Source organism: Acinetobacter sp. TG2027 (assembly GCF_000302435.1).
Classification (GTDB): Bacteria; Pseudomonadota; Gammaproteobacteria; order Pseudomonadales; family Moraxellaceae; genus Acinetobacter; species Acinetobacter pittii.
Map to the genome: position 1 here is coordinate 1 of NZ_AMJN01000053.1, position 230,686 is coordinate 230,686.

Below are 230,686 nucleotides of genomic sequence, written 5' to 3' on the forward strand. Positions count from 1 at the left end.
GGTGGTCGCTCAGGCGGACGAGGTCGTGGTCGCAGCCGTGATGACGACGATGATTATGATGGCCGTGGTCAAAACTCTCGTAATCAAAAACGTGATGCCTACGGACGTTTTACGTCTTAAGCAGAATGTTTTAAAAACAAAGGAGGCTTTTGCCTCCTTTGTTTTTAGCTTGCTTACTGTATTTACTGAGGGAGAGGTTGTAGGCCTTTTACAATATCAAGGTATTCAGAACCGTTTAACCAAAAAGATTTTTTCAAAAAAAGTGTCGTCATAATACTTTCGGCTGCTTCGCTATCTGGATTTTCACAAAATAATCCGTAGCTTTCACCTAAAACCGCATCATTTTCAATTAGGCGGATATAGTAAGCATGTTGCTCATTTGCATAACCTAAAACCGCATCACGTTGATTTTTCATTTCGCATGTCTCCATACCAAAAACTGAATTTAACCAGAATGTTAAGTGTTCAGAATCTCATTTGATAAAAATCAAAAAACAGTCAGCGATAACGACTATTTCGAAATAGGTTTTGATTTTCTTCAAATTGCCATTTTGGTTAAAACATCCCTGTTAAAAGCAAAATGGATTAAAATCTGATCATGAGATTTATTGTTATGCAAAAAAAATATTTCGTCAACTTGAAAATGTAACTTTTTCAAGTTACATTGTTTGTGTAGGATTTGAACAGTGGAATGGAGGCAATATGCCAAAGAAAAAAGAGTTCGAGCATGGCGGTGCACGAGAAAATGCCGGACGTAAAGCACAGTTCAATGAACCCACCAAAGTCATTCGTGTTCCCGAGTCTCAAGTTAACTTTATCAAAAATTGGTTACTGAATAATGTCAAAACCAATAACTTGACCGACTTTAACTCAAAACTTAATGTCCAACAGGTCCACTCGAATAACGATAAAATTTACCACATTCCTTTGGCAACTGAACGTGTTGCGGCAGGTTTTCCTTCACCTGCGCAAGATGATATTGAGCAAGCACTCGATTTAAATGAATATTTAATTAGAAATGAAAATGCCACGTTTATTGTTAAAGCCAATTCGTTGTCTATGTTAGATGCTGGAATTGATATTAATGATCCGCTTATTGTGGACCGTAGCATTCCCGCTAAATCAGGTGATATTGTGATTGCACTCATCGACAATGATTTCACTGTGAAGCGCTTAATGATCGATAGTCAATTTCATCCACCTAAAGTTTGGCTGAAAGCAGAGAACCCTGATTATCAGAATATTTATATTGAAGAGGGGCAAGAACTGGTTATTTGGGGAGTGGTGACTTATAACCTCAAACGAATGAGATAATTTTTTCTTATATTTATTATTTAAGTTACTGACTTGAAATGGAGGCCAGTAACTTTTGTTGAATGACTTTTAAATTTGCCCAATCAATAAGCACGTTGCGATAACAACCATCAAACCACCTGAAAAACGACCAACTAACTGTGCTGCTTGTGGTCTGGTTTTTAAAATAGCCTCTGAACCATAACCTACCATTAAGTAAATTATCGCGCAGCTAATCATGTGTACAAAACCAAAGGCAAGAATTTGTGTTGTCACTGACCATGAAGCAGTAGTATCAATAAATTGAGGAAGCAGGGCTAAAAAGAGCAAAAAAACTTTCGGGTTTAATCCACTCACGTAAACGCCTTTGGTTGCCCAGCTCAACCATGACTGAGCTTTTTCAGAACCAGATTTGTTCGGAGTAGGAGGGGTAAGTAATAAATTTATACCCATCCATAACAAATAAGCAGAACCCGCAACAGTAAGAATCATCAGAGCAGTTGGATTATTTGCTACAAGCAGACCAACACCAGCTGCTACTAATAAAATCGTAATAAAGTGCCCAAATAGCATGCCTGCAACAGCGGGTACGACGACTTTGCCTTTAATCCCTGCCGAAATGGCATAGGCCCAGTCTGCCCCTGGCGTAATAATAAAAAGAATGGAGACACTCCAAAATGCAATAAAAATGTTAAAAGCCATATGCTTATCTCGGCAAACTATTTTCCATAGGTTTCACTCGTGGTTTAGAAAAAATCCCTATTTATGCGAGCTTGTTGAAAATAATATGCTCATGTATTTAGAATGTGCTTTTAAATATTTGCTCATATCACACTTATTTGGGGTAAATTTTTCTAAATGGATCGCACAGATAAAAAGATTCTTGCTGAATTGCAATTAAATGGCCGATTATCTATCACCGAGTTGGCAGAAAAAGTCGGTTTGAGCATTTCACCTTGTCATAGACGAGTGAAGGCTTTAGAAGAGTCAGGAGCTATCAAAGGTTATCGGGCAGAACTCGACCCAAACTTAGTGGGATTTGAATTTTCAGCGATTGTTTTTATTACGCTTAAAGAAGGTGATAAACAGGCAGTCGAGAAGTTTGAAAATGCCGTAATTGATATTCCACAAATTATTCAAGCGCAGCGTTTGTTTGGTGAGCCAGACTATTTACTACATGTGGTCGCTAAAGATTTGCCTGCTTTTCAGCGTTTGTATGATGAAAAATTATCTGCTATTCCAAGTGTGCAACGGCTCATCTCAACCATTGTGATGAAAGATGTAGTGCCTGAACGTTTATTCCCGATTGGCTAAAAATCATCAGGCGTAAAAAAAAAGAAGCTTTAAAGCTTCTTTTTTAGTTTTAAGAATATTTAAGCATCGAGTGTTTTACACAAAGAACAGATCGTACCGTTATGTTTGTGAGAGAACATAATATCTGGGCGCTCGTACCCTTGTTCACATACGCGGCAGTGATAGACGGTAGCAACAGGAGTCCCTTCAGCATCGTAACGTGGTTCTTTAATACCGTCGTCGTGTGACTTAATGTAGTATTTTCCTTTGGTTAATAAGCCCATGATTGGTGTTAATACAAAGGCAAGTACAAGGGCGATAAGCGGTGAGTAAGGCGCCAAGAAACTACCGAGTAAGCCGAAGAATGCTGCAATTGATAAGCCTGCTGATACAAGGAACGCAACCATACCGACAGGGTTTACGTTGTATAGCATGTCACGGCGATATTCCGGCTCTTTCGGTGAAAGTTTTAATACATATTTATTAATTGAAATATCTGTTGCAACAACCACAACCCAAGCAATTGCAAAGTTTGAATAGAACCCTAAGATTTTACCCAGTACCGCGAACATGTTGCCTTCCATCAAAGCAAGCGCAATTGCCAAGTTCACCATCACAAACACAATACGGCCAGGATAATGTTTGCTAATACGAGTGTAGGCACTTGTCCATGCAAGGGAACCAGAGTAAGCATTGGTCACATTAATTTTAATTTGAGAAATAACCACCAAAATCACTGCAAGTGTTAAAGCTGCCCAGCCTGGAAGCATGTCATGAAACGCTGCATTAAACTGTTGAACAGGTTCAGTGCTGTTTACGCCTGGTATTTTAGTAAGTAAATAGAACCCTAAAAATGCCCCAATAATTTGTTTGATTGCCCCTAAAATTACCCAGCCCGGACCCGCTGAAATAACCGCTGCCCACCATGCTTTGCTATTTTCTTTTGTTTTAGCAGGCATGAAGCGTAGATAGTCAATTTGCTCACCAATTTGCATGATTAGGGATAAACATATACCAGCCCCCAGCATGATTGCAGCCATGTCTACAGTTGCAAAACCTTCGTTACCTGTGAAAGTTGCAAACTGGCTGACTAAGGTAGGTTCTTGATAAATCAGATAGGCCACAGGACCAATCATCAGAACGAGCCAAAGCGGGGTAGTCCAGACTTGTAATTTACTTAAGGCTTTCATACCGTAAATCACTAGCGGTATGACCATAACTGTTGAGATGAGATAACCTGCCCAAAGCGGAATGCCTAAACCGAGCAATAACCCTTGCGCCATGATTGAACCTTCAAGGGCAAAGAAAATAAAGGTAAAACTGGCGAAAATGATACTGGTCAGGACTGAGCCGATATAACCGAAACCTGCGCCACGGGTAATCAAGTCAAGATCGATGTTATAGCGCGCTGCGTAGTAGGCTAAAGGAATGCCGGTTAAGAAGATAATAATCGCTGCAAATAAAATGGAGAAAACAGCATTGGTTGTTCCGTAAGACATACCAATACTGGCGCCAATAGAAAAGTCAGCAAGATAGGCAATACCACCAAGAGCAGTAATAGCGACAACTTTGGGACTCCAGCGCCGAAAGCTGTGTGGAGCATAACGTAAAGTATAATCTTCTAAGGTTTCATTCACTGCTTTTTGTGAATCTGTACCTTGCACAGTGTCCAGATTTGGATGTTCAGATACACTCATAACATCAATCTCCCAATCATTTTCGGTCAATCAACACAAATATTGATCATTGTTTTTTGATGGTTTTGAGTGTGTGATTTTTGGGAAAAATTGAAAATACGTTATTTTGCGTATATGTGCGTATTCGAAAAAATCGCCATGATAAATGACTTTTGGCATAAGGATTGCTGGGTTTAATGCAGCCACATGCCAAACATGAGTGTTATGCCAGATTCTTCACGCCTCCAACAAGCGCCACAACGTGTGATCAAAACACGCCGTGAATATAATATTTGGGTGGCAGATGAAAGTATCGAAGATTATGCGCTCCGCTATGCACCTACCTCAGTAAGAAAATGGTCACCTTGGACTGTTACCAATACCGCAATCTCGACCGTTAGCTTTTTAGCGATGGAAGCCATTGGGGCGACCATGCTTTGGCAATATGGCTTTAGCAATGCAGTCTGGGCAGCAATTGTCGTATGTACCATCATATTTTTGACCAGTTGGCCGATTAGTTACTACGCTGCAAAATATAATGTAGACGTCGATTTGCTTACTCGTGGTGCAGGTTTTGGCTACATTGGCTCGACCATTACATCTCTAATTTATGCTAGCTTTACCTTTATTTTACTTGCGTTTGAAGCCGCCATTATGGCGATGGCACTTGAGCTTGCTTTAGGTATCCCACAAGTTATTGGTTACTTAATTTCTGCCTTAGTGATTTTGCCTTTAGTGGTTAAAGGCATTGGTTTTATTAATAAAGTTCAGGCAGTCACTCAGCCAATCTGGCTCTTATTGCTGTTATTACCGTGGTTTTTTGTACTTTGGAAACAGCCACAAATTTTAAGTAGTAGCCTGCATTTTGTTGGGGCGGTTTCAAACTCGACTGATTTTAATCTGTATTACTTTGGTGCGGCGTGCACTCTTATTTTTTCATTTGTGATCCAAATTGGTGAGCAAGCCGACTATTTACGCTTTTTACCCCAACAAGAAAAAAACAGAACCGCATGGCGTTTTGCCGTTTTTTTAGGTGGCCCATCCTGGATTATTTTTGGTTTTCTAAAAGTTCTAATGGGCATGCTGCTGATGGTGCTGGCTTTTCAGCTGTTTATTCCTGTCTCTGAACTAGACAATCCGACTTATCTGTATTGGGTTGCCTATCAACAATTTATTCCAAATCCTCAGCTTGCTTTAATTCTCACATTAGCACTGGTTTGCTTGGCGCAAATTAAAATTAATATGACCAATGCATACGCTGGTTCACTGGCATGGTCCAACTTTTTTGCCCGCTTGACTCATAGTCATCCGGGGCGAATTGTCTGGCTACTTTTTAACGTTTTTATTGCCATTGTTTTGATGGAAATGGGCATTAGCCATGCGGTTGAACGCATTTTGGGACTATATAGCAATATCGCTTTGGCATGGATTGGCGCCGTTGTTGCCGATTTAATTATCTGTAAGCCTTTAGGTTTAAGCCCGAAAGGAATTGAATTTCGCCGTGCTTACTTATATGACATTAATCCCGTAGGCGTGGGCGCCTTACTGATTGCTTCAGTGTTATCGATGCTCAGTTATTTGGGCTTTTTTGGACTCATGGCAAAAGGATTGGCGAGTTTTATTGCTCTAGGGAGTGCAATATTATGCGTTCCTGTCATTGCTTACTTAACCAAAGGCAAATATTACATTGCACGCCAGCCTGAAAAAATTCAGGCAACTTCAGTTGCAAATTGTGTTGTGTGTGAACGAGACTATGAACTTGCAGATATGGCGGGTTGCCCAGCCTATAACGGTACGATTTGCTCTCTATGCTGTTCACTTGAAGCACGCTGTCACGATTTATGTAAACCCGATGCACGTTGGTCAGTACAGCTCAAAAAAGCCATCTGGCACTATTTACCAGAACGTTGGGCTAGCCGTTTAAATAGCAGGGTCAGTTTGTATTTATTACTGACTCTGGGGCTGTCTATTGTTCTGGCAGTGAGTTTAAGTCTGGTTTATATCCAAGAAAAAACCTATTTAGAAACAATCAATGCAGCAGCCGTTCCTCAGTTATTTACGCTGTTTATCAAAATCTACACTATTCTATTTTTATTGATGAGTGTTGCTGCATGGTGGCTCGTCTTAAACGATGAAAGCCGTCGTAATGCCGAAATCGAAACGCATCAGCAAACTGCATTATTGATTGATGAAATTGCTGCCCATGAAGTCACTTCAAAAGACTTACAAGATGCCAGAATTTCAGCAGAACGGGCAAATGATGCAAAAAGCCGTTATGTCATTGGTATTAGTCACGAACTAAGAACGCCTCTAAATAGTATTTTAGGCTATAGCCAATTACTTCAAAAACAAGAGCAGCTTTCAGAACAAGGCAAAATGGCGCTCGGTGTGATTAGCCGTAGTGGGCAGCATTTGACTTCACTAATTGACGGTTTACTAGATTTAGCACGAATTGAAACAGGTAAAATTTCTTTAAATGTGGTGGATGTGCATTTTCCAAATTTTATAGAACAGATTATTCAAATGTTTCAGCCACAGTTTGAACAGAAGAATTTACAGTTTATTTATGAAATTGGAGAGAACCTACCGCACTATGTCCGTACCGACAAAAAACGCTTAGAACAAGTGCTTATCAATTTGCTGGGCAATGCTTTAAAGTTTACGACGAGCGGCACAATTACTTTGAAAGTCGAGTACCGTTTTCAAACGGCTTATTTTGAAATTAGAGATACGGGCTGTGGTATTGCCGAGGCCGATTTAGAGCGAATCTTTAATCCGTTTGAACGGGGTAGCAATGTGGTTCAAGGCGGATTTACCGGAACAGGACTCGGACTACCCATTGTAAAATTGTTAGTCGATTTACTCGGTGGACAGTTATCTGTGAGTAGTCAGCTCAATCAGGGTTCACAATTTAAGATTAAGTTTTACTTACCTTCAAAAGAAGTAGTTCATCCAATTTCTAATGTTTACTCCAACCAAATTACAGGCTATCAAGGCGAACGAAAACGAATTTTGGTTGTTGATAATGAAGCGGTGGACCGAGGCTTAGTCGCTAATTTTCTCAAACCTTTGGGGTTTATTATTGAAGAAGCCGAGTCGGGCATTGACTGTTTAAGACGTGTACCCATTTTTCAACCGAACCTGATTTTGATGGATTTAAATATGCCTTTGATGGGCGGGTGGGAAACAGCGCGATTATTACGTCAGAATAATATTACTAATGTGCCGATCTTAATTATTTCGGCCAATGCAGGAGAGCGCGAAGTCAATCCACAAGATGCCGTCTTAAGTGAGGACTTTATGTTAAAGCCAATCGATCTTAATTTGTTGCTGAGTAAAATTGGAGATAAGTTGGGCTTGGTATGGATTGATTTTAAATCGGAAGCACACCTTGAAAATAATGAAGTTCAAGCGCTTGATTTAAACGTGTTTAAGCAGGAGCAAGCTGCTGTTCATACACCAATCCAGCAACCAGAAGATAATAATTTGCTCGATTTATCGCAAAGCTTGCAGCAATTAAATGATTTGATTGGACAAGGTTATATCCGTGGAATTCAACAGACTTTAACGCAATGCCGTCAAAATTTTCCGGAGCATAACGAGTTATGGGAACAGCTTGAACAGGCTATTCAAAAGTTTGATTTAAAACACGCCCAACGATTAATTCAGGATAAGCAATGAGTACGCAACATGTTTCTTTTCAGCAAGCTTCGCCAAACGAGCAGGCTGTTATTCTGATTGTGGATGATGTACCAGAAAATTTAGGCTTGCTACATGAAAGTCTGGATCAGGCCGGTTATCGCGTGCTTGTCACAACTGATGGGTTAAGTGCAATTGAAATTGCCCACCGATGCTTACCAGATATGATTTTACTCGATGGCAATATGCCACACATGGATGGTTTTGAAAGTTGCATACAGCTTAAAGCAAGTCCAATTACACAGTTTATTCCCGTCATTTTTATGACAGGCCTGTCGGAAACAGAGCATATTGTGCGTGGTTTTCAGGTCGGCGGGGTGGACTATGTAACCAAGCCTCTGAATATTGAAGAAGTATTAGCAAGGGTAAAAACACATTTGGCACATGCGAAACTGTTGCAACAACAAAAACAGGTGATTGATGCAACGGAAACAGCCATTCTTGCGCTAGATGTTCACGGTAAAATTGTTTGGAAAACCCAAAAGGCTAATGATCTACTGAATCAATATTTACCTGAATTAGAGGGCTTTGAAGCAGGCTTAAAAGCTTGGTTTTCAGATTTGGAACATGAAAAAGACCCCAAAAAATTAACAAGCTGTTCTTATTCAACGCCATCTCAGCAATTACAGCTTTTATTGCTTACGCCGTGGCAAACTGAACCAAGTGTGGCAAAAAATTATCTGATACAGATTAAGACTTCTACGCCAGCTTTGGAAATGGCTGATATTTTAAAATATTGCCCGCAGTTGACTCAACGTGAGGCAGAAGTCATGCACTGGTTATTGCTAGGAAAAACCAATAAAGATATTGCAGAAATTTTGGAGCTTAGCCCACGGACAGTGAACAAGCATTTAGAGCATATTTTTGAAAAACTTTGCGTTGAAAATAGAACCGCTGCGGTGGCGCATATTAATAGCTTGGTGCAAGAGTTTCACTAATTTAATTGACGATTGTATTTAAAAAGCATACAGACTCACTGCTAAAAATAGTCTATTTTTTTACACTTAAATTTGTTCTTATAGATAAAGATATATAAAGTCATTTTTAAATAAATTTGAGCCATAATACGAGGAATTCATTGTGAATATTCAACAAAAAGATGATGCAAAACACGGCAGCTTTAGCTTACTTGATGGTGAAACCGTTGCGGGTGAAATGACTTATACATGGGCAGGCGAAGGCATGCTGATTATTGACGCTACAGATGTAAATGAAAATTATCGGGGACAAGGCGTAGGTCGCCAATTACTTGATGCTTTGGTGGCTTTTGTTCGTGAAAAAGACGTAAAAGTAATTCCACTTTGCCCATATGCAAAATCGGTTTTTGATAAAGACCCAAGCATTGGTGATGTACTTAGAAAATAAACAATAGATTAAAAATCATTTTATAAAAATCGGGCGTTGGTGTCCGATTTTTTATTGGCTTTATTATTCATCTTTGTTTTAGTGAATATGTTTTAAGCAGTTGTATTCAACTGATTTGAAGGTTTTCGATTGCCAAATCGAATTTATCAAACTTATAGAAAAGCTTATCTAATAAAAATAGTTTTAGACCAATTGGGAAAAAAATAAACTCTTTGCACAAATATTTAATGGCTGACGAAAGCTAAATATTTATAACGTTTTAATATTATTTTTTGGAATTTTCCTTGAACTGGCAGTATATCCATAGTGTGTTGCCGCAATTTTTCTCTGCAACTTTGACCACGCTGAAAATTTCAATTATCAGTATTATTTTGGCAATTATTGTAGGGCTAATTTGCAGCATTTTAATCACATATCGCGTGCGGGTGCTAAATAGAATTGCCCAGTTCTATATTGAGTTATCTCGAAATACCCCTTTATTAATTCAACTGTTCTTTTTGTATTACGGTTTGCCAAAACTCGGTATAAAAATCGATGGTTTCGCTTGTGGTGTGATCGGATTGACCTTTTTAGGCGGAAGCTATATGGCTGAAGCTTTCCGAGCAGGTTTGCAGTCTGTTGCTAAAGGGCAGATTGACTCAGCAAAAAGTATTGGTCTACAACCGATTCAAATTTTTAGATATGTCATTTTTCCTCAAGCACTGGCTATTTCAATTCCGGCAATAGGGGCAAATTGCCTATTTTTGATTAAAGAAAGTTCTGTGGTCAGTGCAATTGCTGTCGTTGAACTGCTTTTTGTCACCAAAGACTTAATTGGCATGGACTATAAAACCACAGAAGCTTTGTTTTTACTCATCATGGCCTATCTCATTATTTTATTGCCCGTGTCTATTTTAACCAGCTATCTGGAGTACAGAAGTCGGAAGGTGAGCCATGGAACTTGATTATCTATTTCAAGCGAGTCACCTCGAACGTTTAATGTGGGGACTTTGGGCAACTGCAAAAATTGCTTTTATTTCGGTGTTTTTCTCTGCAATTTTCGGCACAGTTTTCGGCGTCATTATGACCTCAAAAAATATAGTCGTTAAAGCACTGTGCCGCCTGTACTTAGAAGCCATTCGAATCATTCCGATTTTAGTTTTGCTGTTTGTGTTTTATTTCGGCTTTGCGACATGGTTTAACTGGCAGTTTTCAGCAATGTGGGTGTGCATTGTTGTGTTTGTTTTATGGGGTACGGCAGAAATGGGCGATTTGGTTCGTGCAGCCATTACTTCAATTGATCAGCATCAACGCGATTCGGCCTATGCGCTCGGACTAACTCATGTTCAAGCCTTGGTCTATGTCATTTTTCCGCAAAGTCTAAAACGAGTAACACCAGGCGCGATTAACTTATTTACCCGAATGGTGAAAACCAGCTCTTTAGCAGTCCTGATTGGTGTGGTTGAAGTCATTAAAGTTGGCCAGCAAATTATTGAAAATTCGCTGTTGACCGTGCCAAGCGCTTCTCTTTGGATTTATGGCTTTATTTTTATTTTGTATTTTCTGATTTGCTATCCCTTATCTCGTTTGGCGGCACATTTGGAAAAGGTCTGGGAGTAATTATGCCTTTGTTATCGATACAACAATTACAGAAATCATTTGCACAAAGTCATATTTTACAGGGCATTGATCTGGATGTAGAACAAGGAGAGGTGGTTGTTATTTTAGGTCCATCGGGCTGTGGGAAAAGTACATTATTGCGCTGTATTAATGGCTTAGAACCGATTCAGGGTGGTGAAATCCGTTTAAAAGGCTCAGGTGTGCTTGGTAAAGACGTGGACTGGACTAATGCTCGTCAAAAAATTGGCATGGTTTTTCAGAACTATGAGCTATTTGGGCATATGAACGTCATCGACAATATTTTGCTCGGGCCACTTAAAGTACAAAAACGTCACCGCGATGAAGCAGAACAAGTAGCAGATGAGTTGTTAAAGCGAGTCGGGCTTTTTGAGCGAAAACTTGATTATCCACGACAACTTTCTGGTGGACAAAAACAGCGTATTGCCATTGTTCGTTCACTGGTCATGCAACCTCAAGTGATTTTACTTGATGAAATTACCGCTGCGCTTGATCCGGAAATGGTTAGGGAAGTGCTCGATGTAGTACTTAAGTTAGCGAACGAAGGAATGACCATGTTGATTGTGACACATGAGATGTCCTTTGCACGCAAGGTTGCCGACCGCATTATTTTTATGGATAAGGGCAAGATTATTGAACAGGCTTCACCAGAAGAATTTTTTGAACAGCCGAAAACAGAACGAGCGAAAGCTTTCTTAAATATTTTGTCGTACTAAATTTTTATTATTTGAATCATGAGGAAGTGAATGTTTAAACGTAATTCAATAAAAATATTAAGCAGTCTTGCCGTTGCTGGGGTGTTATTAACTGCATGTAGTAAAACACCATCAACTGAACAGGCAAGTAATGCTCAAGAAGACCATTCTTTAGAACAAGTCAAAAAAAATGGGGTTCTACGCGTTGCTGTTTTTGCCGATGATCCGCCGTTTGGTTATGTAGATAGTGCGGGGAATAATCAGGGCTTTGATGTGGCTCTAGCAAAACGGGTGACTAAAGATTTGCTTGGTGATGAAAAGAAAGTTGAGTTTATTGTGACTGAAGCTTCAAATCGGGTGGAGTTTTTAAAATCAAATCGTGCCGATGTGGTGTTCGCGACATTTACAGTAACCCCTGAACGTAAGGAAGTTGTCGATTTTGCCGAGCCTTATTTAAAAGGGGCTTTTGGGATTGTCTCGCCTAAAGCTAAGCCGATTACAGACATTGCCCAGTTAGAAGGTAAGACCTTAATTGTAAATAAAGGCACAAGTTCGGATACCTACTTTACCAAGCATTATCCAAAAGTGAATTTACTCAAGTTTGAAAGAAACTCGGATGCCTTTAAAGCCTTAACAGATGGTCGTGGTGACGCGATTTCACAAGATAGTACCTATGCTTTGGCATGGGCCGCGAAAAACCCAAGTTATGTTGCAGGTATTCAGTCTATTGGTGATCAAGAGTTTATTGCACCAGCGGTTAAAAAGGGCAATACCCAACTATTGAATTGGCTCAATACTGAAATTAAGCAGCTCAGAACAAGCGGTGAAATTAAGAAAATCTATGATGAAACCTTGAAACCAATTTACGGCGACTCGGTCAATCCGAATGTGTTTTTAGATGTAGGCCAATAATTTTCGATATCGCTAGAGCAGTGCCTAAAAGTAGGCGCTGCTATTTTTAAATAAGACTTTTACAAGAACGATAGGGTGAAATAATGACAACATTAACATTTCAAAACGTGAAGCATATTTTAGCTGCATCTTTCCTGAGTTTGGGTTTAGTTGCATGTGACAAAGGAACTCAATCTACTGAAAAAACGGCCGATACCACACAAACTACGTCAAGTATTGAACAGATCAAAAAGAATGGTGTGGTACGAATTGGTGTATTTAGTGATAAACCGCCGTTTGGATATTTAGATGCTCAAGGTAAAAATCAGGGTTTTGATGTAGAGATTGCTAAGCATGTCGCTAAAGATCTGCTGGGTGACGAAAACAAAGTTGAGTTTGTTTTAACTGAAGCGGCTAATCGTGTTGAATATTTAAAAGCCAATAAAGTGGATATTATTTTTGCCAACTTTACCGTTACACCAGAACGTAAAGAAGTAGTCGATTTTGCTAAGCCTTATTTAAAAGTTGCTTTGGGGGTGGTTTCTCCTAAAAGTCATCCGATTACCGATGTTGCTCAACTTAAAGATAAAACTTTGTTGGTGAATAAGGGTACAACGGCTGATTCATTCTTCACCAAGACTCATCCTGAAGTTAAACTACAAAAGTATGAGCAAAACACTGAAACTTTTGATGCTTTAAAAGATGGCCGTGGCGCTGCGCTTGCCCATGATAACTTGCTGGTTTTAGCGTGGGCTAAGGAAAATCCAAATTACACTGTTGGCATTACCAATTTAGGTGAGCAGGACTTAATTGCACCAGCAGTGAAAAAAGGTGATAAAGAGTTGCTGGACTGGTTGAATCAAGATTTAGAGAAATTGGCAAAAGAAGGCGTGATTCATCAGGCTTATGAAAAGACGTTAAAACCAGTCTATGGCGATACGATTAATCCAAAAGATCTATTGGTTGAATAATTCTAATAAAGAGGACTCTAGACAGGATTTGCTCGAGTTAGGAGCCGACTAGATTTTTAAAGTCGGCTCTGCTGCTAGTTTATCTGCCAAATATTGAATCAACACACTCAATTTAGGCGGGACATGCCTTGTCGGTGGGTAAAGTAACCACAGCCCACCACTGTAATAGGTTTTAAAATACCAATCTGGTAAAACCTGAACTAAGGTACCTTGTTGTAAAGCATGGCGTGCAACGAAGTATGGCAAGCTCGCAATACCTAAATGTTGTAATGCGGCACTCAAACGCACACCCGTATGATTTGCAGCATAACGCCCACGCACAGCCACACTGATCGATTTATTTCCTTGTTGAAATTTCCATTTTGAGTCACTGGCTTGCTCACCCAAGTAGATACATTCATGCTGCTTTAAATCATGAGGGTGGTTCGGTATACCATGCTTGGCCAAATACTCAGGCGTAGCACAAACCAAGTGATCAATATCAATGAGTTTTCGGCCCATAAGACCACCTGGTGGTTGCTCTGTAATTCGAAGTGCTAAATCGACGCCATCATCAATGAGATCTACATAGCGATCTTCTAAAAGCATCTGTATATCAATTTTAGGGTAGCGTTCTAAAAATTCGGGTAAATGCGGATGAATCATAAAATGTCCCACAGCTTTTGGAACACTCATACGAATAATACCTTCTGGTTCAACATGAAATTGACCCGAACTTTCCATGACTGCTTGTGCCGCATTCACCATATCTAAACAACGTTGATAAACCTGTTGTCCACTTTCACTTAAACGAAGTTTCCGTGTGGTCCGATAGAGTAAGCGAGTGCCTAAAGCACGTTCTAAACGAGCAATCGCGCGGCTGACAGCAGAAGGTGTTGTACCAAGCTGGCGGGCAGTTTCAGAAAAACTTTCCGATTCGACAACCTTAACGAAAGTCGCCATTTCATTTAACAGAATCAGACTTTGATTTGTGCTCATGAGGCAAAAGTTATTTGGATTTTGATTGGATTATCGCGTCTAAAAAATCGCAATACAATCTTTTAGGTGATTTTCAGGAAACTAAATTGTTATGTGGCAGTTGTATGGACATGAGTTTTTAACGCTAGCTCTTATTCATTTTATGGCGGTGATTTTACCGGGACCAGATTTTGTGATTACGGTCAGACAAAGTGTACGTTATGGTTATTTGATTGGATGTCTAACCGCAATTGGTATTGGTGTTGGGATTTCGGTTCATGTCTTTTATACCTTGGTTGGGATTGGTTTTTTGATTCAACAAAGTGAATGGCTCATGTCACTGATCAGAACAGCGGGAGCAGCTTACTTAGTGTATTTAGGATGGCAGTGTTTACGTAGCCAGCCGAATACCAATATTGAGATTAATGGCTCAGCAGACAGTGATACGCCGAGTTTATTTAAAGCTTTTACTATGGGTTTTCTTACCAATGCGTTAAACCCAAAAGCTACTATCTTTTTTCTGGCAATTTTTACGACAATTGTGAGTACAACCACACCAATGAAAGTTCAGGTTTTTTATGGGGTCTGGATGTGTATGGTTAATGCCATTTGGTTTATGGTGGTGAGTGTGCTGTTTGCTCAGCCTATCGTACGTAAAAGATTTTTGGAGTTTGGGGTTTATTTTGAGAGGGTGATGGGATTGTTGTTAATTGGAATTGCATTGAGATTGATTTGGGGATTGTTTAATTAAGCTGGATATCTATTAATATTTCCTCTGGTTAAAGTCATCTGCAAGTTTTTAGACTAGCACAACGGAGTCCATACTTGCATTTGCTAGTGCTAAATTTCATCCACAGCCTGCCCATAATTTATAAAGATAATGTATTTGCAATATTTTTTGAAAAATGAAAACAGAGAACAGGTTCTGTGGATGAGAAAGTTTTTGGTTACTTTTTTAAAAGTAACAGAATTAGCTACTTTCTTTGGAGACAAAACGGTAAGACTCCGCCGTGATAACCACTAATAATTTTTAGCTCAACCTAAAGTCATCTGCGAACTATTGCATAGCACGACAGAGTATTATCGCTTAAAGTTTTAATTTCTTCAGTCGCCTTCGGCTGGACTTACTTTGGTTTCGCTCTGAGAAGCGTCTAAAGCTTCGTAAGAGCAAAAGCATTGTCATCTGCAAAACCTGTCGACTTATTTCATTTAACTAGTGTTTCACAGAAAAAGAATCTTTTTGATGCTACGCAGGTTGCAGACGACTTTTGCTCGAGTAAATGTGGTGCTAGGACTATTTGAGTTTTAATAGTTTCCTCATTGAAAAATTGAATTTTAATGATGGCAAATTAATTATAAAAAAGACCGCTCGAAAGCAGTCTTTTTTTAATAAATTTAACTCGTACGTCGATTACGCGTGAGTTGATGTAACACCGAAACCAATAAATCAATTTCTTCCGTCGTATTATAAAAAGCCAAAGACGGACGCACGGTCTGTTCTACACCAAAACGACGTAAAATTGGCTGTGCACAGTGATGGCCAGAACGTACGGCAATACCATGTTGATTTAAAGCTTTACCGACTTGTTCGGTTGAATAGCCTTGTAAAGTAAAGGACATCACACTGGCTTTATGATGTGCCGTTCCGATCAGACGTAAACCAGACACACTACTCAGTGCATTTTGACCATATTCGAGTAGATCATGTTCATAGCGAGCAATGTTATGAATACCTAGACTTTCTACATATTCAAGTGCAGCACCTAAGCCAACAGCATCGGCAATATTTCCAGTTCCAGCTTCAAACTTGTTGGGTGCAGGTTGGTAAACTACTTGTTCGAAGGTCACATCTTGAATCATGTTGCCGCCGCCTTCCCAAACAGGCATGCTTTCAAGTAGTTCTGGTTTTGCATAGACCACACCAATACCCGTTGGACCAAATACTTTATGTCCAGAAAATACAAAAAAGTCTGCATCGAGAGCTTGTACATCGGTAGGGATGTGCGAAACAGATTGCGCGCCGTCAACTAAAACACGTACACCTTTGGCATGGGCAATTTTAATGACTTCAGCAACAGGTGTGACTGTTCCTAAAGCATTCGAAACTTGAGTAATTGACAGCAGTTTAGTGCGCTCATTAATCAGTTTTGGCAGCTCTTCTAAAATAATCTGACCCGTGTCATCAACAGGAATGACTCGTAATTTCGCTCCAGTTTTTTTAGTGAGTTGATACCAAGGCACAATATTGGCATGGTGTTCTAAGTGAGAGACAATAATTTCATCACCTTCACCAATATTTTGCTCACCCCATGTTTTTGCAATCAGGTTAATCCCTTCGGTGGTGCCTCGTACAAAGATAATCTCTTTGGAAGAGGGTGCACCAATAAATCGAGCAACCACATTTCGCGCATGTTCATAGGCATCGGTTGCACGAGCTGCTAACTCATGTGCAGCACGGTGAATATTTGAGTTTTCATGCTGATAAAAATAAGCAATCCGATCAATCACACGTTGCGGTTTTTGTGTGGTCGCTGCATTATCAAACCAGACCAAAGGTCGACCGTTGACGCGTTCCTGTAAAATTGGGAAATCACGACGTATGGCATATACATCGAGTGGTTGAGCACTACTTGCTACAAAAGTGGGTTGTGATGGTTGATAGTGACTATAACTTTGTCCACTTTGAGGCAAGTCTAAAAAATAAAATGCAGAGCTTGTTGAACTTTGGGTAGGTGTGTTCGTTGCAAAACGATCTTCCGTCAGTAATGACTTGAGCTGGTCACCATGTGGCAACTGAAAAGACTGTGCAACCGAATAATTATTATCTTCAACCCCTTTAACAGATGGTTCTATTGCATTCGGAGCAGAGAAATCATTTAAAAAATAATAAGGTGATTCACCTGCACCAGTGGGTAAGTTTGGTTCAATGCGTGGCACATTTGGTTCACTATGAGCAGCTTGTGGCAAATGTGGTTCAAATGGTGGGCGTGGCAAATTAGCTCCACCCACCACAGGCGCAGATGCTACAATTCGGCGTTCAGGGTAGTCGGGCAAATTTGGAATATGCTCAGGATATTCCGGATTGAGACTTTTCTGAAAGGCGATATTGGGCGCGCGACCACTGAGTGCAGAAAATGGTTCACCCGGTTGTGGTGGGTGCGGTGGTGCTCCGACAGGTAAATCCAAGTTAAGGCCCGATGGAGAAGTCGAACTGCTTGAGCTTGGCACTGCTGAAAAAAACTCATTAGCAAGTCGAGCAATGGTGGACTCATCAGGGAAGTTGGCTGGTGGGTTAACACCAGTCACTTCAGGCCCCGTTGGACTACCTTGCAGATTACTTGTAGTTAACTGGGTAGTCATGATATTTGTCCACCTCCACATCATCTAACACTGCCAAAGCATCGTCTGTTAATACTGCAAGTGAGCAATATAACGAGATTAGATACGACGCAATCGCGTTACGGTTGATTCCCATAAAACGTACTGAAAGCCCCGGTGACTGTTCACCCGCAAGACCCGGTTGGAACAAACCAACAATCCCTTGACGCTTTTCACCAACACGAAGCAGCAAGATTTTAGTTTTGCCATCTTCTACAGGAATTTTATTTGATGGAATAAGTGGAATTCCGCGCCATGTAATGAACTGCGAACCAAACAGACTAACCGTTGGAGGCGGTACACCACGGCGTGTACATTCACGGCCAAATGCTGCAATCGCATCAGGGTGTGCTAGGAAAAATCCCGGTTCTTTCCAGACTTTACGTAGCAAATCATCAAGATCATCAGGAGTAGGTGGGCCATTTAAAGTCGAAATACGTTGGTCATCTGTCACACTTGCCAGTAAACCGTATTCCGGGTTATTGATAAGCTCACTTTCTTGACGTTCTTTAATGGTTTCAATGGTTAAGCGAAGCTGTTCTTTAATTTGGTCATGTGGGCTGCTGTAAAGGTCGGCAACGCGTGTATGTACATCTAAAACAGTAGATACACCATTTAAAAAGTATTCGCGTGGCTCTGGGTCATAATCAACAAAAGTCTGAGGTAAAGTTGCTTCATCACGTTGTGTACAAGCCACCTGAATATCATCGGTATTATTGACACGGTTTAGGCGATAAATACCTGCTTCAACAGGAATCCACTGAAGTAAGTGAGTCAGCCAGCGGGGAGTAATCGTGGAAAGTTGGGGAGCTGTCTTGGTCGCATTAGCCAGTTGACGCGCTGCGTGGTCCCCAAGTGCAAGTTGGGCTTTGTCTGTATTTTTCGCCATGAATCATTTTTCCTTATTACATTGGCTTTTTGAAAATAAAAATTCTAGGATGCATATAAACTAGAATTAGTTCTGGTTTTAAAATTAAAATCGCGTTATAAATTTTTTAAATACTGAGCTTATTAATGAGTTATCTATTTTCTAAATAAAAATATATTTAAACTAGAAATAAGCATTTTATTAATCTGCACGTTCTTTGTTTATTTATCTCACATCTATAGTTTTTAACCGGCAATATGATTTTTTTGATAAGACTCATTCGGTGACTGTAAAATCTGGCTACCTGCAGCAACACTATGGGTTAGCCAAACATTCCCCCCAATAATTGACCCTCGACCAATCGTAATACGACCTAAAATAGTGGCGCCTGCATAAATCACGACATCATCTTCAACAATTGGATGGCGTATATAGTCTTTTTTCAAACCACCATCATCATTGGTTTCAAAGCGTTTTGCTCCAAGGGTCACGGCCTGATAAATACGAACGCGTTCCCCAATCACACAAGTCTCACCAATCACCACACCCGTACCATGATCAATGAAAAATCCTTTACCGATTTGTGCACCTGGATGAATATCAATACCTGTTGCAGAGTGAGCCAACTCCGAAATAATGCGTGACAATAAAGGCACTTGAGCATAGAGCTGATGGGCAATTCTGTGATAAATAATCGCAAATATGCCCGGATAGCAGAGTAATACTTCGTCTACACTATGTGCTGCTGGATCACCTTCATAAGCCGCCCGCACATCACCGTCTAAAAGGCGCCGTATAGAGGGCAAAGTGTTGGCAAAATCCTGCACAATAGTTTGAGCAAGTTCCTGTGGTTGTTGTACTGGGCTTGAATGCTCCAAATGTCGTTTCGCTTCATAATTTAAAGCCAGTTGTACTTGAGCATGTAAAGCTGTTAGTACCCGATTTAAAGTATAGGCAATATAAGAATCTTCAGTTTCCTGACGTAAGTCGGCAGGGCCTAAACGCATTGGAAATAAAATCCCGCACAGGTCATCTAAAATGGCCTTTAAAGCTTCTTTAGATGGAAGTTCACGGCCCCCAAATTCTTTTGTTCTGTGCTGTTGCTGACGCCAGTCATGCCTTGCTTGTTGTAAACCTTGTACAACCGCATTAATGTTCCATTGAGTCACAAGCTTTCCTTGATTCACTGAAAATTGATTGAAGTATTAGTCTTGTTGCCAAGGAAGTTGGTGGATGCGCCAGCCATTTTTCTGATTACGCTGTTGCTGTTCATTTAGATCACCTTCAAAGCCTTCAAGAACGTTATAAATGTGTTCAAAACCTGCATTAAATGCGGCTTCGGCAGCTTGTGCTGAACGGTTGCCACTACGGCATAACAAAAGAATGGTTTTGTCTTTACCAACTTTTGATTCAAGTTCTTTTAAAAAGCGTGGATTACGGTTAAATGATGTGCCTGTTGCCCATGCAACATGGATACTTTCAGGGACATAACCCACAAATTTACGTTCTTCATTGGTACGCACATCAACTAAAACAGCTTCTCCTTGTTGTACAAGCTGCCATGCGTCAACAGGTGATAAACTGCCACTAAAATTTAGTTCGCGTTCTTGTGCATATTGCTGTGCTTTAGCAAGAATATCTTCGGCTGAAAAGGATGTATTTGAACCATTTGAGATAAAACTTTGTGGAGTTTCAGTATTTAATTTAGCGTTCATTGAATATATCCTTATCTTTGATTCAGATTGTTAAGGTTCAATTTACGCGGTTTTAAATATAAGCAAAAATAAGGAATATCTATTTATATATATTATTTTGATAAATAAGAGCGGTGGATATTTTATATAAAACAGTATTAGTTAATCTTATAAAGTTATTAAAATAAAATAGATTTAAGAAATTTTATTATTTAGTAAAAACCGTACAGATTAAAATAATCCGCACGGTTTTTAAAATTAAGCAAATCCACCATTTACACGAATGACTTGAGAGTTTACCCAGCGCCCATCTGGACCAGCCAGCATGGCCACTACGCCAGCAATTTCGTCAGGTGTCCCGATTCGTTCCAATGGAGCAAGTTTTGCAATCGCCGCCACTTGCTCTTCAGTTTTTCCATTATAAAAAAGGTCAGTGCCTATCGGGCCGGGCGCAACGGCATTTACAGTGATATTGCGTCCACGTAACTCATTTGCTAACACATGTACCAAACCTTCGACACCTGCTTTTGAAGCAATATAAGGACCATATGCCGGAAAAGATTTGGCAATTACACTGGTTGAAAGTGCAATAATCCGACCACTATCTGGCACTGTTTCGGCAGCATGCGCCAATATTAAAAACGAGCCACGTAAATTGGTATGAATCACTTTATCGAAATCTGGCAGGCTTTCAGGTGTAATTTTTGCCATAGGCATAATACCGGCACTATGAACTACCACATCTACTTGACCATTAATGGCTTTTGCTTCTTGAAATAAACGGCTCACCTCATGTTCATTTGCAACGTCCGCTTGAATAGCTAAGGCTTGACCACCTTGCTCAATAATATGTTCTGCAGTGGCTTGGGCATGCGCTTTATTGCCAGCATAGTTAACAATCACATAAAAACCATCTTGAGCTAAGCGTTCTGCAATAGCACGGCCAATACCACGTGATGCGCCAGTAACCAGAGCTGTTTTTCTTGAAATATTCATTTTTAGATTGCCTATTTGATTAAGTATGGCTTATTTTAATAATATAGAAATATGGGATAAATCATCAGAATTGGATAAGATAATTCCATATTTATTAATAATAGACAGGGTTAAAAGCGAGCACTATGGATAAATTTGATACCTTGCAACTTTTTACCCGCATCGTAGAGCTGGGTAGTTTTAGTCAGGCAGCCGATCAGCTGAATATCCCACGCGCTACAGCAAGTAACGCCATTAAAGAGTTAGAGAGTAATTTACAGTGCCGTTTATTAGAGCGGACGACTCGGCATGTAAGACCATCACTAGATGGACAGGCATTTTATGAACGCTGCACACAAATATTATCGGAACTTGATGATGCCGAATCATCTTTACGGAATGTAATTGCTCAGCCCCGTGGTTTATTACGTGTCGATTTATCAGGCGCACATGCGACTAAAATTGTTTTACCCAATATCGATCAATTTCATCAACTGTATCCCGACATTGAACTGGTAATCAGTACGGGTGACCGCTTGGTTGATCTGATTAGGGAAGGCATAGACTGCGTGGTGAGAGCGGGACGTTTGGATGATTCCACTTTAATTGCTAGACATTTGATCGATATGCCGCAAGTGATTTGTGCAAGTCCTGACTATTTAAATAAACATGGAACGCCAGAGCAACCAGAAGATTTATTATCACATTATTGTGTCAATTTCTTTTCGACATCAGGCGGACGGAATTATCCATTTGAATTGATGGTGAATGGCAAAAAACAAGATTATTTTTTGAAAAGTTGGATCGCGGTAAATGATGCTGAAAACTATGTATTATCTGCCTTACAAGGGGCTGGCTTAATTCAAGTACCGCGCTACCATGTGGCAAATGAATTAAAAAGTGGGCGACTGGTTCAGGTTTTATCTGAGTGGGAAAGCCCGAAGATGTCAGTTTCTGCATTATATCCGCAGCATCGGCAGCTCTCGCCACGCGTACGAGTTTTTGTCGCTTGGCTGAGTGAGTTATACACGGGCTATTTTGCCAACTTTGAATACCCGCAAAAATGAAATATCTTGCGGGTAAGTCAAAAACTAAATGATATTTTTAAGACTGATTCTGTAATTTATCTTGAGTCTTGGTCTCAAAATCACTCGCATCATGGCGTTCATGCAACTGCGTAGTTAAATCACCAAAGGTACGATTGACCATACGGCCACGTTGTACCGCAGGGCGCGCTAAAATCGCATCTGCCCAACGTTGAACATTTTTATATTGATCGACACCTAAAAACTCCGCGCCGTTATATACCCAGTTTTTAACAAGACCGCCATACCAAGGGAATGCTGCAATATCAGCGATGCTATATTCAGAACCCGCCAAATATTCGTTTTTTGCCAGATGCTGATCTAATACATCAAGTAAGCGTTTTGTTTCCATTGCAAAGCGGTTAATCGCATATTCAATTTTAACAGGGGCATAAGCATAAAAATGTCCAAAACCACCACCTAAGTAAGGTGCACTGCCCATTTGCCAGAATAACCAATTGAGGCATTCAGTACGTGCAGCAATATCAGTCGGAATAAACGCTTTAAACTTTTCAGCCAAGTAAAGCAAAATTGAGCCAGATTCAAATACTCTTAATGGCGGGTTTTGGCTATGGTCAACCAATGCTGGAATTTTAGAGTTGGGATTAATGTCTACAAAGCCACTACCAAATTGCTGTCCTTCACCGATTTTAATCAGCCATGCATCATATTCAGCATCTTTATGTCCTAACGCTAAAAGCTCTTCAAGCAAAATAGTAACTTTTTGACCATTAGGCGTTGCTAAAGAGTAGAGTTGGAGCGGATGTTTTCCTACTGGAAGTGTATGCTCGTAACGCGCACCTGAGGTAGGTTGGTTTAAATCGGTTTTTTCTCCAGTCCATTGCCAAACTTGTGGAGGAATATAGTTTGAATTACTCATTTTTTATCTCATGTTTGGTGTAAATATAAGGATTTATTTATGTCGCAAGGCAAGCCATTTTTGTACGGTCGGACGTTGCCATTGCTGTAATGCATAATTTTTTAGGCGCTCTGGTACAGCATCACCATTTTGAATAAGACGTTGCAACATTAATGCAAGTTCAGCATCCACAATGCTCCATGAACCAAAAAGAAATTCGGCATCAGACGCAAGAAGTTTTTCTGCAACAAAGAAAAGTTTTTCTGCTGCTTTTTGGCCTTGTTCGGAAAGTGGAGTGGACTTGGGCTGAAAAAAAATAACATCGGTTGGACGCTCAGTTCTTAGTGCAACTAAGTCTGATCGGAGCCATGCCTGAATTTGTCTTGCTCTTGCGCGTGCTTGAATATCTTTTGGATAAATAGATGTGTTTGGATAAAGCTCTTCAAGATATTCCAAAATGGCAGATGATTCTGATAAGGCAAAATGATTGTGCTCAAGTACAGGCACTTTGGCAGTTAATGACTTTGCGACATAAGATTTTTCAAACTGGCCTTGCTGGCCTAAGTTGATGGTCGCAATTTCAAATGGAATTTGCTTTTCATGTAGTCCTACAAAAACTGTAAACGCATAGGGGCTTAGAAATTGTGAATCTGTGTACAGCTTAAAATGTTCATTATTCATTGTTATTGTCCATGTCATAAAACAATCGGATCTAGTCTAAGTGAGCTGATCCAAGATTGGGTAGCTTTTTTTTGGAAAAGCTTTATCGGTTTTTGAATTAAGCCATTTCAACGTTAGGGCTTAATGTGCTGAAAATGTTGACGGACAATGCTAAGCCAAGCTTGTACTGCTGGTGAAACAGGAAGATTCTTTTTCCAAGCCATGACTAAATGCCACTGAATATTTGGTTTTTCAAGCGGTACTGCTGCAAATAAACTAGGGTCAAGCATGTCGGTATAATACTGCGGGAGAAGTGCAATCCCCATACGTTGTAGCACCATATCTGCCAAGAGGTGCCATTGGCTGGTACGGCAAGCAATGGTTGGGTAAAAACCATGCTGCTTACAGGCATCGAGAATAATACTGTTTAAAGAGAAATTTTCAGGAAACATTAAAAACGATTGGTGTTGTAGCTCTTCTAGATTTATTTTTTTGCGTGTTGCCCAAGTCGCATCCCGACGTAAAAGAACCATTAAAGGGTAGTTACACAGCTCAATGCTATTGAAAATTTGCGTATCAAAGGGCTGCAATAAAACGCCAACGTCTAACTCGTTATTGAGTAAGGCTTGTTCAATACCACGTGAACCCACTTCCATAAAAGCCAATTCAATATCTGGTAATTGCTGATGATAATCAAATAGGGCAGTCGTTAAAAGCTGTGAACCTAAGGGTGGAACGCCAAGTTTTAAAGTCCCTGTTTTTAATTGTTGGTAGTTTTCAATTTCAAGAAAGATGTTTTGTTCTACTTGAAGAAGCTCGATTGCATGTTGATAAATGCGCTCTCCAATTTCGGTTAACTCAATTTGTCTTTTACGGCCATGATCAGGTTTAACTAACAGCTGTACCTGAAGTTGCTCTTCAAGCTGCTGTAATATTTTACTAATAGTGGGTTGAGTCAGATACAACTCTTCAGCAGTACGGGTAAAACTTTTAGTTTTGACCAATGTAACGAAGCACTGTAATGATTTTAGTGAAAGCATAATAAAGAATAAATTATTCCATTTTTGAATAATATTAACATGAATAATTCATATTTAGCAGCTTTAACCAAGCTAGCATAATAGTGTAGTTAACCATTTAATTTCACAAAATGAGTACTGAATCTGCTTCTGGCACACCCACACAACCTTCACTTTTAGTTTTAGTTAAACAAATTTTGATTTTGGCTGGATTTTGGTGGGTCGGATATCTCTTACATCAAAAACTTGGTGTGCCTGTATCGGCAGGCATTTTAGGTATGTTTTTATTGCTTTTATGCCTGTTCTTTAAAATTATCAAAATGGATCAGGTGGCAGTGGGAGCAACTGTTGTTTTAGGTGAACTGTTGCTGTTTTTCGTGCCTGTTGTAGTCGCCGTTGTTCAGTATAAAACCTTGTTTATGACCGAAGGATGGCAAATTGTGTTGAGCATTGCGGTTGGGACTATTTCGGTCATGCTCAGTACGTGTCTGACGATTCACTACTACAATCGTTTAAAGGCTTATTTACAGGCTCGAAAACGTCTTCAACATAAGCATATCTAAGAGAAAATGACATGAATATTTGGTCAATTCTTTGTCTGATCTGGACTTTGGCAGCCTATGTTGTGGCAAAGCGGATCTATCAGAAAAATCCAAAACTTTGGTTATCACCCGCGATTAGTGTACCTGTACTCACCATTATTTTGATGACGATTTTTGGAATTTCATATCAAACTTATGCTGAAGATACGCAGTGGATTGTTAATTTATTAGGGCCTGCAACGGTTGCGTTTGCTGTACCGATTTATCGTTATCGGGAAACGATTCGTAAAAACCTTGGAGTCCTTTCAATTGCGATTATTGTGGGGATGAGTGTAGGTGTGATGTCAGCCTATGAGATGGCGCAGTGGTTCCATTTTAGTCCTGAAGTGACCAATAGTTTGATGGCTCGTTCTATTTCAACTCCGTTTGCCATGATTTTAGCGGAAGATATTCACGGTTCGGCAGCATTGGTTTCACTATTTACCGTTATTACTGGTTTGGTCGGTATGATTTGCGGCGATGCGATTTTAGCGATTACTAAAATCCGTTCTAACATAGCAAATGGGGCGGCCTTTGGTAATGCAGCCCATGGTTTTGGTACAGTCAGAGCACAGCAGCGCAATAGTGAAGAAGGGGTGATTGCCAGTTTAACCATGGTTATTGCCGGTATTTTAATGGTACTGATTGGGCCATTTGCGATTCATCTATGGCTGTTATTGTAGGCTTTGTCTAAGTCGACTTGTCATATTGTTGAATAATCTTTGATAGCTTTTTTATGGCTTGTTGCATCAGTTCGGGTTCAAAATCGCCTAAGCCGACAATTAAACCCGAACGTTGCCGCTCTTTTGAAAATGTCGGCGAAATTGGTTTGATGGCAATGCCTGCATCGATTGCCGAACTTGCAACGTCAATATCATTAATATGCTGAGCAAGCCATAACACCATATGCATGCCTTGATCGCCCGGCTGTAACCAAGCCAGTTCTCGAGGTATGTATTTTTCAATCAAGCCAATAATGTATTCTCGAACTTCTGCATAGACATTTCGAGTACGTCGAATATGTCGTTCCAAATAACCCTCTTGAATAAAAGCAGCCAAAACGTGCTGGTCAGCTGCAGGTGGATGTCGATCAATTAAGACTCTAAGCCCACAAAAAGGTGCTACCAATTCTTTAGGTAATACTGCATAGCCAAGTCTAAGGGAAGGAAATAGTACTTTGCTGAAAGTACCCAGATAAATGACTTGGTCGGGTGCCATGCCTTGTAAAGATGGGAAGGGCTGACCGTTATAACGGAGTTCGCTGTCATAGTCATCTTCAATGATCCATGCATTTTGCTGTTTTGCCCAAGCCAATAAAGCAGTGCGTCTTGCTAGACTCATCGGCATGCCAAGTGGATATTGGTGAGAGGGTGTCACGAAGGCGGCACGTGCATTTTTCGAAAGTCTAATTCCGGTTTCAACTTGAATACCTTCTTCATCGACAGGAACACGGATCATCCGAATGTTTTGTACAGCATGTTCAAAAATGGCTGTTGTACCCCGATAAGCTGGATCTTCAATCCAGACTTCATCTTTTGCTTCAAATAAAATCTGGCTGCAAATATAAAGTGATTGCTGGATGCCGGGTGTAATCACGATTTGTTCAGGTTCACAGTGGACAGAGCGTGATCGACGTACATAGTCGGCTATAGCAACTCTTAGTGATAGCACGCCTTGAGGTTCACCATAACCTGATGGAGCACCTGCACCCCGAGCTCTAAATTTATTACCAAATTTACGCCAGATGTCGCTCGGTTGAGTCCGTCCAACGGGGACAGATACCGCAAAAGGAACATGGGGAAGTGGCTTAAATTCATCAAGCACTTTGGCATAAGAACGTGCCGATTTGGTTAAAGATATCGAGTTAGGTTTATTTTCTTTTGATGAATGTTGTATTACAGATGTTTTAACCAAAGCATGAGACACATAAGTACCAGTTCGTGCTTGAGAGTCAAACACACCTTCGGCTAAAAGCTGATCGTAAGCTTCGATAATGGTTCCGCGAGCGACTCCGAGTGTTTGAGCCAGTTCTCGCGAAGAAGGCAACGGATCGCCGGGCTGTAAATCACCACTTTGTACAGCTTCACGCAAAGCTTGGGTTAGTTGAGCACTTATCTTTCCTTGGCTTTTATCAATCTTTGCAATAGATGGAAGTTCAACAACTTTTGCCATTCTTGCCATAATTCTGGTCTACTTAAAAAAATACAAAGTGGTTCTTTTTAATAAACCACAGAAACCAGAAAATTTACAACACAAAATATAAATAACCCTGATATTTACAGTGAGGTTTTAGTCATGTATATCCCTGATGATTTTGCAGAAAACCGTTTGGATGTGTTGCATTCTCTTATTGCAGAACATCCATTTGGAGTGCTTTTTACTCATGGAAGTAATGGCTTAGATGCAAATCATCTTCCATTCGAATTACAGGCAAGCGAAGGGAACTTGGGTGTGCTACATGCGCATGTGTCACAAAATAATTCTGTTTGGCAGGATATTAAAAGTGGAGATGAGGTAATTGTCGTGTTCCAAGCAGGCGATGCTTATATTTCACCAAACTGGTACCCATCCAAACATGAACAGCACAGACAAGTACCGACATGGAACTATAGGGTTGTGCATGCTTATGGCAAAGTGACGATTCGAGATGACGAACGTTATGTTCGCGGTGTTGTGGCTCGTTTAACCCGTAATCATGAAGCATCTCAACCTGAACCATGGAAAATGTCCGATGCACCAAAGGATTATCTTGAACCGATGTTAAAAGCTATTGTAGGTATTGAGATTGAAATTACCAAGCTGCAAGGAAAATCAAAACTTGGGCAAAACAAAGAAAAACGTGACATTTTAGGCGCGGCAGATGGCCTATCGAAATCTGGTCATCAAACTATAGCGAATGCCATGTACAGTGTGGCTGAGTCAAATAAATAATTTTGAAAATATAAAAGCTTAATATCAATTGAGGAGATAAAGATGCCTTTGACTACACCTGTTGAGTTATTGGGTGAACACGTTATTTTAAAGCCGCTAGATGTAACTCAAGCTGAAGCGCTCAAAGAGGCTGTTTGTGATGGGGAGCTCTATAATCTTTGGTATACCCGTGTGCCAAGACCTGAACAGATGACTGCTGAAATTGAACGACGTCTCGATTTGCAAAAATCTGGCTCTATGCTGCCATTTTATATTGAAGACCGAAAAACGGGGCGAGCGTTGGGCATGACAACACTAATGCATATTGAAGAAGCCCATCGCCGTGTAGAAATTGGCTCAACATGGTATCGAAAGTCTGCACAACGTACGCCTGTAAATACTGAATGTAAAAAGCTATTGTTGGCTCATGCATTTGAGACTTTAAACTGTATTGCGGTTGAGTTACGCACATCTTCTTTAAATGTTCAAAGTCAAGCCGCGATTGTACGCTTGGGTGCAAAGCTAGACGGTGTGCTAAGAAGCCATCAAATTGTGAAAGATGATATTTTGCGGGACACTCATGTTTACAGTATTTTAAAACATGAGTGGCCTGCGGTCCGTCAAAATCTAGAATGGCTATTGAGCAAACCGCGTTAAAAAGAATTTAAACAAACTGCTTTTCTCTTTTTGGGCTTAGCCAGAAGAGAGAAACTGTGACAATCACCAACCATGGTATTAAAGCCATATTCATTACTTTCCAGCCAAATAAATCCAGTAAAGCACCTGCACTAAACGAACAAATCAAACCGACAACAAAAACTGTCATATCGTTAATAGCTTGGGCCTTGGCTTTTTCAGCCACAGAATAAGTTCCTGTGAGTAAAGAAGTACTGCCAATAAATAAAAAGTTCCATCCCACACCTAATAAAATTAAAGAAATAGCAAAAGATGTGAACTGAGAACCTGAGAGAGCAAATCCGATATAGCAGGCAAATAATAAAAGACCTGCAAACATGATTTTAAGCACACCAAAGCGAGCAATTAAGTTTCCAGTAAAAAATGAAGGCAGAAACATACCAAGCACATGAAGCTGAATGACTGTCGTAATTGACCCAAGTTCATGGTGTGAATGTCGCATAGCAATTGGTGTGGCAGTCATACCTAAAATCATGATGCCGTAACCTGTTACTGCGCCAAACAGAGCAACTAAATAGGTGGGTTGAAAGACAATCTGTTGCCATGGACGACCAGCAGTAAAGTCAGACTTTTGCTCAACTGTATTGACAATATGTAGGCTAGATAAAATGCCCATTGCCACAAGTGAGATGATACTAATAATTAAAAATGAACCGATATATTCTAAATGCTGGAATAAGGGTCCACCAAAACGGGCTAAAGTCGGACCAATGAGAGCTGCAACAATTCCACCTGCCATCACCCAAGAAATAGCGCGTGAGCGGAACGCATCATTTGCGACTTCACTGGCAGCAAAACGATAAAACTGGGCAAAGGATTGATATGCGCCAATACATAGCGTGCCTAAGGCTAAAAGGCTAAGTGAACTATAAAAAATTCCGATTGATGCAATAATGCCGCCGAGCACACCTAAAAAAGCACCGAATAGAAAACCGTTACGCCGTCCAATATGTGCCATTAATATTGAGGCAGGGAACATCATTAAAGCCGTACCCAAAAACATAGATGCGATGGGCAGCGTTGCAAATGTTGGGGTATTTGCAATATTTGCCCCAGCCAAGCCACCAATGGTCATGACCATGACAGAAACGGTTTGGAAAAGGGATTGGGAACTCGCCAAAATTAATACTTGGCGGTGCATAGTATTTTGAAGCATAAAGAGCCTTTAATTATATTCCGCAATGGCTGAGGCTAGGTGTCCAGTTTTTACATAAAGAGAAGTGCCAGACAAACCAGCTTGAAAATGTGCATGTGTTTTCGGTGGTAAGCGTATCCATGTGCCAGTTTCATAAACTATTTCTTTATCAACTAATTGACCTTGGGTAATCAAAATTTCGATTCCACCCTCAGCTTCTTCAATAAAAAGTTGCTGCGGCTTGAGTTTTTCTAAATAAGTGTGTTCATAACTTGCATCAATCAATGTGCAAATTAAACGCGAACCTATTTCTTGCCATTGTGCTGGGTCGTTGGTATTGATCCGTAAGGTTTGCGTTTCTGACGTAGGAATTTGCATAAGTTTGACAAAAATCAATGTACCTTCTTCACTCGATGGTTGGTGTTCCGACTGATGGGGACTGCGTAAATACCATCCAGCAGGGTAGTGCTGATTTTGATTTTCAGTAAATACGCCTGAAAGTACGAGGATTTCTTCACCATGATGATGTCGATGTTCAGGGAAAGTTGTATGGGGCGCATATTTCACTAAACTGGTCGCACGGGCTACTTCATCACCAATACGATCAAGCATGACCCGATCAACTTCCCCACGGGGAGATTTCACCCAATGATAGTCTTCAGGTTTGATAATGACAGCCTGTGAAAAATCGGCATGGATCCACATGAATACTCTCCTCCTAAAGGCAATTTTCTGTATTCAATAACAAAATAAATAAAGTGAATGAGCAAGCCTACTCAAGATGTAAAAATTTAATCGTTATGAATAGATTACAGAGCATTTTAGAAATAAAGATTTATAAGTACAAATGAGATAATCTACTTAGCCAATAAAGAAAATCTTTAGCGTTATGAATTCACCAGTTTATTTGAATGCACTTCGTGCTTTTGAAGCCAGTGCACGACACAAAAGTTTTTCTACTGCGGCAAAAGAGTTAAATGTTACTCCGGCCGCAGTGGGGCAATTGGTACGTACACTTGAAGATTGGTTAGGCTTTCCGTTGTTTCATCGGCAAACTAACGGTAAAAATCGACTGGTCGCTACTGAACTGGCTGAATCGGTTTTACCGGATATTCGGGCGGGTTTTGATAAGCTCACTTTGGCTTTGGAGAAATTAAAACAAGATTCTCTATCAGGTGTGCTTAATATGGCGGTAAGTCCAGCATTTGCTGAAAAATGGCTATTACCAAGAATTGATCATTTTCAAAAACAATATCCAGATATTGATGTTCGTTTAGACATTAACCTTAAAGCCGTAGATTTTTTAGAACAAAAAGTCGATGTGGGTGTCAGATATGGTCAAGGGCAATGGCAAGGTTTAGAAGCCGTTAAACTTATGGATGAAGAGGTTTATCCCGTATGTTCGCCCGCATTTTTAAATGAACATTCATTTCTCTTAACCCCAAATGATCTGAAAAATATCACTTTAATTCATGATCTTTCTATGGAAAAACATCAACAATTTCCGGGGTGGCAATCTTGGCTAAAAAGTGTAGGTTTGAATGACATCAATATTAGCCGTGGTATGCAAATCAACAGTTCATCTGCAGTTTTACAGGCTGCAATGGAAGGACATGGTGTTGCATTAGCGCGTAGTGTTATGGTGCAAAAAGATATACAAACAGGGCGTTTGATTCGATTATTTCCTCAAATTCATTTCTCATCGCCCTTTTCTTATTATTTGGTATATCGACCACAATACGCAAATTTGCCTAAAGTCAAAATCTGTCTAGATTGGTTTTTTGAAGAAATTCATCGAATATAAAATTAATCATTAACCTGAGGTTAATAACAGCTCATCTAGGTTGATTGATCAAAAGTCCATAAAGCGTTTTTATAGATTCAGAACAAAACTGCGATCTATAGGTAAGCACATGGAAGGATCAGTTCAGAATAAAGAACGGTTATGGACAAAGCGGCGTCATGCCAAACAACTAAAACTAGAGATGGCAAACCAATATACCGATGGTGTGGTGATTCCAACTCAAGACATTATTAAAGTTTTGGAAACCTTAATTACACCGGGTGACAAAGTTGTACTCGAAGGGAATAACCAAAAGCAGGCTGATTTTTTATCGCGCTCTTTGGCACAAACCAATCCAGATATTTTGCATGATTTACATATGATCATGCCAAGCGTCGGACGTTCGGAACATCTCGATCTGTTTGAAAAAGGCATTGCGCGTAAGCTCGATTTTTCTTTTGCTGGCCCACAAAGTTTACGTATTAGCCAGTTAATTGAAGATGGACTGCTAGAGATCGGGGCGATTCATACCTATATCGAGTTGTATTCACGTTTGGTGGTCGACCTCATTCCAAATGTGGTGCTCTCAGCGGGCTTTATGGCAGACCGGCAAGGCAATATCTATACAGGGCCAAGTACTGAAGATTCTCCGGCACTGATTGAACCTGCCGCTTTTAGTGACGGTATTGTGATTGTTCAGGTCAATGAATTGGTCGATGACGTCTCAGAGTTACCCCGTGTCGATATTCCTGCTTCTTGGGTGGATTATGTGGTGGTTGCAGACCAGCCATTTTATATCGAACCGTTATTTACTCGTGACCCGAAACATATCAAGCCTGTGCATATACTCATGGCAATGATGGCAATTCGCGGAATTTATGAGAAGCATAATGTGCAATCGTTAAACCATGGGATTGGTTTTAATACGGCAGCAATTGAACTGATTTTACCGACCTATGGTGAATCTTTAGGTTTAAAAGGAAAAATCTGCCGAAACTGGACTTTGAATCCACATCCAACCTTAATTCCAGCGATTGAAACAGGTTGGGTTGAAAGCGTGCATTGTTTTGGTACCGAACTCGGTATGGAAAAATATGTTGCAGCTCGTCCCGACGTGTTCTTTACAGGTCGTGATGGCGCTTTACGTTCCAACCGTATGATGTGTCAGCTTGCAGGTCAGTACGCCGTTGACTTGTTTATTGGCGCAACTTTGCAAGTTGATGGAATGGGGCATTCTTCAACTGTCACCAAAGGGCGTTTAGCTGGTTTTGGTGGAGCGCCAAATATGGGACATGATCCACGCGGACGTCGTCACGATACGCCAGCATGGTTAGATATGCGTTTACAAGGTGCTAATGAAACAGAAACTTATTTGGCACGTGGTAAAAAACTCGTTGTGCAAATGGTGGAAACTTTCCAAGAGGGCGGTAAGCCGACTTTTGTGAATCGTCTCGATGCCATTGATGTTGCTAAAACAGCAGGCCTGCCTTTAGCACCAATCATGATTTATGGCGATGATGTCACTCACTTACTCACCGAAGAAGGCATTGCTTATCTATATAAAGCAAACAGCCAAGAAGAGCGTCAAGCCATGATTGCTGCGGTGGCAGGCGTGACCAGTATTGGTTTAACTCAAGACCCAAAAACAACAGCACGTTTAAGAAGCGAAGGTCTAGTGGTATTCCCTGAAGATTTAGGTATTCGCCGCACCGATGCAACACGTGAGCTTTTAGCGGCGAAAAATATTGCCGACTTGGTGACATGGTCAGATGGCTTATATCAACCACCTGCAAAATTCAGGAGTTGGTAATGATGGCACAAGTTCAATATCAAACGCTCAGCGATAGTCAGCTTTTAGCAGATATGGCAGTCAAAGCGTTAATTGATGAAGTTAATCTGACACCGAAACCAGCTTTGGTCGATCGCCGTGGCAGTGGTGCGCATGATGACCTGACTTTGGAGTTAATGGAGCGCTCTGCGAAAAGTTTAGGGCTTATGTTTGATGCGATGGCGCAAGCTGCAAAGCATCATGGAAAAGTCTGTTTAGCTTTGCGTGAAGACATTGGAGAAATCGGTCGCCAAGGTGAAAAGACCATGATGTTGGCAACAGACGGTGTCAACACACACCGCGGTGCAATTTGGGCCTTGGGTTTAATGGTTACCGCAGCAGCATTAGCGCGCAGTAATCAGCAATATTTATCGGCTGTTGAGCTATGCCAGTTAGCAGGGCAGATTGCTCAGCTTGAAGATCGCTTTATTCCAAAGCAGGCTTTGAGTCATGGTCAGCAAGTACAAAAGAAATTAGGCATCTTAGGTGCCAAAGAACAGGCACAACAAGGCTTTCCAACTATTGTGAATTTTGGGTTAAAGCAACTTTATCAAAGTCGTAGTAAACCCATGAAAGAAGAGTTTGCTCGCTTAGATGCCTTGCTTGCCATGATGACAGATTTGACCGATACCTGTGTGCTTTATCGCTCTGGCACATCTGGTTTAAAGCGTATGCAACAAGGCGCACAGCAAGTATTGGATTTGGGCGGTAGCTCAAGCTTAGAAGGTCGACGTGCTTTGCATCTTTTAGAGCTTGATCTGCTTCGGATGAAAGCTTCCGCTGGTGGTGCCGCAGATTTGTTGGCAACAACACTGTTTATAGATCGTGCTCAGCAGTCATCTTTAAAAAATAAAGAGGGATTTTGATTATGGAAACCCTTCATTTTGAATTTGTGGCGACAAAGCCACCTGTAAAAAAAGCATTGGTAGGATGTGTTGGCTCGGGCGATTTAGAAATTTTAATGGAACCTGGTGAAACAGGAAAAACTTCTATTCAGGTAGTAACTTCGGTAGATGGGAGTGCAGCACGTTGGCACAATCTTTTTGAACGAATTTTTACTGCGCAAATACCACCAGCGGTCAATATTGATATTCATGATTTTGGTGCAACTCCTGGTGTCGTTCGCTTACGTCTAGAACAAGCATTGGAGGAGATTGCTCATGACTGATATTCAGAGTTTGTTAAATAAACAAGATTTTATTGAACTTAGTGCAAGAGAACGTGCCAAAGCGCTATTAGATGAAGGGACTTTTCGAGAGTTACTCGACCCATTTTCACGTGTTATGTCACCTTGGCTCGTTAAGCAAAATATTGTCCCGCAAGCCGATGATGGTGTAGTAATTGCAAAAGGATCTATTCAAGAATGCCCAGTGGTTTTAATTTCAATTGAAGGCTTATTTCAAGGCGGAAGTTTAGGCGAGGTAGGCGGAGCTAAAATTGCGGGTGCCTTAGAACTTACAGTTGAAGACAATCTGAAAGGTATTCCAACAGCGGCAATTTTACTATTAGAGACGGGCGGCGTTCGCTTACAAGAAGCAAATCTGGGTTTGGCTGCAATCGCTGAAATTCAGGCTGCAATTGTGAACTTACGTCAGTATCAACCCGTCATTGCAGTAGTTGCAGGCAGTGTAGGGTGCTTTGGCGGTATGTCAATTGCGGCTGGCCTATGTAGCTATATTGTAATGACACAAGAAGGACGTTTAGGTTTAAATGGCCCGCAAGTAATTGAACAAGAAGGCGGTGTACAAGAATATAACGCTAAAGATCGTCCATTTATATGGAGTATTACTGGTGGTAATCAGCGTTTCGCTAGTGGTTTGGCAGATGCTTATGTTGACGATGATCGCCAGAAAATTCGTCAGCAAGTCATCGATTATTTAACTCAAGGCGTGCCTCATCAGCATCGTAGTTCAAATTACTCATTCTATTTAGCGAAGCTACAAAAAGTCGATACTGCTGAGCAAATTACCCCAGCACAGGTTCAAGCTTTGTATCAAGGAGAGCAAGCATGAATATCGCCGTTGATACATTAAAAGCATCTACTCGTGGTGCACATTGGTTTAAAGCATTTACACAGGACTTTAAGACAGTTGAAGGTTTTCCAGCTTCTGTTTGGGTAGCTGATGGTCAGATTGATCAGCAAGCAGTACGTGTAATTGCAGTTGTCCAAGACAGCAATAATCTGTTCCCGCGGGCAAAACAAGGTGAAGTTGGACTGCTAGAAGGCTGGAGTTTGGCAAAAGTAGTTGATGAGGTGATTCAAGCCGATGCACAGACTGAAAATAAACGCGGCATTTTATGCTTGGTTGATGTGCCAAGTCAGGCCTATGGGCGCCGTGAAGAATTATTGGGTATTCATCAAGCTTTAGCGGGTGCAGTAGATAGCTATGTTAGAGCCAGATTAGCAGGTCATCCTATTGTGAGTTTATTGGTTGGTAAGTCGATGTCGGGTGCTTTCTTGGCGCATGGATACCAAGCCAATCGTATTATTGCCTTAAAAGATTCAGGTGTTATGGTGCATGCAATGGGTAAGGAATCTGCTGCACGCGTTACCTTACGATCGGTTGATGAGTTAGAGCAATTGGCATCAAGCATTCCTCCAATGGCCTATGACATTGAAAGTTATGCAACGTTGGGTTTGTTGTCTGAACTGTTATCTATTGAAAACCCTGAACAACCGACAAACGATGATCTTTTGTTAGCGAAACAGGCAATTGCTCAAGCGTTTAAAGAAATTAATGCTGATCAATCGAGAGGACTTGAACAAAGACTTCATGGCCAAAACCGTCAAATGTCTAAAAAAGTCCGTGAATTATTGCGTGAGCAATGGTCATGAAACTTAAGCTTGGAGCCCATGATTTGTTGTGGGGCATGACGGTCGATTACATAGCCGATGATGCTCCGCATTGGGTGAGAGAGGTATTGCAACGAGGTGATCCTGTTGTGGTTCGACGGGCAATTACTCCTGAAAATCAGGTGGCTGTGGGTATAAGGGGGCAATTTCGTCATCAACGATATGCAGCTCAAATGCCAAGAATTGCTATTAACAGACAACTTAAACCCGAAGAATTGACTCATGTAGATCTGCAGCAGTTTGAGCACTTGGCAGAACGTTTACAGAGCATTTCTAGCATTATGAAAAACTTTTCAGGATGTTGGGGATATACAGGAAGTTTTGGGTTTGAACTGGCAACGGGCATTAAAACAGTAACCCAACAAAGTGACATAGATTTATTGATTCGAGCTGAACAACCTTTTGCCAAAAAGCAGGCAATTGAGCTACTCGAAAATTTTCAGCAAGCAGGGCTCAATGTGGATATACAGCTACAACTTCCGCAAGGCGGGTTGGCCTTAAAAGAATGGGCTGGGAACAGTGGAAAAGTTCTATTGAAACGTTCTGATGGTGCTGTTTTAGTAGAAAACCCATGGAATTAGGGAATAGATATCATGGCTTCAATTTGGGTATATCCGGGGCAAGGTGTGCAACGAAGCAATATGTTGCACGACTTACCTCAAACCGCTCTAGTTAAAGAATACCTTGAGCGTGCATCGGATGCACTCAAAGAAGATGTCTTGATGCTAGATAGTCCGGCTGCATTGCAGTCGACACGTGCAGTACAGCTTTGTTTGCTGGTTTCAGGTGTGATGAGTTCAGCCTTATTAACAGCGGAAAACTTAACACCAGATTATGTAGCAGGTTTATCAATTGGTGCATGGTCGGCTGCGGTTGTAGCAGGAGTTTTAGCCTTTGAGGATGCCGTTCGTTTAGTTGCCTATCGAGGTGAACTCATGCAAAACGCTTACCCCACTGGATATGGCATGACAGCTCTGATTGGTACAGATCGTGCAGCTGTTGAAACATGGGTCAAACAGATTTATGAAATAACGCCAGAGGTGTTTGTTGCAAATATTAATGCACATAACCAGATCGTTATTTCAGGAAGCTTTGAAGCCATGAATCAAGTTGCTGTTTTAGCAAGGCAACAAGGCGTGGTGGCAAAAAAATTAGATGTATCGGTGCCATCGCACTGTGAATTATTAAGTCAGCAAGCAAAGCAACTTGCAGCGTCTATGGAGGGAGTGACTTTAAAGCAGCCTAAAATACGTTATTTAAGTGGTACAACGGCTCGTATGCTTAGCAGACCAGAACAGATTGGTGATGACTTGGCTTTTAATATGAGTCGAACTGTAGATTGGGAAAGTACCATCCAAGCTGCATGGGAGCGAGGTGTAAGGTTACAGATCGAAGCTTTGCCGGGAACGGTGCTTACTACACTTGCACGCCGAACATTTAAAGATGGAACTGTATTGTCATTTCAGGGAATACGTTTAGACAGCATTCAGTTAGCAATGCAAAATGAAAATAACGCTTCTTTGTAACTACAATACAAATTAAAAATTGAGTAATAACCCAAGGATATGAGGGATTTACAATGATTATATATGGAACAGCAATATTAGCGATCTGCCATTTATTAGGCGACTATCTTGGCAACACCTTAGGCATGGTATTAGGCGTTAAAGCGAATGTCGGTGGCGTTGCTATTTCAATGATTCTATTGATTTTATCTAAAGAATTATTGGCAAAAAAAGGTTACTTACCTCAAGTCACACAATTTGGCGTCTTGTATTGGTCAGGTATGTATATTCCGATCGTTGTTGCGATGTCGGCAGGTCAAAATGTTGTTGCAGCATTATCGGGTGGCATGTTAGGGCTGATTGTCTCTATTGCATCGTTAATTGGCACGGTTTTAGTCATCCGTTATTTAAATAGAATGAGTGGTGACTATGAAACATATGAATGGACGATAGAACCCAAGGAAAAAATAGCCTAAGCAACATAAACTACAAAAAGTTCAATCAAAAAGGATTTAAATGATGGACGCTATAATTGCTGTGTTATCAAAAAATGCATTAGTTACTGCTCTTGCAGTAACGGGTTTAATGATGTTTGTTTCCCATCTACTCTCAAAATATTTGACGAAGGGAAAACTACAAAGTTCTGCAATTGCGATTACTTTAGGTTTGGTTGTTGCTTACTTTGCGGGAGTTTATACGCAGGGAACCAAAGGTGTTTCGGACATCGCTATTTTTTCTGGTTTTGCGCTGTTGGGCGGAGCCATGATTCGTGATTTAGCGATTGCTTCAACTGCATTTGAAGTTGATGTGAAAGAAGTGAAGAAAGCAGGCAAAATTGGTCTAATTGCATTAATGCTTGGTTGTGTTGTGCCTTTTGCAATTGGGGTTTTGGTTGCATGGAGCATGGGCTATCGAGATCCCATTTCGATGACAACGATCGGTGCAGGCGCAATGACTTATATTGTAGGTCCAATTACTGGTACTGCAATTGGCGCGAGTTCTGATGTCATCGCACTTTCTATTGCAATTGGTTTAATCAATTCAGTTTTCTTTATGGTCGGGACGCCACTGCTTGCGAAATTTATGTATCTAAAAAGTCCACGCTCTGCCATGGTCTTTGGCGGTTTGGCAGGAACAACCAGTGGTACAGCTGCGGGATTGGCAGGTACAGATGTACGATTGGTACCTTATGGCGCTTTAGTTGCAACCTTCTATACAGGACTAGGGTGCTTACTTGGACCTTCTGTCTTTTTCTTAACGGTTAATGCGATTTTTGGATAAATTTTTGAAAATCCTATAACGGCAACTCATTATTCTTTAATAAGTTGCCGATATTTATCTTTTAAAATTAGTGGCGAACATGCGACATTCAGCAATCAGAGCAAGTAAGTTTGGGTCTCGTTCTTTGCTTTTTAGAAAGACCAAACCGATTTCTTGCTGCATATGATATTGCTGTTTTAGCGGAATGAGTTTGACTGAGCTTTCATAAACTGCAGAAATACGGCCGGGTAGTAGAGCAAAACCGACACCTGAGCTGACCATACTAATTAAGGTAAAAATATCATTGACCTGTAAAGCAACTTTTGGTGAAAAACCTGCTTTTTTAAAAATAATGTCGCTGTCGTTATGAGTTGCAAAACCCTTAGTTAAAGTTAAAAAAGTTTCTTCTTTTAAAAGGCTTAAATCAATATCTTTAAAATCGGCATATTTTGAATCTTTATTGACGGCCAAAAAAATGTCATCTGAAAACATCGGCAAAATTTCAAAGTCATCATCTTGAGTGGTTTCATTTAAAGCCACGATAATGGCATCCAGCTCAGTTGCTTTAAGCTTTTTCACCAAATCCTGATTCGAGCTCAGCAACAGTTGAATATCAAGCTCACTACGTCTGATTTTAAGGCCGCTAATCACATTTGGAATCGTATTTACAGTTAAAGAATAAAGAGAACCTAAATGTAAAACCTTGGCTGCAAAGCCTGCGGCTTCTCTGGTTTTATTTACGGTAATAAAAATGTCTTGTACGATTTTTTGTGCCCGTTCTTCAAAGACATAAGCACTTTTTAAAGGAATGAGGTTACGGCCTTCATTTTTAAAAAGAGGGCAACGTAAAGCACTTTCTAAAGAATGTAAGGCTTTATGAACACTGACATTACTCAACTGCATTTCTATGGCTGTTTTAGACAAATTTCCACAGCGCATAAAAGCTAAAAAAATCTGTATTTTTTTCAGGGTGAGTTCTTCATCAATTTCCATATTAATTCTTTGAACCTGTTTCCCTTAAAACTATAGATTTGAGTTATAAAGTTACCACAAAATAAAGACTATAAAATTGTGCTTAGGTCGAAGCATTTCTTTAGAGACTTGCTTCAACTCTTTGTTGAATGGTTTTGATAACCTGATCTAATGCGCTTTGAATTTTAGTGTTCCATTCAAAAGAGCAATTGATTCTCAAATAATGCTGCTGTGAGGGTAAAACACTAAATAGAGGGCTTGGCGCAACGCCAATATCTTGCTGAATCAACTCTTCATAAACTTGCATACTGTCTAGCGTACTAGGAAGTTTGACCCATAGAAAATAGCCACTTGGGTAGTAATACACTTCGCAAGAGCTAGGCAGATGTTGCTTTATATAGTGATAAAACTGCTTTTTATAACGCTCAAGCGAAAGTCTAAGTGTACGCAAGTGTTTTTCATAATGATGATGAGACAAAAACTCAACCAATGCATTTTGAATGAGTGCATTTACTGAAATGGTACTCATGAGCTGTAAGTGTTGAATATGGTCTGAAAATTTACCGGCATAGACCCAACCAACCCGAAAACCTGCACCTAATGTTTTAGAAAAAGAAGAGCAGTGCAGTACCAGATTTTGTTGGTCAAAATATTTCATCGAAAGTGGTTTTTGGCCGCCATAAAAAAGCTCTTCATAGACATCATCTTCAATCAAATAAATTTGGTGTTCATGAAGCAACTTGGCAATTTTATATTTAATGTCATCACTGACTGTAAAACCAATCGGGTTATGGGCATTCAGCATGAGCCAGCACACTTTGATTGGATAGGTTTGAATGACTTGTTCAAATGCCTCTAGGTCAAAACCATGTTGTGGATGTTCAGGAATGGTAATCACTTTAAGTCCTAAACGCTCGGCGGCTTGCCAAGCCCCATAAAACACAGTTTGCTGTAATAAAATATAATCGCCGGGTTGAGCGACAGCTTGTAGCGAAAGGTTCAGTGCATCTAAACCTCCAGATGTAATGACAATGTCATCTGGGTCTGTCTGTATGCCTTGCATACAGTAGCGTTGAGCAATTAGTTTTCTTAAGGCTAAATTACCGGGAGGCAAACTGGTTGTCTGGTCATAACTTTGTCTTTGACGGGCAAGCTGTCCCATAATTTGAATAAGTTTGGGTGCTGTTAAAAGCTGACTGTCCGGAAAAGCTGAACCAAAAGGTACGACGGACTCATGTTGAATTGACTTAAGATATTTAAAAACTAATGAATTAATTTCAATTTTAGAGTTCAGTGAAACAACTGAATATTGTTCGAGTGGCTTTAGTGCAATTTGCTCGGCAACGAAGTAGCCAGATTTTTCTTTTGAATAGATCAGACCTTGTGATTCAAGCTCCTGATAAGCATTCATGACGGTCATTAAACTAAAACCAGAACGTTGTACCTGATCTCTCAATGACGGTAATTTTTCATGTGCATTTAAAGTGCCGCTCTCAATGAGTTGGCGAATGCTATGAGCGAGTTGTTCTGATTTATACATGTATGAGCTGCACGAAATAACAAAATGAAAGAAGCACTTAATCAATAATAAATGCCGTTTGCAGAATCTACAAACGGCATTTGTTTAGAACAATAGATTTACTTTAAGTAAGGGGCTGCATAAATCAAGATAACTTTAAACAATCCCGCAATCACAGCTAAGGCTAAAAAACCACCGATCCATAGCAGAATAAACCATTGGGTTTGATTGAGTTTAACGGATGACTTTTTCATAAAACCCTCCATACTTAATGATAGCCTTCGTCACCTACACGAACTTTGTCTCTAAATACCCAATAAGACACAATGGTGTAAGCAATAATGATCGGGATTAAAATAAGTGCGCCGACCAAAGCAAACATCTGGCTTGAATGAGGCGCTGCTGCCTGCCAAATGGTGACTGATGGCGGAATAATATAGGGCCATAAACTAATCACAAAACCAGTAAATGCAAGGAAAACGAGGGCCAATGTATATGCAAATGGTTTGAGGTCATGATCCTGCTTTTTACATGCTGATAAAATCAGGCCAACAAACAATAAGACCAAAATCGGTACAGGACTAAAATAGAACAGATTTGGTAAAGAGAACCAGCGATCTGCAATTTCAGGATGCGTCAACGGCGTATATAAACTCACCCCACCAAAAATAATGAGCAGTGCAATAATCAGCTTTGGCATAAGCTCATACATACGTTGCTGCAAACCTTTTTCGGTTTTTAAAATCAGCCATCCACAGCCTAAAGTGGCATACATGGCAACTACGCCAATACCTGTAAAGATGGTAAATGGGGAAAGCCAATCAAAAGACCCACCAGCAAAAATACCATTTTCGGTTTTGATTCCTTGAATATAAGCACCCAAAATAATCCCTTGTAGGAAGCTGGTTAAAACTGAACCCCAAATAAAAGCCAAGTCCCAAAGGTGCTTGGTTCGATGAGCTTTAAAACGGAATTCAAAAGCAACTCCACGGAAAATCAGGGCAATGACCATGAAAATGATAGGCAGGTAGAGTGCTGATAAAACTGTTGAATAGACCAGTGGGAATGCTGCGTATAGACCAGCACCACCGAGAACCATCCAAGTTTCGTTACCATCCCAAACAGGAGCGACGGTATTCATCATGACGTCACGTTCTTGGCTGTTCTTAATGAACGGGAACATAATCCCGATTCCTAAGTCAAAACCATCCATGACCACGTAAATTAAAACACCTAAACCAATAATACCGACCCATATTAAAGAAAGATCAATCATGATGTTTCTCCCCAGATTTTTGATTATCGTCAATGTTTTCATCGACAGCACTGAGTGGACGCATTGGTGTTTTAAAGTGTCCAACGCCACCAGATTCAATAGTTGGAGTATCGATAAATACAGGGCCTTTATTAATGAGTTTTAAGGTGTAGTAAATACCGCTACCAAAAACGATGGTATAGACCACCACAAAAATAAAGAGACTAAGTCCAACCTGATCTGCCGAAACGGTATGTGAAAGCCCGTCTTTAGTGCGCATAATCCCGTATACAACCCACGGTTGACGGCCTACTTCGGTAGTAATCCAGCCAGCCAGCATTGCCACATAACCCGCAGGCCCCATCACTACAGCAAATTTATGAAACCATGATGTTTCATAGAGTTTTCCACGTTTACGTAACCAAAGCGCAATTAAAGATAGAGTGACCATGAGCACACCAAGACCCACCATCACACGGAAGCTCCAGAAAACGATGGTTGAATTTGGACGGTCTTCAGGTGCGAAATCTTTTAAACCTGTCACTTGGCCATCTAAGCTATGCGTTAAAATTAAGCTACCCAAATAAGGAACACCCACTTCGAAGTGGTTACGTTCTTCTTTCATATCTGGAATTGCAAATAGCAATAATGGCATCGGCTCATTGTGATTGGTTTCCCAGTGACCTTCCATTGCCGCAAGTTTGGCTGGTTGATGTTCACGGGTGTTTAAACCATGGTTATCGCCAATTACTACTTGTAAACATGAAGTCACAAGCACCATCCAGAGACCCATCGAGAACGATTTTTTCACCAATTCATCACGACGGCCTTTTACTAAATGCCATGCAGATGTTCCGACCACCAATAATGATGAAACTAAGAAGGCGGCAGCACCCATGTGGGCAAAGCGGTAAGGGAAGGATGGGTTAAAGACAATTGCAAACCAGTCTTTTGGCACAATAATGCCATTTTCGATGGCAAAGCCTTGAGGTGTCTGCATCCAACTATTTGAAGATAGAATCCAGAACATGGAAATACATGTTCCGATGGCAACCATAAGTGTTGCGAAGAAATGGGCTCGAGGACCAACGCGTCCCCAACCAAATAACATAATGCCTAAGAAACCTGCTTCTAAGAAGAAGGCACTCAAGACTTCATAGGTAAGTAAAGGACCAGTAATACTTCCGGCAACGCGTGAAAATTCACTCCAGTTCGTACCGAACTGGTAACTCATGACCACACCCGAGACCACACCCATACCAAAGGCAACGGCAAAGATCTTAATCCAGTATTTAAATAGATCTTTATAGATCGGGTTTTGGGTTCTTAACCATTTCCACTCTAATACTGCTAAAAAGCATGCAAGACCGATGGAAGTGGCCGGAAAAATAATATGGAAGGATACTGTAAAAGCAAATTGTATTCGCGCTAATTCTAGAGCGGTTAGACCGAGGCTCATAAACTTTCCCCCTGTGAACTAGCTGATGATGATTGAATGACTTAAATACTTATTTTCAGGCAACAAAGTATTTTGGCGATTAAACTTACTTCTGTGATAGATCTTCTTAGCAAGTAAAATGCCAACAGGGTTAAGCAACATAATTGCTTGATATTTCAAGAGAATAGACTGATTGATTGTTCTCAATCTGTTAACAAAGTTTATGCTTGATGTTGCATTTGTAAAAATGCATGTTGCATTGAAACATTGATGAAATATCTGGCGATATGCAATAGATCGACTCATGAAAACTACCTACCTTAAGAAGTTTCCTTAATCATGCACTTACTATTTTTGTATATGTAGATACAGAAATTTTTTATAAAACTATAACAGTCTGGAGCAGTCATGAGGTGTGCTATAGTTTTTTTTCAATTATCTGTAGCTATGTATCCATTCTTCAAAAGTCCAAAATAAATGAACAAGATTTACGAATGGCCAAAATCACTCTCCAAAATACAGCGAATGCGACTTTGGGTAATAAGCGCAGAAGAATAGTTTCTTCTCTTTTATTCCTTTGTTGTTTTGCGTGAGGTCTGGTTGTTACGTAGGTTATTAAAGACCTGATTTAAGTGTAGCTCTTCTAAAATAGCTTGGATGTTAAAAAATGTTTATTACTTCTCAACTCAATGTCCTGCATAAAATTATTAAAAATCAGCCTATCCCTGTATCTATATTGGCTCAGTTAGAGCAGACCTATGTTAATTTTGAAGCTACCTTATTAAGAGCGAAAGTACTCAGAGACTTTTCTAAATCTGAAACTGTATATTTAATCCAATCTCATATTGAGCCAAAGCAAAGTAGTGTGGCTTATCTATTTTCACCATTTATTTTTGCCAACTTAAACAAGGCTGCTATTTATACAACACCTGCGACTACGCCTGTGCTTTCTATTCTGAATAAATATTACCAAGCTGAGAAGAAAGTACTCTTTAAAGTAGATGACGTTTTAGAAAGTCTAAAAATTTATATACATTTGGAACTTGCAGAGCTTAATGAGGTTGAGTTTATTTATTTAAGCTTAATCAAGGCACTGTGCCGAAGTGATCTCTCTACCGTTTTTTTAATTACGAGTTTAGAGGTAGATGTCGAGCATTTAAAAACACTAGAGCAATTTTTAAAGGTCAAAATTTATTGGATTAAAACCACAAAAGATGATGACTTAAAAAATCTTAATGGCTTAGAAATGCGGAAATTATTATTCAAAAATAAAGATGAAACTTATGTCAAATTATGCACGAAATTTGCTCAAATGAACGCAGCGTTGGTTGGTTTATGCGATACCTTTACCGCTGGTCAAATGACACATTTAATTGACGACATGTTTTATTCAGAACATATTTTTGAAAAGTTATCCGTCTATTCAGAATATATACAAACACTTCTGCAAAGCCAGCAGAGCATTAGACAAAAAGAGCTATCTTAGGACTTGGGAGATGAGCTTTTTATCTTTGTGTTTGGGTACTTATATAAAGAATGAATACAGTTATAAAAAAATAATCGTTTTCATGTGAAATAAATATTTTATGGTAAAAGCAAAGCAATATTGGTTTTACTTACATGACAAATTTAAATTTTGAGCATCATCTCGGTTCACTAACGCATGCAGCACTCAGTCAGGCTTCAATCATTTCTCGCGTGTGGGGTGAAGGGCCTTCAGAACGTTATGATGAATTGGCAAAAAATTTCAGACCAACTTTTGCCCGTATTAAAGAAGGGGCTTTAATCCGTGAGCAACAGCATATTTTGCCCTATGAACAACTTCAGTGGCTCAAAGATATTGGTTTTACGCGCTTAAGACTTCCAAAAGCTCATGGTGGCTTTGATGCAACCATTCCTGAACTATTTGCATTGCTCATTGAACTTGCAGAAGCGGACTCAAACTTACCGCAAGCTTTGCGTGTGCATTTTGGTTTCACTGAAGATGTGTTGGTAAGTAAAGACAAAACGTTTCAACAGCGTTGGCTTAGCCGAATTGCAAATGGGGAAACAGTCGGTAGTGCATGGTCTGAAGGAGGGAAAGAGTCAATTGATCAGTTCGAAACACATTTGTATCGAGACAGTGACGGAAAAATTCGCGTTAAAGGTAAAAAATATTACACCACAGGGAGTCTATATGCCGATTGGGTTGACGTTGGTGTAACTGACTTAAAGGGTGAATCTGGCTCGGTCGTTGTGCGCCGTGAAGATGAAGGTGTCGAAATTGTTGATGATTGGAATGGTTTTGGCCAGCAACTCACCGCAAGTGGTACAGCATATTTCCATGACGTATTGGTCGATGAAGCTGAAATTTTACCTGACGATGACCGTTTTAAATATTCAGCGGCTTACTATCAACTGGTTCAACTGGCAATCATTACAGGTCTAGGACGTGCTGCAACCTATGATGTTTCTCAAGCTGTTGCTAAACGTACCCGAAACTACACGCATGCAAATGCTCAATTTGTAAAACAGGATCCGCAAATTTTACAAGTAGTAGGCCAAATCCGTGGTGCGGCTTACAGTGCAGGAGCGATTGTTGAAAAAGTAGCACAAAGCTTACAACGTGCTTACTTAGCTGCATTTCAAAATAATGAGCAGCTTGAAGAGGAGCAAAATGCACTTGCCGAACTTGAAAGTGCGCAGTCTCAAACGGTAATTACCGATCTAATTTTAAATGCTTCTACGATTTTATTTGACGCTTTAGGTGCTTCTGCAACGGACAAAGATTTAGGCCTAGATCGATACTGGCGTAACGTACGAACTTTAGCTTCACATAACCCGAGAGTATTTAAAAATCGAATTATTGGTGATTTTAGTGTAAACGGCACATTACCACCTTATCAATGGCGTATTGGTGAAGTAGCTAAACAATAATTGATAATCATAGATATTAAGCTGCTATTTTTAGTGGCTTAATATTATTTTGATTGTTTAAATTAAATTATAAAAATCTATAGAATAAAATCATATTTTGTTTGGGGTATATATTATAAAGAAAACATAAAAATTGCTTTAGTATAAAAATTAAATAAAATGCTGGCGAATATTTTATGACTAAGAAAATTAGTTTTAATGCTTTTGAAATGAATTGTATTGCTCACCAATCTCCTGGATTATGGCGACATCCTCAAGATCGATCTGTTGAATATAAAGATTTAGAATATTGGACAGATTTAGCACAAATTCTTGAGCGTGGTTTTTTTGACGGTATTTTTATTGCAGATGTACTCGGTATTTATGACGTTTATCATCAAAGTGCTGAATATGCCTTAACAGGTGCAGTACAAGTTCCGGTCAATGATCCGCTACAGATTGTGCCAGCGATGGCCGCAGTCACAAAGCACTTGGGTTTTGGTGTCACGACCTCTATTTCCTTTGAACATCCGTATCCTTTTGCTAGACGTATTAGCACGCTAGACCATTTAACCAAAGGGCGAGTTGGATGGAATATCGTGACGTCTTATTTAGAAAGTGGTTCGAAAAACTTGGGCCTAAAAACTCAGGTCAACCATGACAATCGTTATGATATTGCCGATGAATATTTAGAAGTCCTTTACAAACTTTGGGAAGGTTCTTGGGAAGAAGGTTCGGTAGTTCGTGACCGTGAAAGCGGTATCTTTGCTGACCATAAAAAAGTGCATCCAATTCAGCATGAAGGTAAATACTTTACTGTACCGGGCATCCATATTTGTGAGCCATCACCGCAGCGAACACCAGTACTCTACCAAGCAGGGGCATCTTCACGTGGGCAGAAGTTTGCCAGTCAAAATGCCGAGTGTGTATTTATTGCAGCGCCTTCTAAAATTGCCACTAAAAAAGTGGTGCAGGGCATTCGCCAGAAATTGGCTCAGGAAGGCCGCGATCCGTACTCTGTTAAAATTTATGCGCTTTTGTCGATTGTCACTGATGAAACCGATGCAAAAGCACAGGCTAAGTTTAAAGAATATCAAAGCTATGGAAGCTATGATGGTGCTTTAACCTTGCTGTCTGGCTGGTCGGGTGTTGATTTTTCACAATATCAACCCACTGACAAAGTTGAATATATTCAAACCAATGCCATTCAATCTTTATTAGATTCTTATGTAAATGCGGACCCAGAACGTGTTTGGACCATTGAAGAAATTGCAAACTGGAACAGCTTAGGTGGGAATGGACCTGTGTTAGTGGGTTCGGCAGAAACAGTTTCAGATGCTTTACAACAATGGGTTGAAGATACCGATATTGATGGTTTCAATCTTGCCTATATTTTGGCGCATCAAACCTTTGCCGATGTGGTTGAGTTTATTGTGCCAGAGTTGCAAAAACGTGGGGTATATCAAACCTCATATACACAAGGAACATTAAGAGAAAAACTATTTAGTGCTGGGCCATATTTGCCTGAAAATCACCGAGGTGCAAAATATCGTAATCTAAAAGAGTTAAAACTTGCTGAGGCGAGTTAATATTTTAGAAATTCTTTAAATAAATAGCTGGTTAAATACCAGCTTTTATTTTGTCTTTTTATATCGGTTTTACTGCTGAGTAAATAATGAAAAGATAATTCTATAATTTAGATTAAAACATCAGATTAATTTGTTTTTGTATTATGTGAATAATCATTATTTTGTTTCTGTTATTAAAATTCAGGAATTATTAAGTGAGCATACAAGAACTCGATCATAACCATCGTTATGAAATTAAATCTCCCGATGATGTTTCACAATTAATTTCCAAATTTGCAGGGAAGGGTAAATCGAATAAAGTTATTTGGTTGGCACTAATTGGCGTATTTATTGATGCCTATGATTTAACAACGCTCTCTTTTGGTATTGAGCAAGTCATCTCAGAGTTTTCTTTAAGCCCTGTGATGACCGGGGTGGTGGCTTCAGCAATTGTCTGCGGAACCATTGTTGGAAACCTGATTGGTGGTTGGCTGACAGATAAAATTGGCCGTTATCGGGTCTTTATGGCGGACATGGTGCTGTTTGTCATTGCTGCAATTGTCGCAGGCTTTGCACCTAATGTCTGGGTTTTGATTTTAGCCCGATTTATTATGGGAATTAGTGTCGGTATTGATTTACCCGTGGCAATGTCATACTTATCTGAGTTTTCCAAGTTTAACGGTAGTAGCAACAAGGCAGCGCGTTTAGCTGCATGGTGCCCAATGTGGTATGCCGCTTCTTCGGTCTGTTTTGGTCTAGTTCTGGCGCTTTATTTTCTTTTACCCCCTGAGCATAGCAATTGGCTATGGCGAGCATCTTTAATTTTCGGAGCAGTGCCAGCGTTACTCATTATTTTTATTCGCGGTAAATATTTAACTGAGTCACCCATTTGGCTTGCAAACCAAGGCGATTTAAAAGGGGCGGCTAAAGTTCTACAAGAATCCTATGCAATTCATGCAGTCGCTACAGTTGAAAAAGTAGAAAGAACTGCTGAAAAGAAAAAGCGCGAGGGGTTTGCGGTTTTATTTAATAAAACCTATTTGCAAAGAACTATTGTGGCAATTGTGATTCATATTTCGGTGGCATTTCAGTACACGACCATTGCCTTCTTTTTACCTTCTATTTTAACGCGATTCTTTCATACAGATGTCTTGACGACCATTACTACAACACTAGGGCTTAATTTATTGTTTGCATTTACGGGCGGAATATTAGGTGTATTTGTTGCTAGCAGATTTAAATCTCGTCATGTGTTGCTTACAGGCTTTTTACTCCAGTTTATAGCCCTCATTGCCTTAGCATTCATTGGTGAACCCGGTAATAGCTTTTTACTCTACACCGCAATTGGCATGCTAGGTTTGTGGCTTTTTGCCGAAGGCTTTGGGCCAGGTGCACAAATGATGGTTTATCCAACTATGGCTTATCCAGCTTCGATTCGTGGTGTTGGTGTTGGCTTTAATCGTGCAGTAACGGGCGTTGCTCAAGCAATTGCTTTGTTTGTTTTACCAATCTGGATGGCGGGATATAAAACCGATGTTTACCTGATTATTTCTATCTTTGCGTTTATTCCTTTAATTGTGATTGGTCTACTGATTAAGTTTGAGCCTACCGCCCAAGATGTCGATGTCATCGATGAAGATAAAACAGAGCTTCCTCTCAATAATTCACCAGTAATCGACTAGAGTAAAAGTAGATATCTAGATAAAAACAAAGGCCAACATCTGTTGGCCTTTGTTTTAAGAATTAGAAGTAATAAGCAAAAATTACAAACGCTTTTTTATTCCATTTATCATTGGTTCCACCAGCCGCAAGGCCTTCACTGTCTCCTAGATATGGGTCATGTTTACCCACCAGCAACTCGGCTTGTACTGTCAATTTTTGATAGTTAAAGGCAATGCCGGGAATAAAACGGGTAGAGTCTTTGAAACCATCGTGCTCTTTTCGATAAGAACTATAGTTTAAATACGGGCGAACAGAAGTAATTGGTCCAAACTGCTGAGGAAATAAATAGCTCAGTTCGGCTGAATAAATCTGACCTTTGGTTGCCGAATTAAATGAATAATCGAAACCGCCCAAAGTCAGATGATCTTTATATTCAGTGTCGGCATTATCAATGTCCTGATAACCAGCCAAAAGCTGTAAATTCCATTGATTATAATTGGTATTGCTAAAAACCGAATAGACTTGGCGATCTCCATCTTGCCCTGAACGCTTGTTTTCAATAGTGGAATACCATGCAGAAGCACCCAGTTGGGTAGAGAAATTCTCTTGTCCTAATACGTTCTTAAAGGTATGAGCACCGCGAACAACAATGGAGTTCTTTTCTTTAGTATTGGTACCTTGTGGTACAGAGTCATCCGCATTGACAGGATTGATACTAAATCGACTCGAGTCTTTGCTTTTACCTCTATAGGTGCCACCATCGGTAGGATAAAAGGCGAGTTGTGCTTCATTGGTTCCATCATTGAAATCATATTTCACCCCAAGGTTGTGTACATCTTCCCAACCAGCACTATTGGCAATGCCTAAATAATAAGTATTTCCCCAAAAGCGACCCAAGCCAAAAGGAACGGGGTTTAAGCCAGCAATAATTTTACTGTTGTCATTAATTTTATAACCCATCCATGCATCGGTGAGCCAATTGGCATCGCCTAAATGCCCGTAATATTCATAAACCCGATAATCTAAGTGGCCAATCCATTTCGGGGAGTTGTAATCTAGCCATAATACGGCGTCATTAAAGGAAAATTTACTGGTTGTGGGTTCAGAATCAAAGTCATAAACATATTTAGCCCGAACAGTACCACTTACTTTAAGTTCACCTTCTTCAGCATTGCCAAAGGTAAGCGCTGCATGACTTGAGAGGCTAAATGTAATTAAAGACGTTGTAATTAATGTTTTTTTCAAAATTTGAGAATGTTTAAACAAAAGAATTTTTCTCCTCTTAAAAATAAAAATTAAATTTGCGTCATGTATAAACCAGAAAAAGATTTGCCCAAATCTCAATATTTGCAGAAGATTTAAGATAAAAAGATAATAAAATCTGAACTTTATATAAAAGAATGAAAATTAATTAGATGCAAAACTCTGGATGCAATAAGCAAAAGTAAAAATGATCAAATATGAGAGGATAAAATACTTAGAGGGCATCTGTCAGGTTTTCCTAATCATATGATTTGTGAATATGGTTTTTAGTTATTGATATATAAGTATTTTAATTTTTATTTTAATCTGTAAGTTTACTTAGAATTTGCTTTTTACCAAAAGATAAAAACTTATAAGGAAAAGTTATTTATAAAAATTAGATAAGCAACTCATATTTTTTTATTTTTCATTATAAAGCCGGCTGCATACAATGGGCTTATATTATTGAAAGATCATGAAATTATGAGCACAAAGACCAAACCGTTGATTATCACGGCAATTGTGGTTGTAGCAATTGTTGCATTTATCGTATGGCAAAATAAGAAAGATAATAATACGGGTGCTTCAGTTCGTGACAACAAACCTGTCGTGATTGCTTATCAAACTGGGGTTGACCCAAGCAAAGTTGCACAGGCTAACGGAGATTATGAAAAACATAGTCAACGTACTATTCAATGGAAAAAATTTGATGCGGGTTCAGATGTTGTAAATGCACTTGCTTCAGGTGATGTGGTACTTGGCAATATTGGTTCAAGCCCACTTGCTGCCGCGGCAAGCCGTAATTTACCGATTGAAGTATTCTTAATTACTTCAAAACTTGGTGGGTCTGAAGCATTAGTGGTGAGTAATAAATCAGGCATTAAAACCCCTCAAGATTTAATTGGCAAAACCATTGCTGTACCTTTTGTTTCAACAACCCATTACAGCCTTTTGTCTGCACTTAAACATTGGAACATTCCAGAAGACAAAGTAAAAATTATCAACTTGCGTCCACCTGAAATTTCAGCTGCTTGGGAACGTGGTGATATTGATGCTGCCTATGTTTGGGAACCTGCTTTAAGTAAAGCCAAAGCATCTGGTACGGTTTTAACCGACTCGAAACAAGTGGGTGAATGGGGCGCTCCAACTTATGACTTATGGGTTGTACGTAAAGACTTTGCAGAGAAAAACCCTGATTTCTTAAAAGCTTTTGTTAAAACTACGCTTGAGCAGCTTGAAAAATATAATCAAGATCCAGCCGCTTACGTTAAAGATGCCGATAACGTGCAAAAAATTGCGCAGCTTACAGGTTCTAATCCAAAAGATATCCCACTTTTATTAAGTGGAAACATCTACCTTGACTACGCTCAGCAAAAACAAACGTTAGATGGTGAATTCGCGCAAAATATTTTTGATACAGCGAAGTTCTTAAAAGGTCAGGGTAAGGTCGATCAACTTAAAGCCGATTATAAAGGCAATGTGAATTCTTCATTTTTGCAGCCTTAAGGAGTTGTCATGAGTGTATTAGAAGCCAAACATATTCATCTGACTTTTCCTAAACAGCAAAAGCCAGTTTTACAAGACATTAATCTAACGATTGAAGAAGGTTCTTTAACCGTGATTTTAGGCGAGTCAGGTTGCGGCAAAACGACTTTGCTTAATATCTTGGCAGGCTTTCAAAAGCCGAGTTCAGGTGATGTGCTTGTAAATCATGAAGTGGTAACTGGACCAGATGTAACCCGCGCTGTGGTGTTTCAGGATCATGCACTCCTTCCTTGGTTGAATGTTGCAGATAATGTTGGCTTCGCTTTGCAGTTAAAAGGTTTAAAGCGCGCAGAGATCGAAACACAAGTAAACGCAATTTTAAAAATTGTAGGTTTAAGTCACGTTGAAAAAGCCAATATCTGGGAACTTTCCGGTGGTATGAAACAACGTGTTGGTATTGCTAGAGCTTTGATCAGTCATGCGCCGTTTATTTTATTAGATGAACCTTTTGCCGCATTAGATGCTTTTACACGTGAAAACATGCAGCAGTTAGTGCTCGATTTATGGATTCAACAAAATAAAAGTTTCTTTTTAATTACTCATGACATTGAAGAAGCATTATTGCTCAGCAATCAGTTAGTTCTGATGACAGCGCATCCAGGCAAAATTGTAGAAACTCTACATCTCGATTTTGCTAATCGATATCGTCAGGGCGAGTCTATTCGCTCAATTAAATCGGACCCTCAATTTATTCAGCTCAGAGAGCAGCTGTTTGAAAGTTTAAGAGCACAAAAACAAAGCGGTAAGGAGGCGTTAACCACATGAGTACTAAAGATAACGTCTATGAATATGACAAAGCAGGGCTAAAACTTAAGCCAGATGTGCAAACAGAAAATGCTTCATTTCTATCGTCATTTTTTGAGAAGCATCGCACTTTGGCAGTTAGCATAATTAGTGTGGGAAGTGTGGTTGCACTCTGGTTTCTCATTACTGCTTTGCATGTCGTACCTGAACTGTTTTTACCGAGTCCGCAGGCAGTCTGGCAAAAATTTATATCGGTCAGCCAAGAAGGCTTTATGAAGGCTACTTTGTGGCAACACTTGGCCGCTAGTATCTCGCGTGTGTTTTTGGCTTTGATTGCTGCCGTAGTGATTGGTGTACCACTGGGCTTATGGATGGGTCTGAACAAATGGGTTCGCGCTGTTCTAGATCCTTTGGTTGAATTATTACGTCCAATTCCGCCGTTAGCTTATTTACCCTTACTCGTGATTTGGTTCGGTATTGGCGAAACCACAAAAGTACTTTTGATTTTCTTCTCGATTTTGGCACCTGTCATTATTAGTAGCGCGCATGGTGTGTTAAGCCATCAGCTTAATCGTGAGCGTGCAGCATTGTCGCTAGGGGCAAGTCAGGCTCAAGTATTTTGGCATGTCATTTTACCAACAGCTTTACCTCATATTATTACCGGTATTCGTATTGGTCTCGGGGTGGGCTGGTCAACATTAGTTGCAGCAGAGTTGGTTGCAGCGGATCGTGGTATTGGTTTTATGGTGCAATCGGCAGCACAGTTCTTAATTACCGATACGGTGATTCTGGGCATTATTGTGATTGCGATTGTCGCAGTTAGTTTTGAGCTGTTTTTACGTTGGTTACAAAAACAGTTTTCTCCTTGGTATGGTCAGCAGTTGTAGTAAAGAAGATGAATACAGTAGTAGCAAACTTAAATATTGAAGTGATCAAGCCTACCATTGGCGCAATTATTCACGATATTGATTTGAATGCGTTAAATGAACAGACAACGCAACAAATCCAGCAGGCTTTGCTTGATCATCAGGTCATTTTTTTTCGAAAGCAACAATTAGCACCGCAAGCACAAGCAGACTTGGCACGCAGTTTTGGTAGCTTACATGTGCACCCGATTTATCCTTCAATTGAAGATGTACCTGAAGTGATGGTACTCGATAGCTGGAAACAAGATTTGCGTGACAATGAACTTTGGCACACAGATGTAACTTTTAGTAAAACCCCGCCTTTAGGTTGTGTGTTGCAAGCCATTAAAATTCCACCTGTAGGCGGAGATACATTATGGTCGAGCAACACAGCAGCTTTTAAAGGGCTTCCGCTTGAGTTACAGCAAAAACTACGTGGCTTAACTGCAACACACGATATTCGTAAGTCTTTTCCACTTGAACGTTTTGCCCATAACGAAGAAGAGCGTGAAAAGCTTTTGCAAACATTTAAGCGTAACCCACCAGTGGTTCACCCAGTGGTGCGTACCCATCCGGTTACAGGTGAGCCTTTGTTGTTTGTAAGTGAGGGCTTTACCACTCGCATTAATGAGTTACCTGAACAAGAAAGTGAGCAATTACTTGATTTCTTGTTTAAACATGCGACCCAAGAGCAATTTCATTTGCGTTGGAAGTGGCAAGATGGTGATATCGCGATTTGGGATAACCGTTGTACGCAACATAAAGCATTGTTTGATTATGGCGATGCTCATCGCATCATGCACCGTGCAACTATTAACGGTGATGTGCCATTTTATAAAAATGAACAACAGCCAGAGTTAGCCGAAGTTTAATTCTTTGGTTTTCAGCAGTTTCAATTCCAACGCAGCGTTTTGAGTTGGAATTGAAACAGTAATTTATTTCTAATGTGCTCCAAATCCTGACAGTATGCCTGTGTAACTCTTTACAGGAGGTGAGGCCCAATCACCAACTTTGCTGGTTTTTAAATTTAACTGAACTAACATTTCAGCTTGTTTAACTGCTGCTGCAACGCCGTCAATAACAATCACTCCCAATTCGTTTTGTAGTTTTAGGCATAAATCACTCATACCTGCACAGCCCAAAACAATCGCATCGCTTTTATCTTCTGTGAGTGCTTTTTTGCACTCATCTCGTATGGTTCGATAAGCATCTGAGTCAGGAAGCTCTAACTCTTCAACTGCAATGTCACAAGCTCGAACATTTTTGCAAAATGGTGTAGCCCCATAGCGATGAGCCAGATGCCAACTCATATTCACTGTGCGTTGTAAGGTTGTGACCACACTAAAACCATTACTGACATAACTTGCAGTTCGCATAGCTGCTTCGGCAATCCCAATCACAGGTGCTGAAGTCATTTCACGGGCAGCATAAAGCGTAGGGTCACCAAAACAGGCAATAACATAAGCATTTACACCTAGAAATTCACCTTGGCGAATTTCCTCTAGCACACCTACTGCACTTAGGGCTTCATCATAATAACTTTCAATTGTTGCAGGGCCCATTTGAGGACTCACTGCAATAATTTGAGTACCAGAACCTGCGACTATCTTTGCTGATGCAGCAATTTTGTCTGTCATGCTTTGAGTAGTATTGGGATTAATAATTTTAATTTTCATTGTACTTTTACCTTAGTCATTGCCGATTTAACATGGGCAAGCGGTTGGTTAAGAAATCGGTAAATGACAAAACCGAATCCCATACCGATAAACCATGTGAAATTAGCCAGCCCAGACAGTTGTGGTAAAAGTACGCAGAGAATAGGAATTAATGAAGCTGGAATTAAGGCATAAAAGGCAGAGTGGTTATAACCATTTTTGTACCAATACAAGCCTTTGTTATCTAATGTATATAAATCATCCACCACGATTTTTTGTTTTTTAACGAGATAAAAATCGGCGAGCAATAAGCCAAAAAGTGGACCGATAAATGCACCTAAAATATCAATGGTGTAATGGATCACTTGAGGATTATTAAACAAATTCCATGGGGTAATGAAAATCGATCCAACTGCTGCAATCATTCCACCCATGCGCCAGCTAATTTTGCTCGGTGAAACATTGGAAAAATCAAAGGCAGGTGAAACAAAGTTAGCGACAATATTAATCCCAATGGTGGCAATCATTAAGGTCAAACTACCTAAAATGACTACAAATGTGTTATCCAGTTTACCGACCATCTCGACAGGGTCTGTAATGAGCTTGCCGTACACTGGAAGCGTTGCAGCAATACAAACCACAGTAAGTAAAGAAAAGCCTAAGAAATTGATCGGTAGGCCAAGAAAGTTGCCCATTTTAATGGCATTAAAACTTTTACCATAACGAGAGAAGTCACCAAAATTCAGCATAGGCCCTGAAAAATATGAAACAACAAGCGCAATAGCACCAATCATGACTGGTACAACCGCAAAACCATCGTATTGAACACCGCTCAAGTTTAAATCAATATTTTGCCAGCCAGCTTTCCAGATCAGCCATACTGCCATCGCAAACATCACAACATAGACAGCTGGACCTGCCCAGTCAATAAATTTACGTATGCTGTCCATGCCAGACCAAAAAACAATCGCTTGTAGTAGCCAAAGCAGCATGAAGCCAACCCATCCTAAATAGGAAAGCCCAAGAAAGCCGTAAGTTGAAACATCAGCATAGGGTGACCATTCTGGAAAGAACTTTAAAATGACTAATAAGAATGCACTTGAGGCCAAATAGGTTTGAATGCCATACCACGCGACAGCGATAAGACCCCGAATAACAGCAGGAATATTTGCACCAAGCACACCGAAAGTGGCACGACAAATAACAGGATAGGGCGTGCCTGTTTGTTGGCTAGACTTGGCAATCAGATTTGTAAAAAACTGAACTATGGCAATGCCGATGAGTAAAGATAAAAGTACCTGCCAGCTGTTCAGCCCGAGTGCAAAAAGGCTCCCAGCCATGACATAACCGCCGACACTATGAACATCAGACATCCAGAAAGCAAAAATATTATAAGCGCCCCATGTTTGCTTTTTTAAAGGAGCTAAGTCTTGATTTGTCAGTTTTGCATCATAAGAAGGTTTAATTATTGCTTCGGTATTATTCATCTTGAACACTCACTTCCCTTATGTTGGGCTGGCACGTTCTTCAGCAGCTTGAAATTCTGGCTAAAAGAATGAAATTAAAATTGTGCACAATATGATATTTATATTGTGCACAATTTTAATTTAGCAAAAGTTATGCCAAATTTAAGAAGTAGCGCTTATGAGTTATTTAAACTGGTATGAATTTTGGATATGAAGAGACAAATTTTTAAAATGAGAAGTGCTTAATTTTTTATAAAAAGTAAGTAAAGTTAGGTGTATAAGTGGATATTTAGAAGTCTAATATTGAATTGTTTAGCTCAACATTAGTGTTTTGGAAATGAGAGTAATATTCCCAAAAAGTTAAGTTAAACTTACACTACAGTTATTAGATAAAGTTTTAAAAAGAGGAGGCGTTAATAAAAATGGAGAAATCAATGCCATCGAATGCACCAAAAAAAGTCTTAGAAATGAGCAATGATGAAATTGATGACCATATATATAACGCTATTGTAGATGCTATTTTAAATAGGCAACTTGCCCCTGGCGCACGTTTAGTTGAAGCACCTTTGTGTGAAGCATTCGGGGTAACGCGAGGAGTGTTAAGACGTGTTTTCGTGAAACTTGCCCATGATAAGGTTATCGAAATTCAGCCCAATCGTGGGGCACTCATCGCAAAGCATAGCGTTCATGAGACAAAAGAGGTCTTTGAAGCACGCAGCATGCTTGAAATCGCCACTGTAAAAAAGCTCGCTCAAAAGTCACATAACCTAGATTTTAGTGAGCTTCGAGGCTTAGTAGATCAAGAGTCTCATGAGCGTTTAGCTGGCAATTGGGCCGAGTGGATTAAGCTATCGGGGCAATTTCATTTAAAGCTGATTGAAGCAAATCAAAATACGATTATGACCAGTTATTTGCAGACGCTTATTGCAAGGACTTCATTATTAATTGGCTTATATGAAATTCCAAAACATAATAATTGTTCGGCAGATGAACACCGTGCAATTTTAGATGCGATTGAACAAGGCGATGAAAAACGAGCAACTCAATTGATGGAAGAGCATTTAGAACACTACGCGACGACATTTATTGAAGAAGACAGCACAGCGTCAGCAGAACAAAATTTATTAAATTTATTTAAAAATAAGAAGATTGAATCCATTTAAACTAACTAAAAAATAATGGGGCCAATTCTTCTGGAAAAGGCCCAGATTAGTTATTTTATGGGAACGATTTGACGTGTTAAAAAATCAATAAATAGTTTTACTTTCTTCGATAAAATCTTACGGTTTGGCCATGTAACATATAGGTGAAGCGGCTGACTGGTGTAGTCCTCCAAACATTTCTGTAATTTGCCTTCTTTATAGTAAGGCTCTGCAATAAACTCTGGAAGAAAAACAATACCGTGATCTTTCAAGCACATATCTAATAATAGTTCACCATTATTACAGGTCATCACAGGGAAGCAATTAAAGGACACTTCTTTTTGATCTTTTTGGAAGATCAACTTCTTATGTCGACTATCTTGATAGTAAATTAGAAACTTATGTTCTTTAAGTTCTTCTAATGAATCTGGCAATCCATGCTGATTAAAATACTCAGGTGTTGCATACAAATATCGTTGATAGGTATTTAATATTTTACTATTTGCCAAATTAGGAGGAGAGCCATCTACACGAATGGTTAAATCAAATTTATTATTATTCATGTCTAATAGCTGATCAGTCATGAATAAATCAATTTTGATGCTGGGATATTTCTCTATAAAGTCCGAAATGATATGTTGAAGAAAAATGTTGCTAAAAGACATTGGTGTATTGAGCTTGAGTTCGCCTTCAGGGTACTGCTGATTATAGCTAATTTCATATGCAGCCCATTCGAACTCACTTAAAATGACTTTGCTATGTTGATAAAACTTTTCCCCACAAGAGGTGAGGTTCATCTGTCTTGTTGTTCGAGTTAAAAGTGTGGTTCTGAGGTCATTTTCGAGGTAGCAAACACGTTTGGCAACTAAGTCGCGAGAAATATCGAGTGCTCTGGCTGCGCTACTAAAATTCCCATGTTCTACAACACTTACAAAAGTGGAAATACAGTCTAATCGATCCATGGATAAGCGAAAGGTAAAAAATATATATCAATGATTAAACTATAAAAATTAAAAAGCAATCATTGTTTTGATTGTATTCGTACAGAATACAGATTCGTGCTGATTTGCTGTCTATGCTTTTACATTTTTATCTGTTTTCATAATAACCAGTAAGCAATTTTAATGCATTACTCATAAGGAATAATGGAGTTTACCCATGAATAAATCACTTTTAGAACAACTATCACCAACCAATTGTCAGGTTATTTTTATTGATCATCAGCCACAAATGGCTTTTGGGGTACAGTCAATAGATCGCCAAGTATTAAAGAATAATACTGTAGGATTAGCAAAAGCAGCTAAAACATTCAATATTCCTGTCACCATTACAACGGTTGAAACTGAAAGCTTCTCTGGTCATACCTATCCAGAACTTTTAGATGTATTTCCAGATGCTCCATTACTAGAACGTACTTCAATGAATTCGTGGGATGACCAAAAAGTACGTGATTCGCTTGCAAAAAATAATCGTAAAAAAGTGATTGTTTCAGGTTTGTGGACTGAAGTGTGCAACAACACCTTTGCTTTTGGTGCGATGCTTGAAGGGGATTATGAGATTTATATGGTCGCGGATGCTTCAGGTGGTACATCGAAAGAGGCTCATGACTATGCCATGCAACGCATGATTCAAGCGGGTGTTGTTCCAGTAACTTGGCAACAAGTATTACTTGAATGGCAGCGTGATTGGGCACACCGTGATACGTATGATGCAGTTATGGCAATTGTACGTGAGCATTCTGGTGCTTACGGTATGGGTGTGGATTATGCTTATACGATGGTACATAAGGCACCTGAGCGTACAACATCAAAACATGAAGTACTTGCACCAGTTCCTGCAAAATAAAACAGTACTGATTTAGGTAAAGGCATGTCTAGTATTCAATATTTAAGTGATATTAATACAGATATGCCTTTATTTTTTAGAACGATAATTCACAAGAATGGAGTTCAGAATGACCGAAATAAACCTCATACTCATAAACGGTAAAATCACAACACTAGATCCTCAGAACCCTGAAGTACAAGCAATTGCGATTGCAGACGGTAAAGTATTACGCACGGGTACAAATGATGAGGTAATGAAACTCGCAACTCCAACAAGTAAAGTTGTAGATTTAAATGGCCGTCGCGTTATACCAGGTCTAAATGACAGTCATTTGCATATTATTCGTGGTGGCCTAAATTACAATATGGAACTGCGCTGGGAAGGTGTGCCATCTGTTGCCGATGCGTTACGCTTACTCAAAGAACAAGCAGACAATACGCCAGCCCCACAATGGGTTCGTGTCGTAGGCGGTTGGACGGAATTCCAGTTTGCCGAAAAGCGTTTACCGACTTTAGAAGAAATTAATAAAGCTGCACCAGATACTCCTGTATTCGTTTTACATCTATACGCTAGTGCCTTATTGAACCGAGCTGCACTTGATGTATTAGGCTTTAACAAAGATACACCGGACCCACCAGGTGGCAAGATTGTACGAAATGAAAAAGGTGAGCCAACAGGTCTCTTGCTTGCTACGCCATCGGCTATGATTTTGTATTCGACCTTAGGGAAAGCACCGAAATTGCCAGTTGAAGATCAAATCAATTCAACTCGACATTTCATGCGTGAATTGAACCGGTTGGGTATTACTTCAGCAATTGATGCGGGCGGTGGCGGTCAAAACTATCCTGAAGATTATGATGTGATTAAGCAATTACACGATCAAAATCAAATGACCGTACGTATTGCTTATAACCTATTTGCTCAGAAGGCAGGCCAAGAGCTTGATGATTATCGTCGCTGGACAGAAATGACATTTCCGGGTGATGGTGATGAGCTATTTAGAATGAATGGAGCAGGTGAGAACCTGACGTGGTCAGCGGGTGACTTTGAAGATTTCTATGAGCCACGTCCAGATTTACCAGAAAAAATGGAAGGCGAACTCGAAGCCATTGTAGAACACTTGGCTGAAAAGAAATGGCCATTCCGTATTCATGCAACTTATGATGAAAGTATTAATCGCTTACTGAATGTATTTGAAAAAGTAAATTCAAAACAGCCATTTGCGACACGATTTATTATTGACCATGCCGAAACTGTATCTGAGCGTAATATTGAACGTATTGGCGCGTTGGGTGGTGGTATTGCCATTCAACACCGTATGGCATATCAAGGTGAGATTTTCGTAAAACGCTACGGTGCTGAGGCTGCTCAGGCAACGCCACCCGTTAAGAAAATGTTAGAACTCGGTGTTCCTGTGGGTGCGGGAACAGATGCGACTCGTGTTGCATCCTATAACCCTTGGGTGTGTTTGTATTGGCTAAGTACTGGTAAAACAGTCGGTGGTTTACCACTCTATGATGAAAAAAATCTATTAGACCGTCAAACAGCACTTAAACTCTGGACTAAAGGTTCAGCTTGGTTCTCAGGTGAAAAAGATGTCAAAGGTTCACTAACAGCAGGGGAACTTGCCGACTTAGTTGTGTTGTCAGATGACTACTTCAAAGTTGAAGCAGAAGATATCCAGTGGATTGAGTCTGTACTCACTGTTTTAGGCGGCAAAGTGGTGTACGCAGGGGCAGAGTTTAAGCAAGACGATCCGCCGTTACCGCCAGCATCTCCAACATGGTCGCCGGTAAAACGCTTCGGTGGTCAGTGGCGTTTATCTGAAAACCGTAATGCTCCTTCCAATCAATCATTACAGTCACAAAGTGCATTGTGTGCATGTGCTAGCAGCTGTGGAATGCATGGACACAGCCACGCTTGGATGCTTGATGTTCCTGTAAATGATAAGCACAAAAAATCTTTCTGGGGCGCACTTGGGTGCTCGTGTTTTGCATTTTAAATAAAACAGTATGGGAACCTGCTGATTAAATGGCTTGATTCTCTAAGGTATGTACGATGAAAATGTACTTGTTATCTTTGGCTGTAGGGTTGCTTGTTGGTGTCTTATATTATGTTTTAAATGTTAAGTCACCAGCTCCCCCTCTTGTTGCATTAGTCGGTTTATTAGGCATGGTAATAGGAGAGCAACTGCTTCCTTTTATCAAATCCTATTTTTAATCCATTTCATTCAAAAAAGCTAAATGGTGCCATGCCATTTAGCTTTTTATATTAATAAATATCTTCAATTACTTTATACGGCGGCCTTGTTCATCAATGATTACTTCGCCATCTTCTTTTGCAAAATAGCTTAAGTTTTGTGTATATAAAATATCCAATACAATCTCAGAAGGGCGGCAAAGTCGCGTGCCTTTTGGTGTAACCACAAATGGGCGATTAATTAAAATTGGGTACTGAACCATAAAATCAATTAACTGTTCATCGGTCCAATGATCTTGTTCTATCTCTAAATCTTTATAGGGATCAACATTTTTACGAATTGCTTCACGTACAGTTAGGTTTGAATCCTTAATGAGTTGAATCAATTCATCTTTACTTGGTGGTGTTTGCAAATATTCAATAACGATAGGTTCAATTCCTGCATGACGAATAAGCGCCAATGTATTGCGTGAGGTTCCGCAAGCAGGGTTATGGTAAATCTTCACTAGCTCAGTCATGGTAAATTTATTGTCAAATTAAGATATTGCATTTATATATGGATATCCGTATATTTGCAATAACGAATATATTCTGTTGAAGATATGATCAACCAAGTCGATTTCTTTAAATGTCTATCTGACCAAACTCGGTTAAATATTCTTAAATTAGTTCTAAATAAACAAAATATTTGTGTTTGTGAGTTAACTGAACAGCTTGAGTTGAGCCAACCGAAAATCTCTAGACACTTAGCCTTATTAAGAACTCATGGCATTTTACTTGATGCACGACAGGGACAATGGGTGTATTACAGCGTCAATCCAGATTTACCCAATTGGGCTGTTGAAGTTTTGAAAACTATAGCAAACCAAGATGAAAATTTAGTGAATCAATCATCTTCACAGTTTTCTTCTATTTCTACCTATTGTGAGTAAGACCATGAAATTCTTATTTTTATGTACTGGAAACAGTTGCCGTAGCATTTTGTCAGAAGTTTTATTTAACAGTTGTGCACCAGAAGGCTGGAAAGCGTATAGCGCTGGGAGTAAACCATCAGGACAGGTACATCCATTAACGATTGAAACTCTTGAAAACTTTGGTCTTTCCACAGATGGACTATGGAGTAAAACGATTGATGACTGTGAACAATATCAACCAGATGTTGTTATTACAGTCTGTGACTCCGCTGCGCAAGAAGCATGCCCACTATATTTAGGTGGTGCAATCAAAGCACATTGGGGTTTAAGTGACCCATCTCACTTAGACTTGCCGAAAGAAGAAAAGCTTAAAGCATTCCAAGAGACTGTAGCTCATATTAATCGTCGTTTAGATGCTTTGTTTGCACTTGATGTTGCGAACTTAAACCGTTCACATTTGATTGCTGAGATTAATAAAATCTCTCATATTGAGTAAGAGAGCCGAGATGACTAAGCAAAAGCTTTCTTTTTTAGACCGTAACCTGACGCTATGGATTTTTATTGCCATGGCTTTAGGCTTAGCGATTGGAGTTTTCTTTCCTCAGGCATCTGTGTCTTTAAATGAATTAAGTGTAGATAACGTTAATATTCCGATCGCAATCGGCTTAATTTTGATGATGTATCCACCTTTAGCAAAGGTTGATTATGCTACGTTACCAGAAGTATTTAAAGATAAGAAAACCTTAACTTTATCGTTGGTACAGAACTGGATTATTGCTCCAGTTTTAATGTTCGTACTTGCGATAGTTTTCTTGCATAGTTATCCGGAATACATGACAGGCCTGATTTTGATTGGTTTGGCACGTTGTATTGCAATGGTTTTGGTGTGGAATGGTCTGGCTTGTGGTGATAACCAATACGTTGCAGCTTTGGTTGCCTTTAACAGTATTTTCCAAATTTTGTTCTTTAGTACCTACGCCTGGCTTTTCTTAACCTTCTTACCTCCGTATTTTGGTGTGGCAGGGCAAGTCATTGATGTGAATTTTTGGACTATCACACATGCGGTTTTGGTGTACTTAGGTATTCCATTCTTAATGGGGTTCTTGACGCGTTTGATTTTAGTCAAGTCGAAAGGGTTGGAATGGTATCAAACTAAATTTTTACCAAAAATCAGCCCAATTAGTTTAATTGCTTTACTTTTTACCATCGTGGCGATGTTTAGCCTAAAAGGTGGTGATGTAGTGAGCTTGCCTTTAGATGTATTGCGTATTGCTATTCCACTCACGATTTACTTTGTGGTGATGTTCTTTATTAGCTTCTTTATGAGTAAACGTATGGGGAATAACTATCCACGTACCACTGCTATTTCGTTTACTGCGGCTGGTAACAATTTTGAGTTAGCTTTAGCGGTTGCCATTGCAACATTTGGTTTGGCATCACCTGTGGCATTTACCACAGTGATAGGACCATTGGTTGAAGTACCCGTTTTAATTTCACTCGTTACCGTTTCTCTTTGGTTAAAGAAAAAGTATTTCTCAGATGAACAGTCTTGATAATGATTTATCAAATGTAGCATTAGATCTTCTAGATAAACCTACATTTGAGCAAGTGCAAGCGCAGCAGCTTAAGCATCCACCTCGCATTTTATTGCTATATGGTTCTAATCGCGAACGTTCTTATAGTCGTTTTGCTGTGCTGACTGCTGGGCAAATTCTTGAATACTTAGGTGCTGAAGTCAAAATCTTTCATCCTAAAGGTTTACCTTTACCTGAGGATGCAGAAACAGATCATCCGAAAGTTCAAGAATTACATGCGCTTTTGGCTTGGGCAGAAGGTATGGTGTGGTGTTCACCCGAACGTCATGGCGCGATGAGTTCAATTTTAAAAGCCCAGATTGACTGGATTCCTTTGGCAGCCGGAGCAATTCGTGCAACTCAAGGTAAAACCTTAGCAGTCATGCAAGTTAGTGGTGGTTCGCAGTCGTTTAATGCGGTCAATCAAATGCGTATTTTAGGCCGTTGGATGCGCATGATTACCATCCCAAATCAGTCTTCAGTTGCTAAAGCCTTTTTAGAGTTTGAAGAAGATGGCAGTATGAAACCATCCTCTTACTATGACCGAATCGTTGATGTTATGGAGGAGTTGTATAAGTTCACTTTATTAACACGTGGGCAAAAACAATACCTGACAGATCGCTACTCTGAGCGTAAAGAGTCGGCAGAAGAGCTGGCAAAACGAGTAAATCAAAAATAAACAGTTTTATAAAAAAGTGCTCCACTCGGGGCACTTTTTATTGTTTAGCTTTTACATTCAGGCCATTGTGGGCAAAAGTTTTTGCAATAGTTCAATAAAGTTTGAAACTTTGGCTGAACTCTCATTTTCTCGTGTAATCAGGTAAATAGGCGCGTTTAGTTTTATTGAATCATCAAACTCGCGATATACAATTTCATGTTCCCAAAAATTATGCATTGAGGCCGGCACAATCGTTATACCAATTCCAGCAGCGACTAAATTTAATGTAGCGGTAGGTCGAGGCGCTTCTTGAATAATGCGTGGACTAAAACCTGCTTGGTAGCAACTATATAAAATATTGTCATATAAACCTTGTCCTGAAGAACGACGGTATAAAACAAAATTTTCATTTGATAAGTCATTTGAACTAATTTTTTCTTTTTGTGTAAGTGAATGGCCTATAGGCAATGCCACCATCATTGGCTCATCTAATATATGGTGATGTTTTAACCCAATATCACGGCTGATTGGTGCTCTTAAAAAAGCGATATCAAGTTTCTCTGAGATTAGTCGATCTAATTGTTTTTGGCTGCCTGCTTCTTCAAGTTTGGTTTGTACTTTTGGATATATTTCTCGATATGACCGCAATACGAGTGAAATAAGCGGGTGTAAACCTGCGGAACTTGTAAAACCAATATTGAGTTGTCCAGTTTTACCTTGGCTAACATCTTGGACTAATTTTGGAATATGTCTGGCATGTTCTAATAAAAGTTGTGCTTCTTTAAATAAGGCTAAACCAGCCTCAGTTGGTTCAATTCCTCGAGGCTGGCGAATAAGTAATTGTGTACCAAGTTCTTCTTCGAGTTTTTTAAGTAAACGCGTTAGAGGCGGTTGTTGAATAAACAATCGGTTTGCGGCATGCGTAATATTCCTTTCTTCAATTACCACAACAAAGGCATGGAGCTTATGTAAATCGAGCATAGGAATACCTTTATGGTATGGTTAATGAAAATAAAAGCATTTGTAGATATATCACAAAAGTATCATTCTATCTTGGTCAGATAAAGTGAAAAGTAACGAAAATGAACCATGTTGAGATTGCTGTGCAGAAGGAGAGTGTCCCGACCTGCACAGAGTTATTTTTAGGTTTTTTAACATTAGGTTTAATTGGATTCGGTGGCGTACTGCCTTTAGCCCGTAAAGTTATTGTAGAGCAGAGACAGTGGTTAAGCCCTGAAAAATTCACTGAGTTACTTGGTCTGTGTCAATTTTTACCGGGCGGTAATATTATTAATTTATCGGTTGCGATTGGCATGGAGTTTCGCGGTGTTCGTGGGGCAGTGAGCTCACTCATTGGTCTGATCCTTGCACCTACGATAATTGTTGTACTTTTACATTATGTCTATGAGCAGTTCCAAGATAATTTAATGGTTAAGCATCTTTTCGAAGGTTTAGCGGCGGCGGCAGCTGGACTTCTGGTTGCAACAGGTTTGAAAATGCTTAAGCCATTATTACGTAATCCATTAGCGATTTGCGTAGTTCTCGCTGCAATTATCAGTATTGCTTTTCTGAAAGTTCCATTACTTGTGACCATGCTGATTTTGTTGGCATTCTATTCAGCTATTATTTGGAGACGTGTGTAATGGGTGCAGTTCTACTTACTTTAGCGATCATTTTTACTCAATTGTCTCTTATTGCATTTGGTGGCGGGAATACAATTTTGCCTGAGATGCAACGCCAAGTAGTTGATATTCATCACTGGATGACGGCACAAGAATTCAGTGCATTGTTCGCCATGGCTCAAGCTGCCCCTGGTCCGAACATGATGATTGTACCTTTGGTGGGATGGCATGTAGCAGGGTTGTCAGGTCTAGTTGTGACTTCTACCGCTAAATTTTTACCTTCATCTCTTATTACTGTATTTGTGATGAGAGGCTGGTCAAAATTTAAAGATAAGAAATGGCGCCGTGTTTTACAGCTTGCTTTACAACCTGTCACTGTGGGAACTGTACTTGCCAGTGCGTGGATTATTTCTGAGGCAGCTGCCATAAATACTTTACTCATTATTATGGTAGTCATTGCAACTTTATTATCTTTAATTAAAAAGGTTCATCCTTTACATGTCTTGATTGCTGGGGCTGTATTTGGTGTGGTCTTACTCTAGTTTAACCAGTTTGCCGACCTGCGCTGGATGAGTTCAGGTTGGCTTTTTTTGATTTGAAGTAAATAATAATTAAATCTAAAAAACCGATTAAATATATAAAAACATACTGTTTTACCTATTTTATGTTTTCACGTACTATGCATCTATTGAAAGAATTTGGATGCATTGGAGTAAAAACAGATGTTAGATCAAAACATTAAAACTCAATTAAAAACTTACTTAGAACGTTTAGAAAGTCCAATCGAATTAGTTGCTGCTTTAGATGAATCAGATAAATCAGCTCAAATTAAAGAGTTGGTGAGTGAAATCGCTGAGCTTTCTGACAAAGTGACTTCCCGTTTTGACGGTAACAATACACGTCGTCCAAGCTTTGGTGTGGCTAAAGCAGGTGAACAACCTCGTGTATTCTTCGCAGGCTTACCTATGGGTCATGAGTTTACGTCTTTGATCTTGGCACTGTTGCAGGTGTCTGGCTATGCACCTAAAGTGTCGGATGATGTGCTTAACCAGATTAAAGGTTTAAACCTCAAAGCAAACTTTGATGTATTTGTATCACTTAGCTGTCATAACTGTCCGGACGTGGTACAGGCGCTTAACCTGATTGCCATTTACAACCCGAACACCACGGCAACCATGATTGACGGTTCATTCTTCCAAGATGAAGTAGAACAACGCAAAATCATGGCTGTACCGATGGTATTTCAGGACAACGAGCACATTGGACAAGGTCGTATGACCCTTGAAGAGATTGTGGCAAAACTTGATACCAACTCTGCTGAAAAAGACGCAGCAGCACTGAATGCCAAAGATGCTTTTGATGTATTGGTGATTGGTGGTGGTCCTGCGGGTGCAACAGCTGCGATCTATGCTGCACGTAAAGGCATTAACACAGGTATCGTCGCTGAACGCTTTGGTGGTCAGGTCATGGATACCATGGACATTGAAAACTTCACATCTGTGCAAAAAACGCAAGGTCCTAAGTTTGCTGCCGAGATGGAAGCCCATGTTCGTGAATATGATGTTGATATTATGAACCTGCAACGTGTTAGTAAAATCACAGGTGCCAACCAGACTGAAAATGGCTTGGTTGCGGTTGAACTTGAAAACGGTGCAAAACTTGAATCGAAAACTGTGATCCTTTCTACAGGTGCACGTTGGAGAGAGATGAATGTACCGGGTGAGCAAGAATACCGTACCCGTGGTGTTGCGTACTGCCCACACTGTGATGGCCCCTTATTCAAAGGCAAACGTGTTGCCGTGATTGGTGGTGGTAACTCAGGTGTTGAAGCAGCAATTGACCTTGCAGGGATTGTTGAGCATGTCACTCTGGTTGAGTTTGATACTAAACTTCGTGCAGACCAAGTGTTGCAAAACAAATTGCATAGCTTGCCAAACACAACGGTGATTATGAATGCCTTAAGTACAGAAGTGTTAGGTGATGGTTCACAAGTGACTGGTCTTAAATATAAAGACCGTGCGACTGATGAAGAGCATGTAGTCGAGCTTGCAGGGATCTTTGTACAGATTGGTTTATTGCCAAACACTGACTTCTTGAAAGACAGTGAAGTTGAGTTAACCAACCGTGGTGAAATCATTGTCAATGACCGCAACGAAACCAATGTGCAAGGTGTATTTGCAGCGGGTGACTGTACCACTGTACCTTACAAGCAAATCATTATTGCTACAGGTGAAGGCGCTAAAGCATCGCTCTCTGCATTTGATTACATCATACGTTCTGGGCAGTAAAATTTAAGTCCAAAACGAAAGAGCCAAAGGATAACCTTTGGCTCTTTTTCTTTTTATGGTTTATATAAACCGTGTTCGACTAAATGCTCTCGTAAAATACGGCGTAACTCTAATACAGCTTGTGGTGTCAGTTGAATTGAATGGCCACCTGGAAGAACTTTCTCAGACTTTGCTCCATCTAAGTGAGCACTTTTGTACGGAACGATGCCATCGGTAATCACATTTGGATCATCACTCTTGGTAATATTTCCCATTATTGAATGGAAAACTAATCCTTGGTGTGGGTTAATATTTTTAGTTAACTCCATAAATTTAGATTGATGACTTAGATCGCTCGGTCCATTTTGAATCAAACCATTATCAATATTACTCAAGAAATCTTTAACATCTAAATTTTCAGTTGTCAGTGAAGTCGCTACAGCCGACAAAAATGCACCGGGTAAACGAATAATTTTACGTGCTGCCAAGGTAAACCAACGATCCGCATAATCTGTACCGCGATGAGGAGACGCCAAGAAAATTGCACGATCAAAATTATTGATTGAATGCATTTGCAATCGTTCAGTAACCATTGGATGTTTTTTAAAGCGGTTTTGCTGACGAATCGTCATCAACTCTAAGGCAGGTTTAGTAATATCTCCATCACTGACCAGTAAACGGCTGATAATACCTCCCATACTATGTCCAACAAGGACCGCATCATGCGCGGCAGGGTCACTTGGGTTTAATGAACCAAAAGCTTGTTTCAAGAGTGCATAAATCTGAAAACGACTTTCCAAAATTGGCATGTTGGTCGAATAGAAAACTTGCCAAACTTGGTAATTGTCTCTTAAAACCGTATCGCCCATAACATCATTGGTCAGCGCAATCCATGCCTCGGGGCTACTTGCCAAGCCATGCACCAACACAATAATTTTTTTGTTTGGATTATATGGTTCAAGCATATAGAGATGCGGCATAGTTAAATGCTGATCGCGGTCAATCAGAGTTAAATAAGCTGCAACCCCTAAATTGTTTTCGGCTAACCATAAGCCATAAGGTGCTGAAAAGTTAGCTGCTAGAGGATATTGTTTGCCTGCTACATTAATATTATCTGTTCGATATGGGTCATAAACTCGAATCACGAATTCTGGATTATTAATAATTTCTTCGACAGTGGTCGCGTGTTTGGGTTCAGCTACAATAGTCGCAGCTAAGTAGCGTGCGTTATGAATATTTGGATTAACACCATTTTTATAATTATATTTAAGTGGGTCTAGGATATATTCATTAATATCTTCATTTCCTGAACTCGGAAAAACAGCCACAAATTCGGAGCCAAAACCATCGCGGCGGTTAATGGTTCTTAAGCCAGAAAAATTCAGGTTATAACTTGAAATTAATTTTTCTAGTTTTTGACCCGTTAATTGTTTATGAAATTCAAAATCGATTGAATAAATACTCTTACCAATATGAATTTGTGGTTCAACAACATTTTTCTTTGGGTGTCTTAAGTCATAAACACCGACCATTTTGGCGATTGCTTGATTATAGAAATCGCGAATTTGAACTTGTCTATTATCAAAAATACGGTCATTAGGCTTACGTTTTGTGGAAAATAGATAGGCATAGCTATAGCGAATACTTTTATCTAATAGGCTCAATTGCTGGTCTAAGCAATCATCATATCTATTCAGAATATTCTTTTGTTCTTCTTCAGATTTATGTTTAGTAAATCTACTTACTTTACAGTCAGATGTATCTGACAAAGCCATTGCTTTTGCTAGATACATTTCGCTTGCTGCTGATAAGAACTGTTCATCTAAAATTTGAGGAAGGTTTTTGAGTTGATTTACACAGGTTTCAGGGGTATCTGTACAAATTTTAGCTTCTTGACCAGACATTGATAAAACATTCAGACTCGCTTCGCTGAGTTTATCTTGGGTAAGAATACTATTACGTTCATTTGCAATCGTTACATTCAAAGCTTGCTGTTTAACATTTACGACCTGACAACCACTCAGAATTGAACCGAGTAGTATGACCGTCAACAGTGTTTTGCTTCTTTTTATTGAAAACATTATGGTCAAAATATAGTGGCTCAATGGTAGGTAGATCATACAAATTTTAAAATATTTTTCAAATGATCAAATATAAAAAAGGGCTGTCAAAACAGCCCTTTTTTATAGAATTAAGCTTATTTTTTAGGTGCAGCAGGAGTAGTTGCTGACATTGCTGGGTTAGTTAAAACTTGCCATACGTTCCAACGACCTTGTTTTTCAATTTCTTGAATTAAACGGTCAGCAATTTCCGCTTCGTCTGGATATTTAACTTTATAGTTCTTTAACGTCTGAATCGCGTTTTTCTTTTGCTCCATTGCAATATAGTTATTTGCAGCAGCTAAATATGCTTCTTGAACATTACCTTTAATGGCTTTGTCTAAGTATGGAATCGCTTCACGTTGACCGCCACCTTCAGATAAACCAAAACCGAACCAGAAATTTGTCTCCGCATCATCTGGACTAATTTTTAAAAGTCTTTGAGCATATTCTAAAGATTTAGTGGTATGAACAGTACCTAAATCAAGGTTACGTGCAAGAACACTTGCTTTAAAAGCACGAATTAAAATATCAAATGATGCATTTGGATTTGCAGCAAGTGTATCAAGTTGTTGTGTTACTTCTTTAAGTTTACTTTCAAAGCCTTTACGTTCTTGACGGTCAGTAAAGCGAGGTGGGTAATGACGTGCTTTACCTTCCACTAATTGTAAGAAGTCATCAATAGTAGTCACGTCAATTTCATTTTCACCGGCTAAAACAGCGTATTTCATTGAACGCTGTGAATTATTGACAGTCGGAACGATCAGTTTATTGACGTCGAGAGTAAGCTGTTTGGTCGGATCATCTTGACGATTAACGACCATTTTGGTCACAGGCTGTGCAGCAGCGTCTTTTAATGCAACTTCAAATGCCGGTGGCTGATCATAGTTAAAAGGGTTTAGCGCATAAAAAGGAGGAGTAAGCTCTGGTTCCTTGAAAACAAAAGGCTCAATTTTTTGTTCTTTTACGGGTGCCATTGTACAAGCGGTTAAACTTGAGGTCGCAAGGATTATATATGCCAAAGGCTTAAAATTCATAGGATCTTCCGTTCATTTTAGTAAAGTCAGATTTGGTACAGGTAAGTCTAGGAAAAGCTAAACAGACATGCAAGGGTAAGCGTGTTACATTATGAATCAAGAATATTACGTTTTTGATGTCTTATCTTGCGCACCGCATTCACGACGAACTTCTTCAATAATTTTCAGTTCTTCATCACTAAAAGGCTGTTCATCCTGACTTTCTTTTTTGAAGCTCGGGTCTAGCTCTGATAAACGTTGGCATAAATTATTCATACGCGTTTCATTATGCTGAATACGATCAAGTAAAACGCGCATACCCTCTAAAATAGGGTCAGACTGATCAGCAGTTGTCGCATATGGAGCGAAACCAATACTTTGCGCATAATCACGGCGACGTTCTTCATCTTTATTCTTGTCAGGTGCATCTTTATAAATATAGCGAGCAGGGTTCCCTACAGCGGTCACGCCAGCAGGAACAGCTTTAGTTACCACAGCATTTGAACCGACTTTAGCACCTTTGCCTATGGTAAATGGACCTAAAATTTTTGCACCAGCACCAACAACAACGCCATCTTCTAAAGTTGGGTGGCGTTTACCTTTATTCCATGTTGTTCCACCTAGGGTAACACCATGATAAAGCGTAACATCATCGCCAATTTCAGCCGTTTCACCAATCACAACACCCATACCGTGATCAATAAAAAAACGTTTACCGATTTTAGCGCCAGGATGAATTTCAATTCCTGTTGCAAAACGACTAAATGAAGAAAGAAGGCGAGCAGCACCTTTACAATCTTTTTGCCATAACTCATGTGCGACACGATGCATCATAATCGCATGAATGCCAGGGTAGGTCGTGAGAACTTCGAGAGTATTGCGGGCAGCAGGATCTCGCGCAAATACAGCCTTTATATCTTCTTTCAGCTGTTTAAGCATTGGGTTGATCCTCCTTGTCAGATAATGCTTTTTTCCATTTACCACTGGTTAGGGCTTGTACACGACTAAAAATACCGCGAAGTAAATGATATTCCATACGATCTAATTGTATACGACCAAATAAACGACGCAAGCGTAAAGGTAACAAACGTGGATTATCTGGATCTAAAAATTCAATTTCGGTTAGCATTTTCTCTAGATGAGGATAAAACTCTTCCATTTGTTGTTGAGTCACCAATGGCTCATCCCATTGCATGCTTTGACCTTGCACTAATGGCATTTCTTCTGCATCTTGATCCAAGTTTTGTTGCTCTAGAGCAGACATGCGAAGCTCGTAACATACAACTTGAATCGCTTGCGCAACATTTAATACCCCATAGTCTGGATTGACAGGAATTGTTAAATGATAATTTGCCAGTGCTAATTCTTCGTTAGTTAAACCACGATCTTCACGGCCAAAAACAATCGCAATTTGTTGCCCTTGAGTAGTGGCCTTAATAGCTTCTTTGGCAGCTGGTCTTACGTCAAGTAAAGGCCAAGGAATAGTACGGCTGCGTGCACTTGTTCCAAATACTAAATGGCAATCTTTAATAGCATCTTCTAAGGTATCGACAATCTCAAGATGTTCAAATAAATCCTGGGCGCCAGCAGCAAGCGCTTGTATGTCTGGGTGAGGATATGTTTTAGGTGCAACAAGAACTAATTTAATTAGCCCCATTGTTTTCATGGCACGTAAAGCACTGCCAATATTGGCAGGCAAAGTAGTGTTTACCATGACAATACGCACTTGTGCTAATTGTTTTGACACAGTGTTGTGATCAAACGAACTCATAAGATTTCCAGAAATTACGAATATTGAGAAACTTCGCTTTGGTATAAATCCAATGCATCGTCCATAGTCATGTCCGCGGGAGGGGAAGCAACGGTTTGCGGACGAGCAGGTTCTGCTGCTTTAGCTGCTTTCGACTTTACTTGATATTCAATATAAATATTATCTTTACCAAAATAATCTCTGAGTTTAGCAAGTAATTCATCGAGAGGAGCAACTTTCCATTGCGGACCAAGTTGAAGCTCGGCTTGAGCATAAGGTTGATCAATCTGTAGCTGTAGAGTGATATGTTGATGCATATCTACATTGCAAAATGGCAAGATGATATTTTGTAAATCTTTTGCCAAAGTGGCTTGCATAAACTCTTCTGTTAATTTGATCTGAATGCTATTAGCACGTTTTTGTCGTATTTCATTTAAAGTAAAAGCCTTGGTTAAACGGCCCATTGGACGTTCAAAGCCTTCTCTTTCATAAATTTCGCCTTCAAAGACGACAACACGCTCAACTTGGATAATATCTTTAAAACGTTGGAAACGCTCATGGTTGCAACTTACTTCAATACGAGCTGTACCATCATCTAGTACAATAACTACCCGATTTGGGAAGTTTGCGACGTCAATGACTAAACCTGCATAGACTGTTGTAACACCACGACGTGTAGCCGTAATTTCATTAAGTTTTACAGGAATAAAAGCTTTAAGCTCTTGGCGGTAAACATCAATTGGGTGACCAGTGAGATATAGACCAAGCGTGTCTTTTTCGCCTTTTAGACGAACTTCATCACTCCACGGTTTAACGGGTTTAGCTGGCTTACGCTGAACTTCTTCAACCTCACCAAATAAATCCATAATACCGCTTTCACGATTGCTGCGCGCTTGTTCGGCAGCTTGAACCGCCTCAGGCAATTGTGCCATTAGGCTTGCACGTTCAATTCCCAAGCAATCGAGTGCACCTGCACGAATCAACGCTTCAAGAGTACGCTTATTGATTTTCTTCAAATCAATACGATGGCAAAAATCGAATAGATCTGTATAAGGACCAAATTGTCGACGAGAGTCAATAACTGACTGCATAGCTTGTTCGCCGACACCTTTAATTGCACCTAAACCATACACAATAGTTTTATCATCGCTCGCATGAAAATGATAAGTCGACATATTGACTGATGGTGGTAAAACTTCTAGGCCATTATTTCGGCAGTCATCAATTAAAAATACAACACTGTCGGTGTTCTGCATTTCCGATGACATTACCGCTGCCATAAACTCAGCAGGATAATGTGCTTTTAACCATGCAGTATGGTAAGCAACTAGGGCATAAGCGGCAGCGTGAGATTTGTTGAAACCATAGCCAGCGAACTTTTCCATATAGTCAAAGATATGGTTGGCTGTACTTTCATCAATCCCTTTTTCTGCAGCACCTGCCAAGAAAATTTGGCGCTGCTTAACCATCTCCTCAGGTTTCTTTTTACCCATTGCACGACGTAGTAAGTCCGCGCCACCGAGCGTATAACCCGCACAGATCTGTGCAGTCTGCATCACCTGTTCTTGGTAAACCATAATCCCGTAAGTTGGCTCTAATACACCTTCAAGAAGTGGGTGAAGATATTCAAAATCTCCACCATGCATACGGTGAATAAAGTCAGGAATAAGATCCATTGGACCAGGACGGTACAATGATACGAACGCAATAATCTCTTCAAATTTACTTGGACGTGCTTCTTTAAGCATTCGTTTCATGCCGACGGATTCAAACTGGAATACCGCGGTTGTATTTGCATCGGCAAAGACTGAATATGCTTTAGCATCATCAAGTGGAACATGCGAAATAATGAGCGGATCATTACTATCGCGATTTTTATTAATATTTTGAATTGCGTCTTCAATAACGGTTAAGTTACGTAAACCCAAGAAGTCGAATTTGACGAGACCAGCTGCTTCTACATCGTCTTTATCATATTGAGCAACACGGCTTGTTCCATCTTCATCACAAAGTACAGCCGAGAAATCGGTAATCTTACCTGGTGCAATAACGACACCACCGGCATGTTTACCAGTATTTCGAGTGATGCCTTCTAGTTTTAAAGCCATTTCCCAGATTTCACTCGCATCATCATTATCTGGGTTTGATGGATTGGTAACGATATCTTTAAGCTGAGGTTCCATCTCGATAGCAGTGGCTAAGTCCACACCGAGCGGTTTAGTCGGTACCATTTTTGAGATACGGTCAGCTAAACCGTAAGACTTACCCAATACACGGGCAACGTCACGAATTGCACCTTTTGCCGCCATCGTACCGAAAGTTGCAATTTGCGACACGGCTTCACGTCCATAGGTACGGGAAACATAATCAATAACGCGGTCACGTCCGGCAATACAGAAGTCGACGTCAAAGTCGGGCATCGAAACACGTTCTGGGTTTAAGAAACGTTCGAAAAGTAGATCGTAACGAAGAGGATCAAGATCAGTAATTTTTAAGCTATATGCAACGAGCGAACCCGCACCTGAACCACGGCCTGGTCCGACAGGAACGCCATTATTTTTTGCCCACTGGATGAAGTCCATGACGATAAGGAAGTAACCCGGGAATCCCATTTTGAGGATAATGCCGACTTCGTAATCAATTCGTTCATCGTAAGGTTTACGAATCTCTGGCCAGTCTTCGCCACGTTTTTCGACAGGGTAGAGATAATCTAAACGTTCTTCTAGACCTACTTTTGACAAATGCTCAAAGTAAGTGTCAATGGTAAAGCCATCTGGAATTGGATAGTCAGGTAAAAAGTAGGTGCCTAGTTGTAGGCTAACATTACAGCGTTTTGCTATATTGTAGGTGTTTTCGATAGCACTTGGGATATCTGAAAACAACTCGATCATTTCATCGGAGGTTTTAAAATGTTGCTCAGGACTATATAAGCGTGGACGACGATCATCTGCTAATACATAGCCATCAGCAATACAAACACGGGCTTCGTGTGCTTCAAAATCTTCTTTTTCTACAAAGTGCACATCATTATGCGCAACTACCCCGACATTATATTGGGCAGCAAGTTTAGCGGCTTCTTGAATAAAGTCTTCTTCACCGGGACGATCGGTACGTGTTAAAGCTAGATAAACACGGTTACCAAATTTTTCGATCCATGCTTCTAAAAGGGGAGCCGCTTTTTGAGGGTTAGATGAGCAAAGCATCTGACCTACATCACTATGCTGGCCAAGTAAAACGATAATATCTTGATGTTGTTCAAGTACCCATTCTTTTTTTACACATGGAATACTAAGTTGTTGACCTTCAATAAAACCGCGTGAAACGATTTCAGTTAGACTTTTCCAGCCTACATTACTCATTGCAAGTAAAGTTGCACGATGTTGAGCATCGTCAAGGCGAATTGTGCTACCTAAAAGCGGCTTAATCCCTTTTTTTAAACAAGAATTATAAAATTTTACTGCTGCATGAAGGTTTGATAGATCGGTTAATGCCAGCGCAGGCATTTGGTCTTTAACCGCAGCGTTGACCAAGTCAGGTATGCGAACTATCGACTCTGTAATCGAAAATTCTGTATAAATACCGAGATGAACAAACTGCATAAACCAATCCTTAATACGACTGCAGCATAGTTTAGCACGCAAAGTTAAAACGAAATGCTTAATATTTTGGCAAACTGTTAAGGATTTTATTATTTAAGAAGAATGATTTGAATATCTATTGTACAGATTGAATATAAAAGAGCTTATTTTTAAGAAATAGGACCAACCCAAACTTTATGTTTGGGCTGGTTGAAAAACTTAGTACTGCCAGAACATGCGCTGAATTTCTTTCGTGTCATTAGTCTTAGTAAGAGCTAAAGCTGCAAGAAGACGCGCTTTTTGAGGGTTTAAATCATGTGCTGCTACCCAACCATATTTAGAGTCAGGTTGTTCTGCATCACGTAATACGAAACCTTGTGCGACACGTGATGAACGGATAATTTGAATACCGTTTTTGTCGTGAAGATTTTGTAAGGTTGGTACGATATATTTTGGTACAGAACCGTTACCAGTACCTGCATTAATGATCGCTTTAGCACCAGCTTTTGCATACGCTTCATATGCATCTGGAAGCATAGAGTCCGAACCATAAACGATCTGTACAGTTGGAAGTGCATCGCCTTTAATATTTTCAATATTAAACTCTGAAGCATTTGTATGACGTTTTACAGATTGTCTGAACCAATAAGGCTTGCCTTCAACCAATGTACCTAAAGCGCCCCATTGGCTAACAAAAGCATTTGTATGAATGTTAATGCCTTTAGTTACATCACGCCCAGCAAAAATAGAGTCGTTCATGAGAACCATAACGCCTTTATTTTTCGCATCATCAGAAGCTGCTAAAGCAACTGCACTATAAAGGTTAAGTGGGCCATCAGCTGAAAGAGCAGTTGAAGGACGCATTGAGCCAACAAGTACAATCGGTTTATCAGTATGGACAACCAAATTTAAGAAAAATGCTGTTTCTTCTAAAGTATCTGTACCGTGTGTAATTACGACACCATTAACAGATGGCTTTTTAACAAGCTCATTCACTTGACGAGCAATTTCTAATAATTCCTTGTCAGTAATACTCTCAGAAGCGATTTGTAATGCTTGAATACCAGTTACATTTGCCAAATCTTTGATTTGTGGAACTGCGTTAATTAGCGTATCAACAGGAACTTTTGCAGCAGTATAAGTTGCACTATTTGCCGAGCTTGCGCCAGCACCAGCGATAGTACCGCCAGTCGCAACTACAACAACATTATTTTTTGCATAAAGTGGGAGAGAGCAGGCTAACAAGCCCATCGCTAAACCTAAAGATTTAACAGTTTTAGTCAACATCGAAAATATCCTTATGAAGTGACGAAGTAAAAGTTTGTTGAATATGACTGCTTTTCCTAAGCAAAATACATACCATGTAAAACATATTCATAACTTGTTTGAATAAGAAGCATCCTTGAATAGCATTTTGTTTCATCAACAATTGCTTAGTCATTGCTTTTATTTAGCGCTAATAAATAACATGAATAAAATAAAAAATCTATTAAGTTTTTCTAATTTATCTTGATTTGTTTACTTTTTTATATAAATAAAACAAATGATTTTTTTATCTGTATAAAATTAAAAAATAATAGAGGTGTTTAAGTAATTTTTTGCCATTTGATATTTTTATATTGTTGATTTTTATTGTTATAATTTAATATTAAGATGATTTTAAATTTTTCAGTATGAATTGAAAAATAATTCCATTAATTTAATATAATTTAATTGTTGTAAATTGAATTAAAATTTAATCACTTGGTATTTATTTTTAAAAATATAAAATTTGTTTGAATCATTTTTATTCTATTTTTAAGGTTTGATTTAAGAAAATTTAATAGCAGTTTAAAGTCATTATTTAATATAAAAATATAGGTGAATTTCTGCCAGTAATTTTAAAATAAAAAAAGAGCAATTTTATAAGGTCATATAAAATTGCTCTTAAGTTGGGAGAGTGGGAGAAAAGAGAAACTTATGCGGTCGTTTGTTCTTGAGTTGATTTAATTAATACTGGCTCTGGTAGTTCTTCAGTATCGGCCACTTTATCGCCTTCAAGCTTGGCAACAACTGCGGTAGCAATACTGTTACCTACTACGTTTGTTGCGGTACGGCCCATATCAAGGAACTGATCGATACCGAGCAATAAAAGGATGCCAGCTTCAGGTAAGTGGAACATAGTGAGCGTCGCTGAAATAACTACAATAGAAGCTCGAGAAACACCTGCAATACCTTTACTTGTTACCATTAGAGTTAACAAAATTAAGATTTGTTGAGTGAAACTAAGATCAATATTGTAGGCCTGAGCAATAAAGAGCACTGCAAACGTGGTGTACATCATTGAACCATCAAGGTTGAATGAATAACCTAAAGGTAATACAAAGCTCGTTACTTTTTTAGGCACACCAAATTTATTTAGTGCATCCATAACTTTAGGATAGGCTGATTCACTTGAAGCTGTAGCAAAAGCAAGCGTTACAGGTTCACGAATTAATTTACCTAAGCGGAAAATATCTTTTTTAAGTACGATTGCACCTACAGAGAATAAGATGATCCACAGTAATAAAAGACCGAAGTAAAACTCTGCGATTAAAATGCCATAGTCAACAATCAAGCCTAAACCTTGTACTGTAATTGCTGAAGCGATTGCTGCAAATACTGCAACAGGTGCAAACATCATGACGTAATCAGTAATACGGAACATGATTTTGCTGAGTTCATCAGTCAAACGAATGATAACTGAATCTTTTTCTTTGCCTTGATTTACAAAAGCAAGGGCTGAGCCAAAGAAAATAGAGAAAACAAGGACTTGCAAAATATCGTTATTTGCCATTGCTTCGGCAATACTGCGTGGGAAAACATGGCTTAAAAATGATTGTAGAGTGAAGCCTGTAGTCGCTGGAGCAGAAGAGCTACTCAATTGTTGCGCAGTTGGTAATACTAAATCTAAAGCTGCACCTGGTTGGAAAAAGTTTGCCAGACCCATACCGATAGCAAGCGATACGAACGAAGCAGTAATAAACCAAGTCATTGATTTAAGGGTGATACTGCCGATTGATGTCGATTTCCCCATTGATACAATGCCTGAAACAATAGTGGCAAATACCAATGGAGCAATAATCATTTTGATAAGGCGTAAAAAGATATCTGTAGGTATGTTGAGATAAGAAGCGATTTGCTTCAATTGTTCACCCTCATTAAAGAAGTGGTGACAAATCCAACCTGTCAGTATGCCAAGTAAAATAGCAACAACAATATACTTTAGCAATTTCTTTTGCTTCATATGAACCTCTATCCATTTGATTCAATCATCCTTTGATGGGATTTGAATGATTGAAAGCTTTCCTTGTTAGTTCAGTTCGGTTGTTCTAACGATGTTATCTTCCTAGATCTGTATCTGTTTTAACCGAATCGAATATGGCGATGTTGTTATGGAGATGGATTGTTGCTCGATTTTGAAGCGGTGTGAAATGCAAAAAAATATTGATCCATGCATTTTTTGCATAATAAAGGTTAAGTAGATTGAAGAAAATCAAGTGATTTTAAACGTATGGTAAAAAATATATAAATCAAAAAATTAACTAATTTTTAAAGTTAAAAGAATTATAAAATTTATAAAAATAATTTAAATACAATAATTTATTTTGTGTTGATAAAATTGTTATGTGGTTAGAAGATTCTTCTTTTATAAAAATGAAAAAAATAGAATTATAAAAAAGGCACCTATTTAGAGATGCCTTTTTTGTTATGCATTTTTTTAACGGCGATTGGCTAAGAAACGACCTAGACGGGTAATTGCTTCACGTAATTCATTTTCAGCAGGTAAGAAAACCACGCGGAAATGATCAGGTGTTGGCCAGTTAAAGCCTGTACCTTGCACCAATAAAACTTTTTCTGCACGTAGCAAATCAAGCATTAACTTTTCATCATCTTCAATTGGGTAGATGTTCGGGTCAAGGCGCGGGAAACAGTACATTGCTCCATCTGGTTTTACACAACTTACGCCTGGAATTTCATTAAGCATTTCCCACGCAATATTACGCTGTTCATATAAACGGCCACCAGGACGGATCAAGTCATTAATTGATTGATAACCGCCTAGGGCAGTTTGAATCGCATATTGAGCTTGAACGTTTGCACATAGGCGCATTGACGCCAACATGTCTAATCCTTCGATATAGTCGGCAGCCCGGCTTTTATCACCCGTAATTGCCATCCAACCTGAACGGAAGCCTGCAATACGATAAGCTTTTGATAAACCATTAAAAGATACACAAAGCTGGTCGCCGGCTAATGACGCTACTGAAACATGTTCAATCCCGTCATAAATAATTTTGTCATAAATTTCATCAGCAAATAAAATTAGATCATATTTTTTTGCAATCGCTACAATCTGTTCAAGAATGTGGCGTGGATATACCGAACCCGTAGGGTTGTTCGGGTTAATGATGACAATACCGCGAGTATTCGGAGTAATCTTACTTTCAATATCAGCAATATCTGGGTACCAGCTATTTTCTTCATCACATTTATAATGAATTGCTGTGCCGCCTGAAAGATTAACTGCTGCTGTCCAAAGCGGATAATCCGGCATTGGAATCAGCATTTCGTCTCCATCATCTAATAGGCCTTGCATAGCCATTACGATGAGTTCAGATACGCCATTACCAATATACACGTCATTGACATGCATATTGAGAATGCCTTTTTGCTGGTAATACTGACAAATTGCTTTGCGAGCAGGGAAGATACCTTTTGAGTCAACATAACCAATTGCGTTTGGTAAGTTTAAAGCAACATCATTAATAATTTCTTGTGGTGCTTCAAATCCAAAAGGAGCAGGATTGCCGATATTCAGCTTAATGATTTTATGTCCTTGCTCTTCCATTTCATTGGCGGCTCGTAAAACTGGCCCACGGATGTCATAACAAACATGCTCAAGCTTCGATGATTTTTTGATTTCTCGAGTAGATGGCATGGAATGGATGGTAGCAGTATTTTTAGACATAACGGAATTCACTTTTGCATATCGGTATAAATAACTTTTGAATGTTTTAACTGTTACCAAATTTAGATCATGTTGATCTTTCAATAGTTCAACAATTTTTTCATGGGTAAAACCCGATTGTTGATATTGTTTGATAATTGGTAGTAGTTGTTGGAAAACCACACTTTTTTTCTGAGACATGTTCTGTCCTATACAACCGTGCGCACTTAGAATAGCACTATGTTTGCTTGCTTTAAAGAAGATTAGTAATAAATTTGCTTACTTTCGATTTTGTATTTTGCTTACTTTTTGCTTTTTGTTCTTTATATGTTTAAATTCCAACAAATTTTACGTTCAGAGACTAGTGTTTTTGTGATGAATGGCGTAAATATAAAACTCGATCATCAGAAATGTTTACTTCAGAATAAAAGGTGTATGTCATGGGAAAAGTCAATAAAACAGACCGGGAATGGCAAAGAGAGTTATCACCAGAAGAGTATCGGATTACACGACAAAAAGGCACTGAACCTGCATTTACGGGGCAATACTGGAATACTAAGCAACATGGTACCTATGTTTGCCGTTGCTGCGGCGCAGAGTTGTTCTCATCAGATACCAAATATGATAGCGGTTGCGGTTGGCCAAGTTTCTTCCGTCCGATCAATGGTGCTGTTATTGATGAACATGAAGATTTAACGCATGGTATGGTCAGAACTGAAATAGTTTGTCATGATTGCGAAGCTCATTTAGGGCATGTATTTGAAGATGGACCACAGCCGACTGGTTTGCGCTACTGTGTAAACTCGGCATCATTACAACTGAAAACAGAAGAAAAAAATGATGAGGAAACCTATCCATGAGTAATATTTATCAGTTTGAAGCTGAGCTGTTAGAGGGTGAAGTTAAGCAATTAGCTGATTATAAAGGTAAAGTTTTACTAATTGTAAACACTGCCAGTAAATGTGGTTTTACACCACAATTTGCTGGCCTCGAAAAACTTTATGAAAAATATAAAGATCAAGGATTAGAAGTTTTAGGTTTTCCCTGCAACCAGTTTGGTGGGCAAGATCCAGGAAGCAATAAAGAAATTGGTAGCTTCTGTCAGCGTAACTATGGGGTGAAATTTCCCATGTTTGCTAAAGTTGATGTAAAAGGCCCAGAAGCCCATGTGATTTTTAGATATTTAACACGTGAAGCTAAAGGTATTTTAGGTAGTAGTAGCATTAAATGGAACTTTACCAAATTCTTGGTAGGCAAAGATGGTGCTGTTTTAAATCGCTATGCACCTACGACTAAGCCAGAAGCTTTAGAAGCTGATATTGAAAAAGCATTAGCGAGTTAATCGTTTAAATGAACGCTATTCCTCAAGCTTTTGAGTTTTGGCAAGATGGGCGAATGCCGTATGTTGAAACCAGAAGATCCTGTTTTAGCCGAACGTGTTATAAGTCTCATAGTCATCCAACGTTTTCTATCGGGGCTATAGACGAGGGGAATAGCGTTTTTCATAGTTCATTTGGTACGCCCCAAAAGATTGATGCTGGTACTTTGGTGATTGTACCAGCACATATTGAGCATTCATGTAACCCTTTGCCGGATCAAGCTTGGAGTTACCAAATGCTACATTTGGACATAAGGTGGTTAAATCAGCTGTATTCAGAATTTCGAGAACATGGTCTGGATTTGCATCTGCCTCAGCATAAGCCGCTCATAATAAAAGAAGAAACTTTATATCAGGCTTTTTCTGATATGAATGAAACTTTATTTGATCCTGAAAAATTAATTATTGAAAAAGAACAGTCGCTGATCTATTGCCTTACCCAGCTGTTACTTCCTCATTTCGTATTAGAAGAAGTACAAAAAACTGAATATTTGTATGAAGATTTTTTGGACTTAATTCATATTATTAAATCGTCAGAACGATTTATTTCTCTTGAAGAGCTTGCAGAGCAGGTTGGTCTTAGTCGATATGCAATCATTCGTTTATTCAAGGCCAATGTTGGTTTAACTCCACATGCATTTCAAATTAATTTAAAGATTAATCAAGCCAGAGCTCAATTAAAGCAAGGGATTTCACTCGCAGAGCTAGCTGTCAATTTAGGCTTTAGTGATCAAAGCCATTTTCATAAAGCTTTTAAAGCACATACGGGAATTACTCCTCGACAGTTTCAACTTGCAGCCGCGCAATAATTTACAAGAAATTATTTTTCTCTATTTTTAAGCTACTCCATACAATTTTAAAGATGAAATCGTTATGGAAGTTTTTTGGGTTATCGCCGTTACTCACTTTTTAGCACTACTATCTCCAGGTCCAGATTTTTTTCTTATTTTGACCAGTCTTTTGCAAAAAGGAGTGCGTTATACCTATGGCGTTATTCTGGGAATTACTTTGGGTAATGCTGTTATCTTAATGGTGTGTATATTTGGACTTATGGTGCTTGGCAATTTAAGTACAATGATTCTTTTAGTACTTAAATGGCTGGGGGCTGGATATTTAGCTTATTTGAGTTTTCTCTGTTTTAGAGCCACTCAAGGAACAAACTTAAATATTACTGTTGCTGAAAATAGTTTGTTTGAACAAGAGTCTAGTTATAAGAGTAAAGCTAAAAGCTTGGCTCTGGGTTTGCAATCCAGTCTTCTTAATCCTAAAAATATTATGTTTTATAGTAGTTTAATGCTACTTATTCAACAGGAATTTAGCTTATTTCAAAAATTACTAATGAGTATATGGATGACAGGAGTGGTTTTCGGGTGGAATTTATTATTAGTTCGTTTATTGCGTCAAGAGCGTGTATTAGCACAGATTAAACGCTCTGCTAGAGGAATATATTATTGCTCCAGTCTGGCTTTCATTTTTTTCGCAGTGTTATTAGTTGCCTATAGTTAAAGCAGATCGCATAGCCTTCTAAATAAAACTGAAGGCTATGCAATTTTACTGGGTTTAAAGAATCGCTTTTAAACGTTTAACAACTTCTTCACATTGTGCCAAATCTGCTACTAAAGCCATACGCACATGATTGGCACCAGGGTTACCTTGTTTGGTATCACGAGATAGATAACGACCCGGTAAAACTTTAATGTGTGCTTTTTCTATCAGCATCTTGGCAAAAGTTTCATCATTATCAACTTTTAACCAGTAATAAAAACCGGCATCAGGTTTTTGTAATGGGAGGAGATGACCTAGCTCAGATTGGAATAAATCAAACTTTGCACGATATTGCTTACGGTTTTCTTCAACATGGTTTTCATCGTTCCACGCTGCGATTGAAGCAAGCTGGTGTTGTACTGGCATTGCAGCGCCGTGATAGGTGCGGTATTGCAAATATGGCTTTAACAGATCGGCATCACCCGCTACAAAACCTGAGCGCAAACCCGGTAAGTTTGAACGCTTTGAAAGTGAATGAAATACGATACAGTTTTTGTAGTCATCACGTCCGAGCTCAGCACAAACTTCTAATAGGCCAGTAGGTGCTTGATCAAACCAAAGCTCTGAATAGCATTCATCAGAAGCAATAACAAAATTATATTGATCAGATAAGGCAATTAGCTTTTTAAATTGTTCTTTAGAAAGCACAGTACCTGTTGGGTTACCCGGTGTACATACAAAAAGTAGGGCTGTCTTTTCCCAAACTTCTGCTGGTACTGCATCAAAATCACCTAAATAGCCATTTTCTTCCGTGCAATTAATGAAGTATGGCTTTGCACCTGCAAGTAAAGCCGCACCTTCATAAATTTGATAAAACGGGTTCGGCATCACCACATAAGGTGCATCTTCACGATTAATTAATGCCTGTACAAAAGAGAAAATGCCTTCACGTGTACCAGAGACAGGCAAGATGTGGTTTTCAGCACTAATGCTGTTAAGTTTAAAGCGCTTAGTTAACCAATCTGCAATGCTTTGGCGAAGCTCTGGTAAGCCTTTGCTGTTTGGATAAGTTGATAAATGGTTAAAGTTATCAATAATAGCCTGTTTAACAAACTCTGGTGCTGGATGCTTAGGTTCGCCAATTGATAGAGGAATCAAGGGAAGGTTAGCAGGAGTAGTATCCTTAAAAAGTTGGTTTAACTTTTCAAATGGATACGGGTGTAATAACGACAAGCTAGAGTTCATTAAACAGTTACCAAGTAGTTGAGTTTCAGTGCTGACAAATTTGATTAGATGCTTCATCTAATGCAGCTTTCAGTTTTTCCGAGAAGAGTTTGACCTCTTCGTTATTCAGCGGTTTTCCATCTTTTTTGGTGACAAAGAAAATATCTTCGGCACGTTCACCTAAAGTTGCGATTCGGGCTGAATGGATGTCTAAACCTTGCATCATAAATAAACCACCCACACGTGCAAGTAGGCCGGGGTGATCGAGTGTTGAAATTTCGACCATATTTTGCTGTAAGGCTTCATTTAATGTTACGTCGACTGTATTTTCAATATCGAAATGACGTAATTGACGTGGAATACGACGTTGCATGAGTCCCGGATATTGGTCTGGTTGGCTAAGGGCTTTCACTAATGCATTTTTAACGGTTTCTTCACGTTCTGGGTCGGTAAGCAATGTCCCGAAACGATCAAGTACAACATAAGTGTCTAAGCTAAATGCTGTACTTGCCGTGATAATTTTTGCGTCCTGAACGTCTAAGTTCATTCGGTCTAAAACGGCAACAGTGGTGGCAAATAGGTTAGGTTGATCGCGAGTATAAATAAAGATTTGCACCGCATCTTGAGCTGCTTTACGGTGAGCACGCAAGAGGACTAATGGCTCTGGATTATCACCGTGTTTTAAAATTGCTTGTGTATGCCACGCAATTTCATCCGCCGATTCTTTAATGAAGTATTCATCACCTAGTTCTTGCCATACTTTTTCGACATCTGCCAATGCGAAGTTATTTACCAGCAATTCACTTGCTGCAAACTTGGTGTCTTCAATCAGCATTTGGTAGTCAACAGGACGGCCTAAACCTGTACGGATTACATCACGAGCGTGCGTATAAAGTTGACGCATGAGAGAAGCGCGCCATGTGTTCCATAGTTTTGGATTTGTCGCGTTAATATCGGCAACCGTTAAGGTATATAGATAATCAAGATGCTCCATATCGCCCAGTTTTTCAGCGAAATCTTTCACGACATCAGGATCAGAAATATCTTTTTTCTGAGCTGTGAGTGACATGAGCAAATGGTTTTGAATAAGCCATGCAATTAATTTGCATTCACGCTCTGTAAAGCCATGTGCACGGCCAAACTCAATCGCGTCTTCTGCGCCGAGTTCGCTGTGGTCACCACCGCGACCTTTTGCGATGTCATGGAATAAAGCAGCAATGAACACAATATCTTGACGAGCAAGACGTTGGAAAACTGAACTTACTACAGGGAATTCTTTGGCAAATTCAGGTTCTCTAAAACGATTTAAATTACGCAGCAATAATAATGTATGAGCATCGACCGTATAGATATGGAATAGGTCATATTGCATAAGGCCCATAATTTGGCCAAAAGCAGGAATATAGTTTCCTAAAACACCATATCGTTTCATCGCAACCAAGGTATCGTATAAACGATATGGTGAGCGAATAATCGACATAAACAGTGCTTGATGCTCTGGATTATCACGATAACTTTGGTTGATTCGTTTCGCAGCAAGAATAAGTAAGCGTAAAGTTCGAGCGCGGATTCCTTCAATATCCGGTCGATTGGCTAAAATATAGAACAACTCTAAAATCGCGCTTGGATGCTCTGCGAATATTTTGTGATGTTGTACGGCAAGTTTATTATCGACAATTTTAAAGTGATCGTTAACAACTTCAATTTTGCGTTCATAGTTGGGCAGTCGAGGAGTAATCACTGACTCGCTAAAATACGCAAGCAACATTTCATTGAGTGTTGAAACTTGCTGCGCCGTACGGTAGTAGCGTTTCATGAACTGCTCAACACCATAATTTACAGGTTGGCCTTCTTGACGAACATATCCAAATTTAGCGGCAATTTCCCTTTGATGGTCAAAGAGTAAACGATTTTCATCACGTTTAGCTAAACGGTGTAAATGATGTCGAATTTCCCAAAGAAAACTTTCAGCTTCTTCTAAAACTGCCAATTCAAACTCTGAAATGAAACCTAAATGCACTAAGTCATAAATACGGTTTACGCGAAAGTGACGTTTGGCAATCCAGCCAATTTGGTTAATGTCACGGATACCGCCCGGTGCATTTTTAATGTCGGGTTCTAAATTACTTTCAGTATTGTTGTGTTGATGGTAACGCTTGGCTTGTTCGGCCATTTTTGCGTCATAAAATGTTTTATCTGTCCATGTCTGCGAAACAATACGGCGAGGCCATTTCGCAAGCTGACTATTGCCAGTAATTAACCGCGCCTCAATTAAAGTTGTTGCAACGGTTAAATCGGTAGCGGCCTGTTCAACACAGCTTTGAATCGTGCGAACACTAATGCCAGGTTTAAAGTTTCCAACGTCCCATAAAGAAGAAATAAATGTAGAGATACGTTTTTCGTTTTCTTCATTAATTTCATGCTCCGATAGGATCATGATATCGACATCGGAATAGGGCAACATTTCACGGCGCCCATAACCGCCTACAGCAAAAAGGCCCAGTTCTGTTTGATCGAGTTCAGCATGTTTCCATAAAAAGATCAGTGCTTCATCTACTAAATCTGAACGGGCTTTAATGATTTCACGAATAGATTGCCCATTTTCATATGAATCTTGCAACTGCTTTTCTACATCCGTTCGCCATTGATTAATGGCTTTAATATCATGATGACTTGAGACATAGTTCAACAATGGCGATATATTGATCATGAAAATGGGTCTACCAATAAGTAAAAATTAAGAGTTTGTTTGAACGCTTACTTGATCAGCGGTTTCTTTCGCTAAAGTACGAGCAAGATCAGTATTTTCAGCACGAGCGGTTGCTACACCCATACGACGACGTTTGAAACCTTCTGGTTTGCCAAACAGGCGTAAATCGGTGTCTGGGTGTGTTAAAGCTACATTGAGATTGCTATAACTTAAATTGCTGGCATCAACTCCAGCATAAATTACTGCACTTGCTGCAACACTGTGGCGTGCTGTGTTTACAGGTAAACCTAAAATTGCACGTGCATGCAGTTCAAATTCACTTTGAAATTGAGATGCTAAAGTTACGAGTCCTGTATCGTGTGGGCGAGGTGAGACTTCACTAAACCAAACCTTGTCGCCTTTAATAAACAGTTCTACACCAAAAATACCACAGCCACCAAGTGCAGTTGTCACTTTATTTGCAATACGTTTTGCTTCTTCGAGTGCCGCCGCCGTCATTGGTTGAGGTTGCCAGCTTTCTACATAATCCCCGGCATCTTGGCGGTGACCAATTGGGTCACAGTAATGAGTTTCGATTTCACCAGTTTCAGGGTTTTTAGCGCGAACGGTAAGTAATGTAATTTCAAAATCAAAATCAATTTGAGATTCAATAATAACCGTGCCTTGGTTAACACGGCCACCTTGCATCGCATATTCCCAAGCTGCATCGACTTCATCGAAACTTTTTACACGAGACTGACCTTTACCTGAAGATGACATGACTGGTTTTACAAAGTTTGGATAACCAATGTCATCGCAAGCGGCGCGGAAGCTTTCGAGCGTATCAGCAAAACGATAAGCAGAAGTAGGTAGGCCAAGTTCTTCAGCCGCAAGACGGCGGATGCCTTCACGGTTCATTGTGAGGTTTACAGCTTTAGCAGAAGGGATGACAGTTGCTGTTTTGCTCGCTTCAATTTCAAGTAAAACTTCTGTCGCAATTGCTTCAATTTCTGGAACAATTAAATTTGGTTTAATTTTCTCGATGAGTTGTTTTAATTGGGCAGGATCTGCCATGTTTAACACATAAGAAAAATGTGCAACTTGCATTGCTGGTGCATGATCATAACGGTCGGCTGCATGTACTTCTACACCAAGGCGTTGTAAGGAAATTACAACTTCTTTGCCAAGCTCTCCTGAACCTAACAATAAAACTTTAAATGCAGAAGATTGAAGTGGGGTACCGAGTGTCACGCTCATGCGAATCATCCTGACAAAATTATTTTTTTAAGCATAGCAGAACTTATGGTGGAGTTAAGCCTTATCATGCATAAAAAAAGTAATTTTGTCGGACAATTAAAAAAGTGGTTTTTAGATATTAACCTGATAGTTTAAAAGCAATTCATCCGCATTTTTACCACGGATGCCCCAATTTTCTTTAGGTGTTTCAAAAATAGTAATTTCAATGTCTTGTGGAGAAATTCTACATTGTTCTTGAATATTACGAAATAAAGTTTGGATAAGCTGCTTTTTAGTGGCTGCACTGCGGCCTGCAAACATTGAAAGTTCAATAATAATGTAATGCTGGCTTCTGTCAGAAGGGTAAATGAAATTTCCTGGTTTAAGGCTAATAAAACGTTGAAATCTTTTCTCAACAGGATATTTCAATTCTTCAATAAGCGCCTGATGGATTGCATGAGAAAGTAATTCTCGGTACTGCATAATGGTTTGTTCATTTGCATAAATTTTAACTTGTGACATTTTTATCTCTATTAAGTAGCTAAGGTTATCTTTTTAATCAATTCAAATTCAAAAATTAGATTTTTCAGGCCTGAAGTTTCAATCTTAAACACTTCTGGCCAGATTTTATTTTATATAAGGAAGATAAGTTTATCTATTTATGAAGGTAAATAAGTATAGATCAGACCATAAACAATTGCGGCAGTTAAAGTTGCTGGTACGATTTTCTTAAATTTAAAATAAAGACCTGCTAAAACTAAAAAACCGATAAGCATTGCGAAACTCTTATTGGGATTTTCAAGGAGAGGTGGAAGAGTAGCAACTACAAGCATGGCACTAATTGCAGATATTCCAATACTTCCCAAAGCAATTTTTATCCAGATTGAGCCGCGTCTTTGCTGCGAACCCTGTAATTTTTGTATTACAAAAAAAGGTCCAAAGCGTGAAGCAAAATTGGCTATGCCTACAATAATGCCGACCAGAATAATTTCTAGGTTCATATTAAGCCTCAACCTCATCATGCTGTTTCAGCACATAATGTTTAAATAGACCAGCTAAAATGCCTGAAAAAATACCTATAAAGATAGCCGCTGATAAGTTAATCCAATAACACGCCAAAGCTGAAACTACTAAAGATACAGCAACAACAAGGCTATGCTTTCGTTCAAATGCGGCTAATAAAAAACTTAAAAATAAAGCAGGTAATAAGAAGTCTAAAGCTGCTTGTAAAAACTTTGGTAAATGAGCAACTTGATCGGCAAATAATCCACCTAACAAAGAACCACTTGCCCAAGCCATCCAACTAAATAGACTTAGGCCAAGCATCCAAGACTCGGACCATTGTTGTTTGCGCTGTGAAAGTTGGATCATTCCACTGGCAAAAACTTCATCCGTTAAGCCCCAAGCCCATACTGCAGTTTTCTTAAGATTTAATTTGTTTGGAATCAGGTTGTATAGAGCAGGTCCATAAAGGACATGGCGAATATCTAGTGCTATAACTGTTAATGCTGTTAGCCAGATGGATGAACCGCTAGCCAAAAGAGCGACAACCAAAAATTGGCTAGCGCCAGCATACATTGAACAAGATAGAAAAAAAGCTTCCCATGGTGTAAAACCAAACTGCGATGCAGAAACGCCAAAGGCAAAAGAAACGGGTAAATAGGTGAGTACGATAGCTTGGCTATCTTTGGCGCCTTGCCAAAAAGTTGCTGTTTGGGCAGGCATCAATTGTTGTTCGGACACAATACACCTTGGCAATAAACCAAATGATAAAAATACTTGAAAGATTGAGTATTGTAGCCGAATTTAATAGCATAGTGCCGAAATGTTTAATCGGCAGTTTGATATGTTCAAGGCAAAGATTCGTTTAGTTTATATCGCCATGATGAGTGCAGGTATTTTTACATTGCAGGGCTGTGATAATGGTAATCAAGGTGCAGAAAAAAAAGTAGAAATTAAGCCAGCACCGAAACTAACCAATGATGCAACTGTTTATGCTCAAAAAGCATGGGCATTAATTAACACGGTTGAGCATTTAGTTTATGAAAAACAACTCAGCCAAATTGATGACAAAGTTCGTAAACCTTTACGTCAATTGAGTACAGACTGGCGCATTAATGTAAAAATGACGGATTCGGTGACAGAAGGGAAATATGCACTCTGTCGTAAGGCTCTGACAAGTTTAGATATATGGGCACGCGAAACGCTAGAAAACAATAGTTCAGTTGCTCAAAAACAAGCGGACTATGAGCGAGATAAGGCTCAATGTAAGGATGCGATCGATACGCCAAATCTTGGAAATACTTCGCCAAAATAAAACTAATGAATGTAAAAAAGCGAGATGATCAATCTCGCTTTTTTTGCTTTTAAACGATAATGAGTGAATGTGAATTACGGTTTTGTGGCAGCTTTAGCGGTGTTTGCAGTCTTCACAGCATCTTGTTTCATTTGATGAGTCATTTGCTGTGATTCATGTTGAGCATGAGTCGCGCTGGTCATTGCATCATGTTTTTGAGTGCTTAAGTCTTTTTTAACATCCTGTTTAGTTTTAGTTACCTCTTTCTTGGCTTTTTGAGCGGTAGCTTTTCCATGTACCGCTACACATTTTCCACCTTTGTGATTCGGTCCTGTACCGCCTTGTAGTTGAGTTCCTTTTGGACATGCAAATGCCGAAACACTTAACATAGCCAATACGCCTGCTGTAAGAATTGTTGATAATTTTTTCATGTTAATCAGCGCCTTGTTGAGTATTATTGCTCAGCTTGAGTGTAGGGTGAAAATATCTGCTTTAACACATTTATTTTGTGGAAATAGAGTTTGAACAATGTTTTGATTTGCAGTGTTATCTATTTTTTTTTTAATTTTAAGTTTTTATTATTTAGCCGCTTTTAAAAAATTAGGATTGCGCTTGAGCAACTACTTTCAATTTCTCAATATCTAGAATCTCAATTTTTCTAAAAGCAATTCTGATGATTTTCTGTTTTTCGAGCAGGCTCAGCTCATGATTGATTGTCTGTCTAGATGTAGTCAGCATATTTGCCAACTGTTCTTGAGAAATATGTATGTGATGATCTTGAATAAGAATATGATTCCCATATCCTTCTAAAATGAATAGAAGGCGCTGAGCCAGCCTTTGAGAAATACTACATGTTTGGATAGCAATCTGTTCTAAGAAAACGTACCTGAGTTTTTGACTGGTTAAACGTGCAAAATAGTACCAATAATATGGATTGTCCTTGAGTAGCTCATTTAAAGGCTTCGCTGGAATATGTAGTACTGTGCTTTTTTTCAAGGCAATCGCATCATGTGAGCGCGGTTCATGATCAATTAAAGATATTTCACCAAACCACATAATCGGCTCAGCAATTGCAGAAAGTGCTTCATTACCATTTACGTCGACATAACCCAAACTAATTGAGCCTTCAAGTACAGTATAAATGCCATCAAATAGATCTTGAGCATGGAAAACATAGCTATTTTTCTCAAAGGTGATTTGTTTGCCATGTTCTAAAATAAAGTTTTGGAATGCTTCTGGAAGCACACTAAACCATGTGTTTTCTTTTAGTCGATTAATATAAATTAGGTCCAATATTCGGTCATCCATGAAAAAATTCATTACTTTGTCAAATAGCTGACAACTTTACGTTTTCCTTATATGTACAGTATGACTATATGTAAGTGAATAGGGAATAACTCATGTCAAATCTGGAGCAAGAGCTTAGCAAATATGCGGCTTATCATTTAAATCATAAAAATATATTGACGCATTTTATTGGTATTCCGCTGATCGTGTTTTCAATTTTATGTTTAACCGTAAGAGCTGGAGTCGATATTGGTAGTTTTAAACTGACTTTAGCCATAGTCCTGATTGCAGCTAGTACGATCTATTATTTTATTTTAGATAAAGTATTTGGCTTAATCATGCTCGTTCTTTTAGCTGCTGTGTATCCACTGGCGAGCCAAATTGCTCAATTGTCTTTAGGAGAATGGTTAGCAGCAAGTATTGGCTTCTTTGTTGTCGGTTGGGTCTTTCAGTTTGTGGGACATTATTTTGAAAAGAAAAAACCGGCTTTTGTTGATGATGTGATTGGACTTGCGATAGGGCCGTTATTTGTATTGGCAGAATTTATATTTATGCTAGGTTTTAGAAAGCCTTTGCATGCACGTATTTTACAAGAGGCGCGCAGTAAACGAGAGGCGATGGATGTTAATCATTAAATGTAAAAAAGCCCCAACATGATGGGGCTTTTTTAGCTTTAACTTATACGTTAAAACGGAAGTGCATTACATCGCCATCTTGAACAACGTAAGTTTTACCTTCTAAACGCCATTTACCAGCTTCTTTAGCGCCGTTTTCACCGTTGTATTGTACAAAGTCATCGTATGCAACAACTTCAGCACGGATAAAGCCTTTTTCGAAGTCAGTATGAATCACACCAGCTGCTTGAGGAGCGGTTGCGCCAACTTTTACTGTCCATGCACGAACTTCTTGTACACCAGCAGTGAAATAAGTCTGTAAACCTAAAAGCGCATAACCTGCACGAATAACCACATTTAAGCCTGGTTCTTCCATGCCCATTGCTTCTAAAAACTCAGCACGATCTTCATCTTCTAATAATGAAATTTCAGCTTCGATTTGGTTGCAAAGAGGAACAACAATTGCGTTTTCTTCAGCCGCAAGTTTTTTAACTGCGTCTAAGTGTGGGTTGTTTTCAAAACCATCTTCTGCAACGTTTGCAATATACATCGTTGGTTTTAAAGTCATTAAACCAAAACCACGAACTAATTTACGTTCATCATCAGACAAATCAGCCGCGCGCGCTGGTTTACCTTCGTCAAGTAAAGGTTGGATTTTTTCTAAAACTGCTTTAGTTGCTACAGCTTCTTTGTCACCGCCTTTAGCAACTTTAGTTAAACGTAAAATTGCTTTAGCAACAGTTTCAAGATCGGCAAGCGCAAGTTCAGTATTAATAGTTGCGATGTCGTCTAATGGATCAATTTTACCATTTACGTGAATTACGTTTTCGTCTTCGAAACAACGTACAACATGAGCGATTGCATCAGTTTCACGGATGTTAGCAAGGAATTGGTTACCTAAGCCTTCACCTTTTGATGCACCAGCAACAAGACCTGCAATGTCCACAAATTCCATTGTAGTTGGCAAAATACGCTGTGGTTTAACAATCGCAGCAAGTTTGTCTAAACGTGGATCTGGTACAGGAACAATACCTGTGTTTGGTTCAATGGTACAGAAAGGGAAGTTTTCCGCTGCAATCGCTGCTTTCGTTAATGCATTGAAAAGGGTAGATTTCCCTACGTTTGGCAGACCAACAATACCGCAATTAAAACCCATGAAAACCACTCACAAATGTGTAAATTAAAAATTGTTGCTGATTTTACATGAAAGCCATGACAAAGTCATGGCTAGAGCAGGGTTGTATTGCGTTTAAACTTTACGTTTATCAAGTTGCTGGGCTAATGCATCGCCAGTCGCTTGTACCAACATGACTAAAACAATTAAGACTAAAATGACAGCCACCATAATTTGCATATCAAAACGTTGATAACCATAACGATAAGCAATATCTCCTAATCCACCTGCACCAATAGCACCGGCAATTGCAGAGGAGTTAATCATAGTCACAATAGTCACGGTAAAACCCGCCACAATACCTGGCAAAGCCTCTGGTAAAAGTACATGCCAAATAATTTGTTTACGGTTACAACCCATGGCTTGTGCAGCTTCAATTAAGCCTTGGTCGACTTCACGTAAACTGACTTCTGCAATACGCGCAAAAAAGGGAATTGCTGCAATAGTTAAGGGAACAACCGCTGCCCAAACCCCATAACTTGTCCCGACAATCCAGCGAGTAAGCGGAATAAGCGCAACCATTAAAATAAGAAAGGGTACAGAGCGAGTAATGTTGATGACCCAACCTAAAGCCTGATTAATCTTTTGTGACGGATGAATGCCGTGCTCAGAAGTACTGACTAAAACAACAGCAATCGGTAAGCCAATTAAAAAAGCAATAAATGCAGATGCACCTACCATGAGTAAGGTATCTACAGTTCCAGTAATTAATAAATCAATGAGCTGGTCGTGCATAGCCAAGTACCTCAAATTGTGCAATTGCAGTTAATGCATCTTGTCGTATAGATGAAATATCAATTTCTACGTTAGGAATACCGACTAAAAGTGAACCAATAATGTGCCCTTGAATGGTATCGACCTGACTTTGATATAAATTGACGGGCGCTTTAAATTTGGCAAGTAATTCTTGAATATCGGGAACCTGATGTGCTTCAGCCTCATATTTCAGTTTTACAATAATATGAGTCGAATCTTCATCGGGTAGAGGACTGATTTTAAAAGGCAGGGTAATTTGCTCAAGGTTTAACAATTCTTGAGTAATTTGTTGTTCTGGTCGTGAAAATACAGACCAAACTTGTCCAGCCTCTACTATCTCACCTTGATCAATCACCACCACTTGATCACAAATTTCTCGAATAACCTGCATTTCGTGAGTAATTAATACAATAGTAAGACCCAGCTCCTGATTAATCTTTTTAAGTAAAGCCAAAATAGTGGCGGTACTTTCAGGGTCAAGTGCCGAGGTGGCTTCATCACACAGTAAAATTTCAGGATGGTGAACAAGTGCGCGTGCAATACCGACACGTTGCTTTTGTCCGCCTGAAAGTTGCGATGGGTAGTAGCCAGACTTATCTGCAAGACCTACGAGTGCCAGAACTTCATTTACACGTTGATCGATATCTACTTTGTTGTAATTGGAAACTTTTAAAGGCAATGCCACATTTTCCCAAACCGTTTTTGCAGACATTAAATTGAAATGTTGAAAAATCATTCCAATTCGTTGACGGGTTTGAATGAGTTCAGCATGGCTCAATTCAGCAATATTTTGTTGATGAATATGAATACTGCCTGTATTAACTTGTTCTAAGCCATTTAAAGTGCGGAGTAGGGAAGATTTTCCTGCACCACTTTTACCAATAATGCCTAAAATCTTACCTTGAGGAATATCAAGGTTAATCTCTTTTAAAGCATGCAGTTTTTGACCTTGCGATTGGTAAAACTTATTTAAACCGCGAATTTTGATATGGGGTAGAGAAAAATCAACTTGCGATCCAAAACTCACCATCATCATTCTCCTTATTTCCAGCCTTGAAACCACATACCTTTACCAAAGTCTTTATCCAGAATGTCTTGTGCTTGTTTTGAGTTCTGGAATGCTTTAACAAAGGTTGCAAGTTTTTGGTTTTTGTCTTGGTAATCGCGACGGGTCACAAACAAAATTGCATATTTTTTATCGATTGGATCTAAAAATAATGCGCTATGTGGATCGGTTACCTTTGCCATTTTTAAGTAGTGGGGGAAGCCGAAAATTAAATCGACATCGTTATAGGCATGTGCTGTCTGTGGGCCTTCAACTTCAACGAAGCTCAACTGTTTAGGATTAGCAATAATGTCTTGAGTGGTTGAAAGCTCATTATTTATATCTTTAAGCTGAATTAAGCCTGCACGGTGCAATAAAGTTAAAGCACGGGCTAAATTGACCGGATCGTTTGGAATAGCTACACGTGCTTTTGAAGGTAAGTCTTCAAGTGATTTATATTTTTTTGAATATAAACCCACATGACTTCCTGAACCCACACCAAATGCGTGTAAGTCATAACCCGTTTCTTTAACAGCATTACGTAGAAATACGCTTTGCTGGAAAAAGTTTGCATCAATATCACCGTTTTGTACGGCAACATTGGGTGCTCGCCAATCAGAAAATTCAACGAGTTTGACATGAACGCCTTGCTTTTCTACTTCATTGGCAACGCTTTGTAATAGCTCAGCATAAGGCGGGCTAATGCCGATCGTTAAAACATCATCGGCTTGTTTATTTTTAATATAACGGTAACCGACGAGGCCCAGAACTACGATTAAAATCGTAATTCCGAGTAACCAAGGTTTATGCTGTTTGAACTGAATCGCCATAATCTTTCCGTTATTACTTCCAGCCAGGGAACCAAAGTTTTGGCCCAATTTCAGCGTCTAACACAGCTTTAACTTTTGGCGAGTTTTGATAGATCTCAACAAATTTCTTCAATTTGTCTCCCTTATCTTGGTAGTCATCACGCACTACAAATAAAATTGCATAACGTTTATTGGTATTGTCATCAAGTAAAAGTGCACTTTCAGGGTCAGCTGTTTTTGCTAAGCGTAGGTAATGCGGATAGCCAAAAGCCAAGTCAACATCATCAATTGCACGAGCAGTCTGTGGCCCTTCAACTTCGATGAATTGCAAATTTTTAGGATTTGAAACTACATCTTTTAGTGCAGATAAATGATTATTTGAATCTTTAAGCGTAATTAATTTAGCTTGCTGTAAGAGTAGCAGGGCACGACCTTGATTGACTGGATCATTTGGAATGACTACACGTGCGTTTTGTGGCAATTCATCAAGGCTTTTATATTTCTTTGAATAAAGTCCCACATGTGATGCTGCACCCACTGCAAATGCCTTTAATTTAAAGCCTGTTTCTTTAATTGCATTGTCTAGGAAAGGTTGGTGCTGGAAAAAGTTCGCATCAATATCCCCATGATTTAAAGTAATGTTTGGTGTATTCCAGTCAGAAAATTCGACCAGTTTTACATTTAAACCCTGTTTCTTTGCTTCATCGGCAGCAGCTTGTAAAGTTTTTGCAAATGGTGGGCTAATACCAATCACAAGTTCATTTGAGCCACTTTGGCGATGTTTATTCCAAAAGAATAAAGCAACAACAAGGACTACAACGACTAAGCCGATGCCTAGCCATTTTTTAGAGGCTGTTTGAGCCATGTCTATCTCCAAATTTAAGCGGTTATTTCTTCAATTGTTGTTAAGTTTTTGCTGTTGTTATAGGGACTACATCGGTACGCTTGAACAGGGTGTTGTTTTGGTAATTGATCACCCCGATTAAAAATTTTGTTCCGCAGTGAACCCGTTTTATATGCAGTTTTATAGCGACCACGCTGTTGTAGCTCAGGTATAACCAAGCGAATAAAGTCGTCGTGAGACTCTGGTGCAACTGTACGTGTCAAATTAAAGCCATCAATATCTGTTTCATCTAAAAGATGAATTAAGTATTCAGCAACTTCTTCGCCACTACCCACGATGAGGGGATAACGACCACCTAAAACATGCTGAGCTTTTAAGTCATTTTTCGTGATTTGTTGCTCTTTAAATTTTTCGGTAATCGAAACAATACTGTTACTTTTTTGGTAAGGAATCGCTTCATCGTCGGCAAATTTACTTAAGTCGATACCAGTTGAACTCGCGTAATGCGCTAAGCCTGCTTCAGGACTTGCATATTGACGATATTCATTAAGTTTCTGTACAGCGAGATCATGTGTTTCGGCAACAACAACGGTTATACCGACAAAGACTTTAATATCATCCGCTGAACGGCCTTGCTGTTCTGCAAGAGCACGAATCTTTTTCACTTGTTCGCGTATTTTTTCGGGTTTGTCGCCGCCAATAAATACACACTCAGCATGACGAGTCGCAAACTGCATACCTTTGGGTGAAGCACCTGCTTGAAACAGTGTTGGGGTACGTTGCACAGAAGGAGACACCTGAAACACACCTTCGCTTTGGTAATATTTTCCGTGGTGGTGAATGGTGTGAACTTTAGATGGATCTGTAAAAACACGCCGTGCTTTATCTTTTTTAACGGCGTCGTTTTCCCATGAACCTTCCCAATATTTATAGCAAAGCTCTAAAAATTCTTCAGCTTGTTCATAGCGAGCATCGTGGTCTTTTAAACCTTTTTGACCAATTAAGCGTTCCGCACTATCTAGATAACCTGTCACGATATTCCAGCCAATACGACCTTGAGTTAAATGGTCGAGACTCGCAAAGCGGCGGGCAAATTGATATGGATGCTCATAGCTTAAGTTCACAGTGACCCCAAAACTTAAGTTTTGAGTGACTGCTGCCATAGCTGAAATGAGTGTAGATGGGTCATGGCTCGGAAGCTGAATGGACTCTTTTAAAGTCAGATCAATACCATTTTGATAGACGTCATACACACCTGTAATGTCCGCAATAAATAAACCATCAAATAAACCACTTTCTAAGGTCTTGGCTTGTTCTGTCCAATAACTGAGTTCATTAAAGCGGTGTGATTCATCACGTGGATGTGTCCATAAGCCATGATTGATATGACCAACACAGTTCATGTCAAAGGCATTGAGTAAAATCTCTTTCGCTTTGAAATCTGCCATTACAATGTCCCCCGACGAGGTGGAAGCACACCGTTAAGCACATAGTTCCCAATAAAGTAATATTTCCATCGTGCGGCATCATGTAAGGTATGTACTCGCGCATTACGCCAGAAACGATCTAGGCCATCTTGTGACTGACTACCACGGCTACCAGCAAGTTCAATCAGCTTAGACGAAGCTTTTAGCGCCGTATCACTACTATGAGCACGTACTTTGGCCACATCAATCGAAGCTTTTGCAATACTTTCAGGTGTGGTTTCAATTTTTGCGGCATCAATTGATTGAGCTGCTTGTTTTAATAACACTTCACTTGCTCGTACATCGACAGCAATGCGTCCTAGCTCATAAATCGTTAAAGGATCTTGGTTTGCAGTTTCTACATTTGAATCAATCCATGGGCGGGCTTGATGAACTCTTTGCAAACTTTCTTCAAAGGCGGCACGTGCAATGCCTACCTCAATTGATGCATGCATAATTTGCGCAAAAGGGCCCACTAAGGTTGGTTGTAAAAATGCAGTATCAAAAGGAATAACATCATCTGCATCGACAAAAACCTGATCAAATTTAACTGTGCCGCTGCCTGTGGTTTTTTGCCCAAAGCCAGACCAGTCATCAACAAGTTTTAATCCTTGTGAACCACTTTTTACAAAGGCTAGATACTCTCGACCCGCATCGTCTAAAACTAAGGTTGGAATACGGTGAGCAAATAAACTTCCTGTGCAGTAAAACTTTTCACCTTGAATCAAATACCCATTTTCGTGAGGACGGATATTGGTTTGTTTGTGAGTTGAAGTTTTGGTTTTAAACTCGGCAAGTGCATTACCAAAACGAGTGCCATTTAAAACTTCGCTGTATAAACGTTGTTTTTGAGCTTCTGTGCCTGTATTGCGCAATACTTCTAAGGCATAGAAATGGTTTTGTGGAATTTGTCCGATTGAGCCATCTGCACCACTTAAAAGTGCAATCACTTTAGCAACTGTATGACTTGAAACTTCGGCACCACCATATTGCTTTGGCACTGTAATTGCCCAAAGACCAGACTGGCTCAATGCATCAATTTCGGTATACGGTAAAATTCGTTTAGAGTCTCGCTCAACTGCGGTTTTTTTAAATTGCTCAGCAAACTGTTTGGCAATTTCTAAAGCTTCAGCATCATTTTGAATAATGTGCGCTTGGCCAGATGCCGAGGTTTGTTTCGTTTGAACCGATTGATATGAAGTCATGACAATTTCTCCTTAAATCCAGGCATGGCGAGCAGGGAAATGACCATTAAGGTAATAATTGCCAATGGCATGTAATTTCCAACGAACAGGGTCGTGTAAGGTATGTACACGGGCATTTCGCCAATGTTGATCTAAATTGTGTTGGCTTAAACTTGAACGGCTACCGCCTAGTTCCAGCAATTTTTCAGAGATTTGTAGAGCCGCATCATTGGCATAGACTTTTGCTTCTGCGACCAAAATTGAAGCTTTTGCTACCTGTTCGTCAGTCACAGTTTGAAGTTGATCAAGTTCATCTAAATATTCAGCAGCTTCATCAAGCAGTAAGATTGCACCATCGAGCAAAATATTTAACTTACCCACTTCTTGCAGGGTGTAATGTTCAAAGCTGGCTTTTTCAACATTTGCATCAATAATTGGACGTGCTTTATGAATAGTCGATAAAGTATCGTCAAATGCAGCTTCTGCAATCCCCACATCAATGGCAACTTGTAATAACTGAGAATAAGCACCGCGATAAGTAGGGGCTTTAGTTAATAAGCGTTCATCAAAAATAAGTTCTGGATTAACCTCAACTTGATTTAATTTAACTGTACCACTCGCTGTAGTACGCTGACCAAATCCATTCCAGTCATTAATGACTTCAATACCTTGAGTCTCTCGATTCACAATGACTAAAACCACATGACCTTCAGGATGAACCGCTTTAATTGCAAGCCAATGCGCAAAACTTGTACCTGTCGAATAAAACTTTTCGCCGTTTAAAATATATTTACCATTTTCAATGGTAAGTGTGGTTTTTAATGTTTTTGAATCGTGGGTATTACGTTCTGGCCCACCGTTGGCAAGACGTTTACCTGCTAATATTTCTGAAAAGATAAATTGTTTTTGTTGTTCTGTGCCCATGATTTCGATCAGGTTTAACAGGCTAATCTGATTTTGCGGAATCTGACCAACATTCGCATCACCTTTACTCAAAATACGGAAAACTTGAGCCAAAGTTTTATTCGAAACAAAAGCGCCGCCGTATTTTTTCGCAATGCGAATACCACCTAGGCCTTTTTGGCTAAAGCTTTCGATTTGCTCATGCGGTAATAAGCGTTGTTGATCACGTGCATTACGACCCTCTAAAGCAAAATCAGCCACTTGATAAGCAGCATTAATCGCTTGTTGATCATTTTGAATGATTTGGACGTATGCAGTCGTTTTTGATAGAGAATTAGACATAATGACACCTTGTATTGCTGTCATTACCTTACAAAAGAAATATTTTTCCACTAAACGAGGACTTATGCTCAGCTTATGAAATAAAGTGCAAAGCATTTTTTTTGCTTTTTAATGAAAAAATAGAGATATTGAAAAATTATAAAAAACAATAGTTTAAGGTTGTTATGCGGAAAAATAATAATAGAGTTGGTTTTAATATGAAAAAGAGCAATAAGTACGGTAAAAAAAGATATAAAAAAAATAGACTTAAGTGTCAGTGAAAAATGAGCACAATATCCATTGTTTTAACTAAAAATAGCTTCTAAAGTATCTACTTACCGACGACCATTTTTGTACAAATAGTCAAATAAAAATAAACGTGGAGATTTTATGCGGGTTTTGTATCAGTTTCCTTTGTCCCATTATTGTGAAAAAGCTCGCTGGTTGTTAGACCATAAAGAACTTGATTATGTGGCTCATAACTTAATTCCAGGCTTTCATCGTGCTTTTGCACAACTCAAAACAGGCCAAAATTTACTGCCTATTTTGAAAGATGATCATCAATGGATCGCTGAATCGACTAAAATTGCACTTTATCTGGATGATACTTATCCGGAGCATTCACTGTTACGTCGTGATGAACAATTAAGACAGCAAACATTAAAAATAGATAGCTTGGCTGATGAGCTGGGTATTCATGTCCGTCGTTGGGCTCTAGCTCATACGTTGGCGCAAGGAGACCATGCTTTAGAAATTATGATGGGTGAACAAGGCTATTTACGCCAATTTGAAAAAATATCGAAGCCATTCCTCAAAACACTGGTAAAGAAGAACTATAAACTTGAAGAAGAGCTAGTCAACCAGTCAAAAGAACGTATGGATGAACTCATAAATGAACTAAATAACTGCTTAATCGAAAATCAGGCACGTTATATGGTAGGCGATCGCTTAAGTCTTGCTGATATTTCTGTATGTTCTATGCTTGCTCCTTTATTAGAAATAAAGGGTACGCCGTGGGAGCGGGAAGAGGCTGAAGGTGTTTCGGAAGAATGGAATAACTATCAACAAAATTTACTCGATTTACCTCTAGGTCAGTATGTTTTAAGAATATATCAAACTGAGCGTAATGCGCGAGTAGATTGGCGCGGAATTTAAAATTATAAAATGCCCTGAGAAAATCGGGGCTTATTTTTATCTTTGCTAGTTATTTTATTAAGGTAGATATTACTATCAATTTTCTAAATGATTTTTATTAAGCCATTTGTTTATATTATTTTGATGCCAAAATTACTTTTTACAATATAAATTCCATTTTATCTAAATGACTAATAACTTTAATTTTTATGATTTTTTGGAAAATACAATTTTTCTAAATACTATTTTTAGCCAAAGTTAAGCCACTTTATTGTGCATGTGTTTACAATGTAATCAATAATTGCCACATTTAAGTGTAAATAGATGAGCTTAATAATAGACAGAAGATTAAAACATAGATTAAAGTAGAAACATGTGAGCAGTTTTAAAGGTATTAATTCTGCAAAACAGATTGAATAGAATAAGTGAAGCAAATGGATGGGTCCGACTTGGAAAAGTTGGCTCGATAATTGCAATTTAATAAAAAATCACTCTATTGCTCTATATGAATGATTCTATAGATAAATAGAGAGAATGATCATCAAGGAGTTCTTATGAAACGTTCTGCAACCTCTCTCATTATTTCAACAGTTATGCTTTGTACGGTTGGCGCTACTTCTCAAATTCAAGCAGCAGATACATTAGCTAAAATTAAAAGTACCGGAAAAATCGTAATTGGTCATCGAGAATCCTCAGATCCAATTTCATATGTTGTTGCAGGTAAACCAGTAGGTTATGCAGTCGATATCTGTAACCAGTTTGCAAATGACATTAAAAAAGAATTGAAAATGCCTAGCTTAAAAGTTGAGTATAAGGCAGTAACTTCATCAACACGTATTCCTGAGCTTTTGGCAGGCAATATCGATATGGAATGTGGTACCACTACAAACTCTAAACAACGTCAGCAACAAGTTGGTTTCTCAACTAACTACTATGCAACAGAAGTGCGCATGGCTGTTAAAGCAAACTCTGGCATTAAGAGTTTGGCGGACTTAAATGGTAAAGCAGTTGTTACTACTCAAGGCACTACATCTGACAAATACATTAAGATGAATGAAAAAGGTCAGGCAGTTAATGTTCAAAATATTTATGGTAAAGATCATGCTGATTCTTTTGCCATGATGGCATCTGGCCGTGCTGCTGCATTTGTAATGGATGATAATATTTTAGCAGGCTTGATTGCGAAGTCTTCTACACCTAAAGCTTTCGCAATTGTAGGTCCGGTACTTTCATCTGAACCTTATGGAATTATGCTTGCTAAAGATGATCCAAAATTTAAAGCGGTTGCAGACCGTACTGTAAATAACTTGTGGAAAACTGGTAAAATGGACGCTTTATATAAGAAGTGGTTCTTATCTCCAATTCCACCAAAAAACACGAATTTGAACATGCAACAAAGTTCATCTTATAAGAAATTAAAAGCTAACCCAACAGATGCAGGAATCTAACTGGATCTTTTTGTCCTAAATTTACTTGTGTAAGTGTAAAGATTCATTTGCACAAGTGGTCTATTTTCTAAAGATATTAATTTAAGGGGCAAACATGTCAGTCGGCTCGCTAAACTGGACTATATTCTGTGCGGAGTCTAATGAATATGGTGTCGATAAAGCCGCATGGGCAGAATCAGTTTGTAAAGCTATTGGTAGCTCAAGCTACAATGCTTATGCTGAGGCACCCACATGGTTACAAATGTTAGGTTCAGGCGTGTTCACTATGGTTTGGACAGCTATTATAGCCTTTCTTATCGCATTTTTATTAGGTTCTCTCCTAGGGGTAATTCGTACATTACCCAACAAACCTCTCGCATTTATCGGCAATTGTTACGTTGAAATTTTCCGTAATATTCCACTTATTGTGCAACTATTCTTCTGGGCTTTTGTTTTTCCTGAGTTTTTACCGGACAGCTTAAGTGCAGGTAGTGGGGATGTAGTTGCTGGTGGTTGGTGGAAAAATATTTTAAATCAGCAACCGGCGGTTATTGGTGTTTTTGCATTAGGTCTCTACACGGCTGCACGTGTATCTGAGCACATACGTGCCGGAATTAATACCGTTTCTCGTGGACAGAAGTTCGCAGCTTCCGCTATGGGTTTTACTACTGCACAAAGCTATCGTTATGTCATTTTACCGGTTGCATATCGTACCGTATGGCCAACGATTACATCTGAAGCAATGAACGTTTTTAAAAACTCGGCTGTTTTATATGCGTTGAGTGTATTGAATTTCTTTGCTTACACGAAAACCATGCGTGAAGAAACTTCTCAGGACATTATCATTCTTATTCTCTCTACACCTGTTTATTTGATTATCACTTATAGCATTAAGTTTGTGATGGCATGGATTGAGAAACGAATGGCTGTACCTGGCTTAGGTTCAGGAGGGAAGTAATCATGGATTTTTCTTTATTACAAAACCCTGATGTGATCGCGGCACTCAAAGAAGGTTTCATTTTTACGCTTACCGTAACGGTATTAGCAATGATGGGCGGTATCCTAATTGGAACCCCATTGGCAATGATGCGTTTATCTAGCAATGCCATCGCAAGTAATTTTGCAAAATTTTATGTTGATCTGTTTCGTGGTATTCCACTGATTCAGGTGATCTTTATCTTCTACTTTTTGTTGCCGAAAATATTTGAGTTCCAATCTGATACCTATTGGGGTCCGTTGTTTTCGAGCGTTGTAACTTTTGCCATTTTTGAAGCAGCTTTTTTCTCGGAAATTGTACGTTCTGGAATTCAGTCTATTTCAAAAGGTCAGGTACATGCAGGCTATGCGCTAGGTTTTACCTACGGTCAATCAATGCGCTATGTGGTATTACCTCAAGCCTTCCGTAACATGCTCCCAGTATTGTTAACTCAAACAATCATTCTATTTCAGGACATCTCATTAGTTTATGTGATTAGTGCACCAGACTTTTTAGGCCGTGCAGATACATTGGCTAATACATATGGACCTGAAACAAAAGCAACATTCTATTTAATCGTCGCTGTAGTGTATTTCTGTAGCTCGTTTGTGCTGTCGCATTTAGTCAAACGCTTACAGCAAAAAATTGCCATCATTCGCTAATTGGAGATTTTAAATGCCAATGATAGACATCCAACATATCTCTAAATGGTATGGTGATTTTCAGGTTTTAACAGATTGCACGACGAGTATTGAAAAAGGTGATGTCGTTGTTGTTTGCGGACCATCTGGTTCAGGAAAATCAACACTCATCAAAACAGTAAATGCTTTAGAACCATTTCAACAAGGTGACATTATTGTTGATGGAATTTCGCTTAAAGATCCAAAAACAGATCTCGCTAAATTTCGTTCACGAGTGGGAATGGTCTTTCAGCACTTTGAGCTTTTTCCGCACATGACTGTTTTGGAAAATTTGACGATTGCTCAAGTTAAAGTGTTAAAGCGTTCAGTTGCAGATGCTCGTGCAAAAGGTCTGAAATATTTAGAGCGTGTAGGCTTACTTGCTCATAAAGATAAATTTCCGGGGCAGTTGTCGGGTGGTCAGCAGCAACGTGTAGCGATTGCACGTGGTTTGTCTATGGACCCAATCTGTATGTTGTTTGATGAACCAACTTCTGCACTTGATCCTGAAATGGTCGGTGAGGTTCTTGAAGTTATGGTGCAGCTCGCACATGAAGGCATGACCATGATGTGTGTTACTCATGAAATGGGCTTTGCTAAAAGAGTATCTAACCGTTTAATTTTTATGGATGAAGGTAAAATTTTAGAAGACTGCCCAACCCATGAATTCTTTGATAATTTAGAAGCTCGTCATGAGCGTGCTAAACTTTTCTTAGAAAAAATTCAGGCGATGCACTAATATCCCTAATAAAAAAAGAGCCATTAAAGGCTCTTTTTTTATATCTAATTTTTAGAAGCTATACTTTGCTAGCAGGTTGATACGTGAATAATCACCCTTGTCACCTGCAAAAGTTTCACGTTGACCGTAAGTATATTCTGCTCCTAAATCAATATTTTTAACTGGGTTCCAGATTAAATTGACTAAAGCGTTATAAATTTCTTTGTTATAGCTGGTATTGGTTAAATTGCTATTTGCATAGACATTATCATCTTTGTATTGAATACCACCTACAGCAAAAGTAGAACGCAGAATAGGGCTCCATTTACGTTGATATCCAATTACTGCGCTATCGAATTCTCCTAAATTAATATCTTGTGTTGTTGTGTCATAGTTATAAGCCGAATTACTATAAAGTAAATAACGGCCATCGCCTTTAACATGATAGTAATTAGCAACCACGCTATCTTGAGGCGTTAAATCATATTTACCACCAACACCAACACCCCAGCCAAATTTCTGTTCAGAAGTGCTATCTTTTGGAGCTACACGGTTTTCATGGGCAAGACCATGTAACTGTAATAGGCCTTTGTTATCCGTAGTTTTGAAATCATATCGTGCTGTTAAAGCAGGAAAACGGCTTCCACCGGCAGCATTACCAGCTTTTTCAACATCACCGCCTTCTAAGGCAACTAATATTTTTTGTTGTGCATTAATTGGCTGGGTGTAACGAACCTGTACTGTACGTGTAGTACCTGTACCAATAGCGCCATTAAAGTCTACTGTTTCTGGTGATGTATCTGTGTTTACAAAAGGTGAGGTTGTTTGACCAGCTAACCATTTTCCTAAAGACATATAGGCATGACGAACACGGAAAGTACCATTGCCATTATCTCCATTGCCACCCATGAAATCGGCTTCAATTTTACCTGTTAAATCTCCATATTGAGTTGGACGAGTAATATCTAAGCCAATTCGTGAAGTTGCTGCAGATACATTGAGTGAGTCTTGTTTTGGATCATCTTTATTCAGTGGATAATTGGCACCATTTGAAATACTGCCATTTGAACCTTTAAAGTCATAGGTTGCATCTGCGCGAACACTACCATAAAGCTTGACTTGAGTTTGCCCATCGGCCATAGCCATCCAACCTGGTTTGGATGCAGGAGGTGTAGGGGTAGAAGGTGCTGCGGGAATTGTTGCTGGAGCAGTGACAGTTAAAGCTGTTTTTTGTTGATCAGATAGTTTCTGGACGAGTTGTTTTAACTCCTTTACTTCATCACGTAAGGCGTTAACTTCAGCATCTGTAGCGGCATGCACAGGCATCGTCACGCTCATTGCACCTAAAGAACTCATTGCTAACACTAGTGTTTTGATCTTATTCACAGGAACTCCCCCGACATGGATAAAAATTTTCCTGCAAATACATAACAAAAATGATGCCAACTTTAAGAAACTTGAAAAATAGTCAAATTTTGATGATTACTTCCCTTTTAGCCTCAAATGGTAGTGAGAATAAGAATTTTGCATCGATAAATCAGATTTAAGCATAAAGCTGACTCTCTAAAATGAACCGCACATGACAGTACTTGCACGTTTAAAAGGCATAAAAGAATTAGGCTCTATAAAGGAAAAAGAGTTTTGTTGCCCATAAACCTTTGTATTTTCAATGCAGAGGTAGTGGTATAGGGTTATACTGTCTTCACTGTGAAATTTTGGCTGGAGATAAGAGTGGAGTTAGATCGTTTTGATAAACAAATTCTAGAAATTTTGTCTCATGAAGACTTAAATTTGAATGAACTTTCAGAACGGATCAATCTGTCAGTCAGTTCTGTACATCGCCGTATTAAGCACCTGATTGAAGCCAACATCATGGGACAGCTCAAAAGGGAAATTAATTTTAGTAAGCTTGGTTTTACTTTACATATTTTATTGCAAGTTTCACTGAGTAAACATGATAGTGAAACATTTGATAAGTTTCTGTCTGAAATAGAAGCAATTCCAGAAGTAACTAATGCATTCTTGGTAACGGGGCAGAGTGCTGATTTTATTTTAGAGCTTGTAGCACGCAACATGGATGACTACAGTGAAATTTTATTAAGACGTATTGGAAAAATCGACAACGTAGTTGCTTTGCATTCTAGCTTTGTCATTAAAGAATATAATGTGTTCAATTGCTATAACTTGCTCAACAAGCTATAAAAAAACGCACCATTTGGTGCGTTTTCTTTGATTCAAATGTTTGATTTAAGCATCAAGTTGAGCCAAAACCTCATCCGAGAATTCAACGTTAGTATAAACGTTTTGTACATCGTCAAGATCTTCAAACATATCAATCATTTTAAGAATTTGTTTTGCTTGGTCAACATCTGTAATTTCAGCTTTTGTAGATGGGCTCATCACAACTTCTGCGTTATCAGATTTTAAACCAGCAGCAGTAAGGGCATCTTGTACTTCACCGAAAGTTTCTGGTGAAGTGATTACCAAAATTTCATCTTCTGAAACTTCAATATCTTCAGCGCCAGCTTCTAAAGCAACTTCCATGATTTTATCTTCTAAAGAAACATCTTCAAAAGTAATCTCACCACGTTTAGTAAATAGATAAGATACAGAACCCGCAGTTCCTAAGTTACCATTTGTTTTACTAAAACAGTGACGTACGTCTGGTACTGTACGGTTTAAGTTATCTGTCATTGTTTCAACAAGAACAGCAACCCCGCCAACACCATAACCTTCATAAGTTACTTCTTTTAGATCATCATTATCTTCACCACCAGCACCACGTTGGATAGCACGGTTAATGGTGTCACGTGTCATATTAACTGAGAGAGCTTTTTCAACTACTGCACGCAGACGAGGGTTGCTAGCAGGATCTCCACCACCAAGTTTGGCAGCAGTCACAATTTCACGAATATATTTAGTAAAAACCTTACCGCGACTTGCATCTTGTTTAGCTTTACGATGCTTAATATTGGCCCATTTAGAATGACCCGCCATGGACGTGAACTCCAAAAAAAGAAAATGCAAAAGTGCTGGAATATTAGCATAGGCTTGGTTTTGTTGAAAACTGTTGCCCTGCGTTTTGTTAGCCAATTGAATAAGAACAATAAGCTTAAGACCTAATGAGTGAGATTAGGTCAAATCAAGTCCAATTTGATTTAGTTAATTTTTACATCTATGTCAAATTGAGCATATAACTCTTTAATGGTTTCCAAGTCTTTTTGTAAATCAGTCGGGTAAATTTTACCTAAAATCCCACCTTGTTTACTTCGAGCATTGGCATACATTAAAACAATAGGAACATTGGCTGCTTTTGCAATATGCCAAAAACCTGTACGGATAGGCTTACGTTCAGAGCCATCTTTAGCACGTGTAGCTTCTGGAGCAATCACTAAGTTAAAAGTTTCATGGGTTTGAAATTGTTCAACCATTTGCGAAACGATATCTTTACTTGCTTTACGATCAACAGGAATGCCACCCAATTTTTCTAAAATTGGCTTAAGGGGGCCTTTGAAAAGTTCTTTCTTTATTAGAGTATGAATTTTGATGTCTAACATTTGGAAGAGGGCAATCGAGAGCACTGCATCTAGATTTGAGGTATGTTCAAAGCCAATAATAACTTGTTTTTTCTCAAGAATTTGTGGGTCTACATTGTAGGTCCAACCAACGGCTTTAAAGATAGAGTTACCTAGAAATTTTTTCATACATCAGTGCAAATTGATAAATTTTCAGGATTCTAATATGAGTTTGTAAAAAAGCCTAGAAAAATTATGAAAGCTAAAGTAGAGCACAAAAGTTAAGGATTATCTAAGTTCTAAAATACTTTAAAAGTTCTTTTTTTATTTTTCTCAAACTTCATTTTAAAGTAATAAACCTAGATGATTTTAAAATTAAGATACTGGCTGTGGTATCTCTTCATTAATTAAATATTCAATATATTTCCAAATTTTTTCAGGGTTAATAAGGTTTTTATCTGTCGTTCCATCAATAATCATCCCATCAATAATGGAAATAATGATATGAACAAGGGGCGTTGGATTTTCTATACCTAATTGATTAAGCTTTTCATGTAATAGATTAGTCAACCATTTTGTATATTCATAAAATGGTTCACGAATTGAAGTATATTGTTTAGATACTTCAATAAATGCCTTTTTAAATAAACAGCCATTAAATGTTTCGCTATTGATCCATTCAATATACCAATTAAAAATAATATGAATTTGCTCAAGAGGACTAGCATCTTGATGTAAACTTAATTGTTCATTGATTGAGTTTTGAATATTTATATTTCGATGTTGCAAACATTCCATAATTAAATTTTCCTTTGATGGAAAATATTTATAAAAAGTCATTTTTGCAACATTTGATTCAGCAATAATACGGTCAACACCAGTAGCATTGTACCCAATCTGATTAAATAAATTTAAAGCAGTATTTATAATATCTTCTTTTTTTGACATTACTATTCCATATAGTTAAAACTAATTATAACTTAATCTAAAATATTAAATTTTTAATACAAATTATGATAATAAAAAACTGATTTTGATTCAAGTTGAGATTGTGATAATGATTATCATTAATTGAAGTTTTTTTTAATTTTTCATTTGATTTCGTACGATTTTAATTCTAATATTAATCGATGAAGGAACATATTTAAATATTAATTTAAGTCATTGTTTTTATAATAAAATATGTAAAAATCGATCATGCTTCAATAAGTTTAATGAGAGCGGATATGCCTAAGAAATTTGAGAATTTTAATAATCCTAGAAAGAAAGCACTCGCAGGGATGAAACAAAGCATTTCAGCTGAACTATGGGAAAAAAATTCAAACTTTTTGACCCGATTAAGAGCAAAGATTGCAAAACATCCTGTATCCCATCATCCTGCAATCGATACTTTAAATAATGGCGAAATTAATAAAGAAGATTTAAAAAAAATTCATTTAGAGTATCGTCATGCAATTGTGCAAACTTTTACTGATGCATTGCTCATGGCCCAATTTCAAACTAAACAATTAGAGCCGAGATTGCATGCCGGTGCAAAAATGTTCCCGCGTTTTCTTTTGAGTTTAAATATTTTTGATGAGTTTGGATTTCGGCCAGGTTTGGATAAAGACGGCTACTATCAGGGAAATCCTGAATATGCTCATTATCCCTTATTTGAAGATATATTGAATGATTTCGGTATTACAGAACAAGATCGTCTAACTTATCATCCGACTGAAATTGCAGATCAGGTTAGAGTATTTTTAGAAAATGCTTATGATGACTATAAAGCTGTTTCAGCCTTACTAGCAGTCGCAGAGGAAGAAGTCATTCTGTATAGTCCACCTTTACGTAGAGCAACTAAAGCAGTTGGTCTAGATGTGGAGGGTGGTGGTTATTATCATGTACATGGTATCTCTGAGGATGAAAGTGCTGAAGCAGCAGATGACGATCATGAAGAAGATTTATGGTATGTCTTGATGCAAGCTTGTACAGAAGAAGACTATAATTATATTGAAAAATTATGCTTAGAGTATTGTGATTTATGGGAAAAGTTTTGGGATACACAATTAGAGAATTCTGAGCCAATGCGAAAGCAAATCTTAGCTTAATAGATGAAAGATGGATATTTAGTACGAAACGTAAGTGTATTTTAAAACATCTAAAATTTAGGGATAAAATAAATTTAAATTTTGAGTATTTTTTATAAGAGTAAAGCATATTCTATTTGGATATATATTAAAAAACCCCATAAACTTTTTGTTTATGAGGTTCGGTATTTGGTGGGCCCACACAGACTTGAACTGTGGACCAACGGATTATGAGTCCGCTGCTCTAACCAACTGAGCTATAGGCCCTATAAGTCAGAAAAGCTTTTAATCTCAATGCTTTTCAGTGCGTGCAATACTAATCAATTTTTTTATTAAACACAAGTCATTTTCTGAAGTAGACGCAAACTAAACCCAAAAATATTGTGTCATATTGGTTAATATTTCAAGCGATAGTGATTCTAGCTTATGTGTAGTTCAAGAGTAAAGTGGGAAAAGTTATTTATCGATCAATTAGAATTTATTCCAACAATCTATTGTGACGATGACTTAATTGTATTTGTAGTTTGAGACATTAATTTATATAAAATAAATTTTGTTTAAAATATAAGCGGAAATTGTAGCTGTGCTGTTTGTGTGTTGTGAAAATATAGAATTAGAAAAAACTTATTTAAGATAAATATAAATGGTGATTAAAAATATTATGTATTTTTATATTGTAATTAAGCTTTAGGTATATGGTAGATTGCCTTTTTAATTATATATTTCGAAAAATAATAGTTACAATAATTCTCTTAATAAGATTCTAGCCTATATGTAGTAAAAATATAGACTATTAGGGCCAAATTACTTAAGAAAATAGTATTATTAATTTTTAGATTAGCTTAAAATTTAAACTCAACTTAAAAAAGTAAACATTAATATATAAAGTTAGCAACTTTAATAATGAAACATAAAACTAACGAATAAACGGATTCAATTTTTTTAATGCAAATAAATTTAATTAAAATATAATACTTTTTCTTAAGATGTTTATTGTGTTTTTCTAAAAAAGCTGTTAAGGACGCTAATAGAAATTTTTATCATTAAAATACCTTTCCGTCTCTAAAGTATTTTCTATATGAAACCTAAATTGTGATTGTCTTCACAACAATACAAATGTTTGTATCTTATAAACTTTATTCTTGACTAAAACACTTGGTTTTAATAAAGTATAAGTGTATTTTTTACAAAACAAAATATTATTGCTTAATCCTGAAATACAACAAGAGGCCTACTTTCTAAGTAGGCTTTTTGTTTTTAGTAGTATTTAGAAAGATGGCACAGAGTAATAAGCTTAAGCTTTAAATAAACTAGATTTAACAAGAATCAAAATTATAAAAATCCTTAGACTTTCAGAACTAACCTATAAAGTTTTATAAATTTTCTTGAATAATTTTAATTAACTCTCTAGCTGCTTTAGGTAAAGGGCGGTCTTGGAGCCAAATTAAATAAATAGATAGAGGTAAATGATTTTTCGTATTTTTAAAATCTAAAAGGACTAAGTGACCTTGATCAATTTTATCTTGTACTAGTGATAACGGAAAATTTCCCCAACCAAGTCCAGCTTCAACCATATTAATTGCTGTTTGTAGACTATTGGTTTTCCAGTACATTGCACCAATAATTGAACGGGGATCTTTCATTTTATGTTCACTACTCGCCACAACAATTTGTCTAATATTGATTAATTCCTCAATAGAAAACTGCTTTGTTCTATCTTGTAGAAGAGCGTGGTTAGAAGAAATCGTAGCCGCCACTGTTTCAGTCATTACCAATTGTAGATTCTCGCGCATTTTTATATTGAGGTCTGAACCCGCTAAGCAAAGACTGATTTGCTCCGTATAAAGTAAATTAACAATGTCGTCTTGGGGAGCAGTAATAACTTCTATGTTGAGTAAAGGGAATTTATCGGCTAGTTTCTTTATTGAATGGAATAATAATTTTGTATTTACATCGGAAACAACGCCAATACGCAATTTACTTTCAAGTCCTAAAGAAAGTTCATGTGCATGAGTGCTAAATAGCCTAAGTTGTTCAGAAATGATCCGTGCTTGAGGTTCCAAGGCTAATGCTGCAGCGGTAGGAATGACCTTTCGAGGAGTCCGTTCAAATAATATATAACCCAATTCTGCTTCTAAATTAGCAACGGCCATACTTACTGCTGAGGGGACTCGATTTAGTTTACGAGCAGCCGCAGAGAAAGAACCCGTATCGAGTACGGTTATGAAAAGTTCAATATTTTCACTGTTAAAATTCATTTTGATATCAGCTGAACTGAAAGCTATTAACTTTATATATGATTTTGACTGAAATTAAAATATAAGGAATTAAGCAGAGTTTAGTGATTATGCAAGGTATAAAGCGTCGAATTGTATATGTTTCTTCCTATGAAATAATCGGAATGGTTATTTCATCAGTAGGGTTAGCGATTTTGGCAGGTGATAGTGTTGAACATACAGGACCACTCTCTGTCATGATTACGACCATCGCTGTAACTTGGAATTTTATCTACAATATTTTATATGAGAAATGGGAAGCTAGACAAAGCAGCCATATCCGTACAGTTAAGCGTAGAGTGGGGCATGCTATTGGTTTCCAACTTACCTTAGTCTTGTTTTTGATTCCTCTTATTTCATGGTGGATGGATATTTCTCTGGTTGCTGCTTTTTGGTTAGATGTGGCCTTTATTATCATTATCCCTATCTATACTTTTATATTTAATTGGAGCTTTGATAAGTTATTTGGATTGCCTATTTCGGCACAGGCTAAAGCGCTATCAGAATAACCGTAAAATTATTTTATAAGCTATCAAGGTGATCGACTTTGATAGCTTATCTAGTTTCATTATTTGATTTGATCAATCACTAATTGTTTTGAAAACTTGAGTTGAGCTTTCTTGGCGAAAATGTAGTAAATCAATGCAGTAGAGATAAGACCTACGAGCCACGATAAATCGATTCCTCCTAGCAATGCCGCAATTTGACCCGTATAGAATTTACTATCAATAAATGGCAGTTGAATCAAAATACCTAGAAAGTAGCAGGTAATTCCAATCCGATTCCAACGGCCATACTTACCATTTGGATCATAGAGTGCATCTACATCACATTCTTCTTTAGAGATAAAGTAGTAATCAACAAGATTAATGGCACTCCACGGAATAAAAAAGGTGAGTAAAAACAAAATAAATGCTTTAAAGGCGCTTAAAAAAGTATGTTCACCTATAATTGCAATAAAGGTTGAGACTACAACCATAGCAAGGACAATCAATAATCTTGTTATTTTTGAGATTTGATTTGTCGATTTGAAACTATTCCAAATCGTAGCAATACACATAAAACTGCCATAGGCATTTAAGGTCGTTAGAGTAACTTTCCCAAAAGCGATACTAAAATATAGAAAGGTTACGACAAGGGCAATTGGGTTCATACCCACAACATATTGAACTTCATTTCCAACAAAATTGCCGTTTGCAACCTGAGCGATTAAAACGCCTAAGCTCATAGAAATCTGTGAGCCAATTAAAGAACCTAAGCCGACAGCCCAAAAAACACGAGATGAAGATGTTTTAGTTGGAAGATATCGAGAATAATCTGCAACATAGGGACCAAAAGAGATTTGCCAAGAAGCAGAAAGGGAAACTGCTAACAAGAATGAAGACCAGCTGAAATGACGTACTGCTAAGAGTTCAGAAAAATCAGAAAGTGCGAAGATCTGAGTCAAAATAATCACAAAAGCAATCAAACCAATAATACTGGCTACTTTGCCTACCAAATGGATTAAACGGTATCCAATCGTTGCGAATAAAATGATTAAACTTGCATAAATTAAGATACCAGTTGTGTTGCTGACATGTGCCAAATGTGCAATTGCTTTACCCGCTAATACCTCTCCAGTTGCGGTAAAACCAATATACATAAGGCAAACGAGTATGATTGGAATACACGCGCCATAAACCCCAAATTGCACACGGCTTGAAATCATTTGAGGGAGGCCAAGTTTAGGACCTTGGGCAGCATGTAGTGCCATGACGGCAGCACCAAAACATTGTCCTACTAATAAGCCAATAATAGACCAAAAAACATCCCCGCCTAACACAACGGCTAGCGCGCCTGTCACAATGGCTGTGATTTGTAAGTTAGCACCAAACCATAGGGTGAATTGGGCAAATACTCCGCCATGTCTTTCATTTTCAGGAATAAAATCAATACTTCGATTTTCTATAAAACTACTATTAGGTTTCCCAGCCGATGAGTCCATTTCACTCTCCTTATCCTTTAAGAGCCATCCTATTCTTATTTATTCATATTTGTATAAGCAAATATAAACATGTATATACAAGTAATTTTAAGAAGAATCAAATATTTTTGAAGTATTGGACGTTAAAATTGAGTTAAATAATTCATAGATAAGTAGAAAAAGTATTTGACTGATTTTATTTTTTAAAATTTAAATGATAAAAAAATAATATATGAAAAAGCCCTCTGCAGAGGGCTCTATTTTATGCATTTGCGTCTAAAACTAGTTGGAAATAAGTGGGAAGTTCAGAAAATTGTACCAGTTGGGTCTTATCTTCTTGCTTAAAATAATACTGATAATTTGGAGTGTCTAAATGGTTATCTAGATATTGGGTTGCATCTGTAAACTGTGCTTTTGCAATCGGCTTATCTTTCTTGCATTTAATAATAACAGGATTTACGGAGTTTAATTTTACAGGAACGCCATTTTCAAATTTAGCAGTTTCAATCAATAAGGAAATTTTGAAATCTCTGAAGGTTACACAGAAGTGACCTCCATTTTCAGTCTTAATTTCTCGGTCGGAGAAAAGATCTTTAAATAAATTCTTAAGGGATTCTCTGTGTTTATCTAAGGCAACTTGAAATTCATGATCTCGTTGCTCGATCTTTTCTTGCTCTTCTTGTAGCAATTTGGCTTGCTTTTCAATTGTTGTAAAATCCAGCTTCATTTTAATTTCTCCTTTGCTTGTTTTAAAACTATATATGGCAATCTTTTATTAAGTTTTAAAGAAACATACAGTATTTGTTACAACGGAATAATTAAGATGAGCTTTTGTATAAACCATCACAAATGTAAAAAATTTTTGAAAATATAAGAATTTAAAGAAATTATTGAGGAATAATTTTTATATTTGAAAATGCTGCTACATATTAAGGATAAATTTTTAATGTAGCAGCATATTTCTTATTTTGTACAATGTTTTGCCATAAGTGGGGTGCTTTTAATTTTAAAAAATCCTCCGCTACTCATTACACCAAGCATTACTAAAACTGTTCCTACTAACTGCCAGATATTGAGGGCTTGTCCAGTAAGTAGAGCAATTATCATACTGAACACTGGCACAAAGTTAAAAAAGACAGAAGCACGACCAGCACCTAACTTTTGTATGCCATTAAACCAGAATAGATAAGCAATCATGGTAGAGCAGATAACAACATATCCCATGGCTAAATGTGCATTTAAAGGTGCAGATGCAATTGCTGTAAGAGGATCTTCAAATATCACACTCAATAGACCAAGTGTTATTGCCCCGACCAGCATAGAAAAAGTTGTTGTTTCTAAGGGAGTAGCATTTTTTACATAACGGCGAGACAGTACATTTGCAAGACAAAATCCAAATGCACCCAATAATATAAATAGATCTCCAATGTCTATTTTGAGGTGCAGCAAAGTCGTTATATGTCCCTGACTAATCACCAGTAACACGCCACTTAAGCCAAATAAAACGCCTAAGAATTTATTAGTAGTAAGTTTTTCACCATCTAAAAGGATTGTCATTAATAGAGTCATTAATGGCGTAGTTGCCATAATTAAAGCACCGTTAACAGCTGAGGTGGTTTGAAGTCCATAAAAACAGCCAATGTTAAATCCCGCAATTCCGATAATACCAATAATCAGATAGATAGCTAGATTCTGTCTTAAGGCTGCCCATCTAAGCTGGCCTGTTATTGAAAAGATTAAGAGTAAGCCTAGACTTGCAATAAAAAAACGTTCAGACGCACCAGATAACGGGGGCATATGTTGAATAATATAAGACATTGCATTAAATGCTGATCCCCAAAAAAACATCGTTAAGACAACACCAGCATAGGCATAAGCCACCGTTCTGTTCATGGACAGGCTCCCATTAAGAAAGGTTTTATTCTCGACAAATCTATAAAGGTGTACAATTCCATATTAATACACTGCTAATGTGAAAATTTGCACAATGATTGATTGGGAAAATTTGCATTACTTTTCAGTTTTTACAGAAGAAAAGTCACTTTCTGCTGCTGCCAGAAAATTGGGAGTAGATCATGCAACTGTATCTAGAAGAATTGCCCAGCTAGAACAAAATTTAAAACTTAAATTAGTTGATCGTAGGCCACGGACATACATTCTGACTCCTGACGGAGAACGTCTTGCACAAGTAGTTGCTCGTATGATGGAAGAAACTTTTTCTATTGAACGTTTAACTCAAGCAGGTCAGCAAGAAGTAATGGGAAGTGTCTCTATTAGTATGCCTCCCTTAACTGCTGCACATCTCATCATGCCTCATTTGGGTAAATTTTATCGCCATTATCCGCAATTAAAATTACGGGTGCTCGGTGATGTTCATTATGTTTCTTTACAGCATAGTGAGGCCGATATTGCGGTACGATTTGGACGTCCTAAGGATGAAAATTTAGTTGCTCGAAAAGTAGGTGAAATACCTTTTGGAATATATGCAGGTCCAAATTATTTAGCTTCAACAGATCCTGAAAATTATGATTGGATTAGTGTAGAAGTGGGGGGAGTGCATGGTCAAAAACAGCAAAAGTTAAAAGAAAGGTTAAATCATAAAGAACCGATAATGGTTACCAATAATCCCGAGTTACAGTGGAGAGCTGCATGTGGAGAAATTGGTTTAGCGGTCTTACCAGATTTTTTAGGAGCTATTAGCAATTTGGTCAGATTACAAGATGATTATCCGATGAGTGCTGAAATATGGTTAGTCACACACGAAGATTTACGGCATATCCCTGCAATACGACTAGTAATGGACTTTCTTATGTCTTGTTTTGAGCCATTTAAAGTCTAAGCTATTAACTGCATTCATTTAAAAAGCTGCTGGAGTCCGCAGCTTTTATATTGAGATAAATTTTAAGCCAGACTGATTTCTATTCCTCTACGTAAATTAGATTGGTCCTGATCGGAGTTTAAATCAATTTTGGCATACGATTTGGCAAGTATGCGTCGAGCAGCAAAATTAATTGGTTTTTCTATCAACTTAGGTAATTTGATACCTAAGGGGTTACTTTCGGTTTGAGATACTTCGGTTTTGATCCTAGTTCCCATAATATAGTCAAACCATGGTTTGGTAACGCACCAATTAGCATTTTGATTGCTTGTCATATGATGATCATAGTGCCAAGGGATGCGTTTCTTAGCATATTCAGGGTCTAAATGGGCTTTTGAATGTACACGCCAATAATTCCATAAGCCATAATAAAGCCCAGCTGTAAAAAAGGGCGCTACTGGTAAGAATACTGTTGCAACACCAGCTAAACTAATTAATGCTGTTTTTTCATTATAAATTTCTGCATTTTTGAACATTGATTCTGCATAACCTTCATCATGAAAATTATTTAAGCGAGCACGTTTATGATGAGCAATATGAGTAAAAAAAGGGCTGTTACGATACTTGGTTGGATATTCGTGTAACCAAACTTTATGGAAGTACCATTCAAGGCCATTTGCAACAAAAATACCGACAGGAAACCCGAGCATACTAATTACTTCTCATGAATCATAATTTAAATGCATTGTAAAATAAGAAAGTTTTATCGCTTTGACTCCATAGGCAGTCCAGGAACTGCCTATAAAATCAATTTTATTGCTTTTGTTTGCGTTGGCGATATGCGCTTGGAGTTTCACCAGTCCAACGTTTAAAAGCTCGTGTAAATGCAGAGGGTTCAGAAAAGCCAGTTAAATAAACAATTTGATCAAGAGTTTCTTTGGTGTTTGCAAGTAAACGTCGTGCAAGCTTCTCTCGATGCTGGTTTAAAATTTTCTCGTAATTAGTATTAATTGCTTGTAAATCAGCTCGAAGGGTACGTGGGTTACGATTTAATTGTTCAGCAATAAATTTTTGATCGAATTGACCAGATTCAAGTAAACCATTGCTGAGCAAGCGCTCAATCGCATAAACAAGTTGATGCTTTTCTAAGTTTGATAGTTGCTGTTCAGCAATTGTTTCATGAATTTTTAATAATTCAGGTTCAGCCGCTGGTGATGCTTTATTCAATAATGTACTAGGAAAAATTATAGCGCCTTGTTTTTGGTTTAAAATTACCGAGCATTTCCAAGCTTCTTGATAATTATTAGCTGAAGCACCTTGTTGATAAGGTAATGTAATTTGGCTAGGTCTAAACTCGTTATTTGTAATATATTTAAAAAAATTAAGAAAAATACCGATACCACATTCAAGATAATGTCTTACAGGGTGTTCAAAACCTACTAATAACGCGATATCTTTTTCAACAATTAAAGAAAGATTAAATACATCGGTTAACAGGTCCTGATATCTTAAAGCACGTTGTAAACCTTCACCGAAAGTAGAACTACTTAAAAATAAATATTCAATAACTAAACCTCTGAAAGCAGGCATTTGACTACCTACATGCAAACCAATATCAGGATCTTCACTTATTTCTTCTGCCGCTGTCCAAAATCGATGTTGAGTAGAATTGTCTCTACGAATATTTTTATCGGGCGGTTGATTGGGTAAATTTACACTTGCAAAAATAGATGCTGCATCTAATCCCATTTGCTGCATAGTTTGATAAGTCATCCATAAAAAAATTCCAGCATCGGAAGAATTTTTTGACATATTTTTTATAAATATCTAGAAAGTTGTACAATGCATTCAATCATGAATTTATTGTTAATACGATATTCTTACCTATAAATTTCATTGATCAGAAAAAAAGCCTGCATCTTCACGTGCCTGTTTTAAAGCTAAAATAAAAGATATAAGTAAAAGTAGCCCTATGAGGAAAAGAAAAAGATCAATTTTACTGATCGCGTAACCTATACTTGTAGCTCCTAGACCTAGTAAAACAATACATAATATTTTCCAAAAAATGAGCATGTTACGTCTGATAAAAGCCTAAGAATATTGTTTGTAATTGAAGGGGATTTCTAAATTTATTTATGTTTTTTTTATTATAGATTATGTAATTCTTTATAATTTAATAAAATTCGTTTTTTATTAAGCTTTTGAAAAATAAATAAATTATTTTTAGGTCATATAAATCAATTTCTTTCATTTTTTCTTAAAATTAAGTTTTTATTAATTAATAGAATGATAATTCTTTAGAAACACTATAAAATAGGAATGTAAAAAATAAATTTAATTTTTTAATTAATATAAAACAATAGTTTACTGTGGTTATTTAAATTTTTGTTAAAAAAAAGACTTGATTTTTAAGCTAAATTTTGGAATTATAGTTATGCAAATTGTGATCTATTTCCCACAATTTGTATTTCAGGTTAAGTGGTTATCACTAATGCTCATTTGCTATTTTTGCTTATGAGCATTTTTTTATGTGACTTTTTAATATAACTACAAAATTTTTGAAGCGTTAAATTTTAAGATTATTTAGCTGAGCTAAGCTTAATTATTTTTAATAAATTTTTAGAGATAAATTAATCATATTGAATAGTTACAGTTGCTGTTGCCGTAACCTCACCCGCGCTTACATTAGCCGCTGTTTGATAGTAACGAGCAGTTAAGGGGATATCGTACTCTATAGTCTGATTAGAGCTGACTGTGCCTACATTTTGTTTTATTGTTTTTTGAATTGGGGTAGTGGCACCATTCATATTCCATAATAGTTCTACACCCACACCATTGGCTTTGGTTAAGTTTGCTGCACTATTATTAATGACCTGATTATTTTTGGGATCAGAATTATAGTCAAAACTTAAGCTGATGGTGTTACTTGTTGCTATACCCGAGTTATTTTCACCGCCGTTACATAAAATCGATAGATTAAAACTCTGCTCACCTTGTGTTGAACCAATCGCTTTAAAACCTGACTTTGTAACAGTCGGGAGTTGAATAGGTATATCTACACCATTTTGAATTTCACACGATGAAGACGCGATCAGAATAGGAGCATTACTTAATACTGTAGTAGTTAAAAATGGTCGGTTTTGTTGACCTGATACATAATAGGTGCTGTAACGTCCTGCCACTAATGCTCCAGAACCTGTGGTCATGGATGTTTTAATAACTTCCATAACAAAATATCCCGGTGAAAGGGTATATGCAGTATTTGGGGTTAAAGTACGTCTATATGGATAATACCCAGAAAAATCTGAAGCATCTGCTGCTTCACGATAAAGACGAATACCAATACCGGGAATATTGGTTGCATATACATTATTACCTATTGGGCTAACTGGATAATTTAAGGGGAGAGCCGCAATAATTTGATCACTAGCACGACTACATGTTGCAGTGGAATTATTGGGAGAAATCGTAAAAGTATTCCTTTGTAAGATAGTCCCTATAGGGTCAGTCGGTTTTACGACGATTTTACCAATGTTCATCGGGATATCGACGGTGGTAAATCCCTTACTTAAATTACAATTTGCATTTGTATGGCTATAAGCAAATAGACTCATTGTCAAAAATCCAAATTTTTTTAAAATCTTATTCATTTACAGACTGCCTTTGTCATAATAATTGATTGATTGTTGTGCTTTATTTGATCCGTGATATCGTATTCAAGTTCGCATTTTTCAGTATTCCTTTCTCCCCATTTCACATATAAACGGTCATGGGTTAAGGGAGTTCGTAAATAAATACGGCTGCCTTGCGCAACAATACCTATCACTTCGTTATTTTGGTTATATACCTGTGCGGCAAAAGGTAAATGTGAGCCATCTAAAGTGGTTGGGCTGATAAAAAGTGCGTAACCTTTTTTTGTTGTGAATTGAACTTTAGTGATTGAGCCTGCATAGGGAGCAATACGTAAGCTACTTTCAGCTAGCTCAACCTGTGTGGACATGTTTTGCGGATCAAGGCTAATGTCATTCATATGGTAAGGCGTAACATAGGGGATAACCGCATATCCCTTTTTGTTTATGCTGAGGCCTGGTGTATTACCGACTTGTGCTCCTGTTGCATCTGGGGCATAAACTAAAACCATTGTTTGAGCTTGATCTGGACCAAACAGAATTCCTTGGGAGTGAGCAACGATACTGCCACTCAAGTTAAGCATTTCTTGTTGATATGAGTCAGCGTAACTAAATGAAGCACCTAATGTTGTGTAGTTTGTCTTATAGTTACCATTGATATTGAGATTCGTTTGCCCATGGTTTTGACTGGAAATTGATGCGCCGTAATTCAACCGGTTTCCTGTAAAACCGCTAAAACTCAGAATTTGGCTATCTTCACTTATAAGACTATTAAAATTTAAAGAGCTTTTCTTAAAATCTAAGGGAAAGGATAGAGAAATGAGGTATTGAGTATCTTGGTTAGCTCGCCCACCAGCTTCAATAGTTTCACTATTAATTGCAGAGAAACTATAAGTTAAATCTTTAAATTGGTTGCTATAACCTAATTGGAATTGCTTATTAGTAGTAGGCTGGTTCCAATAGTTTGTCCACGAACCTACTAAATAGAAATTTCCCCTTTGGTTTGGAAGAGCTTGATTTAAATTAATCTGAAATTCACTTTTTTGCTTACCTACCGAAAAACTATCAATGTTTTGCTCTTGTAAGTCCCGAATCAAAATTGCATCACGTAGTTTGAGATAGTTTTGTGTTGAATAACGATAAGTTGCTAGTGTTAAGTTAGTATGCGTTGGAGAAAATAACTTATTGTAACTTAGACGATAACTTTGCCCTGTCATTTTAGGTTGATAAGAAAAATTGGCATTTGAATGTGTTGCATCAAAAGAAATAGCGCCAATAGGCGTTGAAAAAGCTGTACCTAACAATACAGAGAAATACTGCTGCGTTCCTTGAATTGCGCTATAAGTTGTAAGGTAATTATTGATTCCACGTTGATATTTACCCTGTATTAGCCATGGGGTTAAATTAATGTTTGGGTCTCGAAATTGTCCTAAGGTGAATGAATATCGGCTCATTTGAGGACGTAGCATTTCAATGACAGAAGTATATGGAATAGAATATCTTTGAACTTCTCCATTAGATTCAAGTACCGAAACTTGTAACTCACCTCCAAATCCTGTGGGATAGAGATCATTAATTTCAAAGTTTCCTGGTGGGACTGTGGTTTGGTAAATTAAATTACCTTGTTGTCTAACTTCGACTTTTGCATTGGTTTTGGTATAACCTCGAACTCTTGGAGCATAACCGAGCCTACTATTTGGAAGCATTCTGTCATCACTTGAAATATTCATTCCACGATAGGGTAGAGAGTCAATAAAATCGCTATTAGTAAAATAATCTCCTAAAGTCACAACACCGTGAATATCGGGAAACGCTTTTTGTATATATGTATTTGTCGAGGTATAAGAAGAATTATTAGATTGAGAATTAGATTGGCTTTGCCATTTCCATTGTCCATTATGGCGAAACTGCCAACTTGCTAAATTTGCTCCAAGATTGGTTCCCATAAAAGCATAACTATTTTCATGTTGTTCATTGACTATTCGATATGCTGTGGCGTTATAGCTTAAAAAAGCTGCATTAATACCGCGATCCCACAAATGCGGATCGATGTAACCTTGCGCATTTTTTTCTAAGACGACTTGCGGGAGCGAAATATCAATTCTTAAACGGGAACTATCAAATACATAAAAAGCACTATCTATCCATGAAGCGAGAGCTTTACATGAAAGAGACGAAGTAGAGTCATGTTGACTTAGAACATTAGCTTTTACGCCATATTCAAGTAACGTGGCTTCTGTAAAACATGTTTCAGCATTTGCGTTAGGAGCTGAGGCAGTAAATCGCATACGCCGTTTACCCAGCCATTGACCATTAATATAAACATCTAAGCTATATTCACCAGGCAAGATCGGGTTTCCGTATTTGAAGCGAGCTATATCAATTTTTTGTGCATTACCTACTAAGAAATTGCTATCAAATTCAGCCTTTGTAAAATGTGGAACATCAGTAGTATTTTCAGCATATATAGCCATAGGCATGAATAGCGTAATACTTGAGACGACATACCAAGTAAAGGGGCTTTTTAAACATATATAAGGTATAAACCATTTAGACATAGTTCTAGAGCCTACTCATGATAGGTTTTAAATTTTCTTAAGAAATACAATGAGGTTAGAATTTTATTGGGTGCTCAACTCGTCCACCGTAATCATTGATATACACAAAGCTCATATCTGCTAAGTTTTTATTTTTTAGTTTAATTTTATCCTCTGAATAAGGGGCAATCATTAAGCCTTGTTGCAATAAGTCTGTTTTATGGCTTTCACTTCCTTGAAAAATGGAGGTAATAGTAAGAAAAAAAGGTGTCGGATTTTTTATCATTAGATATTGATCATTTATTTTCCACTCGACTTTGTCACTTAGTTGATCAATATTTTCTTTTAGATCTATAGGGCGGTAAAAAAATTTAATTCGCGAACGAACAGCGAGTTGCAAAAAATTGTTAGAGGTTGTTGTGGTTTGACCTTGTTGAGTTCTCCCTTCAGGTTTAGGAGGAATATCTAAAACATTAAGCCAAAAAATAGATTCTTGTTGTTGGCTTAGTTGAGATGTAGTAGGCAACGCTGTAATTCTTAAAGTTTGCCCCTTAGTTGCTTCTACTCTTGAAATTGGTGGAGTAATAATGAAAGGTACATTTGTTTCATCTGGTGTTGACTTTGCATTTCCATCATCGATCCATGCTTGAACAAGAGACGGGGCCGTGCCGTTGTTACTCAGTTGTAATGTGATCTCACGGGCATTTGAAGGATAAATGACACGAGTACCATGTAAAACAATCTCAGCATGACCTGTAGTAGTGAGCGCTACTTGCAGACAAACTAATCCCCAAAAAAATTTACGACCACGAAAAAGCATCAGTCATATTCTCAATAACAAATAATAGGAAGGAGATAGCTTCTATTCATGAATAGAAGCTTCAATTTTAAGTTTATTGATAAATGATCGTGTATTTTACTTGCGATGTTACCGTACCAGCAGTAGAAGCACCTGTAGCATAATATTCAGCATAATAGTTAAGATCAGCACTACCGCCTGCTGAAACATTTACCCATTGTGAATTCGTTTGAGTTTCATTTGTGCTTGTAGCAAGTACAGGAATTACAGCGTTATTACTGCCAAGTAATTGAATATTTACATTTGTTGCTGCACCAGAAGTTGCTTGGTTTAATAAACGACCCGTATTAAAGTCAACGGTTGCGCCTGGTTCAAAATAAGTTGCGACTTTACCTGCAGCGGTACAGTTCGTTAAATTAATTTGAAAAGGTGTACGACCAGCTACATCACCAGCATTTTTTAAGGTTTGAGATGAAACAGTAGGCAAATTGATTGTTAAATTTTTATCTCCAGTATCAATAGTACAAGTATTATCCGTGACAAGACCATTAATAGTAATTGTGCCATCTGCTGCTTGTGCATTTGCTATATTTAAGAAAGAAACTGCCGCCACAAAAATAAATTTTTTCATAAAATCCCCAGAATAGCTTTTTAAAATAAAATCCATTACTTTTCAGTAAGTTTATTCTGATTAAGTAAGGCGAAGGAAATATATCACTTTTCAATCAAAAAACAAGAAAAACATTATATTTATATATATTTTGATCAATTGTTTTTATTAATAAAAATTAAAAAAAATTATTTTTTATCATTTGGTAAAATAATTAATTAGTTTTTATTTAAAATAGAATTTAAAAATTAGTAATATCTAAGTAATTGTATTCTATTGAATTAATGAAATTTTAAAATATTTAGATAATATATATCTAATATTTTTTACTAAGCAATTGTTTTTAAATGATAAAATTGTTTTGTGTGTATCTTATAAATATATTTAATTTTTTAAGAATTTTTTAAGGTTCAATTCCTACTGTTTTAGTTGTAATTCAATAAAAGATAATCTGGAGTTCAGTTCCATGAATACTATGAAGTATAGCTATAAACCTAATTACTTTTTCTTTGCTCATAAATTAGTTTTATTTTTAAAGGATTATCTCATCAAGCATCCGACGGAGCAGCAAACAACGTTTAACTTGCAAACGATTTATGACATCTTTAGCCATGATCTTGCTTCAAGTACGACAAACCTTGAAGGCATCTTAAATATTGCAGATGAATATGTCTTTGAAACAGAAGATGGCTTACTTCCATTAATTAGTAAGCATTCAGTCAATCTCAAAAATCATGTGCTTTCTTTAGAATTTACACCTCAAGCCTTGGCAAGTCTGTTATCAGGTCATTCGTTAGTAAATCCTAAAGCAGCTTAGATTTTCTTTTAAGGTAGAGTGAACTCATATAAAATTCATAAAATTTATTTTTAAGAGTTATTTATGAGTAAAGACTTCAAGGCCTTAACTTATATTGCGGATGAAAATGTAGCAGATACAGTGACTTGGCTTTTACACCATCAAGATGTTTTTGATTCTTTTAATTTTGATGTGTTGAGCCAAGAATTCACAGTAACGCATGCGGCAGGAAAGGATATTATTCGAGTCGGAACCTTTCTAAATGCTACTTACGGAATATTAGTAACTTCTATATAAATGAAAAAAGCCCTGAATAATCAGGGCTTTTAAATTTTCTAATTTGAGTTAAGCACTCATTGCATCTACTGATAAATCAGCAACTGTTGGCTTTGGTTTTTCAGCCGTTAAACCTAGTTTATTAAATAAAGCTTGGTCTTTACCTTCACCGGCATTTGGTGTGGTTAGTAGTTTATCACCAGAGAATAATGAGTTTGCACCAGCCATAAATGCTAATGCTTGGTCTGAATCACTTAATGATTCGCGGCCTGCAGAGAGACGGATATAACTATGCGGCATGATAATACGCGCCACAGCAATAGTACGAATCCACTCAATTACATCAAGCTTTTCAACGTCAGCTAAAGGTGTTCCTTCAATAGGAACAAGCATATTGATTGGCACAGATTCAGGGTGAATTGGTAGGGTAGCTAGTTCATGTAATAAACCAATTCGGTCTTCACGACTTTCGCCTAAACCCACAATACCGCCACTACAAACTTTCATACCAGCTTGACGAACATAATCAAGGGTATTTAAACGGTCATCAAAAGTACGAGTACTAATGATGTGAGAATAATACTCACGAGATGTATCTAAATTATGGTTATAGTAATCTAAACCAGCAACTTTTAGGCGTTCTGCTTGAGATTGGTTAAGCATCCCTAAAGTCATACAGGTTTCCATACCTAATGCTTTAACTTCACGTACCATTTCTAAAACATAAGGCATATCGCGCTCATGTGGGTTACGCCAAGCAGCACCCATACAAAAACGCGAAGAACCTGAATCTTTTGCAGCTTTCGCTTCACTAATCACTTTTTCAACAGCAATACGTTTTTCTGCTTCTAGTTTTGATTCGTAATGTGCCGATTGTGAGCAGTATTTGCAATCTTCAGGACATTTACCCGTTTTAATAGATAAAAGGGTACTGACCTGAATTGAATTGGCAGTGAAGTGCTCACGATGTACTTGTTGAGCCTTGAAAACTAAATCCAAAAAAGGTTGTTCATATAAAGCTTGGATTTCTTCACGATTCCAATCATTACGTAGAGTCATTGTCATATCCATGATGATGGCATTAATTCACTATACATAATCATACAGAATTCGTATTAAAGCTATAGGGCAAAAAACATCATTTTTTTAATTTGATAGCTGAAGTTGATTAAGTTGCTGTTCAATTGCCCAATCAATATGCACATTGACGATTTCGTCATGTAAATTTTTGCCATTTTGTAGTTGATCTACAATTTCTTTTGAATAAGGAGCATTTCCTAATCCGATTGCAATATTACGTTTAAATGATTGATAACCTGTCCGGCGGATAGGGCTACCTTCCGTATTGGCTAAAAAAGTGGCTTCATCCCACTGCCAGATATCAAGCAGACTAATATTATCTAACCCATGTCTAGGATTAAAATCAGAAATAGATGCTGTTTTGGCAAAGCTATTCCAAGGACAAATTAACTGGCAGTCATCACAACCAAATATTCGGTTTCCAATACCTGCACGTAATTCTTCAGCAATAATTCCTTTATATTCGATAGTTAAATAGGCAATACAACGTCTTGCATCTAACATATAAGGCTCGACAATTGCTTGCGTCGGGCAAATATCAATACAAGCGCTACAAGAACCACAATGTGCTGTTGCAGGCTCGTCGAAAGGTAGCTCGAGTGATGTAAATAGCTCACCTAATACGAAAAAAGAACCTGACTTTTTATGAATGAGCAAAGTATGTTTACCTGTCCAACCCATTCCAGCACTTTCAGCTAATGATTTTTCAAAAATAGGTGCCGAATCTGCAAAAGGACGAGATTCAAAGTCACCAACTTTTTCACGAATTCGTGTTGCTAGGGTTTTCAATCTACCACGCATGACTTTATGGTAATCACGGCCACGTGCATAGCGGGCGATAATGGCAGAATTAGGCTCTAAAGGTACATATCGTGGTTTTGGCGATTCCACAAGATAATTCATGCGGACACAAATAATACTTTTTGTGCCAGGCACTAATAGTGTTGGATCAGCTCGTTTTTCTAGATTTTCTTCTAAATAAGTCATATCTGCATGATAACCACGTTCAAGATACTCTAAAAAACGTGGCATTTGCTCTTGAGCATCTGGTTTTGCGATGACACAATCAGCAAAACCCAAGTCTAATGCTTGAGCTTTGATCCATGCTTTTAATTCATGTGGATCAATTTGTTGCACTGCAATGCGTGATGTGTCGGAAGATGTCATAAACCAAAATGCAAGAGGATAATAATATGCAGGCGGTAGTTTACCATAGCGATGATATTCGAGCATGGGAGCGGCGCTGGTTTGCTGCGCAAAACTCCTCATTAGGTTTAATGCAGCAAGCGGCTTGGTCAATTGCACAGCAACTTATTGAGCTTTTTAAAGATCGGGCTATTAAGAATATTGCTATTTGGTGCGGACAAGGCAATAACGCAGGTGATGGTTACTTTATAGCAACTTATCTGAAACAAGCTGGATTTCATGTTGAAATCTTTGCAGCTCAATTGGGTGAGTCAACCGATTTACATTGTGCAGCGCAATTTGCTAGAGAAATGAAAGCCCAAATTCATCCAGATTTTGATATTAAAAGAACATTTGATTGTCATATTGATGCTTTATTTGGCATAGGCCTAAATCGTGAATTAAATACTAATTGGCAACAGGCTATTCAACAATTTAATGAACAATCTGGTCTAAAAATTTCAGTTGATATACCTAGCGGATTACAAGCAAATACAGGGCAAGTCTTACCTTGTGCAGTGAGAGCTGATCATACCTTTACTGTTTTAGGTCTTAAAGCAGGATTGTTTACAGGACAAGGAAAAGAATATGCGGGGGAAATTCATTTAATTAATTTAATTCCTATAGACCACGAGTTGAAACCCTTAGCTTATTTGTCACCCACAAACATTAAACTTCCTCAGCGTATGGCATTTGGCCATAAGGGAAGTTATGGGCATGTTTTAGTGGTGGGTGGACATGAGCAAATGGGCGGTGCAGTTATTATGGCTGCTGAAGCTGCCTTTCATGCGGGTGCAGGCAAAGTGACAGTGGTTTGTCATCGCAACCACCATCAGGCCATTTTGTCGCGGGCACCTAATATTATGCTTCGTGATATTAATGCTTTAGATGAAAACAATATTAAAGAGATTCTATCTCAGGTCGATGCAGTCTGCTTTGGAATGGGATTAGGCCGTGACGATTGGGCAAAGCAGATTTACCAACAATGGTTTAATTTGTTAAATCAGAGTATACGCCTAGAAGTTGTTTTAGATGCAGATGCTTTATGGTTTCTGGCTAAACAGCCTGAAAAGTTAAATACACATATTTATGCCACACCTCATCCTGGAGAAGCTGCTACTTTACTTGGTTGCTCTACAGCACAAATTGAAAATGACCGAATTGCTGCAATTTATGCCTTACAACAAAAATATGCAGGCCAGTGGGTACTTAAAGGAGCGGGTAGCTTAATTTTAGAAGATAATTTGTATATTTGTACGCAAGGTAATGCTGGTATGGGAACTGGTGGAATGGGAGATGTGTTAGCAGGAATGATTGCAAGCTTAAAAGCCCAGTTTCACAAAGGTATTGCATTACATGAGATAGTGACTCTGCATGCTCAAGCAGGTGATAAACTTGCAAAACAAGGTATGCGTGGTTTACAGGCCTACCAAATGAATCAAGCCATTACTCAGGTTGTAAATCAATAAATTTTAACGTCTACGACTGCTAGAACGGCTTCGTCCACGTGCCATACCACCTAAGGCATTTAAAACAGACAATTTGCTCATACTTCCCGATGCATGAGCATGGCAGATAGCAGCAGCAAGGGCATCGGCTGCGTCGGATTGAGGTTTAATGGTCAAATTAAGTAATCGCATCACCATCATTTGGACTTGTTCTTTATCGGCAGCGCCATAACCAACCACAGACTGTTTAATTTGACGGGCAGTGTATTCTGCAACTTGTAAATCTAAATTCACTAATGCGGCTATGGCAGCACCACGGGCTTGTCCTAGTTTTAAGGCAGAGTCTGGGTTTTGAGCCATAAAGACTTGCTCAACCGCAGCTTCAGTTGGACCATGAAATTTCACAATTCGCTCAACGCCTGCAAAAATACGTTTTAAGCGTTCTGGCATTTCTTGAGTTTCTGTTCGGATTGTACCGGCATCAACAAAACGCAGTTTACTACCATCTTTTTCAATGATTCCATAACCTGTTAAGCGTGAACCCGGGTCAATACCAATAATCAGTGCCATGTGAAGACTTATATAAATAGTTTAGAGAGTATTGTTACATAGCCAAAAAGGTTCTGCATGCGTAATTTAAAGAATGCTGCGATGAATGGTTATTTTTAGGTTTTTATCGGACTAATTTATATCTTTAAAATAATTTGATGTAATTCTATTTTAGTGGAATACTTATCTATAATTTTGGAATTAAATTTTATCGGTAGATGGAAGATATTAATATCCGCATTGCGCAGCAAGTGCGTGAAATACGTCTAGCGCGTGGATATACCCTAGATGTTCTTGCTAGTCGATGTCAGGTAAGCCGTTCTGCAATTTCACTCATTGAAAGAGGAGAAGCGAGTCCTACAGCTGTTGTCCTTGAAAAGCTGGCAAATGGTTTAGGGGTGCCTTTGACTCAGCTATTTGATAGCCCACAGAATACTCAATCGCCTCAACCTATGGTACGACGTAATCAACAATCACAATGGAAAGATCCAGAAACAGGGTACATTCGCCGTCAAGTTTCCCCTCCAAATTGGAAATCTCCATTTCAAATCGTTGAAATTGAATTTCCTGCTCAGTCTCGAGTTACGTATGAAACAAGTGTAAATTCTAAGGTTGTATTACAGCAGATTTGGGTAATTGAGGGGCAAATCGATATTCAATTGGGTGAAAACTTTTATGCTTTACAAGAGGGTGATTGTTTGGCGATGCAATTAGGTCAACCGATCATATACAGCAATCCTTCTTCTAAAACTGCTCGCTATATTTTAGTTGTATGTAATGAGCTCGTCTCTGTTCTTAAGGAATCTTCATGATTAAAAATTCTAATCCAAATTTACGTTTAATTGATTGTCATGAAGCTACACATGCAAAGGCTATATTAGATATTTTGAATGAAGCAATTATTAATTCTACCGCTTTGTATGACTATTTGCCGCGCTCTGAAGAGTCAATGAAAAGTTGGTTTGCAGTTAAAAGAGAAAATGGTTTTCCTGTCATTGGTATTGTAGATGAGACAAATAAGTTATTAGGTTTTGCAAGCTGGGGAACCTTTAGAGCTTTTCCTGCCTTTAAATATACGGTCGAACATAGTATTTACATTCATCATGAACATCGTGGTGGCGGATTAAGCAAAATTTTAATGCATGAATTGATTAAGCGTGCTCAAGAGGCAGATTTGCATGTATTGATAGGCTGTATCGATGCAACCAATCAAGCAAGTATTGGTTTACATGAAAAAATGGGCTTTATCCATGCAGGTACTTTTAAGCAAGTCGGTTTTAAGTTTGGCCAGTGGCTGGATGCTGCTTTCTATCAGTTAAATTTAAATACACCGCAGCAGCCAGTTGATGGATAAATAATAAAGCTTTCAAATTTTAAGCAAATAGCCCAGTTCATGATGATGAAATTAAATTGGGCTATAGGGTCTAAATTATAAAATACCTAATTGTTCTAATCCTTTATAAGCAATTTCTTTTCGAATAGAACTAGGTATTCCTTTTTTCATTTCTAAATTAAGTGCGAACGCTACAATTTCTCCTTGTGGTTGAACCACCCAGCCTGTAAACCAACCAACTTGTGGTTCAACATCCCATCCCCAACCACTTTTAGCATAAATTTTTCGTCCATTTTTTTCTTCTATGAACAACATAGATTGAACTTGTTCTTGCACATTTTTGCTAAAGGGAAGAGTTTTGTGGGCTAGTTCATAAGCAAACTGGGCTTCTTGTTGAGGTGTAATTTTAAGTGGGCCAACAAGCCAAAAATTATCTATTTTTGAACCAATATCAGCATTACCGAAATCAATACGCTTTACCTCTTTAGACATAAGATCAAGGCCAATTCGTCGAGCTAGTTCCTGATAAACTGGAATAGCAGAAGCTTTCATAGCATCGCCTAATGTCATGTCTTTTTCCCAATCGGGAAATAAACGCTTTTGCCCATCCCATTTAAATACTTCAGTTGGTGTTGCTTTATGATGCTCAAGGCCGATCAAAGCATTTAACATTTTAAAGGTAGAGGCGGGAACATATTCGGTTGATGCTCTTTTAAGATCATTACCATAGACTTCCTCTGTTTGGCCACGTTTTATAATTAAAACACCTGTAGTTTGTGCTTGATCAAACAATGATTGAATTTTCTCTGAGTTTTTATTGGTAGAAATTGACTGTATTTGATGTTGTTCTACGGTATTAAAAGAACACGCCGATAAAAACATCGTACCAATGGCAAAGAAAAGAGTTTTTTTAGTCATGAGTCTATGTAACTTTAAAAGAGTTATTCTTTAATTTAACTTGAATAGAGGTACTTTTAGATAGAGAAAATGTAAGTTATTTAGGAAACTCTATACCCATAGCTACTTTTTAAATTTCATAAAAAACTATACAAACAAAGAAATACGTCCAAATTTTCTAAGAACCTAAGTTTTTGTTGTACTAAAAACTGCTTTTTTGAGGGCTTTCCGTTTAACTAGAGTAAAAAAAATTAAAATCTGATTAAAGTTGCACTTGATAAACTTGATACAGCACTCATTAATAATAAAGCATATTTGTTTTTATCGAGTAAAAATCAAATGTACTCTAGTATTGCAGACTCTGGCTGTTTCGATAGGGTTGGGGCAAATAAACTGCAATGAATTTTCTTTTTGAGATAGATAAAGTTTTACATGAATTTACTTCTTATTGTAGTTCTGGGCGCGATTGTTGAAATTGCTGTATGGATTGGCGTAGCACAGTTCATCAGTGGATGGTATGTATTCTTTTGGTTCATTCTTGCTTTCTTTATTGGTTTAGGACTTATTCGCAGAAGTACTGCTGGTATTATGCCTCAATTACAGCAAATGCAGATGACTGGCCAACTCGGCAATGATCCGGCAGTAACTAAAAAACTTGCTTATGCTTTTGCAGGTTTCTTATTAATGTTGCCAGGTCTTGTTTCTGATGTTTTAGCGGTTTTAATTTTGATCCCTGGTGTTCAAACTGCTTTCCGTAATATAGCGATGAGAACTCTCGCAAAACGCCAACAAGCTATGATGGAAAAAATGATGGGTGGTATGGGCGGTAATATGGGGGGGCAAAACCCATTTGCTGTTCTAATGCGCCAAATGCAAGATATGCAGAATCAACAAGGTGGTGGTAGTCAAGGTCAATACCGTGATTCAAGCATTATTGACGGAGAAGCGCGAGAAGTCACTCCAGATCACAAGAAAATTGAACATAAAAATAAGGATTAATAAGATACCTTATCTAAAGGCCTAAACCTCCAAAGTTTAGGCCTTTTTTATTTTAAGAAGATATAAATTATTTAGTTAGAGATTCAGTCACAATAGAATCTGTTTGAGCCAATTCAGTTGGGCTTTCTTGTGGTTTTGCTTGAGGTTGATATTTGTTTGAAGCTAAGGCTGTTTGCTTATTTTCAGATTGTTGATAACCTCGGCTTCGATTGGCTCGTTCGCGAAAGCCACCTTTATTAATGAGCTTTGTATGTGACATGCATTTGCCTAAAATGTGAGATTATTCGCTTATTTTAACAAATTTGGCAAAATATCAAAATAAGAAAAATAGTCCTATAAAAATAATATTTAACTTATATGTTTGTTTTTAATTAATATTTTTTTAATTGACTCAATTGTTCATCCAGATTGAATTATCTATTCATTTCACATAGGATAAATATAAAGGATGTATAAATTAAAAAATGCAGCAAACCTATTAAAACAACAACGGTTGAAATGAGGGAAGGAGGGTTACCTATGCTATATCAATACCATTGTGCGTGTTGCGACAAAGTTGTGGCATCGACTGATAAATCATGTCCATATTGTGGTTCACAACATATTCGAAGCCCGTATGGCTTATGGATGTTTTGTGTGATGGCTTGTCTAGCTGTTGTCGTTGTATTTAAAGTTGTCCATATTTATATCCAGAATCATCAAGATACTCCAACGCAGTCAACTTTACTGGATGTATTAAATCAGGATGATAAAACGACAAGACAATAGATTTTGATTACAGCTACAAATGATATGGCGTCAAGGATGATTGCTAGAAGATTAAACCCTACATACCATAAAATTTGAACTATAAATAAAAAAGCCCGCTCAATGGCGGGCTTTTTTACGATTTTATTTTAGAGGCCAGCAGCATCTTTAAGGGCATCAACTTTATCAGTTTTTTCCCAAGTAAATGCAGAATCTGAACCTTCGCGACCAAAATGACCATAAGCCGCGGTTTGTTTGTACATTGGTTGAAGAAGATCCAACATACGAGTAATACCAAACGGTCTTAAATCGAAATGATCACGTACAAGTTGAATAATCAACTCATCAGAAACTTTTGCTGTACCAAAGGTATTAATTGAAATCGAAGTAGGTTCTGCTACACCAATTGCGTAACTCACTTGAATTTCACATTTGTCAGCAAGACCAGCAGCTACGATATTTTTTGCAACATAACGACCAGCATAAGCAGCAGAACGGTCAACTTTAGATGGATCTTTACCAGAGAAAGCACCACCGCCGTGACGAGCCATACCGCCGTATGTATCAACAATAATTTTACGACCCGTTAAACCACAGTCACCTACAGGGCCGCCAATAACGAACATACCTGTTGGGTTAATGTGGAACTTAGTAGCTGCATGGAACATTTCAGCAGGGATGATCGGTTTGATAATTTCTTCAATAACTGCTTCTTTAAGCTGGCTTTGAGAAATTTCAGGATCGTGCTGAGTAGATAAAACAACAGCATCTAGACGTACAGGCTTGCCATTTTCATAGGCAAAAGTAACTTGGCTTTTTGCATCTGGGCGTAACCATGGAAGGGCACCTGAACGACGAAGTTCAGCTTGACGCTCCATTAAGCGGTGAGCATAAGAAATCGGCGCAGGCATAAGCACGTCTGTTTCACGGCTTGCATAACCGAACATTAGGCCTTGGTCACCAGCACCTTGATCTTCTGGTTTTTGACGGTCTACACCTTGAGCAATTTCAGGAGATTGTTTACCAATCATATTGATTACAGCACACGTTGATCCATCAAAGCCAAGATCAGAGTGGTGATAACCAATACCGTTAACAGTATTACGAACAACAGCTTCAACATCAATATTAGCAGTCGTTGTTACTTCACCAGCAAGTACAACAGCGCCTGTTTTTACCAGTGTTTCACAAGCAACACGTGCGTATGGGTCTTCTTTTAAGATTGCATCCAAAATAGCGTCGCTAATTTGGTCGGCCATTTTATCGGGATGACCTTCGCTTACAGATTCCGAGGTAAAAACAGCGTACTCGCGCATGAAAGTCCTATCTTGGTTATTTCAAAAGACATAATATGTTACATCGACTTGAGCTTGAGGACCAGTTCATACTGACTAAAAAGCATGAATTTATTTCATTTATAGTGTGTTTTAATTGATAAGTGTATTAGTAAAATTGATATAGAGAGTTATAATTTAAAGTATTTATATTTTAACAACTTGTTGCTCGTGTGTTTTTTAGACATATAAACCAATAAAAAGATTTTATCTAAAAATTTGGACTTTAAAGAAAACTAATACGATCAGCTTATGCAAGATGAGGGGAATATTTTAACTATATATCAAAAACTAACAGGGGAAATACTTTGAAATTTGAGCAGTCTGTAGAGAAATAAGCATTGTTTTATATAACTTAAAGATTCAAATGTTTTTTGTGTAACCAAGAAATGGTTAAAAATAAAGAAATATACCGTGTTGGGGTTTACCCTCAGCCTTTTTTTTAAGACAATATAGCGGCATTGAATGGTTATTCATCTTCTTCTTTTCATCAATCTATTAAAATTGGATTCTGATCTATGACGACCCCTTTAAACGAACGTCGTATTGCAAATGCAATTCGTGTATTGGCAATGGATGCTGTGCAACAAGCAAACTCAGGGCATCCAGGTGCTCCAATGGGGATGGCAGATATTGCTGACGTCGTCTGGCGTGAGTTTTTAAATCACAACCCAACAAATCCACAATGGGCAAACCGTGACCGTTTTGTTTTATCAAATGGCCATGGCTCAATGTTGCAATACGCTTTGCTTCATTTAACAGGTTATGATCTTTCAATTGAAGATTTAAAACAGTTCCGTCAATTGCATTCTAGAACTCCTGGTCATCCTGAATATGGCTATGCACCGGGTGTAGAGACGACAACTGGTCCTTTAGGTCAAGGTATTGCTAATGCTGTTGGTTTTGCTTTAGCAGAAAAAACATTGGCTGCTCAATTTAATAAAGATGATTTAAAAGTTGTTGACCATTTCACTTACTGTTTCTTAGGTGATGGCTGTTTAATGGAAGGTATTTCTCACGAAGTATGTTCTTTAGCTGGCACATTACAACTTGGTAAATTGATTGCTTATTATGATGATAATGGCATTTCAATTGATGGTGAAGTAGAAGGGTGGTTCAGCGACGATACAGAAGAGCGTTTCAAAGCCTATGGTTGGCAAGTTCTTCGTGTAGATGGTCATGATGCTGATGCGATTCGTCAAGCGACAATCGAAGCAAAAGCTGAAACTCAGAAACCAACAATCATTATGTGTAAAACGATTATTGGTTTAGGTTCACCAAATAAGCAGGGTAAAGAAGACTGTCATGGTGCGCCATTAGGTAAAGATGAAATTACTTTAACTCGTGAAGCATTAGGCTGGAACGAAGAAGCATTTGTTATTCCTGCTGATGTATATGCTGCATGGGATGCAAAAGCAAAAGGTAGTGAATCTGAAGCAGCTTGGAATGCGGTATTTGCACAATATCAAGCAAAATATCCAACTGAAGCGGCTGAGTTACTTCGTCGTATCAGTGGTGACTTACCAGCAGAATTTGCAGCGCAAGCAGATGCTTTTATTCGTGAAACAAATGCGAAAGGCGAGACAATTGCAACTCGTAAAGCAAGCCAAAATACATTACAAGCATTTGGTCCTTTATTACCTGAATTGTTAGGTGGTTCTGCTGATTTAGCAGGTTCTAACTTAACACTTTGGAAAGGTTGCCAAGGTGTTCAAGAAAACCCAGCTGGTAACTATGTCTACTATGGCGTACGTGAATTCGGTATGACTGCGATCGCTAATGGCGTTGCATTGCATGGTGGTTTCGTTCCTTACGTTGCAACATTCTTAATGTTTATGGAATATGCACGTAATGCAGTACGTATGTCTGCATTAATGAAACAACGTGTAATTCATGTTTATACACATGACTCAATCGGTCTGGGTGAAGATGGTCCAACTCACCAACCGATTGAACAAATTGCCTCATTACGTGGTACACCTAACTTAAATACATGGCGCCCTGCGGATACTGTAGAAACTGCAATTGCTTGGAAATCTGCTTTAGAACGCAAAGATGGCCCTACAGCACTTATTTTCTCTCGTCAAAACTTGCCGTTCCAAACACGTTCTGAAGAGCAAATTCAAAACGCTGCAAAAGGCGGTTATGTACTTGCTCAAGAAAAAGGCGAATTAAAAGCGATTATTATTGCAACTGGTTCAGAAATTTCTTTAGCAATGGAAGCTTATGCACAACTTGAAGGTGTGCGTGTAGTTTCTATGCCATGTGCAGAAGAATTTATGAAGCAAGATGCCGCATACCGTGAAGCAGTATTGCCAGCTCATATCCGTGCGCGTGTTGCTGTTGAAGCGGCTCATGTTGACTATTGGTGGAAGTTCGTTGGACTTGATGGCAAAGTAATTGGTATGACAACTTATGGTGAGTCAGCACCAGCAAAAGATTTGTTCCAATTCTTTGGTATTACGACTGAAGCTGTTGTTGCAGCTGTAAAAGAATTAACTGCTTAAATATTAAAGTAGTGTAAAAAAGCGCTCTAGATAGAGCGCTTTTTTATTTGAGAAGTTAAATAGTGAGTTCTGTTTGGATATTAATCTGAGAGGTTAATAACTTATGAATAGGGCAATTCTCTGCAACTTTTAGTAATCGCTTATGCTGGTCTTCAGTAAATTCACCTTTGAGTGTAATTTTTCGTTCAATATTATTTTGGCCTTTTTCAGGTTCGCCATTAGGGTTTAATGCTAAATCCACTTGAACATGATCAAGCTTAATACCTTTAAGATTCGCATACATTTCTAATGTAATTGTAGTGCAAGCTCCTAAAGCGGCTAATAAAAGCTGAACTGGGTTCGGAGCTGTATCTTGTCCACCTTTATCAGTCGGTTCATCTGCAAACCATTGATGGCCTGAAGGATCGGTGAGAGTTACCCGATATGGAGTAGAAGTACTTTGTGCTTGAGCAGTATTAGCCATGTTTTACCTTATTATGAATCAATAAATTTGAAGTAAAAATGAAATTCTAGAATTCGAACACGGTGTGACAGTACCGCTACTTTATAATATTAGTTTTAAATAATAACTGTAACGCTTTTATTGTTGCATGGATGAAACATATCGTTTTATAAAGAATAGTGAATTAAATTACTTGATGTATACACTAACGACTATATCAATAAAGGATACGAAAAATGCATCTTAAAACATTAAGCTTCGGTTTGGCAGTAGCATTGGCTAGTTCAGTTACTTTAGCTGCACCAGTAGACTACAAAATTGACCCAACACATACAGCTACTGTTTTCTCATGGAATCACTTTGGTTTCTCTACTCCAAGCGCTAACTTCTCGGATATCCAAGGTGTAATTAAAGTTGATAATGCTAAACCAGCAAATTCATCTGTAAATGTGACTATTCCTTTAAGCAGTGTAAATACAAACGTACCTGCTTTAGATAAAGAGTTCCAAGAAGAAGCTTGGTTTAATGCTGCTAAATATCCAAATATTACGTTTAAAAGTACTAAAGTTGAAACCAAAGACAAAAAGCACTTTAAAATTACTGGTGACTTAACTGTTAAAGGCGTAACTAAGCCAGTTGTACTTGACGCTGTTTTAAACAAGCAGGGCGAGCATCCAATGGCTAAAGTTCCAGCGATTGGTTTTAATGCTACAACTTCATTCAAGCGTTCTGACTTTGGTTTAGGAAGTTATGTACCGAACGTTGGTGATAAGATCACTGTAAATATTACGACAGAAGCAACTGTTGCTAATGCAGCTAAAAAATAAGTTATAAGTTTTCTAAAAAGCCCTCAAATATGAGGGCTTTTTTATTTAGACTGGCTCTTTTTTATCTGGGTCTATAAATACTAAAGGCGCTGAAGGATCGATATTTCTTTTCTGAGATTTTTCTCTTAAGAACTGGTAAGTAGGGACTTTTCTTTTTGCCTGATCGCGCAGTTTCTTTTTAATATAAAGAACCAGAGCAAAACATGTAGTTGCAACGGTCAGCATCATACCATTCATATAGCTCATGATTGAGCTTACATAGCCAATAGTCGTTAAGCGATGCATCATACGTTCAACTTGAGTGCTACTTTCAATACCCGTAATTGCCCAACTACATAGATGTTCACAGTTATTAATAATCAAATGATAGTGGTTTTCATGCATACGAGAACGCATTCGGCGAACAACAATCTTTCCTTTATAACGAGGTTTGTCATAAGAACGGACGTGTATTTTTTTGCCATGCGAGAAAGCATCTATTGAAGTGATTTCAATCGGGCGTTTTTTGATGAAATGAGCTAAGCCGGAATAATGGATAACTCGACCTCTCCCTGCATATATACCATGATGGCTATAGCCGAGATGCTTTACGATGAGGTGAGCCCCTAAAGGGTAGCGTTTATTCAGTTGTTGCATGCTTACGCTGATCCAATAAAGTGTAAATGGCTTTTATTGAAAAGCTGCTAAACATTATAACCAATATCAGCAATTTGCAGTGTATTGATTACGTCGAATGAAGGAATTTGATGCATATCCAATCTATTCATATTTCTTGTATATAATTTAAGAAATTAATATGAAGGGAAAATGTCATGTCAGGTGACGTTAAATGAAATGGGTCGTCGGGTGCTTAGCTTTGTATGGGCTTTTGTTTCAGTCTGCATATGCTATAGCACATCAGCAGGTTAAAACGGTGGAAGGTGATCAATACGATGTGGTTTCGATCAGCGATTTTAAAGCATTGCACTTGTTTTTAAAGAATCCTAATAATCAGCAATACTATAAAAGCTTTAACAATATTGAGGAACAATTAAAGCAGTGTGAGCAGCTTAGCTTTGCAATGAATGCAGGGATGTTTCATTTAGGATTTTCTCCAGTAGGGTTGTATATTGAACGAGCTAAGGTAGTTCAGCCCTTAAATGAGCATAAAGGATTGGGAAATTTCTTTTTACAGCCGAATGGCGTGTTGGCTTGGAATAAAAAACAGGTCTTTGTTTTAACTACGCAACAATATAGCCTACAAAATTTGAAAGTTGATTATGCAACCCAATCTGGGCCAATGTTAGTTATTGAAGGAAAGATAAATTCCCTTTTTTTACCAAACTCTCAATCAAAGAAAATTCGTAATGGAGTTGGTATTCGAGATAATAAACTCTACTTTGTAATATCGAAAAATAGGGTGAATTTCTATAATTTTGCCGAGTTTTTTCAAAGAAATCTTAAAGTAGAGCAAGCTTTATATCTCGATGGTTCTATTTCTAGTTTATATATGCAAAAGAACAATCGGAATGATCAGCAATTTCAAATGGGACCAATGGTCGGTTGGGTGGATGAGTCTAATTGTGCATTAAAGTGAAATATAAAAAAGCCAGTACAAGACTGGCTTTTTAATTAATGAATAGACGGTTTTTGAGTGAGTTCATTTAACTCTTTTCGGCTATAACCACGGGAAATAAGAACTTTTTTAATTCCCTTAATGACATCTTCATCTGTTACTTGTGCAAGTGCACTTAGAAGTTGTTCATTAGTTTTACATGAGCAGTCATTTTCAACACAAGCAGTTTGGTTTTTATGCTCGTTATGCTGTTGATCTGCCAAGAACAGCTTTTGCCAAAAACTCATAGAGCCTTCATATACAACCTAACATAGCTCGAAATATAGCCAATTTAAAATAAAATACAAGACTCTATAAGTGATAAATCCACCACTTAAACTCGAGAATTTTCGATGGGAATGCTTGAGTTAAACGAAATTATGACGAATAGATGACTTGATATTTTTTGAAAATTTAAATACTTAACTAATAAAGCGTTAAAAAATAAGGAGGTATATAACCTCCTTACTTAAAACTTTACAATGAAAGATTTTGTTTAAATCTTCTCAAGTAAAACACCAGACTCTACATGATGTGTATAAGGGAACTGATCAAATAAGGCAAATTTAGTCACTCGATGAGTTTGACTGAGCGTTTTTAAATTTTCATATAACGTGTCAGGGTTACATGAAATGTAGATAATACGTTCAAAACCTTGTAGAAGTTTTAAAGTCTCATCATCAATTCCTGCACGTGGTGGATCTACAAATACGGTGTCAAAGTCATAGCTCTGAATATCAATATTCGCTTCTTGTAGGCGGCGGAATTCGCGCTCACCTTGATAAGCTTGAGTAAACTCTTCAGCCGATAGGCGTGCTACTTGAATATTATCAATTTGGTTTTGTTCAATGTTCCATTGAGCTGCATAAACAGAGGATTTTGCAAGCTCGGTAGCCAATACTCGTTCGAACTTTAAAGAGAGCGGAAGCGTAAAATTACCATTACCACAATAAAGTTCTAGTAAGTGTTTCTTTGATCCTTCAGCTGCGTCACATGCCCATTGCAGCATTTTTTTGCAAACTTGTGCATTAGGTTGAGTAAAGCTGCTTTCGATTTGTTTATATTTAAATGAACGATTTAAAAGTTCGAATTCTTCAACGACGAAATCATCGCCAATAACAATTTTCTGGCCACGACTACGGCCCATAATCTTAATATCTAATTTATCGGCAAGCGCTTTAGCGGCTTGTTCCCATTCTTGATCCAGTTTACGGTGATAAATGAGGGTAACTAACATTTCTCCGCTAAGTGTTGCGAGGAAATCAGCTTCAAATAAACGGTTAGAGAGCTTAGGCTCAGCTTTGAGTTTTTCCAAAAGTTTTGGCATTAAATCATTGATGCTTTGATCTGCAATTGGAAACTCATCAATGCGTACAACGGTTTTTTGCTTGTCGTCATTATTACGCTCAAACATGGCATAGAACATATCATTTTCTGTATGCCAGATACGAAATTCAGCACGCATACGGAAATGTTGTTCAGGTGATTCAAACACTTCTAATGTAGGTGGTGTAAATTCAGAAAATTGAGTAGTAATGCGTTCAATTTTAGCTTGAAGTTGTTGACGATAAGAAGAGGTCATAGACAAAGAAAATTTAGACAGAATCAAATAGTGAATGGTATCAAAAAAATTGAACTTACAGGAGCCAATTTTAACCAGATATTCATAAGAGAAAGCAGGTACCTAAACTAGAGCTAATTTAAAACACGATTAATAAAATCTGATTTTATTGTTCTATATTGATCGGGGTCTAAATGGCTACACTGTAATTTTAATTGATTATATTCATTAACCAACGTGGGTGATTTTATAAGCTTATTTTTAAAGGCTAAGAAAAATGTGAATACTGAATCCGTGACTACAATTTGAAATGCTACATCATCATTGTTGAGTGATTCGAGCATACAAAGCTCATGTGTTCTTAATGTATTTTGTTTTTCGATAAAATTAAGTGTTTTTAAGCGTTCAATTGCGAATTTAAATTGATCAGGTTTAACTTCAACATAAATATCTAGATCACCTTTTGAAATAGCATTCGGTATTGCAGATGAACCAATGTGCTCAATTTTGGCAAAGGGTAGAAGTGTGGAAATATCTTTTTTATACGAATTAAAAAGTTGAGCGCATCTTTGTTGATATTGTTCTGGTTCTAAAAAAATCATTATTAGAATCTCGAATTGATAAAATTTATATATTTAGGAATAGATTACTTTATTAAATAAAAAAGCCCAAATACTGAGATTTGGGCTTTTTTTTGAAAATTATCGATTAATCAGTCATTGTCATTAAGCTTGCGTTACCACCAGCTGCAGCTGTATTCACACTAATTGCACGTTCAATCACTAAACGCTCAAGTGGAATAGCCTCATTTGGTTCAACATGTGTAATACCAACAATTGCACCAGAACGTTTAGCAACTTCTTGCTGTAATGAGAAGATCTCTTCGCGATTACCATGATGTAAAACTGCATCAAAATCATCTGATGCGATATTTTTAACTGTAGTAATTGCAGCAAGCACATCTTTTGGCAATGTTTGTTTGTATTTTGCCAATAACGGACTATTTGGCATTACGGCCGCTTGGCTACCCACTGCAAAAATTGCGAGCAACTGATGCAACTGATTTTGTTCTGTATCAGCGATAGAAAGAACACGATGACGTGGCAAAATAATATATTGGTTACTTTCCCCAGTAGGACCTTGTAACTCATAAAACTTGCCTACACCAAATGGTTCAATTTCACGATTTGCTTGTGGTAAATGTTGTTTTGCCCAATTTTGTAAGCTCTTATAAACCTCACGGTTAAAGCCTTCAAAAGCAGTTTGCTCAGTCTTCATAGCAAATGGTGTTGCTAATACTTTGTTTGAACAATGCTGCATCAAGCGATACATGTAAAGCGGACCACCAGCTTTCGGGCCTGTACCAGATAAACCTTCACCACCGAATGGTTGTACACCAACGACAGCACCCACAATATTACGGTTGATATAAAGGTTACCAACTTCAGCATGTTGAATGACCGTTTGAATGGTTTCATCAATACGGGTATGTAGACCCATTGTTAAACCATAACCTTTGGCATTAATACGTGAGATCAACTGCTCAAGCTCACCATACTTATAGGTAATGATGTGGAGAACTGGACCAAAAACTTCGCGCTGCAAATCATCAAGGTTAGGGAGTTCAATTGCTGTTGGTACAACAAAGGTTCCTTTATCTAGTTCATTCTGACTTGTTGCACCAAACATCAACTGATGTACTGGATAGCCTTTTGACTTCATTTTTTGAATGTGTTGATCAATCGTCTGTTTTGCTTCGTCATCAATAACAGGACCAATGTCAGTTTTTAAAATCGCAGGGTTACCTACGATCAACTGTTGCATTGCGCCTTTAAGCATTTTAATCACGGTTACAGCACTGTCTTCTTGCACACATAAAATACGTAAAGCAGAGCAACGTTGACCCGCGCTATCAAAAGCAGAACTTACAACATCAAGTACGACTTGTTCAGTTAATGCTGATGAGTCCACAATCATTGCATTTTGACCGCCAGTCTCTGCAATGAGAGGAATAGATTGACCATTTTCAGATAAACGTTTCGCAACGGTTTTCTGTAAAATTTTTGCAACTTCAGTCGAACCAGTAAACATGATGCCATCAATACGGCTATCTTGGCTAAGCTGAGCACCTACTGTTTCACCGCGGCCAGGAAGTAACTGTACAGCACCATGTGGAATACCAGCTTCCCATAAAATCTGAACTGCTTGAGCTGCGATTAATGGGGTTTGTTCAGCAGGTTTAGCAATAACGCAGTTACCACTGACTAATGCTGCAGCAATTTGACCAGAGAAAATAGCAAGAGGGAAGTTCCACGGGCTAATACAAAGTACAGTACCTAAAGGCTGAATAGCTGTATTTGCAGGAAGATTCTCAACTTGAGTTGAGTAGTAACGTAGGAAATCTACAGCTTCACGAACTTCTGCAATGGCATTGGCATAAGTTTTCCCGCTTTCACGGCAAAGTAAAACCATCAATTCTTGAATGCGACTTTCCATTAGGTCAGCTGCACATTTTAAGTATTGAGCACGCTGTTCTTTAGGCGTATTTGACCATTCTGATTGTGCTTGTTCAGCTGCATTAAGAGCAATTTCAACATGCTTAAGATCAGCTTCTTGCACATAACCAACAATTTCATCATTTTGTGCTGGGTTTGTAATTGCAACAGAATGACCTTGCTCTAATGACTCGTTATTTGCCAATAATGGATGACTTTGCCAAATGCGATTACGTAATTCTTGAGCTGTGCTATCTAAAGCTGCAAGTGGGGTGTCATTTGCTAAGTCATAACCTTTAGAGTTTTTACGAAGTGTTCCGTACATATCTAAAGGTAGAGGAATTGATGGATGTTTTAAACCAACTGAACCTTCAAGCTTAGCTGCATGACGAATATCATAAATTGGAGACTGGATAAGATCTTCAACTTTAAGTGTTTTATCGGCAATACGGTTAACGAATGAAGTATTCGCGCCATTTTCGAGTAAACGACGAACTAAATAAGCTAACAAAGTTTCGTGGTTACCAACAGGAGCATAAATACGGCATGGTACGCCTAATTTATTTTGCTCGCGTGGACCAACAACTTGTTCATAAAGCGGTTCGCCCATGCCATGTAAGCATTGGAATTCATATTGACCGGCATAATATTTGCTTGGATCAGCTAAATGATAGATCGTTGCCAATGTTTGAGCATTATGAGTGGCAAATTGCGGATAGATGAACTCTGGCGCTGCAAGTAATTTTTTAGCACATGCGATATAAGATAAATCGGTATGTACTTTACGAGTAAAGACAGGGTAGTCATCCATACCTTCGATTTGCGCTTTCTTAATTTCGCTATCCCAATATGCACCTTTCACAAGACGAATCATGAGACGCTTTTGGCTGCGTTTAGCAAGGTCAATAATATAATCAACCACGAAGAAACAGCGTTTTTGATAAGCTTGAATAACGAAGCCAATACCTTTCCAGTTTGCAAGTTCTGGCTCGAAGCAAAGACGTTCTAGTAACTCAAGAGAAATTTCTAAACGTTCTGATTCTTCAGCATCGATATTTAAGCCAATATTGTACTTTTTAGCCAAACGAGCGAGTTCAAATACTTTGCCGTAAAGTTCTTGATGAACACGTTCAATTTGCGCGCGTTGATAGCGAGGGTGTAAAGCAGAAAGCTTAATTGAAATACCCGGACCATCATAAACACCTTTACCATTAGACGCTTTACCAATTGCATGAATGGCTTGCGTATAATCGTTAAAGTAGCGTTCAGCATCATGTTCGGTTAAGGCTGCTTCACCTAACATATCGTAAGAATAGCGGAAACCTTTGTCTTCGAGTACTTTCGCATGGTCTACAGCTTCTTCAATGGTTTCACCAGTCACAAACTGTTCACCCATCATACGCATTGCAACGTCAACAGCTTTACGAATGATGCCACGTCCACTGCGTGCTAAAAGGCCAGTAAGTACACTTGAAAGACTGGTTTGCTTAGGAGTTTCCATGAGCTTACCAGTTAACATGAGGCCCCATGCTGCAGCATTTACAAACATTAAGCTGCTTTGACCAACATGTTCTTTCCAGTTACCTTGATTGATTTTATCTCGAATAAGCAAATCACGTGTTGCAGAGTCTGGAATACGAAGCAAAGCTTCGGCAAGACACATGAGTGCCACGCCTTCTTGTGAAGAAAGAGAGAATTCTTGTAATAACCCTTGAACAATACCTGCTTTACCCGAAGAGGTCTTACGTTCACGTAAATTATTGGCAAGATTAAAAGCAAGGTCATAAATTTTATGATCTAAATCATCAGATACCGCGGCAGCTTGTAATAGCTCTTCTACAGCTTCTGGTTCAGCACGTCGCCAAGCTGTATTAATGCGTTGTTCAAACTCACTTTTATCGTTAAATTCGGTGATATAGCCTTGGTGAGATTTATCCATTTGATGAAAAGTATCCATTGTGTTCATATCAGTTTCCGCCAAGCAACTCTCATACTCCCTTCTTGAGTAGAGAGGTTTAGATAATTTATCATTACAGAAGAAACACCGAATAACTCACTATATTTTGTCCTTTTTTTAGAGGAAAATTCAGATGAATGGCCCAATATTAAGCCTTGACCGTACTGATTTAAAAATTTTGGATATTCTTCAAACAGATGGGCGAATTTCTAATAGTAAATTAGCCGAACTTGTTAACTTGTCGCCAACTGCTGTTATGGCTCGAGTGCAGAAGTTGACAAAGGATGATTTTATTTTGGGATATGAAGCGAAATTGAATCCAATCAAGTTAAATGCAAATTTTTTGGTGTTCGTAGAGGTGCTATTAGATAAAACAACACCCAATGTTTTAGATGAGTTTATTGATGCTGTTGTTCACTATCCTGAAATTGTTGAATGCCATATGGTGAGTGGTGGGTTTGATTTTTTAATTAAATTACGAAGTGGCAGCATGGAAGAGTTTAGACGAATTGCAGGGCAGGTACTGTGGCAATTACCAGGGGTAAAAGAGACTCGTAGTTATCCTGTCATGCAAGTTGTAAAAGATACTTCAAAAATTAAAATCAAAACTAAAAATAAATAAAGGGGCCGAAGCCCCTTTGATTTATTTCAATAACTTATACACTTTCTTTGTAGAGTTCATCTGCTTTTTCAAAGCGGCCAGTTACTGTCGTATTTGGCGCTTTAGTTAAGAGACTCACTACAATGATGCTGATAAATGCAAGGATAAAGCCTGGGATAATTTCGTAAACACCAGTGTCTGCGAAAAGATTTTTCCAGCCAATCACTACAACTGCACCAACGATCATACCTGCTAAAGCACCTTGTAAATTCATACGTTTCCAGAATAGTGACAAGATGATAAGCGGACCAAATGCAGCACCGAAACCAGCCCATGCATAAGCAACAAGGCCAAGAACCTTACTATCAGGGTTGCCTGCAAGAAAAATTGCGAGAAGAGCAATGGCAAGAACCATAACACGCCCAACCCATACAAGTTCTTTCTGAGAAGCGTTCTTACGAATGAAACCTTTGTATAAATCTTCTGTTAATGCACTCGAACATACCAAAAGCTGGCAACTCAATGTACTCATCACAGCAGCTAAAATCGCAGCCAGAATGATACCTACAATCCATGGATTGAATAAAATTTTAGTCAATTCCATAAATACTGTTTCAGGGTTTTTGCTCACAACTGCTGCTAATTCAGGGTGTTGTTCAAAATAAGCAATACCGAAGAAACCAGCACCTACAGCACCGATTAAGCATAAAATCATCCACGTCATGCCAATACGACGAGCAGCAGGGATTGATTTTACAGAGTCAGCAGCCATGAAGCGCACAAGAATATGTGGTTGGCCAAAGTAACCTAAGCCCCATGCCATGGAGGAGAGAACCGCCACAACACTCAAATCGGAGATGATGTTAAACGCATGCGGGCGAGCAGTTTCAATGAGCGTAACGAAATGAGTCGTGTCGCCAATCGCAAGGTAAGTCACAATTGGTGTTAACAATAGAGCAAAAATCATTAAGCCAGCTTGGAACGTATCGGTCCAGCTAATTGCCAAGAATCCACCAATACAAACATAACTGATGGTCGCGATAGCACTGAGCCAAATAGCCGTGTTGTAAGACATTCCGAATAAATTTTCAAATAGACGGGCACCTGCTACCATGCCTGAAGCACAGTAAATTGCAAAGAAAACCAAGATGATAACGGCAGAGAAAATACGAAGTACTTTTTTCTGATCATCAAAACGGCTTGTAAAATAATCTGGCAACGTGAGTGCATTATTTTGGACTTCAGTATGAACGCGTAATCGACCAGCAACCAGTAGCCAGTTAAGCCAAGCACCGATAATAAGACCAATTGCAATCCACGCTTCAGATAAACCAGAAAGATAAATTGCGCCTGGTAAACCCATGAGCAGCCAACCACTCATGTCTGATGCGCCTGCGGATAATGCAGTTACGAAACTGCCTAAACTACGACCACCGAGAATATAATCTGAGAAGTCGCTTGTAGCACGGTAGGCAAATAAGCCAATAAGAACCATTGCTACGATGTACACCATAAACATGATGAGGGTGGGATCAAAATAACTCATAATGGATGTGTGTCCTTATATCCATAATCCGTGATTGTAACCTAATCCAGGTCGCTGTTTTCTTGTACGGCATCCAAGAGGTTGAGATTCAACCACAAAAGATTTTTTTTGCACTGTTATTTTTATATTGTACTTTTGTATCATTGTGTAACTTGAAATAAATTGATTTTAAAGATATAAAATTATAATATTAATCATTAACTTATAGTTTTTTAATATTTATTTTTTTAAACTTTTTCAGCAAAAAAATGTCATTTTCTAAAAAAATAAATCGATATTGAGTTATAAATAGGCTATTGGTCAAAAAAAAATTATAGAAATTTAGAATAAAGTTAAAAAAATCGACAATTTTTTATTCAATTAATAATTTTTTTTATTCAAGTTAGGCTTATTTAGTGTCTAAAAATAGCAATTAGCCGATTAAATTTTCAAAAAGTCTATGCATTCCTTGAGTCGCTGACATTTTTAATAATTCATATTGATGAGGAACACGCAGATGATCAGCATTTGGATCTATATAGTAGGCTTTACATTGATTTGAAGTTTCATGAACTAAAGTCGCAACAGGATATACGCTTAATGTCGAGCCGATCACAATAAAAATATCTGCACTTTGTACTAATTGAATTGCTTCTTCATAAGCGGGTACAGCTTCACCGAACCAGACTACATGTGGACGCAGGGGATAGCCATCTGGGCAAAAGTCTTGTTCTAAATCTAGCTTCCAGCCATTAATATGGTAAAACTGTGTTGTAAATTGTGCATTCGGGCCAGAGCTTTTCGCTAAACGAATGTTTCCATGCAAATGTAAAACGTTAGAACTCCCAGCCCGTTCATGTAAATCATCAATATTTTGAGTAATCACTTGTACATCAAAGTAGTCTTGTAGTTTGGCAATATATTGATGAGCTTCGTTAGGTTCAGCCTCTAAAATATTTTTACGACGCTCATTATAAAAGCGTTGAACTAAAGCAGGATTCTTTTGCCATGCCTCAGGTGTGGCAACTTGTTGGATGTCGTAATTTTCCCATAGACCATTACTGTCACGAAAAGTGCTAATTCCACTTTCAGCACTCATGCCAGCACCTGAAAATACAACAAGCTTTGTCATAGAAGTCACCGATTCGTAAAACTGAATTTGAATAGATAAAGAAAAAACCAGTTTAAGACTAAACTGGTTTTTATTAAATATGAAAAGCTATAGCTATCTTTTATAAGCCAGCTTCGTATTCTGCATTTGTTAAAAGTTTTTCAACATCTGCAATGTTGTCTGGTTTGATTTTATAAATCCAGCCTTTTCCATATGGATCGTCATTTACAAAATCAGGATCATCTTCAAGGTCAGTATTTACTTCTACTACAGTGCCTGAAACAGGAGCATGGATGTCAGAAGCAGTTTTTACTGATTCAACCACACCAGCTTGTTCGCCAGCAGTAACTTTACTCCCAACTTCCGGAGTTTCAACGTAAACCAAATCGCCAAGTTCATCTTGTGCATGATCGGTAATCCCTGTAATAACAAGATCACCCTCAATCTTTACCCACTCATGTGTACGTGCATACTTCAGTTCAGAAGGATGATTCATGGTAACTCCTTAAGCTTGTGTCCAATAGTTTTAAACATTATAAGTATGGGTCTTTACGCCAGTTGCTTGGGCTACGGCCACTCCAGCGTTTAAAAGCACGGCTAAAATTTGCAACGTCTGAATAGCCAAGTTCATCTGCAATTTGTTCAAGACTGTAATCTGTACGTGAAAGTAGAGATGTTGCATGTCGATAGCGCACTTCATCAACCAATGTAGAAAATGAAGTTCCTTCAGCCGCTAATTGGCGCTTTAGTGTACGGTCTGACATGTGTAGACATTCAGCTACATTTTCAATGCTTAAATAATGTTGTTCAGAATTACTTAAAATATCACGAACTCGCATTGCTAAACGACGGCGCTCACCTAAAGCGGAAAGTTCGGCTTCGCACTGATTAATAGCAACCTGACTTGCGATAGGATCAGCATTAACTAATTTAATTCCTAAGTATTTTTTATCAAAACTTGAAATCAGATGTGGCTGGTTGAAGCGAATTGTGCTGCTTAGTTTATTTCTATACTTTTCAAAGCCTTCTGGTTCAGGAAAGTCCAAATCTACATCACCAGCTAAATCTTCGATACCCGTAATCGCTTTAGCCATACTCATGATGCCAATGGTCAAACCTAAAACGATTTCTGTCCGTAGAGGTTCAAGTTCGATGTCGCACTGTAATTGTAGGGTAGCTTTTGGCCCAAACGTTGAAAAATAGAGTTGTAAAAAAGGTAGACGTAGTTGAATAAAGCGTGCTGCAAGGGCAATTGCTTCTGTAATATCTTTGGCTGTCATAATTGCATAGCCAATGAAGCCATGAATCGAAATACGCATTTGAGTACCAAGATGGTACCCCAAAGTAGTTTCACCAGTTAAATTAAGCGCGTGTTTAACCAGTTCGTTTGCTACAGGTGTAGAAATACGATAATCAGGATCGGCCAGTTGCTCACTAGTAAGATGAAATGGAGCAAATAATGTTTCATCGTTATATCCCCAACGTGAAACAACATCTAATAGCAATAAGCCATAGACACCCGGAATACCTTGATCTTGACGAGCTGAGGTAATTTTCATATGCGTTCCATTGCTCTCATCAATTTGTCACATGCATTTCTTACACATCTTGTCATGAAATATAATCTGAGTTTATAAAAACTGTTAGACAATCATATCAACCATGTTTTAAACATTCTTTTTAAAGACAACAATTTTTGTTGTTGAAATGAGTAATACGTCACCATTTTGATTTAAGGCTTGCGTAACGTAACTTACAATACCACGATCTAATTTTGTTTTGGATGGTGTGATCGCTGAAATTTCTGCTTCAACATGAATTTTATCACCTGGTCGAGTGGGGCGTGGCCACCGTAAGCTAGATTCTGAACCAATCAGGCCGCCATGAATCGGCATACATTCCGTCCATAACCGCATAGTAATTGCAGAAGTATGCCAACCGCTAGCAGCAATTCCTTGAAAAATTGGATCGTGCTTAGCTTGTTCTTCATCTATATGGAAGGGTTGAGGGTCATAGCAGTTTGCGAATTTTTTGATTTCATCTAAGGTAATTTCATATTCACGGCTAATGAAACGATCACCAATTTTCAAATCTTCTAAATAAAGCATTAATCTTGACCCTGTAATACTTTTTGTTCAATTAGGAAACCACCTGTTTGACGTTTCCATAACTGTGCGTATATACCATTTTGCGCAATTAACTCTTCATGAGTTCCTTGCTCAGCAATTCGACCTTCATCAAGAACGATTAAACGGTCCATTTGTGCAATAGTAGATAAACGGTGTGCAATTGCAATAACGGTTTTATCAACCATCAGGTCATTTAAACTTGACTGGATTGTTGCTTCAACTTCCGAGTCTAATGCACTAGTTGCTTCATCTAAAATAAGAATAGGAGCATCTTTTAAGAATACACGTGCAATGGCAATACGCTGTCTTTGACCACCAGAAAGTTTAACACCACGTTCACCTACTTGAGCGTTATAACCACTACGTCCTTTTAAATCAACCAATTGCGGAATAAATTCAGCAGCTTTGGCTTTATTTACAGCATTCTCCATGTCTGCATCAGATGCATCAGGGCGACCATATTTAATATTTTCTGCAACTGAGCGATGCAATAAAGACGTATCTTGAGTAACCAAAGCAATATTAGCTCTTAAACTATCTTGAGTTACATCTTCGATGTTTTGACCATCAATTAAAATGGCACCTTGCTTAAGATGGTAAAAATGTAAAAGCAACTGGATCAGCGTCGACTTTCCTGCGCCAGAACGGCCCACGATTCCTATTTTTTCGCCTGCTCTAATATGCAAGTTGAAGTGATCAATCACATTTTTATTGTTATAAGCAAAGCTTACATCTTTAAATACAATTTCACCTTTGGTCACTGCAAGTGGTTTTGCATCTGGTTTGTCTTGAATATTGATTTTTTTACCTAATGTTTGCATACCATCTTGAATGGTTCCAACATTTTCAAATAAGGCTGACATATGCCACATCATAAATTCAGCCATACTATTAAGTTTTAAAATCATTGCAGTAGTTGCTGCGATTACACCTAATGCTGCTAAACCTTGGGTCCATAGCCAAACAGAAGTACCAATTACACCTACAAATAAAACAGCAGACAACATATTGATGCTGACTTCAAAGAGGGTGCCTAAACGCATTTGAGCATAGACTGTAGTCATAAACTCTTTCATAGATGCTTTTGCGTATTGGCTTTCACGGCCAGCATGGGCAAATAGTTTTACCGTTTGGATGTTGGTGTATGCATCTGTTACACGGCCCGTCATGATCGCTCTAGCATCGGCTTGTTGCTGAGAAACTTTACTTAAGCGGGGGATAAAGAACCATGCGCTTAATAAAAATAGGCTTAACCAAACTAAAAGTGGAATAAGTAAAATTGGTGAAATTGCGCCAAGAACAATGCTGACTGTAATGAAGTAAATGCTGACGTATGCCAGCATGTCACCCAAAATAATCCAGAACTCACGGATTGCTAATGCTGTTTGCATAACCTTAGCAGAAAGTCGTCCTGCAAAGTCATTATGGAAAAAGTCCAAGCTTTGTTTCAATAAAAGATTATGGAAACGCCAGCGCAAACGCATTGGGAAGGTACTATATAAAATCTGATGTTTGATAATAGATTGAATATTTACAAAAAAGATATTGGTAAATAAGACTGCAATCAAAATGAGTAAATCAGTAGCATGCTGACTTAAAAAGCTTTCCGGATGACTTTTACTTAACCAGTCTACGAGTTGTCCAATCTTTGAAAAAAGTAAGGCTTCAAAGCTTGCAGCACCTGCTGTAAAAAGAATAAGTAAGAATAAGTAAGGGCGTAAGCCTTCCGTAGCTTGCCACACAAATGGGAAAAAACGAGTCGGTAAAGGTTCATCTAAACCTTTAGTTGGGTAGGGATCTACAAGTTTTTCAAACCACTTCAGCATGAATTACTACCTTTGAGACAAAAGCCACTTAATTAAATCTTTGCAATTTAATTTGCAAAAAGTCAGTTAGATCAATATCACTTAGGGTTTCGATCTTGTGAATATATGCAAATACACATGAACTGATAATGTTGTACGTCTTAAATTAATACATGACGCAAAAATGGAGACTCGAAGAAATCTTCAAGAACGTCGCGAGGACTAAAAAATATTATTCATTATATCGAGATTAATAGATAAAGGGTGAAGGAATTTATTCTTTAAGTATTTTTTATTAGTATTTTGAACATTTGTTAAATTATTACAGCTACACATATTAGAAAAGGCCTTTAGATTTTGGTCGTAAAGGCCTAAGTATCGTATTACCACATTAAGTCATCTGGAATAACATATGCTGCATATGGATCTTCCTCATCAGTAGCTTGTTCGTTTTTCTCAGCATTATTAATCAAAATGAAGCCTTGCATTTTTTGATCAATTTTTTCACCTAAAGCTTTTGGAAGATAGGCGTATTGATCTTGATCTTTAGCAATAACTAGGCTACCTGCAACAAGTGCATTATAAACTTGCTGAGATAGATAAACTTTTTTGATTTTATTTTCATCAATAAACTGATAAGCCACATCACCAGCAAAATCAGTAATTTTATGTTGTTTAATCATCTGAATGATTGATGCTTTAAGTGCTTTTTCTTCAAGCTGTTTCTGTTTTTCTAAATTTAAAGCCTGATCTTTAGCTAACTTTTCTTGTTGAGCTTTTTCAATATTTGCTCTGATTTCAGCCTCATTACTTAGTCCAAGACGTTGTTCGTGATGAGCTTGCTTTGTTAATTTTTTTGCTTTTTTATTATCAACTAAACCAGCTTTTAATAGCTGTGCTTGTAAGGCATTTTTAACCATGTCTTAGTCCTTTTGTGAAGTTGAAGTACTATAGAGATAAACTATCCAGTAAGAAATACTTAAGGCTAAGCTTAAAATTGCTGGCAATAAAAATGATTGTAGTTTCAAATATGGATGTACTGAGGCGGCAAGAATTCCACCCAGCAGGAAGCCAGCAAGAATAAGTAAATGTAAAACAATACGTCGATTTTCTACAATTAAGCCTCTGGCTTTATATCCAAGTGCTAAACCAATATCAGTCAGCACACCAGATAGGTGGGTAGTGCGAATAATTGTTCCTTTGTAGTGGCTTACCATCGCATTTTGTAAACCCATGGCCGTACAAGCCCATAATAATCCATAGCGTGGAAAATAAGGAAGCAATAGCCAGCAAAGGAAAATGAATAAGGCAACAAGGCTCAAAGGTAAGCCATAACGACGACCTAGTCGAAAATGACTACTACCTAAAATAAAACCACTATAAAATGAACCGCAAACATAACAAATAATCACCAGAAGTAAAAAAATGATATGTTCTGGTTGCCACTCTACCAAACTCATAGCCAGCATACTAACGTTGCCAGTCATATGTGAAATAGATTGATGCAAAAGAGTAATTAACCCTAAGACATTAATCATTCCGGCATTAAATGCCAGCAAAAAGGCTCCAAGTTGGAACCAGTTTGGTAGACGTTGAAATGGCATTTTGTTTAAGACGCTTGCTTAGAGCGAATATCTACAGCTGCGGTAAATAATACATCTGTAGATGAGTTAAGGGCTGTTTCTGTAGAGTCTTGCAATACACTGATAATCATACCAACCGCAACAACTTGCATTGCTACTTCTGATGAAATACCAAATAAACTACAAGCGACTGGAATCAGAAGTAAAGAACCGCCAGCAACACCCGAAGCACCACAAGCTGATACAGTCGCAACAACTGATAAAATAACCATTGTAGCTAAATCAACATGAATGCCAAGCGTATGCACAGTAGCTAATGTAAGTACAGTAATCGTGACTGCTGCACCTGCCATATTTACTGTTGCGCCTAAAGGAATAGACACACTAGCTGTAGACGGGTTAACACCTAAACGCTCTGCTAAATCCAAGTTAACTGGAATGTTTGCTGCTGAGCTTCGTGTGAAGAATGCAGTGATCCCACTTTCTTTTAAACATTTAAAAACTAATGGATATGGATTACCACGGATAGTTAAACCTACTAAAATAGGGTTCACTACGAGGGCAACAAATAACATTGTTCCTAATAACACCACTAATAAGTGTGCATAGCTCTCAAGCGTCGCAAGACCAGCATCAGCAAAGGTCACAGCAACCAATCCAAAAATACCGACTGGTGCAAAAGCAATTACTTTATGAATAATAGCACTTACAGCATGTGAAACATCTTGCATCACTTGTTTTGTGGTATCTGAACTATGGCGCATAGCTAAACCTAGGCCAATTGCCCAAGCTAAAATACCAATAAAGTTAGCTTCACTAATTGCTTGAACAGGGTTCGCAATAAAGCTTAAAAGCAAGTTTTTTAATATATCTGCGAGACTACCAGGCGCTTGTAAATTATTATGAGAAACCGTGTTGAGGTAAAGAGTGCTTGGAAAAGATAAACTTGCAATAACAGCACTAAAAGCGGCTAACAACATACCTATAACGTACAGTAGTAAGACTGGGCGTAAATTGGCGCTATGACCCACTTGGAAGTTGGCAATAGAAGAAAGCACCAATACAAAAACTAAAATAGGGGCAACCGACTTTAAGGCTTTAATGAAAAGCTCACCAAATAAACTTAAGTAAGGCGTAACGTTCGGAAATAGTAATGCAACGCCTATCCCTAGAATAATGGCGATAATAATCTTAGTGACTAAGCTTAATCGAGAAAAGAATGCAAGCATATAAAGGCCTTATTAACCTAATCATGGCTAAAGGTTGAACAAGCGGAGTATTTTATACTTAAGTGATGTGAATCTTAAGCTTTTTTATAGCACCTATAAGTATTTATACTTAGTGGTAATATTAAATATTTGTTTTTATTGGTCTTAATTTAATATTTTTAATTTTGTAGTTGGTGATTTTGCTTGTTAATTGCTCATTAAAAAACGAGGTATATCAAAAAGCTGTGAAAGCATGGAATAGGCTAAAGAAAATAGGGTGGCAAAAAGTTAAATATGGTTGAGCTTTTTAGAAAAGCTACGCGAATTTTCAAAACTTTGTGCTTGGATTGGACTCTAAGCTTTCAAGCTGAAAAATCGCATATTTCAGGAAGTTACTACTATTATTATAAATTTATAATTTAAAAAATATTATTTACTTGCACAGTACAGCTGATGAAGCGTATTTAAAATTGAATGCATATTGTCATCCTTAATTGAATAAAAAATTTGCTTGCCATCACGACGGGTTGATACAACATCACTTTTGCGTAGCATCATAAGTTGTTGTGAAAGAGTGGGCTGGGTAATTTGGGTCTTCTCTTCAATTTGAGAAACATTTAACTCCTCATAAGCTAAGTGACATAAAATTAATAAACGATCTGTATTAGCCAAAGATTTAAGAATTCCAACGACTGAATCAGCCGCATTTTTCATTTCTTCGATTTGGAGTCCATCTTTCATACTTTATACCTATATCAATATAGCGGGCATAGTATAGATTGATCTTATGAAAATGAATGTAGCAAAACTAATCAATCCAATTGTTTTTGTTGAAAAGCAATATAAGAGGAATTGATAAATAAGTAGTCTTTCTAATTAAAAACAACTATTTGTATTTCTTTTGTGTCTAAAATGTTGCTTTGTGTTATAAGTGTAATTGTTAAGTATAAGTGAAACGAAGTCAACCTAAAACAATTTCAATTTGCTTTCGATAAATAGTTAAATCTAATTTATCTTGAGACAAATCATAAAAAAGGATTGAGTTTTTATTTTTTAAATATATAATCTGTTTTGTACAGACAGGTCTGTATATTTTGGTTCAGTAAGGTCGAAAAAAACGTCTAATTGTGAACCAAAATGACTTTCAGACGCAGCGTGATACATAAGAAGAATCATTAAATATAAGAAGAAGAATATCACGCTTTATTTTTATGCTGCTCTTTCGAAATCGATTAATTTTTCTACTCGAGTCCAGTAATCATTAATTTTTATTGAACCATGTTCGACTTGAGCCTGTATGGTCATACCTTCCAAAATATTAACGAGTAGTAAAGATAGGGGAACTGGCTCTTTTACATCATACTGGTTAAGAAGATTTTGCATAAGTTGAGTCAACCAAGCTTTATACAAAGTGGCAGGTTGATGTGTTGAAGGATATTGTTTTAAAACCTCTTCCAAGGCTTTTTGAAACATACAGCCATTAAAATCTTCGCTATTAAACCAGTCGGAATACCATAAAAATACTGCTTTAATTCTGGCAAGAGGGTCTAACTCATCATGTTTTGATAAGGCAGAAGTAAGAGAGTTTTGTAGAAGCGTATTTCGAAGAAGTAGACACTCTTCAATTAATTTTTCTTTTGATGGAAAATGCTTATAGAAAGTCATTTTTGCAACGCCAGATTCATTAATGATGCGATCTACACCTATAGAATTATAGCTATACGAGTTAAAAAGTCTTAATGCGGTGTTAATAATGTCATCTTTTTTCGACATATTTTAGCCTCTCACAAATGAATTGCTATTAGCTTGAACGGTGATCTTTATCAATGAGAATCTAGATAATTTAATTTTACAAGGTATTGTTTGTTATTGATAGAAAAAAGATATTATTTTTTTAAAAGCTGAAGTTTTACTTTTAAGGGAAAGGTAAAGGGTTCTAGGCTATATATTTAAATAATTATACTTCCTTTTTCAAAATCTTTTAACTTCAATATTTTTGCGATAAGTCGCTTTAAAATTTCAAAAGGAAAATTAATAAACAAAAAACAAATCTATTTTTGAGTTTGTCGGCCAATTTAAAAGTGGACTTTCCGTTGCTTTGAAAAGTCCATTTTTATTAAAGTTTCTTACTCTGAAGGAGGTAAAAGCATCAAAATAGATTCATTGAGTAAGTAAGCAACATTCTCAAGGATTTCAAGCTCATTAAATTCGCTATCGAAAGCTAAGCTTTCTCCATCAGCAATAGCTTTTAATTTTGGTGCGAAAGTTTCAGCTATACATAGCGCTTCGCCATTTCCCCAGAAGTTTAGAATTCCGTTATTTTCTGTATAAAGTAGGCGAGAGGCAGGTTCTAATAGAACTTCATAACCTTCATGTAAGATCTCTTGAAGATCATCGGCTTCGATCTCATCAGGTTCTGGAATATTATCTGGATATTTCGGTTCACTCATGTATGACATGATTGCTGCATCAAGTGCTGCAGAGTCTTGCAACTGAGCTAAAACTAAGTCTTTTAGATAGCTTAGTTCAGTTGAGTTAATTTCGCCAATTTGGCTCATTTGTTTGCGTGCGATATCTACAACAGGATTTTGAAGTAAAGTATTAGCTGAAAATTGATCGCTAATACGTTCCATCATTCCTGCAACGTTTGGCATGCGAAAGCCAAATGAGAAAGTTAAGCAGTCATCTTCAGCTACCCCATAATGTGCCATTCCAGGAGGAACATAGAGTAAATCGCCTGGTGCTAAAACCTCATCAAATTGCACATCTATTTCTGGCAAGAGTTTTAATGGTTGATTGGGTACAAATGCAGTATTTACATCGCACATTTGACCTAGCTGCCAGCGACGATGACCATGACCCTGAACTAAAAACACATCATAAAAATCGAAATGTTTCCCAACTGAACCACCCTTAGGTGCATAAGACACCATAATATCGTCGCGGCGCCATTGAGGAATAAAAGGAAATTTTTTCCAAAGTTCAGAAAGATCAAAAGAGTAGTGATCTACTGCCTGTACTAAAATTGACCATAATTTTGGTAGCTTTTGAAAATCACCTTTGGTTAAAGGTGAAGACTTTACGTGCCATTCATTTGGATTTTTATCTTTTTGGCGAATCAGTCTGGCACTTGCATGTTCTTCCAAGGCAAGTTCTTGCACATCCTGAGGTTGTAAAAGACCTATAATTTCTGGTAATCCGTTACGCACCAGTAAAGGTTTTTTCTGCCAATACTCTGCTAAAAATTGCTCGGCAGTAATACCGCCTAAAACTGTTAAAGGTTCTGTCATGGAAATAACCTATTTATAAAATATCTAGAATTAAGGAATTTGTAGATCAAGTTGCCTTAAAATATGGCAAAGTTGAATCATAGGAAGACCCATAAGTATGGTCTGGTCTTGGCCTATCATTTTTTCAAACAAGCTAATTCCTAAACTTTCACACTTAAAGCTGCCAGCGCAATGTAGTGGCTGATCTAATAAAACGTATCGTTCAATTTCAGCTTGATTCAGGTTTCGAAATTTAACTTGATAATGTTCAACGAGCGTTTGCTCAAAGTCTCTATCGAGCCATTGCACGCTAAGTGCTGTACTAAAAAAAACAGTTCGACCAGAATTTTCGGCTAGTTGTGCTTTAGCATTTTCACTAGTCATCGGTTTGCCAATAAAGTCATGCGGAGCATGTTCTCGCCAAGCAACTTGATCTGAACCAATAACGATGGCTGATGGGTTCTGTTCAGCAATCACCTGAGCTTTTGTGAAAGCGAGCCTTTTTGCAAGTTCATCGGCATGGGTTTCATCGCGAGGACTTTCATCAATATCGGGACTAATACAAATATAATTAATTCCAAGACGGTCCATTAAGTCTTTGCGAGTTTGACTACTCGAAGCCAAAATAATTTGTGGCTGAACCATTACACTGCAAATTCCATTAATACATCTAAAGGTACATAGCTTAATACAGCTTGATGACATGCATGTATTTTAATAGGAGGGGCTTCACCCGCTTGATAAGCCTCTACCCAGCGAGTTACGCAGATACACCAGAAATCACCCGGTTTCAGACCAGGGAAACCTACTTCTGGCAAAGGAGTAATAAGATCATTACCAATTTTCTGAGAGAAATTTAAGAAATCAGAGGTCATTTGTGCACATACGGTATGCTGACCAAGGTCTGTTACTGCTGTGTGGCAGAAACCATTTCTAAAATAGCCTGTAATAGGGTCAAAGCAACAACTTGCTAAAGGTTCCCCTAAAACATTTAAGCGATTGATTTGTGGATCTGGATGAATAGACATAATGGGTGAAATATCAAATAACTACCTCTATCATAATCAAAACTGGGGCTTTCTACAGCTTTTATGCAAAAAAACTAACCTTTTTTGATGTAATCATTTAAAATTGGCGCGTTTTTAAAATCATAAAGAGAGCTTTACATGAATTTTCAGCGTATGACTGACCTTAACTTAACAGGCAAACGTGTCCTTATTCGTGAAGATTTAAACGTTCCTGTCAAAAATGGTGTGATTACTAGCGATGCTCGCTTACGTGCAGCATTACCAACTATTAAAGCTGCTTTAGATAAAGGCGCAGCAGTGATGGTATGTTCACATCTAGGTCGTCCTGTTGAAGGTGAACCAAAGCCAGAACAATCACTTGCACCAGTCGCTGCTTATTTAACAGAAGTATTGGGCCAAGAAGTTAAATTATTAACAGATTATCTAGAAGGCGTTGAAGTTGAAGCTGGTCAAGTTGTATTGCTTGAAAATGTACGCTTTAACCATGGCGAAAAGAAAAATAATCCAGAGCTCGCTCAAAAATATGCTGCACTATGTGACGTATTTGTTATGGATGCATTTGGTACTGCTCATCGTGCAGAAGCATCTACTGAAGGTGTAGCTCGTTTCGCTCCAGTTGCTGCTGCTGGTCCTTTGTTGGCTGCTGAGTTAGATGCACTAGGCCGTGCAATGCAAACTCCTGAAAAACCAATGGTTGCAATTGTTGCTGGTTCTAAAGTTTCAACTAAACTCGATGTTTTAAACTCACTTTCTAGTATCTGTGATCAACTGATCGTTGGGGGCGGTATTGCAAATACATTCTTAGCAGCTGCTGGCTTTAACGTTGGTAAATCATTATATGAAGCTGACTTGGTTGAAACTGCTAAACAAATTGCTGCTAAAGTAAGTGTTCCACTTCCTACAGATGTTGTAGTTGCTGATGCATCGCAAATTAATTTTGAAGATTTCTTAGGTTCTTTAGCAGCAGCTCAAGCTGTTGTGAAGAAAGTAGAAGATGTGACTGCAAATGATATGATTTTAGACGTTGGTCCAGAAACAGCTAAAGCATTTGCTGATATTTTAACAACATCAAAAACGATCCTTTGGAATGGTCCAGTTGGCGTATTTGAAGTAGATCAATTTGGTGAGGGCACCAAAGCGCTTTCTCTTGCGGTTGCTCAATCTGAAGGATTCTCGATCGCAGGTGGTGGAGATACATTAGCTGCGATTGATAAATATAACGTCGCTGATCAAATTGGTTATATTTCTACAGGTGGTGGTGCATTCCTTGAATTTGTTGAAGGAAAAACATTGCCAGCAGTTGCTGCTTTGCTTGAACGTGCTTAATACTGTTATATAGAAATAAGAAGGGATTGGGTAACCAATCCCTTTTTCATTGATAAGTCATTAAACTGTCATATATTTGCAATAAAATGTCGAGTATTAAATCACCAACTGTGGAAAATAGTGATGAATTTAAAGCTTACATTTGCTGCTATGTTAATTGTACCAATGATGTTGACTGCTTGTGCTAAGAAAGATGAAGCATCTCAAGCGGGCCAAGAATCAGCTGCATCTACTGCTGTTTCTGAAAAAGTAACGCCTGAGCAACAAGCAGCAATTGATGCGATTGATAAGCCAGTTCTAGATGAAAAGAATACAGATGTGGTTGAAGGTAGTGCGCCAAGTGAGGCTGCTGCTTCAGAAACACATTAATTTGTTGTTTTTTGTTAAAAAATCCCTGCAAATGCAGGGATTTTTTTTGAAATACTGTGATTTGTTGCTGAATTGAAATAAATGACAGGGTAGAATAAGCCGCACTACCTGGGAGGATATTATGGCACTCATTTCAATGCGCCAGCTCTTGGATCACGCTGCTGAACATAACTACGGCGTACCAGCATTTAACGTAAATAACTTAGAACAAATGCGTGCAATTATGCTTGCCGCGGATGCAACCAATTCACCTGTAATTGTTCAAGCATCAGCTGGAGCTCGCAAATATGCAGGCGCTCCATTCTTACGCCATCTTATTTTGGCTGCAATTGAAGAATGGCCACATATTCCAGTGGTAATGCATCAAGACCATGGAACAAGCCCTGATATCTGTCAGCGTTCAATTCAGCTTGGCTTTAGCTCAGTGATGATGGACGGTTCATTAGGTACAGATGGTAAAACACCTACTTCTTATGAATACAACGTTGATGTAACTCGTAATGTTGTTGCTTTGGCACATGCATGTGGTGTTTCTGTCGAAGGTGAGATTGGCTGTTTAGGTAGCCTTGAAACTGGTATGGCTGGCGAAGAAGACGGTGTTGGTGCAGAAGGCGTACTTGATCACTCACAACTTCTTACTTCTGTTGAAGAAGCGACTCAGTTTGTTGCCGATACTAATGTAGATGCATTAGCGATTGCTGTAGGTACTTCACATGGTGCTTACAAGTTCACTCGTCCACCTACAGGTGATATCTTGGCAATTGACCGCATTAAAGAAATTCATGCGGCATTACCAAATACTCATCTTGTTATGCATGGTTCAAGTTCTGTGCCGCAAGAGTGGTTGAAAGTAATCAATGAGTTTGGCGGTGATATTAAAGAGACTTATGGTGTACCTGTTGAGCAGCTTGTAGAAGCAATTAAACATGGTGTGCGTAAGATCAATATCGATACAGACTTACGTTTAGCATCTACTGGTGCAATTCGTCAGTTTATGGCTGAAAACCCAGCTGAATTCGATCCACGTAAATACTTTGCTAAAACTGTAGATTCAATGAAGCAAATTTGTATTGATCGTTATGAAGCGTTTGGTACAGCTGGAAATGCTGACAAGATTCGTCCGATTTCTCTAGAGAAAATGGTTGATCGTTATAAATAATTCCCGTCAGGGTTTAATTTATAGGAACCGGTTATTTATATAACCGGTTTTTTTATTAGGTAAATTTCATGCATAAAAAAACCTGTGACAAACACAGGTTTTAATAAAGAGAAAAAGAGTTACTTTTGTAAGTTCTTTTTGTCTAGACTTGGATCTTTGATTTCTACATATGCATTTGCACGTACTTCACGTAACCAGCTATCAATTTCAGTGTTGAATTGGCGTTCACCTAAAATTTGACGTGCCATACGCTCTTGATATTCATGAGTCATATCTTTTTCACGTTTATCCGTTACTTGTAAGATATGCCAGCCGAACTGAGTTTGGAAAGGTTCGCTAATTTCACCTACAGGAATTTCCTGTATTTTTTTATCAAATTCAGGAACCATCATTCCAGGTGTTACCCAACCCAAACTTCCCCCATCACGTGCTGAACCTGTGTCATTTGAATAGGTTGCTGCAAGTGTTGCAAAATCTTGACCAGCTTTTAAGCGTTTATAGATGTTATCAATAATTTGCTTAGCATTCTCAAGAGTGACTACTTCAGATGGTTGAATGAGAATGTGGCGGGTTTGAAATTGAGGTACTAAAGCTTTTTGCTCATTTTGTTTACGTTCAAGAAGCTTTAAAACATGTACACCATCACGTACTGAAACTAAGTCAGTCGTTTGACCATCTTGTAATGGAGTAATGCGAGCTGCAAGTTCAGCAGGAATATCAGACAGTGGGCGGAAACCCATGTCAGCACCTTCAACTTTTACATTTGCAGTTGAAAGTTTTTTCAAAGCATTTATATCATTACTTTGCGCAAGCTTTGAACGCACTTCTTTAGCTACAGATTGAACTTCTTGTGCATTGTCACCAGAAATGCGCATATGAATTACATGTGCTTGATTACCTAACGCAGCTTGTCCCTGAGGTGATTTTAAGAAGTTTTCTACATCTTGATCACTAATTTTAATACGAGACATCACTTGTTGTTGGCGCAAACGACTAATCGCTAAATCCTCAGCGATTCGGCCACGTAAACTTTCATAAGTCCCTGGTGCCATAGCATCTAATTTCTGCTGGAAAGCTTCTAAACTTTTAGAGCCAGATTGACCTGCTACTTTTAAGACTGCTTCATTTAAGCTTTTTTCATCAGGTTTGATGCCATATTTTTTAACTTGTTCAAGTTGTGCCTCACGTAAGATGAGTTGATCTAATACTTGAAACTGTAAGTATTGCTGAGGTGGCACTTCTTTCTTTTGAGCTTGCAGTTCATGAGCTGCTTCAGCCATACCTTGTTGAAGATCGCTTTTTAAAATTACGCTATTGTCCACAATTGCCACAACTTCATCAGCGGGTTGGGCAAAACTATGCATTGATGAAGAGATTAGGGCAGCAAGTGTAGTTGCTTTAAAAAACTGTTTAAGATGCTTTGTCTTCATTAACGTTGTGTCCAAGATTGATTAATTTTGTTAAAACCTAAAACGCGATTTTCAAGTAAAGACGCGAGTTTATTGTTTAAACCACCTAAACCTTTTAATGTAATTTCGGCCATGATCGCGCGCTTTTCACTAACATCTGGAGATTTTGGATCGTCTAGATCGTTATAGTATGAACGGCCATAGACAGAAATACCCCAGCAACATGACTCATAGTTAACTCCTAGCAAGAGTTCACGGGCAACATCATTGTCCATGTCATATTGTACGTGGCCCATAATACGCCAATTGTCTTTAATTGGTTGTATAAACGATGCAACAACTTGGTCATAAGTATCTTGACGACCAGGAATATCTTTACGATAGAAATAGCCTAAGTTATATAGATTTCCTTTATCACCAGTATAGTAAAGTTGGAAGTCACGTTGAGCATTGTCACCATTCGACATCCAAGCTGAGTTGGCAGCAATGGTAAAGTTTTGGTTAAGCTGGCTTGATAGACTCACCACAGGACCTGTGTTGCGTTCAGTATCAATTTCATCTTGTTGTCGTTGTAAGGTGACACGACGGTCTTCGAAATAGTAACTTTGACCTACACTTGCCCGTAAACGTTCTAAACCTACTGTGTCAAAGAGGCTATAACTTACACCCAATGATAAAAAGTTATTGTCTTCTAGGCGGTCATGACCATAAAAACGGTAAGGGTTAAATAATTGATCATAACTTACTGACGCAGTAGTTGAGTCAAAGTTAGGGTAACCATCTTGATTTTTGTATGGCGCATATGCATAGAAAGCACGTGGTGTAAGTGTTTGTAAGTACTTGCCATCACGTTCAAAGTTCAGTCCAGTGTCTAACGTGAATTGAGGTACAACGACTGATTTGTTTTCGGAACCACCATCTAGATTTTGAGATGCGATACTGTCCTTATCATAAAACGTTTGAATAGAACGTACAGAGACTTCAGGAATCACAAAAGCTGCCGGTGTACGGTAGTTATAACGCGTTGCGAACTGGTTATAAATACGTGTACCACTACTTTCTTGAGCAGAATCATCATTAATTGATTTCTTAAAGTAAGCAGTGTCGTTATTAAATTCGTATTGTAGTCCTAGTGGATTACCAGTGACGTAATTTAATAAGAATTGTGGTAAACGCGCGTATGGTTTATCTGCATCTGCAACTTCAGGATCAAGTGTCTGGAAATCTTCGACCTTAAGCTGTGCTTTTAAACCCGGAATACCATGTTGATAATTAAGTTCCCAAGCTCTACGTAAGTTAAGATCTGTTTTAGAGTTAGGACTGCTATCTAAGTCAGAGAAATAATCTTTATCTGATGCATAGTTATATTCGAGGTTAGTAGACCACTGGTCGTTGATATCCCAATTATGTAAAAAATGGAAATCTTTACGATCTTTGTCATCATAACCTTTGTCAGATGGCAAGATGCCACCCCACATTTCACCAGCACCAAAGCCATCGGTTAAATATCTAAACTCGCCTTTTAGCATTGCACCGCGGTCTGCTAAATATCGCGGAGTAAGTGTCAAATCATAGTTAGGTGCAAGATTTAAATAAACTGGAACAGAAAGCTCAACACCACCATCGTTTGAGAAACCAAATTGTGGGTTGAGAATACCTGTAGTACGGCGGTCGTCAATCGGGAAGTTAAAATAGGGAACAGCTAGAACAGGAACGTCCTTAACATATAATTTTGTTCCACGAGTTACGCCGCGTCCAGTTTCCTGATTTAACTCAATTTTATTGGCTTGGATTTTCCAACCAGGTTTTTGGCCTGGTGGGCAAGTCGTATAGGTTGCATCATTAAGAACCATAACGTTTGGTGAGGTTCTTTCGATTTTTCCTGCATGACCATGGGCATGTTGCTGTTCAGAAATATAAAAACTATTGTCTAAATTCCCGGTTTGGGTTTTTAGGTTGTAATTAATTTCATCACTTTGTGAAAGTAACCCGCCTTGAGCTAACTGTACTCGACCTTGTGCATGCGCAAAGGTTTGGGTCTTATCAATCGTTACTTTGTCAGCACGAACTGTGCGTCCTTCTTGATCAATAACGACATCACCTTCTAAAACAGAATCACCCGCTGGGTTGTAATGTCCGTAGTTAGCAGTAACGACAGAAGTCGCTTTGTCGGCATCTAAAGCTTTGGTCTCAGGGTTAATCGGTGTAACCCATGTGCCTTGGCAAAATGCCGAGCTTAAATATTTATTGTCACGAAGCTGAGCTTCAGGTGCAGATTTATCAACATAATATTGCTGAAAGAATTCTTGACCTGGGTAAGCTTCCTTGATGCTCGCTTTAAGTTGATTATTGTCTATATTGGAGACAACATCAGTTGACTCAGCATAACTTGATTGTATGGAGCCACATAAGAGCGTAAAAATAGCTGTCGCTAAAGGATTAAATTTAAACTGATGCTTCATTGTCTCATTAACCAAGTATGCTAATTCACAATTAATTATTGTCGCATCATAGAGAAAAAGTTTATAAGTGGCTACACTTAACCCTTCAAAAATCTCAGCTTGTTTTAGATTTTATTGCAAATGAATACACAACGTGAACAATTGATATATACATGGCTTACATCTGTTCTTGAAAATGATCAATTTAAGATCGCTTTTTTAGCAGGTGATGCAAGCTTCCGCCGTTATGCGCGTATTGAGTTACAAAATAAAACGTATATGCTCATGGATGCCCCTCCAGAAAAAGAAGACTGTGTTCCGTTTGTGACCATTGACGAGTTTTTTGCGAGCCATGGCGTACGTGTGCCTCAGATCGTCGCGAAAGATCTGGCTCAAGGTTTTCTATTGTTAGAAGATTTTGGTGATGTGCTTTTGTCGGCATTATTAACTAATGAAACTGTTGATAAATACTACGAACAAAGTTTTAAACAACTTATTCAATTGCAGTCTATTGACGGGACTAATCAGTTCCCAGCTTATTCTTACGAAAAATTAATGTCGGAAATGCAGCTACTCACAGACTGGATGTTGCCGTCGCTTTCTATTCAGCCGACTGCTGAACAGAAAAAAACGATTGATAATGCATTTGACTTCTTGGCTCACGCTGCATTAGCCCAACCGCAAGTTATTGTACATCGAGATTTTCATAGTCGAAATTTGATGAAAATTACCGATGAGCAAGAATTAGGGGTAATCGACTTCCAAGATGCTGTTATTGGCGCTGATACATATGATCTAATTTCGATTACTCGTGATGCATATGTTCAATGGAACGCTGATCGTGTTTATCAATGGTTTAAAGTGTTTTATGACCTGTTGCCAGCGTCGACTAAACAAAACCGTAGCTTTGATCAATTTAAACGTGATGCAGATTTAATGGCGATCCAACGCCATATTAAAATTTTAGGCATTTTTGTTCGCTTATTTGAACGTGATGGTAAGTCTGGTTATTTGAAGGATTTACCACGTGTCATGTGGTATTTACTTGAAGAAAGCCGTGGTTACGCTGAACTTGAAGAGTTTATGGCATTTATAAATAATATCGTGATGCCTAAATTTATCGAGAAATATGGTAGCTATGAGGTAGCAGCATAATGAAAGCAATGATTCTTGCTGCTGGCTTGGGCAATCGTATGCGTCCACTTACGCTATATACACCAAAGCCTTTGCTCGAGGTGGGCGGTAAGCCCCTGATTGTGTGGCATATTGAAAAACTTAAGAAAATTGGTGTGACTGAAATAGTCATCAATTCTGCATGGTTGGCCGACAAGCTCATCAGTAGTTTAGGTGATGGCTCTCAATTTGGTGTGGATATCCGTTGGACACGAGAGGATGAAGGGCTAGAAACAGCTGGTGGAATTATTAATGCTTTGCCACTGCTTGGAAAAGATCCTTTTATTCTGGTGAATGGGGATGTATGGACCACAATGGATTTTGAAGGTCTGCGCCATATTAAGCTAAATGATGATTTGGCACATCTTGTGTTGGTTGATAATCCTAAACAGCATCCTGAAGGCGACTTTACATTATTGGATGGGCGCGCTTTTACATTCGATCAAGATGTGACGGGCGAAAACCTCACTTTTAGTGGTGTATCTGTTATTCATCCTAAACTTTTTGACGGATTGGAAGCGGGTAAGCGTCCTTTAGCTCCACTATTGAAGCAAGCGATGCATAATCAGAAAATATCTGGTGAAAAGCTTAAAGGTGCATGGGTAGATGTGGGAACGCCTGAGCGTTTAATGGAGCTAGATTTGCAAATTCGTGAAGGCTTCTACGATTAAGTGTGTAATCCCTAATCGTTAACTAGTGTTCCACGATGCATAAATGGGTATACTTTGTTTTAAATTTTACTTAGATGTTATCTGTTTATGCATCCGTTTTTTCAAGAGTTACAACAGGGTAGTCAAAAATTAGGTTTATCGCTTAGCGATGAAGCTTTGACATTATTGTTGAAGTATCAAGATGCTTTGGTACTTTGGAACAAAGCTTATAATCTAACAGCGATTCGTGATCCGAAAGAAATGTTAGTGAAGCATTTGTTAGATAGCCTAAGTATTTTGAAAGATTTGCCAGCAGGCCGTTTGCTTGATGTAGGTACAGGTGGTGGTATGCCGGGCATGATCATTGCTTTATGTCAGCCGGAACGCTCATGTGTATTACTTGATTCAAATGGTAAGAAAATTCGTTTTTTGAAACAGTTTATTGCTGACCTTAAGTTAAAAAACGTAGTAGCCGTGCAAACACGTGTTGAAAATCAAGATACAATTGATGAGCTTGGTCAATTTGATGTGATTACAAGTCGCGCTTTTGCTTCTTTAACGGATTTTGTGGATGCAGCTCAGCCATATTTGCATCAAAGCAGTATAATTGCAGCAATGAAAGGAGTTGTGCCAGTTGAGGAAATTGAGCAACTTAAGCAGGACTTTTCATGTAAAGTGATTGAGCTGCGCGTACCAAGACTTGATGAACAACGTCATTTACTTTTACTTCAACGTATTTAAATAAAAAGTATTAGGGTTACCATGGCTCAAATTATTGCGATTGCAAACCAAAAGGGTGGTGTTGGTAAAACAACGACTGCAGTAAATCTTGCAGCGTCTCTAGCTGTATTAAAGAAACGTGTATTACTTGTAGATATGGATTCACAAGGTAATGCTACGATGGGGTCTGGTATTCAAAAGAACGATCTTTTGTATTCCATTACGGATGTTCTACTTGGTGAAGTACCAATTGAAACGGCCATTCAAAAAGCAGAAGTCGGATATAAAGTTTTAGGGTCTAATCGTGAACTTTCCGGTGTCGAGCTTGCTATTGCAGAACAAGAGGGCCGCGAATTCATTCTAAAAAATGCTTTGAATGAAATCCGAAACTCATTTGATTTTATCATTGTGGATTGTGCGCCAAGCTTGAGTTTGATTACTGTCAATGCTTTAGCAGCTGTAGATAGTGTAATCATTCCAATGCAATGCGAATATTATGCGCTAGAAGGTTTAGCTGATTTAACCCAGACTATAGATCGTATTCAAAAGGCATTAAATCCTGATTTAGAGATTATTGGCGTATTACGTACAATGTACGATGCACGAAATGCTTTAACACGTGATGTATCTGCTGAGTTAGAACAGTATTTCGGAAAAAAACTTTATGATACTGTCGTTCCACGTAATGTTCGCTTAGCAGAAGCGCCGGCGCATGGTTTGCCTGTTATCTATTTTGAGAAAAGTTCTAAAGGTGCAGTTGCATACTTAAATCTTGCAGCTGAGATGTTGAAGAAAAGTAAAGTGAAGAAAGGAAGTAAAGTATGAGCATCAAAAAACGCGGATTGGCTAAAGGACGTGGTTTAGATGCATTACTTGGTTCAATTCAAAAAGAAAAATTACAGCTGGAAGCACAGGCACTTGACCACGGACAGTTGAAACAAATTGATGTAAATTTATTGAAACGTGGTGAATATCAACCACGTCGCTTTATTCATGAGCATGATTTGCAAGAACTAGCATCTTCTATTGAAAAACATGGAGTGATGCAACCTATTGTAATTCGTCCAGTTGATGATGAAGCACATCCATACGAAATCATTGCTGGTGAACGACGCTGGCGTGCAGCGCAACTTGCGGGTTTAACTGAAATTCCTGCAATTGTTCGTGATTTAAATGATCAGGTTGCTATTGCACTGGCGCTTATTGAGAATATTCAGCGTCAAGATTTAAATCCGATTGATCAGGCTATAGCCTTGCAGCGTTTTCATGATGAATTCGGTTTGAGCCATCAAGAAATTGCTGACACAGTAGGGAAAGCACGTACTACGGTAAGTAATTTACTTCGTTTGTTGAGTTTGGCGGATGAAATTAAAGATTTCATGCAGCAAGGCCAGCTTGATATGGGGCATGCTCGAGCTATCTTGACGTTAAAGGGTAAAGATCAATTAGACGTTGCTAAAATCGTAATTGAAAAAGGACTATCTGTTCGTCAAACAGAGCAATTGGTGCGTGATAGAAGTGAGCCGAAGCAGGAGAGGGAAAAAGCACCTGTAGCACCAGATATTGAACAATTAACACAAAAATTATCAGAGCGTTTTGGCGCTAATGTGAAAATTGATCATAATCAAAAAGGTAAGGGTAAGCTTGTTATTCATTACCATACTTTAGATGAGTTAGATGGCATTTTAAATATTTGTTTGCCTGATTAATTTGCATTTGGGTCATATATTTCTAATTTTATATTCTTGGGGAAGAAGATATGTGGGAACTTGTGAGAGCGGGTGGCTGGTTGATGCTGCCTTTAATTCTATGCTCAATTTTAACTGTTGCGATCAGTATTGAACGTTTTGTTCGGTTAAGACGTTCACAAGTTCTACCCAAAGCATTAATTGATGATAGTTCGTTAAGAACTGAAGATATTGTGGAAAATTTGGAACAAAATGTAGAAGTGCAAAACAGCGCATTGGCTCACATTTTAAAAGCAGGTTTTGATCATCGTGAGCATGGTGAGCAATTTGCACGTGCGCAGATGGAAGTTGCAGCTTCTCAAGAAATTTCTTATTTAGAAAAAAATATTAATTTTTTGGGCACTTTAAGTACTGTGGCGCCTTTATTAGGGCTGCTTGGTACAGTAGTCGGGATTATTGAGTCATTCCTTGTGATTGATTTTGGATCGGCAGGTAGTCCAAGTTTAATGATTCCAGGTATTTCTAAAGCGCTTATTACTACAGCTGTGGGAATGTTAATTGCGATTCCTGCTTTAGTTGCTTATCGCTATTTCCAAAGATTAGTACAAGACTATATTGCTGAACTAGAGCAGCAATCGACTTTATTTCATGCCTCATTGTTCTATAAACGTTCCTCGTCTATAGCAGAACATCGTCGTGTTGGTTGATGGGTGAATAACCAGATGAAATTTAAACGTTCTCAGGTTGAAGACATTCATATCAATTTAACGCCTATGATTGACTGTTTGTTGTTCATTTTGGTTTTTTTATTACTATCGACTACTTTTAATCAGCCAAGTCGCCTCAATTTAACGTTACCAGATGCACAAGGTGTTCCACCAAAACAGTACGATCACAAAATTGAAGTCGTGGTAGACTCTTCTGGTCATTATGCTGTAAATGGTCAGGCACTTTCGTCTAAAGAGGTTGCTGATCTGAGTACTGCGATTAAGCAAGTTGCTCAAGAGCGCCGTGATTTTATGTTCATCATTGCTGCGGATGCCAAAGCGTCTCATCAGGATGTAATTCGCGTTATGGATGTAGCAGGACAACTCGGTTTTGTTAACATCAATATTAGTACCAAAGTTCCTTCTAGAGGTTTTTCTGAGTGAATCAAGATTTTAAGGTTTATTTGCGTCTCATAGCCTATTTAAAACCTTATTGGGGCGTGGCCTTATTAGTTCTTATCGGGTTCGGTATTAACTCAGCAACAGAAGTCTCCGTTGCTAAATTGATTAAATTTATTATTGATGCAATCCAAAATGGCAGTAGAGGTGATTTGGATTGGTTCCCATTATTAATCATTTTATTGGTTTTTTTCCGTGGTTTAGGCCTTTTTATGGGAGGTTACTATACTGCGGTGATTTCACGTAGTTTAGTTTTTAGTATTCGCCAAGAGGTTTATGCCAAACTTTTAAGACTACCGGCACAATATTACCTCGATAATTCATCTGGCCATATTACTGCCAAGATTATGTATAACGTTGAGCAGCTAACGGCAGCTTCTTCGGAGTCATTAAGAACCATTGTTAGGGATGGGATGATTACTCTGGGACTGTTAGGCTACCTGTTTTATACCAATTGGCGTCTTACCTTATGTATTTTTGTATTTTTACCTGTAATTGGTGTATTGGTACGTAAAGCTTCAAAACGTATGCGAAAACTCTCATTACAGGTTCAAGATACGATGGGTGACGTGAACCACGTTGTTCAAGAGAGTATCAATGGTAATGCTGTAGTAAAAACTTTTGCTGGTGAAGAGTCTGAACAAGAACGATTCTATAAGTCATCGGAAGAAAACTTAAAACGTGGTTTAAAAATGGTAATTGTACAAAACCTGAATAGCCCTGTGGTTCAGGTAGTAATGGCTTGTGCGATGGCCCTTATTGTATGGTTAGCTTTACGACCACAGATTTTAGGTAATACTAGTGCTGGTGAATTCGTGGCTTACCTTACAGCTGCTGGTCTATTAGCAAAACCAGTAAAAAACCTGACTGATGTTAACGAAAAGTTACAACGTGGTTTGGCGGCAGCTCATTCTGTTTTTGAACTATTAGATTTGCCTGAAGAGCAAAATAATGGTCAGTTGAAACCTAAACTAAATGGTGCGATTCGTTTTGATCATGTGGCATTAAATTATGCTGATGGCGTACAGGCTATTAAAGATTTCTCTTTAGATATTCTCCCTGGTCAAACTGTAGCATTAGTTGGGCGTTCAGGTGCTGGTAAAAGCTCATTAGTTAATATGTTGGTACGTTTCCAAGAAGTATCAAGTGGGCAAATTTACTTAGATGGTTTGCCAATTAATGACATTGATCTTTCTTGTTTGCGTACCCAAATCGCAATGGTAAATCAGCAAGTTGTATTATTTAATCGTACTGTTCGTGAAAACATTGCGTATGGTCAGTTGCAAGGTGCATCAGATGAGGAAATTCATGCCGCTGCAAAAGCTGCATATGCACATGACTTCATTATGAATTTACCAAATGGTTATGATACTGTTTTAGGGGCACAGGGCCTAAACTTATCCGGTGGTCAGCGTCAGCGAATTGCTATTGCTCGAGCAATTTTAAAGAATGCTCCAATATTAATTTTAGATGAAGCTACAAGTGCTCTTGATAATGAATCTGAACATTTTATTCAGCAAGCATTTGATGAAGCGATGCAAGACCGCACTACGATTGTCATTGCTCACCGTTTATCAACAATTGAGAATGCTGACCGTATTGTAGTGATGGATCAAGGACAAATTGTTGAACAAGGTACTCATCAAGAACTCCTCGCAAAACATGGTGCTTATTATCAATTACATCAGCGTAATTTCGAGGATAACTAAGCATGTCATTAGCCCAGCTGATCCAGAATGCATGGAATAAACAATCGAGTTGGTTGATTGTTTTACGTCCATTGTCTTGTTTGTATCGGGCTGGGTTTTTACTAAATCGTAATCTTTATAATTCAGGTTTTAAGCAAGTTTACAAAGCGCCTGTACCTGTGATGGTTATAGGTAATATCACAGTAGGTGGAAGTGGAAAAACTCCCTTGCTAATACAACTGGTGAATTATCTACAGCAGCATAATGTAAAAGTAGGGGTAATTAGTCGGGGATATGGGGGTAATGGTCCTTTTCCAATGCTGGTTACCTCGGGTGCCCAAGTAGCTCAAGCTGGGGATGAGCCAGCATTAATTGTTCAGGCTACAAGTGTACCAATGGCAGTAGGTCCTAATAGGCAGGCCGCAATAGAGTTATTGCTTGAGTCATCAGAAATAGATTTGATTATTAGTGATGATGGGTTGCAGCATTGGGGATTAGATCGACAGATTGAGTGGATTGTACTGGATCAAAATCGTGGTTTAGGGAATAAAAAACTATTACCTGAAGGCTATCTGCGAGAGCCTGTTGAACGTTTAGAAACTGGAACAGTGATTGAGCATACTCATAAACCAGCTACAGAATTAAACATGCATCTCGAGACAGGACAGCCATATTTACTTAACCCTTTATCTAATTCTAAACCAAGCTTTAATCTTGAGAATAATTATCATGCTGTAGTTGGTATTGGTTTTCCTCAACGGTTTTATCAAACACTCAAAGATCTAGGGGTGAAGCAATTCCAAGAACATGCATTTCGCGATCATCATGATTACACAATCAATGATTTAATTTTTAATGATGAGCTGCCACTTATTACAACTGAAAAAGATGCAGTTAAACTATTACCGTTACTTGAAAAACATCCTGAATTTAAACAATCTATTTGGGTAGTTCCTGTTAAAGCTGTCCTGTCTACACAGTGTTATCAGGTTTTAAAAATGCAATTGCAAGAACTTGATATTCAATTATCTTAGGAAGAAAAAATGAAACACATCGTCATTCCAGCACGCTTCTCAAGTTCGCGTTTGCCAGGTAAACCATTGTTGCTTATTCATAACCGTCCTATGATTTTACGTGTAGTGGATCAGGCAAAAAAAGTCGAAGGTTTTGATGATTTGTGCGTGGCAACAGATGACGAACGTATTGCTGAGATCTGCCGTGCAGATGGAATTGATGTAGTTCTTACCAGTGCTGATCATCCTTCAGGTACAGACCGTTTAAGTGAGGTGGCTCGCATTAAGGGTTGGGATGCAGACGATATTATTGTAAATGTTCAAGGTGATGAACCTTTATTGCCAGCTCAACTTGTTCAGCAAGTTGCAGAACTTTTGGTTGATAAACCAAATTGTTCAATGTCTACGTTGTGTGAGCCGATTCATACCTTAGATGAGTTCCAGCGTGACAGTATTGTAAAAGTAGTCATGTCTAAACAAAATGAAGCTTTATATTTTAGCCGGGCTACCATTCCTTATGATCGAGATGGGGTTAAGCATGATGAACCGACTTTACATTCACAAGCATTTCGTCATTTAGGTTTATATGCTTATCGAGTGAACTTATTACAAGAATACGTAACATGGGATATGGGGAAGCTTGAAAAGTTGGAGAGCCTTGAACAATTACGTGTTTTGGAAAATGGTCATCGAATTGCAATTGCGGTAGCCGAAGCAAATTTACCACCCGGTGTGGACACACAAGCTGATCTTGATCGCTTAAATAACATGCCTGTTGAATCTTTTGAATAAGCGTTAATTTTTAATGAATCCGAATGTAACTTCAAAGGTCTATCCTTGGCAGCAAACAACATGGGACACCTTGACTACAAGGTTTCCCAATATTGGACATGGTCTATTGTTTTACGGCAAGCAAGGTTGTGGAAAACATGCTTTTGCTAAGCAGTTTTTGGCATGGGTACTTTGTTTAAATAAGCAGCCGCAGGGCCCTTGTGGTGAATGTAGTAGTTGCCAATGGTTAAAATCAGATACTCATCCCAACTATGTTCATATCACAACGGATGAAGAAAATAAAAAACAGAATGCAAAAATTAAAATAGAAAAGATTCGTGACTTACTACCTTTCGTACAACAAACGGGGGAAGGTTGGCGCGTTATTGTGATTGAGCCTGCAGAAGCACTTAATTTGGCTTCTTCAAATGCTTTGCTAAAGACTTTAGAAGAACCAGGTGAGCGTGTTGTTTTAATTTTATTAGCTGATCACTATCTTAAACTACCGGCCACTATTCGTAGCCGATTGCAACATTTCGCTTTAGATCGTATTTCATATGAGCAAGCTACTTCTTATTTGAATGAGCATTTATCTGAACTTGCGGAAGTGCAGCCTGATTTACTGCTTGGCTTATCTAATGATATGCCTTTACAAGCAATAGAAATTGCTCAAAGTGACTGGTTTGCGAAAAGGCAAGTTTTCTTAAATGATTGGCTTAAAATTGTTGCTCAAAAAAATATGCCTTTATTTTTCTCAGGCAAATGGCAAAAAGAATTAAGTTTTAATGATTTTATAATGCTTTTTGAATACTTGTTGGGTGATTTAATTTGTGTCAAGCTAAACCAACCACAGAAAAATACTGATTTAGATTTTGATCAGTTAAGCCCATATTATGATTTAGAAAGCTTATTTAATATTTATAGTGAATTACAGCAAGCAAAAAAGCTTGTTGAACAAAATGTACAAAGCCAACTTATTATTGATCAATTATTTATAACGTTAATGGATGTTTAAGGGGAAAACTATGCAGCCGCAAATGGGGGGGATTATTCAGGTAAATATTCCTGATAAAGCTACTTTGCAAGCAAGCTATATGGGATATGTGCAAGGTGGAGGCCTATTCGTACCATCAAAACAAAAGGTAAAGATGGGACAAGAAATTTTCATTTTAGCGACTTTGCCTGAGCAGTCTCAAAAAATTCCTCTAACAGGCAAAGTAATCTGGATCTCCCATAAGCAAAGTGGATTTAAACCTCAAGGTTTTGCTATTCAGTTAAGCGGAGATAAGGGAATTTACTATAAAACTGAGGCAGAACGAGTTTTGGCTGGTAGTATGTCTCTAGATCGTCCAAGTTATACGATGTAATTAAATAGGAAAGAAAAGTGTTTGTTGATACGCATTGCCATTTAACGATGTTAGATTTAACGCCTTATAACGGTGATCTGGACCTTGCGCTTGCAGCGGCGCGAGCAGAAGGAGTGTCTAAATTTATGGCGATTTCCGTTGATCTCGATGACCATATTGCACTAGCTGAAATTGCAAATAAACATGCAGATGTTGGCTATACGGTAGGTGTACACCCTTGTGAGGATGTGGACACAATGGCACGTGCAACAACTGAGTATTTGGTTGAATTGGCCCAATCAGAAAAGGTGTGGGCTTTAGGTGAAACTGGACTGGATTATTATCACAGTACAGATTTCATTGAGGAGCAAAAGGCATGTTTTGCAAGACATATCCAAGCTTCAAAAATTGTAAAAAAACCAGTTGTCGTTCATACCCGATCAGCAAAGCATGATACGGTAGATATTATTCGTGCTGAACACTCAACACATGGAATTCTGCATTGTTTTACTGAAGATTGGGAAACGGCTAAAGCTGTGCTGGATTGTGGTTATTACATTTCTTTTTCCGGTATTGTGTCATTTAAGAATGCACAGGATTTGCGCGATGTAGCTAAACAGGTCCCACTAGATCGCCTTTTAATTGAAACAGATAGCCCGTATTTAGCACCTGTCCCATATCGTGGTAAAACAAATGAACCAAAATATGTGCCTTATGTAGCCAAAGCGCTCAGTGATGTATATGATAAATCGGTTGAGGAAATTGCAATGATCACCTCACAAAATTTTGAGAACTTGCTAAAAGTGATTTAGGTTATAGAAACTATATAAGAGAGTAATTGCGTGAAGATGGATCGTCAGGCTCAGTTCCGAGCAAGAGAAGTATTAATATTTCAGGTTGCGGAACAATTATTGCTAGAAAATGGCGAGGCCGGAATGACACTCGATGTCTTGGCTGCTGAGCTTGATTTAGCAAAAGGAACTTTGTACAAACACTTTCAAAGTAAAGATGAGTTGTACATGCTGTTGATTATTCGTAATGAGCGTATGTTACTTGAAATGGTTCAAGATACTGAAAAAGCCTTTCCAGAGCATTTGGCCTTTTTCATGTTGCATCATTTACATCATCCTGAACGAACAGTTTTATTTCATCAAATTGAAGAAAAACTCTCAATCACTGCTCAAGGCGTACATCATCTTTTTCATGAACTTTATCAAGTGCGTAAACAGAGATTGCGAATTATCATTCGCATGACAGACCATTATCTAGAATCTATTCAAAGCAATATGCCTACACGAGATTATCTTGCTTCTATTTGGTCATTAACTCATGGTGCAGCAGCTATTCTCAATTCAAGTTTTTATCAACGGTATTTAGGTTCAAGAGACACTTTAAGAGTGGCTTATATTGATCAGGCTTTAGCCTTACCTAAACAAGCTGTTGAGCAATATGCTTAGGTCGATATGAAATCTCAATCACCACTTAAATCCCAAAAAGGTTTTACTCTCATAGAAGTGATGGTGGTGATTGTTATTATGACGATTATGACCTCTCTAGTTGTACTCAACATAGGTGGGGTTGACCAAAAGAAAGCGATGCAAGCAAGAGAGTTATTTTTGCTTGATATGCATAAGATTGGTAAAGAGTCGCTTGATCAGTCTCGTGTTTTAGCTTTATCTACTCTCAGTGAAACAGATGTTTCACCATTTTCTTATGAATTGTATGAGTATCACGACCAGAGTAAATTACAGGTCCAAGATTTAAAAAATCGCTGGCAGAAATATTCTGAGTTTAATACACGCCAGTTGCCTAAACATGTATCGTTTACAATACAACCTTTAGATGAGCAAAACTATTCAAAAGCTACGAATACCGATTTAATTGGAGGGCAGGCTCCCCAGTTAATCTGGTTCGGTAACGGTGAAGCTAAAACTGTGAAAATACAGTTTTACTTTGAACAAAAACCAATTGGTTCAGAAATACAAATTGATCATTTGGGTAAAATAAATGAAATCTAAAGGCTTTACTCTATTAGAAGTAATGGTTGCTTTAGCAATTTTTGCAGTAGCGGCTGTCGCGTTAACTAAAGTAGCCATGCAATATACTCAATCTACCTCAAATGCAATTCTTAGAACCAAAGCTCAGTTTGTAGCAATGAATGAAATTGCTTTAATGGAGATAAATCAGGAATGGCTTGAAGGTACTCAAAGTAAGCAAGTTACTTCTCAAGGCGAAACATGGCAGATTGACAAATCTGCACAATCTACAATTAGCCCGAATGTTCAGAAAGTTGATTTGCAAATTAGCTTATATGATTCTGATAAGGGCAAAGTTCAAAATGGTATTACTCACTTGGTGTTTTTTAATTATCCAATGAAAGCAAAATAATGATAAAGAATAAATGTTTTCGCTATTCAAGCACCGCTTCACGTCTTGCGGCACGATCGGAGCAGATGATGAGGGGTTACTCCGAGCAAAGCTCTTCGTCTTGCGCTCAGACAAAGCTTCGCTTTGTTAATCCTCGCTCAGGATTTACTTTAGTTGAGCTTTTAGTTTCAATTGCAATTTTTGCTATTTTATCTTTGTTGGGTTGGAAGGTTTTTGACTATTTATTAAAAGTTCGTGATCGTAATACTCAACATGAAGTGCAGCTATTTGAATTACAAGATGCTTATCAACAAGTTTTGCGTGATACATTGCAAATTATACCTTTATCAGCCAATCAAGGCGGGCAATTACGTCCAGCTTTAGAAATTGATAATCAAGTTCTCCGCTTTAGTAAGGCGGGTGTTACTGATCCATTAAAGCAAGGATTATCACCTTTTGAGCGTATCGAATATCGATATGATCCTGATCAAAAAAAGCTTTATCGCCTTAAATATAGTAACTTAAATACTTCAAATAGAGAGCAACCCTTATCAAGTACGCTGTTGAGCCAAGTTGAACAATTTCAAATTATGGTTTTGACACCTCAAGAAGTAATAAAGTGGCCTGAAGTTAATATTGACCCTACAAAACCTGATGAATTTAGGAAGTTGCCAAAAGGAATAAAAATGCAACTCACGGTTGCAGGTGTAAGTTATGAGTGGATTTATAGCTTAAACCAAGGTGACTTATCGCTCTCCAAACAGGGAGATCAATAAATGTTAATCTATAAAAAAAATCAGCAAGGTGTAGCGTTACTCACAATTTTGATAATGGTTGCTTTGGCTACAATTTTAGCTGCCTCTATCGCAAAGCATCAAACTAATACGATGGAAAATACGGGTTATTTGATGCGTCAAAATCAGTCGTTACTCTATGCAAAAAGTGCAGAAGCTTTTTTTTCTGAATTATTAATTCAAGATGCAAATAATGCTGGTGGCATCGATCATTTAAAGGAAAGCTGGGCTCAGCCAATGCCACCTTTCCCAATAGAAGATGGAGCCGTATCGGGGCGCTTACTAGATGAGTCAGGAAAATTTAATCTAAACAATTTAACGACCAATGAAGGCAAGGTAAACGAAGCTGCTAAAAATTGGTTTGAGCGATTGCTTGTGCGTGTAGGATTGCCAGCAGAGTTAAGTCAAGCAGTTATTGATTGGCAAGATCCAGATGATGAACCAAGCGGCCCTATGGGGGCAGAAAGTAACTATTATGAAGGACTTGACCCTGGCTATTTGGCTTCAAATGCTAAATTTCATCGTATAGAAGAGTTGAAATTGGTAAGAGGTTTTGAAGGCAAGAAATATGATTTAATCGCACCATACATTTCTGCATTACCTGAAAATACAAAAGTGAATGTTAATACCGCATCACCATTAGTATTAGCGAGTATTGATCAAAAATTAGATTTAGGGACTATAGAAAAAGAACTTCAATTACGCCAACAGAATTTAAAGTTCTTTCAAAATATTGATGAATTATGGCAATTGAATGCTTTTTCAGCAGTTGATGCGCAAAAGAAAACTGAAGTTAATAGCCTTTTAGATGTGAAGTCGAACTTTTTTCAAGCACAAATCGAGGTTGTGTTGAATAATAGAAAAAGACAGTTTACAAGTACCTTAATGCGCAGTGATAAGCAGGTTTATGTATATTCTAGAAATATAGTGCCTTTTAACTAATTGAAAAATTATAATTTATTTACTTTAGGTGTTTTTTGAAGTTTGTAATTATAAATTTTTCTCAAGTTAAACGTTAAAGTAAATATAAACTTTCTATATGTTTATATTCAATATTTCTTCATCAGTCTTATCATACTTTTTGCTAATTGTTTCTAATTGAAAAGTGGTGCGAAATTTTCGTCTTTTGCTTTATAATAATGTTCTTAGAAGAAATGATCGATTTGGCACATGTTAATTCGTAAGTTATTTAAGTTTGAAAATGCACATGTTGTACGTAACTGTACATCGGATCGTTGTAAGCGATCAATTCATGGACATAGCTATAAAGTTGAGTTATTGCTTAAAGCTTCGAAATTAGATCATGGGCAAATGGTTTATGATTTTGGACTCCTAAAAGGAGTAATAAAAGACCTATTCGACAGCTTTGATCACGCAATCTGTTTTTGGGAAAAAGATGATTCTCAATATATTGATGCATGTCAGACTTTTAGTGCTCGTTGGATTTCTTTACCTGTTTCACCGTCGGCTGAACAGTTTTCACGTATTTTCTTTTATCTAGCTCAGCAAGTTTTACAATCAACAGTCACTCAAAATGGGGAAGGTGATGTTGAAGTATATTCTGTTATTGTTCATGAGACTGATACTGGATATGCTCAAAGCTTTATTGAAGATATTCAAAACGAACAAATGGGTATTTTAAGTCTTGATGGAATTGTTTTTTCAGAACAAATTCAGATAGAGTGGACAAATCCACAAATGTATGAAGACTTGAAAAAAGGGATTAAATTTAATAATCCTCAAGTTGATTTGCAAGTCGAAGTATAAATCGAATTACTTATTTTATTTGTAGAATTGAAAATTGATCTAGGATGACATTAATGCAATTAACTGAGCAACAGCAAGATAAACTCAGTAAAGTTCAATTAGAAGAAAGTTGGAAAAGATCTTTAGCACCTTTTCTATTAAGTCCTCAGATGGATAGTTTGCGCGATTTCTTATTTCAACAGAAACAAGCTCAGAAAATAATATATCCGCCTAGTAAACAGATCTTTAATGCTTTAAATACCACACCACTGGCTGATGTGAAAGTTGTGATTTTAGGGCAAGACCCATATCACGGGCCAAACCAAGCGAATGGATTAAGTTTCTCTGTTCAAAAAGGTATTGCATTACCACCATCTTTGCGCAATATTTTTCATGAATTACATACAGATTTGGGTATTCCAGCTCCTCGCCATGGTGACTTAACAAAATGGGCTACGCAAGGCGTACTTTTACTGAACAGCGTGCTTACTGTTGAAGCTGGACAGCCAACCTCACATCAAAAGCAAGGTTGGGAAGCATTTACTGATGAAGTTATTGATGTTCTAAATGAACAGAGACAACATATAGTATTTATTTTGTGGGGTGCTTATGCACAGCGCAAAGGACAACGTATAAATAGAGATAAACACTTGGTTTTAACAGCTGCACATCCATCACCTCTTGCTGCAAATAGAGGAGGGTTTTTTGGATGCAAAGTGTTTTCAAAAACAAATCAATATTTGAAACAACATGGCATTGAGCCCATAGACTGGCAATTGGACGCATGATGAACTCTCCCAATGTAAATAACTATCACCCGGACTTGGTGGTTGAAGAAGCAAAAAACGGCTGGCGTATAGTACGTTTGAATCGTCCTAAATCGTTACATGCTTTAGACGAATCAATCGTAACGGCATTATTGCGTGTATTTGAAGATTTCCGTGACGATGAACAGGTTAAAGCAATTTGGTTAGATTCAACTACACCAAAAGCTTTTTGTGCAGGTGGTGATGTTAGAAAATTACGCCAACTTGTTATAAATCAAGAAGTCGATACCGCAAATAAGTTCTTCCAGCAGGAATATGCTTTAGATCTACTTTTACATAATTATGCTAAACCGGTTGTGGTTTGGGGAGAAGGTTATGTAATGGGCGGTGGCTTAGGCTTGTTTATGGCTGCACCATTCCGTTTAGTGACGCCATATTCACGTTTAGCAATGCCTGAAATTAATATTGGTTTATATCCTGACGTTGGTGCGAGCCGTTTCTTGGCAGATCGTGGTCCAATAGGTTTGTTTACGGGTTTAACCGGTTCAATCATGACTGCTGCTGGGGCGTATAGCATCGGTTGGGCAACACATATTTGTGAAGCTCAGCGTGATAATGTTTTGCAAAAAGTTTTAAATATTAATTGGGCTCATTATCCTGCAGGGGATTTCCGAGCAATTGATGATACTTTAAATAGTTTACACCGTCCTGTTGCGGCAGGTCCATTGCAAAACTCACTTGATGTAATTCATAGTGTTTGCCGTGGTTTTAATTTTGAACAAGACTATCAAGCTATTGTTAGCTTACGTGATGCGAGCAGTGATTGGTTACGTCAAGCGAGTGAGAATTTGCAAAAAGGATCTCCTAGTACCGCGGCAATTACTTGGTTACTGTGGCAATGGGGCAAACAAATCCACTCATGGGATGAGGTCTTTGATCTAGAGGCTCAGATTTCTGAGTGGAAAATCCGTCATCCTGACTTTGTGGAAGGTGTTCGCGCACGCTTAGTTGATAAAGATTTATCACCTGAATGGAAACCATGTGACGATCTAAGCTTGAGAGGTATATTGGCTGATTGTCCACCAGTAACTTCAATTGATAGCTGGAATGCCTTACTTAGACAACACGGTGTGATCACCTAAAGTAAATGACTGAATATAGTGATGAATACTGGATGCAGCTTGCTTACGAGCAAGCTGAATTAGCCGCCCAGCAGGGTGAGATACCTGTTGGAGCGGTTTTGGTGAGCCAAAATCGAGTAATTGGATCTGGTTATAATGCTCCAATTACTTTATTAGATCCAACTGCACATGCAGAAATTCAAGCTATCCGTGCAGCGTGTTCCTCTTTAGAAAATTATCGATTACCTGAAGATACGACTTTATATGTCACTCTTGAGCCATGTACTATGTGTGTAGGTGCGCTCGTACATGCAAGAATTAAACATGTGGTTTTTGGTACGCCAGAACCTAAAGCAGGCTCTTTGGTGAGTGCGCGTCAGTTATTACAGCAAGGCTATTATAATCATAGATTTACATTTCAGAATGGCTGTCTACAAGAAAAATGTGCACAACAGCTTAGCCATTTTTTTAAACAAAGACGTGAGCAAAAGAAACAAGAGAAACAACAAAAAACGTCCTTAAATGATTAAAAATTAACATACTCTTATGGCAAACTAACGCGGTTTTAATGTCATGATTCTATTTAATAAGGACGATCCAATGCGTAATGTAATTACCGTAGAAAAAGAATTTAATGCTCCTCTTACTGATGTATTTAATTTGCTCTCTAAGCATTCAACTTACAATACTGCTTTTGCGCCTTTACAAGTTGTTCGTGTTAAAGACTCCGTAGATTCTAAAAGACCTGATGGACTAGGCTCAATTCGACGTATGGGATTTGGTCCAATTAAGCCACTTAAAGAAGAAATTACATTGTTGGAAGAAAATAAAAGTATTGAGTATAAATTAATAGACAATCCTTTGATTAAACACCATTTAGGTAGAATCGAGTTTTCTGAGATTACCCCATACATTACTTTAGTTACATACCGCATCGAGTTAACGGCAAAAGCGCCAGTGGTCAGTAAATTAATCCTTGCACAGCTAAAACTAGCCATTACACTAGGCTTTTCGAGATTAGCTAAAGCATTTGCTTCTTAGTGAGAGTTCAATGACAGTTCAAATTATTACTATTGATGGTCCGAGTGGTTCGGGTAAAGGAACATTGGCTGCAAAACTTGCAGCACATTATCAATATCATTTACTTGATTCGGGTGCCTTATATCGTTTGTTAGGGTTGTCATTACATAAACACGATTTATTAGAGAAATTAGACAGTCAGCTTGATGAATGTATTCAATATGCACGTCAACTGGACATTAAATTTGAAACGTCTACCTCAGGGATTTTGGTCTTCTTGGATGGCGAAGATGTATCTCAAACAATCCGTACAGAGCGAGTTGGTGAGTACGCTTCAAAAGTTGCAGTGGTTCCAGAGCTTAGACAAGCACTATTTGAAAGACAAAGAGCTTTTGCGCAAAGTCCTGGTTTAGTTGCAGATGGCCGCGATATGGCAACATCTATCTTTCCAGAAGCCAATGCCAAAATTTATCTGACAGCTTCGGCTGAGTCACGCGCTGAGCGAAGAGTAAAACAGTTGCAGGGTATGGGGCTAGATGCTAAAATAAACGACATTTTAGCTAATATACAGGCACGAGACAAAAGAGATATGGAGCGAGAAGTTGCTCCGCTCAAGCCAGCCAAAGATGCTTATATCATTGATAGTTCGGAATTAACGATCGATCAGGTATTTAAGTTGATGGTTGATTATGTCGATAGCCGTACCATTTAGCAAATAGAATTATCAGTTGACGCATAGCTTGATCAGTCTATAAAGACTATGTTGATACTTAACTAAACCGGCCTTGTCTGATCCAAGACCGCTGAATTTATCAGGTATATCATGACCGAATCTTTTGCAGCCCTCTTTGAAGAAAGTGAATTAAACCTCAACGTTGAAAAGGGTGCAGTCATCCAAGGTGTTGTTGTAAACATCGATAGCGACTGGGTAACTGTTGACACTGGCCTAAAGTCTGAAGGCATTGTTGACCGTGCTGAATTTTTAAATGAACAACGTGAACTTGAAGTTCAGGTTGGTGATACTGTTGACGTAGTTGTTGAAGCTCTTGACAACGGTATGGGTCAAACAGTTTTATCACGTGAAAAAGCTAAGCGTGCTGAAACTTGGACTAAACTTGAAAAAATCTTTGAAGATGGCGAAATCGTTACTGGTGTTATCTCTGGTAAAGTTAAAGGCGGTTTCACTGTTGACATCGGTCCTGTTCGTGCATTCTTACCAGGTTCATTAGTTGACACTCGTCCTATCCGTGACACTACTCACCTTGAAGGTAAAGAGTTAGAGTTCAAAGTAATTAAACTTGATGCTAAACGTAATAACGTTGTTGTATCTCGTCGTGCTGTTATGGAAGCTGAATCTTCTGCTGACCGTGAAGCATTACTTGCTCAACTTGAAGAAGGTCAAACAGTTACAGGTACAATCAAAAACCTTACTGATTACGGTGCATTCGTTGATCTTGGCGGTATTGATGGTCTTCTACATATCACAGATATGGCTTGGAAGCGTATCAAGCACCCTTCAGAAGTTGTTGAAGTTGGTCAAGAAGTTACTGTTAAAGTACTTAAATTTGACCGTGAACGTAACCGCGTATCTTTAGGCCTTAAACAATTAGGCGAAGATCCATGGTTAGCGATCATGAGCCGTTACCCTAAAGGTTCTATCGTTAAAGCTCGCGTAACTAACTTAACTGACTACGGTTGTTTCGCTGAAATCGCTGAAGGCGTTGAAGGTTTAGTTCACGTTTCTGAAATGGACCACACTAACAAAAACATCCACCCATCTAAAGTTGTTCAGATTGGTGATGAAGTTGATGTTATGGTTCTTGAAGTTGATGAAGAACGTCGTCGTATTAGCCTTGGTATCAAACAAACTCGTGCTAACCCATGGGAAGAGTTTGCTAAAGCTCATGAGAAAGGCGAAAAAGTATCTGGTACTATCAAGTCTATCACTGACTTTGGTATCTTCATTGGCTTGAATGGCGGTATCGACGGTTTAGTACACTTGTCTGATATTTCTTGGAACGAGCAAGGTGAAGAAGCTATTCGTCGTTACAAGAAAGGTGACACTGTTGAAGCTGTTATCTTGTCTGTAGACGCTGAAGGTAACCGTATCAGCCTTGGTATCAAGCAATTGAACAGCGATCCGTTCAATGACTTCTTAGCTGCTAACGAACGTGGTGCTTTAGTTAAAGGTACTGTAACTGCAGTTGATGCTCGTGGCGCAACTGTTAAGTTAGCTGACGAAGTTGAAGCAACTCTTAAAGCTTCTGAAATCAACCGTGACCGCGTAGAAGATGCGACTAAATTCTTAGAAGTTGGTCAAGAAGTTGAAGCGAAGATCATCAACGTTGATCGTAAATCTCGCTCTATCAACTTGTCTATCAAAGCGAAAGACGAAGCTGAAGAGAAAGAAGCAGTTGCTAGCTTACGTACAGCAACTACAAGTCAAGACAATGGTCCTAAGACTATTGGTGACTTGATCAAAGCACAAATGAAGTAATAAGTTAACAAAGTACAGTTTCATGTAACGGAATTGTACTTTTTATACAAATTACTGTAAACGGTAGCCTAGTATTCAACATACTGCGCTACCGTTTTGTATTTAAACAGGTTATTATCGAACGACATAGAGTAGCAATAAATAACGAGGTCGTAGATGACTACTGAAGCTCTTAATAAGTCTGATTTGATTGAACGCATTGCGCTAAAAAACCCACACTTAGCTGAACCTTTGGTGGAAGAGGCGGTTAAAATTATGATTGATCAAATGATAGAAGCCCTATCAACTGATAATCGAATTGAAATCCGTGGTTTTGGTAGCTTTGCTTTACACCACCGTGATCCAAGAGTTGGTCGCAATCCTAAAACAGGAAAATCAGTTGAAGTTGCAGCTAAAGCTGTTCCACATTTTAAACCCGGAAAAGCCCTTCGTGATGCAGTAAACGAATCTGGGAAATAAATAAAATTTATAAGTCGGGGTGCCTATGCGTTATATTTTAATTGCATTGCTTATTGTTGTATTTGGCTATTCTTTAGCACTTGTTTTGCAGAATCCAACAGAACTTTCTGTTGATTTGTTATTTACCCAAGTTCCAGCTATGCGTTTAGGCTTATTATTGCTACTCACATTAGTACTAGGAACAGTGGTCGGTCTTTTACTTGGTGTACAGGTTTTCAGAGTATTCCAAAAAGGTTGGGAAATTAAACGCCTGCGTAAAGATATTGACCATTTAAGAAAAGAACAAATCCAAAGTGCTCAATTAGCAGCGGCTGAAGCAGCTGCAAATGTAAGACATGAAAAAACCGTTGTAGATATTTATCCGCAAGATAAAAATTCTACTCCGCTATAATCCCCGTACTACTCTTTATTGATGAGTAAAGAGTAGTATCTCTCTAAATTTTATCTCTTCTTTTATTCTTCTAAATATAAACGCTTTTGTTCTTATCGCTTTAATTTTGGAAAGCAGTTCTCTACATTCCTTTATTCCTTCATGAGTTGTCTATTATAATAACGCTGATTTTATATGATGGAAGAAAGTCTCTTGAGTATCATTGTTGCGTTAGATGCAAAAAGCCAATATGACGCTTTAAAAATTGTTGAACAGCTTGACCCTGCTTTATGCCGCGTAAAAGTAGGTAAAGAGCTTTTTACTCATGAAGGCCCATCTGTTGTAAAAAAACTGCAAGAACAAAATTTTGAAGTTTTTCTTGATCTTAAATTTCATGATATTCCAAATACTACAGCTCAAGCAGTATGTGCAGCGGCTGATTTAGGTGTATGGATGGTAAATGTTCACGCTTCAGGTGGCCGTAAAATGATGGAAACTTGTGTGGAACGTTTAAAAGCAGGTAACTATCAAACCCAACTTATTGCTGTGACAGTACTCACATCAATGGGTCGTGAAGATTTAAAAGATATTGGTTTAGATGTTGAACCTGTAGAGCATGTAAAGCGCTTGGCTAATTTAACGAAAGAAAGTGGCTTGGATGGGGTGGTTTGTTCAGCTCAAGAAGCTAAGATTCTTCGTGAATTAATTGGGCAAGACTTCTCTCTGGTAACACCAGGAATTCGTCCAGAAGGTTCTAATGCAGACGACCAAAAACGTATTGTAACTCCAAAGCAAGCTATGCTTGATGGCTCTACGCATCTGGTAATTGGTCGACCGATTACTAAAGCAGAAAAGCCAACAGAAATGTTGAAATCTATTCTTGCTTCGATTGCCTAAAAATTTAGGAATAAGCTAATTAATAACGGGGCGAGTAGGCTTAATAATAAGCCGCTCATCATGGCATGTGGTACATAATGTGTACCACATGACTGTTTTACCATTGCTAAGGTAACATCCATGGAGGTTGCACCCGCACTTGAGATAGCAGGGCGTGGAAAACGCCAACCCATGGTATACATTAGAAAAATAGCAACAATTTCTCTAAATAAGTCGGTTAATAAGGCGATTCCACCCAACTCTGCCGAATGTAATTGCGTAAATAAAATCCCCGACATTGAATACCAGCCATAGCCTTGTGCTAAAGCTAAAGTTTCATTAAGTGTAAAATGCTTGTTGAGCAAATAGTAATTCAAAAGGCCTGCTATACATGACCCTATAAAAGCGGCTAAGGGTACAATTAAAATTTTCCAGCTTAACCATGTGCGGTTAAAGTGGGTGAAGGCAAGTTCGATACCAATTAAAAAAATAAAAAGTAATAACAAATACCAGCTATTAAATGCGATATGTGAGGTGAATTGAGTAATGATAGCGCCGAATAAAACACCGACACCTAGTGCAAGAAAAGCCTTCGCAATATTCTTTAAAGCATTTACAAAAAGTTGTAGGGAAATTTTGCCTTTAACACTTTGTTTATCAAAAATTGTATAAGCAAATAAACACGTAAAGAACGAACCAAAAGAAGTGGTAAGAGCAATGATAATAGCGGGTGGGAGTATGGCAGAAGGATTCTCGATTTGATCAAGTGCCAAGGTTAATTCAAAAGCTACACTAGCTAAAAGAATATAAGAAAAATAGGGCAGTATTTTAAATATAAATTGTCGGATATTTAGAGATAGTTTGGGTGCTAGGAAATAACCGAAAGCCAGTGCTAAAAAAATTTGAATGATGAGATAAAAAGATTGCATATAATAGGTAGATTGTTATCAACCTACCTATTATGTCTTGAACATTTTAAACTGCATAGCTTTGTGAGCTTTTATTTAAAAGTAAGTAGTCTTTGGGCTTAACTTTACGTGTTTCTAACCAGTACTTCCATGTGTAAGTTGGCCATAGTGAAAAGTTTCTACCATCGGCAGATTGATACCAACTACTACAGCCACCAGCTTGCCATACGGTTCCTTGCAGCTGCTTTTGGACACGTTCATTAAAGGCGTCTTGAATTTCAGGCTTGATCTCAATTGCTTTTTGACTAGACTCTTCTACTAACTGAATAAGCTGTAAAATGTAATTCACTTGAGATTCAATCATAAAAATAATCGAATTATGACCTAGAACTGTATTAGGGCCTACCAGTTGGAATAGATTGGGAAAGTTTTTAGTCATAATGCCGTAATAGCTTTCAGCACCATCTTTCCATGCTTGTTTTAACTCGATTTGATTACGTCCGATACATGTGAAATGTTTTAAATAAATACGTGGGTCAGTAATAAAACCTGTACCGTAAATTAAACAATCAATAGGTCGTTCTCGACCATCTTTAGTAACAATACTGTTTTCTTTAATCTCTTGAATACTATCAGTTACTAGCTCAACATTTTTTCGGTTAAAGGTAGGAAAGTATTTATTTGAGATAAGAATACGTTTACATCCCATAACGAAGTCAGGTGTGAGTTTTTTTGCTAACTCTTTGTCTTTAACTTGAAAACGGATGAATGCTTCTGCCAATTTTTGGCCATACTTCATGATTTGAGGTTGAACAATGGGTACAACGCGAGATTCATTACTCCAGTAAAGACGACTACGATGAATCTGGCGATAAATATTAGAAGATTTGAATAATGCTTTACTTAAGCTTGAATATTTGCGCTCATCGCGTGGTATTACCCATGCAGCTGTTCTTTGAAATACATAGAGCTGTTTAACATCTTTGGCTATTTCAGGAATATATTGAATTGCGCTACCACCAGTACCAATAGATGCGACTGACTTTCCGTTTAAATCATAGTCATGTTCCCATTTTGAGGAATGAAATACTTTTCCTTTAAATTTTTCAATCCCTTTGATAGGAGGAATTTGTGGGATGTGTAGGGGACCAGATGCAAAAACTACAAATTGAGCTTCTATAGAAGGTTGGTCATTAAAATCTAGAGTCCAGACATGACGTGTTTCATCATATTGGACATGAGTTACGTCATGGTTAAACTTACAGTAATCTTTAATTTTATATTTCTGTGTAATGTCTTGAATATAATTAAAGATCTCTGGTCCCTCAGCATAGCGTTTTGTCCAATCTGTTTTTGGTGCAAAAGACAATGAATACATATGAGATTGAACATCACATGCTGCACCTGGATAACGATTTTCTCGCCAAGTTCCACCGACATCGTTTGATTTTTCTAAAATAACAAAGTTTTGCTGTTGATTTTGTAGTAAACGGATTGCCATTGCTAGGCCACCAAAGCCAGCACCAATAATAGCGATTTTAGTTTTTTGAATAGCATCTTGCTTTGTGTTTAGCATTGGAAACCCTGCATAAGCTGAAAAGAGGATTGCACGCAAGACTAACGTTTTTTAATCAGTTTAAACATGATTGTATCGACGTGAAAATTGATAGATTCGGCAATTAATTTTCTTGCTTCTTTATAGTAAAACATTTCAGTCTAGGGAAATTGATAGAAGAATGAAACGGTCGATACTTGGTTTAATCTATTTAATTCAAGGAATGCGCAATGCTGGCATTGATGTCGACTCACGTTTGGCCGATATAGGTATCAAAGTCGATGCTTTAGACCCGAGTTCCACAATTCATGATCGTCTTGAATGGGACATTCAACAAATAATTAGTAAAAATGTAGAGCCTGAAAAGGGTTTATTTATTGGACAGCATTACGCTTTAGCGGGTTACGGCCCATTGCTTATGCTACTTGTTACAAGTCATGATATTCAAACTGCTTTAAATAAGGGTATAAAATATCAAAAGCTTACGCATTTATTTGGTAGCTTGGCTTTATATGAAACTGATGAGAGGACCATTTTAAATTATTTGCCTGTTGATTTAAAAACGGAAATTGGCCAGTTACGGGCACAATGTGAAATCTCTGGAACTTATAAATTTATTCAAGATATTTATACGATGATGGGATTACAAATGCCTACGATGCGTATAGAACTTCCATTTGAAAAACCTACTGATATAGAAACTTTGTCACACTATTTTGCATATTATGGCGAAGATGTACATTTTAATGGTAAATATGCGGCATTTAGCCTAAGTAAGGATGTACTTGAAATCAAGATTCCTTCTGCCGATATCATCACACATCGTATTTATGAATCAAAATGTATTGCAGAAATAACAAGATTAAATCAACAAGATCATCAAACTCCACATATCATACAATGTGTGCAAGATTATCTTGAACTGCAACAAGGAATTATCCCGAGCATGGCGGAAACAGCTTTTGCATTGAAAATGCCTGAAAGGACATTAAGGCATCAACTGCAACAGCTAAATACGAGTTATAAGCAAATTCGTGAACAAATTATCAAGAATAAGGCATTGAAGCTTATGGAATATAGGGAATACTCAATAGAAGTTGTTGCCGAATTACTCGGCTATTCTGAACCGGCGGCATTTAATCATGCATTTAAACGATGGTTTGGACAGAGTCCTCGACAATATGCAAAAGAGTCATCGTCGTAACTCTTGATGCTAAAAGCTAATGTGGTTGAACAAAATGTTCGCTATACTCTCATCAGTTAAAATTGAAATAAAACGATATGTTAAATTTAAAATCTTCTCATAGTACTGCATTCACACCTTCTTCCCCAGCAGAACGCTATGCTGAGGCTTTAGCTTCAGGTCAATTTATGGCAGATGAAGCGCAAGCACAGGCAGTGCAAGAATTAGATCGCGTATGGAAAGAACTTTTAAACCGTTATAAAGCCTCAAAAAAAGCTTTCCGTCGTTTCCGTCGCCAAACTTCACCTAAAGGTGTATATATGTGGGGCGGAGTAGGCCGTGGAAAAACTTGGCTTATGGATCAATTTTATGAATCTGTGCCATTTCGCCGTAAAACGCGTATGCATTTTCATCATTTCATGCAACATGTTCATAAAGAGCTAAATAAGCTTTCAGGCCAACGTAATCCACTTGAAATCGTAGCTGACCAAATCTATAAAGATGCTGTCGTTATTTGCTTTGATGAATTCTTTGTATCAAACGTAACAGATGCAATGATCTTAAGCGATTTATTCCAAAAATTATTTGTTCGTGGTGTGACATTAATTGCAACATCAAACATTGCACCAGATGGCTTATATAAAAATGGTATTCACCGTGATCGTTTCTTGCCAACCATTGAAATGGTTAAAAAGAACTGTGCTGTTTTAAATGTAGATGCAGGTGTGGACTATCGTTTGCGTGTACTAAAACAAGCTCAATTATTTAAATCGCCATTAACGAATGAAGCACAAAGCTGGATGGCTGAACGTTTTAGTGCTTTAACCCATACACAAGCTCATTCTCAAGAGCCGATTGTGATTAATAATCGTGTTGTCGAAACTTTGGGACATACAGAAGATGTGTTGTGGTGTGAGTTTTCTGAACTCTGCTTTAAACCACGTAGCCCAGCCGATTTTATTGAAATTGCGAATATTTATAATACGGTTCTAGTGAGTAATGTTCCTCATTTGACAGATTTCTTATCTGAAGGTACTCGTCGCTTTATTTATCTAGTCGATGAGTTTTACGATCGAGGTGTGAAATTACTTTTAACGTCTCAAGATAGTATTATTGATATTTATCAAGGTGAAAAGTTAGCATTTGAGATTGAACGTACGCGTTCACGTTTGCTAGAAATGCAATCTGATGAATATTTACATTCTGAACACCGACATATTGATGCTACAAAAACCTCTTAAGTAAAATAGATCTGAAAAGCGCTCTAGATTGAGCGCTTTTTTTTATAACAAAAAATAGATAAATTTAATTAAATAGTGCTTTTTCACGGAGCAAAGTTTGATATAACTAAATACGCTTTAGAAAAACAAGATAGTGAAACTTTTTGTCTGTTAACAAAAAGTCTAGTTTCAGTATCTTTAAATATTGAATAAATTGATGGGAATCCTAGTTAGAATTTTAATATTTCCTTTATAGAAAAATTTATCTTTGTCAATAGTTTTGCAAGGGAAAATGCTTACTATTTAGGAATGTGATATTAGTATTCAGCTTAATTTAAATCGGTATACTAGGATTCTCTTGGTATAAAAAGTAGCAACTTCAGGAAAGACAATGACTGCACGTATTCAAAAAGGCAAGTTAGCGATTGCTAAAGAACTTTACGATTTTATCGAAAATGAAGCTTTACCAGGTTCTGGTTTAGATAGTGAAACTTACTGGAAGAACTTTGAGCAAGTTGTTGTCGATCTTAGCCCAAAAAATAAAGCATTATTGGCTAAGCGTGATGAATTACAAGCAAAAATTGATGAATGGCACCGTAACAACAAATTTGAATTAGGTACTTATAAAGCGTTCTTAACTGAAATTGGTTATTTATTACCAGAAGTTGAAGATTTTCAAATTACTACTGAAAATGTAGATGAAGAAATTGCGTTGTTGGCAGGACCACAGTTAGTTGTACCTGTACGTAATGCACGTTATTGCTTAAATGCAGCAAATGCCCGTTGGGGTTCTTTATATGATGCACTTTACGGCTTCGATGTAATTTCTGAAGAAGGCGGAGCTGAAAAAGGTAAAGGATATAATCCTGTTCGTGGTGCAAAAGTTATTGAGTTCGCTAAGAATTTCTTAAATGAAGTTTTCCCGCTTGCTCAAGGTTCACATGCAGATGCAACAAAATATGCAATTGAGCAAAATAAACTCGTTGTAACTTTGAAAGATGGTTCAAAAACAGGTTTAGCTCATGAGGCTCAGTTTGTTGGTTTCAATGGTGAAGAAGCAAATCCTTCAGAAGTTGTACTTTTAAGTAATGGTCTTCATGTCATTATCGAAATTGATGCAAATAGCCCAATTGGACAAACTGATCCAGCGGGTGTTAAAGATTTAACATTTGAAGCGGCAGTAACCACAATTCAAGATTTGGAAGACTCTGTTGCGGCTGTCGATGCAGAAGAAAAAGTTGAAGGTTACCGTAATTGGTTAGGTTTAATGAAGGGTACACTTCAAGAATCTATTGAAAAGAATGGTAAAACGATTGTTCGTGATCTAAATAAAGATCGCGAAATTAAAAACTTAATTGGTGGTACAACAAAACTTCATGGTCGTTCACTTATGTTACTTCGTAACGTAGGTCACTTAATGACTAACCCAGCTATTTTGGTAGACGGCGAAGAAATTTTTGAAGGTATTATGGATGCATTGGTAACTCCATTGTTATCAATTGCTGATATCCGTAGTACAAACGAAAATAAAAACTCTCGTAAAGGTTCTATGTATATTGTTAAGCCAAAAATGCATGGTCCTGAAGAAGTTGCGTTTGCTGTAGAGTTATTTGAACGTGCTGAACAGGCGATTGGATTACCACCTAAATCGTTAAAAATCGGTATTATGGATGAAGAGCGCCGTACATCTGTAAACTTGAAAAACTGTATTGCTGCTGCTAAAGACCGTACGATCTTTATTAATACTGGCTTTATGGACCGTACGGGTGATGAAATCCATACTTCTATGGAAGCTGCACCTGTTGTTCGTAAAGAAGCGGTTAAAACACAAAAATGGATTGCTGCTTACGAAAACCGTAACGTTGCGATTGGCTTGAAATGTGGTTTACAAGGTAAAGCACAGATTGGTAAAGGTATGTGGCCAAAACCAGATAGCATGAAAGATATGTTAGCAACTAAAGCTGCACATCCAAATGCGGGTGCTTCATGTGCTTGGGTTCCATCTCCAACTGGTGCTGTTCTTCACGCGATGCATTACCATCAAGTAAATGTAAAAGCACGTCAAGATCAGTTAAAAGCTGAAGAAATGTTGTCATTAGATGACCTATTAACACCTCCATTTGCACCTGATACAAATTGGTCAGCGGAAGAGATTAACAATGAACTTGAAAATAATTGCCAAGGTATCTTAGGTTATGTTGTTCGTTGGGTTGACTTAGGTGTAGGTTGTTCGAAAGTTCCTGATATTAACAACGTGGGCTTAATGGAAGACCGTGCAACATTACGTATTTCTTCTCAACACGTTGCTAACTGGTTACGTCACGGTATTGTAACTCGTGAACAAGTTGAAGAAGTGCTTAAACGTATGGCAAAAATTGTTGATGAGCAAAATGCAAATGACCCATTGTATAAACCAATGGCAGCTAACTTTGAAACAAATATTGCTTTCCAAGCAGCTTCTGATCTTATCTTCAAAGGTTGTGAACAGCCTTCTGGTTACACTGAGCCGTTACTTCATGCTGCTCGTTTGAAGTTAAAAGGTTATACAGGTGATTAATTTCATCCTGTTTTGAGAAAAGCCTCTTCGGAGGCTTTTTTTATTTTCGGTATATTTTGTGCTTATAGGAAGGGAATTTATAGCTAAAAGGTTTTGAGATTGATTAACTTAAAAAATCTTAATCGTGAGAATTGGATTCTATGTGCAAAGTTGTCGTTGGATGAATATCAAAAGGACTATGTTGCACCAAATGTATATTCTATTGCTGAGTCTAAAGTGGAAGAACATTACTGTCCACGAGTGATTTGTTCAAATGATAGAGTCATTGGATTCTTAATGTACTGTGTCGAAGTTGACCCACCTGATGAGACATTATTTTGGTTGTTTCGTTTTATGATTGGCAAAGATCATCAAGCCAAAGGTTATGGTACCAAAGCATTGCAAATGGCAATTGATGAAATGGCTGCAAAAGGAGCTAAACGAATTAGAACGATGTATAAATCTTCTAATAACATTGCTGGAAAACTTTATAAGAAAATGGGTTTTATAGAAACTGGAGAATATGATGAGCGTGGAGATATTATTTTAGAGTTGAATATTTCGCTTCAAAAAAACGCTAACTGAAGATTCAAGTTAGCGCAGGAGTTAATAGAGTTAAATATATTGAAAAGCAATATTAGTTACTGCTCACAATTCCAATTTTAGTGACACCTAAACGCTGTGCTGTAGCCATGACCATCGCTACATTCTTATATTCAGCCATCTGGTCTGGTTTGAGTTTGATCTGGTCTTGATCTTTTTTAGCAACAACACCTTGAAATAAAGTCTCTAGCGCCTTTCGGTCAGAAACCTCTTGGTTATTCCAAAATACTTTGCCTACCGCATCAATTCTTACATCAATGACTTCAGGTGGCTTTTCATTTGTTGGTGGCGGTGTGCCATTTGGCAAATTAATATTAATCGCGTTGTTTGGTGCAGGTATGGTAATAATAAACATAATAATGAGTACCAACATGACATCAATAAGAGGTGTCATGTTGACTTCTAACATCACATCGTCATCATTATTTGAACCGACATTCATACCCATAAAATTCTCCTTAAGTTAATTACGGGGAGGCTGGAGGGGTAGTAACAAAAGCAATTTTGCCAATACCAGCTTCTTTGGTCGTACTAATGACCTGATCTATCGCTTCAAAATGGGTAAGCTGATCACCCCGAATATGAACTTCTGGCTGAGGTCTTTTTTGTGCAACTGCTTGAAGTTTTGCCAGTAATATCTCTTTACTAGGCACATAACTTTCGTTCCAGAAAATATCGCCTTTTTTATTTACTGAGAGTTGAATATTCTCAGGTGTGGTTGCATATGGAGTATTTTTTTCTTCTGGTAATTTCACTGGAACCGTATGTGTGACTACCGGAATAGTAATAAGAAAAATAATAAGTAAAACCAACATGACATCAACCAAAGGTGTCGTGTTAATTGTGCCAATCATTTCGTCATCATCTTCAGAACCAACACTCATACCCATAATGTTTGCTCCCGATTATTTAATACTGCGATTAACTGAATTATTGGTATTAATTTCTCCACTTAATAAAACCGCGTGTAAATCTGAACCAAATGAACGGACATTTTCCATAACTGCTTTATTACGGCGTGTAAGCCAGTTATAACCAAGTACAGCAGGTACTGCGACTGCAAGACCAATCGCTGTCATAATCAGAGCTTCACCAACGGGGCCTGCAACTTTATCGATAGATGCTTGACCTGAGATACCAATGGCTGTTAATGCGTGATAAATTCCCCATACAGTACCAAAAAGACCAACAAATGGTGCAGTAGAACCTACTGTTGCTAAAAAGGCTAAACCACCACCTAAATGATTTTGTATTTTCTCAATTGCGCGTTGAATTGAAATGCTCACCCATGTATTAAAATCGATTCGTTCAAGTAAAGAACCGCCATGTGATTTAGTTGAATTAATGCCTTTTTCTGCAATAAAGCGATAAGCGCTACTTTGTTCTAAACCTTCTGCAGCATTATCAAGGGAGGTAGCTTCCCAGAAATGTTTTTCAGCTTCTTTGCCTTGGCGTTTGACTTTACCTTGCTGCAATAGTTTAGAGATGATGATGTACCAAGTTCCAATCGACATGAGTACTAATATAAATAAGGTAGACTTAGCAACTAAATCACCTTCGCGCCAAAGGGCTTCTAGACCATAAGGGTTTTTAACAGTTTCACTTGTTGCAGGCTTTGGTGGCGGAGTTGGAGTATTTGTATTTGAAGTAGCTTCAGTAGTTGCTGTGGCCACAGGAGTATTGCTTGTTTCTTCTGCGAAAACTGAGCTTAATGGAAGTAACGAGCAAGCTGCGATTAGACTTGCAGAAGCGAAACGAACTAAAGGTTGAGTTGATTTTTTCATCATATATCTCCAATATTTTTTAATTTCTTGCTAATTCAATTGTTTATTCAATTACAAATGGATATTCAATTTCATACCAATCTTGCTGAGGTACACCATCTTTCATTGCTGGTTTGAACGTACATAAGCTGTAAGCTTTAGTTGCCGCTTTATCTAAAATTTTGCTGCCACTCGATTTTTTTACTTTGGCATCAATAACTTTGCCGGATGTATCAACCAGAACACGTATACGCACTGTCCCTTGTTCTTCATTCATAAGTGCTTCTCGTGGATATTCTGGTTTTTCACAACCAGCAGAACCCTCTGAAACACCACGACTTACACCAGCTGGTTTGGGGGCTGGCGCAGCAGCCACTGGAGCAGGTGCGGCAACAGGGCTTGGTGATGGGGTACTAGGTGCCGCAGGAGCTGGGGTAGCCGCTTTAGTCGGTTGAGCCACTGGTGTCGTTTTTTGTACCGGTGTTGTTACTTTCTCTACTTGTTTAGGCGGCTCAGGAACCTTGGCAACTTTTTCTACCATTTTTGGTGGCTCAGGCGGTTTTTCCTTTGGTTTCGGCTCTTCCGGCTTTGGTGGAGGAGGCGGCTTAATATCCTGAATAATTTGTAATTCCACAGGTTTTTCTGCTGGTTTTTGAATATTGTTTGCTAAACCTGACATCAGAATATAGGCAACAAGAAGATGCAGAAAAATAACTGCAGCAATACCAATTAGGCGTTTGGCAGATTTATTTTCTATGTCTGTAAAAGTCATGCCCATAGTTACTCCTGAAACTGTAGACAAACAATTTTTAAAATGACTGTTTGGCTAAGAATGAGTATTTGTTCTGCAAACACAATGTTTAAAGGCATGTTTGCAGAACAACCATTTAGAACTTATATGTACCTCGTACAAAGTAAGTACGTCCTAAAGGATCTGCATAACGTGGGTCATACCCCATTTGGAAGTTGTCACCAACATTTGAAGCAGGAGGGTCTTCATCAAAGATATTCTTAATACCTGCTGTAACTTCTAGATTTTTAAAGCCTTTGTATGTGCCAGAAATATTATAAATTGTATAGTCGCTTACTTTATGATCACGATAACCTTCCGCAACAGAAGAACTTGAATTTTGGTCATCGTAACCACGAGTGAATTGTTGTTGGAAATTTACACCCCAGTTTTGGTAATTCCAATATAAATTAGCAGTATGTTTCCAACGAATAATTGGAGCATCTCCAACATATGCTCCTAAACTACTAATCCATTCTCCATCTTTTTCATTTTGATATTTATATTTAATGACATAAGTTCCATCAATTCCAAAACCAAATCGACCTGTTGCTGTCATTGGGGTTATATAATTTAGACTTACATCGACACCAGAAGTTTTTAAATCACCCATATTGTCTTGTGTAGTAATGATATGGTTAAGCGTTCCATTTGGGTTGCGTACGAACTTGTCGGCATATTTTGTTGGATTGTTAAAAATATCACTCTCAGGTAATGCAGCAATTTGATTTTCAACTTCAATATTAAAATAATCTAAGGTTAGAACTAAATTCTTAATTGGTTCAAGAACTAGGCCAGCAGTAAATGATTTTGATTCTTCAGGGTCAAGATCTTTATTTCCTCCATTTTTGCGGTCAAATTGGGTTTCGCAATCACGGCTGGCAACACCACCAGGTGGAAGAGTATCTCCTGGATTTTTAGGAGGGCCATTCGGACAAAGTACAGGATCATTATAGTACGCTGAAGTATTTGTTATAGAGTTAGGAGCATTTACTTCCCATAAAGTTGGTGCTCTAAATCCTGTGCTATAAGAGGTACGAAACATTAATTGTTTAATTGGTTCCCAGCGAAGTGCGAATTTAGGATTAAACGTATCTCCGAAATCACTGTAATCATCGTAACGGGCTGCAAGTTGAGCTTCTAATGTTTTATGTAATGGAATATGCAGTTCAGTAAAGACTGCTTTAATATCTCTTTTTCCTTTATTTGTAGGTTCATCAGGATCAACCCCTGTACTTGGTGCTTGACTAGCCACTTCAGGCACCACGTTTGAGGTCCATTCATCATGGCGATAGCTAGCTCCTATTGCAAAACCAACGTCACCTGCTGGTAATGTAAATATAGGTCGACTAGCAGTGAAATCAACAGTAGTTGAATCAACATCTGCTTTTAAATAAGCACCAGTTACTCCTAGTGTATCCCATAAGCCTGCATCTTCTGGTGCTTGTGGACCGAATGGGTTTAAAATACCATTATTTAAAGCTTCTTGAGTTCTGTTGTAGTTAAGATACCCACTGTTTAATCGATCTTCCGCTTCGCTATGAGCATAAGTAACACCAGTATTAATATCCCAACCGAATGCTTCACCCTCTAGACCACCGAATACACGATGTGACTCATTAATACTAGAACTAACACGATTACCAGCTTGAGAACGAATATAAAGTTCAAGTGGGCCACTGACTTTATTCATAGCAGGTGTAATTCCATTACCTGGATAATATTTACTATCAGGATTCAATGTTAAATCGAAGAAAACGTCTGGAGCGACAGAAGTAGTAATTTCATTACGTGCGTAAACATATTCTGCTACAGCATTTAAATTGTCATTTAGCTTAAAAGTAGCACGCCCCAATGCTGAGATATCTTCAGTTTTTGGAACAATTCCAATCACTGCTTGACTGTTATAACGGCAGAATCCACCTTGAGCGTACACGAGCGGATTACTTCCACAGCCTGTAGCTGCATATGGGTTTCCTTCGGTACCAGTTTTTGTGTCATAAAAGTTAGCAGGAAAACTACCACTGCTACCTTTTGTAATACCTAACTCTGGTAATAATCCTCCACGTTTACTAACTTTACGATCTTTAGCCATAACATCGTTGCCATGTCGATAATCAACGACACCAAAGATATTGAAGCCATTTTCATCAAGATCACCATAACCACCAAATATACTTACATCTTGTGTATCCCCCCCATTTTGCTCTGGTTGTGTCAAACCTCCACTGATGTTTAAACCAGTAAATTGTTTTTTAGTAATGAAGTTGATTACACCACCAATTGCATCTGTACCATAAATTGCTGATGCGCCATCTCGTAAGACCTCAATACGGTCTAACATAGCTAGCGGAATAATATTTAAGTTCGTAACGCCACTATCATAAGCATTTGCAGCTAAACGACGACCATTAAGTAAGATTAAGGTTTTATTGGCACCAATTCCTCGGAGGTCAGCTGCTGAGCCTACCGTTCCACTAGCACCTACATTTTGAGCAGTAACAAAACTTGATTGGTTTGCACTGATCTTTGCTAATGCTTCCTCTGTTGTTGTTACCCCTTGTTTTAAGATTTCATCAACTTTTACGATGGTAATGGGGGAAGCACTTTGTGCTGCAACTCCTTTGATTGAAGAACCTGTAACAGCAACTTTTACGACTTTTGTTGGTTTTTCATCAGTACTTGATTTTTCAGTTTCTGCTGCCTGTGCCAGGGTAAGACACATCATACTTAAACTAAGGGTGCTTAATTTAAGAATTGTTTTGCTGATCTTGGGGGTTGCCTGAGATCGAACATTGTATTTTTTTTTCATCGTGGATTTGATCCCTTTTTGTTGTCGTTAGCGATATTGCTGGAAAGTTTTTAAGCAAAGCAAGTGCCAACTATATATTTTTCTTTTTTTAGTTTATGCAAAATATTGATATATATTGATTTTATTATGTTTCAGCACGAAGGTTCATCTTTTATTAAACAAAAATAAATTTTCCGTTTGGAAAATTTTTGAACGCTGGCCAAAAGTTTCAAATTTTTTTGTATAAAAAATATACATTGCTGGACTCTTCACATGCTTAATAAATAAAAATGTATCGTTTTAGAACCTTTTTATATGTAATGTTATACTATTTGTAATGCTGGGATTTGTTATATTTTTTATTTTAAATCAATTATTTATTTTATAGTTGTTTGTTAATTTGGCTTGTCTCAATATGAATCATAATGTGTCATTAATGTATTTTATTTGTGCATTTAAGGTATTAGATGATTAACATATGCAAATATAATATTTGGCAAAAAGTTACTTTTATTTATATAGTTCAAACCATTTTAAGTACCTAATAAAAATATGAATTTCTAATATTATTAATTATTTTGCGATGAATATTAATAAATGGCATGAAATTCGCTTTATTTTCAGTAGTTACAAAAGATTGGGTTTTTTGACTTTGTTTTTCCATTTGTTCAAATAAAAATGCTTATAGAAAAGTAAAGAATTAAACCCAAATAGGCTTATCTGTTGAAAAAGAACTTTTCTTATGCAGATTTAGATGTTACTCAAAAGGATAATATCTTTTAAAAAACTAATTACGTGGGTATGAACTTGAAATTAAAATTTTTTAAGCTCGCCATTTTAAGTCTGGCTATTACATCAGTTCCTTGTGCTTACGCAATTACACCAGCACAACCAAACAAAATTTTGCACGTTGCCTATGAAGCTCCAGATGATGGCTTCGATATGGTTAAAACCACCAATTTCTATAGTGCTAATATTGCTGAGGCAATTTTTGAGCCTTTACTCAAATATGACTATCTAGCACGTCCATTACAGTTAGCTCCCTATACAGTAGAGAGCCTGCCCAAAGTGGAACAAAACGGTAAAGTTTATACTTTTAAAATTAAGCCAGGTATCTATTTTACTAATGATCCCGCTTTTAAAGGTAAACGCCGTGAGCTAGTAGCCGAAGACTACGTCTATACAATTAAACGTATTCTAGATCCTAAAAATAGAGCACCGTCTGTTTCATTCATTGATGGTAAGTTAGTAGGTGCCGATGCGGTTGTAGCCCAAGCAAAGAAAACTGGAAAATTTGATTATGCTGCTCCAATTGCAGGAGTCAAAGCACTTGATCGATATACTTTACAATTTACCTTAACTCGCCAAGACTATAATTTCCCTTATATTCTTGCCTATATTACTTTTGGCGGAGTTGCTAAAGAGGTTATTGACTATTACGGTGATCGTATTGGTATGCATCCCGTAGGTACAGGCCCTTACATGTTAAGTAAGTATGTACCAAGAAGTAAGGTCGAGTTAGTTGCCAATCCTGATTATCGTGGTTTCGTCTGGAACTTTAAGTCGACAGGAACACCTTGGGATAACCAGCTTGTTAAAGAAATGAGCGGTAAGAAAATGCCACAAATTGGAAAGGTGGTGGTCAGTATTATTGAGGAACAACAGTCAAGATGGTTAGCTTTTCAGTCGGGTCAATTAGATTTTGACAAACTTACAGCAGATGCTGTTCCTCAAGCTTTAGATGGAAATCAGCTTAAAGCTTCTTTTAAGAAGAGAGGAATTAAACACTTCCCATATAAGGAACCTGAAATTACCTATACCATGATGAACATGCGTGATCCTGTCATTGGTGGTTTTAGCCCAGAAAAGATCGCTCTTCGTAGAGCAATTACTTTGTCTTATAACCAAAAAGAAAGTATAAAACAGGCTTATAAAGGACAAGCTGTTCGGGCTGAAATGTTTATACCTGAAGGTGTGAATGGCTATAATCCGAAATATAAAAGTAGCGTAGGATACAACCCGCTGCTAGCAAATAAATTACTTGATTATTATGGTTATAAAAAGGGGGCTGATGGCTATCGAAATTTGCCAAATGGGAAACCTTTAATTTTAAAAATTAATACAGAAAATAGCTCGGCCTCAGTTATCCACTCCGAACTCTGGAAAAAGAATTTATATGCGATTGGCATTCGAGCTGACTTTAAAGTGAGTAATTTTGCAGATAACTTAAAAGCCGCAACTCAATGTAAATATATGATTTGGAGTGGGGCATGGATTGCTGACTATCCTGAAGGAGATAATTTTGCACAGTTGCTTTATGGACCAAATGCTGGGCAGGGAAACCATGCTTGTTATCAGTCTAAAACATATGATGCCCTTTATACTCAGGCCATTCATTTACCACCGCAACAACGTCTACCATATTATGAAAAGCTCAATCGCCAGATTGAAGCTGATAACCCATGGATTGTTCATGTAACTCGAATTCGTAACTGGTTAGTACGGCCACAAGTTCAGGGTTTTAAACCTCATCCTATGATGAATACAAACTGGCAATATCTTGATATTACTCCTATTAAAAAATAATTTTAGATAAAGATCATGATGACTGAAAATTTAAAACAAAAGCTCAAGCACTGTAGTATCAGCTTGCTATTCGCTAGTATGGCCTTAACGGGATCTACAAGTATTTTTGCGAAAAGCCCAGCCGATCCGAATAAAGTTTTACGTTACGTATTTCCAACTGCTGAGACAGGTTTCGACCCGGCTTATATCCATGATTTATATTCGGCGCATGTAACCACTTCGATATTTGAAACTCTATATACCTATGATTATTTAGCAAGGCCGGCAAAACTTATTCCGCAAATAGCAACCGCTATGCCAGAAGTCAGTGCCGATGGTTTGACCTATACCATTCGTATTAAGAAGGGAATTTATTTTACACCAGACCCTGTTTTTAAAGGCAAATCTAGAGAATTAACAGCCAATGATTATGCGTACTCTTTTAAGCGTTTATTGGACCCGAATCTGCGCTCTCCAAATAGCTGGTTATTAGAAAACAAAATTGAAGGTATGGATGCTTTAGTGAAAGCAGCCAATAAGTCCGGAAAATTTAACTATGATCAAAAGGTTAGTGGTTTACAAACACCTGATAAATACACTTTGGTGATTCGTTTAGTTAAACCAGACTATAACTTTCCTTTATTACTGGCCCATGACCCGACAGGTGCGGTGGCACGTGAAGTTATCGAAAAGTACAAAGACAAAGCTGGTTATGTAATGGGCCATCCTGTAGGTACAGGTCCTTATGTGCTGAGCAAGTGGGTACCAGCATCGCGTATTGTTTTAAAAGCGAATCCTGATTATCGTGGCTTTACTTGGAACTTTAATGCCAGCAGCCCTGAAGATCAGGCAATGGTAAAACGCCTTAAAGGTAAAAAAATGCCCCAAATCGGCACAATTGATATTCAGGTGATGGAAGAAAACCAATCGCGGTGGCTAGCATTTCAGCGTGGTGAGGTTGATATATTTCAGCTTGAAGGCCAACTGGTCGCAAAAGCGGTTAAAGACGGCAAACTAAGATCTGAACTTGCTAAAGAAGGTGTGCAGTTATCTCGCATTGTTGACCCCGAAATTAGCTATATTTATTGGAATCTTAAAAATCCAGTCGTTGGAGGAATGAGTAAAGAAAAAATTGCTTTACGCCGTGCGATTGCGATGTCTCGTTCGATAGATCAAGAAATTAAACTAGTAAGAAATGATGATGCACAGCGTCTACATTTTCCAATTCCACCAGGTGTAGTGGGTAATGACCCTCAATACAGAACCAGTACCCCATATTCGGTGAAAGCAGCAAATTTACTATTAGATCGATATCACTATAAAAAAGATGCCTCAGGTTGGCGTACTCAACCAGATGGGAAACCTCTGGTCATTGAATATATGGCGCGTAGTGACAGTATTGGCCAGCAAAGCGCTGAACTCTGGAAGAAAAATTTTGATAGTTTGAATATCCGTATGGTCTTTAAACCCATGCTCTTTGCAGATCTTATTCGTGCGCAAAAACAATGTGAAGGGATGTTCGGGTCTTCTGCATGGATAGCCGATTATCCAGATGGTGATAATTTTATGCAGAATTTTTATGGACCCAATACACATATGACGAACTGGTCTTGTGGTTCTACACCAGAGTTTGATCAGTTGTATCGCCAAACGCAACAAATGCAAGCAGGTGCTGAGAGAGATGCACTTTATCGAAAAATGACACGGTTGTTAGAAGTGTATATGCCTGTCCAAATCTCTTATGCACGCTACCGGAATATGCTGGCTCAACCAAAAATCATTGGATATAAGAAGCATCCAATTTTACATGCAGAGTGGATGTATTTCGATATTGATACAAATACTAAATCTAATCATTAAATGAAAAAAATTGGAGATACGATGAAAAATAATACACTGAAAATGACAACTTTATGTATGTTGACCATAGGTGTAAGTCAGTTTGCAATGGCAGAGACAACACGTCCTATTTTGCCATTACTTAAAGCACAACAACTTCCAGCATGGTGTGATGCGAATTTAAAAAAGATTCAGAAAGAGATTTCAAATTTTGAAAAAACACCTGTTAAAGATAATGCAGCAGCGGCACCTATATTGGCAAAATGGGATAAAGTTTTTGCGCATTTTGAAGATTTCTCAGGTCCTATAAGTCTATATAGTAACGTAGACCCAGATGCAAAGTTACGTAAGGCAGCAGAAGACTGTGAAATCAAAATTAATCAGTTTCATACTGATATATTTCAAAATTCAAAATTATATAACGTCATTAAGAATACAAAAGCTACTGATCCGATAGACCAAAAATATCGTCAAGATATCTTAGATCAGTTTGAAGACACAGGCGTTCAACTTGAGCCAGTAAAACGTGCACGAATGAAAGCTATTCTGGATGAGTTGACCAAACTCGAACAAGAATATGCCCGTAACGTCCGTGATAATCCAGAGAAACTTGAGTTTACTCCTGAAGAGATGAAAGGCTTACCTCAAAGTTATATTTCAGCATTAAAGAAAAATGCTAAAGGCAACTATTTATTAGGTTTTGAATATCCGGAATATCGTCCTTTTATGGAGTTGGCAGATAATGATGATGCCCGAAAAAGATATCAAATTGCCTTTACGCGACGGGGTACTGAACAAAATTTAAAACTACTTAAACAGGCAATTGATTTGCGTTATGAGCTTGCTCAGTTATTTGGAAAAGCAAGTTATGCAGATTGGGTTTTAAAAGACCGTATGGCTAAAACGCCTGAGGCTGTAAATCAATTTTTAGCAGAAGTCCAAAAAACAGTAGCGCCACTTGAACGTAAAGAAGTAGAAGAACTCCGGGAATTTAAAGCACAAACATTAAAAACACCATTAGAAAAAACCGAGATCACACGTTGGAGTGAAGCTTACTGGAGTGAAAAGCTTCGTAAGAGTAAATATCAGATCGATCAGGAAAAACTTCGTGATTATTTTCCAACCTTAGCTGCTCAAAAATGGTTGTTTGCTATTTCATCTGACCTTTATGGTATTGATTTTAAACCTGTCAAAGTTAAAGCATGGCAGGATGAAGTTGAATATTACGATGTGGTTGACAAAAAAACAGGAAAGCTTCTTGGTGGCTTATATATGGATAAATTCCCTCGTGAAGGGAAGTATGGCCATGCGGCCGTTTGGGGAGTATACGGTGGCAGCACTTTAACCAATCGATTACCAGTTTCAGCATTAGTCACCAATTTTAACCGTAAAGGGCTAAATAGCGATGAGCTTGAAACTTTTGTCCATGAGTTTGGCCACGCTTTACACGGCATTTTGTCAAATACCCGCTATACCAGTCAGTCTGGAACATCCGTAGAACGTGATTTTGTAGAAGCGCCATCTCAAATGTATGAAGAGTGGGCACGCCGTAAAGAGACTTTATCTAAAGTGGCCGATTATTGTGATCCAGCCTGCCCACGTGTTGACGATGAGTTAATTGCCCGTTTAAAAGCTGTACATAACTATGGTCGTGGCTTGCGTTATGCGCGTCAGACCCTTTATGCACAGTACGATATGTCATTGCATACTGCTGATGCATTAAAAGTAAAACCTTTAGAAAATTGGCAAAAAATGGAAGCTGCTACAGCTTTAGGTTATGTACCAACAACCGAATTTCCGGGGCAGTTTGGGCATTTGATGGGCGGTTATCAAGCAGGTTATTACGGCTATATGTGGTCTGAGGTTCTAGCTTTAGACATGCTTTCTGCTTATGGGGATAACCTTAATAACCCACAAGTAGGGCAACGTTACCGTCAAACGATCTTATCGCAAGGTAGCCAAAAACCAGCAGCTGAATTAGTTAAAGATTTCCTCGGTCGTGATCCTGACAATAAAGCATTCTTTAACGAAATTACCGGACAACGGGTTAAATAAGGAATTATCACTATGCTGGCATATGTTATTCGGCGGTTATGGCAGATGATTCCAACTATGTTGGGGGTAGTCTTACTTATTTTTATTCTTTTTAACTGGGTAGGTGGCGATCCTGCTTATATTTTAGCGGGCAAGATGTCTAATCCTGAGCAGATAGAAAACATTCGTAAGCAGCTAGGTGTAGATCAACCTTATTACGTTCAGCTCTGGATTTTCATTAAACAAATACTGACTTTTGACTATGGTGCAAGTTGGAGTACTGGCGAACCCGTTTCTCAAATTATTTTAACCCGATTAGGACCCTCGCTTACGCTTTTAATCCCACTGACTATTTTACAGACGGTTATTTCAATTATTTTGGCATTGGCTGTTGCTGCGGTACGAGGCTCTCTAACCGACCGTATGGTCATGATGCTATGTACTATTGGCATGTCGATCAGCATCTTAGTTTACATTATCGTTTTTCAATATGTTCTGGCTTATCAATTAAGTTGGTTTCCTGTGCAAGGCTGGAGCGACACCTTTACTGATAACTTATTTAAGTTTGCCTTACTACCAATTCTAATCATGCTGGTGGTGAGTATTGCACCGACTTTACGTTTATATCGTAGCTTTGTGCTTGATGAAATTAATCAGGACTATGTTAGAACAGCACGTGCTAAAGGTGTAGGTGAAAGCCGAATTTTAGGTGTACATGTACTGCGGAACGCTTCAATTCCTATTATTACCGATGTGATGTCAACTTTACCTGCATTGCTCATAGGCGCATTTTTAATTGAGCGTTTTTTTGGTATTCCCGGGATTGGTCGAGAGGTGATTATTGCAGTTGAGCGGAGTGATTTTCCTGTTATTAAGGCAATTACAGTTTACATCGCCGCTGCAACTATGATTTTTAACCTGATTGCCGATTTGGTCTACAAAGTGGTTGATCCACGTGTACAGTTGAAGTAGGTGGGCTATGCTGAGCGTTTTATCAAAAAGAAAACAACAAACAAAAGCCGAAGCTCATTCATCTGGCCTGTGGAAACTTGCCATGCGTCGTCTTCGGGCCGACAAGATCGCAATGTCATCGCTAGTGATTGTATTGCTTTATTTTATTATCTTGGTTCTATCAATGACGGGCGTGATTGCATCTGACTGGAATAAAGAGGTAGCCGTAAGTTATGCACCGCCTACATTTATAGGGGCAGATAAGACAACAGATGCAGGGCAAAAGGCGGCAGCGATTGAAGAAGAGTTACCAGAAAATCCAGTCGATCCTTTAAAAGATGTAATTAACAAGCTTAAGGATGAAATTAAACAAGAAAAGAGTGCGGGAAGTGCAATTGATTATTATGGTGTAGTTGACCCATTAGCCGATGATATGAAAACGATCGATCAGCAACTTGGAGGACATTTACTTGATCAACAAGCAGAACTGAAAAGTACCCTTGTGTTTGGAGCTGATAAATGGGGACAGGACGTTTTAAAGAAAACAATTAAAGGTGCTGAAACTTCAATTATTGTTGGGGTGATATCGGCTTTACTTGCAGTAGGAATTGGTACACTTTTAGGCGCAATTTCTGGATATTTCGGTGGTTGGGTTGATGATATTCTCAACTGGTTTTATAACATTTTTACCTCAATTCCATATTTGTTATTAGTTCTCGCGATTGCTGCAGTACTTCAACAAAAAGGCATTCTATCTATTGTTCTGATTTTGGGTTTAACGGGCTGGACGGGTGTTTATCGATTAATTCGTGCTGAATATATGAAACACAATGCACGTGAATACGTTCTTGCTGCCAAAGCAATTGGTGTTGGTCACTTCCGCCGTATGTTCATTCATATTTTCCCAAATGTCAGCCATATCGCTTTGGTCCAAATGTCAATTTTGGTGGTTTCTTTTATTAAATCTGAAGTTATTTTGAGTTTCTTGGGCTTCGGTGTGCCTGTAGGCGTAGTGTCTTGGGGAAGTATGTTAAATGAAGCACAAAGTGAACTTCTTTTAGGTAAGTGGTGGCAGCTTGTCGCAGCCTCTGTCGCAATGGCTGTTTTGGTTACGGCATTTTCAATGTTTACTGACGCACTTCGTGATGCGTTAGATCCAAAGCTAAAATAAGAGGAAGGTCAAATGTTAGAACAAGAAAATAAGAATGCACCGTTACTGCATGTTAAAAATTTACGAGTAAGTTTTAAAGGTGAAGATAAGCAATATATTGAAACCGTAAAAGGAATTACTTTTGATATTCCTGCAAATACTACGGTTGCTTTAGTAGGTGAGTCGGGTAGCGGTAAATCGGTTACTTCTTTGGCAACTATGGGGTTACTGCCTGTAGGTCAGAGTAAAATTGATGAGCAAAGTAAAATTATATTTGAAGGCAAAGATTTACTGAGCTTATCTCGTACAGAGATGCGTAAAATTTGTGGCAAAGATATTGCGATGATTTTTCAGGAGCCGATGTCATCATTAAATCCTGTTTTTACGGTTGGCAACCAAATTGCAGAAGTGTTGTGTTTGCATATGGGGTTGAGCCGTAAACAGGCTCGGCAACGCGTTCTAGAGTTGCTTAAAGAAGTAGGTATTCCTTCACCTGAAACTAAAATTGACGCCTATCCAAATCAACTTTCGGGTGGTCAACAACAACGTGTCATGATTGCTATGGCGATTGCGTGTGAGCCTAAACTGCTCATTGCCGATGAACCGACTACGGCCCTTGATGTCACGATTCAAAAGCAAATTATTGATTTACTCGAGTCATTGCGTAAGCGCCGTCAAATGTCGATGCTTTTTATTACCCACGATTTGGCATTGGTCGGTGAAATTGCAGATAAAGTCATTGTAATGCGTCATGGCGAAATTAGAGAGCAAGGTGCTGCTGAACAGGTTCTTGAACAACCTAAAGATGTATATACGAGAGCTTTGTTATATTGCCGCCCGCAAATGTCACAACGACCTTATCGTTTGCCTGTAACGAGCGATTTTATGCGTCAAGAAGACGATGTATTGGTCGAACAAAGTTTTGATGTCTCAGAAATTCCCGAGCGCAAACGTGGTTTAATTGGTGATGAGAAAATCATCTTAGAAGTAAAAGATCTGAAAAAAAGCTTTTATAGCCGTAAAGGGTTATTTGGCAAAGAAGAGTTTCAGGCAGTAAAAGGCGTTTCTTTTAAACTCGCTAAGGGAAAAACGCTTGGTTTAGTGGGAGAGTCGGGCTCCGGTAAAACGACTGTTGGGTTATTGCTCATGCGCTTACATCAAGCCTCTGGTGGACAGGCTTTCATCGAAGGTAAAGATATTCTTTCATTAACTGAAAAAGAGTTTGCTAAATATCAACGGAAAATCCAGATCATCTTTCAAAATCCCTATGCGTCTCTTAATCCACGCTTTACCATTGGACAGATTTTATTAGAGCCTATGCAAATTCATAACATTGGTAAAGATGATGCAGAGCGTAAACAAATTGCCCTTGGACTGCTTGAGCGAGTGAATCTGCCTGAACAAGCTTACTACCGATATCCACATGAGTTTTCAGGTGGACAACGTCAACGTATTGCTATTGCACGCTGTTTAACGCTAAAGCCTGAAATTTTGATTTGTGATGAATCTGTTTCTGCGCTAGATGTTTCAGTCCAAGCGCAGGTACTTAACTTATTACAAGATTTACAAGATGAGTTTGGGCTCAGCTACATCTTTATTTCACATGACTTATCGGTTGTGAAGTATATCTCTGATCAGGTCATGGTCATGAATCATGGCGAGGTTGTTGAAATAGCCAATTCAGATGAACTCTATGCACATCCTCAACATGATTATACTAAACGACTATTACAGGCGATTCCTCAAGGGATTCAACACGTTTCATAAGCGTAAAGTTATGTCGTTAAGGGCACTTTCGAGTGCCTTTTTATTTGGTTTATGTGGTAAATGCTTATAAAATAAAAGAAGTAAATGTAGAGTATTTTATTCTTGTTATGTGCGCTAATTTTAAACCTTTAACGCTTGCCCAATTACAGCGACTTCAGTTGCCTGTGGTCGGCTTTAGCTATGCCGAAGAGGTTTATCCTGCAGGAACAATGCCACTATTATTTAAATCACCACAAGGGCTTGAGTGGCGTGAAGTGATGTTCGGATTGGTTCCTAAATGGGCTGAAGATACAAATATAGCAAAACATACCTACAATGCCCGCCATGAGACTATTTTCCAAAAACCTAGCTTTCAAGAAGCCGCACTTAAATGTAAATTCGGTGTGATTCCAGTGACCGAATTTTATGAAAGTAAGTATATAAATGATAAACCTGAGCGGTGGGGTGTACGCCGTAAAGATGGTCAGGCTTTTTTCATTGCAGCAATCTATGAAATTTGCAAAATAAATGAAACGATTATTCGTTCTGCAAGCATGTTGACGATGGATGCTATAGACCATCCGATGATGAAAGATTTTCATGAGCCAGGCGATGTTAAACGATCAGTTATTGTGATTCCACATGAACGACTAGATGAATGGTTAAGTTTAGAAACACCAGATATTTCCAGCTTTATCGAAGGCTTTCCAGTTGAAGAGTTTGAATGCTCTCATGTACCAAAAGAAAAAATTATAAAACCTACACCACAGTTAAGTATGTTTGACTAATCTATCTAAAATTAAGATGAGGTTATTGATCTCAAATTTGAATCAATAACCTATATCACTTATTCAATATTTTTACTTAGTGTTTGTACCTCGGAATCTTCAGCTAAATAGCTCAACTCAATCGGTGAAATCACAAAAGTTGTATTATCTGAGGTCTGTTTAAATACAAAACCATATTCAAAAGATTGGCTATTTTTACTTGGTAACCAGAATAGATAAGGGCAGCCAGTATAACTACCATCCCAACCCATTTCTCTAGCGAGAGCCAACGCTGTATCAGATTTTGCTATGATTTCTTTGAGAGATTCTTTATCTCGTGTTGAAACATCACCATCATCATCTGCAAATGTTTGTAGAAACTCATTTAAGGGCTTAAGGTCTTCCCAGTTATGTTCTATTGTAGAGAAATGATATCCATATAGCATCATGTGCACTTTCTTCCATCTTGTTATTGTGTTCTTGAACATACCAAGAAATATATGAAAAGGAAATGGATAAATCTGATTTAAGTTGTTTATTTTTCATAACTTATAGATTGTTTTTTGTACGGAATAAAGACTTTTATAAATATTAAAATTATTCATATTACCTAAATAGCATAGGTGGAAAGCAATGGCCTAATGATTAAGATAAATTACTATTTTAGTAAATCAAACTGTTGGCGAATATAGAATTGTTCATAATTCACCTATAATAGAAGTGAAACTATGTAGAGCATATTTATGTTTATAACAACTACACGCCCACAAGATAATTTAATTAATCAACTTCTGCCTATTCTGGAACAGGCGAGTCAGATTTTACTAGAAGAATATCAAAACTATTCTGCGGGTTATGAGTTTACTATTCATGAAAAGCAAGATGATTCACCTGTAACCCAAGCAGATCTAAAGGTAAATAGATTTTTATTAAAGCATCTTGCAGAGATTACTCCAGAGTTACCTGTATTGTCTGAAGAAAGTGATTATAGTGCCCGTCATGACTGGTCTACTTGTTGGATGTTAGATCCGCTTGATGGTACGAAAGAGTTTATACATGAACGTGATGAATTTACGATCAATCTAAGCTTGATCAACGGTAAAGAAACAGTTTTCTCAGTTATTGCCGTGCCATGTGAACAAGTTGTGTACTTAGGATATCTGCAAGATTTACCTTTTAAATATAGCTTTAGCCAACAACAATGGTATCAATATCAGGTCAATTCAACTTCGTTAGATGCCCCTATACAAATAGGACTTAGTCACGGTAGTAAAAATCCAAAATACCAAAAATTTATTCAACCTATAGAAAAAGAACATCGTATTATTCGACGAGAAGCTGGGAGTGCCTATAAGTTTTGCATGATGTTAGAAGGTGAAATAGATATTTACCCACGCTTTCATCCTACTTCTGAATGGGATACCAGTTCTGGTCAAGGTCTCTTAGAAAGTATAGGCGGTGGTTTACTTACTCTTGATGGAAAACCTTTTGAATATAACCAAAGAAGCACGGTTTTAAATAAGGGCTTTATCGCTTTTCGTGATCAGGAAAGCAAAAAAATAGCATTTGAAGCATTAGCCCAATCAGGTGTTATAGATTGAGAGTTATGCCAGACATGTTATAGTGGCAAAGTATTGAAAAAAGATGACAAGATAAAGATGGCACTCGATTTATTGCCTAAAAGTATGTTTGAAGCAATTGATTTATTGCCCGATGCTTCAACTCCTGTAACCTTATTTACGCGCCATTCTTTAAGAGAACTTGTAGATGGGCAGGGCTTGGCTGGTTATGATCTCCAACTTACTCCTCAAGGACGTGAGCTTGCGCAGGCATGGGGTAATTACTTAATCAAAAATACAGATCGTGTTATTCAGCATTGTATTTCAAGTCCAATACAACGCTGTGTCGATACGGCGGCACTCATGATTGAAGGGGCTGACGATGTAAGTCCCCAATCAAATACTCATACGATTGAAATTATTGAGCAAGGGCTACTTGTTGAACCGGGTAGCTTTGTGTTGGATATACAACAAGCTGCTCCTTATTTTAAAAAGCAGGGTGCTTTAGGTTTTATTAATAGTTTTGTAAATAATGCATTACCGGGTATGAAACATCCCATTACAGGTGTTTTAGATGTACTAGAGCTTATTTACCGGACTCATCCAAAAACTAAAGGCGGTCTTAGTTTAGCCGTGAGTCATGACACGATTATTGCAGCCATTGTTGCTGTAATTTCTGGCGAAAATAAAATTAAGAAAGAAGACTGGCCGGAAATGATGGAAGGATTATTTGTATGGTTTGAAGGTGAAGAGTTTCCAAATTGTAAATTAAAGTGGATTTGGAGAGGAAAAGCCTATGAGCTGAATGTAGCTAAATTTCATAAAGTGCTATAAGCTCAAAAACGATAGATAATAAAAAAAGCCCTATTGGGCTTTTTTTACATGTTCAAATTAGTTAGCTAACGCTTTAACTTGAGCATTTAAACGGCTCTTATGACGAGCAGCTTTATTTTTGTGGATGATGCCTTTATCAGCCATGCGGTCGATTACAGGAACAGCTTTTTTGTAAGCTTCTGTAGCAACAGCATAATCACCACCAGCGATTGCACTTAAAGTACGTTTGATGTAGGTACGAACCATAGAACGCAAGCTTGCGTTGTGTTTACGCGCTGTAACGTTTTGACGCGCACGTTTTTTAGCTTGAGCAGAGTTTGCCACTCTTGCACTCCTTGAAAATAAGTTGGTCTGGGCGGGCTGTGGTCAATTCAGTAAACTGGTGTAACCATCACCAGCCCGTAAACAAGTGCCATATTGTGATGAATCAACACCGTGAAGTCAAGCCTTGCGAGCATTTTAAGCGGTTTTAGGGGCTGCTAAAACGGTAAGAAAAGGTTAAATTTGATACAAACTTAAAGAGGGTTGGATAAAAAATGACTATAAGTACTAAAAAAGCAATTGTGATAGGTGCTACGGGACTTGTGGGTTTAGCGCTTGTCGAACAGCTTGAGCAAACTCCGGAATTTGAAGCGATTACTGTTGTGGTCAGAAAAGAATCACAACTACTTAATACATATAAAAAAGTTACTCAACTCGTTATAGAGGATTTTTTATTACTCAATGATGAAGATGTGAATGGCCATACCCATGCATTTAGCTGTCTTGGAACAACATTAAAAATGGCTGGTTCAAAACAGGCTTTTTACGCTGTAGATTATGAAATCAATGCTCATTTAGCAGATTTAGTGCAAGATAAACATATTCATCTATTGCTAGTGAGTGCTCTTGGCGCAAATGCAAATTCTCCAATTTTCTATAATAAAGTGAAAGGACAGTTAGAGGATTATATTGAGAGCTTAGAACTCGAAAAACTATCTATTTTTAGACCGTCTTTACTGATTGGTAAACGCAGCGATGTACGGTTTATTGAAGACTTAGGGCAGAGTCTATTTAAACTTATTGAGAATAAATTTCAAAAGCCATTCAAATATAAGCCAGTAACTGTCGAGCAATTGGCTCATACGATGGTCGTAGCGGCGCTAACGCAAATTGAAGCCTTTAAACGATATGATAATCTGAGCATACAACAAACTCGATAAGGGAGTATTAAAGTGTCGACAGTACCATTTGTAACATGTGATTTATTAGATGATAACCCTGAAAAAGGCTTACAGGTTGTAATCCCATCAATGGATGGCAAGTTCTTTCAAAGTTATGGAGCTCGTAAAACTTTTGGGGGACAGGTTGTAACAGTAAAGTGCTTTGAAGATAACTCACGTGTAAAAGAGTTATTGGCAACAGATGGTACAGGTAAAGTATTAGTTGTGGATGGTGGTGCATCTATGCGCTGTGCACTCATGGGTGATTTGATTGCTGAGTCAGCAGTTAAAAACAACTGGAATGGTGTGGTGATTTACGGTTGTGTACGAGACGTTGATGCACTTGCGACCTTAGATTTGGGAGTACATGCATTGGCTGCAATTCCACAAAAAAGTAATCGTAAGGGCATTGGTGAGGTAGATATTAATTTGTATTTTGGTGGAGTCACAATTCAATCTGGTGATTTTATCTATGCTGATAATAATGGGATTGTGATAGCAAAAGAAAAATTAGTCTAATTCTCTAATATAAAGGAAGGCATGATGGTGATTCATCAAATTAAAGTACTTCAAGCAGTTGTATCTGCAATTGCTGAAGGTGGTAGAGGTGTTACAGGAACAGCATTTCCACAACAACCTGTAAAAGCTTTGAAACTATATGAATTTGAAGGTTCACCATTTTGCCGTCGTGTTCGTGAAGTGATTACACTTTTGAATCTGGACGTTGAAATTTATCCATGTCCTAAAGGCGGAACAAAGTATCGTTCAGTTGTAAAAGAAAAAGGCGGCAAATTGCAGTTTCCATTTTTAATTGATGAAAATACTGGCGATCAGCTATATGAATCACAGGATATTATTCATCATTTATTTAAACATTATGGTAAGACAGGGAAAACACCGCAGAAATTTTCGAGTTATCCAAACATGCCTTATGTTGCAGTTGCTGGAACTATATTAAATGGAGCTCGTGGAATATGGATAAATAAAAAAATTGTTGATAGAGCTGCGCCTGAGCAAAAACTTGAGTTATGGAGTTTTGAAGCAAGTCCGTATTCACGAATTGTAAGAAGCCTACTCTCTGAACTTGAGCTTCCATATATTTTGCATAATGTGGCAAAAGAGAGATGGCAAGATATGGGACCTGCTATTCTTCGCTTAAAACCAGGGAAATATATACCTTTAGAAGGTGGAAAAAGAGAAAAGTTGTTGCCTATTATGCAAGGTAAAATGCAAGTACCATACTTGGTAGACCCAAATACGGGAGTGAAGATGTTTGAGTCGGCTCAAATCGTAAAGTATTTAAAAAAGCAATATGGATGTTGATTAAGGTTAATTTGAGTAAGAGTTTAAGGCGTTTTACTTAAACTCTTATCAACATCAGATTTCTTAACAGGCTGTATGAAAAAAATATGAGTATGCTAAATTAATAAACTTAAATACCTAAAAAGGCATATTTTATGGAATGTATGAGAATTCAACCTGTAACGAGTGCTCCTGGTGAAAATGCATTATTTATTGTATTGGGACTAGCTCAAGGTGATTCTGTAGTAGAAAAAGTAAAAGATTTTGCTGCTAATTTTTCAGCACTAACCAGAAGTCTCTTTAATCGTTATCCAGATAGTAAATTTAATGCTACTTTAGGTTTTAGCTCCAATGCATGGGATATATTATTTCCAGAGCAATCCAAGCCTCAAGAGTTACAAACATTTCAAGAAATTAGAGGTCCGAAATACACGGCTGTCTCAACTCCGGGTGATTTATTTTTTCATATACGTGCTGATCGTCAGACTTTATGTTACGAGCTGGGCAATATAATTAATCAACAGCTTGGTAAAGTAACGTATCCAATTGATGAAGTTCATGGTTTTCGTTATTTTGACGGTCGTGCAATTATTGGCTTTGTGGATGGAACAGAGAATCCTGAACCTGTTATTGCAGCACAGTGGGCATTAGTAGGCGATGAAGACCCTGACTTTATCGGGGGAAGTTATGCTTTTATCCAGAAATATACACATGATATGGACAAATGGCGTTCATTAACAGATGAAGAACAAGAAAAAGTGATTGGCCGTAAAAAGTTCAATGATGTTGAGCTCGGCGATGATGAAAAACCTTTAACGGCTCATAATGTCGTTAGTAAAGCTCATGACGCAGAAGGCAATGAGCTTAAAATTATGCGAGCTAATATGCCTTTTTCAAATCCGTCTAGAAATGAATATGGCACATTCTTTATTGGTTACTCGCGTAAATTTAGTACAACCCGACAAATGCTTGAAAACATGTTTTTAGGTAATGAGGATGGTAATCTTGATCGGTTGCTTGACTTTAGTACTGCTCAAACAGGTACTTTATTTTTTGTACCGACTGTAGATTTTCTTGATGATTTAGGCGATGAATAGTCGTTAATTTAGAAGACTCAAATGATGGGAGTGACTAGATTACTTCCATTATTTAAATTGAAATAAATATGATGTGATGAAATGTTTAAGAAGATAACTCAGCTTTTTCAAGGCTCAAAAGAAACGCCAGAACAACTTTACTTGCAAGAGAATCAATTAAAATTTGATTCTGAACGTGGGCCTATCATTAATGATGTAGTGATTAATCAAAAGTGGTCAGAGCATCTTGAATATTTCTCAAACCGTAAATTACAGAATTTTGATAATCTTCAAAAGTTATTTCAAATTACGCCACAAATTAATGAAAAGATTGATCTAGAAATCGCAACACAGCGCTATGTTGCAAGATTAGAAAATACTCAAGAAAAACTACTTCAACTCAAAGCGATTATACAAATATTGAATCAATATTACGTTTTGTTTTTGCGTGATAAATAATCATAGTTGATTGATTAAAAAATATAAAAAAGTAGGGCCAACTAGTAGTTTGATTTTCAAAAAAATAACTCATTTCACTAAAAACATCATGCTACTATTGAGCTCATATCTTCTTAGCTGATAAAAGCCATATACATGTTTCAACAAGAAATCTCTCAATTGAATTTACAACAGCTCAAAGCCGGTGAAAAGCGTTGGGTAGGGTCGTTATTAGGTTCATCTGCTGCATTATTATTCAAAGAAATTGCCGTTCAGCATTCATCTTTGCTCGTTGTAGTAGCTCGAAATAACCAACATGTTGCTCAGTTAGAAAGTGAACTTGAATTTTATGGCATAAAACCGACAATTTTCCCTGATTGGGAAATTTTGCCGTATGACCGCTTGTCACCTCATCAAGATATTGTTTCAGAACGACTCGCGATTTTATCGAATATGCCGCAAAAAGGTGTATTGCTCGTTTCAGCAAGCACTTTAGCTCAAAGAGTTGCACCATATTCTTGGGTTTTAGGGGAGCATTTTGATATACGTGTGGGGCAAAAATTTGATTTAGAACAACAGAAGCTACGTTTAGTTCAAGCTGGGTATCATTTAGTAGATACGGTTTATGACCATGGTGAGTTTGCTGTACGTGGCAGCATTATGGATATTTTTGCATCTGGTCAGGATGCACCTATCCGCATTGACCTGTTTGATGATGAAATTGATACTTTAAAATTCTTTGATCCAGAAACGCAAAGAACAACAACTACTTTAAAAAGTTTTACCGTCTTACCAGCAAAAGAGTTCCCATTAAAAGAAGCTCGTTCAATTTTTAGAGACCGTTATTCTGAACTTTTTCCGACTGCAAATCCTAAGAAAAACCCAATTTACCAAGATGTTCTTGATGGAATTGCATCTCCGGGAATTGAGTTTTATTTACCGTTATTTTTTGATAAAACTTACATGCAATCTCAAAGTACACTCACAACGTACTTTCCAAAGAATTGCATTGTAATTACAAATAATGATATTGATACTGATTTAACCAGTTTTTGGAAAGAAGTTTTCCGTCGCTATGAAGATAGACGCCATAACGCAGACCAGCCAATTCTCCCACCTGATGAGTTATTTATTGCACCAAATAACTTACTAAGTGCTTTAAATCAATTCCCACGTATGCTTGTGAGCGCTGAAGCAGTTGAAGAAAAAGCTGGGGCTCTAAATCTTAAGGTTGAGCAACCACCTAAGTTGCCAGTTGATCCGAAAAAAGACAAACCATTTGCCGTAGTTAAAAAATATATTGATGAAGCAAATCATCCTGTTTTATTGGTTGCAGAAAGTGCTGGTCGACGTGAAAGTTTAAGAGATGGCTTGCGTGCTAGCCTAGGAGATATTCCTAGCGTAGATAGCTTTGAGCAATTCCAGAAAAGTCAGTTTGCGATTGCGATTACGAATGCACCCTTAGACCGTGGTTTGCTTTTAACCGATGAATTGTCTGTTATTTCAGAAAATCAATTATATGAGCATCGCGTAGTTCAACGTCGTCGTAAACGTCAGCAAGAAGTTTCAGAAGAGTTTCTAATTCGTAGTTTGACCGAATTAAGCATAGGTGCTCCCGTTGTTCATATCGATCATGGTGTCGGGCGTTATGCTGGATTAATTACTTTGGCAATTGAAGGGCAAGATTATGAATTCTTGCAACTAGACTATGCTGAAGAGGCAAAAGTTTATGTGCCTGTGACTAACTTGCACCTCATTAGCCGCTATAGTGGCGGAGATCCAGATTTAGCACCATTACACAAAATTGGAACTGACGCGTGGAGTAAGGCTAAACGTAAAGCTTTAGAACAAATTCATGATGTTGCAGCAGAGTTGCTACATATACAGGCACGTCGTCAGTCAAAACCTGGTTTTGGCTTTGAAGTCGATCAGTCGCTTTATATGCAATTTGCAAGCGGATTTGCGTATGAAGAAACACTTGATCAAGCCAATGCTATTGAAGCGACGCTTTATGATATGCAACAAGCTAAACCGATGGATCGACTTGTTTGTGGGGACGTTGGTTTTGGTAAAACAGAAGTTGCAATGCGAGCAGCATTTGTTGCGGTGCAAAATGGTAAGCAGGTCGCTGTATTAGTACCGACGACATTACTTGCTCAACAGCATTATGAATCTTTTAAAGACCGCTTTGCCGACTGGCCTGTTCGTATTGAAGTATTATCACGCTTTGGTTCAAATAAAACGCATACGAAAAATATTGAAGATCTTGCTGAGGGCAAAGTCGATATTGTGGTGGGTACCCATAAACTTTTACAAGAAAATGTACAGTTTAAAGATCTAGGGTTAATGGTAGTCGATGAAGAACATCGTTTTGGTGTGCGTGATAAAGAGCGTATTAAAGCATTACGCGCAGATGTTGATATGTTAACACTTACAGCTACACCAATTCCACGTACTTTAAATATGGCTTTTTCGGGAATGCGTGATTTATCTATCATTGCTACACCGCCAGCCCGTCGTTTAGCTGTTAAAACCTTTGTACAAGAACATACCGAAGCGTCTATTAAAGAAGCGATCTTGCGTGAGTTACTACGTGGTGGCCAAGTATATTTCTTGCACAATGAAGTTGATACGATTGAGAGAGCAGCTGAAAATATTCGCGTGCTTGTTCCTGAAGCTCGTGTAGCAGTGGCTCACGGACAAATGAGGGAAAGAGAACTTGAGCAAGTCATGCAACAGTTCTATCACAAAGAATACAATGTATTGGTATGTTCAACAATTATCGAAACTGGAATTGATGTTCCAAATGCCAACACTATTTTGATAGAAAGGGCTGACAAACTTGGTTTAGCTCAACTACACCAATTACGTGGCCGTGTAGGACGTTCACATCACCAAGCTTATGCCTATTTATTGGTTCCTTCGATAAAGCATTTAAAAGGTGATGCTGAAAAACGTCTAGATGCAATACAACGTGCTTCAACTTTAGGTGCTGGTTTCATGCTGGCTACAGAAGATTTAGAAATTCGAGGTGCCGGTGAACTTTTAGGTGAGCAGCAAAGTGGTTCAATGCAGGCAATTGGTTATAGCTTGTATATGGAAATGCTTGAAAAAGCTACTAAGGCGATTCAACAAGGGAAAACACCGAATTTTGATGCACCTTTATCGTTAACAGCAGAAATTAATTTACACATTCCTGCACTGATTCCAGATGAGTATTTAGGTGACGTACATCAGCGTTTATTATTCTATAAGCGTATTAGTAATACAGATACCCAAGAAAAGCTCGACAATATCCGTATGGAGCTTATTGACCGTTTTGGGGTTCCACCGCAATCAGTTAAACACTTATTTAGTGTTCATCAAATTCGACTGAAAGCTGAACAGTTAGGGATTACTAAAATCGATATTAATACTCAAGGCGGCAATATTGAATTCTCGCCTGATACACCTGTTCAGGCCATCAGTATTATTCAACTCATGCAAAAGCATCCAACCTATTATCGTATGGAAGGTGGTCAACGTTTAAAGGTTATGGTTCAGCTTGAGGAACAGGAAAAACGAATCCAATTTATTAATGATTTATTAGCGAAATTATTGAATGAATTACATGCTTAAATAGTGTTTTAAAGTGATTTTCATTCTATACAAATCCTTTGTGTGTTGATAACAGAGTTTTATGCACGATTTCTCGGGCTATTGGGAGAATAAGTGCATAAAATCATTGTTATTTGTAATCAAACCAGAGACTAGCAATACTCACATCAAAACTGATGTGATAGTATTAGCCATTATTGTTTATTGTCATTTATAAAAGATATGTTTAGTTTGCATCCACAACTTGCTCAAGATACTTTTTTTGTAGGCGATTTTCCGCTTTCAACATGTCGTTTAATGAATGATATGCAATTCCCTTGGCTGATTTTAATCCCTCGTGTGCCGGGAATCACAGAACTATATGAGTTGAGCCAAGCTGACCAAGAACAGTTTTTACGTGAATCAAGTTGGTTATCTAGCCAGCTATCTCGCGTATTCCGTGCTGATAAAATGAATGTTGCAGCTTTGGGGAATATGGTGCCTCAATTGCATTTCCATCATGTGGTACGTTATCAGAATGATGTTGCATGGCCTAAACCAGTATGGGGGACACCTGCGGTTCCTTATACAAATGATGTGCTGGCTCATATGCGTCAAACTCTTATGCTTGCGTTACGTGGTCAAGGTGATATGCCATTTGATTGGCGCATGGACTAAATCAATGCAATGCCACATTTATAGGAATGTGGCTACATTGAGGTGTGGAGGATAGGGTGCAATTAGAGAGGTTTATCGATAGAGAGCCTAAGCAGTTTGCATATTTTCATCGTTTGATGGGATATTCAATTCTGTCATTAATTTTAGTGATCTATGCTTTTACCTCACCTAATACAAATTATCAGATCTATGTTCCACCTTTTTTCCTATTTCTGCTTTTTATTAGTTCGAAGTTAGAACATTGGCTTCAGTACCAATTCGATAAAAAAACTCAAAAAAGTGTTTTCTTTGCAATCGATGCAATTGTTGTAGCAGTTACCTTAGCAGGTCTGCATCTTAATTTGGTGCCTACATTTATTGCAATTTTTGCATTATTTTATTCAGCAATTAATAGTCGTATTTCTTTCGCAGTCATTTGTTTGACCAGTTTGTTAGGCGCGATTATTTTTTATTTAAGTACTTTCTTTTTATTTGGTTTTTATACATATTTTGAGCCTACTAGCCAAGA

Annotated in this window: 227 protein-coding genes and 1 tRNA gene (1 of these 228 cut by a window edge); 123 read left to right on the forward strand and 105 right to left on the reverse strand. The window is 38.1% G+C overall.

The genetic code is table 11. The features are described from left to right. Positions 1-182 precede the first annotated feature (182 nt). The gene (locus B806_RS0114090; RefSeq protein WP_002114518.1) at positions 183-416 is read right to left on the reverse strand and encodes a hypothetical protein; all 234 of its coding nucleotides are present in this window, start codon (positions 414-416) and stop codon (positions 183-185) included. Positions 417-702: 286 nt separating this feature from the next. On the opposite strand from B806_RS0114090, the gene umuD reads away from it, so the two are divergent. Next, a complete protein-coding gene (gene umuD / locus B806_RS0114095) occupies positions 703-1,314 on the forward strand; it encodes a translesion error-prone DNA polymerase V autoproteolytic subunit (protein ID WP_017386110.1) in 612 nt (203 codons plus the stop codon). A 69-nt stretch (positions 1,315-1,383) separates the two neighbouring features. Here the strand turns inward: umuD and B806_RS0114100 are convergent, their stop codons facing one another. Further along, positions 1,384-1,995 (reverse strand): LysE family translocator, encoded by a 612-nt coding sequence (locus B806_RS0114100; protein ID WP_017386111.1) that lies wholly within the window; start codon positions 1,993-1,995, stop codon positions 1,384-1,386. A gap of 156 nt (positions 1,996-2,151) precedes the next feature. Here B806_RS0114100 and B806_RS0114105 point away from each other — a divergent pair, with 156 nt between their 5' ends. Continuing rightward, the gene (locus B806_RS0114105; protein WP_000376211.1) at positions 2,152-2,607 is read left to right on the forward strand and encodes an Lrp/AsnC family transcriptional regulator; all 456 of its coding nucleotides are present in this window, start codon (positions 2,152-2,154) and stop codon (positions 2,605-2,607) included. Positions 2,608-2,666: 59 nt separating this feature from the next. Here B806_RS0114105 and B806_RS0114110 read toward each other — a convergent pair whose 3' ends face one another. Then, positions 2,667-4,283: an allantoin permease gene (locus B806_RS0114110; RefSeq protein ID WP_002114289.1), complete on the reverse strand. Its 1,617-nt coding sequence runs from the start codon at positions 4,281-4,283 to the stop codon at positions 2,667-2,669. A 195-nt stretch (positions 4,284-4,478) separates the two neighbouring features. Here B806_RS0114110 and B806_RS0114115 point away from each other — a divergent pair, with 195 nt between their 5' ends. The 3 genes from B806_RS0114115 (at position 4,479) to B806_RS0114125 (ending at position 9,326) form a co-directional block, all read left to right on the forward strand. Continuing rightward, positions 4,479-7,943 carry an ATP-binding protein gene (locus B806_RS0114115; RefSeq protein ID WP_017386112.1) on the forward strand — a complete coding sequence of 1,155 codons (3,465 nt, stop codon included), beginning with the start codon at positions 4,479-4,481 and terminating at the stop codon, positions 7,941-7,943. Continuing rightward, on the forward strand, positions 7,940-8,899 hold the full coding sequence (locus B806_RS0114120; protein WP_017386113.1) for a response regulator transcription factor: 960 nt from the start codon (positions 7,940-7,942) through the stop codon (positions 8,897-8,899). Before B806_RS0114115 ends, B806_RS0114120 begins: the two co-directional genes overlap by 4 nt. A gap of 142 nt (positions 8,900-9,041) precedes the next feature. Beyond that, a complete protein-coding gene (locus B806_RS0114125; protein WP_005069864.1) occupies positions 9,042-9,326 on the forward strand; it encodes a GNAT family N-acetyltransferase in 285 nt (94 codons plus the stop codon). Between the two features lie 106 nt (positions 9,327-9,432). Here the strand turns inward: B806_RS0114125 and B806_RS19565 are convergent, their stop codons facing one another. Beyond that, a complete protein-coding gene (locus B806_RS19565; protein WP_079381051.1) occupies positions 9,433-9,546 on the reverse strand; it encodes a hypothetical protein in 114 nt (37 codons plus the stop codon). Positions 9,547-9,610: 64 nt separating this feature from the next. Between B806_RS19565 and B806_RS0114130 the strand changes: the two genes are divergently transcribed. The 5 genes from B806_RS0114130 (at position 9,611) to B806_RS0114150 (ending at position 13,500) form a co-directional block, all read left to right on the forward strand. Beyond that, positions 9,611-10,270, forward strand: a complete 660-nt coding sequence (locus B806_RS0114130; protein ID WP_017386114.1) for an amino acid ABC transporter permease — start codon at positions 9,611-9,613, stop codon at positions 10,268-10,270. Beyond that, positions 10,260-10,925, forward strand: a complete 666-nt coding sequence (locus B806_RS0114135) for an amino acid ABC transporter permease (protein ID WP_000418065.1) — start codon at positions 10,260-10,262, stop codon at positions 10,923-10,925. The genes B806_RS0114130 and B806_RS0114135 overlap by 11 nt, the downstream gene beginning before the upstream one ends. A gap of 2 nt (positions 10,926-10,927) precedes the next feature. After that, entirely contained in the window at positions 10,928-11,659 is a 732-nt protein-coding gene (locus B806_RS0114140; RefSeq protein WP_001130356.1) for an ATP-binding cassette domain-containing protein, read from the forward strand. Positions 11,660-11,689: 30 nt separating this feature from the next. Further along, positions 11,690-12,550, forward strand: coding sequence for a transporter substrate-binding domain-containing protein (locus tag B806_RS0114145; protein WP_000476790.1), 861 nt, complete (start codon positions 11,690-11,692; stop codon positions 12,548-12,550). An 83-nt stretch (positions 12,551-12,633) separates the two neighbouring features. Then, on the forward strand, positions 12,634-13,500 hold the full coding sequence (locus B806_RS0114150) for a cysteine ABC transporter substrate-binding protein (RefSeq protein ID WP_017386115.1): 867 nt from the start codon (positions 12,634-12,636) through the stop codon (positions 13,498-13,500). A gap of 48 nt (positions 13,501-13,548) precedes the next feature. Here the strand turns inward: B806_RS0114150 and B806_RS0114155 are convergent, their stop codons facing one another. Then, entirely contained in the window at positions 13,549-14,478 is a 930-nt protein-coding gene (locus tag B806_RS0114155; RefSeq protein WP_017386116.1) for a LysR family transcriptional regulator, read from the reverse strand. A gap of 91 nt (positions 14,479-14,569) precedes the next feature. On the opposite strand from B806_RS0114155, the gene B806_RS0114160 reads away from it, so the two are divergent. Then, a complete protein-coding gene (locus tag B806_RS0114160) occupies positions 14,570-15,208 on the forward strand; it encodes a LysE family translocator (RefSeq protein WP_017386117.1) in 639 nt (212 codons plus the stop codon). Between the two features lie 644 nt (positions 15,209-15,852). Here the strand turns inward: B806_RS0114160 and B806_RS0114165 are convergent. The 5 genes from B806_RS0114165 to B806_RS0114185 form a co-directional block, all read right to left on the reverse strand. Then, positions 15,853-17,817, reverse strand: coding sequence for a family 2A encapsulin nanocompartment cargo protein cysteine desulfurase (locus B806_RS0114165; protein WP_017386118.1), 1,965 nt, complete (start codon positions 17,815-17,817; stop codon positions 15,853-15,855). Beyond that, on the reverse strand, positions 17,792-18,724 hold the full coding sequence (locus B806_RS0114170) for a family 2A encapsulin nanocompartment shell protein (protein ID WP_001107594.1): 933 nt from the start codon (positions 18,722-18,724) through the stop codon (positions 17,792-17,794). The genes B806_RS0114165 and B806_RS0114170 overlap by 26 nt, the downstream gene beginning before the upstream one ends. 224 nt (positions 18,725-18,948) lie before the next feature. Next, positions 18,949-19,890: a serine O-acetyltransferase EpsC gene (gene epsC / locus B806_RS0114175; RefSeq protein WP_079381050.1), complete on the reverse strand. Its 942-nt coding sequence runs from the start codon at positions 19,888-19,890 to the stop codon at positions 18,949-18,951. Between the two features lie 18 nt (positions 19,891-19,908). Next, the gene (locus B806_RS0114180) at positions 19,909-20,418 is read right to left on the reverse strand and encodes a rhodanese-like domain-containing protein (protein WP_000992247.1); all 510 of its coding nucleotides are present in this window, start codon (positions 20,416-20,418) and stop codon (positions 19,909-19,911) included. A 237-nt stretch (positions 20,419-20,655) separates the two neighbouring features. Beyond that, on the reverse strand, positions 20,656-21,393 hold the full coding sequence (locus B806_RS0114185; RefSeq protein ID WP_017386120.1) for an SDR family oxidoreductase: 738 nt from the start codon (positions 21,391-21,393) through the stop codon (positions 20,656-20,658). Positions 21,394-21,518: 125 nt separating this feature from the next. Between B806_RS0114185 and B806_RS0114190 the strand changes: the two genes are divergently transcribed. Next, positions 21,519-22,439, forward strand: coding sequence for a LysR family transcriptional regulator (locus B806_RS0114190; protein ID WP_017386121.1), 921 nt, complete (start codon positions 21,519-21,521; stop codon positions 22,437-22,439). A 37-nt stretch (positions 22,440-22,476) separates the two neighbouring features. Here the strand turns inward: B806_RS0114190 and yghU are convergent, their stop codons facing one another. From yghU to B806_RS0114205, 3 genes are all read right to left on the reverse strand, one after another. Next, on the reverse strand, positions 22,477-23,337 hold the full coding sequence (gene yghU / locus B806_RS0114195; protein ID WP_000071894.1) for a glutathione-dependent disulfide-bond oxidoreductase: 861 nt from the start codon (positions 23,335-23,337) through the stop codon (positions 22,477-22,479). A gap of 33 nt (positions 23,338-23,370) precedes the next feature. After that, a complete protein-coding gene (gene yfcF / locus B806_RS0114200) occupies positions 23,371-23,997 on the reverse strand; it encodes a glutathione transferase (protein WP_017386122.1) in 627 nt (208 codons plus the stop codon). 113 nt (positions 23,998-24,110) lie between these two features. Then, positions 24,111-25,016, reverse strand: a complete 906-nt coding sequence (locus B806_RS0114205) for a LysR family transcriptional regulator (RefSeq protein WP_017386123.1) — start codon at positions 25,014-25,016, stop codon at positions 24,111-24,113. Between the two features lie 110 nt (positions 25,017-25,126). Here B806_RS0114205 and B806_RS0114210 point away from each other — a divergent pair, with 110 nt between their 5' ends. After that, a complete protein-coding gene (locus B806_RS0114210) occupies positions 25,127-25,558 on the forward strand; it encodes a CidA/LrgA family protein (RefSeq protein WP_017386124.1) in 432 nt (143 codons plus the stop codon). An 11-nt stretch (positions 25,559-25,569) separates the two neighbouring features. Then, the gene (locus B806_RS0114215; protein WP_017386125.1) at positions 25,570-26,259 is read left to right on the forward strand and encodes an LrgB family protein; all 690 of its coding nucleotides are present in this window, start codon (positions 25,570-25,572) and stop codon (positions 26,257-26,259) included. Positions 26,260-26,266: 7 nt separating this feature from the next. On the opposite strand, the gene B806_RS0114220 is transcribed toward B806_RS0114215, so the two are convergent. Then, positions 26,267-27,757, reverse strand: coding sequence for a PLP-dependent aminotransferase family protein (locus B806_RS0114220; RefSeq protein ID WP_017403176.1), 1,491 nt, complete (start codon positions 27,755-27,757; stop codon positions 26,267-26,269). Positions 27,758-27,871: 114 nt separating this feature from the next. On the opposite strand from B806_RS0114220, the gene B806_RS0114225 reads away from it, so the two are divergent. Both B806_RS0114225 and B806_RS0114230 read left to right on the forward strand, forming a co-directional pair. Further along, complete coding sequence (locus tag B806_RS0114225; RefSeq protein WP_017403177.1) at positions 27,872-28,507, forward strand: FMN-binding negative transcriptional regulator; 636 nt, start codon at positions 27,872-27,874, stop codon at positions 28,505-28,507. Positions 28,508-28,549: 42 nt separating this feature from the next. Then, positions 28,550-29,143 (forward strand): GNAT family protein, encoded by a 594-nt coding sequence (locus B806_RS0114230; protein WP_017403178.1) that lies wholly within the window; start codon positions 28,550-28,552, stop codon positions 29,141-29,143. A gap of 7 nt (positions 29,144-29,150) precedes the next feature. Here the strand turns inward: B806_RS0114230 and B806_RS0114235 are convergent, their stop codons facing one another. Further along, positions 29,151-30,338: an MFS transporter gene (locus tag B806_RS0114235; RefSeq protein ID WP_017403179.1), complete on the reverse strand. Its 1,188-nt coding sequence runs from the start codon at positions 30,336-30,338 to the stop codon at positions 29,151-29,153. A gap of 9 nt (positions 30,339-30,347) precedes the next feature. Then, the gene (locus tag B806_RS0114240) at positions 30,348-31,022 is read right to left on the reverse strand and encodes a cupin domain-containing protein (protein WP_017386130.1); all 675 of its coding nucleotides are present in this window, start codon (positions 31,020-31,022) and stop codon (positions 30,348-30,350) included. 184 nt (positions 31,023-31,206) lie between these two features. On the opposite strand from B806_RS0114240, the gene gcvA reads away from it, so the two are divergent. The 10 genes from gcvA to madM all read left to right on the forward strand — a co-directional run bounded on the left by gcvA (position 31,207) and on the right by madM (position 39,568). Further along, positions 31,207-32,121 (forward strand): transcriptional regulator GcvA, encoded by a 915-nt coding sequence (gcvA, locus tag B806_RS0114245; protein WP_017386131.1) that lies wholly within the window; start codon positions 31,207-31,209, stop codon positions 32,119-32,121. Positions 32,122-32,230: 109 nt separating this feature from the next. Then, entirely contained in the window at positions 32,231-33,910 is a 1,680-nt protein-coding gene (mdcA, locus tag B806_RS0114250) for a malonate decarboxylase subunit alpha (RefSeq protein WP_017403180.1), read from the forward strand. After that, positions 33,910-34,794, forward strand: coding sequence for a triphosphoribosyl-dephospho-CoA synthase (locus B806_RS0114255; protein ID WP_017403181.1), 885 nt, complete (start codon positions 33,910-33,912; stop codon positions 34,792-34,794). Before mdcA ends, B806_RS0114255 begins: the two co-directional genes overlap by 1 nt. A 2-nt stretch (positions 34,795-34,796) precedes the next feature. Next, positions 34,797-35,096 (forward strand): malonate decarboxylase subunit delta, encoded by a 300-nt coding sequence (locus B806_RS0114260; protein WP_005076487.1) that lies wholly within the window; start codon positions 34,797-34,799, stop codon positions 35,094-35,096. Continuing rightward, positions 35,089-35,940 carry a biotin-independent malonate decarboxylase subunit beta gene (locus B806_RS0114265; protein ID WP_005076484.1) on the forward strand — a complete coding sequence of 284 codons (852 nt, stop codon included), beginning with the start codon at positions 35,089-35,091 and terminating at the stop codon, positions 35,938-35,940. The genes B806_RS0114260 and B806_RS0114265 overlap by 8 nt, the downstream gene beginning before the upstream one ends. Beyond that, complete coding sequence (gene mdcE, locus B806_RS0114270) at positions 35,937-36,764, forward strand: biotin-independent malonate decarboxylase subunit gamma (protein WP_005076481.1); 828 nt, start codon at positions 35,937-35,939, stop codon at positions 36,762-36,764. The genes B806_RS0114265 and mdcE overlap by 4 nt, the downstream gene beginning before the upstream one ends. After that, positions 36,755-37,363 (forward strand): malonate decarboxylase holo-ACP synthase, encoded by a 609-nt coding sequence (locus B806_RS0114275; RefSeq protein WP_017386135.1) that lies wholly within the window; start codon positions 36,755-36,757, stop codon positions 37,361-37,363. The genes mdcE and B806_RS0114275 overlap by 10 nt, the downstream gene beginning before the upstream one ends. Before the next feature lie 12 nt (positions 37,364-37,375). Next, entirely contained in the window at positions 37,376-38,308 is a 933-nt protein-coding gene (mdcH, locus tag B806_RS0114280; RefSeq protein WP_005076477.1) for a malonate decarboxylase subunit epsilon, read from the forward strand. A 53-nt stretch (positions 38,309-38,361) separates the two neighbouring features. Then, the gene (gene madL, locus B806_RS0114285; protein WP_005076475.1) at positions 38,362-38,763 is read left to right on the forward strand and encodes a malonate transporter subunit MadL; all 402 of its coding nucleotides are present in this window, start codon (positions 38,362-38,364) and stop codon (positions 38,761-38,763) included. Positions 38,764-38,806: 43 nt separating this feature from the next. Beyond that, on the forward strand, positions 38,807-39,568 hold the full coding sequence (gene madM, locus B806_RS0114290) for a malonate transporter subunit MadM (protein ID WP_017403182.1): 762 nt from the start codon (positions 38,807-38,809) through the stop codon (positions 39,566-39,568). 54 nt (positions 39,569-39,622) lie between these two features. Here the strand turns inward: madM and B806_RS0114295 are convergent, their stop codons facing one another. The 5 genes from B806_RS0114295 to B806_RS0114315 all read right to left on the reverse strand — a co-directional run bounded on the left by B806_RS0114295 (position 39,623) and on the right by B806_RS0114315 (position 44,752). Continuing rightward, positions 39,623-40,540: a LysR family transcriptional regulator gene (locus B806_RS0114295; protein WP_005076472.1), complete on the reverse strand. Its 918-nt coding sequence runs from the start codon at positions 40,538-40,540 to the stop codon at positions 39,623-39,625. Between the two features lie 100 nt (positions 40,541-40,640). Further along, positions 40,641-42,059, reverse strand: a complete 1,419-nt coding sequence (locus tag B806_RS0114300; protein ID WP_005076470.1) for a PLP-dependent aminotransferase family protein — start codon at positions 42,057-42,059, stop codon at positions 40,641-40,643. A gap of 98 nt (positions 42,060-42,157) precedes the next feature. Next, entirely contained in the window at positions 42,158-42,292 is a 135-nt protein-coding gene (locus tag B806_RS0114305; RefSeq protein ID WP_005076466.1) for a hypothetical protein, read from the reverse strand. A gap of 14 nt (positions 42,293-42,306) precedes the next feature. Next, a complete protein-coding gene (gene cydB, locus B806_RS0114310; protein WP_005076463.1) occupies positions 42,307-43,314 on the reverse strand; it encodes a cytochrome d ubiquinol oxidase subunit II in 1,008 nt (335 codons plus the stop codon). Next, entirely contained in the window at positions 43,307-44,752 is a 1,446-nt protein-coding gene (locus tag B806_RS0114315; protein WP_017386136.1) for a cytochrome ubiquinol oxidase subunit I, read from the reverse strand. The genes cydB and B806_RS0114315 overlap by 8 nt, the downstream gene beginning before the upstream one ends. Positions 44,753-45,398: 646 nt before the next feature. Here B806_RS0114315 and B806_RS0114320 point away from each other — a divergent pair. The 4 genes from B806_RS0114320 (at position 45,399) to B806_RS0114335 (ending at position 50,876) form a co-directional block, all read left to right on the forward strand. Then, positions 45,399-46,217, forward strand: a complete 819-nt coding sequence (locus B806_RS0114320) for a hypothetical protein (protein ID WP_017403183.1) — start codon at positions 45,399-45,401, stop codon at positions 46,215-46,217. A 134-nt stretch (positions 46,218-46,351) separates the two neighbouring features. After that, the gene (locus tag B806_RS0114325; RefSeq protein ID WP_017386138.1) at positions 46,352-47,647 is read left to right on the forward strand and encodes an acyl-CoA dehydrogenase family protein; all 1,296 of its coding nucleotides are present in this window, start codon (positions 46,352-46,354) and stop codon (positions 47,645-47,647) included. A 176-nt stretch (positions 47,648-47,823) separates the two neighbouring features. Then, positions 47,824-49,215 (forward strand): LLM class flavin-dependent oxidoreductase, encoded by a 1,392-nt coding sequence (locus tag B806_RS0114330; RefSeq protein ID WP_017386139.1) that lies wholly within the window; start codon positions 47,824-47,826, stop codon positions 49,213-49,215. A gap of 194 nt (positions 49,216-49,409) precedes the next feature. After that, positions 49,410-50,876, forward strand: a complete 1,467-nt coding sequence (locus B806_RS0114335) for an MFS transporter (RefSeq protein WP_017386140.1) — start codon at positions 49,410-49,412, stop codon at positions 50,874-50,876. Positions 50,877-50,937: 61 nt separating this feature from the next. Here B806_RS0114335 and B806_RS0114340 read toward each other — a convergent pair whose 3' ends face one another. Continuing rightward, positions 50,938-52,122 (reverse strand): hypothetical protein, encoded by a 1,185-nt coding sequence (locus B806_RS0114340; RefSeq protein ID WP_017386141.1) that lies wholly within the window; start codon positions 52,120-52,122, stop codon positions 50,938-50,940. A gap of 441 nt (positions 52,123-52,563) precedes the next feature. On the opposite strand from B806_RS0114340, the gene tauA reads away from it, so the two are divergent. The 4 genes from tauA to tauD are packed head-to-tail and all read left to right on the forward strand — an operon-like array spanning position 52,564 to position 56,164. After that, the gene (gene tauA, locus B806_RS0114345; protein WP_025465979.1) at positions 52,564-53,604 is read left to right on the forward strand and encodes a taurine ABC transporter substrate-binding protein; all 1,041 of its coding nucleotides are present in this window, start codon (positions 52,564-52,566) and stop codon (positions 53,602-53,604) included. Between the two features lie 9 nt (positions 53,605-53,613). After that, positions 53,614-54,408, forward strand: a complete 795-nt coding sequence (locus B806_RS0114350) for an ATP-binding cassette domain-containing protein (protein ID WP_002114189.1) — start codon at positions 53,614-53,616, stop codon at positions 54,406-54,408. Next, on the forward strand, positions 54,405-55,274 hold the full coding sequence (tauC, locus tag B806_RS0114355) for a taurine ABC transporter permease TauC (RefSeq protein WP_002114284.1): 870 nt from the start codon (positions 54,405-54,407) through the stop codon (positions 55,272-55,274). Before B806_RS0114350 ends, tauC begins: the two co-directional genes overlap by 4 nt. A gap of 8 nt (positions 55,275-55,282) precedes the next feature. After that, positions 55,283-56,164, forward strand: coding sequence for a taurine dioxygenase (gene tauD, locus B806_RS0114360; protein WP_002114263.1), 882 nt, complete (start codon positions 55,283-55,285; stop codon positions 56,162-56,164). A 69-nt stretch (positions 56,165-56,233) separates the two neighbouring features. Here the strand turns inward: tauD and B806_RS0114365 are convergent, their stop codons facing one another. Both B806_RS0114365 and B806_RS0114370 read right to left on the reverse strand, forming a co-directional pair. Beyond that, positions 56,234-56,968: an aspartate/glutamate racemase family protein gene (locus B806_RS0114365; RefSeq protein WP_002114327.1), complete on the reverse strand. Its 735-nt coding sequence runs from the start codon at positions 56,966-56,968 to the stop codon at positions 56,234-56,236. Beyond that, complete coding sequence (locus B806_RS0114370; RefSeq protein WP_017403184.1) at positions 56,965-58,434, reverse strand: NCS1 family nucleobase:cation symporter-1; 1,470 nt, start codon at positions 58,432-58,434, stop codon at positions 56,965-56,967. Before B806_RS0114370 ends, B806_RS0114365 begins: the two co-directional genes overlap by 4 nt. Positions 58,435-58,835: 401 nt before the next feature. Between B806_RS0114370 and B806_RS0114375 the strand changes: the two genes are divergently transcribed. After that, on the forward strand, positions 58,836-59,576 hold the full coding sequence (locus tag B806_RS0114375) for a GntR family transcriptional regulator (protein ID WP_002114346.1): 741 nt from the start codon (positions 58,836-58,838) through the stop codon (positions 59,574-59,576). Between the two features lie 50 nt (positions 59,577-59,626). Here B806_RS0114375 and B806_RS0114380 read toward each other — a convergent pair whose 3' ends face one another. Further along, complete coding sequence (locus tag B806_RS0114380) at positions 59,627-60,517, reverse strand: LysR family transcriptional regulator (RefSeq protein WP_005802433.1); 891 nt, start codon at positions 60,515-60,517, stop codon at positions 59,627-59,629. A gap of 196 nt (positions 60,518-60,713) precedes the next feature. Between B806_RS0114380 and B806_RS0114385 the strand changes: the two genes are divergently transcribed. The 3 genes from B806_RS0114385 to B806_RS0114395 all read left to right on the forward strand — a co-directional run bounded on the left by B806_RS0114385 (position 60,714) and on the right by B806_RS0114395 (position 63,602). Beyond that, complete coding sequence (locus tag B806_RS0114385) at positions 60,714-61,400, forward strand: hydrolase (protein WP_001043290.1); 687 nt, start codon at positions 60,714-60,716, stop codon at positions 61,398-61,400. 109 nt (positions 61,401-61,509) lie between these two features. Next, positions 61,510-63,384 (forward strand): amidohydrolase, encoded by a 1,875-nt coding sequence (locus B806_RS0114390; RefSeq protein ID WP_017403185.1) that lies wholly within the window; start codon positions 61,510-61,512, stop codon positions 63,382-63,384. A 56-nt stretch (positions 63,385-63,440) separates the two neighbouring features. Then, positions 63,441-63,602 carry a DUF1427 family protein gene (locus B806_RS0114395; protein ID WP_000784879.1) on the forward strand — a complete coding sequence of 54 codons (162 nt, stop codon included), beginning with the start codon at positions 63,441-63,443 and terminating at the stop codon, positions 63,600-63,602. A 68-nt stretch (positions 63,603-63,670) separates the two neighbouring features. Here the strand turns inward: B806_RS0114395 and arsC are convergent, their stop codons facing one another. After that, the gene (arsC, locus tag B806_RS0114400; RefSeq protein WP_017386143.1) at positions 63,671-64,099 is read right to left on the reverse strand and encodes an arsenate reductase (glutaredoxin); all 429 of its coding nucleotides are present in this window, start codon (positions 64,097-64,099) and stop codon (positions 63,671-63,673) included. Between the two features lie 84 nt (positions 64,100-64,183). Between arsC and B806_RS0114405 the strand changes: the two genes are divergently transcribed. The 4 genes from B806_RS0114405 to arsH are packed head-to-tail and all read left to right on the forward strand — an operon-like array spanning position 64,184 to position 66,748. Continuing rightward, positions 64,184-64,513, forward strand: coding sequence for a metalloregulator ArsR/SmtB family transcription factor (locus B806_RS0114405; protein ID WP_005076425.1), 330 nt, complete (start codon positions 64,184-64,186; stop codon positions 64,511-64,513). Positions 64,514-64,517: 4 nt separating this feature from the next. Beyond that, positions 64,518-64,991 (forward strand): arsenate reductase ArsC, encoded by a 474-nt coding sequence (locus B806_RS0114410; RefSeq protein ID WP_017386144.1) that lies wholly within the window; start codon positions 64,518-64,520, stop codon positions 64,989-64,991. Positions 64,992-65,001: 10 nt separating this feature from the next. Beyond that, positions 65,002-66,048, forward strand: a complete 1,047-nt coding sequence (gene arsB / locus B806_RS0114415) for an ACR3 family arsenite efflux transporter (protein ID WP_017386145.1) — start codon at positions 65,002-65,004, stop codon at positions 66,046-66,048. After that, positions 66,035-66,748, forward strand: a complete 714-nt coding sequence (gene arsH, locus B806_RS0114420; RefSeq protein WP_017386146.1) for an arsenical resistance protein ArsH — start codon at positions 66,035-66,037, stop codon at positions 66,746-66,748. Before arsB ends, arsH begins: the two co-directional genes overlap by 14 nt. 57 nt (positions 66,749-66,805) lie before the next feature. Here arsH and B806_RS0114425 read toward each other — a convergent pair whose 3' ends face one another. Further along, positions 66,806-67,708 carry a LysR family transcriptional regulator gene (locus B806_RS0114425; RefSeq protein ID WP_017386147.1) on the reverse strand — a complete coding sequence of 301 codons (903 nt, stop codon included), beginning with the start codon at positions 67,706-67,708 and terminating at the stop codon, positions 66,806-66,808. Between the two features lie 101 nt (positions 67,709-67,809). Between B806_RS0114425 and B806_RS0114430 the strand changes: the two genes are divergently transcribed. The 3 genes from B806_RS0114430 (at position 67,810) to ahpF (ending at position 70,637) form a co-directional block, all read left to right on the forward strand. Continuing rightward, complete coding sequence (locus tag B806_RS0114430) at positions 67,810-68,370, forward strand: chromate transporter (protein ID WP_017386148.1); 561 nt, start codon at positions 67,810-67,812, stop codon at positions 68,368-68,370. Then, entirely contained in the window at positions 68,370-68,891 is a 522-nt protein-coding gene (locus B806_RS0114435; RefSeq protein WP_017386149.1) for a chromate transporter, read from the forward strand. Before B806_RS0114430 ends, B806_RS0114435 begins: the two co-directional genes overlap by 1 nt. A 180-nt stretch (positions 68,892-69,071) precedes the next feature. Next, positions 69,072-70,637, forward strand: coding sequence for an alkyl hydroperoxide reductase subunit F (ahpF, locus tag B806_RS0114440; protein WP_017386150.1), 1,566 nt, complete (start codon positions 69,072-69,074; stop codon positions 70,635-70,637). 53 nt (positions 70,638-70,690) lie between these two features. On the opposite strand, the gene B806_RS0114445 is transcribed toward ahpF, so the two are convergent. The 8 genes from B806_RS0114445 to B806_RS0114480 form a co-directional block, all read right to left on the reverse strand. After that, a complete protein-coding gene (locus tag B806_RS0114445) occupies positions 70,691-72,697 on the reverse strand; it encodes an alpha/beta fold hydrolase (RefSeq protein WP_017386151.1) in 2,007 nt (668 codons plus the stop codon). 116 nt (positions 72,698-72,813) lie between these two features. Beyond that, positions 72,814-73,752: an ABUW_2363 family tetratricopeptide repeat lipoprotein gene (locus tag B806_RS0114450; RefSeq protein ID WP_017386152.1), complete on the reverse strand. Its 939-nt coding sequence runs from the start codon at positions 73,750-73,752 to the stop codon at positions 72,814-72,816. A 105-nt stretch (positions 73,753-73,857) separates the two neighbouring features. Next, entirely contained in the window at positions 73,858-74,670 is an 813-nt protein-coding gene (gene cysE, locus B806_RS0114455) for a serine O-acetyltransferase (RefSeq protein ID WP_017403186.1), read from the reverse strand. Next, positions 74,663-75,502, reverse strand: a complete 840-nt coding sequence (locus tag B806_RS0114460) for an RNA methyltransferase (RefSeq protein WP_005076414.1) — start codon at positions 75,500-75,502, stop codon at positions 74,663-74,665. The genes cysE and B806_RS0114460 overlap by 8 nt, the downstream gene beginning before the upstream one ends. 14 nt (positions 75,503-75,516) lie before the next feature. Next, positions 75,517-79,080 (reverse strand): DNA polymerase III subunit alpha, encoded by a 3,564-nt coding sequence (gene dnaE / locus B806_RS0114465; protein WP_017386154.1) that lies wholly within the window; start codon positions 79,078-79,080, stop codon positions 75,517-75,519. A 198-nt stretch (positions 79,081-79,278) separates the two neighbouring features. Next, positions 79,279-80,346 carry a type II asparaginase gene (locus tag B806_RS0114470; RefSeq protein WP_017386155.1) on the reverse strand — a complete coding sequence of 356 codons (1,068 nt, stop codon included), beginning with the start codon at positions 80,344-80,346 and terminating at the stop codon, positions 79,279-79,281. 670 nt (positions 80,347-81,016) lie between these two features. Further along, a complete protein-coding gene (locus tag B806_RS0114475) occupies positions 81,017-82,324 on the reverse strand; it encodes a dicarboxylate/amino acid:cation symporter (protein WP_002114420.1) in 1,308 nt (435 codons plus the stop codon). A 474-nt stretch (positions 82,325-82,798) separates the two neighbouring features. Beyond that, positions 82,799-84,229 (reverse strand): pyridoxal phosphate-dependent aminotransferase, encoded by a 1,431-nt coding sequence (locus tag B806_RS0114480; protein WP_017403187.1) that lies wholly within the window; start codon positions 84,227-84,229, stop codon positions 82,799-82,801. Positions 84,230-84,468: 239 nt separating this feature from the next. Between B806_RS0114480 and msrB the strand changes: the two genes are divergently transcribed. The 4 genes from msrB to B806_RS0114500 all read left to right on the forward strand — a co-directional run bounded on the left by msrB (position 84,469) and on the right by B806_RS0114500 (position 86,912). Continuing rightward, positions 84,469-84,888: a peptide-methionine (R)-S-oxide reductase MsrB gene (gene msrB, locus B806_RS0114485; protein ID WP_002114184.1), complete on the forward strand. Its 420-nt coding sequence runs from the start codon at positions 84,469-84,471 to the stop codon at positions 84,886-84,888. Further along, a complete protein-coding gene (locus tag B806_RS0114490; RefSeq protein ID WP_002114194.1) occupies positions 84,885-85,370 on the forward strand; it encodes a glutathione peroxidase in 486 nt (161 codons plus the stop codon). The genes msrB and B806_RS0114490 overlap by 4 nt, the downstream gene beginning before the upstream one ends. An 8-nt stretch (positions 85,371-85,378) precedes the next feature. Continuing rightward, the gene (locus B806_RS0114495) at positions 85,379-86,215 is read left to right on the forward strand and encodes an AraC family transcriptional regulator (protein ID WP_017386766.1); all 837 of its coding nucleotides are present in this window, start codon (positions 85,379-85,381) and stop codon (positions 86,213-86,215) included. 64 nt (positions 86,216-86,279) lie between these two features. Continuing rightward, entirely contained in the window at positions 86,280-86,912 is a 633-nt protein-coding gene (locus B806_RS0114500) for a LysE family translocator (protein ID WP_017386767.1), read from the forward strand. 54 nt (positions 86,913-86,966) lie between these two features. On the opposite strand, the gene dapC is transcribed toward B806_RS0114500, so the two are convergent. The 6 genes from dapC to B806_RS0114530 form a co-directional block, all read right to left on the reverse strand. Continuing rightward, the gene (gene dapC / locus B806_RS0114505) at positions 86,967-88,136 is read right to left on the reverse strand and encodes a succinyldiaminopimelate transaminase (protein WP_025466017.1); all 1,170 of its coding nucleotides are present in this window, start codon (positions 88,134-88,136) and stop codon (positions 86,967-86,969) included. Between the two features lie 25 nt (positions 88,137-88,161). Beyond that, on the reverse strand, positions 88,162-90,825 hold the full coding sequence (gene glnD, locus B806_RS0114510; RefSeq protein ID WP_000608324.1) for a [protein-PII] uridylyltransferase: 2,664 nt from the start codon (positions 90,823-90,825) through the stop codon (positions 88,162-88,164). Positions 90,826-90,852: 27 nt separating this feature from the next. After that, positions 90,853-92,070, reverse strand: coding sequence for a formate-dependent phosphoribosylglycinamide formyltransferase (gene purT / locus B806_RS0114515; RefSeq protein ID WP_079381102.1), 1,218 nt, complete (start codon positions 92,068-92,070; stop codon positions 90,853-90,855). Between the two features lie 102 nt (positions 92,071-92,172). Continuing rightward, complete coding sequence (locus tag B806_RS0114520; protein WP_017386770.1) at positions 92,173-92,562, reverse strand: tautomerase family protein; 390 nt, start codon at positions 92,560-92,562, stop codon at positions 92,173-92,175. Positions 92,563-92,699: 137 nt separating this feature from the next. Beyond that, positions 92,700-93,041: an L-valine transporter subunit YgaH gene (gene ygaH, locus B806_RS0114525; RefSeq protein WP_017403188.1), complete on the reverse strand. Its 342-nt coding sequence runs from the start codon at positions 93,039-93,041 to the stop codon at positions 92,700-92,702. A gap of 1 nt (position 93,042) precedes the next feature. Next, positions 93,043-93,765 carry an AzlC family ABC transporter permease gene (locus B806_RS0114530; protein ID WP_001111398.1) on the reverse strand — a complete coding sequence of 241 codons (723 nt, stop codon included), beginning with the start codon at positions 93,763-93,765 and terminating at the stop codon, positions 93,043-93,045. 121 nt (positions 93,766-93,886) lie between these two features. Between B806_RS0114530 and B806_RS0114535 the strand changes: the two genes are divergently transcribed. Beyond that, on the forward strand, positions 93,887-94,357 hold the full coding sequence (locus B806_RS0114535; RefSeq protein WP_025466018.1) for a hypothetical protein: 471 nt from the start codon (positions 93,887-93,889) through the stop codon (positions 94,355-94,357). Positions 94,358-94,431: 74 nt separating this feature from the next. Here the strand turns inward: B806_RS0114535 and B806_RS0114540 are convergent, their stop codons facing one another. Continuing rightward, positions 94,432-94,767: a hypothetical protein gene (locus B806_RS0114540; protein WP_005076398.1), complete on the reverse strand. Its 336-nt coding sequence runs from the start codon at positions 94,765-94,767 to the stop codon at positions 94,432-94,434. A 169-nt stretch (positions 94,768-94,936) separates the two neighbouring features. Continuing rightward, the gene (locus B806_RS0114545; RefSeq protein ID WP_005076396.1) at positions 94,937-95,644 is read right to left on the reverse strand and encodes a Crp/Fnr family transcriptional regulator; all 708 of its coding nucleotides are present in this window, start codon (positions 95,642-95,644) and stop codon (positions 94,937-94,939) included. Positions 95,645-95,736: 92 nt separating this feature from the next. On the opposite strand from B806_RS0114545, the gene B806_RS0114550 reads away from it, so the two are divergent. Beyond that, entirely contained in the window at positions 95,737-96,258 is a 522-nt protein-coding gene (locus B806_RS0114550; protein WP_017403189.1) for an Mpo1-like protein, read from the forward strand. Positions 96,259-96,301: 43 nt separating this feature from the next. Here B806_RS0114550 and ychF read toward each other — a convergent pair whose 3' ends face one another. The 8 genes from ychF to B806_RS0114590 form a co-directional block, all read right to left on the reverse strand. Beyond that, positions 96,302-97,393, reverse strand: a complete 1,092-nt coding sequence (gene ychF / locus B806_RS0114555; protein ID WP_004642544.1) for a redox-regulated ATPase YchF — start codon at positions 97,391-97,393, stop codon at positions 96,302-96,304. A 93-nt stretch (positions 97,394-97,486) separates the two neighbouring features. Continuing rightward, positions 97,487-98,146, reverse strand: coding sequence for a methionine ABC transporter permease (locus tag B806_RS0114560; protein WP_017386774.1), 660 nt, complete (start codon positions 98,144-98,146; stop codon positions 97,487-97,489). Further along, positions 98,127-99,203 carry an ATP-binding cassette domain-containing protein gene (locus B806_RS0114565; RefSeq protein WP_079381101.1) on the reverse strand — a complete coding sequence of 359 codons (1,077 nt, stop codon included), beginning with the start codon at positions 99,201-99,203 and terminating at the stop codon, positions 98,127-98,129. The genes B806_RS0114560 and B806_RS0114565 overlap by 20 nt, the downstream gene beginning before the upstream one ends. A gap of 5 nt (positions 99,204-99,208) precedes the next feature. Further along, complete coding sequence (locus B806_RS0114570) at positions 99,209-100,042, reverse strand: MetQ/NlpA family ABC transporter substrate-binding protein (RefSeq protein ID WP_017403191.1); 834 nt, start codon at positions 100,040-100,042, stop codon at positions 99,209-99,211. 13 nt (positions 100,043-100,055) lie between these two features. After that, the gene (locus B806_RS0114575) at positions 100,056-100,886 is read right to left on the reverse strand and encodes a MetQ/NlpA family ABC transporter substrate-binding protein (RefSeq protein ID WP_017386777.1); all 831 of its coding nucleotides are present in this window, start codon (positions 100,884-100,886) and stop codon (positions 100,056-100,058) included. 14 nt (positions 100,887-100,900) lie between these two features. Beyond that, entirely contained in the window at positions 100,901-102,313 is a 1,413-nt protein-coding gene (locus B806_RS0114580) for an LLM class flavin-dependent oxidoreductase (protein WP_017403192.1), read from the reverse strand. Further along, a complete protein-coding gene (locus tag B806_RS0114585) occupies positions 102,313-103,536 on the reverse strand; it encodes an SfnB family sulfur acquisition oxidoreductase (RefSeq protein ID WP_017386779.1) in 1,224 nt (407 codons plus the stop codon). Before B806_RS0114585 ends, B806_RS0114580 begins: the two co-directional genes overlap by 1 nt. A 12-nt stretch (positions 103,537-103,548) precedes the next feature. Next, positions 103,549-104,784 carry an SfnB family sulfur acquisition oxidoreductase gene (locus B806_RS0114590; RefSeq protein WP_017386780.1) on the reverse strand — a complete coding sequence of 412 codons (1,236 nt, stop codon included), beginning with the start codon at positions 104,782-104,784 and terminating at the stop codon, positions 103,549-103,551. Between the two features lie 345 nt (positions 104,785-105,129). Between B806_RS0114590 and B806_RS0114595 the strand changes: the two genes are divergently transcribed. The 5 genes from B806_RS0114595 to B806_RS0114615 all read left to right on the forward strand — a co-directional run bounded on the left by B806_RS0114595 (position 105,130) and on the right by B806_RS0114615 (position 109,695). After that, positions 105,130-105,894, forward strand: a complete 765-nt coding sequence (locus tag B806_RS0114595; protein ID WP_017386781.1) for a glutathione S-transferase family protein — start codon at positions 105,130-105,132, stop codon at positions 105,892-105,894. Positions 105,895-106,427: 533 nt separating this feature from the next. Continuing rightward, positions 106,428-107,321: an amino acid ABC transporter substrate-binding protein gene (locus B806_RS0114600; protein ID WP_002114541.1), complete on the forward strand. Its 894-nt coding sequence runs from the start codon at positions 106,428-106,430 to the stop codon at positions 107,319-107,321. A 94-nt stretch (positions 107,322-107,415) separates the two neighbouring features. Beyond that, positions 107,416-108,258, forward strand: coding sequence for an amino acid ABC transporter permease (locus tag B806_RS0114605; RefSeq protein WP_002114400.1), 843 nt, complete (start codon positions 107,416-107,418; stop codon positions 108,256-108,258). Positions 108,259-108,260: 2 nt separating this feature from the next. Beyond that, on the forward strand, positions 108,261-108,938 hold the full coding sequence (locus B806_RS0114610) for an amino acid ABC transporter permease (protein ID WP_016145033.1): 678 nt from the start codon (positions 108,261-108,263) through the stop codon (positions 108,936-108,938). A gap of 13 nt (positions 108,939-108,951) precedes the next feature. Continuing rightward, positions 108,952-109,695, forward strand: a complete 744-nt coding sequence (locus tag B806_RS0114615; RefSeq protein WP_002114298.1) for an amino acid ABC transporter ATP-binding protein — start codon at positions 108,952-108,954, stop codon at positions 109,693-109,695. A 51-nt stretch (positions 109,696-109,746) separates the two neighbouring features. Here the strand turns inward: B806_RS0114615 and B806_RS0114620 are convergent, their stop codons facing one another. Then, positions 109,747-111,060, reverse strand: a complete 1,314-nt coding sequence (locus B806_RS0114620) for a DcaP family trimeric outer membrane transporter (RefSeq protein ID WP_025466020.1) — start codon at positions 111,058-111,060, stop codon at positions 109,747-109,749. Positions 111,061-111,405: 345 nt separating this feature from the next. Between B806_RS0114620 and B806_RS0114625 the strand changes: the two genes are divergently transcribed. Beyond that, positions 111,406-111,876, forward strand: a complete 471-nt coding sequence (locus B806_RS0114625) for an Lrp/AsnC family transcriptional regulator (protein ID WP_002050132.1) — start codon at positions 111,406-111,408, stop codon at positions 111,874-111,876. Positions 111,877-111,921: 45 nt separating this feature from the next. Here the strand turns inward: B806_RS0114625 and B806_RS0114630 are convergent, their stop codons facing one another. The 3 genes from B806_RS0114630 to B806_RS0114640 form a co-directional block, all read right to left on the reverse strand. Then, positions 111,922-112,671, reverse strand: a complete 750-nt coding sequence (locus tag B806_RS0114630; RefSeq protein WP_002114471.1) for a YebC/PmpR family DNA-binding transcriptional regulator — start codon at positions 112,669-112,671, stop codon at positions 111,922-111,924. 161 nt (positions 112,672-112,832) lie between these two features. Continuing rightward, positions 112,833-113,378 carry a 1-acyl-sn-glycerol-3-phosphate acyltransferase gene (locus B806_RS0114635; protein ID WP_017386783.1) on the reverse strand — a complete coding sequence of 182 codons (546 nt, stop codon included), beginning with the start codon at positions 113,376-113,378 and terminating at the stop codon, positions 112,833-112,835. Positions 113,379-113,564: 186 nt separating this feature from the next. Further along, on the reverse strand, positions 113,565-114,137 hold the full coding sequence (locus tag B806_RS0114640) for a TetR/AcrR family transcriptional regulator (protein WP_005802380.1): 573 nt from the start codon (positions 114,135-114,137) through the stop codon (positions 113,565-113,567). Positions 114,138-114,415: 278 nt separating this feature from the next. Here B806_RS0114640 and B806_RS0114645 point away from each other — a divergent pair, with 278 nt between their 5' ends. After that, positions 114,416-115,279, forward strand: coding sequence for an iron-containing redox enzyme family protein (locus B806_RS0114645; RefSeq protein WP_002115982.1), 864 nt, complete (start codon positions 114,416-114,418; stop codon positions 115,277-115,279). Between the two features lie 169 nt (positions 115,280-115,448). On the opposite strand, the gene B806_RS0114650 is transcribed toward B806_RS0114645, so the two are convergent. Both B806_RS0114650 and B806_RS0114655 read right to left on the reverse strand, forming a co-directional pair. Then, positions 115,449-115,525: transfer RNA gene (locus B806_RS0114650), tRNA-Ile, on the reverse strand. Between the two features lie 1,106 nt (positions 115,526-116,631). Continuing rightward, the gene (locus B806_RS0114655; protein ID WP_002115984.1) at positions 116,632-117,516 is read right to left on the reverse strand and encodes a LysR family transcriptional regulator; all 885 of its coding nucleotides are present in this window, start codon (positions 117,514-117,516) and stop codon (positions 116,632-116,634) included. Positions 117,517-117,605: 89 nt separating this feature from the next. Here B806_RS0114655 and B806_RS0114660 point away from each other — a divergent pair, with 89 nt between their 5' ends. Next, entirely contained in the window at positions 117,606-118,043 is a 438-nt protein-coding gene (locus B806_RS0114660) for a PACE efflux transporter (protein ID WP_005802377.1), read from the forward strand. A gap of 59 nt (positions 118,044-118,102) precedes the next feature. On the opposite strand, the gene B806_RS0114665 is transcribed toward B806_RS0114660, so the two are convergent. From B806_RS0114665 to B806_RS0114675, 3 genes are all read right to left on the reverse strand, one after another. Continuing rightward, positions 118,103-119,518: a cytosine permease gene (locus tag B806_RS0114665; protein ID WP_002115972.1), complete on the reverse strand. Its 1,416-nt coding sequence runs from the start codon at positions 119,516-119,518 to the stop codon at positions 118,103-118,105. 241 nt (positions 119,519-119,759) lie between these two features. Continuing rightward, complete coding sequence (locus B806_RS0114670; RefSeq protein ID WP_002115978.1) at positions 119,760-120,224, reverse strand: hypothetical protein; 465 nt, start codon at positions 120,222-120,224, stop codon at positions 119,760-119,762. A gap of 236 nt (positions 120,225-120,460) precedes the next feature. Beyond that, entirely contained in the window at positions 120,461-121,390 is a 930-nt protein-coding gene (locus B806_RS0114675) for a DMT family transporter (RefSeq protein WP_017403193.1), read from the reverse strand. Between the two features lie 94 nt (positions 121,391-121,484). Between B806_RS0114675 and B806_RS0114680 the strand changes: the two genes are divergently transcribed. Then, entirely contained in the window at positions 121,485-122,336 is an 852-nt protein-coding gene (locus B806_RS0114680) for a LysR family transcriptional regulator (RefSeq protein ID WP_017386786.1), read from the forward strand. A gap of 62 nt (positions 122,337-122,398) precedes the next feature. On the opposite strand, the gene B806_RS0114685 is transcribed toward B806_RS0114680, so the two are convergent. From B806_RS0114685 to B806_RS0114715, 7 genes are all read right to left on the reverse strand, one after another. Beyond that, on the reverse strand, positions 122,399-123,025 hold the full coding sequence (locus tag B806_RS0114685; protein WP_017386787.1) for a sterol desaturase family protein: 627 nt from the start codon (positions 123,023-123,025) through the stop codon (positions 122,399-122,401). A gap of 103 nt (positions 123,026-123,128) precedes the next feature. Further along, positions 123,129-124,127 carry an AraC family transcriptional regulator gene (locus tag B806_RS0114690; protein WP_017386788.1) on the reverse strand — a complete coding sequence of 333 codons (999 nt, stop codon included), beginning with the start codon at positions 124,125-124,127 and terminating at the stop codon, positions 123,129-123,131. Positions 124,128-124,208: 81 nt separating this feature from the next. After that, complete coding sequence (locus tag B806_RS19950) at positions 124,209-124,388, reverse strand: hypothetical protein (RefSeq protein ID WP_017386789.1); 180 nt, start codon at positions 124,386-124,388, stop codon at positions 124,209-124,211. Between the two features lie 557 nt (positions 124,389-124,945). Then, on the reverse strand, positions 124,946-125,965 hold the full coding sequence (locus B806_RS0114700) for a fimbrial protein (protein WP_017386790.1): 1,020 nt from the start codon (positions 125,963-125,965) through the stop codon (positions 124,946-124,948). Continuing rightward, positions 125,962-128,418, reverse strand: coding sequence for a fimbria/pilus outer membrane usher protein (locus B806_RS0114705; RefSeq protein WP_080752675.1), 2,457 nt, complete (start codon positions 128,416-128,418; stop codon positions 125,962-125,964). Before B806_RS0114705 ends, B806_RS0114700 begins: the two co-directional genes overlap by 4 nt. Before the next feature lie 139 nt (positions 128,419-128,557). Then, a complete protein-coding gene (locus B806_RS0114710) occupies positions 128,558-129,301 on the reverse strand; it encodes a fimbria/pilus periplasmic chaperone (protein WP_017403195.1) in 744 nt (247 codons plus the stop codon). A gap of 73 nt (positions 129,302-129,374) precedes the next feature. Continuing rightward, positions 129,375-129,947 carry a fimbrial protein gene (locus B806_RS0114715; protein ID WP_005076339.1) on the reverse strand — a complete coding sequence of 191 codons (573 nt, stop codon included), beginning with the start codon at positions 129,945-129,947 and terminating at the stop codon, positions 129,375-129,377. Positions 129,948-130,356: 409 nt separating this feature from the next. On the opposite strand from B806_RS0114715, the gene B806_RS0114720 reads away from it, so the two are divergent. After that, the gene (locus B806_RS0114720) at positions 130,357-130,707 is read left to right on the forward strand and encodes a hypothetical protein (protein ID WP_017386793.1); all 351 of its coding nucleotides are present in this window, start codon (positions 130,357-130,359) and stop codon (positions 130,705-130,707) included. Positions 130,708-130,770: 63 nt separating this feature from the next. Further along, positions 130,771-130,983 carry a hypothetical protein gene (locus B806_RS0114725; protein WP_002121471.1) on the forward strand — a complete coding sequence of 71 codons (213 nt, stop codon included), beginning with the start codon at positions 130,771-130,773 and terminating at the stop codon, positions 130,981-130,983. A 48-nt stretch (positions 130,984-131,031) separates the two neighbouring features. Here B806_RS0114725 and bioB read toward each other — a convergent pair whose 3' ends face one another. Further along, positions 131,032-132,021 carry a biotin synthase BioB gene (gene bioB / locus B806_RS0114730; protein ID WP_005069622.1) on the reverse strand — a complete coding sequence of 330 codons (990 nt, stop codon included), beginning with the start codon at positions 132,019-132,021 and terminating at the stop codon, positions 131,032-131,034. Positions 132,022-132,108: 87 nt separating this feature from the next. Then, positions 132,109-133,209, reverse strand: a complete 1,101-nt coding sequence (gene queG / locus B806_RS0114735) for a tRNA epoxyqueuosine(34) reductase QueG (RefSeq protein ID WP_005076330.1) — start codon at positions 133,207-133,209, stop codon at positions 132,109-132,111. A gap of 26 nt (positions 133,210-133,235) precedes the next feature. On the opposite strand from queG, the gene B806_RS0114740 reads away from it, so the two are divergent. Next, a complete protein-coding gene (locus B806_RS0114740; protein ID WP_017386795.1) occupies positions 133,236-134,696 on the forward strand; it encodes a bifunctional ADP-dependent NAD(P)H-hydrate dehydratase/NAD(P)H-hydrate epimerase in 1,461 nt (486 codons plus the stop codon). Between the two features lie 3 nt (positions 134,697-134,699). On the opposite strand, the gene ruvC is transcribed toward B806_RS0114740, so the two are convergent. Continuing rightward, a complete protein-coding gene (gene ruvC / locus B806_RS0114745; RefSeq protein WP_002121356.1) occupies positions 134,700-135,245 on the reverse strand; it encodes a crossover junction endodeoxyribonuclease RuvC in 546 nt (181 codons plus the stop codon). 197 nt (positions 135,246-135,442) lie between these two features. On the opposite strand from ruvC, the gene B806_RS0114750 reads away from it, so the two are divergent. Both B806_RS0114750 and B806_RS0114755 read left to right on the forward strand, forming a co-directional pair. Then, positions 135,443-136,036, forward strand: a complete 594-nt coding sequence (locus B806_RS0114750) for an XRE family transcriptional regulator (protein WP_017386796.1) — start codon at positions 135,443-135,445, stop codon at positions 136,034-136,036. Continuing rightward, a complete protein-coding gene (locus tag B806_RS0114755; protein WP_017386797.1) occupies positions 136,033-136,578 on the forward strand; it encodes a GNAT family N-acetyltransferase in 546 nt (181 codons plus the stop codon). Before B806_RS0114750 ends, B806_RS0114755 begins: the two co-directional genes overlap by 4 nt. Positions 136,579-136,653: 75 nt before the next feature. Here the strand turns inward: B806_RS0114755 and B806_RS0114760 are convergent, their stop codons facing one another. Beyond that, on the reverse strand, positions 136,654-137,475 hold the full coding sequence (locus tag B806_RS0114760; protein WP_017386798.1) for an OXA-213 family carbapenem-hydrolyzing class D beta-lactamase OXA-421: 822 nt from the start codon (positions 137,473-137,475) through the stop codon (positions 136,654-136,656). Between the two features lie 411 nt (positions 137,476-137,886). Here B806_RS0114760 and B806_RS0114765 point away from each other — a divergent pair, with 411 nt between their 5' ends. Further along, entirely contained in the window at positions 137,887-138,453 is a 567-nt protein-coding gene (locus B806_RS0114765) for an FxsA family protein (RefSeq protein ID WP_017403196.1), read from the forward strand. Between the two features lie 67 nt (positions 138,454-138,520). Here B806_RS0114765 and B806_RS0114770 read toward each other — a convergent pair whose 3' ends face one another. Then, positions 138,521-138,712: a hypothetical protein gene (locus B806_RS0114770; RefSeq protein WP_017386800.1), complete on the reverse strand. Its 192-nt coding sequence runs from the start codon at positions 138,710-138,712 to the stop codon at positions 138,521-138,523. A gap of 260 nt (positions 138,713-138,972) precedes the next feature. Between B806_RS0114770 and B806_RS19955 the strand changes: the two genes are divergently transcribed. Beyond that, the gene (locus B806_RS19955) at positions 138,973-139,221 is read left to right on the forward strand and encodes a hypothetical protein (protein WP_002121448.1); all 249 of its coding nucleotides are present in this window, start codon (positions 138,973-138,975) and stop codon (positions 139,219-139,221) included. A 128-nt stretch (positions 139,222-139,349) separates the two neighbouring features. On the opposite strand, the gene metK is transcribed toward B806_RS19955, so the two are convergent. Next, the gene (metK, locus tag B806_RS0114780; RefSeq protein WP_005069601.1) at positions 139,350-140,516 is read right to left on the reverse strand and encodes a methionine adenosyltransferase; all 1,167 of its coding nucleotides are present in this window, start codon (positions 140,514-140,516) and stop codon (positions 139,350-139,352) included. A 536-nt stretch (positions 140,517-141,052) separates the two neighbouring features. On the opposite strand from metK, the gene tkt reads away from it, so the two are divergent. Beyond that, a complete protein-coding gene (gene tkt / locus B806_RS0114785; RefSeq protein ID WP_005076314.1) occupies positions 141,053-143,041 on the forward strand; it encodes a transketolase in 1,989 nt (662 codons plus the stop codon). A 55-nt stretch (positions 143,042-143,096) separates the two neighbouring features. Here tkt and B806_RS0114790 read toward each other — a convergent pair whose 3' ends face one another. Beyond that, positions 143,097-143,504, reverse strand: a complete 408-nt coding sequence (locus B806_RS0114790; RefSeq protein WP_017386801.1) for an OsmC family protein — start codon at positions 143,502-143,504, stop codon at positions 143,097-143,099. 215 nt (positions 143,505-143,719) lie between these two features. Between B806_RS0114790 and B806_RS0114795 the strand changes: the two genes are divergently transcribed. Continuing rightward, positions 143,720-144,310, forward strand: a complete 591-nt coding sequence (locus tag B806_RS0114795; protein ID WP_017386802.1) for a YceI family protein — start codon at positions 143,720-143,722, stop codon at positions 144,308-144,310. A gap of 45 nt (positions 144,311-144,355) precedes the next feature. On the opposite strand, the gene B806_RS0114800 is transcribed toward B806_RS0114795, so the two are convergent. Then, on the reverse strand, positions 144,356-144,946 hold the full coding sequence (locus tag B806_RS0114800) for a lecithin retinol acyltransferase family protein (protein WP_017386803.1): 591 nt from the start codon (positions 144,944-144,946) through the stop codon (positions 144,356-144,358). Between the two features lie 193 nt (positions 144,947-145,139). Between B806_RS0114800 and B806_RS0114805 the strand changes: the two genes are divergently transcribed. Continuing rightward, a complete protein-coding gene (locus B806_RS0114805) occupies positions 145,140-145,886 on the forward strand; it encodes a phosphodiester glycosidase family protein (protein ID WP_017386804.1) in 747 nt (248 codons plus the stop codon). 35 nt (positions 145,887-145,921) lie between these two features. Here B806_RS0114805 and B806_RS0114810 read toward each other — a convergent pair whose 3' ends face one another. From B806_RS0114810 to putA, 4 genes are all read right to left on the reverse strand, one after another. After that, positions 145,922-146,152 (reverse strand): hypothetical protein, encoded by a 231-nt coding sequence (locus B806_RS0114810; RefSeq protein ID WP_017386805.1) that lies wholly within the window; start codon positions 146,150-146,152, stop codon positions 145,922-145,924. A gap of 248 nt (positions 146,153-146,400) precedes the next feature. Then, a complete protein-coding gene (trmA, locus tag B806_RS0114815; protein ID WP_017386806.1) occupies positions 146,401-147,486 on the reverse strand; it encodes a tRNA (uridine(54)-C5)-methyltransferase TrmA in 1,086 nt (361 codons plus the stop codon). Positions 147,487-147,599: 113 nt separating this feature from the next. After that, positions 147,600-148,067, reverse strand: a complete 468-nt coding sequence (locus tag B806_RS0114820; protein ID WP_017403197.1) for a GrpB family protein — start codon at positions 148,065-148,067, stop codon at positions 147,600-147,602. Between the two features lie 106 nt (positions 148,068-148,173). Then, the gene (gene putA, locus B806_RS0114825; RefSeq protein ID WP_017386808.1) at positions 148,174-151,926 is read right to left on the reverse strand and encodes a trifunctional transcriptional regulator/proline dehydrogenase/L-glutamate gamma-semialdehyde dehydrogenase; all 3,753 of its coding nucleotides are present in this window, start codon (positions 151,924-151,926) and stop codon (positions 148,174-148,176) included. A 124-nt stretch (positions 151,927-152,050) separates the two neighbouring features. Between putA and B806_RS0114830 the strand changes: the two genes are divergently transcribed. Continuing rightward, positions 152,051-152,539, forward strand: a complete 489-nt coding sequence (locus B806_RS0114830) for an Lrp/AsnC ligand binding domain-containing protein (protein WP_017386809.1) — start codon at positions 152,051-152,053, stop codon at positions 152,537-152,539. A 34-nt stretch (positions 152,540-152,573) separates the two neighbouring features. Here B806_RS0114830 and putP read toward each other — a convergent pair whose 3' ends face one another. From putP to B806_RS0114900, 14 genes are all read right to left on the reverse strand, one after another. Continuing rightward, positions 152,574-154,064, reverse strand: a complete 1,491-nt coding sequence (gene putP / locus B806_RS0114835) for a sodium/proline symporter PutP (protein ID WP_017403198.1) — start codon at positions 154,062-154,064, stop codon at positions 152,574-152,576. 412 nt (positions 154,065-154,476) lie between these two features. Continuing rightward, the gene (locus B806_RS0114840) at positions 154,477-155,184 is read right to left on the reverse strand and encodes a Sir2 family NAD-dependent protein deacetylase (protein ID WP_079381104.1); all 708 of its coding nucleotides are present in this window, start codon (positions 155,182-155,184) and stop codon (positions 154,477-154,479) included. 91 nt (positions 155,185-155,275) lie between these two features. Next, the gene (gene gcvH, locus B806_RS0114845; protein WP_005069578.1) at positions 155,276-155,650 is read right to left on the reverse strand and encodes a glycine cleavage system protein GcvH; all 375 of its coding nucleotides are present in this window, start codon (positions 155,648-155,650) and stop codon (positions 155,276-155,278) included. A 37-nt stretch (positions 155,651-155,687) separates the two neighbouring features. Beyond that, positions 155,688-156,713, reverse strand: coding sequence for an AraC family transcriptional regulator (locus B806_RS0114850; RefSeq protein ID WP_002121430.1), 1,026 nt, complete (start codon positions 156,711-156,713; stop codon positions 155,688-155,690). Between the two features lie 108 nt (positions 156,714-156,821). Further along, positions 156,822-157,262, reverse strand: a complete 441-nt coding sequence (locus B806_RS0114855) for a MaoC family dehydratase (protein WP_017386812.1) — start codon at positions 157,260-157,262, stop codon at positions 156,822-156,824. Continuing rightward, positions 157,262-159,109, reverse strand: a complete 1,848-nt coding sequence (locus tag B806_RS0114860) for an ABC transporter ATP-binding protein (protein WP_017386813.1) — start codon at positions 159,107-159,109, stop codon at positions 157,262-157,264. The genes B806_RS0114855 and B806_RS0114860 overlap by 1 nt, the downstream gene beginning before the upstream one ends. Positions 159,110-159,471: 362 nt before the next feature. Next, a complete protein-coding gene (locus tag B806_RS0114865) occupies positions 159,472-160,008 on the reverse strand; it encodes a DUF2058 domain-containing protein (RefSeq protein WP_017386814.1) in 537 nt (178 codons plus the stop codon). Positions 160,009-160,011: 3 nt separating this feature from the next. Then, complete coding sequence (locus tag B806_RS0114870; RefSeq protein WP_002121399.1) at positions 160,012-160,692, reverse strand: YoaK family protein; 681 nt, start codon at positions 160,690-160,692, stop codon at positions 160,012-160,014. Positions 160,693-160,697: 5 nt separating this feature from the next. After that, positions 160,698-161,900 (reverse strand): serine/threonine transporter SstT, encoded by a 1,203-nt coding sequence (gene sstT / locus B806_RS0114875; protein WP_002121409.1) that lies wholly within the window; start codon positions 161,898-161,900, stop codon positions 160,698-160,700. 408 nt (positions 161,901-162,308) lie between these two features. Further along, complete coding sequence (locus tag B806_RS0114880; RefSeq protein ID WP_002121379.1) at positions 162,309-162,620, reverse strand: metalloregulator ArsR/SmtB family transcription factor; 312 nt, start codon at positions 162,618-162,620, stop codon at positions 162,309-162,311. A gap of 468 nt (positions 162,621-163,088) precedes the next feature. Continuing rightward, on the reverse strand, positions 163,089-163,652 hold the full coding sequence (locus B806_RS0114885) for a TetR/AcrR family transcriptional regulator (protein WP_002121343.1): 564 nt from the start codon (positions 163,650-163,652) through the stop codon (positions 163,089-163,091). Positions 163,653-164,005: 353 nt separating this feature from the next. Beyond that, the gene (locus tag B806_RS0114890; protein WP_002121480.1) at positions 164,006-165,169 is read right to left on the reverse strand and encodes a cupin domain-containing protein; all 1,164 of its coding nucleotides are present in this window, start codon (positions 165,167-165,169) and stop codon (positions 164,006-164,008) included. 30 nt (positions 165,170-165,199) lie between these two features. Continuing rightward, the gene (locus tag B806_RS0114895; protein ID WP_017386815.1) at positions 165,200-165,793 is read right to left on the reverse strand and encodes a Maf family protein; all 594 of its coding nucleotides are present in this window, start codon (positions 165,791-165,793) and stop codon (positions 165,200-165,202) included. Then, positions 165,793-166,176 carry a DUF2237 domain-containing protein gene (locus B806_RS0114900; RefSeq protein WP_002121396.1) on the reverse strand — a complete coding sequence of 128 codons (384 nt, stop codon included), beginning with the start codon at positions 166,174-166,176 and terminating at the stop codon, positions 165,793-165,795. Before B806_RS0114900 ends, B806_RS0114895 begins: the two co-directional genes overlap by 1 nt. 138 nt (positions 166,177-166,314) lie before the next feature. On the opposite strand from B806_RS0114900, the gene B806_RS0114905 reads away from it, so the two are divergent. The 3 genes from B806_RS0114905 (at position 166,315) to fba (ending at position 169,030) form a co-directional block, all read left to right on the forward strand. Beyond that, on the forward strand, positions 166,315-167,502 hold the full coding sequence (locus B806_RS0114905; RefSeq protein ID WP_017386816.1) for a phosphoglycerate kinase: 1,188 nt from the start codon (positions 166,315-166,317) through the stop codon (positions 167,500-167,502). 123 nt (positions 167,503-167,625) lie between these two features. After that, complete coding sequence (locus B806_RS0114910) at positions 167,626-167,871, forward strand: hypothetical protein (RefSeq protein ID WP_002121463.1); 246 nt, start codon at positions 167,626-167,628, stop codon at positions 167,869-167,871. 121 nt (positions 167,872-167,992) lie between these two features. Continuing rightward, on the forward strand, positions 167,993-169,030 hold the full coding sequence (gene fba / locus B806_RS0114915; protein ID WP_002121428.1) for a class II fructose-bisphosphate aldolase: 1,038 nt from the start codon (positions 167,993-167,995) through the stop codon (positions 169,028-169,030). A 119-nt stretch (positions 169,031-169,149) separates the two neighbouring features. Here the strand turns inward: fba and B806_RS0114920 are convergent, their stop codons facing one another. Together B806_RS0114920 and B806_RS0114925 are read right to left on the reverse strand one after the other, a co-directional pair. Further along, positions 169,150-170,460, reverse strand: coding sequence for a peptidylprolyl isomerase (locus B806_RS0114920; protein ID WP_017403199.1), 1,311 nt, complete (start codon positions 170,458-170,460; stop codon positions 169,150-169,152). Next, on the reverse strand, positions 170,460-172,901 hold the full coding sequence (locus B806_RS0114925) for an LPS-assembly protein LptD (protein WP_017386818.1): 2,442 nt from the start codon (positions 172,899-172,901) through the stop codon (positions 170,460-170,462). The genes B806_RS0114920 and B806_RS0114925 overlap by 1 nt, the downstream gene beginning before the upstream one ends. A 120-nt stretch (positions 172,902-173,021) precedes the next feature. Here B806_RS0114925 and B806_RS0114930 point away from each other — a divergent pair, with 120 nt between their 5' ends. From B806_RS0114930 to pyrF, 28 genes are all read left to right on the forward strand, one after another. Beyond that, entirely contained in the window at positions 173,022-174,035 is a 1,014-nt protein-coding gene (locus tag B806_RS0114930) for a phosphotransferase (RefSeq protein ID WP_017403200.1), read from the forward strand. After that, positions 174,035-174,724: an N-acetylmuramate alpha-1-phosphate uridylyltransferase MurU gene (gene murU / locus B806_RS0114935; protein WP_017386820.1), complete on the forward strand. Its 690-nt coding sequence runs from the start codon at positions 174,035-174,037 to the stop codon at positions 174,722-174,724. The genes B806_RS0114930 and murU overlap by 1 nt, the downstream gene beginning before the upstream one ends. Before the next feature lie 87 nt (positions 174,725-174,811). Beyond that, entirely contained in the window at positions 174,812-175,444 is a 633-nt protein-coding gene (rsmG, locus tag B806_RS0114940; protein WP_017386821.1) for a 16S rRNA (guanine(527)-N(7))-methyltransferase RsmG, read from the forward strand. 21 nt (positions 175,445-175,465) lie between these two features. Continuing rightward, on the forward strand, positions 175,466-176,248 hold the full coding sequence (locus tag B806_RS0114945) for an AAA family ATPase (RefSeq protein WP_002121458.1): 783 nt from the start codon (positions 175,466-175,468) through the stop codon (positions 176,246-176,248). Beyond that, positions 176,245-177,132 carry a ParB/RepB/Spo0J family partition protein gene (locus B806_RS0114950; protein ID WP_017386822.1) on the forward strand — a complete coding sequence of 296 codons (888 nt, stop codon included), beginning with the start codon at positions 176,245-176,247 and terminating at the stop codon, positions 177,130-177,132. The genes B806_RS0114945 and B806_RS0114950 overlap by 4 nt, the downstream gene beginning before the upstream one ends. Before the next feature lie 50 nt (positions 177,133-177,182). Then, positions 177,183-177,818 carry a MotA/TolQ/ExbB proton channel family protein gene (locus tag B806_RS0114955; protein WP_017386823.1) on the forward strand — a complete coding sequence of 212 codons (636 nt, stop codon included), beginning with the start codon at positions 177,183-177,185 and terminating at the stop codon, positions 177,816-177,818. A gap of 15 nt (positions 177,819-177,833) precedes the next feature. After that, a complete protein-coding gene (locus B806_RS0114960; RefSeq protein WP_005069548.1) occupies positions 177,834-178,262 on the forward strand; it encodes a biopolymer transporter ExbD in 429 nt (142 codons plus the stop codon). Beyond that, the gene (gene msbA / locus B806_RS0114965; RefSeq protein ID WP_017386824.1) at positions 178,259-179,986 is read left to right on the forward strand and encodes a lipid A export permease/ATP-binding protein MsbA; all 1,728 of its coding nucleotides are present in this window, start codon (positions 178,259-178,261) and stop codon (positions 179,984-179,986) included. The genes B806_RS0114960 and msbA overlap by 4 nt, the downstream gene beginning before the upstream one ends. A gap of 2 nt (positions 179,987-179,988) precedes the next feature. Beyond that, on the forward strand, positions 179,989-180,999 hold the full coding sequence (gene lpxK, locus B806_RS0114970) for a tetraacyldisaccharide 4'-kinase (RefSeq protein ID WP_017386825.1): 1,011 nt from the start codon (positions 179,989-179,991) through the stop codon (positions 180,997-180,999). A gap of 9 nt (positions 181,000-181,008) precedes the next feature. Next, complete coding sequence (gene kdsB, locus B806_RS0114975) at positions 181,009-181,770, forward strand: 3-deoxy-manno-octulosonate cytidylyltransferase (RefSeq protein WP_017386826.1); 762 nt, start codon at positions 181,009-181,011, stop codon at positions 181,768-181,770. Between the two features lie 13 nt (positions 181,771-181,783). Further along, a complete protein-coding gene (locus B806_RS0114980) occupies positions 181,784-182,764 on the forward strand; it encodes a DNA polymerase III subunit delta' (protein ID WP_017386827.1) in 981 nt (326 codons plus the stop codon). A gap of 10 nt (positions 182,765-182,774) precedes the next feature. Further along, the gene (locus B806_RS0114985) at positions 182,775-183,116 is read left to right on the forward strand and encodes a PilZ domain-containing protein (RefSeq protein ID WP_002121335.1); all 342 of its coding nucleotides are present in this window, start codon (positions 182,775-182,777) and stop codon (positions 183,114-183,116) included. 17 nt (positions 183,117-183,133) lie between these two features. Next, entirely contained in the window at positions 183,134-183,907 is a 774-nt protein-coding gene (locus tag B806_RS0114990) for a TatD family hydrolase (RefSeq protein WP_017386828.1), read from the forward strand. Between the two features lie 36 nt (positions 183,908-183,943). Beyond that, positions 183,944-184,552, forward strand: coding sequence for a TetR/AcrR family transcriptional regulator (locus tag B806_RS0114995; protein WP_014206595.1), 609 nt, complete (start codon positions 183,944-183,946; stop codon positions 184,550-184,552). Positions 184,553-184,558: 6 nt separating this feature from the next. Then, complete coding sequence (locus tag B806_RS0115000) at positions 184,559-185,113, forward strand: type II secretion system protein (protein ID WP_002121405.1); 555 nt, start codon at positions 184,559-184,561, stop codon at positions 185,111-185,113. Further along, positions 185,103-185,483, forward strand: coding sequence for a type II secretion system minor pseudopilin GspI (gspI, locus tag B806_RS0115005; RefSeq protein ID WP_002121425.1), 381 nt, complete (start codon positions 185,103-185,105; stop codon positions 185,481-185,483). Before B806_RS0115000 ends, gspI begins: the two co-directional genes overlap by 11 nt. Then, the gene (gspJ, locus tag B806_RS0115010; RefSeq protein WP_017386829.1) at positions 185,483-186,238 is read left to right on the forward strand and encodes a type II secretion system minor pseudopilin GspJ; all 756 of its coding nucleotides are present in this window, start codon (positions 185,483-185,485) and stop codon (positions 186,236-186,238) included. The genes gspI and gspJ overlap by 1 nt, the downstream gene beginning before the upstream one ends. After that, the gene (gene gspK / locus B806_RS0115015) at positions 186,239-187,198 is read left to right on the forward strand and encodes a type II secretion system minor pseudopilin GspK (protein ID WP_017386830.1); all 960 of its coding nucleotides are present in this window, start codon (positions 186,239-186,241) and stop codon (positions 187,196-187,198) included. Positions 187,199-187,426: 228 nt separating this feature from the next. Continuing rightward, complete coding sequence (locus B806_RS0115020; protein WP_017386831.1) at positions 187,427-188,023, forward strand: 6-carboxytetrahydropterin synthase; 597 nt, start codon at positions 187,427-187,429, stop codon at positions 188,021-188,023. 53 nt (positions 188,024-188,076) lie between these two features. Further along, positions 188,077-188,790 carry a uracil-DNA glycosylase gene (gene ung, locus B806_RS0115025; protein ID WP_005069527.1) on the forward strand — a complete coding sequence of 238 codons (714 nt, stop codon included), beginning with the start codon at positions 188,077-188,079 and terminating at the stop codon, positions 188,788-188,790. Next, positions 188,787-189,911, forward strand: a complete 1,125-nt coding sequence (locus B806_RS0115030) for an enoyl-CoA hydratase/isomerase family protein (protein WP_014206599.1) — start codon at positions 188,787-188,789, stop codon at positions 189,909-189,911. The genes ung and B806_RS0115030 overlap by 4 nt, the downstream gene beginning before the upstream one ends. A 5-nt stretch (positions 189,912-189,916) precedes the next feature. Next, on the forward strand, positions 189,917-190,420 hold the full coding sequence (tadA, locus tag B806_RS0115035) for a tRNA adenosine(34) deaminase TadA (protein ID WP_002121378.1): 504 nt from the start codon (positions 189,917-189,919) through the stop codon (positions 190,418-190,420). A gap of 70 nt (positions 190,421-190,490) precedes the next feature. Further along, positions 190,491-190,931 carry an SRPBCC family protein gene (locus B806_RS0115040; protein ID WP_017386832.1) on the forward strand — a complete coding sequence of 147 codons (441 nt, stop codon included), beginning with the start codon at positions 190,491-190,493 and terminating at the stop codon, positions 190,929-190,931. Positions 190,932-190,941: 10 nt separating this feature from the next. Then, positions 190,942-191,622, forward strand: coding sequence for a (d)CMP kinase (gene cmk / locus B806_RS0115045; RefSeq protein WP_005069521.1), 681 nt, complete (start codon positions 190,942-190,944; stop codon positions 191,620-191,622). Between the two features lie 111 nt (positions 191,623-191,733). Continuing rightward, positions 191,734-193,407 carry a 30S ribosomal protein S1 gene (gene rpsA, locus B806_RS0115050; RefSeq protein ID WP_002121348.1) on the forward strand — a complete coding sequence of 558 codons (1,674 nt, stop codon included), beginning with the start codon at positions 191,734-191,736 and terminating at the stop codon, positions 193,405-193,407. 156 nt (positions 193,408-193,563) lie between these two features. Next, the gene (locus tag B806_RS0115055) at positions 193,564-193,866 is read left to right on the forward strand and encodes an integration host factor subunit beta (RefSeq protein ID WP_002121337.1); all 303 of its coding nucleotides are present in this window, start codon (positions 193,564-193,566) and stop codon (positions 193,864-193,866) included. Between the two features lie 25 nt (positions 193,867-193,891). After that, positions 193,892-194,257 (forward strand): lipopolysaccharide assembly protein LapA domain-containing protein, encoded by a 366-nt coding sequence (locus tag B806_RS0115060; RefSeq protein ID WP_002121360.1) that lies wholly within the window; start codon positions 193,892-193,894, stop codon positions 194,255-194,257. A 177-nt stretch (positions 194,258-194,434) separates the two neighbouring features. After that, positions 194,435-195,133, forward strand: coding sequence for an orotidine-5'-phosphate decarboxylase (pyrF, locus tag B806_RS0115065; protein WP_025466022.1), 699 nt, complete (start codon positions 194,435-194,437; stop codon positions 195,131-195,133). Here pyrF and B806_RS0115070 read toward each other — a convergent pair. After that, positions 195,130-196,041 (reverse strand): lysine exporter LysO family protein, encoded by a 912-nt coding sequence (locus tag B806_RS0115070; protein WP_017386834.1) that lies wholly within the window; start codon positions 196,039-196,041, stop codon positions 195,130-195,132. The genes pyrF and B806_RS0115070 overlap by 4 nt on opposite strands. Before the next feature lie 46 nt (positions 196,042-196,087). After that, the gene (locus B806_RS0115075; protein WP_079380957.1) at positions 196,088-197,635 is read right to left on the reverse strand and encodes an NAD(P)/FAD-dependent oxidoreductase; all 1,548 of its coding nucleotides are present in this window, start codon (positions 197,633-197,635) and stop codon (positions 196,088-196,090) included. A gap of 121 nt (positions 197,636-197,756) precedes the next feature. Between B806_RS0115075 and B806_RS0115080 the strand changes: the two genes are divergently transcribed. From B806_RS0115080 to B806_RS0115095, 4 genes are all read left to right on the forward strand, one after another. Then, positions 197,757-198,779: an AraC family transcriptional regulator gene (locus B806_RS0115080; RefSeq protein ID WP_017386836.1), complete on the forward strand. Its 1,023-nt coding sequence runs from the start codon at positions 197,757-197,759 to the stop codon at positions 198,777-198,779. 77 nt (positions 198,780-198,856) lie between these two features. Next, on the forward strand, positions 198,857-199,999 hold the full coding sequence (gene zapE, locus B806_RS0115085; protein ID WP_002117902.1) for a cell division protein ZapE: 1,143 nt from the start codon (positions 198,857-198,859) through the stop codon (positions 199,997-199,999). A gap of 370 nt (positions 200,000-200,369) precedes the next feature. After that, positions 200,370-202,535 carry a malate synthase G gene (locus tag B806_RS0115090; protein ID WP_017403201.1) on the forward strand — a complete coding sequence of 722 codons (2,166 nt, stop codon included), beginning with the start codon at positions 200,370-200,372 and terminating at the stop codon, positions 202,533-202,535. Positions 202,536-202,634: 99 nt separating this feature from the next. Beyond that, positions 202,635-203,099, forward strand: coding sequence for a GNAT family N-acetyltransferase (locus tag B806_RS0115095; protein WP_017386839.1), 465 nt, complete (start codon positions 202,635-202,637; stop codon positions 203,097-203,099). A gap of 52 nt (positions 203,100-203,151) precedes the next feature. Here B806_RS0115095 and B806_RS0115100 read toward each other — a convergent pair whose 3' ends face one another. The 6 genes from B806_RS0115100 to B806_RS19780 all read right to left on the reverse strand — a co-directional run bounded on the left by B806_RS0115100 (position 203,152) and on the right by B806_RS19780 (position 209,125). Further along, entirely contained in the window at positions 203,152-203,565 is a 414-nt protein-coding gene (locus B806_RS0115100) for a biopolymer transporter ExbD (RefSeq protein WP_002117898.1), read from the reverse strand. 19 nt (positions 203,566-203,584) lie between these two features. Then, positions 203,585-204,007, reverse strand: coding sequence for a biopolymer transporter ExbD (locus B806_RS0115105; protein WP_002118000.1), 423 nt, complete (start codon positions 204,005-204,007; stop codon positions 203,585-203,587). A gap of 15 nt (positions 204,008-204,022) precedes the next feature. Beyond that, complete coding sequence (locus B806_RS0115110) at positions 204,023-204,904, reverse strand: MotA/TolQ/ExbB proton channel family protein (RefSeq protein ID WP_079380956.1); 882 nt, start codon at positions 204,902-204,904, stop codon at positions 204,023-204,025. Positions 204,905-204,944: 40 nt separating this feature from the next. After that, positions 204,945-205,658, reverse strand: coding sequence for an energy transducer TonB (locus B806_RS0115115; RefSeq protein ID WP_017386841.1), 714 nt, complete (start codon positions 205,656-205,658; stop codon positions 204,945-204,947). 109 nt (positions 205,659-205,767) lie between these two features. Continuing rightward, the gene (locus B806_RS0115120; RefSeq protein ID WP_017386842.1) at positions 205,768-208,482 is read right to left on the reverse strand and encodes a TonB-dependent receptor; all 2,715 of its coding nucleotides are present in this window, start codon (positions 208,480-208,482) and stop codon (positions 205,768-205,770) included. A gap of 520 nt (positions 208,483-209,002) precedes the next feature. Continuing rightward, positions 209,003-209,125, reverse strand: a complete 123-nt coding sequence (locus tag B806_RS19780; RefSeq protein WP_125514701.1) for a hypothetical protein — start codon at positions 209,123-209,125, stop codon at positions 209,003-209,005. 131 nt (positions 209,126-209,256) lie between these two features. Here B806_RS19780 and B806_RS0115130 point away from each other — a divergent pair, with 131 nt between their 5' ends. The 7 genes from B806_RS0115130 to B806_RS0115160 all read left to right on the forward strand — a co-directional run bounded on the left by B806_RS0115130 (position 209,257) and on the right by B806_RS0115160 (position 219,534). Continuing rightward, positions 209,257-211,047, forward strand: coding sequence for an ABC transporter substrate-binding protein (locus B806_RS0115130; protein ID WP_079380955.1), 1,791 nt, complete (start codon positions 209,257-209,259; stop codon positions 211,045-211,047). Between the two features lie 15 nt (positions 211,048-211,062). Further along, on the forward strand, positions 211,063-212,886 hold the full coding sequence (locus B806_RS0115135) for an ABC transporter substrate-binding protein (protein ID WP_017386845.1): 1,824 nt from the start codon (positions 211,063-211,065) through the stop codon (positions 212,884-212,886). After that, positions 212,887-214,920 carry a M3 family metallopeptidase gene (locus B806_RS0115140; RefSeq protein ID WP_017386846.1) on the forward strand — a complete coding sequence of 678 codons (2,034 nt, stop codon included), beginning with the start codon at positions 212,887-212,889 and terminating at the stop codon, positions 214,918-214,920. It begins immediately after the preceding gene. 12 nt (positions 214,921-214,932) lie between these two features. Continuing rightward, on the forward strand, positions 214,933-215,871 hold the full coding sequence (locus B806_RS0115145) for an ABC transporter permease (RefSeq protein ID WP_000881922.1): 939 nt from the start codon (positions 214,933-214,935) through the stop codon (positions 215,869-215,871). Between the two features lie 7 nt (positions 215,872-215,878). Further along, positions 215,879-217,021: an ABC transporter permease gene (locus B806_RS0115150; RefSeq protein WP_017386847.1), complete on the forward strand. Its 1,143-nt coding sequence runs from the start codon at positions 215,879-215,881 to the stop codon at positions 217,019-217,021. A 12-nt stretch (positions 217,022-217,033) separates the two neighbouring features. Beyond that, on the forward strand, positions 217,034-218,767 hold the full coding sequence (locus B806_RS0115155; RefSeq protein WP_017386848.1) for an ABC transporter ATP-binding protein: 1,734 nt from the start codon (positions 217,034-217,036) through the stop codon (positions 218,765-218,767). 107 nt (positions 218,768-218,874) lie between these two features. Next, entirely contained in the window at positions 218,875-219,534 is a 660-nt protein-coding gene (locus B806_RS0115160; RefSeq protein WP_031944704.1) for an SOS response-associated peptidase family protein, read from the forward strand. Positions 219,535-219,593: 59 nt separating this feature from the next. On the opposite strand, the gene B806_RS0115165 is transcribed toward B806_RS0115160, so the two are convergent. Next, a complete protein-coding gene (locus B806_RS0115165) occupies positions 219,594-219,962 on the reverse strand; it encodes a hypothetical protein (RefSeq protein ID WP_005069482.1) in 369 nt (122 codons plus the stop codon). Between the two features lie 294 nt (positions 219,963-220,256). Between B806_RS0115165 and B806_RS0115170 the strand changes: the two genes are divergently transcribed. Together B806_RS0115170 and B806_RS0115175 are read left to right on the forward strand one after the other, a co-directional pair. Beyond that, positions 220,257-221,114: a 3'(2'),5'-bisphosphate nucleotidase CysQ gene (locus B806_RS0115170; protein WP_017386850.1), complete on the forward strand. Its 858-nt coding sequence runs from the start codon at positions 220,257-220,259 to the stop codon at positions 221,112-221,114. 57 nt (positions 221,115-221,171) lie between these two features. Beyond that, positions 221,172-221,906 (forward strand): histidine phosphatase family protein, encoded by a 735-nt coding sequence (locus B806_RS0115175; RefSeq protein ID WP_002117975.1) that lies wholly within the window; start codon positions 221,172-221,174, stop codon positions 221,904-221,906. A 57-nt stretch (positions 221,907-221,963) separates the two neighbouring features. Here B806_RS0115175 and rpsT read toward each other — a convergent pair whose 3' ends face one another. Beyond that, on the reverse strand, positions 221,964-222,230 hold the full coding sequence (rpsT, locus tag B806_RS0115180) for a 30S ribosomal protein S20 (RefSeq protein ID WP_002117906.1): 267 nt from the start codon (positions 222,228-222,230) through the stop codon (positions 221,964-221,966). A gap of 212 nt (positions 222,231-222,442) precedes the next feature. Between rpsT and B806_RS0115185 the strand changes: the two genes are divergently transcribed. From B806_RS0115185 to B806_RS0115220, 8 genes are all read left to right on the forward strand, one after another. Continuing rightward, the gene (locus tag B806_RS0115185) at positions 222,443-223,108 is read left to right on the forward strand and encodes an NAD(P)H-binding protein (protein WP_017386851.1); all 666 of its coding nucleotides are present in this window, start codon (positions 222,443-222,445) and stop codon (positions 223,106-223,108) included. 12 nt (positions 223,109-223,120) lie between these two features. After that, positions 223,121-223,627, forward strand: a complete 507-nt coding sequence (gene rraA / locus B806_RS0115190) for a ribonuclease E activity regulator RraA (protein ID WP_005076226.1) — start codon at positions 223,121-223,123, stop codon at positions 223,625-223,627. Positions 223,628-223,648: 21 nt separating this feature from the next. Beyond that, the gene (locus tag B806_RS0115195) at positions 223,649-224,431 is read left to right on the forward strand and encodes a glutathione S-transferase N-terminal domain-containing protein (protein ID WP_079380954.1); all 783 of its coding nucleotides are present in this window, start codon (positions 223,649-223,651) and stop codon (positions 224,429-224,431) included. 143 nt (positions 224,432-224,574) lie between these two features. Continuing rightward, positions 224,575-225,507 (forward strand): Dyp-type peroxidase, encoded by a 933-nt coding sequence (locus B806_RS0115200; protein WP_025466025.1) that lies wholly within the window; start codon positions 224,575-224,577, stop codon positions 225,505-225,507. A gap of 81 nt (positions 225,508-225,588) precedes the next feature. Next, positions 225,589-225,945 (forward strand): hypothetical protein, encoded by a 357-nt coding sequence (locus B806_RS0115205; protein ID WP_017386854.1) that lies wholly within the window; start codon positions 225,589-225,591, stop codon positions 225,943-225,945. A 135-nt stretch (positions 225,946-226,080) separates the two neighbouring features. After that, positions 226,081-229,542 carry a transcription-repair coupling factor gene (gene mfd, locus B806_RS0115210; RefSeq protein ID WP_017386855.1) on the forward strand — a complete coding sequence of 1,154 codons (3,462 nt, stop codon included), beginning with the start codon at positions 226,081-226,083 and terminating at the stop codon, positions 229,540-229,542. A gap of 201 nt (positions 229,543-229,743) precedes the next feature. After that, positions 229,744-230,178: an HIT domain-containing protein gene (locus tag B806_RS0115215; RefSeq protein WP_002117900.1), complete on the forward strand. Its 435-nt coding sequence runs from the start codon at positions 229,744-229,746 to the stop codon at positions 230,176-230,178. Between the two features lie 56 nt (positions 230,179-230,234). Beyond that, positions 230,235-230,686, forward strand: the beginning of a protein-coding gene (locus B806_RS0115220; protein WP_017403203.1) for an adenylate/guanylate cyclase domain-containing protein. It continues 1,015 nt past the right edge of the window; 452 of the gene's 1,467 nt are visible here — the first part of the coding sequence; it begins with the start codon at positions 230,235-230,237; its stop codon lies off the right edge, out of view.

Bases quoted from the DNA above. Each gene is read 5' to 3' on its own strand.
- B806_RS0114325 (WP_017386138.1), top strand. From the start codon at position 46,352: ATGACAAATTTAAATTTTGAGCATCATCTCGGTTCACTAACGCATGCA.
- B806_RS0115195 (WP_079380954.1), top strand. From the start codon at position 223,649: ATGATGGTGATTCATCAAATTAAAGTACTTCAAGCAGTTGTATCTGCA.
- B806_RS0114475 (WP_002114420.1), bottom strand. From the start codon at position 82,324: ATGAAGCAAAAGAAATTGCTAAAGTATATTGTTGTTGCTATTTTACTT.
- B806_RS0114830 (WP_017386809.1), top strand. From the start codon at position 152,051: ATGAATGGCCCAATATTAAGCCTTGACCGTACTGATTTAAAAATTTTG.
- B806_RS0114375 (WP_002114346.1), top strand. From the start codon at position 58,836: ATGGAGAAATCAATGCCATCGAATGCACCAAAAAAAGTCTTAGAAATG.
- umuD (WP_017386110.1), top strand. From the start codon at position 703: ATGCCAAAGAAAAAAGAGTTCGAGCATGGCGGTGCACGAGAAAATGCC.
- B806_RS0115040 (WP_017386832.1), top strand. From the start codon at position 190,491: ATGCGTAATGTAATTACCGTAGAAAAAGAATTTAATGCTCCTCTTACT.
- mdcA (WP_017403180.1), top strand. From the start codon at position 32,231: ATGGAAGGATCAGTTCAGAATAAAGAACGGTTATGGACAAAGCGGCGT.
- B806_RS0114560 (WP_017386774.1), bottom strand. From the start codon at position 98,146: ATGCACGACCAGCTCATTGATTTATTAATTACTGGAACTGTAGATACC.
- madM (WP_017403182.1), top strand. From the start codon at position 38,807: ATGGACGCTATAATTGCTGTGTTATCAAAAAATGCATTAGTTACTGCT.
- B806_RS0114425 (WP_017386147.1), bottom strand. From the start codon at position 67,708: ATGCTCGATTTACATAAGCTCCATGCCTTTGTTGTGGTAATTGAAGAA.
- B806_RS0114490 (WP_002114194.1), top strand. From the start codon at position 84,885: ATGAGTAATATTTATCAGTTTGAAGCTGAGCTGTTAGAGGGTGAAGTT.
- B806_RS0114180 (WP_000992247.1), bottom strand. From the start codon at position 20,418: ATGAACGCTAAATTAAATACTGAAACTCCACAAAGTTTTATCTCAAAT.
- B806_RS0114980 (WP_017386827.1), top strand. From the start codon at position 181,784: ATGAATCCGAATGTAACTTCAAAGGTCTATCCTTGGCAGCAAACAACA.
- B806_RS0114790 (WP_017386801.1), bottom strand. From the start codon at position 143,504: ATGGCTAATACTGCTCAAGCACAAAGTACTTCTACTCCATATCGGGTA.
- B806_RS0115160 (WP_031944704.1), top strand. From the start codon at position 218,875: ATGTGCGCTAATTTTAAACCTTTAACGCTTGCCCAATTACAGCGACTT.
- murU (WP_017386820.1), top strand. From the start codon at position 174,035: ATGAAAGCAATGATTCTTGCTGCTGGCTTGGGCAATCGTATGCGTCCA.
- B806_RS0114550 (WP_017403189.1), top strand. From the start codon at position 95,737: ATGTCAAATCTGGAGCAAGAGCTTAGCAAATATGCGGCTTATCATTTA.
- B806_RS0115175 (WP_002117975.1), top strand. From the start codon at position 221,172: ATGGCACTCGATTTATTGCCTAAAAGTATGTTTGAAGCAATTGATTTA.
- B806_RS0114930 (WP_017403200.1), top strand. From the start codon at position 173,022: ATGAATACACAACGTGAACAATTGATATATACATGGCTTACATCTGTT.
- B806_RS0114580 (WP_017403192.1), bottom strand. From the start codon at position 102,313: ATGGCAGATTTCAAAGCGAAAGAGATTTTACTCAATGCCTTTGACATG.
- tauD (WP_002114263.1), top strand. From the start codon at position 55,283: ATGAATACAGTAGTAGCAAACTTAAATATTGAAGTGATCAAGCCTACC.
- B806_RS0115200 (WP_025466025.1), top strand. From the start codon at position 224,575: ATGAGAATTCAACCTGTAACGAGTGCTCCTGGTGAAAATGCATTATTT.
- B806_RS0115090 (WP_017403201.1), top strand. From the start codon at position 200,370: ATGACTGCACGTATTCAAAAAGGCAAGTTAGCGATTGCTAAAGAACTT.
- cydB (WP_005076463.1), bottom strand. From the start codon at position 43,314: ATGATTGATCTTTCTTTAATATGGGTCGGTATTATTGGTTTAGGTGTT.
- B806_RS0114910 (WP_002121463.1), top strand. From the start codon at position 167,626: ATGAATTTAAAGCTTACATTTGCTGCTATGTTAATTGTACCAATGATG.
- queG (WP_005076330.1), bottom strand. From the start codon at position 133,209: ATGACATCTTCCGACACATCACGCATTGCAGTGCAACAAATTGATCCA.
- B806_RS0114155 (WP_017386116.1), bottom strand. From the start codon at position 14,478: ATGAGCACAAATCAAAGTCTGATTCTGTTAAATGAAATGGCGACTTTC.
- B806_RS0114570 (WP_017403191.1), bottom strand. From the start codon at position 100,042: ATGGCGATTCAGTTCAAACAGCATAAACCTTGGTTACTCGGAATTACG.
- B806_RS0114870 (WP_002121399.1), bottom strand. From the start codon at position 160,692: ATGCCATTTCAACGTCTACCAAACTGGTTCCAACTTGGAGCCTTTTTG.
- B806_RS0115055 (WP_002121337.1), top strand. From the start codon at position 193,564: ATGACTACTGAAGCTCTTAATAAGTCTGATTTGATTGAACGCATTGCG.
- B806_RS0114690 (WP_017386788.1), bottom strand. From the start codon at position 124,127: ATGTCAAAAAATTCTTCCGATGCTGGAATTTTTTTATGGATGACTTAT.
- B806_RS0114535 (WP_025466018.1), top strand. From the start codon at position 93,887: ATGTTCAAGGCAAAGATTCGTTTAGTTTATATCGCCATGATGAGTGCA.
- tauC (WP_002114284.1), top strand. From the start codon at position 54,405: ATGAGTACTAAAGATAACGTCTATGAATATGACAAAGCAGGGCTAAAA.
- B806_RS0115000 (WP_002121405.1), top strand. From the start codon at position 184,559: ATGAAATCTCAATCACCACTTAAATCCCAAAAAGGTTTTACTCTCATA.
- B806_RS0114705 (WP_080752675.1), bottom strand. From the start codon at position 128,418: ATGGCTATATATGCTGAAAATACTACTGATGTTCCACATTTTACAAAG.
- sstT (WP_002121409.1), bottom strand. From the start codon at position 161,900: ATGCTTGCATTCTTTTCTCGATTAAGCTTAGTCACTAAGATTATTATC.
- B806_RS0114655 (WP_002115984.1), bottom strand. From the start codon at position 117,516: ATGAATTTTAACAGTGAAAATATTGAACTTTTCATAACCGTACTCGAT.
- B806_RS0114760 (WP_017386798.1), bottom strand. From the start codon at position 137,475: ATGACTAAAAAAACTCTTTTCTTTGCCATTGGTACGATGTTTTTATCG.
- B806_RS0114385 (WP_001043290.1), top strand. From the start codon at position 60,714: ATGAATAAATCACTTTTAGAACAACTATCACCAACCAATTGTCAGGTT.
- B806_RS0114585 (WP_017386779.1), bottom strand. From the start codon at position 103,536: ATGACTTCATATCAATCGGTTCAAACGAAACAAACCTCGGCATCTGGC.
- B806_RS0114370 (WP_017403184.1), bottom strand. From the start codon at position 58,434: ATGAATAATACCGAAGCAATAATTAAACCTTCTTATGATGCAAAACTG.
- B806_RS0114685 (WP_017386787.1), bottom strand. From the start codon at position 123,025: ATGCTCGGGTTTCCTGTCGGTATTTTTGTTGCAAATGGCCTTGAATGG.
- B806_RS0115185 (WP_017386851.1), top strand. From the start codon at position 222,443: ATGACTATAAGTACTAAAAAAGCAATTGTGATAGGTGCTACGGGACTT.
- B806_RS0114590 (WP_017386780.1), bottom strand. From the start codon at position 104,784: ATGACAGCAATACAAGGTGTCATTATGTCTAATTCTCTATCAAAAACG.
- B806_RS0114800 (WP_017386803.1), bottom strand. From the start codon at position 144,946: ATGCAACAACTGAATAAACGCTACCCTTTAGGGGCTCACCTCATCGTA.
- gcvA (WP_017386131.1), top strand. From the start codon at position 31,207: ATGAATTCACCAGTTTATTTGAATGCACTTCGTGCTTTTGAAGCCAGT.
- gspJ (WP_017386829.1), top strand. From the start codon at position 185,483: ATGATAAAGAATAAATGTTTTCGCTATTCAAGCACCGCTTCACGTCTT.
- B806_RS0114435 (WP_017386149.1), top strand. From the start codon at position 68,370: ATGGGTGCAGTTCTACTTACTTTAGCGATCATTTTTACTCAATTGTCT.
- B806_RS0114665 (WP_002115972.1), bottom strand. From the start codon at position 119,518: ATGGACTCATCGGCTGGGAAACCTAATAGTAGTTTTATAGAAAATCGA.
- B806_RS0114740 (WP_017386795.1), top strand. From the start codon at position 133,236: ATGCAGGCGGTAGTTTACCATAGCGATGATATTCGAGCATGGGAGCGG.
- B806_RS0114150 (WP_017386115.1), top strand. From the start codon at position 12,634: ATGACAACATTAACATTTCAAAACGTGAAGCATATTTTAGCTGCATCT.
- B806_RS0114905 (WP_017386816.1), top strand. From the start codon at position 166,315: ATGAATTTTCAGCGTATGACTGACCTTAACTTAACAGGCAAACGTGTC.
- B806_RS0114955 (WP_017386823.1), top strand. From the start codon at position 177,183: ATGTGGGAACTTGTGAGAGCGGGTGGCTGGTTGATGCTGCCTTTAATT.
- B806_RS0114350 (WP_002114189.1), top strand. From the start codon at position 53,614: ATGAGTGTATTAGAAGCCAAACATATTCATCTGACTTTTCCTAAACAG.
- B806_RS0114225 (WP_017403177.1), top strand. From the start codon at position 27,872: ATGTATATCCCTGATGATTTTGCAGAAAACCGTTTGGATGTGTTGCAT.
- B806_RS0114820 (WP_017403197.1), bottom strand. From the start codon at position 148,067: ATGATTTTTTTAGAACCAGAACAATATCAACAAAGATGCGCTCAACTT.
- lpxK (WP_017386825.1), top strand. From the start codon at position 179,989: ATGTCATTAGCCCAGCTGATCCAGAATGCATGGAATAAACAATCGAGT.
- B806_RS0114720 (WP_017386793.1), top strand. From the start codon at position 130,357: ATGAATACTATGAAGTATAGCTATAAACCTAATTACTTTTTCTTTGCT.
- B806_RS0114445 (WP_017386151.1), bottom strand. From the start codon at position 72,697: ATGTTTTCAATAAAAAGAAGCAAAACACTGTTGACGGTCATACTACTC.
- mdcE (WP_005076481.1), top strand. From the start codon at position 35,937: ATGAATATCGCCGTTGATACATTAAAAGCATCTACTCGTGGTGCACAT.
- B806_RS0114105 (WP_000376211.1), top strand. From the start codon at position 2,152: ATGGATCGCACAGATAAAAAGATTCTTGCTGAATTGCAATTAAATGGC.
- B806_RS0114700 (WP_017386790.1), bottom strand. From the start codon at position 125,965: ATGAATAAGATTTTAAAAAAATTTGGATTTTTGACAATGAGTCTATTT.
- B806_RS0114220 (WP_017403176.1), bottom strand. From the start codon at position 27,757: ATGGCAAGAATGGCAAAAGTTGTTGAACTTCCATCTATTGCAAAGATT.
- B806_RS0114755 (WP_017386797.1), top strand. From the start codon at position 136,033: ATGATTAAAAATTCTAATCCAAATTTACGTTTAATTGATTGTCATGAA.
- tkt (WP_005076314.1), top strand. From the start codon at position 141,053: ATGACGACCCCTTTAAACGAACGTCGTATTGCAAATGCAATTCGTGTA.
- rsmG (WP_017386821.1), top strand. From the start codon at position 174,812: ATGCATCCGTTTTTTCAAGAGTTACAACAGGGTAGTCAAAAATTAGGT.
- zapE (WP_002117902.1), top strand. From the start codon at position 198,857: ATGTTAAATTTAAAATCTTCTCATAGTACTGCATTCACACCTTCTTCC.
- mdcH (WP_005076477.1), top strand. From the start codon at position 37,376: ATGGCTTCAATTTGGGTATATCCGGGGCAAGGTGTGCAACGAAGCAAT.
- B806_RS19950 (WP_017386789.1), bottom strand. From the start codon at position 124,388: ATGCTCATTTTTTGGAAAATATTATGTATTGTTTTACTAGGTCTAGGA.
- B806_RS0114380 (WP_005802433.1), bottom strand. From the start codon at position 60,517: ATGGATCGATTAGACTGTATTTCCACTTTTGTAAGTGTTGTAGAACAT.
- B806_RS0115120 (WP_017386842.1), bottom strand. From the start codon at position 208,482: ATGAAAAAAAAATACAATGTTCGATCTCAGGCAACCCCCAAGATCAGC.
- B806_RS0114645 (WP_002115982.1), top strand. From the start codon at position 114,416: ATGCCTAAGAAATTTGAGAATTTTAATAATCCTAGAAAGAAAGCACTC.
- B806_RS0114140 (WP_001130356.1), top strand. From the start codon at position 10,928: ATGCCTTTGTTATCGATACAACAATTACAGAAATCATTTGCACAAAGT.
- B806_RS0114240 (WP_017386130.1), bottom strand. From the start codon at position 31,022: ATGTGGATCCATGCCGATTTTTCACAGGCTGTCATTATCAAACCTGAA.
- B806_RS0115020 (WP_017386831.1), top strand. From the start codon at position 187,427: ATGTTAATTCGTAAGTTATTTAAGTTTGAAAATGCACATGTTGTACGT.
- B806_RS0115165 (WP_005069482.1), bottom strand. From the start codon at position 219,962: ATGATGCTATATGGATATCATTTCTCTACAATAGAACATAACTGGGAA.
- B806_RS0114500 (WP_017386767.1), top strand. From the start codon at position 86,280: ATGGAAGTTTTTTGGGTTATCGCCGTTACTCACTTTTTAGCACTACTA.
- B806_RS0114145 (WP_000476790.1), top strand. From the start codon at position 11,690: ATGTTTAAACGTAATTCAATAAAAATATTAAGCAGTCTTGCCGTTGCT.
- B806_RS0114565 (WP_079381101.1), bottom strand. From the start codon at position 99,203: ATGATGATGGTGAGTTTTGGATCGCAAGTTGATTTTTCTCTACCCCAT.
- B806_RS0114100 (WP_017386111.1), bottom strand. From the start codon at position 1,995: ATGGCTTTTAACATTTTTATTGCATTTTGGAGTGTCTCCATTCTTTTT.
- B806_RS0115135 (WP_017386845.1), top strand. From the start codon at position 211,063: ATGATGACTGAAAATTTAAAACAAAAGCTCAAGCACTGTAGTATCAGC.
- B806_RS0114265 (WP_005076484.1), top strand. From the start codon at position 35,089: ATGACTGATATTCAGAGTTTGTTAAATAAACAAGATTTTATTGAACTT.
- metK (WP_005069601.1), bottom strand. From the start codon at position 140,516: ATGCGCGAGTACGCTGTTTTTACCTCGGAATCTGTAAGCGAAGGTCAT.
- B806_RS0114670 (WP_002115978.1), bottom strand. From the start codon at position 120,224: ATGAAGCTGGATTTTACAACAATTGAAAAGCAAGCCAAATTGCTACAA.
- B806_RS0114215 (WP_017386125.1), top strand. From the start codon at position 25,570: ATGAATATTTGGTCAATTCTTTGTCTGATCTGGACTTTGGCAGCCTAT.
- B806_RS0114900 (WP_002121396.1), bottom strand. From the start codon at position 166,176: ATGTCTATTCATCCAGATCCACAAATCAATCGCTTAAATGTTTTAGGG.
- B806_RS0114450 (WP_017386152.1), bottom strand. From the start codon at position 73,752: ATGAATTTTAAGCCTTTGGCATATATAATCCTTGCGACCTCAAGTTTA.
- B806_RS0114430 (WP_017386148.1), top strand. From the start codon at position 67,810: ATGAACCATGTTGAGATTGCTGTGCAGAAGGAGAGTGTCCCGACCTGC.
- B806_RS0114805 (WP_017386804.1), top strand. From the start codon at position 145,140: ATGAAATGGGTCGTCGGGTGCTTAGCTTTGTATGGGCTTTTGTTTCAG.
- B806_RS0114165 (WP_017386118.1), bottom strand. From the start codon at position 17,817: ATGACTACCCAGTTAACTACAAGTAATCTGCAAGGTAGTCCAACGGGG.
- B806_RS0114600 (WP_002114541.1), top strand. From the start codon at position 106,428: ATGAAACGTTCTGCAACCTCTCTCATTATTTCAACAGTTATGCTTTGT.
- B806_RS0114110 (WP_002114289.1), bottom strand. From the start codon at position 4,283: ATGAGTGTATCTGAACATCCAAATCTGGACACTGTGCAAGGTACAGAT.
- B806_RS0114850 (WP_002121430.1), bottom strand. From the start codon at position 156,713: ATGAAAATTACCTCAGCTCGTCAAGATCAAGGTATTCCGGGTGTCTAT.
- B806_RS0114960 (WP_005069548.1), top strand. From the start codon at position 177,834: ATGAAATTTAAACGTTCTCAGGTTGAAGACATTCATATCAATTTAACG.
- ruvC (WP_002121356.1), bottom strand. From the start codon at position 135,245: ATGGCACTGATTATTGGTATTGACCCGGGTTCACGCTTAACAGGTTAT.
- B806_RS0114660 (WP_005802377.1), top strand. From the start codon at position 117,606: ATGCAAGGTATAAAGCGTCGAATTGTATATGTTTCTTCCTATGAAATA.
- pyrF (WP_025466022.1), top strand. From the start codon at position 194,435: ATGGAAGAAAGTCTCTTGAGTATCATTGTTGCGTTAGATGCAAAAAGC.
- B806_RS0115155 (WP_017386848.1), top strand. From the start codon at position 217,034: ATGTTAGAACAAGAAAATAAGAATGCACCGTTACTGCATGTTAAAAAT.
- B806_RS0115150 (WP_017386847.1), top strand. From the start codon at position 215,879: ATGCTGAGCGTTTTATCAAAAAGAAAACAACAAACAAAAGCCGAAGCT.
- B806_RS0114210 (WP_017386124.1), top strand. From the start codon at position 25,127: ATGAGTACTGAATCTGCTTCTGGCACACCCACACAACCTTCACTTTTA.
- B806_RS0114230 (WP_017403178.1), top strand. From the start codon at position 28,550: ATGCCTTTGACTACACCTGTTGAGTTATTGGGTGAACACGTTATTTTA.
- yfcF (WP_017386122.1), bottom strand. From the start codon at position 23,997: ATGAATAATGAACATTTTAAGCTGTACACAGATTCACAATTTCTAAGC.
- B806_RS0114120 (WP_017386113.1), top strand. From the start codon at position 7,940: ATGAGTACGCAACATGTTTCTTTTCAGCAAGCTTCGCCAAACGAGCAG.
- mfd (WP_017386855.1), top strand. From the start codon at position 226,081: ATGTTTCAACAAGAAATCTCTCAATTGAATTTACAACAGCTCAAAGCC.
- B806_RS0114315 (WP_017386136.1), bottom strand. From the start codon at position 44,752: ATGAGCCTCGGTCTAACCGCTCTAGAATTAGCGCGAATACAATTTGCT.
- B806_RS0114715 (WP_005076339.1), bottom strand. From the start codon at position 129,947: ATGGATTTTATTTTAAAAAGCTATTCTGGGGATTTTATGAAAAAATTT.
- B806_RS0114710 (WP_017403195.1), bottom strand. From the start codon at position 129,301: ATGCTTTTTCGTGGTCGTAAATTTTTTTGGGGATTAGTTTGTCTGCAA.
- glnD (WP_000608324.1), bottom strand. From the start codon at position 90,825: ATGATCAATATATCGCCATTGTTGAACTATGTCTCAAGTCATCATGAT.
- B806_RS0114170 (WP_001107594.1), bottom strand. From the start codon at position 18,724: ATGGCGAAAAATACAGACAAAGCCCAACTTGCACTTGGGGACCACGCA.
- putA (WP_017386808.1), bottom strand. From the start codon at position 151,926: ATGAACACAATGGATACTTTTCATCAAATGGATAAATCTCACCAAGGC.
- B806_RS0114890 (WP_002121480.1), bottom strand. From the start codon at position 165,169: ATGACAGAACCTTTAACAGTTTTAGGCGGTATTACTGCCGAGCAATTT.
- B806_RS0114945 (WP_002121458.1), top strand. From the start codon at position 175,466: ATGGCTCAAATTATTGCGATTGCAAACCAAAAGGGTGGTGTTGGTAAA.
- trmA (WP_017386806.1), bottom strand. From the start codon at position 147,486: ATGACCTCTTCTTATCGTCAACAACTTCAAGCTAAAATTGAACGCATT.
- B806_RS0114925 (WP_017386818.1), bottom strand. From the start codon at position 172,901: ATGAAGCATCAGTTTAAATTTAATCCTTTAGCGACAGCTATTTTTACG.
- gspI (WP_002121425.1), top strand. From the start codon at position 185,103: ATGAAATCTAAAGGCTTTACTCTATTAGAAGTAATGGTTGCTTTAGCA.
- B806_RS0115070 (WP_017386834.1), bottom strand. From the start codon at position 196,041: ATGCAATCTTTTTATCTCATCATTCAAATTTTTTTAGCACTGGCTTTC.
- B806_RS19955 (WP_002121448.1), top strand. From the start codon at position 138,973: ATGCTATATCAATACCATTGTGCGTGTTGCGACAAAGTTGTGGCATCG.
- purT (WP_079381102.1), bottom strand. From the start codon at position 92,070: ATGATTCGCATGAGCGTGACACTCGGTACCCCACTTCAATCTTCTGCA.
- bioB (WP_005069622.1), bottom strand. From the start codon at position 132,021: ATGACTCTACGTAATGATTGGAATCGTGAAGAAATCCAAGCTTTATAT.
- dnaE (WP_017386154.1), bottom strand. From the start codon at position 79,080: ATGCAGTTTGTTCATCTCGGTATTTATACAGAATTTTCGATTACAGAG.
- B806_RS0115100 (WP_002117898.1), bottom strand. From the start codon at position 203,565: ATGGGTATGAATGTCGGTTCAAATAATGATGACGATGTGATGTTAGAA.
- cmk (WP_005069521.1), top strand. From the start codon at position 190,942: ATGACAGTTCAAATTATTACTATTGATGGTCCGAGTGGTTCGGGTAAA.
- B806_RS0114520 (WP_017386770.1), bottom strand. From the start codon at position 92,562: ATGTCACAAGTTAAAATTTATGCAAATGAACAAACCATTATGCAGTAC.
- B806_RS0114855 (WP_017386812.1), bottom strand. From the start codon at position 157,262: ATGCTTTATTTAGAAGATTTGAAAATTGGTGATCGTTTCATTAGCCGT.
- B806_RS0114410 (WP_017386144.1), top strand. From the start codon at position 64,518: ATGAAATTCTTATTTTTATGTACTGGAAACAGTTGCCGTAGCATTTTG.
- B806_RS0114605 (WP_002114400.1), top strand. From the start codon at position 107,416: ATGTCAGTCGGCTCGCTAAACTGGACTATATTCTGTGCGGAGTCTAAT.
- B806_RS0114495 (WP_017386766.1), top strand. From the start codon at position 85,379: ATGAACGCTATTCCTCAAGCTTTTGAGTTTTGGCAAGATGGGCGAATG.
- B806_RS0114860 (WP_017386813.1), bottom strand. From the start codon at position 159,109: ATGCTGAAGTGGTTTGAAAAACTTGTAGATCCCTACCCAACTAAAGGT.
- B806_RS0114810 (WP_017386805.1), bottom strand. From the start codon at position 146,152: ATGAGTTTTTGGCAAAAGCTGTTCTTGGCAGATCAACAGCATAACGAG.
- B806_RS0114610 (WP_016145033.1), top strand. From the start codon at position 108,261: ATGGATTTTTCTTTATTACAAAACCCTGATGTGATCGCGGCACTCAAA.
- B806_RS0114395 (WP_000784879.1), top strand. From the start codon at position 63,441: ATGAAAATGTACTTGTTATCTTTGGCTGTAGGGTTGCTTGTTGGTGTC.
- B806_RS0115140 (WP_017386846.1), top strand. From the start codon at position 212,887: ATGAAAAAAATTGGAGATACGATGAAAAATAATACACTGAAAATGACA.
- madL (WP_005076475.1), top strand. From the start codon at position 38,362: ATGATTATATATGGAACAGCAATATTAGCGATCTGCCATTTATTAGGC.
- B806_RS0114675 (WP_017403193.1), bottom strand. From the start codon at position 121,390: ATGAACAGAACGGTGGCTTATGCCTATGCTGGTGTTGTCTTAACGATG.
- B806_RS0115205 (WP_017386854.1), top strand. From the start codon at position 225,589: ATGTTTAAGAAGATAACTCAGCTTTTTCAAGGCTCAAAAGAAACGCCA.
- B806_RS0114595 (WP_017386781.1), top strand. From the start codon at position 105,130: ATGCGGGTTTTGTATCAGTTTCCTTTGTCCCATTATTGTGAAAAAGCT.
- arsH (WP_017386146.1), top strand. From the start codon at position 66,035: ATGAACAGTCTTGATAATGATTTATCAAATGTAGCATTAGATCTTCTA.
- B806_RS0114530 (WP_001111398.1), bottom strand. From the start codon at position 93,765: ATGCCTGCCCAAACAGCAACTTTTTGGCAAGGCGCCAAAGATAGCCAA.
- B806_RS0114330 (WP_017386139.1), top strand. From the start codon at position 47,824: ATGACTAAGAAAATTAGTTTTAATGCTTTTGAAATGAATTGTATTGCT.
- B806_RS0114865 (WP_017386814.1), bottom strand. From the start codon at position 160,008: ATGGTTAAAAATGCCTTACAAGCACAGCTATTAAAAGCTGGTTTAGTT.
- B806_RS0114725 (WP_002121471.1), top strand. From the start codon at position 130,771: ATGAGTAAAGACTTCAAGGCCTTAACTTATATTGCGGATGAAAATGTA.
- arsC (WP_017386143.1), bottom strand. From the start codon at position 64,099: ATGACTGAGCTAGTGAAGATTTACCATAACCCTGCTTGCGGAACCTCA.
- B806_RS0114880 (WP_002121379.1), bottom strand. From the start codon at position 162,620: ATGAAAGATGGACTCCAAATCGAAGAAATGAAAAATGCGGCTGATTCA.
- B806_RS0114770 (WP_017386800.1), bottom strand. From the start codon at position 138,712: ATGTCACATACAAAGCTCATTAATAAAGGTGGCTTTCGCGAACGAGCC.
- B806_RS0114635 (WP_017386783.1), bottom strand. From the start codon at position 113,378: ATGAAAAAATTTCTAGGTAACTCTATCTTTAAAGCCGTTGGTTGGACC.
- yghU (WP_000071894.1), bottom strand. From the start codon at position 23,337: ATGAGTAATTCAAACTATATTCCTCCACAAGTTTGGCAATGGACTGGA.
- B806_RS0114895 (WP_017386815.1), bottom strand. From the start codon at position 165,793: ATGGTTCAGCCACAAATTATTTTGGCTTCGAGTAGTCAAACTCGCAAA.
- B806_RS0115215 (WP_002117900.1), top strand. From the start codon at position 229,744: ATGTTTAGTTTGCATCCACAACTTGCTCAAGATACTTTTTTTGTAGGC.
- B806_RS0114540 (WP_005076398.1), bottom strand. From the start codon at position 94,767: ATGAAAAAATTATCAACAATTCTTACAGCAGGCGTATTGGCTATGTTA.
- B806_RS0114995 (WP_014206595.1), top strand. From the start codon at position 183,944: ATGGATCGTCAGGCTCAGTTCCGAGCAAGAGAAGTATTAATATTTCAG.
- B806_RS0114190 (WP_017386121.1), top strand. From the start codon at position 21,519: ATGGATAAATTTGATACCTTGCAACTTTTTACCCGCATCGTAGAGCTG.
- B806_RS0114295 (WP_005076472.1), bottom strand. From the start codon at position 40,540: ATGGAAATTGATGAAGAACTCACCCTGAAAAAAATACAGATTTTTTTA.
- B806_RS0114390 (WP_017403185.1), top strand. From the start codon at position 61,510: ATGACCGAAATAAACCTCATACTCATAAACGGTAAAATCACAACACTA.
- B806_RS0114545 (WP_005076396.1), bottom strand. From the start codon at position 95,644: ATGGATGACCGAATATTGGACCTAATTTATATTAATCGACTAAAAGAA.
- B806_RS0114135 (WP_000418065.1), top strand. From the start codon at position 10,260: ATGGAACTTGATTATCTATTTCAAGCGAGTCACCTCGAACGTTTAATG.
- B806_RS0114205 (WP_017386123.1), bottom strand. From the start codon at position 25,016: ATGCTTTCACTAAAATCATTACAGTGCTTCGTTACATTGGTCAAAACT.
- arsB (WP_017386145.1), top strand. From the start codon at position 65,002: ATGACTAAGCAAAAGCTTTCTTTTTTAGACCGTAACCTGACGCTATGG.
- B806_RS0115080 (WP_017386836.1), top strand. From the start codon at position 197,757: ATGAAACGGTCGATACTTGGTTTAATCTATTTAATTCAAGGAATGCGC.
- B806_RS0114920 (WP_017403199.1), bottom strand. From the start codon at position 170,460: ATGAAGACAAAGCATCTTAAACAGTTTTTTAAAGCAACTACACTTGCT.
- fba (WP_002121428.1), top strand. From the start codon at position 167,993: ATGGCACTCATTTCAATGCGCCAGCTCTTGGATCACGCTGCTGAACAT.
- B806_RS0114255 (WP_017403181.1), top strand. From the start codon at position 33,910: ATGATGGCACAAGTTCAATATCAAACGCTCAGCGATAGTCAGCTTTTA.
- B806_RS0114470 (WP_017386155.1), bottom strand. From the start codon at position 80,346: ATGTTGACTAAAACTGTTAAATCTTTAGGTTTAGCGATGGGCTTGTTA.
- B806_RS0114115 (WP_017386112.1), top strand. From the start codon at position 4,479: ATGAGTGTTATGCCAGATTCTTCACGCCTCCAACAAGCGCCACAACGT.
- B806_RS0114615 (WP_002114298.1), top strand. From the start codon at position 108,952: ATGCCAATGATAGACATCCAACATATCTCTAAATGGTATGGTGATTTT.
- B806_RS0114320 (WP_017403183.1), top strand. From the start codon at position 45,399: ATGTTTATTACTTCTCAACTCAATGTCCTGCATAAAATTATTAAAAAT.
- B806_RS0114885 (WP_002121343.1), bottom strand. From the start codon at position 163,652: ATGTCGAAAAAAGATGACATTATTAACACCGCATTAAGACTTTTTAAC.
- B806_RS0115170 (WP_017386850.1), top strand. From the start codon at position 220,257: ATGTTTATAACAACTACACGCCCACAAGATAATTTAATTAATCAACTT.
- ahpF (WP_017386150.1), top strand. From the start codon at position 69,072: ATGTTAGATCAAAACATTAAAACTCAATTAAAAACTTACTTAGAACGT.
- B806_RS0114680 (WP_017386786.1), top strand. From the start codon at position 121,485: ATGATTGATTGGGAAAATTTGCATTACTTTTCAGTTTTTACAGAAGAA.
- B806_RS0115110 (WP_079380956.1), bottom strand. From the start codon at position 204,904: ATGATGAAAAAATCAACTCAACCTTTAGTTCGTTTCGCTTCTGCAAGT.
- B806_RS0114235 (WP_017403179.1), bottom strand. From the start codon at position 30,338: ATGCTTCAAAATACTATGCACCGCCAAGTATTAATTTTGGCGAGTTCC.
- dapC (WP_025466017.1), bottom strand. From the start codon at position 88,136: ATGAACTCTAGCTTGTCGTTATTACACCCGTATCCATTTGAAAAGTTA.
- B806_RS19780 (WP_125514701.1), bottom strand. From the start codon at position 209,125: ATGGAAAAACAAAGTCAAAAAACCCAATCTTTTGTAACTACTGAAAAT.
- ychF (WP_004642544.1), bottom strand. From the start codon at position 97,393: ATGGGTTTTAATTGCGGTATTGTTGGTCTGCCAAACGTAGGGAAATCT.
- B806_RS0114405 (WP_005076425.1), top strand. From the start codon at position 64,184: ATGATCAACCAAGTCGATTTCTTTAAATGTCTATCTGACCAAACTCGG.
- B806_RS0114300 (WP_005076470.1), bottom strand. From the start codon at position 42,059: ATGTATAAATCAGAACAACTCGCTCATAGCATTCGCCAACTCATTGAG.
- gcvH (WP_005069578.1), bottom strand. From the start codon at position 155,650: ATGAATCATCCTTCTGAACTGAAGTATGCACGTACACATGAGTGGGTA.
- ygaH (WP_017403188.1), bottom strand. From the start codon at position 93,041: ATGAACCTAGAAATTATTCTGGTCGGCATTATTGTAGGCATAGCCAAT.
- gspK (WP_017386830.1), top strand. From the start codon at position 186,239: ATGTTAATCTATAAAAAAAATCAGCAAGGTGTAGCGTTACTCACAATT.
- B806_RS0114305 (WP_005076466.1), bottom strand. From the start codon at position 42,292: ATGAAAAAGTCATCCGTTAAACTCAATCAAACCCAATGGTTTATTCTG.
- cysE (WP_017403186.1), bottom strand. From the start codon at position 74,670: ATGCTTAAACAGCTGAAAGAAGATATAAAGGCTGTATTTGCGCGAGAT.
- B806_RS0114275 (WP_017386135.1), top strand. From the start codon at position 36,755: ATGGTCATGAAACTTAAGCTTGGAGCCCATGATTTGTTGTGGGGCATG.
- B806_RS0114185 (WP_017386120.1), bottom strand. From the start codon at position 21,393: ATGAATATTTCAAGAAAAACAGCTCTGGTTACTGGCGCATCACGTGGT.
- B806_RS0115060 (WP_002121360.1), top strand. From the start codon at position 193,892: ATGCGTTATATTTTAATTGCATTGCTTATTGTTGTATTTGGCTATTCT.
- B806_RS0114950 (WP_017386822.1), top strand. From the start codon at position 176,245: ATGAGCATCAAAAAACGCGGATTGGCTAAAGGACGTGGTTTAGATGCA.
- B806_RS0114460 (WP_005076414.1), bottom strand. From the start codon at position 75,502: ATGAGTTCGTTTGATCACAACACTGTGTCAAAACAATTAGCACAAGTG.
- ung (WP_005069527.1), top strand. From the start codon at position 188,077: ATGCAATTAACTGAGCAACAGCAAGATAAACTCAGTAAAGTTCAATTA.
- B806_RS0115030 (WP_014206599.1), top strand. From the start codon at position 188,787: ATGATGAACTCTCCCAATGTAAATAACTATCACCCGGACTTGGTGGTT.
- B806_RS0115145 (WP_000881922.1), top strand. From the start codon at position 214,933: ATGCTGGCATATGTTATTCGGCGGTTATGGCAGATGATTCCAACTATG.
- putP (WP_017403198.1), bottom strand. From the start codon at position 154,064: ATGAGTTATTTTGATCCCACCCTCATCATGTTTATGGTGTACATCGTA.
- tadA (WP_002121378.1), top strand. From the start codon at position 189,917: ATGACTGAATATAGTGATGAATACTGGATGCAGCTTGCTTACGAGCAA.
- B806_RS0114750 (WP_017386796.1), top strand. From the start codon at position 135,443: ATGGAAGATATTAATATCCGCATTGCGCAGCAAGTGCGTGAAATACGT.
- B806_RS0114765 (WP_017403196.1), top strand. From the start codon at position 137,887: ATGAATTTACTTCTTATTGTAGTTCTGGGCGCGATTGTTGAAATTGCT.
- kdsB (WP_017386826.1), top strand. From the start codon at position 181,009: ATGAAACACATCGTCATTCCAGCACGCTTCTCAAGTTCGCGTTTGCCA.
- B806_RS0114985 (WP_002121335.1), top strand. From the start codon at position 182,775: ATGCAGCCGCAAATGGGGGGGATTATTCAGGTAAATATTCCTGATAAA.
- B806_RS0114260 (WP_005076487.1), top strand. From the start codon at position 34,797: ATGGAAACCCTTCATTTTGAATTTGTGGCGACAAAGCCACCTGTAAAA.
- B806_RS0114630 (WP_002114471.1), bottom strand. From the start codon at position 112,671: ATGGCGGGTCATTCTAAATGGGCCAATATTAAGCATCGTAAAGCTAAA.
- B806_RS0114365 (WP_002114327.1), bottom strand. From the start codon at position 56,968: ATGAAAATTAAAATTATTAATCCCAATACTACTCAAAGCATGACAGAC.
- B806_RS0114640 (WP_005802380.1), bottom strand. From the start codon at position 114,137: ATGTCAAAAAAAGAAGATATTATAAATACTGCTTTAAATTTATTTAAT.
- B806_RS0115115 (WP_017386841.1), bottom strand. From the start codon at position 205,658: ATGGGCATGACTTTTACAGACATAGAAAATAAATCTGCCAAACGCCTA.
- B806_RS0114480 (WP_017403187.1), bottom strand. From the start codon at position 84,229: ATGTCTCAGAAAAAAAGTGTGGTTTTCCAACAACTACTACCAATTATC.
- B806_RS0114575 (WP_017386777.1), bottom strand. From the start codon at position 100,886: ATGGCTCAAACAGCCTCTAAAAAATGGCTAGGCATCGGCTTAGTCGTT.
- B806_RS0114160 (WP_017386117.1), top strand. From the start codon at position 14,570: ATGTGGCAGTTGTATGGACATGAGTTTTTAACGCTAGCTCTTATTCAT.
- B806_RS0115105 (WP_002118000.1), bottom strand. From the start codon at position 204,007: ATGGGTATGAGTGTTGGTTCTGAAGATGATGACGAAATGATTGGCACA.
- B806_RS0114090 (WP_002114518.1), bottom strand. From the start codon at position 416: ATGAAAAATCAACGTGATGCGGTTTTAGGTTATGCAAATGAGCAACAT.
- msrB (WP_002114184.1), top strand. From the start codon at position 84,469: ATGGGAAAAGTCAATAAAACAGACCGGGAATGGCAAAGAGAGTTATCA.
- B806_RS0114795 (WP_017386802.1), top strand. From the start codon at position 143,720: ATGCATCTTAAAACATTAAGCTTCGGTTTGGCAGTAGCATTGGCTAGT.
- rpsA (WP_002121348.1), top strand. From the start codon at position 191,734: ATGACCGAATCTTTTGCAGCCCTCTTTGAAGAAAGTGAATTAAACCTC.